The 230,686-nt window shown below is 55.7% G+C and carries 207 protein-coding genes and 10 pseudogenes (2 of these 217 only partly in view); 97 read left to right on the plus strand and 120 right to left on the minus strand.

Annotation, left to right across the window (positions count from 1 at the left end):
• The 9 genes from JH15_RS15065 to JH15_RS15105 all read left to right on the plus strand — a co-directional run.
• Nucleotides 1–1,149, plus strand: partial view of an FAD-binding oxidoreductase gene (locus tag JH15_RS15065; protein ID WP_043531860.1) — the 3' portion only. It extends 264 nt beyond the left edge of the window; only the last 1,149 of its 1,413 coding nucleotides appear in the window; its start codon lies beyond the left edge, outside the window; it ends in the stop codon at nt 1,147–1,149.
• The gene (locus tag JH15_RS15070; RefSeq protein WP_043531862.1) at nt 1,146–1,595 is read left to right on the plus strand and encodes a GNAT family N-acetyltransferase; all 450 of its coding nucleotides are present in this window, start codon (nt 1,146–1,148) and stop codon (nt 1,593–1,595) included. Before JH15_RS15065 ends, JH15_RS15070 begins: the two co-directional genes overlap by 4 nt.
• 39 nt (nt 1,596–1,634) lie before the next feature.
• Nucleotides 1,635–2,744, plus strand: a complete 1,110-nt coding sequence (locus JH15_RS15075) for a pyridoxal phosphate-dependent aminotransferase (RefSeq protein WP_043531865.1) — start codon at nt 1,635–1,637, stop codon at nt 2,742–2,744.
• A gap of 102 nt (nt 2,745–2,846) precedes the next feature.
• A complete protein-coding gene (locus tag JH15_RS15080; protein WP_043531868.1) occupies nt 2,847–4,457 on the plus strand; it encodes a PAS domain-containing sensor histidine kinase in 1,611 nt (536 codons plus the stop codon).
• Between the two features lie 38 nt (nt 4,458–4,495).
• Nucleotides 4,496–4,903 (plus strand): response regulator, encoded by a 408-nt coding sequence (locus JH15_RS15085; protein WP_052384160.1) that lies wholly within the window; start codon nt 4,496–4,498, stop codon nt 4,901–4,903.
• A 158-nt stretch (nt 4,904–5,061) separates the two neighbouring features.
• Nucleotides 5,062–5,301 carry a helix-turn-helix domain-containing protein gene (locus JH15_RS15090; protein ID WP_043531870.1) on the plus strand — a complete coding sequence of 80 codons (240 nt, stop codon included), beginning with the start codon at nt 5,062–5,064 and terminating at the stop codon, nt 5,299–5,301.
• Nucleotides 5,298–6,593: a type II toxin-antitoxin system HipA family toxin gene (locus JH15_RS15095; protein ID WP_043531872.1), complete on the plus strand. Its 1,296-nt coding sequence runs from the start codon at nt 5,298–5,300 to the stop codon at nt 6,591–6,593. Before JH15_RS15090 ends, JH15_RS15095 begins: the two co-directional genes overlap by 4 nt.
• 339 nt (nt 6,594–6,932) lie before the next feature.
• Nucleotides 6,933–7,508 (plus strand): type 2 periplasmic-binding domain-containing protein, encoded by a 576-nt coding sequence (locus JH15_RS15100; protein ID WP_052384161.1) that lies wholly within the window; start codon nt 6,933–6,935, stop codon nt 7,506–7,508.
• Nucleotides 7,509–8,338: 830 nt separating this feature from the next.
• Complete coding sequence (locus JH15_RS15105; protein ID WP_043531874.1) at nt 8,339–8,770, plus strand: REP-associated tyrosine transposase; 432 nt, start codon at nt 8,339–8,341, stop codon at nt 8,768–8,770.
• Between the two features lie 354 nt (nt 8,771–9,124).
• On the opposite strand, the gene JH15_RS15110 is transcribed toward JH15_RS15105, so the two are convergent.
• Together JH15_RS15110 and JH15_RS15115 are read right to left on the minus strand one after the other, a co-directional pair.
• Nucleotides 9,125–10,930, minus strand: a complete 1,806-nt coding sequence (locus JH15_RS15110) for a TRAP transporter permease (RefSeq protein WP_043532526.1) — start codon at nt 10,928–10,930, stop codon at nt 9,125–9,127.
• A gap of 101 nt (nt 10,931–11,031) precedes the next feature.
• A complete protein-coding gene (locus JH15_RS15115; RefSeq protein ID WP_043531876.1) occupies nt 11,032–11,994 on the minus strand; it encodes a TAXI family TRAP transporter solute-binding subunit in 963 nt (320 codons plus the stop codon).
• A 130-nt stretch (nt 11,995–12,124) separates the two neighbouring features.
• On the opposite strand from JH15_RS15115, the gene JH15_RS15120 reads away from it, so the two are divergent.
• A complete protein-coding gene (locus JH15_RS15120) occupies nt 12,125–12,883 on the plus strand; it encodes an SDR family NAD(P)-dependent oxidoreductase (protein ID WP_043531878.1) in 759 nt (252 codons plus the stop codon).
• Nucleotides 12,884–13,108: 225 nt separating this feature from the next.
• On the opposite strand, the gene cysQ is transcribed toward JH15_RS15120, so the two are convergent.
• On the minus strand, nt 13,109–13,936 hold the full coding sequence (gene cysQ / locus JH15_RS15125) for a 3'(2'),5'-bisphosphate nucleotidase CysQ (RefSeq protein WP_043531880.1): 828 nt from the start codon (nt 13,934–13,936) through the stop codon (nt 13,109–13,111).
• A gap of 112 nt (nt 13,937–14,048) precedes the next feature.
• Here cysQ and JH15_RS15130 point away from each other — a divergent pair, with 112 nt between their 5' ends.
• Nucleotides 14,049–14,297: a hypothetical protein gene (locus JH15_RS15130; RefSeq protein ID WP_043531882.1), complete on the plus strand. Its 249-nt coding sequence runs from the start codon at nt 14,049–14,051 to the stop codon at nt 14,295–14,297.
• On the opposite strand, the gene JH15_RS15135 is transcribed toward JH15_RS15130, so the two are convergent.
• The 3 genes from JH15_RS15135 to JH15_RS15145 form a co-directional block, all read right to left on the minus strand.
• Nucleotides 14,294–14,716 carry a type II toxin-antitoxin system VapC family toxin gene (locus tag JH15_RS15135; RefSeq protein ID WP_043531884.1) on the minus strand — a complete coding sequence of 141 codons (423 nt, stop codon included), beginning with the start codon at nt 14,714–14,716 and terminating at the stop codon, nt 14,294–14,296. The genes JH15_RS15130 and JH15_RS15135 overlap by 4 nt on opposite strands.
• Nucleotides 14,717–14,950 carry a type II toxin-antitoxin system Phd/YefM family antitoxin gene (locus tag JH15_RS15140; RefSeq protein WP_043531886.1) on the minus strand — a complete coding sequence of 78 codons (234 nt, stop codon included), beginning with the start codon at nt 14,948–14,950 and terminating at the stop codon, nt 14,717–14,719.
• Nucleotides 14,951–15,013: 63 nt separating this feature from the next.
• Nucleotides 15,014–15,886, minus strand: a complete 873-nt coding sequence (locus JH15_RS15145; protein WP_043531888.1) for a diacylglycerol/lipid kinase family protein — start codon at nt 15,884–15,886, stop codon at nt 15,014–15,016.
• 302 nt (nt 15,887–16,188) lie between these two features.
• On the opposite strand from JH15_RS15145, the gene JH15_RS15150 reads away from it, so the two are divergent.
• The 5 genes from JH15_RS15150 (at nt 16,189) to JH15_RS15170 (ending at nt 23,668) form a co-directional block, all read left to right on the plus strand.
• Nucleotides 16,189–18,879 (plus strand): autotransporter family protein, encoded by a 2,691-nt coding sequence (locus tag JH15_RS15150; protein ID WP_043531890.1) that lies wholly within the window; start codon nt 16,189–16,191, stop codon nt 18,877–18,879.
• On the plus strand, nt 18,879–19,748 hold the full coding sequence (locus JH15_RS15155; RefSeq protein ID WP_052384162.1) for an alpha/beta hydrolase: 870 nt from the start codon (nt 18,879–18,881) through the stop codon (nt 19,746–19,748). The genes JH15_RS15150 and JH15_RS15155 overlap by 1 nt, the downstream gene beginning before the upstream one ends.
• Nucleotides 19,749–20,151: 403 nt before the next feature.
• Nucleotides 20,152–21,819, plus strand: a complete 1,668-nt coding sequence (locus JH15_RS15160) for an LTA synthase family protein (protein WP_197053335.1) — start codon at nt 20,152–20,154, stop codon at nt 21,817–21,819.
• 76 nt (nt 21,820–21,895) lie between these two features.
• On the plus strand, nt 21,896–22,957 hold the full coding sequence (locus JH15_RS15165; protein ID WP_043531895.1) for a glycosyltransferase: 1,062 nt from the start codon (nt 21,896–21,898) through the stop codon (nt 22,955–22,957).
• A 6-nt stretch (nt 22,958–22,963) separates the two neighbouring features.
• Nucleotides 22,964–23,668, plus strand: a complete 705-nt coding sequence (locus tag JH15_RS15170) for a lipopolysaccharide kinase InaA family protein (RefSeq protein ID WP_043531896.1) — start codon at nt 22,964–22,966, stop codon at nt 23,666–23,668.
• Nucleotides 23,669–23,699: 31 nt separating this feature from the next.
• On the opposite strand, the gene JH15_RS15175 is transcribed toward JH15_RS15170, so the two are convergent.
• The 8 genes from JH15_RS15175 to JH15_RS15210 all read right to left on the minus strand — a co-directional run bounded on the left by JH15_RS15175 (nt 23,700) and on the right by JH15_RS15210 (nt 32,903).
• Nucleotides 23,700–24,860: a glycosyltransferase family 4 protein gene (locus JH15_RS15175; RefSeq protein WP_043531898.1), complete on the minus strand. Its 1,161-nt coding sequence runs from the start codon at nt 24,858–24,860 to the stop codon at nt 23,700–23,702.
• A 128-nt stretch (nt 24,861–24,988) separates the two neighbouring features.
• Nucleotides 24,989–25,501: a BUD32 family EKC/KEOPS complex subunit gene (locus tag JH15_RS18140; RefSeq protein WP_156105340.1), complete on the minus strand. Its 513-nt coding sequence runs from the start codon at nt 25,499–25,501 to the stop codon at nt 24,989–24,991.
• Between the two features lie 586 nt (nt 25,502–26,087).
• Entirely contained in the window at nt 26,088–27,263 is a 1,176-nt protein-coding gene (locus tag JH15_RS15180; protein ID WP_231566457.1) for a glycosyltransferase, read from the minus strand.
• Nucleotides 27,260–28,516 carry an O-antigen ligase family protein gene (locus tag JH15_RS15185; RefSeq protein ID WP_043532532.1) on the minus strand — a complete coding sequence of 419 codons (1,257 nt, stop codon included), beginning with the start codon at nt 28,514–28,516 and terminating at the stop codon, nt 27,260–27,262. The genes JH15_RS15180 and JH15_RS15185 overlap by 4 nt, the downstream gene beginning before the upstream one ends.
• 1,372 nt (nt 28,517–29,888) lie before the next feature.
• Nucleotides 29,889–30,557, minus strand: a complete 669-nt coding sequence (locus tag JH15_RS15195) for an amino acid ABC transporter permease (protein ID WP_043531902.1) — start codon at nt 30,555–30,557, stop codon at nt 29,889–29,891.
• A gap of 3 nt (nt 30,558–30,560) precedes the next feature.
• The gene (locus JH15_RS15200; protein WP_043531904.1) at nt 30,561–31,301 is read right to left on the minus strand and encodes an amino acid ABC transporter ATP-binding protein; all 741 of its coding nucleotides are present in this window, start codon (nt 31,299–31,301) and stop codon (nt 30,561–30,563) included.
• Nucleotides 31,302–31,319: 18 nt separating this feature from the next.
• Nucleotides 31,320–31,988, minus strand: a complete 669-nt coding sequence (locus JH15_RS15205) for an amino acid ABC transporter permease (protein ID WP_043531906.1) — start codon at nt 31,986–31,988, stop codon at nt 31,320–31,322.
• Between the two features lie 60 nt (nt 31,989–32,048).
• Nucleotides 32,049–32,903 (minus strand): ABC transporter substrate-binding protein, encoded by an 855-nt coding sequence (locus JH15_RS15210; RefSeq protein WP_081949065.1) that lies wholly within the window; start codon nt 32,901–32,903, stop codon nt 32,049–32,051.
• A 220-nt stretch (nt 32,904–33,123) separates the two neighbouring features.
• On the opposite strand from JH15_RS15210, the gene JH15_RS15215 reads away from it, so the two are divergent.
• Genes JH15_RS15215 through JH15_RS15225 form a run of 3 tightly spaced genes read left to right on the plus strand, consistent with a single transcriptional unit; the run spans nt 33,124 to nt 36,417 of the window.
• A complete protein-coding gene (locus tag JH15_RS15215) occupies nt 33,124–34,611 on the plus strand; it encodes a CHASE2 domain-containing protein (protein ID WP_197053336.1) in 1,488 nt (495 codons plus the stop codon).
• On the plus strand, nt 34,604–34,891 hold the full coding sequence (locus JH15_RS15220) for a hypothetical protein (protein WP_043531912.1): 288 nt from the start codon (nt 34,604–34,606) through the stop codon (nt 34,889–34,891). The genes JH15_RS15215 and JH15_RS15220 overlap by 8 nt, the downstream gene beginning before the upstream one ends.
• Nucleotides 34,888–36,417 (plus strand): M48 family metalloprotease, encoded by a 1,530-nt coding sequence (locus tag JH15_RS15225; protein ID WP_043531914.1) that lies wholly within the window; start codon nt 34,888–34,890, stop codon nt 36,415–36,417. Before JH15_RS15220 ends, JH15_RS15225 begins: the two co-directional genes overlap by 4 nt.
• Here the strand turns inward: JH15_RS15225 and JH15_RS18660 are convergent.
• Both JH15_RS18660 and JH15_RS18665 read right to left on the minus strand, forming a co-directional pair.
• Nucleotides 36,383–36,919, minus strand: coding sequence for a hemagglutinin repeat-containing protein (locus JH15_RS18660; RefSeq protein WP_081949068.1), 537 nt, complete (start codon nt 36,917–36,919; stop codon nt 36,383–36,385). The genes JH15_RS15225 and JH15_RS18660 overlap by 35 nt on opposite strands.
• Entirely contained in the window at nt 36,852–37,532 is a 681-nt protein-coding gene (locus JH15_RS18665; protein WP_043531916.1) for a hemagglutinin repeat-containing protein, read from the minus strand. Before JH15_RS18665 ends, JH15_RS18660 begins: the two co-directional genes overlap by 68 nt.
• Before the next feature lie 611 nt (nt 37,533–38,143).
• Between JH15_RS18665 and wecB the strand changes: the two genes are divergently transcribed.
• The 5 genes from wecB to JH15_RS15260 all read left to right on the plus strand — a co-directional run bounded on the left by wecB (nt 38,144) and on the right by JH15_RS15260 (nt 47,828).
• Entirely contained in the window at nt 38,144–39,295 is a 1,152-nt protein-coding gene (gene wecB, locus JH15_RS15235; RefSeq protein ID WP_043531918.1) for a non-hydrolyzing UDP-N-acetylglucosamine 2-epimerase, read from the plus strand.
• Nucleotides 39,292–41,466: a glycosyl transferase family protein gene (locus JH15_RS15240; protein WP_043531920.1), complete on the plus strand. Its 2,175-nt coding sequence runs from the start codon at nt 39,292–39,294 to the stop codon at nt 41,464–41,466. The genes wecB and JH15_RS15240 overlap by 4 nt, the downstream gene beginning before the upstream one ends.
• Nucleotides 41,463–44,597 (plus strand): NfrA family protein, encoded by a 3,135-nt coding sequence (locus JH15_RS15245; protein WP_052384163.1) that lies wholly within the window; start codon nt 41,463–41,465, stop codon nt 44,595–44,597. The genes JH15_RS15240 and JH15_RS15245 overlap by 4 nt, the downstream gene beginning before the upstream one ends.
• Nucleotides 44,597–45,430 (plus strand): DUF4434 domain-containing protein, encoded by an 834-nt coding sequence (locus tag JH15_RS15250; protein ID WP_043531922.1) that lies wholly within the window; start codon nt 44,597–44,599, stop codon nt 45,428–45,430. The genes JH15_RS15245 and JH15_RS15250 overlap by 1 nt, the downstream gene beginning before the upstream one ends.
• 1,816 nt (nt 45,431–47,246) lie before the next feature.
• Nucleotides 47,247–47,828: a C40 family peptidase gene (locus JH15_RS15260; protein WP_052384164.1), complete on the plus strand. Its 582-nt coding sequence runs from the start codon at nt 47,247–47,249 to the stop codon at nt 47,826–47,828.
• Between the two features lie 138 nt (nt 47,829–47,966).
• On the opposite strand, the gene JH15_RS15265 is transcribed toward JH15_RS15260, so the two are convergent.
• The 10 genes from JH15_RS15265 to ltnD all read right to left on the minus strand — a co-directional run bounded on the left by JH15_RS15265 (nt 47,967) and on the right by ltnD (nt 58,089).
• A complete protein-coding gene (locus JH15_RS15265) occupies nt 47,967–48,224 on the minus strand; it encodes a hypothetical protein (protein WP_043531926.1) in 258 nt (85 codons plus the stop codon).
• Nucleotides 48,225–48,896: 672 nt separating this feature from the next.
• Nucleotides 48,897–50,357 (minus strand): aldehyde dehydrogenase family protein, encoded by a 1,461-nt coding sequence (locus JH15_RS15270; RefSeq protein ID WP_052384165.1) that lies wholly within the window; start codon nt 50,355–50,357, stop codon nt 48,897–48,899.
• Between the two features lie 41 nt (nt 50,358–50,398).
• On the minus strand, nt 50,399–51,673 hold the full coding sequence (locus JH15_RS15275) for a TRAP transporter large permease (protein ID WP_043531928.1): 1,275 nt from the start codon (nt 51,671–51,673) through the stop codon (nt 50,399–50,401).
• Nucleotides 51,670–52,218, minus strand: a complete 549-nt coding sequence (locus JH15_RS15280) for a TRAP transporter small permease (RefSeq protein ID WP_043531930.1) — start codon at nt 52,216–52,218, stop codon at nt 51,670–51,672. Before JH15_RS15280 ends, JH15_RS15275 begins: the two co-directional genes overlap by 4 nt.
• Nucleotides 52,219–52,282: 64 nt before the next feature.
• On the minus strand, nt 52,283–53,275 hold the full coding sequence (locus JH15_RS15285) for a TRAP transporter substrate-binding protein (RefSeq protein WP_052384166.1): 993 nt from the start codon (nt 53,273–53,275) through the stop codon (nt 52,283–52,285).
• 50 nt (nt 53,276–53,325) lie between these two features.
• Entirely contained in the window at nt 53,326–54,288 is a 963-nt protein-coding gene (gene denD, locus JH15_RS15290) for a D-erythronate dehydrogenase (protein ID WP_043531932.1), read from the minus strand.
• Between the two features lie 101 nt (nt 54,289–54,389).
• On the minus strand, nt 54,390–55,196 hold the full coding sequence (gene otnI / locus JH15_RS15295; RefSeq protein WP_043531934.1) for a 2-oxo-tetronate isomerase: 807 nt from the start codon (nt 55,194–55,196) through the stop codon (nt 54,390–54,392).
• 10 nt (nt 55,197–55,206) lie between these two features.
• Nucleotides 55,207–55,854: a 3-oxo-tetronate 4-phosphate decarboxylase gene (gene otnC, locus JH15_RS15300; RefSeq protein ID WP_043531936.1), complete on the minus strand. Its 648-nt coding sequence runs from the start codon at nt 55,852–55,854 to the stop codon at nt 55,207–55,209.
• Nucleotides 55,851–57,158 (minus strand): 3-oxo-tetronate kinase, encoded by a 1,308-nt coding sequence (gene otnK, locus JH15_RS15305; RefSeq protein ID WP_043531938.1) that lies wholly within the window; start codon nt 57,156–57,158, stop codon nt 55,851–55,853. The genes otnC and otnK overlap by 4 nt, the downstream gene beginning before the upstream one ends.
• Before the next feature lies 1 nt (nt 57,159).
• Nucleotides 57,160–58,089, minus strand: a complete 930-nt coding sequence (gene ltnD, locus JH15_RS15310) for an L-threonate dehydrogenase (RefSeq protein ID WP_043531940.1) — start codon at nt 58,087–58,089, stop codon at nt 57,160–57,162.
• Nucleotides 58,090–58,255: 166 nt separating this feature from the next.
• Between ltnD and JH15_RS15315 the strand changes: the two genes are divergently transcribed.
• Entirely contained in the window at nt 58,256–59,287 is a 1,032-nt protein-coding gene (locus JH15_RS15315; protein WP_043531942.1) for a LacI family DNA-binding transcriptional regulator, read from the plus strand.
• 291 nt (nt 59,288–59,578) lie between these two features.
• Here the strand turns inward: JH15_RS15315 and JH15_RS15320 are convergent, their stop codons facing one another.
• Together JH15_RS15320 and JH15_RS15325 are read right to left on the minus strand one after the other, a co-directional pair.
• Nucleotides 59,579–60,763 carry a CaiB/BaiF CoA transferase family protein gene (locus tag JH15_RS15320; protein ID WP_043531944.1) on the minus strand — a complete coding sequence of 395 codons (1,185 nt, stop codon included), beginning with the start codon at nt 60,761–60,763 and terminating at the stop codon, nt 59,579–59,581.
• A 68-nt stretch (nt 60,764–60,831) separates the two neighbouring features.
• Nucleotides 60,832–61,626, minus strand: coding sequence for an enoyl-CoA hydratase/isomerase family protein (locus JH15_RS15325; RefSeq protein ID WP_043531946.1), 795 nt, complete (start codon nt 61,624–61,626; stop codon nt 60,832–60,834).
• 400 nt (nt 61,627–62,026) lie between these two features.
• On the opposite strand from JH15_RS15325, the gene JH15_RS15330 reads away from it, so the two are divergent.
• The gene (locus JH15_RS15330) at nt 62,027–62,554 is read left to right on the plus strand and encodes a gamma carbonic anhydrase family protein (RefSeq protein ID WP_043531948.1); all 528 of its coding nucleotides are present in this window, start codon (nt 62,027–62,029) and stop codon (nt 62,552–62,554) included.
• 151 nt (nt 62,555–62,705) lie between these two features.
• The gene (locus tag JH15_RS15335; RefSeq protein ID WP_043531950.1) at nt 62,706–62,909 is read left to right on the plus strand and encodes a hypothetical protein; all 204 of its coding nucleotides are present in this window, start codon (nt 62,706–62,708) and stop codon (nt 62,907–62,909) included.
• Nucleotides 62,910–62,987: 78 nt separating this feature from the next.
• Here JH15_RS15335 and JH15_RS15340 read toward each other — a convergent pair whose 3' ends face one another.
• The 6 genes from JH15_RS15340 to JH15_RS15365 form a co-directional block, all read right to left on the minus strand.
• Nucleotides 62,988–64,433: an FAD-binding oxidoreductase gene (locus JH15_RS15340; protein ID WP_156105341.1), complete on the minus strand. Its 1,446-nt coding sequence runs from the start codon at nt 64,431–64,433 to the stop codon at nt 62,988–62,990.
• Nucleotides 64,434–64,517: 84 nt separating this feature from the next.
• On the minus strand, nt 64,518–66,026 hold the full coding sequence (locus tag JH15_RS15345) for a tripartite tricarboxylate transporter permease (protein WP_043531955.1): 1,509 nt from the start codon (nt 66,024–66,026) through the stop codon (nt 64,518–64,520).
• A gap of 13 nt (nt 66,027–66,039) precedes the next feature.
• On the minus strand, nt 66,040–66,510 hold the full coding sequence (locus JH15_RS15350) for a tripartite tricarboxylate transporter TctB family protein (RefSeq protein WP_043531958.1): 471 nt from the start codon (nt 66,508–66,510) through the stop codon (nt 66,040–66,042).
• Nucleotides 66,511–66,638: 128 nt separating this feature from the next.
• A complete protein-coding gene (locus tag JH15_RS15355) occupies nt 66,639–67,610 on the minus strand; it encodes a Bug family tripartite tricarboxylate transporter substrate binding protein (protein ID WP_043531959.1) in 972 nt (323 codons plus the stop codon).
• Between the two features lie 228 nt (nt 67,611–67,838).
• Nucleotides 67,839–68,846 (minus strand): 4-hydroxythreonine-4-phosphate dehydrogenase PdxA, encoded by a 1,008-nt coding sequence (locus tag JH15_RS15360; protein ID WP_043532542.1) that lies wholly within the window; start codon nt 68,844–68,846, stop codon nt 67,839–67,841.
• Between the two features lie 26 nt (nt 68,847–68,872).
• Entirely contained in the window at nt 68,873–70,177 is a 1,305-nt protein-coding gene (locus JH15_RS15365) for an L-fuconate dehydratase (protein ID WP_043531960.1), read from the minus strand.
• A 160-nt stretch (nt 70,178–70,337) separates the two neighbouring features.
• Here JH15_RS15365 and JH15_RS15370 point away from each other — a divergent pair, with 160 nt between their 5' ends.
• The gene (locus JH15_RS15370) at nt 70,338–71,282 is read left to right on the plus strand and encodes a LysR family transcriptional regulator (protein WP_043531962.1); all 945 of its coding nucleotides are present in this window, start codon (nt 70,338–70,340) and stop codon (nt 71,280–71,282) included.
• Nucleotides 71,283–71,304: 22 nt separating this feature from the next.
• Here the strand turns inward: JH15_RS15370 and JH15_RS15375 are convergent, their stop codons facing one another.
• The gene (locus tag JH15_RS15375; protein ID WP_043531964.1) at nt 71,305–72,195 is read right to left on the minus strand and encodes an NAD(P)-dependent oxidoreductase; all 891 of its coding nucleotides are present in this window, start codon (nt 72,193–72,195) and stop codon (nt 71,305–71,307) included.
• Nucleotides 72,196–72,229: 34 nt separating this feature from the next.
• Entirely contained in the window at nt 72,230–73,681 is a 1,452-nt protein-coding gene (locus JH15_RS15380; protein ID WP_043531966.1) for an NAD-dependent succinate-semialdehyde dehydrogenase, read from the minus strand.
• Nucleotides 73,682–74,260: 579 nt separating this feature from the next.
• Here JH15_RS15380 and JH15_RS15385 point away from each other — a divergent pair.
• The 5 genes from JH15_RS15385 (at nt 74,261) to JH15_RS15405 (ending at nt 78,922) form a co-directional block, all read left to right on the plus strand.
• On the plus strand, nt 74,261–75,250 hold the full coding sequence (locus JH15_RS15385; RefSeq protein ID WP_052384167.1) for a TRAP transporter substrate-binding protein: 990 nt from the start codon (nt 74,261–74,263) through the stop codon (nt 75,248–75,250).
• A gap of 61 nt (nt 75,251–75,311) precedes the next feature.
• Nucleotides 75,312–75,779 (plus strand): TRAP transporter small permease, encoded by a 468-nt coding sequence (locus tag JH15_RS15390; protein WP_043531968.1) that lies wholly within the window; start codon nt 75,312–75,314, stop codon nt 75,777–75,779.
• A 10-nt stretch (nt 75,780–75,789) separates the two neighbouring features.
• On the plus strand, nt 75,790–77,064 hold the full coding sequence (locus JH15_RS15395; RefSeq protein WP_043531970.1) for a TRAP transporter large permease: 1,275 nt from the start codon (nt 75,790–75,792) through the stop codon (nt 77,062–77,064).
• 47 nt (nt 77,065–77,111) lie between these two features.
• On the plus strand, nt 77,112–78,008 hold the full coding sequence (locus JH15_RS15400; protein ID WP_043531971.1) for an NAD(P)-dependent oxidoreductase: 897 nt from the start codon (nt 77,112–77,114) through the stop codon (nt 78,006–78,008).
• Nucleotides 78,005–78,922 carry an amidohydrolase family protein gene (locus JH15_RS15405; RefSeq protein WP_043531972.1) on the plus strand — a complete coding sequence of 306 codons (918 nt, stop codon included), beginning with the start codon at nt 78,005–78,007 and terminating at the stop codon, nt 78,920–78,922. The genes JH15_RS15400 and JH15_RS15405 overlap by 4 nt, the downstream gene beginning before the upstream one ends.
• An 88-nt stretch (nt 78,923–79,010) precedes the next feature.
• Here JH15_RS15405 and JH15_RS15410 read toward each other — a convergent pair whose 3' ends face one another.
• The 7 genes from JH15_RS15410 to JH15_RS15440 form a co-directional block, all read right to left on the minus strand.
• Nucleotides 79,011–79,664 (minus strand): GntR family transcriptional regulator, encoded by a 654-nt coding sequence (locus JH15_RS15410; RefSeq protein WP_043531974.1) that lies wholly within the window; start codon nt 79,662–79,664, stop codon nt 79,011–79,013.
• Between the two features lie 911 nt (nt 79,665–80,575).
• Entirely contained in the window at nt 80,576–81,817 is a 1,242-nt protein-coding gene (locus JH15_RS15415; protein WP_052384168.1) for a four-carbon acid sugar kinase family protein, read from the minus strand.
• Nucleotide 81,818: 1 nt separating this feature from the next.
• On the minus strand, nt 81,819–83,075 hold the full coding sequence (locus tag JH15_RS15420) for a RuBisCO large subunit C-terminal-like domain-containing protein (protein ID WP_043531977.1): 1,257 nt from the start codon (nt 83,073–83,075) through the stop codon (nt 81,819–81,821).
• 3 nt (nt 83,076–83,078) lie between these two features.
• Nucleotides 83,079–83,618: a VOC family protein gene (locus JH15_RS15425; RefSeq protein WP_043531979.1), complete on the minus strand. Its 540-nt coding sequence runs from the start codon at nt 83,616–83,618 to the stop codon at nt 83,079–83,081.
• A 7-nt stretch (nt 83,619–83,625) separates the two neighbouring features.
• Nucleotides 83,626–84,903 carry a TRAP transporter large permease gene (locus JH15_RS15430; protein ID WP_043531981.1) on the minus strand — a complete coding sequence of 426 codons (1,278 nt, stop codon included), beginning with the start codon at nt 84,901–84,903 and terminating at the stop codon, nt 83,626–83,628.
• Entirely contained in the window at nt 84,900–85,400 is a 501-nt protein-coding gene (locus JH15_RS15435; RefSeq protein WP_043531984.1) for a TRAP transporter small permease, read from the minus strand. Before JH15_RS15435 ends, JH15_RS15430 begins: the two co-directional genes overlap by 4 nt.
• Before the next feature lie 27 nt (nt 85,401–85,427).
• A complete protein-coding gene (locus tag JH15_RS15440; protein ID WP_043531986.1) occupies nt 85,428–86,441 on the minus strand; it encodes a TRAP transporter substrate-binding protein in 1,014 nt (337 codons plus the stop codon).
• Between the two features lie 123 nt (nt 86,442–86,564).
• Between JH15_RS15440 and JH15_RS15445 the strand changes: the two genes are divergently transcribed.
• The gene (locus JH15_RS15445) at nt 86,565–87,587 is read left to right on the plus strand and encodes a LacI family DNA-binding transcriptional regulator (protein WP_043531988.1); all 1,023 of its coding nucleotides are present in this window, start codon (nt 86,565–86,567) and stop codon (nt 87,585–87,587) included.
• A 561-nt stretch (nt 87,588–88,148) separates the two neighbouring features.
• On the opposite strand, the gene parS is transcribed toward JH15_RS15445, so the two are convergent.
• Nucleotides 88,149–88,586, minus strand: coding sequence for a type II RES/Xre toxin-antitoxin system antitoxin (gene parS / locus JH15_RS15450; RefSeq protein ID WP_043531990.1), 438 nt, complete (start codon nt 88,584–88,586; stop codon nt 88,149–88,151).
• Nucleotides 88,587–88,783: 197 nt separating this feature from the next.
• Complete coding sequence (locus JH15_RS18670; RefSeq protein WP_422730567.1) at nt 88,784–89,017, minus strand: aldolase/citrate lyase family protein; 234 nt, start codon at nt 89,015–89,017, stop codon at nt 88,784–88,786.
• Nucleotides 89,018–89,119: 102 nt separating this feature from the next.
• Here JH15_RS18670 and tnpC point away from each other — a divergent pair.
• Nucleotides 89,120–90,603, plus strand: a pseudogene (gene tnpC, locus JH15_RS17885) (IS66 family transposase).
• Between the two features lie 28 nt (nt 90,604–90,631).
• Here tnpC and JH15_RS18255 read toward each other — a convergent pair.
• Nucleotides 90,632–90,865, minus strand: coding sequence for a GNAT family protein (locus tag JH15_RS18255; protein WP_043532548.1), 234 nt, complete (start codon nt 90,863–90,865; stop codon nt 90,632–90,634).
• Nucleotides 90,866–91,774: 909 nt separating this feature from the next.
• Between JH15_RS18255 and JH15_RS15470 the strand changes: the two genes are divergently transcribed.
• Entirely contained in the window at nt 91,775–93,259 is a 1,485-nt protein-coding gene (locus JH15_RS15470) for a glycosyltransferase family 9 protein (protein WP_043531992.1), read from the plus strand.
• A gap of 25 nt (nt 93,260–93,284) precedes the next feature.
• On the opposite strand, the gene JH15_RS15475 is transcribed toward JH15_RS15470, so the two are convergent.
• From JH15_RS15475 to JH15_RS15490, 4 genes are read right to left on the minus strand one after another with little or no spacing between them, the layout of a single operon-like run.
• Nucleotides 93,285–94,064 (minus strand): glycosyltransferase, encoded by a 780-nt coding sequence (locus tag JH15_RS15475; RefSeq protein ID WP_197053339.1) that lies wholly within the window; start codon nt 94,062–94,064, stop codon nt 93,285–93,287.
• A gap of 20 nt (nt 94,065–94,084) precedes the next feature.
• A complete protein-coding gene (locus tag JH15_RS15480; RefSeq protein WP_043531994.1) occupies nt 94,085–95,209 on the minus strand; it encodes a hypothetical protein in 1,125 nt (374 codons plus the stop codon).
• Between the two features lie 23 nt (nt 95,210–95,232).
• A complete protein-coding gene (locus JH15_RS15485; protein ID WP_043531996.1) occupies nt 95,233–96,081 on the minus strand; it encodes a histidinol-phosphatase in 849 nt (282 codons plus the stop codon).
• Nucleotides 96,078–97,106, minus strand: a complete 1,029-nt coding sequence (locus JH15_RS15490) for a radical SAM family protein (protein ID WP_043531998.1) — start codon at nt 97,104–97,106, stop codon at nt 96,078–96,080. Before JH15_RS15490 ends, JH15_RS15485 begins: the two co-directional genes overlap by 4 nt.
• Nucleotides 97,107–98,110: 1,004 nt before the next feature.
• On the opposite strand from JH15_RS15490, the pseudogene JH15_RS18675 reads away from it, so the two are divergent.
• Nucleotides 98,111–98,191: pseudogene (locus JH15_RS18675) on the plus strand (integrase core domain-containing protein); the annotation flags it as partial.
• Between the two features lie 282 nt (nt 98,192–98,473).
• Nucleotides 98,474–99,004, plus strand: a complete 531-nt coding sequence (locus tag JH15_RS15500; protein ID WP_156105343.1) for a hypothetical protein — start codon at nt 98,474–98,476, stop codon at nt 99,002–99,004.
• 769 nt (nt 99,005–99,773) lie between these two features.
• On the opposite strand, the gene JH15_RS15505 is transcribed toward JH15_RS15500, so the two are convergent.
• The gene (locus JH15_RS15505) at nt 99,774–100,400 is read right to left on the minus strand and encodes a DsbA family oxidoreductase (RefSeq protein ID WP_043532002.1); all 627 of its coding nucleotides are present in this window, start codon (nt 100,398–100,400) and stop codon (nt 99,774–99,776) included.
• Between the two features lie 396 nt (nt 100,401–100,796).
• Nucleotides 100,797–101,165, minus strand: a complete 369-nt coding sequence (locus tag JH15_RS15510; protein WP_043532004.1) for a hypothetical protein — start codon at nt 101,163–101,165, stop codon at nt 100,797–100,799.
• A 1,007-nt stretch (nt 101,166–102,172) separates the two neighbouring features.
• On the opposite strand from JH15_RS15510, the gene JH15_RS15515 reads away from it, so the two are divergent.
• From JH15_RS15515 to JH15_RS18560, 6 genes and pseudogenes are all read left to right on the plus strand, one after another.
• Nucleotides 102,173–102,550, plus strand: coding sequence for a histone-like nucleoid-structuring protein, MvaT/MvaU family (locus JH15_RS15515; protein ID WP_043532006.1), 378 nt, complete (start codon nt 102,173–102,175; stop codon nt 102,548–102,550).
• 1,090 nt (nt 102,551–103,640) lie between these two features.
• Entirely contained in the window at nt 103,641–104,915 is a 1,275-nt protein-coding gene (locus tag JH15_RS15530) for an O-acetylhomoserine aminocarboxypropyltransferase/cysteine synthase family protein (RefSeq protein WP_043532011.1), read from the plus strand.
• A 118-nt stretch (nt 104,916–105,033) separates the two neighbouring features.
• Nucleotides 105,034–105,225 (plus strand): hypothetical protein, encoded by a 192-nt coding sequence (locus tag JH15_RS17895; RefSeq protein WP_422730572.1) that lies wholly within the window; start codon nt 105,034–105,036, stop codon nt 105,223–105,225.
• A 42-nt stretch (nt 105,226–105,267) separates the two neighbouring features.
• Entirely contained in the window at nt 105,268–105,663 is a 396-nt protein-coding gene (locus tag JH15_RS18550) for an HAD family hydrolase (RefSeq protein ID WP_331280882.1), read from the plus strand.
• Nucleotides 105,626–105,769 (plus strand): annotated as a pseudogene (locus JH15_RS18555) (haloacid dehalogenase); the annotation flags it as partial. The gene JH15_RS18550 and the pseudogene JH15_RS18555, both read left to right, overlap by 38 nt.
• Nucleotides 105,770–105,793: 24 nt before the next feature.
• Nucleotides 105,794–105,928 carry a hypothetical protein gene (locus tag JH15_RS18560; protein WP_331280885.1) on the plus strand — a complete coding sequence of 45 codons (135 nt, stop codon included), beginning with the start codon at nt 105,794–105,796 and terminating at the stop codon, nt 105,926–105,928.
• 499 nt (nt 105,929–106,427) lie between these two features.
• Here JH15_RS18560 and JH15_RS18680 read toward each other — a convergent pair whose 3' ends face one another.
• From JH15_RS18680 to JH15_RS15550, 3 genes are all read right to left on the minus strand, one after another.
• Nucleotides 106,428–106,676: a GTP-binding protein gene (locus tag JH15_RS18680; RefSeq protein WP_156105344.1), complete on the minus strand. Its 249-nt coding sequence runs from the start codon at nt 106,674–106,676 to the stop codon at nt 106,428–106,430.
• 123 nt (nt 106,677–106,799) lie between these two features.
• Nucleotides 106,800–107,114: a HipA N-terminal domain-containing protein gene (locus tag JH15_RS15545; protein WP_043532014.1), complete on the minus strand. Its 315-nt coding sequence runs from the start codon at nt 107,112–107,114 to the stop codon at nt 106,800–106,802.
• 46 nt (nt 107,115–107,160) lie between these two features.
• Complete coding sequence (locus JH15_RS15550) at nt 107,161–107,499, minus strand: helix-turn-helix domain-containing protein (RefSeq protein ID WP_043532015.1); 339 nt, start codon at nt 107,497–107,499, stop codon at nt 107,161–107,163.
• A 169-nt stretch (nt 107,500–107,668) separates the two neighbouring features.
• On the opposite strand from JH15_RS15550, the gene JH15_RS18685 reads away from it, so the two are divergent.
• From JH15_RS18685 to JH15_RS18570, 4 genes and pseudogenes are all read left to right on the plus strand, one after another.
• Nucleotides 107,669–107,833: a hypothetical protein gene (locus JH15_RS18685; RefSeq protein WP_422730568.1), complete on the plus strand. Its 165-nt coding sequence runs from the start codon at nt 107,669–107,671 to the stop codon at nt 107,831–107,833.
• Nucleotides 107,823–108,041: pseudogene (locus JH15_RS18690) on the plus strand (IS481 family transposase); the annotation flags it as partial. The gene JH15_RS18685 and the pseudogene JH15_RS18690, both read left to right, overlap by 11 nt.
• A 44-nt stretch (nt 108,042–108,085) precedes the next feature.
• Nucleotides 108,086–108,280: an HAD family hydrolase gene (locus JH15_RS18565; protein ID WP_331280883.1), complete on the plus strand. Its 195-nt coding sequence runs from the start codon at nt 108,086–108,088 to the stop codon at nt 108,278–108,280.
• 167 nt (nt 108,281–108,447) lie between these two features.
• Nucleotides 108,448–108,663: an HAD-IA family hydrolase gene (locus JH15_RS18570; RefSeq protein ID WP_331280884.1), complete on the plus strand. Its 216-nt coding sequence runs from the start codon at nt 108,448–108,450 to the stop codon at nt 108,661–108,663.
• A 140-nt stretch (nt 108,664–108,803) separates the two neighbouring features.
• Here JH15_RS18570 and speB read toward each other — a convergent pair whose 3' ends face one another.
• From speB to JH15_RS15595, 7 genes are all read right to left on the minus strand, one after another.
• A complete protein-coding gene (gene speB, locus JH15_RS15565) occupies nt 108,804–109,769 on the minus strand; it encodes an agmatinase (protein WP_231566458.1) in 966 nt (321 codons plus the stop codon).
• Nucleotides 109,770–109,830: 61 nt separating this feature from the next.
• Complete coding sequence (locus JH15_RS15570; RefSeq protein WP_043532021.1) at nt 109,831–110,583, minus strand: SDR family NAD(P)-dependent oxidoreductase; 753 nt, start codon at nt 110,581–110,583, stop codon at nt 109,831–109,833.
• Complete coding sequence (locus tag JH15_RS15575; protein WP_197053340.1) at nt 110,580–111,359, minus strand: SDR family NAD(P)-dependent oxidoreductase; 780 nt, start codon at nt 111,357–111,359, stop codon at nt 110,580–110,582. The genes JH15_RS15570 and JH15_RS15575 overlap by 4 nt, the downstream gene beginning before the upstream one ends.
• Before the next feature lie 72 nt (nt 111,360–111,431).
• A complete protein-coding gene (locus tag JH15_RS15580) occupies nt 111,432–112,199 on the minus strand; it encodes a creatininase (protein ID WP_043532023.1) in 768 nt (255 codons plus the stop codon).
• Between the two features lie 40 nt (nt 112,200–112,239).
• Nucleotides 112,240–113,094, minus strand: coding sequence for an ABC transporter ATP-binding protein (locus JH15_RS15585; RefSeq protein ID WP_081949072.1), 855 nt, complete (start codon nt 113,092–113,094; stop codon nt 112,240–112,242).
• Nucleotides 113,094–113,918 carry an ABC transporter permease gene (locus tag JH15_RS15590; RefSeq protein ID WP_052384171.1) on the minus strand — a complete coding sequence of 275 codons (825 nt, stop codon included), beginning with the start codon at nt 113,916–113,918 and terminating at the stop codon, nt 113,094–113,096. Before JH15_RS15590 ends, JH15_RS15585 begins: the two co-directional genes overlap by 1 nt.
• A 94-nt stretch (nt 113,919–114,012) precedes the next feature.
• Nucleotides 114,013–115,098, minus strand: a complete 1,086-nt coding sequence (locus JH15_RS15595) for an ABC transporter substrate-binding protein (RefSeq protein WP_197053341.1) — start codon at nt 115,096–115,098, stop codon at nt 114,013–114,015.
• 338 nt (nt 115,099–115,436) lie between these two features.
• Here JH15_RS15595 and JH15_RS15600 point away from each other — a divergent pair, with 338 nt between their 5' ends.
• From JH15_RS15600 to JH15_RS18720, 3 genes and pseudogenes are all read left to right on the plus strand, one after another.
• Entirely contained in the window at nt 115,437–116,369 is a 933-nt protein-coding gene (locus tag JH15_RS15600) for a LysR family transcriptional regulator (RefSeq protein ID WP_197053342.1), read from the plus strand.
• Nucleotides 116,370–116,645: 276 nt separating this feature from the next.
• Nucleotides 116,646–117,239: pseudogene (locus JH15_RS18155) on the plus strand (IS66 family transposase); the annotation flags it as partial.
• 5 nt (nt 117,240–117,244) lie between these two features.
• A pseudogene (locus JH15_RS18720) lies at nt 117,245–117,442 on the plus strand (transposase domain-containing protein); the annotation flags it as partial.
• Between the two features lie 167 nt (nt 117,443–117,609).
• Here JH15_RS18720 and JH15_RS15610 read toward each other — a convergent pair.
• The 7 genes from JH15_RS15610 to JH15_RS15640 form a co-directional block, all read right to left on the minus strand.
• Entirely contained in the window at nt 117,610–118,599 is a 990-nt protein-coding gene (locus JH15_RS15610) for a Gfo/Idh/MocA family protein (RefSeq protein WP_043532029.1), read from the minus strand.
• Nucleotides 118,600–118,601: 2 nt separating this feature from the next.
• Nucleotides 118,602–119,432 carry a shikimate dehydrogenase family protein gene (locus tag JH15_RS15615; protein ID WP_043532031.1) on the minus strand — a complete coding sequence of 277 codons (831 nt, stop codon included), beginning with the start codon at nt 119,430–119,432 and terminating at the stop codon, nt 118,602–118,604.
• Nucleotides 119,433–119,469: 37 nt separating this feature from the next.
• The gene (locus JH15_RS15620; RefSeq protein WP_043532033.1) at nt 119,470–120,234 is read right to left on the minus strand and encodes an enoyl-CoA hydratase/isomerase family protein; all 765 of its coding nucleotides are present in this window, start codon (nt 120,232–120,234) and stop codon (nt 119,470–119,472) included.
• Nucleotides 120,231–121,757 carry an acyl CoA:acetate/3-ketoacid CoA transferase gene (locus tag JH15_RS15625; RefSeq protein WP_043532035.1) on the minus strand — a complete coding sequence of 509 codons (1,527 nt, stop codon included), beginning with the start codon at nt 121,755–121,757 and terminating at the stop codon, nt 120,231–120,233. Before JH15_RS15625 ends, JH15_RS15620 begins: the two co-directional genes overlap by 4 nt.
• Nucleotides 121,758–121,761: 4 nt before the next feature.
• Nucleotides 121,762–123,030, minus strand: coding sequence for a TRAP transporter large permease (locus JH15_RS15630; protein WP_052384174.1), 1,269 nt, complete (start codon nt 123,028–123,030; stop codon nt 121,762–121,764).
• A complete protein-coding gene (locus tag JH15_RS15635; protein WP_052384175.1) occupies nt 123,030–123,545 on the minus strand; it encodes a TRAP transporter small permease in 516 nt (171 codons plus the stop codon). Before JH15_RS15635 ends, JH15_RS15630 begins: the two co-directional genes overlap by 1 nt.
• Before the next feature lie 69 nt (nt 123,546–123,614).
• Entirely contained in the window at nt 123,615–124,589 is a 975-nt protein-coding gene (locus JH15_RS15640) for a TRAP transporter substrate-binding protein (RefSeq protein ID WP_043532037.1), read from the minus strand.
• 163 nt (nt 124,590–124,752) lie between these two features.
• On the opposite strand from JH15_RS15640, the gene JH15_RS15645 reads away from it, so the two are divergent.
• From JH15_RS15645 to JH15_RS18695, 8 genes are all read left to right on the plus strand, one after another.
• On the plus strand, nt 124,753–125,892 hold the full coding sequence (locus JH15_RS15645) for an acyl-CoA dehydrogenase family protein (protein ID WP_043532038.1): 1,140 nt from the start codon (nt 124,753–124,755) through the stop codon (nt 125,890–125,892).
• An 8-nt stretch (nt 125,893–125,900) separates the two neighbouring features.
• Nucleotides 125,901–126,674 (plus strand): 3-ketoacyl-ACP reductase, encoded by a 774-nt coding sequence (locus tag JH15_RS15650; protein ID WP_043532040.1) that lies wholly within the window; start codon nt 125,901–125,903, stop codon nt 126,672–126,674.
• The gene (locus tag JH15_RS15655; protein ID WP_043532042.1) at nt 126,674–127,141 is read left to right on the plus strand and encodes a MaoC family dehydratase; all 468 of its coding nucleotides are present in this window, start codon (nt 126,674–126,676) and stop codon (nt 127,139–127,141) included. The genes JH15_RS15650 and JH15_RS15655 overlap by 1 nt, the downstream gene beginning before the upstream one ends.
• 21 nt (nt 127,142–127,162) lie before the next feature.
• A complete protein-coding gene (locus JH15_RS15660; RefSeq protein ID WP_043532045.1) occupies nt 127,163–128,320 on the plus strand; it encodes a dihydrodipicolinate synthase family protein in 1,158 nt (385 codons plus the stop codon).
• The gene (locus JH15_RS15665) at nt 128,317–129,156 is read left to right on the plus strand and encodes a sugar phosphate isomerase/epimerase family protein (RefSeq protein WP_043532047.1); all 840 of its coding nucleotides are present in this window, start codon (nt 128,317–128,319) and stop codon (nt 129,154–129,156) included. The genes JH15_RS15660 and JH15_RS15665 overlap by 4 nt, the downstream gene beginning before the upstream one ends.
• 18 nt (nt 129,157–129,174) lie before the next feature.
• Nucleotides 129,175–130,236: a LacI family DNA-binding transcriptional regulator gene (locus JH15_RS17910; RefSeq protein ID WP_081949076.1), complete on the plus strand. Its 1,062-nt coding sequence runs from the start codon at nt 129,175–129,177 to the stop codon at nt 130,234–130,236.
• Nucleotides 130,237–130,258: 22 nt separating this feature from the next.
• A complete protein-coding gene (locus JH15_RS15670) occupies nt 130,259–130,690 on the plus strand; it encodes a MaoC family dehydratase (RefSeq protein WP_043532049.1) in 432 nt (143 codons plus the stop codon).
• Nucleotides 130,691–130,866: 176 nt separating this feature from the next.
• A complete protein-coding gene (locus JH15_RS18695) occupies nt 130,867–131,523 on the plus strand; it encodes an HAD hydrolase-like protein (RefSeq protein WP_422730569.1) in 657 nt (218 codons plus the stop codon).
• Nucleotides 131,524–131,596: 73 nt separating this feature from the next.
• On the opposite strand, the gene JH15_RS15680 is transcribed toward JH15_RS18695, so the two are convergent.
• On the minus strand, nt 131,597–132,217 hold the full coding sequence (locus JH15_RS15680; RefSeq protein ID WP_043532051.1) for an EAL domain-containing protein: 621 nt from the start codon (nt 132,215–132,217) through the stop codon (nt 131,597–131,599).
• A 176-nt stretch (nt 132,218–132,393) separates the two neighbouring features.
• Complete coding sequence (locus JH15_RS17615; protein WP_052384176.1) at nt 132,394–132,933, minus strand: J517_1871 family lipoprotein; 540 nt, start codon at nt 132,931–132,933, stop codon at nt 132,394–132,396.
• A gap of 914 nt (nt 132,934–133,847) precedes the next feature.
• Between JH15_RS17615 and JH15_RS15690 the strand changes: the two genes are divergently transcribed.
• Nucleotides 133,848–134,738 (plus strand): DMT family transporter, encoded by an 891-nt coding sequence (locus JH15_RS15690; RefSeq protein WP_043532053.1) that lies wholly within the window; start codon nt 133,848–133,850, stop codon nt 134,736–134,738.
• Between the two features lie 309 nt (nt 134,739–135,047).
• Here JH15_RS15690 and JH15_RS15695 read toward each other — a convergent pair.
• The 3 genes and pseudogenes from JH15_RS15695 to JH15_RS15710 form a co-directional block, all read right to left on the minus strand.
• Nucleotides 135,048–135,803: pseudogene (locus JH15_RS15695) on the minus strand (methyl-accepting chemotaxis protein); the annotation flags it as partial.
• 1,238 nt (nt 135,804–137,041) lie between these two features.
• Nucleotides 137,042–138,388, minus strand: a complete 1,347-nt coding sequence (locus tag JH15_RS15705; RefSeq protein ID WP_052384177.1) for an McrC family protein — start codon at nt 138,386–138,388, stop codon at nt 137,042–137,044.
• Complete coding sequence (locus tag JH15_RS15710) at nt 138,385–140,379, minus strand: AAA family ATPase (RefSeq protein WP_043532056.1); 1,995 nt, start codon at nt 140,377–140,379, stop codon at nt 138,385–138,387. Before JH15_RS15710 ends, JH15_RS15705 begins: the two co-directional genes overlap by 4 nt.
• A gap of 1,008 nt (nt 140,380–141,387) precedes the next feature.
• Between JH15_RS15710 and JH15_RS15715 the strand changes: the two genes are divergently transcribed.
• Together JH15_RS15715 and JH15_RS15720 are read left to right on the plus strand one after the other, a co-directional pair.
• Nucleotides 141,388–142,506 carry a hypothetical protein gene (locus tag JH15_RS15715; protein ID WP_043532058.1) on the plus strand — a complete coding sequence of 373 codons (1,119 nt, stop codon included), beginning with the start codon at nt 141,388–141,390 and terminating at the stop codon, nt 142,504–142,506.
• 486 nt (nt 142,507–142,992) lie between these two features.
• Nucleotides 142,993–143,253: a Wadjet anti-phage system protein JetD domain-containing protein gene (locus JH15_RS15720; RefSeq protein ID WP_081949078.1), complete on the plus strand. Its 261-nt coding sequence runs from the start codon at nt 142,993–142,995 to the stop codon at nt 143,251–143,253.
• 215 nt (nt 143,254–143,468) lie between these two features.
• On the opposite strand, the gene JH15_RS15725 is transcribed toward JH15_RS15720, so the two are convergent.
• The 3 genes from JH15_RS15725 to JH15_RS15735 form a co-directional block, all read right to left on the minus strand.
• Nucleotides 143,469–144,050: a DUF559 domain-containing protein gene (locus tag JH15_RS15725; RefSeq protein ID WP_043532062.1), complete on the minus strand. Its 582-nt coding sequence runs from the start codon at nt 144,048–144,050 to the stop codon at nt 143,469–143,471.
• A gap of 206 nt (nt 144,051–144,256) precedes the next feature.
• On the minus strand, nt 144,257–144,532 hold the full coding sequence (locus JH15_RS15730; protein ID WP_043532064.1) for an HIRAN domain-containing protein: 276 nt from the start codon (nt 144,530–144,532) through the stop codon (nt 144,257–144,259).
• A gap of 175 nt (nt 144,533–144,707) precedes the next feature.
• Entirely contained in the window at nt 144,708–145,211 is a 504-nt protein-coding gene (locus tag JH15_RS15735; protein WP_197053345.1) for a 3'-5' exonuclease, read from the minus strand.
• Between the two features lie 688 nt (nt 145,212–145,899).
• On the opposite strand from JH15_RS15735, the gene JH15_RS15740 reads away from it, so the two are divergent.
• Nucleotides 145,900–146,700: an EAL domain-containing protein gene (locus JH15_RS15740; protein WP_156105345.1), complete on the plus strand. Its 801-nt coding sequence runs from the start codon at nt 145,900–145,902 to the stop codon at nt 146,698–146,700.
• A 605-nt stretch (nt 146,701–147,305) separates the two neighbouring features.
• On the plus strand, nt 147,306–147,953 hold the full coding sequence (locus tag JH15_RS15745; RefSeq protein WP_043532068.1) for a hypothetical protein: 648 nt from the start codon (nt 147,306–147,308) through the stop codon (nt 147,951–147,953).
• A 1,145-nt stretch (nt 147,954–149,098) separates the two neighbouring features.
• Here the strand turns inward: JH15_RS15745 and JH15_RS15755 are convergent.
• Genes JH15_RS15755 through JH15_RS15770 form a run of 4 tightly spaced genes read right to left on the minus strand, consistent with a single transcriptional unit; the run spans nt 149,099 to nt 153,434 of the window.
• A complete protein-coding gene (locus JH15_RS15755; RefSeq protein ID WP_043532071.1) occupies nt 149,099–149,881 on the minus strand; it encodes an enoyl-CoA hydratase-related protein in 783 nt (260 codons plus the stop codon).
• Nucleotides 149,882–149,883: 2 nt separating this feature from the next.
• Nucleotides 149,884–151,089, minus strand: a complete 1,206-nt coding sequence (gene pcaF / locus JH15_RS15760; RefSeq protein WP_043532073.1) for a 3-oxoadipyl-CoA thiolase — start codon at nt 151,087–151,089, stop codon at nt 149,884–149,886.
• A gap of 9 nt (nt 151,090–151,098) precedes the next feature.
• Entirely contained in the window at nt 151,099–151,908 is an 810-nt protein-coding gene (locus JH15_RS15765) for an enoyl-CoA hydratase/isomerase family protein (protein WP_043532075.1), read from the minus strand.
• Nucleotides 151,905–153,434, minus strand: a complete 1,530-nt coding sequence (locus tag JH15_RS15770; protein WP_043532077.1) for a class I adenylate-forming enzyme family protein — start codon at nt 153,432–153,434, stop codon at nt 151,905–151,907. The genes JH15_RS15765 and JH15_RS15770 overlap by 4 nt, the downstream gene beginning before the upstream one ends.
• A gap of 125 nt (nt 153,435–153,559) precedes the next feature.
• Here JH15_RS15770 and JH15_RS15775 point away from each other — a divergent pair, with 125 nt between their 5' ends.
• Entirely contained in the window at nt 153,560–154,327 is a 768-nt protein-coding gene (locus JH15_RS15775; RefSeq protein ID WP_043532079.1) for an IclR family transcriptional regulator, read from the plus strand.
• Between the two features lie 13 nt (nt 154,328–154,340).
• On the opposite strand, the gene JH15_RS15780 is transcribed toward JH15_RS15775, so the two are convergent.
• The 8 genes from JH15_RS15780 to JH15_RS15815 all read right to left on the minus strand — a co-directional run bounded on the left by JH15_RS15780 (nt 154,341) and on the right by JH15_RS15815 (nt 164,086).
• The gene (locus tag JH15_RS15780; protein ID WP_052384180.1) at nt 154,341–155,837 is read right to left on the minus strand and encodes a 3-hydroxyacyl-CoA dehydrogenase; all 1,497 of its coding nucleotides are present in this window, start codon (nt 155,835–155,837) and stop codon (nt 154,341–154,343) included.
• Nucleotides 155,838–155,863: 26 nt separating this feature from the next.
• Complete coding sequence (locus tag JH15_RS15785) at nt 155,864–156,634, minus strand: SDR family oxidoreductase (protein ID WP_043532080.1); 771 nt, start codon at nt 156,632–156,634, stop codon at nt 155,864–155,866.
• 19 nt (nt 156,635–156,653) lie between these two features.
• Entirely contained in the window at nt 156,654–157,958 is a 1,305-nt protein-coding gene (locus JH15_RS15790) for a TRAP transporter large permease (RefSeq protein ID WP_043532081.1), read from the minus strand.
• Nucleotides 157,958–158,506: a TRAP transporter small permease gene (locus tag JH15_RS15795; protein ID WP_052384181.1), complete on the minus strand. Its 549-nt coding sequence runs from the start codon at nt 158,504–158,506 to the stop codon at nt 157,958–157,960. Before JH15_RS15795 ends, JH15_RS15790 begins: the two co-directional genes overlap by 1 nt.
• Nucleotides 158,503–159,486: a TRAP transporter substrate-binding protein DctP gene (dctP, locus tag JH15_RS15800; protein ID WP_043532083.1), complete on the minus strand. Its 984-nt coding sequence runs from the start codon at nt 159,484–159,486 to the stop codon at nt 158,503–158,505. The genes JH15_RS15795 and dctP overlap by 4 nt, the downstream gene beginning before the upstream one ends.
• Before the next feature lie 256 nt (nt 159,487–159,742).
• On the minus strand, nt 159,743–160,534 hold the full coding sequence (paaG, locus tag JH15_RS15805; RefSeq protein ID WP_043532085.1) for a 2-(1,2-epoxy-1,2-dihydrophenyl)acetyl-CoA isomerase PaaG: 792 nt from the start codon (nt 160,532–160,534) through the stop codon (nt 159,743–159,745).
• 322 nt (nt 160,535–160,856) lie between these two features.
• Entirely contained in the window at nt 160,857–161,972 is a 1,116-nt protein-coding gene (locus tag JH15_RS18160) for a hypothetical protein (protein WP_197053346.1), read from the minus strand.
• Nucleotides 161,973–163,007: 1,035 nt separating this feature from the next.
• A protein-coding gene (locus JH15_RS15815; protein ID WP_156105347.1) for an IS3 family transposase occupies nt 163,008–164,086 on the minus strand; the annotation gives its coding sequence in 2 pieces (ribosomal slippage) (nt 163,008–163,831 and nt 163,831–164,086; 1,080 coding nt in all).
• A gap of 79 nt (nt 164,087–164,165) precedes the next feature.
• Between JH15_RS15815 and JH15_RS18700 the strand changes: the two are divergent.
• A pseudogene (locus tag JH15_RS18700) lies at nt 164,166–164,321 on the plus strand (transposase domain-containing protein); the annotation flags it as partial.
• A gap of 76 nt (nt 164,322–164,397) precedes the next feature.
• Here the strand turns inward: JH15_RS18700 and JH15_RS17925 are convergent.
• The 3 genes from JH15_RS17925 to JH15_RS15830 all read right to left on the minus strand — a co-directional run bounded on the left by JH15_RS17925 (nt 164,398) and on the right by JH15_RS15830 (nt 165,764).
• Nucleotides 164,398–164,682, minus strand: coding sequence for a type II toxin-antitoxin system RelE/ParE family toxin (locus tag JH15_RS17925; protein ID WP_081949079.1), 285 nt, complete (start codon nt 164,680–164,682; stop codon nt 164,398–164,400).
• Nucleotides 164,679–164,957 (minus strand): hypothetical protein, encoded by a 279-nt coding sequence (locus tag JH15_RS15825; protein ID WP_043532099.1) that lies wholly within the window; start codon nt 164,955–164,957, stop codon nt 164,679–164,681. The genes JH15_RS17925 and JH15_RS15825 overlap by 4 nt, the downstream gene beginning before the upstream one ends.
• A 510-nt stretch (nt 164,958–165,467) precedes the next feature.
• Complete coding sequence (locus JH15_RS15830; RefSeq protein ID WP_043532101.1) at nt 165,468–165,764, minus strand: hypothetical protein; 297 nt, start codon at nt 165,762–165,764, stop codon at nt 165,468–165,470.
• A 321-nt stretch (nt 165,765–166,085) separates the two neighbouring features.
• On the opposite strand from JH15_RS15830, the gene JH15_RS15840 reads away from it, so the two are divergent.
• Together JH15_RS15840 and JH15_RS15845 are read left to right on the plus strand one after the other, a co-directional pair.
• Nucleotides 166,086–166,520 (plus strand): antitoxin Xre/MbcA/ParS toxin-binding domain-containing protein, encoded by a 435-nt coding sequence (locus tag JH15_RS15840; protein ID WP_052384182.1) that lies wholly within the window; start codon nt 166,086–166,088, stop codon nt 166,518–166,520.
• A complete protein-coding gene (locus tag JH15_RS15845; RefSeq protein ID WP_043532104.1) occupies nt 166,517–166,975 on the plus strand; it encodes an RES family NAD+ phosphorylase in 459 nt (152 codons plus the stop codon). Before JH15_RS15840 ends, JH15_RS15845 begins: the two co-directional genes overlap by 4 nt.
• Nucleotides 166,976–167,740: 765 nt before the next feature.
• Here JH15_RS15845 and JH15_RS15855 read toward each other — a convergent pair.
• Nucleotides 167,741–168,745 (minus strand): LysR family transcriptional regulator, encoded by a 1,005-nt coding sequence (locus tag JH15_RS15855; RefSeq protein ID WP_081949080.1) that lies wholly within the window; start codon nt 168,743–168,745, stop codon nt 167,741–167,743.
• Here JH15_RS15855 and JH15_RS15860 point away from each other — a divergent pair.
• The 11 genes and pseudogenes from JH15_RS15860 (at nt 168,744) to JH15_RS15905 (ending at nt 185,178) form a co-directional block, all read left to right on the plus strand.
• Nucleotides 168,744–172,145, plus strand: a complete 3,402-nt coding sequence (locus JH15_RS15860; protein ID WP_043532106.1) for a molybdopterin-dependent oxidoreductase — start codon at nt 168,744–168,746, stop codon at nt 172,143–172,145. The two genes, JH15_RS15855 and JH15_RS15860, sit on opposite strands and share 2 nt — an antisense overlap.
• A gap of 36 nt (nt 172,146–172,181) precedes the next feature.
• Nucleotides 172,182–173,513: a short-chain fatty acid transporter gene (locus JH15_RS15865; RefSeq protein WP_043532108.1), complete on the plus strand. Its 1,332-nt coding sequence runs from the start codon at nt 172,182–172,184 to the stop codon at nt 173,511–173,513.
• Nucleotides 173,514–173,563: 50 nt separating this feature from the next.
• Nucleotides 173,564–174,571, plus strand: a complete 1,008-nt coding sequence (locus JH15_RS15870) for an Ldh family oxidoreductase (RefSeq protein ID WP_043532110.1) — start codon at nt 173,564–173,566, stop codon at nt 174,569–174,571.
• A gap of 205 nt (nt 174,572–174,776) precedes the next feature.
• A pseudogene (locus JH15_RS17935) lies at nt 174,777–175,090 on the plus strand (EamA family transporter); the annotation flags it as partial.
• A gap of 434 nt (nt 175,091–175,524) precedes the next feature.
• Nucleotides 175,525–175,728, plus strand: a complete 204-nt coding sequence (locus tag JH15_RS15875; protein ID WP_043532112.1) for a hypothetical protein — start codon at nt 175,525–175,527, stop codon at nt 175,726–175,728.
• Nucleotides 175,728–176,345, plus strand: a complete 618-nt coding sequence (locus JH15_RS15880) for a hypothetical protein (RefSeq protein ID WP_197053348.1) — start codon at nt 175,728–175,730, stop codon at nt 176,343–176,345. Before JH15_RS15875 ends, JH15_RS15880 begins: the two co-directional genes overlap by 1 nt.
• Entirely contained in the window at nt 176,342–177,925 is a 1,584-nt protein-coding gene (locus tag JH15_RS15885; RefSeq protein WP_052384185.1) for a DEAD/DEAH box helicase, read from the plus strand. The genes JH15_RS15880 and JH15_RS15885 overlap by 4 nt, the downstream gene beginning before the upstream one ends.
• Before the next feature lie 239 nt (nt 177,926–178,164).
• Nucleotides 178,165–179,049, plus strand: a complete 885-nt coding sequence (locus tag JH15_RS15890; RefSeq protein WP_231566459.1) for a site-specific integrase — start codon at nt 178,165–178,167, stop codon at nt 179,047–179,049.
• Between the two features lie 729 nt (nt 179,050–179,778).
• Nucleotides 179,779–180,510: a hypothetical protein gene (locus tag JH15_RS15895; protein WP_043532116.1), complete on the plus strand. Its 732-nt coding sequence runs from the start codon at nt 179,779–179,781 to the stop codon at nt 180,508–180,510.
• Nucleotides 180,503–182,866, plus strand: coding sequence for a hypothetical protein (locus JH15_RS15900; RefSeq protein ID WP_043532118.1), 2,364 nt, complete (start codon nt 180,503–180,505; stop codon nt 182,864–182,866). Before JH15_RS15895 ends, JH15_RS15900 begins: the two co-directional genes overlap by 8 nt.
• Nucleotides 182,854–185,178: a tyrosine-type recombinase/integrase gene (locus JH15_RS15905; protein ID WP_043532121.1), complete on the plus strand. Its 2,325-nt coding sequence runs from the start codon at nt 182,854–182,856 to the stop codon at nt 185,176–185,178. Before JH15_RS15900 ends, JH15_RS15905 begins: the two co-directional genes overlap by 13 nt.
• Before the next feature lie 152 nt (nt 185,179–185,330).
• On the opposite strand, the gene JH15_RS15910 is transcribed toward JH15_RS15905, so the two are convergent.
• The 21 genes and pseudogenes from JH15_RS15910 to JH15_RS18725 all read right to left on the minus strand — a co-directional run bounded on the left by JH15_RS15910 (nt 185,331) and on the right by JH15_RS18725 (nt 208,992).
• Nucleotides 185,331–186,338 (minus strand): NAD-dependent epimerase, encoded by a 1,008-nt coding sequence (locus JH15_RS15910; RefSeq protein WP_043532123.1) that lies wholly within the window; start codon nt 186,336–186,338, stop codon nt 185,331–185,333.
• A gap of 339 nt (nt 186,339–186,677) precedes the next feature.
• Nucleotides 186,678–187,955, minus strand: a complete 1,278-nt coding sequence (locus JH15_RS15915; RefSeq protein ID WP_043532125.1) for a sugar transferase — start codon at nt 187,953–187,955, stop codon at nt 186,678–186,680.
• A gap of 712 nt (nt 187,956–188,667) precedes the next feature.
• On the minus strand, nt 188,668–189,558 hold the full coding sequence (locus JH15_RS17625; protein WP_197053349.1) for a glycosyltransferase: 891 nt from the start codon (nt 189,556–189,558) through the stop codon (nt 188,668–188,670).
• A 370-nt stretch (nt 189,559–189,928) separates the two neighbouring features.
• Nucleotides 189,929–190,798 (minus strand): glycosyltransferase family 2 protein, encoded by an 870-nt coding sequence (locus JH15_RS17940; protein ID WP_081949081.1) that lies wholly within the window; start codon nt 190,796–190,798, stop codon nt 189,929–189,931.
• A complete protein-coding gene (locus JH15_RS17945) occupies nt 190,791–191,768 on the minus strand; it encodes an EpsG family protein (RefSeq protein ID WP_081949082.1) in 978 nt (325 codons plus the stop codon). Before JH15_RS17945 ends, JH15_RS17940 begins: the two co-directional genes overlap by 8 nt.
• Nucleotides 191,765–192,559: a glycosyltransferase domain-containing protein gene (locus tag JH15_RS17950; protein ID WP_081949083.1), complete on the minus strand. Its 795-nt coding sequence runs from the start codon at nt 192,557–192,559 to the stop codon at nt 191,765–191,767. The genes JH15_RS17945 and JH15_RS17950 overlap by 4 nt, the downstream gene beginning before the upstream one ends.
• Nucleotides 192,560–192,719: 160 nt before the next feature.
• Nucleotides 192,720–193,013 (minus strand): annotated as a pseudogene (locus tag JH15_RS18705) (integrase core domain-containing protein); the annotation flags it as partial.
• Between the two features lie 651 nt (nt 193,014–193,664).
• Nucleotides 193,665–193,931, minus strand: coding sequence for a hypothetical protein (locus tag JH15_RS18170; RefSeq protein ID WP_156105349.1), 267 nt, complete (start codon nt 193,929–193,931; stop codon nt 193,665–193,667).
• A 159-nt stretch (nt 193,932–194,090) separates the two neighbouring features.
• Nucleotides 194,091–195,587 (minus strand): asparagine synthase-related protein, encoded by a 1,497-nt coding sequence (locus tag JH15_RS15920; RefSeq protein ID WP_043532126.1) that lies wholly within the window; start codon nt 195,585–195,587, stop codon nt 194,091–194,093.
• On the minus strand, nt 195,584–196,843 hold the full coding sequence (locus tag JH15_RS15925) for an oligosaccharide flippase family protein (protein WP_081949084.1): 1,260 nt from the start codon (nt 196,841–196,843) through the stop codon (nt 195,584–195,586). Before JH15_RS15925 ends, JH15_RS15920 begins: the two co-directional genes overlap by 4 nt.
• Nucleotides 196,844–197,092: 249 nt before the next feature.
• Nucleotides 197,093–197,638, minus strand: coding sequence for a dTDP-4-dehydrorhamnose 3,5-epimerase (gene rfbC, locus JH15_RS15930; RefSeq protein ID WP_043532132.1), 546 nt, complete (start codon nt 197,636–197,638; stop codon nt 197,093–197,095).
• Between the two features lies 1 nt (nt 197,639).
• On the minus strand, nt 197,640–198,518 hold the full coding sequence (rfbA, locus tag JH15_RS15935; protein ID WP_043532133.1) for a glucose-1-phosphate thymidylyltransferase RfbA: 879 nt from the start codon (nt 198,516–198,518) through the stop codon (nt 197,640–197,642).
• Nucleotides 198,519–198,534: 16 nt separating this feature from the next.
• Nucleotides 198,535–199,428, minus strand: coding sequence for a dTDP-4-dehydrorhamnose reductase (gene rfbD / locus JH15_RS15940; RefSeq protein ID WP_043532134.1), 894 nt, complete (start codon nt 199,426–199,428; stop codon nt 198,535–198,537).
• The gene (gene rfbB / locus JH15_RS15945; RefSeq protein ID WP_043532135.1) at nt 199,425–200,486 is read right to left on the minus strand and encodes a dTDP-glucose 4,6-dehydratase; all 1,062 of its coding nucleotides are present in this window, start codon (nt 200,484–200,486) and stop codon (nt 199,425–199,427) included. The genes rfbD and rfbB overlap by 4 nt, the downstream gene beginning before the upstream one ends.
• Before the next feature lie 462 nt (nt 200,487–200,948).
• Complete coding sequence (locus JH15_RS15950) at nt 200,949–201,971, minus strand: NAD-dependent epimerase (protein WP_043532137.1); 1,023 nt, start codon at nt 201,969–201,971, stop codon at nt 200,949–200,951.
• 28 nt (nt 201,972–201,999) lie between these two features.
• Nucleotides 202,000–203,412 carry an MBL fold metallo-hydrolase RNA specificity domain-containing protein gene (locus JH15_RS15955; RefSeq protein WP_043532144.1) on the minus strand — a complete coding sequence of 471 codons (1,413 nt, stop codon included), beginning with the start codon at nt 203,410–203,412 and terminating at the stop codon, nt 202,000–202,002.
• On the minus strand, nt 203,409–204,515 hold the full coding sequence (locus tag JH15_RS15960) for a DUF2235 domain-containing protein (RefSeq protein ID WP_081949085.1): 1,107 nt from the start codon (nt 204,513–204,515) through the stop codon (nt 203,409–203,411). Before JH15_RS15960 ends, JH15_RS15955 begins: the two co-directional genes overlap by 4 nt.
• 89 nt (nt 204,516–204,604) lie before the next feature.
• Nucleotides 204,605–205,390 carry a Wzz/FepE/Etk N-terminal domain-containing protein gene (locus JH15_RS15965; RefSeq protein ID WP_043532145.1) on the minus strand — a complete coding sequence of 262 codons (786 nt, stop codon included), beginning with the start codon at nt 205,388–205,390 and terminating at the stop codon, nt 204,605–204,607.
• A 519-nt stretch (nt 205,391–205,909) separates the two neighbouring features.
• Nucleotides 205,910–206,932, minus strand: coding sequence for an NAD-dependent epimerase (locus JH15_RS15970; protein WP_043532148.1), 1,023 nt, complete (start codon nt 206,930–206,932; stop codon nt 205,910–205,912).
• A gap of 418 nt (nt 206,933–207,350) precedes the next feature.
• On the minus strand, nt 207,351–208,679 hold the full coding sequence (locus JH15_RS15975) for a UDP-glucose dehydrogenase family protein (protein ID WP_043532150.1): 1,329 nt from the start codon (nt 208,677–208,679) through the stop codon (nt 207,351–207,353).
• A gap of 226 nt (nt 208,680–208,905) precedes the next feature.
• Nucleotides 208,906–208,992 carry a small membrane protein YohP gene (locus JH15_RS18725; RefSeq protein WP_442861953.1) on the minus strand — a complete coding sequence of 29 codons (87 nt, stop codon included), beginning with the start codon at nt 208,990–208,992 and terminating at the stop codon, nt 208,906–208,908.
• 570 nt (nt 208,993–209,562) lie between these two features.
• Here JH15_RS18725 and JH15_RS15980 point away from each other — a divergent pair.
• From JH15_RS15980 to JH15_RS15995, 4 genes are all read left to right on the plus strand, one after another.
• On the plus strand, nt 209,563–209,901 hold the full coding sequence (locus JH15_RS15980) for a type II toxin-antitoxin system RelE/ParE family toxin (RefSeq protein WP_043532152.1): 339 nt from the start codon (nt 209,563–209,565) through the stop codon (nt 209,899–209,901).
• Nucleotides 209,898–210,182, plus strand: a complete 285-nt coding sequence (nadS, locus tag JH15_RS15985) for a NadS family protein (RefSeq protein ID WP_043532155.1) — start codon at nt 209,898–209,900, stop codon at nt 210,180–210,182. Before JH15_RS15980 ends, nadS begins: the two co-directional genes overlap by 4 nt.
• 226 nt (nt 210,183–210,408) lie before the next feature.
• A complete protein-coding gene (locus tag JH15_RS15990) occupies nt 210,409–211,386 on the plus strand; it encodes a GlxA family transcriptional regulator (RefSeq protein WP_043532157.1) in 978 nt (325 codons plus the stop codon).
• Nucleotides 211,387–211,497: 111 nt separating this feature from the next.
• The gene (locus JH15_RS15995) at nt 211,498–212,745 is read left to right on the plus strand and encodes a TauD/TfdA family dioxygenase (protein WP_043532159.1); all 1,248 of its coding nucleotides are present in this window, start codon (nt 211,498–211,500) and stop codon (nt 212,743–212,745) included.
• An 86-nt stretch (nt 212,746–212,831) separates the two neighbouring features.
• On the opposite strand, the gene JH15_RS16000 is transcribed toward JH15_RS15995, so the two are convergent.
• From JH15_RS16000 to JH15_RS16015, 4 genes are all read right to left on the minus strand, one after another.
• A complete protein-coding gene (locus JH15_RS16000) occupies nt 212,832–213,308 on the minus strand; it encodes a thioesterase family protein (protein WP_043532161.1) in 477 nt (158 codons plus the stop codon).
• On the minus strand, nt 213,308–214,282 hold the full coding sequence (locus JH15_RS16005) for a 3-hydroxyacyl-CoA dehydrogenase NAD-binding domain-containing protein (RefSeq protein WP_043532162.1): 975 nt from the start codon (nt 214,280–214,282) through the stop codon (nt 213,308–213,310). The genes JH15_RS16000 and JH15_RS16005 overlap by 1 nt, the downstream gene beginning before the upstream one ends.
• Nucleotides 214,283–214,299: 17 nt before the next feature.
• Nucleotides 214,300–215,178, minus strand: a complete 879-nt coding sequence (locus tag JH15_RS16010) for a beta-keto acid cleavage family enzyme (RefSeq protein ID WP_043532163.1) — start codon at nt 215,176–215,178, stop codon at nt 214,300–214,302.
• 132 nt (nt 215,179–215,310) lie between these two features.
• Nucleotides 215,311–216,324, minus strand: coding sequence for a GlxA family transcriptional regulator (locus JH15_RS16015; RefSeq protein ID WP_043532165.1), 1,014 nt, complete (start codon nt 216,322–216,324; stop codon nt 215,311–215,313).
• A gap of 158 nt (nt 216,325–216,482) precedes the next feature.
• Between JH15_RS16015 and tmpA the strand changes: the two genes are divergently transcribed.
• The 10 genes from tmpA to JH15_RS16065 all read left to right on the plus strand — a co-directional run bounded on the left by tmpA (nt 216,483) and on the right by JH15_RS16065 (nt 226,755).
• Nucleotides 216,483–217,646, plus strand: a complete 1,164-nt coding sequence (tmpA, locus tag JH15_RS16020) for a 2-trimethylaminoethylphosphonate dioxygenase (protein WP_043532167.1) — start codon at nt 216,483–216,485, stop codon at nt 217,644–217,646.
• Complete coding sequence (locus JH15_RS16025) at nt 217,643–218,221, plus strand: HD domain-containing protein (protein ID WP_043532169.1); 579 nt, start codon at nt 217,643–217,645, stop codon at nt 218,219–218,221. The genes tmpA and JH15_RS16025 overlap by 4 nt, the downstream gene beginning before the upstream one ends.
• Entirely contained in the window at nt 218,221–219,813 is a 1,593-nt protein-coding gene (locus tag JH15_RS16030; protein WP_043532583.1) for a 5-guanidino-2-oxopentanoate decarboxylase, read from the plus strand. The genes JH15_RS16025 and JH15_RS16030 overlap by 1 nt, the downstream gene beginning before the upstream one ends.
• A 34-nt stretch (nt 219,814–219,847) precedes the next feature.
• The gene (locus tag JH15_RS16035; protein WP_043532171.1) at nt 219,848–220,789 is read left to right on the plus strand and encodes an ABC transporter substrate-binding protein; all 942 of its coding nucleotides are present in this window, start codon (nt 219,848–219,850) and stop codon (nt 220,787–220,789) included.
• Between the two features lie 44 nt (nt 220,790–220,833).
• Nucleotides 220,834–222,039: a pyridoxal phosphate-dependent aminotransferase gene (locus JH15_RS16040; protein ID WP_043532172.1), complete on the plus strand. Its 1,206-nt coding sequence runs from the start codon at nt 220,834–220,836 to the stop codon at nt 222,037–222,039.
• A gap of 31 nt (nt 222,040–222,070) precedes the next feature.
• Nucleotides 222,071–222,859, plus strand: coding sequence for an ABC transporter ATP-binding protein (locus JH15_RS16045; RefSeq protein ID WP_043532174.1), 789 nt, complete (start codon nt 222,071–222,073; stop codon nt 222,857–222,859).
• A gap of 87 nt (nt 222,860–222,946) precedes the next feature.
• Nucleotides 222,947–223,717 carry a transporter substrate-binding domain-containing protein gene (locus JH15_RS16050; RefSeq protein ID WP_052384206.1) on the plus strand — a complete coding sequence of 257 codons (771 nt, stop codon included), beginning with the start codon at nt 222,947–222,949 and terminating at the stop codon, nt 223,715–223,717.
• A 98-nt stretch (nt 223,718–223,815) separates the two neighbouring features.
• Nucleotides 223,816–224,520 carry an ABC transporter permease gene (locus JH15_RS16055; RefSeq protein WP_043532177.1) on the plus strand — a complete coding sequence of 235 codons (705 nt, stop codon included), beginning with the start codon at nt 223,816–223,818 and terminating at the stop codon, nt 224,518–224,520.
• 9 nt (nt 224,521–224,529) lie between these two features.
• Nucleotides 224,530–225,258, plus strand: a complete 729-nt coding sequence (locus JH15_RS16060; protein WP_043532179.1) for an ABC transporter permease — start codon at nt 224,530–224,532, stop codon at nt 225,256–225,258.
• Between the two features lie 45 nt (nt 225,259–225,303).
• The gene (locus tag JH15_RS16065; RefSeq protein ID WP_043532181.1) at nt 225,304–226,755 is read left to right on the plus strand and encodes an aldehyde dehydrogenase family protein; all 1,452 of its coding nucleotides are present in this window, start codon (nt 225,304–225,306) and stop codon (nt 226,753–226,755) included.
• Nucleotides 226,756–226,793: 38 nt separating this feature from the next.
• Here JH15_RS16065 and JH15_RS16070 read toward each other — a convergent pair whose 3' ends face one another.
• Complete coding sequence (locus JH15_RS16070; RefSeq protein WP_043532183.1) at nt 226,794–227,105, minus strand: AzlD family protein; 312 nt, start codon at nt 227,103–227,105, stop codon at nt 226,794–226,796.
• The gene (locus JH15_RS16075; protein WP_043532185.1) at nt 227,102–227,824 is read right to left on the minus strand and encodes an AzlC family ABC transporter permease; all 723 of its coding nucleotides are present in this window, start codon (nt 227,822–227,824) and stop codon (nt 227,102–227,104) included. The genes JH15_RS16070 and JH15_RS16075 overlap by 4 nt, the downstream gene beginning before the upstream one ends.
• Nucleotides 227,825–227,993: 169 nt before the next feature.
• Here JH15_RS16075 and JH15_RS16080 point away from each other — a divergent pair, with 169 nt between their 5' ends.
• The 4 genes in view from JH15_RS16080 to JH15_RS16095 are tightly spaced (at most 57 nt apart) and all read left to right on the plus strand, a layout consistent with a single transcriptional unit that may run on beyond the window.
• A complete protein-coding gene (locus JH15_RS16080; RefSeq protein WP_043532187.1) occupies nt 227,994–229,130 on the plus strand; it encodes a C4-dicarboxylate TRAP transporter substrate-binding protein in 1,137 nt (378 codons plus the stop codon).
• A 57-nt stretch (nt 229,131–229,187) separates the two neighbouring features.
• Entirely contained in the window at nt 229,188–229,817 is a 630-nt protein-coding gene (locus JH15_RS16085) for a TetR/AcrR family transcriptional regulator (protein WP_043532586.1), read from the plus strand.
• A complete protein-coding gene (locus tag JH15_RS16090) occupies nt 229,814–230,314 on the plus strand; it encodes a TRAP transporter small permease (protein ID WP_043532189.1) in 501 nt (166 codons plus the stop codon). The genes JH15_RS16085 and JH15_RS16090 overlap by 4 nt, the downstream gene beginning before the upstream one ends.
• Nucleotides 230,315–230,324: 10 nt before the next feature.
• A protein-coding gene (locus tag JH15_RS16095; RefSeq protein WP_043532191.1) for a TRAP transporter large permease crosses the window boundary here: on the plus strand, nt 230,325–230,686 show its 5' portion. Its footprint extends 946 nt past the window's final position; only the first 362 of its 1,308 coding nucleotides appear in the window; its start codon is at nt 230,325–230,327; its stop codon lies beyond the right edge, outside the window.

Genomic DNA, 230,686 nt, shown 5'->3' on the forward strand with positions numbered 1-230,686 from the left:
GAGCGCATGACGGCCGTGGAAGCGCTGGATCCGTTGGACGGTACGCTGACGGTCCAGGCCGGGGCACCGCTGGAAACCGTACAGCACGCAGCCGCGGCACAGGGCTGGCATTTTCCGCTGGATCTCGGCGCCCGGGGGTCGTGCACCATTGGCGGCAATATCTCGACCAATGCCGGCGGCAACCGGGTGATCCGCTACGGCATGATGCGCCAGCATGTGCTCGGCCTGGAGGCGGTGCTCGCCGATGGCACCGTGATCAGTTCGCTCAATCGCATGCTCAAGAACAATGCCGGCTACGACCTCAAGCAGCTCTTCATCGGCAGCGAAGGCACCCTGGGTATCGTGACGCGTGCCGTGCTGCGCCTCCAGCGCCCTACGCTCAGCGAGAACACAGCGTTGCTGGCCGTGCCAGGCTTCGAGGCGCTCACAAATATCCTCAATGGCTTGCGGCAGCAGCTGGGCGCCAACCTCACCGCCTTCGAGGTCATGTGGCAGTCGCACTATCGTCTTTTGACCGAAGAGCTCGGCCGTCACACCCCACCGTTGCCCACCGACTCGCCCTACTATCTGCTCGTCGAGGCCCAGGGCATCGATCAGCCCCATGATGAAGCGCTATTCAACACCGCGCTGGAATCCGCCTTCGAGGCGGGCTGGGTATCAGATGCAGTGATGGCCCACTCAGGTGCGCAGCGCCAGGCCTTATGGGCGATACGTGAAGATATCGAGGGGCTGATCCAGGCGCTGAACCCGCTGTTCGCCTTCGATGTCAGCCTGCCCATCGGCAGCATGCCGGATTACGTCGAGACGCTCGAACGCGACCTTGCTACTGCGTATCCTGATAGTCGCCTGGTCGTGTTCGGCCACATTGGCGATGGCAACCTGCATCTATCGATACACGCCGGCAACGAAGACGCCGAGACTCGCCAGACCGTCGAGCGTTTGGTATACGCTCCACTTTCCGCCCTGGGCGGCTCGGTGTCGGCAGAGCATGGCATCGGCCTCGAGAAGCGGGACTATCTCGCCCTGTGCCGGAGCCCTCAGGAGATCGCGTTGATGCATACCCTGAAGCGGGCGCTCGATCCCAAGGGACTGCTCAATCGATATAAGGTGTTAGCCCCCTCTTCCGACCGCCAGGAGCAACCCGCATGACCGTCACCCTCAAGACACCCAGCGACGCCGACCGGCCCGATTGGGAACGGTTGTACCGAGGCTACGCCGAGTTCTATGGCATGCCGATGGCCGACGAGACGCTCGACACGGTGTGGTCGTGGATTCAGGATACGACGATGGAATTTTATGGCCTGCTGGCCTGCAGCGATGACGGCAGTGCCATCGGCCTGATGCACTTTCGCGCCATGCCGTCGCCCTTGCGGGGTGCCAAGGTCGGTTTTCTCGACGATCTGTATGTCGACCCCAGCCAGCGAGGCAGTGGCGCCGTAGACGCCATGTTCGATGCGCTCAAGACGGAAGCCAAGCAGCACGGCTGGCCCTTCGTGCGCTGGATCACCAAGGACGACAATTACCGGGCGCGTGCCGTCTACGATCGACTGGCTACACGCACCGACTGGATCACTTATCAACTTACCCCGAACTAAGCCACTGAACAGCGACTGAACGCGCCGACTGGAGACGACATGCCCCGCTTTCCCGATCACCTGAAAGGCCACGGGCCACAGAATCCCTTCCCCGGTATCAAGGTGCTCGAGCGCCGCCTGGGCCGGGAGATCCCCTATCGGCTCGGCTCCAACGAGGGGCTCGATATGCCCCATGCCGCGTTGCGGGCGCATTTCGGCGATGCCATGGTCGAACATGCGTACTGCTATGGGGATTCCGAAGCCTTGGGCGTTCGCCAGCGCGTGTCGGCGCAGCTCGGCACACCGCTCGACTCGCTGCTTGTCGATGCGGGCGCGGATAGCCTGCTGGCGCTGGTGGTTCGCACCGTTACCACGCCCGGGTGCACCGTGGTGGAAAGCCGCGGTACCTACCCCACCTTTGGTTACTTCGCCGAAAGCCACGGTTGTGAGCGCATCGAGGTCGAATACAATGAAGGCCCCGGGCGGCTGGCGCCGGATCTCGAGGCGCTGATCACCGCCGCCCATGAGACCGAGGCCCGCGTCGTCTACCTGGCCAACCCCGACAACCCCACCGGGCATGTCCACGATGACGACGCCGTGCTCGACCTGCGCGCCCGGCTCCCCGAGGAATGCTGGTTGTTGCTCGATGAGGCCTACCACGATTTCCGCCAGGATGCCGACTCGCCGTTTGCCGCCGAGGTGTTGCCCGGCGTGATCCGCCTGCGCACCCTGTCGAAGGCGCATGGCATGGCCGGCATGCGCATCGGCTACGCCATCGCCGAGCCCCAAACCATCGAAATGATGATGAAGGCGCGCATCCATTATGCCGTCTCGACCCTGACCCTGGCCGCCGCCGAAGTCGTGCTCGATCATCCCGAGGAGACGCGCCAGCACATCCAGGCGGTACATGCCCGGCGTGAGCGGCTCGCCGAGCATCTCGGCAGCCTGGGCGCCGACGTGTTGCCCAGCGGCACCAATTTCATCGCCCTGCGCATGCCCAGCAGCGAACTGGCGGCCAGCATCCACGCCGACCTGCTCGACGCAGGTAGCCTGATCAACCGCCCGCCCAGCCCGAACCTGGGCCATATATTGCGTATCACCGCCGTGGAAGAGGCGCTCAAGCCTGGGCGCCTGGCGGCGCTTGAAGCGGCCCTGGCTGAATGCTCCTGATTATGGCGTTTGTTCCTGTCTGGTGGCTTTTTGTGTCCCGATGCCACAGGATTATCGGCTGGGCGATTGCTATCTCAGCCATACAGGAACAGGTAGGATCGAATGCAACAGAACGAACGGGGTGAAGCGGAACGGCAGAGCGCATCGCGAGGAGAGCATTCGACCGACGTGAGCATCGGCGCCTCGGCCGATGAACATACCGTTCTCAAGACCTTCTTCAGCGAACGTGGCGAAACGACGGAACTCGGCCAGTTCTCTAGCGCCTTGCATACGCTGCTGACAGCCACCGATATTGCTACCCTTTTTCTGGATAGCGACCTGCGTATCCTTCGCTTTACCCCCCAGATCGTGACGCTATTCGACATTCACGCCGCGGATCGAGGGCGACCACTCTCAGCGGTCTCTCATCGTTTCGGTTGCGCATCCTTATCTGACGATGCCAATCGCGTATTACAGCATCAAATACCCATCGACCGCGAAATACACAATGGCGCGGGCCGCTGGCACCTGGCAAGGGTGCGCCCATACTGCAGCACCGAGGGTGACATCAGTGGTGTAGTCATCACGTTCGTGGATATTACCAAGCACAAGCGCCACGAGGATCAATTACTCGAAAGCGAAGAGCGCTTTCGCGTCCTGGTAGATACCTCGGCTCAGATCATCTGGACCACGGATGCCGACGGGGTCGTCGTGGAGGGTTCGCGCTCCTGGCAAGAGTTTACCGGCCAGAGCTTCGCCCAGTTTTGCGGCGCGGGATGGCTCGATGCGGTTCATCCCGATGACCGTGACCATGCCAGAGTGCAGTGGCATCGATGCGTCGAGTCGGGCGCACCCTTTCAGACTGTATTCCGTGTCTTTCATGCGCCCAGTGGCCGGTATCGTTGGACGGATGTCCGCGCCAGAGCGCTGCGAGGCCCAGACGGCGAGATTCGTAGCTGGGTCGGCATGAACATGGATATCAACGAGCAGAAGCTCGCCGAGCGTGCGCTCAAGGACATGAACGAAACCCTCGAGGTACGCGTCGAGGAACGTACCGCGCAAGTACGCGACCTCGCCTCTCGCCTGACCATGGCGGAGCAGGAAGAGCGGCGACGGGTCTCGCAAATCCTGCACGACGATCTTCAACAATTGCTATATGGCATACAGATGAAGATGCGTATGCTTCAGGAGAAACTTGCCGCTGGTGACCAGACACTGACCACGATGGTGGTGGATACGCAAAGCTGGTTGGCAGAAGCCATCGAAATGACACGGCAACTCACGGTGGACCTGAGCCCACCGATCCTCAAGACCGAAGGGCTGGCCGAATCGCTGGAATGGCTGCAGCGGCAGATGTATCAATTACATGCACTGAAGGTTTCCCTGCATACCCGACGTGCGCCATACATGCCCAACGAAGACCTACGCGTCCTGCTGTTCCAGACGGTGCGCGAATTGTTGTTCAACATCAAGAAGCATGCCGGCGTCGATCACGCCGAGATCGAGCTCGACCAGAACGATACGGAGATACTGGTCCGCGTCATCGACCATGGGCGTGGCTTCGATCAGAAGATTATGCAGGCAGAGCAGGACGAAGCGCCGGGGTTTGGGCTCATTTCATCCCGCGAACGGCTTTCCTTGTTCGGCGGTGCGATGGAAATCCATTCGGTGCCCGGCGATGGGACTTCTATACTCATTCGGGTGCCGTCGGAACGATGTCATACTAATGCTTGAGGGATTGCTTCCCTCACCCTCAACCGAAGGAACGTACCATGGGTAAGGATACCGACACAGCACGTATTTTCCTTGTCGAGGATCACGCGTACATGCTCGCCATGTTGCAGGAGTTCATCAACCAGGAAGGCGACCTGGCCGTTTGCGAGACAGCGGACTCCGGCGAAAAGGCACTGGAACGCTTGCCTGCCATCACCCCTGACCTGGTACTGGTCGACCTCTCGTTGCCCGGCATCAGCGGCCTGGAACTGGTGAGCTCGCTTCGTGAACGCTACCCCGATATTCCCTGCGCCATCCTCTCTGGGCACGGCGAACGCCACTACGCCGAGCAGGCCCTCAACGCAGGTGCCAAGGGCTATATCCTCAAAGGCAATCCCGACGAGATTCCCCCTGCCATTCGCCAGATCATGAATGGCGAACAGTATGTCAGCCGAGCGCTACAGTAACCACCTGGTTAACGTGGCCTGACGCTCGTTATTTCCCGGTCGGGATAAAAACGTACGGTCAGTGCCATTTCGCTGGTTGTTTTCCCGATCGGGATAAATTGTAGAAAAGCGCATCGGATACGTGTATCTTTTCCCTATCGGGAAAAGAATGTTGACCAATGACACAGGCCATCGCCATACACACAACCGACCAGCTCGGTCGCCTCATCCGTACGGCAAGAAAGCAACAAGGCCTGACCCTGGAAATGATGGCCGGCCTATGCGGACTGAGCATCCGCTTTCTCAGCGAACTCGAGAACGGACGGGAGAGCTGCGGGCTGGGGCGTGTGCTGCTAGTCCTCGACACGCTGGGGATCGAACTTAGCGCCCACCCCAGCGAGTCGGATGAATCCTCATGACAACGGATAGCCCAACTGCCTTGGGCGTCTGGCAGGGCTCATCGCGGGTCGGCACCCTATGGCGAGGAAGCGACGAGCGTCTGATCGGCTTCGAGTACGATAGCGACTGGCAAGCGCAGGGGCGCCCCATATCCCATAGCCTGCCTCTCACGCGCAAGGCCTGGGAGCCCGAAACGCTGACTGCACACCATTGGTTCGGCAATCTTCTGCCCGAGGAGCAAGCCCGTGATGCCTTGATCAAGCGGCTGGGGTTACCCGATGACGATTTCACCCTGTTGGCTGCCATCGGTGGTGACTGCGCAGGCGCGCTAAGTATCCTGCCGCTGGATGAACGCCCTGCCAAACCGGAACATACCTCGGCAGCCGCCGCCTATCGGGAACTCGACGCTGGCCGCTTGAGCCATTGGGCCGCGTTCAAGGATCGCTACGCGATCATGGCAGATGAACTGCCGGACACGCGACCGCGCCTATCCCTGGCCGGCGCCCAGGACAAGATTCCCGTATTCCTCGACCAAGACCGTGTCTATATACCCACCAGCCAAGCGCCCTCTACACATATCCTCAAGTTTGCCGTCGCTGGGCGTGAGCAGGTTATCCTTAACGAGCTCTATCTCAACACGCTGGCTCGGCTCACCGGGCTACCCTGCCCCCCTTGTCGCATCGGCTACGCAGAACGGCATCCCTATCTCATCGTAGAGCGCTATGATCGTCGCGGCATAGGCTCAACACAAATAGAACGGATACATCAGGAGGACCTGTGCCAGGCGCAGGGAATCCCGCGCAGTCGTAAGTACCAGGCCTTCGGCGGGCCCGATTTCGGCACGATCGTGCAAACCGTACGTGACGCCTGCAAACCCGCGGCGAGATCGATTCAACAGCTATTGCACTGGCAGCTATTCAATGTCCTGGCCGGTAATAGCGATGGCCACGCCAAGAATATTTCACTGGTGCAGGATGAACGGGGACGCTGGCAAATCGCTCCCGCCTACGATCTCGTGGGTACCATCGTGCTTGGCTACCATCCGGATCTCGCCTTTTCGATAGGCCAGCAATACAATTCGATACAGCTTTTGCCCCGAGATTGGCAAGCCTTCTCGAAAGCGTGTCGCTTCAGCTACCCGTATGTGAAGCGTCAGATCAAATACATTGCCGGCACGCTCGCTGAAGCGGCTCGCTCATCGACACTCAAGGCGGCGCTGCAGGAAGCGGGGCTCAGCGATAAGGGGTGGGGGCGGTTGCAGCAGCAGCGACAGCACATCCAGCGCCAGTGTCGTCGGGCCGAACGGTGGTAGAGCCACAGCCACGCAAAAAGGGCCCGGCCAATGGCCGAGCCCTCATCTACGCTTCCGTTCTGCCTTCTCTGGGCATCCTGCCCGAGCATCCTTGGTTCGTGAGTCTTCCTGACTCGGTCTTCCCTGTTGAGCACTCCGTTGCTCGATGTGTGTAGTCTGGCAGCTCAGTGGCTCTGCGTATGTAATCTAGGTTATCCGTCGTTGTAAGAGATTACCGACACGTGCTGTAAGCAACCGTCCGTCACCCTCCCACACCGACACACGCTTCAAAACGAAGCATACCGCCTGGCCGGGTATCGCATACTATGAGGTATAGACACGATACGGGGTGAACCGCTTATGAACTTCGCCACACTCGGCCCGGCAGGCAGCAACCACGCGCTGGTCCTGAGCCAGTACCTGCAGGCGCGCGGTCAGTACAACGCCCGGATACACCTATTCGATACCTTCGAAGCCGCCTTCAACGCGCTGACCCAAGGCAAGGTCGACTTCGTCATGCAAGTGACGGCACACCCGACACATAGCGATTGCGTGGGGCGCTACATGCACCGCGCCTTTCCCGTCGACAGTTTCATCGCCCCCAGCAAGCCACTGGGTATCCTCACTCGCCGCGATGTCGACACCCCACAGAGCATCGGTATACAACCGGCGACGCGTTACTACACCGACCTCTCCGCCTGGCCGACCCTGGTCGAGGAGGCTACCACCGTCAAGGTCGCCGAAGGCCTGCTCGCCGGCCACTACGACTCCGGCATCACCGCCCTGGACGTTGCCCACCAATACCCCGACGTCTTGCGGGTGGACCTCGACCTCGGCCCTGCCCTGGATACTTGGGTCGTGTTCGCCACCACACGGCTCTCCAACGACCCCATCCTGTGGCCGGACGCACCGATCATGCAGTTGTTGGACTATTGATTTAGGAGCACGGTCCGGCGATCCGGTTTGGCCGTGCGATTGCAGGCGTGCCAACCATAAGGGCATTAACCACTTCGAATAGACCACTGGTTTGTGTAGGAGCGCAGATTCTCTGCGCGATTGCAGAGGCGCCAACCATAAGAGCATTAACCATTTCGAATAGATCGCTGGTTTGTGTAGGAGCGCAGATTCTCTGCGCGATTGCAGAGGCCATTGAACAACCCCTCGCGCAGTAAAACTGCGCTCCTACAATGGCATGGATGGCTTAACCTAACGATAAGGCGGCCTGGGTTTAAGGAGTGCAGCTTTCGCTGTGCGGTTGCAGGCGCGCCGGCAATGAACAACCCCTCGCGCAGTAAAACTGCGCTCCTACAAAATCAGCATCGTTTCATACTGTAGGAGCGCACGGTCCGGCGTCCCGGCTTCGCTGTGCGATTGCAGAAGCGCCAACCATAAGGGCATTAACCATTTCGAATAGACCACTGGTTTGTGTAGGAGCGCAGATTCTCTGCGCGATTGCAGAGGCCATTAAACAACCCCTCGCGCAGTAAAACTGCGCTCCTACAATGGCATGGATGACTTAACCTAACGATAAGGCGGCCTGGGTTTAAGGAGTGCAGCTTTCGCTGTGCGGTTGCAGGCGCGCCGGCAATGAACAACCCCTCGCGCAGTAAAACTGCGCTCCTACAGTATGAAACTGCGCGATGAATGAGCCACTCTTCCTCCGGCATCGGTACGCCTGAACTTGCACCCCAGACACCACTTCCCCCATTGGCATGCACCTAACATTAGATAATACTGAATGCATCCAACGCTGGCATGGACGCCAAATGACCTACAAGGGCCACACCTTGCGCAAGGGGCGGGTCTCGCTCCCGAATCATCACTACCTCATCACCATGGTCACCGAGAAACGGCACCCCTGGTTCCTTGAGCCCCTACACGCACAAGCTGCCTGCCGCCAATTCTATACACCTTCTCTGCTCCCCCTGGCCGAGACCCTGAGCTTCGTCGTCATGCCGGATCATGTTCACTGGTTGCTCAAGGCGAACCATGACCTGGCGCACATCGTGCGGATATATAAATCGAAGGTGACGCTGGCCGTGGGCCAGTCGATATGGCAACGCGGCTATCACGACCGGACCATCCGAAGAGAAGAGGATATCCGCACCATTGCGAGGTATATCGTCGCCAACCCGCTGCGGGCGGGGTTGGTCACGGATATCGGGGCGTACCCGTACTGGAATGCGGTTTGGCTTTAGCAAGCCGGTTCAGAGTAAACCGGTATCAGTGCTGGCATGGCCGTTATGACCTCGCGCAGAAAAATCCGGATCGCCGGACCGTGCGCTTCTACAACATCGGAGACATCGGCTAACGTTGGGTATAGACACCAGGCTACTGTAGGAGCGCAGATTTTCTGCGCGATTGTAGAGGCGCCCGCATTGAACCAACCCCTCGCGCAGTAGAACTGCGCTCCTACAATATCAGCGTTGTTTCATCCTGTAAGAGCGTACGATCCGGCGTCCCAGCTTTCGCCGCGCGATTGCAGGCGCGTCGGCATGGGCTTACTCTCGCGTAGTAAACTGCACCACTACAGACGCTTCGGTGTCTGTTCTCTACCACGGCGCAAAAATTACCGCGGCTCCGACTACTACCAGCACGACGCGCAGCCACGCGGCACGGCGGGCAATCACGCCGTAGGAGATCGCCACCAGACCGAGGCCAATTTGCAGCCCATCCACCAGCGAGCCAATGGGATTGGAGGCCAATCGGATCACGTCGGGGTTGGCCACCATCGCCAGTGGAATGATGTACAGCCCGATGCCCAGCGCCATGGCCTTGATCGCGACCTTGAGCCAGCTTTCGCCCACCATACCCGCGGCGATGAACACGCCGCCACACACCGGAGGCGTGATCGTCGACAGCAGCGCATACCAGAACACGAACAGGTGGGCGAGCAACGGCTCCAGGCCCAGGGCCGTCAATGCCGGCCCGGCCACCGACACACAGATCACATACGCGGCCGTGGTGGGCACTTCCATGCCGAGCACCAAACAGGCCAGGGCTGTGAGCAGCAGCGCAGGCCACAACGCTTCCTGCGACAGTGACAGGATGCCGGAGGTGATCTTCACACCCAGCCCGGTCATGGCCAGCACGCCGATCACCAACGAGGCACAGATGATGATTGCGCCGATGATCGCGACCTGCTTGCCGGCGGTGACCAGCGCCTCGGCCAACCTGTCACGGAAACCGCCCAACGAAAACGTGAGCCTGACATCGAACAGCAACAGCGCCGCCCCGACGAAGGTGGCGATGCTGGCGGCATATTGGGGTGTGTAGCCACCGACAAAGATCCGCTCGAGCAACACCGCAAAGGGCACGGCAAAGAATACCGACGTCACCAACACCTCGCGCCGGCTGGGCTGCTCCTCGGCCGAGACCGGACGCAGGTCGTGGCGTGTGGCGTAGGCGTTGATACCGACCCATACCGTCAGGAAATACAGGATCGAGGGTAGCAGCGCTGCCGCCATGATCTGCGTATAAGGCGTGCCGGTCAGTTCGACCATGACGAACGCCCCCGCCCCCATCAACGGCGGCATGATCTGCCCACCGGAGGAGGCCACCGCTTCCACCGCCCCCGCCAGGGAACGGGGATACCCCAGGCGCACCATACTGGGGATGGTAATCGCGCCGGTCGACGCCACATTGGCCGAAGCCGAACCGGAAATCGACCCCATCAGCGCCGAAGAGATCACCGATACCTTGGCCGCCCCGCCGGTCAGGCGACCCGCCACGGCACTGGCCATGTTCATGAAGCCCTTGCCCGCCTCGCCGGCATTGAGCATGGCGCCGAAGATCACGAAGATTGCCACCACGCCGACACTGACGCCTGTCAGCGAGCCCCACAGACCGCCTTCGGCGATCGTCAGGGTGCCCACAAAACTCTGCAACGGCAGGCCGGGATGGCCGAATTCGCCAGGAATGTATTGGCCGAGCATGCCATACAGAAGCGCCACGGCCGCGACCAGGGGCAATGGCCAGCCGATGGCGCGGCGCGCCGCTTCCAGTGCCAGCAGAATCAGGAACGCGCCGATCGCCATCTGCCAGGCGTTATCGATGAACCCGTACTGATACGCCAGCGCTTCCTCATTGAACGCGATGTACCCGCAGGCGGCGACACCCAGCAGCGTCAGCACCCAGCCGCTGGCGCGCTGCCAGGGCGTCTTGGCAACGAATACCAGGATCCAGGGCAAGGCTAGCGCCATGTGTATCGGCCGGCTCACCAGGGCCGGGGCCAGCCCGTAAAAGATCAACCCAAGGTGAAAGGCGACCGACACCGCCCCCAGGGCAATCCACCCCAGCGCCGGTCGCGAGGAGGCATCAGCTGTCGTTTCGGTCGATATCGGATCGGAGGCAGGCATGGCAGGTGTCGACATTGCATTCGCTTCTTCTGACGAAAGAATGCCCCGCGTAAACGCAGGGCATTGGACAAGGCGAAAAGCTTACCGCATTACGCGAACGATTACTCGGATTCAGGCACCTCGATGCCTGCTTCCTCGTAGTAGCGCACCGCGCCCGGATGCAGGGTACCGGCAATGTTGCCGACCATGTCTGGGGTGATGCCACCCCACCAGGGGGATTCTTCTGCCATGACCTCGCGACGCTCCCAGAAGGTACGCGTCAGGGTGTAGGCGGTGTCGTCGTCCATCGCTGCGGTGGTATAGGCAATCACCGGCAGCGAGGTGGTCTCGACATCCTCGTCGATGCCCGCATAGGTACCGCCGGGAATGGTCTGGCGCGCCGCACCGGTCTTCTCGATCTGCTCATCCGTCATCGATACCAGGCTGACCGGCATGCTGGCGGCGGTTTCGATCACGTTGGGCGTGGGGAACGAACTTGCGGTGACGAAGCCATCGATCTGGCCGTTCTTGAGCGCGTCCGGGCCACTGCCGACATTGGCGTTGGCGACCTCGACCTTGTCAGTGAGTTCGAACAGCTCGAGATAGCGCTCGGCTTCACGTGCACCGAACGAGCCGCGACCAATCAGGATCTCCTTGCCTTCCAGGTCCTCCAGGCCAATCACCCCTTCGTCACCCGCCACCACGATGTGCATGGTGATGGAAGGAATTGGAAACAGCCCACGAATCTCCTGCAGCTTGGGGCTGTTGCGCTCGGCAAAGGCGCCCTCGCCTGCCAGCGCCTGCTTGACCAGCCCAGGCGGCGTGGTGAAAACGTAGTTACCGCTGCGTGCCATCACTTCCATGACGTTCTGGACCGAGCCCTGACTCTCCTCGAGGGTCAGTACGATCTCGCCGTCGGTGCCGTTCTTGATTGCCTCGGAGAGCTCCACTCCCATCTGGTAATAGGCCGTCCCTGCCGAGGCCGATTTATAGGTGACCCGGGTTTCCGCCTGGGCAGACAGTGCTCCGGTCCCCATCACTACGGCCATGGCGGTCGCCAGAAGTGAGCGTGAAAAATGACGCATGCGTTCCTCCCCGATTGCGTAGCGGCATCGTGTCGATGCCTATCGTTATGGCCAAGACGTTTGGCGCGGTGTTTTCCCGACGTAACGTCTTATAATGGCGGGCTCATGTACATTAGACGTTAGGAACGCCATGCCGTCCATCACGGCTGTGCTGGGTGCCTGCGGTGGACTCGGCGCCAGCATCGTCAGCCATCTGCATCGTGAGGGCCATCGGGTCGTCCTGCTCGATCTCGAGGCCCACCGCGCTCTCGCCAACGCCCAACTTAAAACGCTGGGTCTGACATCGAATCGCTTCATCGCCTGCGATGTCACTTCGCCCGCGAGTCTCGACAGCGCTTTCCAGGCACTGTGCCAAACGGGCACATTGACCGGCTTCGTCAACGCCGCCGGTATCATTCGGCGTGGGGCGTTCCTGGAAACGGGGCGTGACGACCTCGAGGCCATGCTGAGCGTGAACGTGATCGGCGCCTATCAGGCCCTGCAAGCCGCCGCCCGGTTGATGGTCGGCCACGGTAGTGGACGCATCGTCAACGTGGCGTCGGTCCATGGCCTACGCACCAGCGCCGGGCGTAGCGCCTACGCCGCGTGCAAGGGCGCCATCCTGTCGTTGACGCGCGCCCTGGCGGTGGAACTGGCCCCGCAGGGTATCCTCGTGAATGCCGTCGCCCCCGGCCCCGTTGCCACCGGCATGCAGGAAGCCGCCGAGATTCCCGATTCGCCTTCTCGCAAGCTATGGACCGACGCCACCCCGCTGGGGCGGGTCGCCGACGCCGACGAAGTGGCCCAGGCAGTGGGGTATTTGTTATCCGAGGGCAACACATTCATCAACGGCCAGACGCTGGTGGTCGATGGCGGCGCATCGGTGAGTATCGGTGGTGGGCGGTTATAGGTGGTTATACCCAACGGTAATCAATGTCTTGGGTGTTGTAGGAGCGCAGCTTGCTGCGTGATTTTTCTCTACCATAGGCAACACGTCTATCGCGCAGAAAACCCGGGACGCCGGACCGTGCGCTCCCACAGAACTCTAGGTGTCTTTATCCAACGGTGAGCAAAGTCGCTGGCTTTGTAGGAGCGCAGCTATTTGCTGCGCGATTGTATGTGCGTCTGTACATGATTAGCCCGGCAATGCATCCGCCAATGCCTGCTCCCAGCGCTCATCGCGCTGGCCACAAACGATAAACCACGGGTTCAGCGGGTTCTCCTTCTGGTTGCAGCGCAGCGGCTGCAACGTATGCGCTTCCAGCACCTCACCTCCGGCTGCCGTCACCACGGCCTGCGCTGCGGCGGTATCCCATTCACTGGTCGGCGCCAGACGTGGATACAGGTCGGCCTTGCCTTCGGCAACCAGGCACAGCTTCAACGAACTGCCCATCGAGACACGCTCGTTATTGGGTAGCGCATCACAGAACGCCTGGAAGGCCCCCGCGCCATGTCGGCGGCTGCCCACCACCTTCCAGGCTTCTTGCTCCGGCTCAGGCAAGGCACGCACCTGAATGGCCTGTTCGTCGCCGCCCACACGCTTGAATGCACCCACCCCCGCCTGGCCCCACCAGGTGGTATCCAGCACCGGCGCATGAACGATCCCGAACATCGGCACGCCCTCCTCGATCAATGCCACATTGATCGTGAACTCGCCCGTATGGCCGATGAACTCCTTGGTACCGTCCAGCGGATCGAGCAACCAGTACCGCCGCCATCCCTTGCGACGGGAGTAGGGGATTTCCTCCGACTCCTCGGACAGGATCGGCACGTCGGGGGTGTGTTCCTTCAGCAACGCCACCAGCGCGCAGTGCGCCGCCATGTCCGCCTCGGTCAGCGGGCTGGCATCCCCCTTGTAGGAGATCTCGTATTCACCTTCGTAGATATCCATCACCTGACGGCCCGCCGCCAGGACGCCGCGAATCAGATGTTCGCGTAGCGTGCCATCAATGCTTACCTTCATGACCTTTCCCTGTGTCGAATTCCGTTAACCAAACGCTGCACTCTCACATTCGCGAATCTGCCAACGTTCTGCCATCTTGAGGGCCGAGGACGTCATGACCAAGGAGGCAACTATGACCCGTACCGTACGTGTCGAACCGATCAAGGAAGAACGTGACGATGTCATTCTGGTATCAGGATGGCGTGTCGTCGACGTAACCGAAGAAAACGCGCCGCAGGAGGTATCGCGTCACGACACCGAACCCGAAGCGATCGATGCCGCCCGAGCCTATGAACGCGACAGCACCGTCGAACCGGGCTCCGAGCCTGACGATACCCAGGATTATGACGCCGACGATCCCAACGTGGGCAAGTTTCGCTAAGGACGCCCGACGTCGAGGCCAAAATAGCGCGATGCGCTTAGTAGCGCCTCATCCAGAGTGATTAGCTGACAATGGTGAGCTTCTGCGCACGCCATGTGCAACGCATCGAGCGTGCGCAGAGACGTTTTTCGAGCCAGTAGCCAATGAGCTGCCCGCTGAAAATAGGCAGCATCCACGTTGCAAACCGCAAAGCGCCCAGCCGATATATCCTCATGAAAGGCACTTTCAATACGATTAGCCTGGGGCTCTGTTAGCTCAGCCATTCGTACCCACCTCGCTAGAGCGGAGGCGACCTCAACCTGCGTAAGCTGACTGATCAGGACCGGCCGTGTCTGTCGATCCAGCAATACCTGAACATTCTCACTGTCCGCTTCCTGACGATAATAAGGAAGAATGGCACTTGTATCGAAATAGAGCACCTAATAGCGCTCCTCATCTCGAAGATCGCGAATCGCCTGAGCTGCGCTACCGACCATAGGTGGCAGTTCCTGCCGCAAGCTGCTGCGGTCCAAGAAAGAGATATCGCTGTCGGCAGCGACTAGCCTGGCTGCCGGCTTACCCCGGCGAAGAATGATGATTTCCTCCCCAGCCGCCACAGTATCCAGAAGGAGAGATAGCTTTTCCCGGGTTTCCCTCACATTGGCTGTTTGCATCACATCACTCTCCGACTCGTGTACACATCAAGTGTACTTCCATAATTGACGAGCCACAAGAGACTATCCTCCAACCACCCTTTCGGCAGCGACTCTAAGCACCTCATGGCGGCATGCGGCAGCAAACGAGGGCACCTTGCCGAGGATGTCGCCATCTACCGAGAGTGTTTTCTCGTGACGGAGTTCAATCCGGCAGCTAGGTGTCTTGATGTGCGTGATCGACTTGTCATGCTTGGGCGTATGGCCCATCAGCCGCGTGGCCACAAACGAGAATAGCAGGTGCGGTACGGAGCTGGGCCGGACCAACACGATATCCAGATTACCATCGTTGATGATCGCCTGCGGTACGGTCTGCCCGCCCCCGAAGAACGCCCCCGACGACACGGCAATCGACAGCCAACGCTCCTCAATGACCGTATCGTCGTAGACAATACGCGCATGAAAGCCCCGCTGGCTGCTTACCCTACGAGCCATCAGAGCCAGGTAGCTGAAACGGCCGAAGCGCTTCTTGTCCTCGTGCGAGGCCTCGCTAGAGGGCAGCGTGCCCAGGCCGATATGCGCCACATTGAGAAAGATATGATCGTCGAACGTGGCGACATCCACATCCACGGTATGGCCCGAAGCGATCACCCGGCACAGTTCGGTCGGGTCGTCGGGGAGATCCAGGTTACGCGCGAAATCGTTGGCCGTGCCCGAGGGCAACACCCCCAGGATCGCCTTGCGCTTCATGCATAGCGCCGCCATGGCACTCACCGAGCCATCGCCCCCCGCCACCATCACGCGGTCGCCCGCCTGCACGTCCCGGTGCCAGGCATCGTCGCCCAGCGTTTCGACACGCAGGTTGTCGATGCCGACCGCCTCGAGATGGGCTTGCCAGAAGGCCTTGTCCCGGGCGCCGTCGCCCGCCTTGGCGTTTGCGATAAGCCAATCCGTCATACTGGGTTCTCCCTACCCTAGCTGGCTCTTACATAACACTAACATACGCATTCAAAGCGTGGCCCACCACAAGGGCTCAAATAGGTTGGCGACATGCCATAAAGCATTATTGGCATAATCCAAACGCTTAGACTCCCCGAGCCCAAAAGACCACTAACTTCGCTTAAGTTCTATCAGAAACTGCCGATGTAACGTATTGCCTCTCCGTTCGAGGCGTTTCAGTCCAAGTATGGTCATGTCGCTCAATCCGTCTCCTTAGAAGCGAGAACGCTGAGTCGATTAAAAAAACGTAAGGGAACCCAATGCCACCAGTCCATTTTCGCAAGACCCTGCTCGCCCTGGCAGTCGCAGGCGTCAGCATGCCGGCCTATTCAGCAACGTTGACACTAACCAATGCCGGTCTCAGCGAAAGCGCAACTACCGTATACAGTGAAGCAGTCACCGTTTCCGGCAGCTACACCGGCAATGACGATGCCATTGAATTCGAGGGCGTCAGGTTCGAGCAGAACCTCATCCTCGAGGCTTCGATACAGTCTTCGGGTGATTATGCCAGCGGCTTCGACCTGGACAGCTCAGAAGACGGGGTGGCGACTACCATCCGTGGCAGCCTGATCAATCGGGGAAGCATCGCGGTCGAAGGCTATGGCGTGGCCGCCATGCTGCTCGACCCGGCGATAATCGAAGGTGACCTGATCAATGAAGGCACCCTTTCTGCGAAGGGTGGGCTTGTTACCTACGGAAGTAATCAATTCATCTACGAAGAAGGCGCTCGGGGCCTCGATCTCTCCGTGACCCAGGTGGGTGGCAACGTTCACAACAAAGGCAGCATCACCGTCGAAGGCGAACGGTCTATGGGGATCTGGATGTCCCATGACCCAGCAGGCACTACCATCATTAAGGGCGATTTGATCAACTCCGGCACCATCCGCGCGACCGATACCGTCTCGAAGCTAGAGTTCGATGCGCAGGGCGAACCTATATGGGATGACGAAAACAATCGAGTGCGCACCGCAGCGGTTGGCATCAATCTGGCCGACGTGTCGATCGGTAATTTCCGTAACGAACGCGGCGGGTTGATCGAAGCAAACGGTGAGCTGGCACAAGGTATCTTGTTTGAGGGTACCCAGCTCGGCGGAGATTTCATCAACAACGGTGAGATTAGGGCCAACGGGCGGTATGCCTCTGCGGTTGACATCACCTCGCTAAATGGCCCAGCTCAAGTTCGGCAGGTGATCAATAACGGCATCATCGAAGCGACAGGCGCCGAATCGATCGGCTTTTTGGGCTCTTTCGAGTCCGCGGACCCTCGCCTCATCAATACCGGCACCATCAAAGGCGAACGTTACGCCATCGAACTGGAAGATTTCGCTGATATCGGCAGCGGCAAGCCGCTCACCATCGAACACCGCGCCGGCCTGATCAGTGGTGGTGAGGCTGCGATTTTCTCTTATAACGGCGACGTCAACTTGTTGTGGAGCGGGGGCAAGATCGTGGGGGATCTTCTGCTCAACGGTGAAGATGGCGTTAGCGGCATCGGCCAAAGCACCGTTCGCGTAAGCGGCGATGTCATTTTTGACGGAAGCCGCATCCAAGCGCGGCTCGTACAGGTCGATAGTGGCGCTTCGCTAGGCATGTTCATTGGCGAGAGCAACGCTGCGCCTGTATTGACTGTCAACGGGAACGTGCAGTTCGCCGAAGGTGCCGAGATTCGCCTCACGCCGGTCGCGGCCGACTTCACCGCCCAAGGCCGCACCTATACGCTGGTGCAAGCAAATCAGATCGACAACGGCGCTAACAACGACAACCTCGATGTCACCCTGGCCTCTCCTTTCCTGAATATGGAAACCACGGTTACTGCTAACCAAGTGACCTCGACCGTCTCGGCCAAGGGTTCCGACGAGGTCGCCGATAGCGTCAGAAGAAACGGGGGTTCACGCAACGCACAAGCCGCCATTCGCAGCTTTGCCCCGCTGATGGGCCGTTTGGATGAAAACGACCCGGTATTCCGTGCCTTTGCGCACGCCAACGAATCCGAAGTCGCTCGCCTGGCCGTGCAGCTATCGCCCGAAGCCAACGGAGGCTCAACCTCGGCAGCCGTTTCCGGCCAAGGCCTGGTCAGCAATACCACCAGCAGCCGTACCCGCGGCGCCCGCCAAGGCATGAACTCCGGCGACACCTTCCAGGAAACCGGTGTCTGGGTTCAGGGGCTCTATAGCGAGGCCACTCAAGATCTGCGCCAAGGGATTCCTGGCTACAATGCCTACAGCCGCGGTATCGCGATCGGCGCCGACGGCAAACCGAATCCGCAAACCACGCTGGGACTGGCATACAGCTACCTCGACACCGACGTGAACAGCGCGACAGGCAACCAGACCGAAGTGGAAGGTCATGCGTTCACGCTGTATAGCGGCCACGAGCTGGGCAACTACTTCCTTGACGCCAGCATGACCTATGGCTTCAACGGCAACGAGAGCGAGCGTCGCATTGCCGGCACGACGGCTAAAGCCGATTACGACAGCCGCCTTCTCGGCCTCAATCTCCTCGGTGGCTATGGGTTCGATGTACAGAACGGGCTGTTGGTCGAGCCTCGGGTCGCGGCACGCTACAGCCACGTGAAGACGGAAAGCTACCAGGAAAGCGGCTCCTCGGCTGCCCTGCGCATGGAAGAGCAGCGCCAGGAAATCGCTGAACTGGGTGCAGGCGTGCGCTTTGCAGGTCGCTTCGATGCCGGGCAAGGCACACTGGAACCCCAGGCCACGTTCATGGCATATCATGACTTTGCCGACGACCGGGCCACCAGCACGGCCTCGTTCGTGCGTGGCGGCTCGTCATTCGTGACTCAGGGGGCCGATCCCGCTAACACGACGTATGAAGCCGGCGTGGGGGTCGATTACCTCTTGGGCGCCTTCTCTCTCGGCCTCAGCTACGACTTCGTCACCAAGAGCGACTTCGACGCGGATAGCTTCGTCGCCAAGATGCGCTACGAGTTCTGATGAGCATGGCCCTATCCGGCCCGCGCAAGCGGGCCGGACTGAAGCTGCTTGGCGTGGGCATGCTCCTCGCCCTGCTGAGCGGCTGTCAGTCCTCTCAGCACGCCTTGGAAGCCTTGTCTTCATCCCACGGCAGACACGTCACCGTAGTCACCGACAGCCCATACCCGCTGGTGTATAGTCCACCGCGACAAGGGGCCGGCTCCCTCCGCCTACGGGTATACATAGAAGGCGACGGCCGTGCCTGGGCGACAGCAACCCAGCCGAGTCTCGACCCTAGCCCGCGCCAGCTTCTGGTGGCTCAGCTGGCATTCAACGACCCTGCTCCCAGCGTTTACCTGGCACGCCCTTGCCAGTTCATCTCTGCGTCAGGCTGCCAGCCTGAGGTATGGACCGATCGGCGCTTCTCGCAAGCCGTCGTCGATAGTCTCGATACCGCGCTGACGATGATCAAGTCGCAGCAGGGCAACTCACACTTCGAACTGGTGGGATATTCCGGTGGCGCCGCACTGGCCCTACTCCTGGCCGCCCAACGCAACGACGTAACCCAAGTACAGACCCTTGCCGGTAACGTCATGCCCGCGCAATGGATTCAATTTCACGGTCTTCGTCCGCTGGCGTCTGCGCTTGAGCCTTTGGATTATCAAAATCGACTGGCTCAACTACCGCAACGCCACTTCGCCGGGGAAGACGATCGCATCGTGCCCACTAGCCTGCTGCGGGCGTATATCAAGCAATTGGAGGGTACCTGCGCCGAAGCCGTTACTCTCGAGAACGTCAGCCATACGCAGGGCTGGGAACAGGCTTGGCAGCAATGGCAGGATCAGCCTATTGAATGCTTAGCTATGAATTCAGATCAAATCGTAAAGTAAATAGCAAAGCTTACTGGCCTGAGACTAGCGCGCTACAGGCCAGTGTAATAATTCCTTCGCAAGTTTGTAACAAACCAGTACAATGCGCCGGCTAAAAAACATACATCATGGTACGTAAATGCTCACCACGGCGCGCATACGCTCTCCCTATCCTTCCCTACTCCTTACCTGGCTTTCTTACTTTCTGGTGCTTGCGGGCCTTACCTGGGGGCTGCGCCTTGCTGCAAGCGCCGTCATGGTGCCCGAGGGGTTATGGCCAAAGGCTTGGTGGTGGGGCCTGCGTTTCGATCTGGCGATTGCTGCGCTTCTGTCCGGGTTGACGATATTGGTCCTCTGGCCCCTGGCACGCTTCGTTCCTGACCTGCCCCGGCGTGGCTGGCTAGCGCCAGCCACGGCTATCTTGTTGGGTGCCCACCTGGGAGACTGGCTGTACTGGCAGGAAACAGGTCGCCACATCGGCTACGAGGCGGCTGAGCTCACTCAATCCGCTGACAGCCTGGTACTAATGCTGATGGCGCATTGGCCGTGGGTACTTGCCCTGCTTGGCATCACCGCGCTCGTCGGGCTTATCAAGTGGGTTCCCGCAACACGACAGCAACGTACATGGCGAATCGAGGCGAGCTTGCTCGGTGTGATTCTGGCCACCGTACTTATCGTCAGGGGCGGGCCCACTGGGCTTCCGCAAGGACCGCATGAAGCCCTTCGTATTGGTAGCGCCCCACAAGCCGTTGCTGCGCTCAATGGTGCCTACGCAGCGCTTTATGGCCTAACCAAGGATAACAGCCTGAAGGCTCCCGACCTGGATTGGCTGACGCTCGAGGAAGCCAACCAGCTGGTCGCTTCACTCTATCCCACCCCGGCAAGGCTCACCCCAGTCGCAGTAGAACAGCCCGTCGCGCCCATTAATGTGGTCATGGTATTGCTCGAAGGCTGGTCAACCGCTGTGGCAAAACCACTGGCAGATGGCACGCCCGTAACGCCAAACTTCAACGTGTTTGCCGAGCACTCGTTGAGTGTGGACGCCATGATTTCAGGGGGCTCGCGGACTACCGAGGGCATGTTCAGTACATTCTGCAGCTATCAGAACCCATTGGGCAGGAGCGTCGCGCAAACTCAACTGGCCATGCACCCTTACGATTGCCTGCCGCATCAGCTCAGTAATGCCGGCTGGCAAAGCGCGTTTTTCCAAGGTTCCCACGAAGACACCAGCGGTACTGGCTCCTTCGCCCAAGGGCTGGGGTTCCAGGCGAGCTATGGAAAAGATGACATCGAACAGCGCACGCATCCGGAAAACTATTGGGGTGTGTATGACGAAGATCTGTACCGCTTTGTCATCGACCAGATGGATAGCATGACTGAACCGATGTTGGTCGGAATAAATACCAACACTACCCACGACCGCCAACTGTCCCCCGGTTCGAAACGCCTGGTCGAAGAAACCGACTCGGCCGCGCAGGCCATCAATGTCCTCCACCTGGCAGACCACGAACTCGGCGATTTCCTCACTGCGCTTGAAGCTCGTGACTGGCAGCATCCATGGATGGTTGTCCTGGTGGCCGACCATACATCCCGTGTCGATTCGTCGACCCTGGAGCGATATACCATCCCCTTCGCCTTGCATGCGCCAGGTCTGATAACGCCCCAAAGAATCCCCCAAGTTGCCCATCAACGTGATATCGCCCCTACAGTACTGGACATAATAGGACTCGACATGCCCCACGCCATGGGCATATCACTACTGCAGCCTAACGCTGAACGCTTCGCTGAATATTATTCCAACGGCAGTATCGGATGGATCTCCGGTGATACCTTGCTTGAGTTCTCGCTTAGCGAGCCACAACAGGCCGCATGCTACCGCTGGCGCACCGATCCGCTCATGAAACAGCCCGAGGCATGTACGGCGGAAGCCGCTCACCAGCAACGGTTGGCATACGCCCTGACCAAGCTCGCTCAGCACAACCTCTACCAAGGCACTACCCGGGCGTTTCATTCCCCAACACAAACTGCCACAGGCATAGAGCATATGCAGGCCGGTAATCGCCAAGCCGTGGAGGCTCATCGTGATTCATGACAAGAAGGCCGTTTGACCCCTTCCTTCAGGCCAAGGATCATACGCAGTTGCCATTCATAAACGCCGGAAGCCAGACATGCCCGCCAAACGTATTGCCTTCGTCATTTCCGATCTCTATGGCGGCGGCGCCGAGAAATCGCTCTTATATACTGCGGACGGGCTACAACAGCGTGGCAACTCGGTCAAGGTGTTCATCTTGCGCGACAAGATCGAGCAGACCATCCCCGAAGGGCTGGATGTCGAGAACCTGGCAATCATCAGCAATGCCACCAAAGCGCTGAATAGCGAGTGGGTACGCAAATGGCAGGCAAGTTGCATAGCAGAAGCCATGGCACGCTTCCAGGCCGATACGGTGCTCTCATGTTCGTGCGACCGCATCACCCGTCACCTGAAACATCCGAATCTCTACTTCTGGATCAAGAGCGATATTTCGGCGCGCTTTCGTGACAGCGATAAGCGCGATAGCGTCTTCGCCCGTCAGCGCGAACTGTACAACGGTCGCAAGGTGGTTGCCGTCTCGCAGGGCGTAAAAGACAGCCTGCTTTCTATGGTGGGCCTCGAGCCGAGCGAGATCCGCGCCATCTATAACCCTTATCAGCGCGAGCCCTTCGTACAACTTGCCCAGGAGCCCGCCCCGGTGCCGGAAGGCGATTATCTCCTTCACGTTGGGGCGTTCACCTCGGTCAAGCGTCACGACCGGTTGCTACGCGCCTACAAGGCCAGTGGCGTAACGACTCCGCTCGTGCTGCTGGGCAAAGGGGATCATGAGGCACGCATTCGCCAGCAGATCAGCGAGCTCGGCCTGGAAGCGCGCGTCACGATCATGGGGTATCAACCCAACCCGTATCCGTTCATTCAAGGCGCCAAGGCACTGATCCTGACCTCGGATGCCGAAGGCCTGCCGCGTGTGCTGATCGAATCCCTGATGCTGCATACGCCGGTGGTCAGTGTCGATTGCCCCAGCGGCCCGCGTGAAATCCTGACCCAGGAGCTTGCCGACTTTCTTGTCGACCCCCAGAACGAAAAAGGCCTGGCCGATGCGATCGCGCGCATGGACCAGGCCCCGTTGCGTATCGAGCCGCGTCACTACCAGGCGTTCCTGGCCGACACCGTACTGCCCCAGTTCGAGGCGTTGTAATCCGCCATGAAGCTGCTCGATATCCCCTTCAATGACAGGCGCCGTCGGTACCTGATCTTTCACGCCGAGCGCTTGCCCAGCCAACTGCGCCTGGCCAGTACCACCACGACCGAAGAATTTGAACAGCACGCCAGCAGCCGCTTCTACGTGGCCGAGTCGCATCCCGTACTCGCCAAGGTGGTGCCCGACAAATTCTCCAAGCGAAAGCAGCCCCTGAAATGGCTAACACGGGATTACCTGGAAAAACGCTGGCTATTGCAGGCCGATGCCGGCAAGGAGTATCGCAGCCTGCAGATCCTGCATCAGGCGGGGCTCACCACGCCGGCTTGCCATGGCTGGGGCATTTCCCTCAACCCGGGCAACCGCAACGCATCACTGCTATTGATGGAATACCTGCCCGAGGCCCGTCCCGGCGGGGAGTATTTCGATGGCCTGCGTGAGCGCGAACGGCTGGCGTTTCTCGATGAGTTTTGCCGGCAGGTGTTGCAACTCGCCCGGGCGGGCTACGTGCATCGCGACCTTCACTACAACAACCTGCTCGTCACCCCACATAACGCACTGGTGTGGATCGACACACATGTGCGTGCCCTGCCCCGCTCGCCAGCCAAGCAATGGGACGCCATCGCCGGTTCGCTGACAGTCAATAAGCTACGCGGCGAGGCCTATCGGGACTATGCCGAGCGTGTACTGCGCGAGCAGTGGAGCGCATGAACAAAGGTAGCGACAAAGCGGCGAGCGCCGATCACGAGAGCGAACCACGCGAGGCGGAAACCTGCTCGGGTGACGACTTGCGTTTCGCAAGTGACTCGCCACGTGGCCTATCGGTGATGCCCTGAAGAATCCTGCTCACTTCCTCCGGCCAATTGAAATGATACTTCCCGGTCAGTGATTCCACCTCGCGGCATGCCATGGGGTAATGATCGCGCACATAACTCAAGCGCTCGGCCAAGTGACGCTCGCCCTTTTCCAGATCGAACAACAAGCGCGAATCGTGATCGACCATTTCGGGGCTTCCCCCGGTGCTCGACAGCAACACGGGGATGCCCTGGGCGATGGCATCCAATGCCGCGTTGGAGAAATCGTCGAATAACGAGGGCAACACGAACAGATCGATATCCCGGTAGAAACCACTCATGTCCTTGCCCCACGCGCGAAACTCGATATTGGGGAAGCGTTCTTTATCCATATATTGCTGGGCCCAGTCATACTTCTGCCAGTTACCCTGAATAACCAGCCGGGAAGCCGGGTCTCCCATGTCGATAAACGCCTGGATCAAAAATTCGACATTCTTGCGCTTGGAGAGCTGGCCGCAGTAGCCAATGGTGAAGGGACCCTTTCCCATGGCAAAACGACACTGGGGAGCGACGGAGGAATCGTTATAGAGCGTGTAAGACAGGATGCCGTGCTTGCGATGCAGCCTTTCATCCGAGATCCGCGCACTCGAATTGTTATAGACGATCGCCTCAGCCCGCCGCTTGATGCTGCGATTGAGCGCACGGATCAGCCAGCCATAAAGCAGCGGCTCGTTGTACTTACCCTGATAACGGGCCTTGCCACGTATGAATAGTACCTTATGCGCCCGAACCAGGCGGCCCGCCAGAAAGCTCATGCCATTATGGGTATCGAAGGCCAGCCACACCGGCTCGTTCGACCGACGGGCAATACGCAGCGCCTGAACGACGCCGTGGGCTGCTGACAGCACCTTGTTCAGCCCCAGCCACTGCCTACGCGGGCGTGCCAGTGTCAAGCGGGTAATGTTGGCATGTTTAGGTAGCGTGAAGGCATCAGGCACCACGAGATGGACCCGATGCCCCTCTCCAGCCAGGTGCCAAGCCAAGTTGCGCAATCGCAACCAGCACCCCTTATCCATTGAGCCATTGTACACGGCGATAAAATCTTTCATGACAATCCCTTGCAGCGGCAACAGCGGGCGATCCAAGCCCAGTGACTGACTAAATCAGCAAAATCTCTGACAGTGTAGACCAAAGGTAACGGCAGGTAAAAATACATGCCAAGCCAACCTCAGCCCCCTCATTTCACTTTGCTGATAAATCGCTCAAATAAAAATGCCTCGTCGCCTTTCAGCGAGCGACCCAGGCAATCTATAAATTCATTCCTGTAATTAGAAAAGCGTGAGGGTAGTTTGTAAGTATCAAGGTCAATCGCAACCACGATTTGATTACTTACCAAGAAGTTTTTTGTGTGTAACCCTCGCGATAGCAAGCCGTGATTGTATAACGAGACCAGAATAGCAACGAATCGATCCTGCAACTGATGTGAACCTAATATCTCTTGCTTCAGCGGCACACCATGAACATTACGGGTCACTAGACGATATTTTTTCGCTTCGATGATTTCTGGGGTTGCGATCCCCATTTGCTGCAGATGGTTAGCTACAACCTGAAAATTGATACCAGGATGGTTCTTTACTCCCAACGCATAGCGCAATTTATCGTAAATTTTAGGATGGAAAGTTTTAACGAAACAATCTTCCGCCTCGTCGTAATAGACATGACTGTACTTACCAGACTGAATTAATTTCACTAACTTACACCGGAAAGAGTTTAAAATACACTTGACATATGAAGCGTTAACAATCTAAACGCCGAATAACACGTGCTGGAGCTCCTGCAATTACAACATTATCATCAAATGCTTGCGTAACTACGGCATTCGCACCAACCACAACGTTACTCCCAACACTACCTAACCCCACAAATTTAGCCCCTGGGTAAATAACTACATTATTACCGACACGCCGCATCGTGCCATTATGGCCGTCGGGCGGGCCCGCTAAAGTGACTTGCTGATAGAGGCGTAAATCGCCACCCAAGATCAAGTGGCCGCCAATAACAATAGAGGTGGGATGCGGGAGCCGTAAACCTGGCCCGATCTGGGTTCTCGAGCCAAGGTGTACCCCATAGTTCTTAACCAGCTGTTTTACTGAATTACGAAAGCTGCGTCTAAAACCGACGCTTTCCAAGTATTGGGCCCAGCGCAGCATAATCACGGCTTGGCGGCTCGGATCTCCGAAGAAGTAACACTTGGCGAGTCGAAACAGCCTTAAGCGGGGCTTGCCTCGGAGGACTTCCAACTCACAAGTATCAAGAAATGTCGCCCAATCCATCAGTCAGCTCCGCACGAATTTTTCAACAACGACGCTAGGCAAAAAGTCGTTCAGCCAAGCCTCATCAATGGCTGGCTTCTCTCCCGCCAACGCCGTGCTTATGCCTGTCGCCAGCGAGTCGACATCGCGCTCCACTACCGATGTTTCCAAAGGCCCCTTGAGGATTTCACGAATGCCGCCCGGGCAATCCACCGACAGCACGGGCGTACCGCAGGCCAGCGCTTCGAACAACACGATGCCCATGCCTTCGAAACGGGAGCTCAGCACAAACAGCCGCGCATGATGCATCCAAGGGTACGGGTTAGCTTGCTGCCCGGCGAAGATCACCCGCTCACTGATCCCCAGTTCTTCGGCCAGGGCTTCCAGCCGGGGGCGCTCCTGCCCGCCGCCCACCAGCACCAGACGCTCCCTGGGCTGCGCCTTGGCATAGGCACGAAGCAGCAACGCCTGATCTTTGGCCGGCACCAAGCGGGCCACATTGACGATGTATGGCTCTACGGGGAGTTGCGACTCAACCTCACGCATGGCTTGGCGGATCGAGTCTATTGGGCACGGGTTGGGGATCACTGACAGCGATGCAGGCGTGAAATCCAATACCTGGCTGGCATCACGAATGTTATCCGCGACCCCTTGCGATACCGCCACCAGCCGCTTGCGATGGAACAGCACCCAGGCGAACAGCTTCCCCTTCCAACCCGACTCGCCGCGATACATCAGGTTTTCCAGCACGAACCGAGCCCGGGGGTCGTTAAAGGTCCAGATCCGTTCGAATGTACCCACGCCGCGGAACACGATGAGATCCACCGGGCCGTACCGGCGTTCGAAGCGTGTTAGCCATACGCGAAAGAGCCAACCACCCAGCCAGCCTGTCCACACGAAATGCGAGCGGCGAATCACCGGGTTCAGAAACCAGCGGGACAACATTTCGACAAAAACACCGATAACGGTCAAGCGCTGCCAGCGCTGCAGCGGTAACCGATGCCGCTGAACGCTTTCGTTCTCCTGGTGCAAGGATCGCTTGGCCGAAACGAAGGTGAGCAGATGGCTTTCGTGGCCCTCGTCGGCAAAGGCATCGGCAAGATTCACCGCGACACGTTCCATGCCCCCCATCTTTGTGCTTTTCACTACGACCAAGGTACGCAGCCGTTTCCTGGGCTGCGGCTCATTGAATGCGGTCACATGGGGTCCTTCATCGGGTAGCGCTGAAGCCACTGCCAGCGCCAGATATGCGTTACCAAGCCACCCATCACCAGATTGTAGAGGTAGACCCCCGACCAGAAGAACAGGAACGACTCGAACATGTTCACGATACACCAGAACACGAAGAAGCCGACACCGAACAAGGCGACATCGTCCGGCATGACACCGGCTCGCCAAGCTAACCAAGTCCCCCGCGCCACCCATACGGCGAGCGCCACGAAAACGCCCAGACCCAGCACGCCATACGAAACGATAAGTTCCAGCAGGCTGTTGTGTAGGTGGCCATACGCCTTGCTTGGCTCCGGCAGCCAGTCGGTGTGCTTCATGACGAGAGATCGCCCCTCAGCGCCCCACCCCACAATTGGCCGCTCAGCGATCCATTCTGCCGCCGCCGCCCAGGAGAGCACACGATTACCAATGCTGCTGTAGGGGACGTTCCTGAAGTCACCCTCAATGACGATATCGATAATCTGTTGCTCATCATTGAGCCGTTTAGCTACCGTATCTTGAAAGAGTGTCCCGGCGGACATAAGTACTAGAGCTATCGCTACTAGCGTCACAATTATTGCCCGGTTGGCAAGACGCAGCCGCCCCTGCCGATGAAGCACACCCATCCATATCAACAGCATAACCGGCAAGGCGACAACCAACGCGAACCAAGTTGCACGTGTTTGGGTCACAGCAACGCCACTCAAGACGACCAACAGGGCCGCCAACCAGAGCCCAGTGCCCAGCCACCACCATTTTTTTAAAGTGAGCACACGCTTGGCGAAAACCACCAGCCCGACCAACCCTGCACCAAAGAACAAGCTGGTGTGCTGGGCATTATGAATCCCGAAATCGACACGGTGACCCAAAAACCCCCGCATCCAATCCTGCCAAGCCGAATTGGTACCCAGGGTGATCAGCAGTAACCCTAGCAGGCCCAGCCCCAAAATGATGAACGTGTTGCGAGTACTTCCGCCTAGCCACCAGGCGATGCCCAAGAATAGGAAATGCTTGGCCAAGCGATCCAGCTTAGGATGATCTGTCATCCACTCAGGGTGATTACGTGTGCCCAAAGTCCAAGAAATGAGCTGAACCAAAATCGCCGCCAGTAGAAGCCAGACGGGTAGAGAGTTACGAATGCCAGCGCCGTTGCGAAGCAACCAGCCTAGGCCCAACAATGCCAGAACGGTGCCAGCCAGCTCGCCTACGTCCGGCAAGGGCAGCCGAAGCAGTGAATAGAGCACAAGACACAAAAGACCGGCCCAGGCAAAGGGCCGTGGGCTGTGCCATCCCCCCGGGAACGTTTCTAACGAATCCAGGCGTGGCATTGAAAAGGGAAAAGCACGGCTCATGGGTTGCCTTTGCTACAAAATGGATATGAACGCTTGCCTTCCATTGGCCTTGCGAAATGCGCGCGGGCGCCCAAGGCGCCCGCGCGAAGTATATCAGTCGTTAAAAAGATGACCACTCCCCAAATACCCATAGGTGCGGCCCTGTGGCTGTGGGCACAAAGGACTTTCGGCCGATCGGCTCATCGGAAGCAGCCTCCTCGATTGAGCGAATCAGCGCACCCCGCAGCTCGCATTTACGGCTTGCGATCTTCTCTCTAGGACAGGGGACACAAAGAAACATTGCCTAACGGATAGTCAAGGCATAATGAAGGATCGGGCATTTAAATGCCGCTGTGATAATTGGTTATGAAAGGCCATGCAGCTAAAACACGGCTTTTGAGGTATTATCCACGGCAAAAGTTTGGCTGGCTAGAAAACGCATCGGAAAAAGCAGTGTTCACTTGTGAAGGCCGGGTCAGGACAATCCATAGGCAGGGCACCGAAAGCCACGCTGATGCTCCTGGTGCAGCAGGCCATACGCCGCGAGGCGATTGAGAATCTACCCAAGGGCAGGCCACTCCTCAGCGCTTGGTCGGCACCTTCTGACCCGTGGTGAAGCAGCTGCTATTGTGAATATGGGTCAGGACGATGCCGCAGGGAAGCTGATCATGGATGATCACCTGCCAATGCAGTTTTTAGCGGGCCTGCCTTTCCGCCTTGTTTCCCTCGAAGCATGGCAATGCCCATCCCATCTCCAGCAGCTCATCGCCCTAGCTTTCGCCGGCGATACAGGCCTAGCGCCCGAAATACCTTACCCGTAGTGGCTCATCGTCACGCGGCGCACCATGGTATCGAGCCATTGATCTAGCCAGGCCCAGCAGTCGACAGGCACCTAGTTGGCGAAGCCAAAGTCTATTCCAGTCACTTGACCGCACGCCGCTTCGCTTCGGGGTTACCACTTTTCCTGAGACGAAACCCCCGAGCGCGGTATTGTCGAGGGCGCTTGCCGCAATAATCCTTGAGCCGGCGTTCGCGATCTCTAGCTCACATAGATGCTTGGACTAAGATACCTCAATGCATATTTACTAGACTTTTCAACAGTCTATGGTTCGCTTGGTCAGCCATTTCTCCCGGTCCAGCTCGGAGAAATGGCTGAGCTTTTGGGGAAGCCTGAATACAGCGGTTGATGGGCTTTAGCTCGGCCCTGTTCGCCTTCGGAGAGGAGGGTTAAGAAACCATTTAGCAAAGCATGCCAATGGGAAGATACTCTTCGCTGGGGGACGGCCTAGATATTAGTAACACCGGGTACATAGGTGCGCCGCTCCAGCAGTCCCAGCAAACTGGCTACTGTCGAGGTCAAGACGAGGTAAATAATTCCTGCCCAGAGGAAAACCTGAAAAAAGTCGAAGGTACGTGAGCCGATATCCGAAGCGATGGCGGTAATTTCTACGACGCCGATTGTGTAGGCGATTGAAGTGAATTTCAGCTCGATAATAGCCTCGTTGGACCATTGAGGGATAACCCGCCGCAGTGCCTGGGGTAGCATAATGTGACGGATCGCTTGCCATTGAGACATGCCACAGGCCCTGGCCGCCACCAATTGCCCCTTGGGTACCGACAACACCGAGCCACGGAAGTACTCCGCCTGATAGGCCGCACTATTAAGCGTGATGGCTATTACTGCCGCAGTGAAGGCATCGAAGACGATGCCTACATGGGGTAAACCAAGATAGATGAAGAACATCTGCACCAGCATGGGCGTTCCGCGAAACAGCTCCACGTAAGCGGTACTGATCCAATAGAACAGCCTATTGCCATAGACCCTGGCCCAGCAAAGCATTAAACCAAGAAAGAAGCCCAGCGTTATGGCGATGATCCACAGCAATAGCGTGACCGGCACCCCCTGAAGTAGCCGTGGCAACCACTCGATGCCGAACTCAATAAATTCAAGCATGGCTCACTCATGCTCCTTGATAATATTCAGAAAGGCTCGGGTACGATCGCTGGCAGAAGCGTCAAACAGCTCTGCGGGGGTGCCCTGTTCCACGATGTGGCCGTTTTCCATAAAAATGATCTCGTCTGCGGCCTGGCGGGCAAAGCTCATTTCGTGTGTAACGACAACCATGGTCATGCCCTCGACCGCCAACTGCTGCATCACCCGCACTACCTCACCGGTCAGTTCTGGATCTAACGCCGAGGTGGGTTCGTCGAACAAGAGTACATCCGGATCCATTGCCAGGGCGCGAGCAATAGATACACGTTGCTGCTGGCCACCCGAGAGCTCAGCGGGGTAAGCATTCGCCCTTTCACTCAGCCCGACTCGTTCAAGCTCACGATGCGCTCGCTGGGTGGCGTCATCCTTGTTGATTCCATTGACCTTGATTTGGCAGATACGAACGTTATCGAGGACAGTGAGATGTGAGAAAAGATTAAAATCCTGAAAAACAAATCCCATACGGGCCCGCATGGTGTCGATATTGGAGTCCAGCACTTCCTTGCCGTTAAGATAGATCCGTCCTGCATCTGGCACCGTGAGCTGGTTTATGCAGCGTAGCAGTGTACTCTTGCCCGAGCCGGAGGGGCCAATCAGCACCTTGGTCTCGCCCCGGTAGAGTCCAAAGCTGATCCCTTTAAGAACCTCGACACCATCATAAGCTTTCTTGACTTCCTGGACGTCCAGGATCAAATCATCGGCCATTCTTGGCTTCCTCTCGCGTTATTTTCCAAAGCCTGGCACGGCCAGCTTACGTTCATAGGCATAGAGCAGACTGTTTCCGACTCGGTTGAGAACGAAATACAGCAATGCAACCACGGCGAACACGGTGAGAACGTTGCCCTGGGTGCTGGTGATAATGTAATGGGCCTGACGGGTCAGCTCGACTACGCCAATAACATAGGCTAGAGAGGTTTCCTTTATTTCCGAGGAAAACTCATTGGTCCAAGGTCCGATAGCATGAATCGCGGCCTGGGGAAAAATGATTTGGCGGATCGCCACCATCTTGGACATGCCCATCGCTCGGGCCGCCATCATCTGTCCAGACGGTACCGATTGGAAAGCGCTACGAAAGATTTGGGACTGGTAGGCCGCTGAGCGAAGCCCCATCGCCAATACGGCCGCACCAAAAGCAGAAATTTCAAATATACCTGACATGCCATAGTAAAAGATGAACAGCATAATAATGATAGGTATGCCCCGAAAGACACGCTCATACAGCTTGAGCGGCCACTGCACGAGCCGGGTTTTTGGCCCGTAGAGCTGCAAAAGGCAAATCGCCAGGCCCAAGACAAAACCAATGATCAGGAGCGCTACCAGCAGAACAATGGCGACCCCTAACCCCTTAAGAAGAAAGGGGAAATCACGTAGCAGTACATCGTAGATATCCATGGCAACTTTCCTAACGTGACGGGCGCCCTCCCTTCGGAAAGGCGCCCGTTTTCAATTGCCTTATTCGTTACCGTGTTCAGGTAAGCCTGCAACCGGCTTTTGGTAGGTATCAACGAAGTCTGGCATGTGGCCGGGAATCGTCGGAACGGAAACATCGGGAATGTATTCATGCACAATCTCTTCCCACTCACCGGATTCGTAGATAGCGAGGATTCCTTTATTCAGGTCTCCAAGGATGCCTTGGGGGTCGTCCTTGGTGACCGCAAGGGCCAAGGGGGCGCGAATGAAGATTTTGCCAGCCATCTTCACCGGCTTGCCGGCGTTGATATATTCCTGAGCGGAGGTGTCATCGACAATCACCGAAGAGATGCGCCCAACTCCCATATCATCCACGGCGGTGACATAGTTATCGTATTTGGCTAGCTCAACATCGATATCGGTGGTATTCACGACATTTTCTTCCATCCAAGCCTGCTGCGAGGAGCCACCCTGAACCCCGACACGTGCCCCGCAGCACACGGCTGAGAATACGTTGAGTTCTGAATCTTCAGGCACAAGAACGACATCATTGGTTTCCCACCAGGGAATGGTGAAATCGATGTTTCGACTGCGCTCTTCGGTAACGGTTAGACCGGTGGCGAGAATGTCGATCTTTTCTGCGGCCAAGGCAGGGATCAATGAGGGGAATGGCATGTCTTGGAATTCGATCTCAATGCCCATCTCATCGGCGATCGCCTCCATCGCATCGATGGCTATACCTTTGAAATCACCCCCTTCCACATAGGCCCAAGGTGGGAAAGAGGCCTCTACGCCAACCGTATACGACTCCTGTGCAAACGCTGTTGTGGTCAGGCAGCCGCCGAGGACCATGGTGCCCATCAAGGCAGGCAGAAGCGACTTTCTTATAGCTTTCATCGTGTTCTCACCTATTGTTCAATTGTATTACGCCCAGTAAATATGGATGGCGACTCTTGCAGCTGTCAAACAGACAGCCCCCCTCGCTCCACGGGCTCCTCGTGAGAGCACCTGTGTGGCTTGCTTCCGGGACGAGCGATAGCCAAGCAGGTTAAGTATTGTTAGACTCCAGATAAAAGCAAAAATCAAAAAAGCATTCAGGGATATGAAAAATAGAATAATGCCTCGCGCAGGGATGCTATCGAGTTATGCTTCCTCAGCGTTCAAGATCCTGTTACTGCTTGCCATAGGCTTGGCGTTACTCAAGTTCTCCCCGCTCGGGACCAGTGATCGTTCCGACAAGTATGCGCAAGACCTGTTCAACCATTACCTAGGCGCCTGGTTTTACCCAGACACCTCTCAGGATAAGTCCGTCGTTCTGCTGCTCACCGACGAAGTCGTAGACAGCCGTCTGAAAGGGGGCTGGCCTGCGCCGTATGACTTCCATGGCGATATACTTAATCGGTTGTTGTTGCATGACCCCGCCTCGGTCTTCATCGACTTTTTCTGGATGAACCAGAACAAGCCGGGTGTCGCCTATCTTCTGAGAGTCCTTCGAAAGTACCAGTCCCGACACATCCCCGTGTATATGGCGGTACGTTCTCGCGACGACTTTACGCGTACCTGGCCGGAGCTTCAGGGCCTCGTCATCCCGGTCGCGGCCGACATCGGATTCGACCCGTCCGATTTCGTGGCCCGTCAGTATCTCTTCAACAAGCAGGGGCTCGAAACGGCGGCGTTTAGCATGGGGAAAGCGGTCCGCCCCGACCTGGAGAGCGTCGATCCTGATTCGAGCATGGATATCTTCTGGGGTGCCCGTGAGAATCTGACCAACGCCGTCTGGATGGAGGCAGGCCGCACGCAGGACACCAACTGGATGGATGCGGTCAACGAAGGGTTCACCGGCTTCACCCAACGCACGCCCTACAGCACGACGCTTTTCGTCCGCGACCTGCTCAATCCCGTCGCAGACACCGAGGCCAAGGCCGAACAGGAACTGCGCAGCTTCCTGCAAGGCAAGCACGTCTTTTATGGCGCCAACCTCTCGGGGGTGCAAGATATCGTGCTCGCACCTACGCGGGAGATCCTGCCGGGTGTGTACTATCACGCCATGGCGTTCGACAATCTGCTGACGTGGGGCCCTTCCTTCAAGGCAGCGGACCCGCACGTGGGTCCCGAGAGGACCCGGCTGCCCATGTGGCTATTAGATCTGGCTGTCCTGCTCCCTGTCGTGCTGCTGGGTGTTTTTCATCATGAGCGACAACGCTGCCTTCCCGACGATGTGATCCCCATCGTCGAACGCCGGCTTTCCCGCCTACGCCGTCCTTTGCTCGACATCATAAAAAGCCTGCTGTTTTACAGCACCTGGCACATCGGCAAGTGGTTATTCGGTTTTGGTGCCCTGATCGCCTGGGTCGTTTTCTGCTCATGGGTAGAGTTCCATTATTTCAATGTATCTGCAGCCTCCTGGCTCGGATACCTGGGAGTCATTTCACTGGGGTTTGCAACGGAGAAACTGGAGTTAATCGATCGAAGCTATCACTGGCTAAAAATAAATGTCTACCAAGAGGCAGTCTATGAACAGGGAACAATTTATACGGGTGGTGTCTGTAACGATCCTGCCACTATTGATTCAGAGCGTATCAGCAGCAGAACCTTTGATGGTTAACGGCGTCAAGGCGGGCGTATCCGAAGTGGACCTCTTCGACCCCTCAAGCGGCAGTTATGTGCGCTCGGTGGCCGCCGACAGCCTCCACTACCCCATCGATATTCTCGAGGATCAACAAGGCATGTTCGTGATCGAGCTGGAAGGAACGCGTTATTCGGTCGGCAGCAGCTTCATCAATACCACCAAGACCTACAACGTCTCTGCCGAATGCCAGAACGCCTTGAATACCCACACCGTCGCGTCCTCACGCGGTGTCGCCGGGAACGGGTGCCTTCAATGAAAAAACGCCTGATTCCTACCGTCTGTGTCCTTTCCCTTTCCCTGGCGCTTGGCGGCTGCAGTGCCACACCGGTTGATCAGCTGAGCCGTTGGCTCCCTGGAGGCTTCGACGAAAACCAGACCTACCTTTCCCAAGTCGATAAGGCGTACAGGCCAGCCACGACCGGTATCGGGCCAAAGGCTGACCGGTTACGTACCCAGAGCGAAAGCTATGGGCTGATCGACTACCCCGCGCTTGAAGCCTTTCTCAACCGGCACCTGGATCGACTCAAGACAGCCAGTGGCCTAACGGGGCTCGAGGGCCGCGCCTACGTGTCCGCGGATCGCGGCTTCAGTGCCAAGACAACCGCAGACGGAAACATCTACATCCCGCTGGAAATGCTCAACGATCTAGACAACGAGCACGAAGTTGCTGCCCTTCTATCGCATGAACTCGCCCATGCCATGCTCAACCACAATGATGCCGACCTGTTCGTCCGTTTGCAGAAGAAAGCCGTCTACGCCACGGCATTTGTCTCTTCGCTTGGCAACGAGACCGATACGCTCCCTGCTTCGGAAACACGGCGTATCCGCAACATGCTGAGCATGGCTCTGGTGTCCGATGGTTTCCTAAACCCCGGGTGGTCACGTCATCAAGAGGGGGTGGCCGACCGCCTTGGCCTGGACCTGATGATTGAAGCCGGCTACAACCCGGAAGGTATGAGCCTGATGCTCGCCAAGGTACAGGCCTGGGAGCAGAAGAACGATGCCATCGCCGCCGAGCGCGAGGCCAACCGTCAAGCCATGCTTACCGCAGCGAGCGAGCAGGCCGGGGTCGACCTGGAGAAGCAATTCTCGCTCGCCATGGGCGATATCACGACCCGGCTCAATAGCCTGTTCAAGCGTTTCGCTGAGAATCATCCCGATATCGACAAACGCATCGAGGAAAATGCCGAGTACAGCGCCGCCCATTACCGGCGCGCGGCACGCCCGCCCATGAACGACATCGAATGGGCTTCCCTGATGGACACCCCCCGCAGCCAGGCGTTGGTCCGCTCGGTCGCCCTGATCGACGAAGCCAAGGCCCTGTATCAGGCAGGAAGGTTCGACGATGCGGCCACTATCGCCTTGAGCGCAGTGAATGATGATACCCAGCACCAGAATCACGTCCGCTTGACCCTGGCAGAGATTCGTCGGGAACAGAACCAGAGCGGCTCTGTGCTGGCCAACGCGGAATATGGGCTGCAGGGCAACTATCCTGCGTATAAGCTTCATTACTACAACGATGTGCTGCGTGCCACGAACAAGGATGGCCTCGCCGCCAGCCTGGAACAACTCAACACGACGTTCGCCGACTATGGCAAGCCGCCCCAGCATTACAAGGAGCTGATTACACTATCGGAAACGGTCGGCAACAAGGCGCTGAGTACCAACCTGTCACTGGAGTGCGAGTTGAAATACCTGGGCGAAGCCGTCGCATGCCGCCCCGGAGAAGTCGACCAGACCCAAGGGTTCAGCTACAACCGCGTGGTGGATAGCCTGTTGTAAGGACTGCCCCTGCCCCCGGCAAGCTGCATGCAAGGCCGGGGGTCAGAGGCCGCCTCCCACCGCCTGTGCTGCCGGAGAGCGACACCCCCGCCTTGATGCCGGACGATGATGACGTGCTGGTAGCAGTCTCCAACTTGACTTCGTTACCCGCGCTAAGTTCGGTTCGCTCTCCCGCCTTCACTGGCGTACCTTCCAACGTGATATCGTTGCCTGAGGATACAGTGATCCCACCACCTGCATTGATCGACCCGGTGCGGGCCGTGGTACTGGAGGTTTGTGCGTTCTCGGCACTGGCGCCTAGTTCGGCAGATTTCTCCGTACCGCCACTGTCGGTCTTGCTCGTCCCGAGATCCACTCCCACGGAGACACCAGTCGACGAGCTACTGGCGGTATCCTGCGCCGCGTTGAACTCGACATTACCCCCGGCAGAAATGCTAGCGTCTCCACCCGCATCCAAAGCCGTCCCTTCGAAGCTGGCATCGTCGCGCGTACGAATCGTCAGATTGCCCCCGAAGAAATGCTGCCGGTGCGTGCCGTCGTGGTCGCTTCACTCTCCGTGGCCATGTCGTAGCTTGCCGAAAGGCTAGCCTCGCCCGTGCTGGCTTTGAGCTCAGCGCCGATTTCATGGCTACTGCTCGACTGCTGGAGGTGTCCTGGACGGCCTGGAAATCCAACGAGCCCGCTTCAATCGTCGTATCGCCGACTGCCTCGAACTGGGCGCCAATCAGTACCGTTTCGTCCTCGGAGCTGGAACTGATATTGCCACCCGCCTTGAAGCGGCTAGTCACGGCGGAACTTTCGCTTTCACTCTCACTCTCGATCGCGCCATCATAGGAGGCTTTTACACCCACCCCCGCACTCGCCTCGGCGGTCCCATCCGAGCTCGCACCGGCTTCCGCTCCGGCATAACCCCCTACACGAACATCGTGGCTCTGCGAATCACTGCTCGACCAGCTCTGGTCCGATACCGCCTCATCACGGATCGAACGAGCAGACTGTGTCAGGTTGCCCCCCGCTTCTACCTGGGTACCCTGATCGACAATGGTATTTGTCGCTGTGCGGTTGAGGAAACGATAGGCGCGCAGGAGGTTGTTCCGAGCGAATATCCTGTTCACGCTGACGCTCAATGCGCTCAAGGGCCTCCGTCTGCAAGCGCTCCGCCTGACGTGTCGCTGCGTCTATATCAGCGGCCGTTTGTGCGTGTGCCCCTGCGAAAGGGAAAGAAAGGCCAAGGCAACGCAAAGCGCCGCCCACTGCGGCCTAGCGACAAATCCAGTATTTCTGTGTTTTTGCATTCGAATTCAGCGCCATCAGAATGCCATAGGAGTACTGCAATAGCGGGTCGTACAGAAGCGGGGAGGCTTCACCAACCTGAGCTTGTTCGCACGTGCTATCGTCCCAGGGGGGGCAGAACTTGAGGCGCTGTATGGGCGAAAGAGGTTTTCTTGGAAAAAAGGCGAACTACTAATTTAGTAGAATTGTTATTGAGCTTTCCAACTAGGTTGACCCAACGAAACCACCTGTCAAGAACACTTGGCCTCTTACAGCAGGCCGCTTCAGCCGTAACCAAGTGCTGAAGGTTTTCACTTAGCCTGGGCGGTTAGGTTGCGCTTGGTTCGAAACATCCTGCTCTCTCAGCTAACATCTTTATACATTTTTGATCTGAGAGACGGTTTGTCGAGCTTTGCCGAGTTCTAAGCGATCGTTCATACAGCGGAGTCGAGCAATGACCAGCAGTGTCATGGTAGTGGTGGGCACGCGCCCCGAGGCCATCAAAATGGCCCCGCTAGTGCATGCCCTACTGGCGCAGGAGAAAATCAATCTTCATTTCTGTACCACTGGACAGCACCAGGCCATGCTGCAGCAGGTCCTTGATCTCTTCGAGCTGGAGGCCACCATCCACCTCAAAACAATGGCGACGGGCCAGACACTCAATACGCTACTTCCCTCTCTCATTACGCAGCTGGATCGGGTCTACACAGCTGAAGAACCTGATCTGATACTGGTGCATGGCGACACCGCCACGTGCTTTGCTGCGACTCTTGCGGCCTTCCATCGAGGCTTACCCATCGCCCATGTCGAGGCTGGATTGAGAAGCGGCGATCGTCAGTTGCCGCATCCGGAGGAAGCCTATCGGCGCATGACCACCTGTTTAGCCGCACTACATTTCGCCCCTACCCAAACCGCCCGCACCAACCTGCTGAATGAAGGTGTTCCGGATAAGGCAATCAGTGTAACCGGCAATACTGTCATCGACGCTCTCCTTTGGGTACGAGACCGGCTTCCCAGCCAACGCCGGCAATTGTCTTCTTCTGATCTGGATCGCATACGATCTGAAGCCCGTGTCGTTCTGGTCACTAGCCATCGACGTGAAAATTTTGGCAAGGGGCTGCAAAACATTTGCGCTGCCATCACACTCCTGGCACAACGCTACCCCGATATCGATTTCGTCTATCCGGTACATCTCAATCCCCGGGTTCGCGACCTTGTGCATCAGCGGCTGGCCCTCGTCCCCAATATCCATCTACTTGAACCACTCGATTACAGAAGCTTTGTCTGGCTCATGGATCGCTCGACCTTAATTCTGACCGACTCAGGCGGTATCCAGGAGGAAGCCCCAGGACTTGGCATTCCTGTCCTGGTCATGCGTGACCAGACGGAGCGACCCGAGGCCGTCGGGGCCGGGACGGTTAAGCTGGTGGGCAATGAAACCGGGCGCATCGTGGAGGAAGTCATAGCTTTGTTGGAGTCACCTACCACCTACCAGCGAATGCAACTTGCCGGTAACCCGTACGGTGATGGTCATGCGTCGCAGCGCATCGTAAAGGAACTGCAGCAATGGTTTGATGCGAATACGGAGCCCGGCGCCCCTTCATGAGTTACTGGATGGTGGACGTTCTCGTTTACGGACTCTACGGTCTGAAATGGTTGGCGCTGGGCGTGGCTTGGATTCTTCTCGTGCTAGGCATTGATGATCTCTTCATCGATATTACTTACTGGTCGAGACGGGCAAAGCGACGGCTTGGCGTGTATCGCCGCATGAGCCGGGCTGACGAAACGCGGCTCTACGAGAAAGACGAACAGCCCTTGGCTGTCATGGTACCCGCCTGGCAGGAAACAGGGGTGATCGGTGAAATGGCCGCCCTTCTCGCAACTACGATGGATTACGAAAATTACCAGATTTTCGTCGGGACCTACCCCAATGACCCACAGACGCAAGCGGAAGTGGATGCCGTATGTCAGCAGTACGGCAATGTACACAAGGTCGTCTGCGCTCGGCCCGGGCCAACGAGTAAAGCCGACTGCCTGAATAATGTGATCAACGCTATCCAGGCGTTCGAAGAGGCCGCCGCCATCCAATTCGCCGGAGTGGTGCTCCATGACGCCGAGGACGTCATTTCTCCCATGGAATTACGCCTGTTCAACTACCTGCTTCCCAGCAAGGACTTAATACAGGTTCCTGTCTATCCCTTCCCCACTCGCTTGTGTAATTTCACGGCGGGCCACTACATAGACGAGTTTTCTGAATACCATGGAAAGGATGTCGTCGTACGCGAAGCCCTGGTTGGCCAGGTCCCGAGCGCAGGCGTCGGCACATGCTTTAGCCACCGTTCCATCACCATCTTGCTCAGAGAGGGTGACGGCATCGCCTTTGATACGTGGAGTCTGACCGAAGACTACGATATCGGTTACCGTCTCAGCAACGCCGGGCTCAATTGCGTCTTCGTCAGATATTCCGTTCGCAATCCCGAGCTCTCACCGTTTCGCGAAACCCGCCGAGGGATTTCTTCGCAAGCCAGCAGTGTCATCTGCGTGCGCGAGCATTTTCCAGTGACATTGAGGGCGGTAGTGCGACAGAAAGCGCGCTGGATTACAGGCATTGTTTTCCAAGGTACCCAGAATCTGGGCTGGAGCCGGCACTGGGCACTGAACTATTTTCTCTGGCGTGATCGCCGAGGTCTTATCGCCTATCCCGTTGGCCTGTTAGCCAATGTGCTGTTTTTAGTGTTACTAACCCTGTGGTTGGTATCGCGATATCGTCCTGACGCCTGGCACTTCGCTCCCATCCTTGAGGGGGCTGTCTTGCAATGGCTATTGATGTTAAACGGCATTCTGCTGGCGAACCGCTTGTTTCATCGTTTTTACTTCGTGGCGATCTATTACGGGTTTATTCAAGGCCTTTTAGCCCTCCCTCGCATGATGTGGAGCAATGTGATCAACTTTCTGGCTAATGTCCGCGCGTTTAAGATCTTCCTTACTCAAGGCGGCGACCGACGCCTGCCTTGGGATAAAACGACCCATGAGTTCCCTGTCCTCGAACAAGCGCGCAGGCAACCTATTGGCGCGGTCTTGGTGCAGATGGGCGCTATCTCAACGGCAGAGCTGGATGCAGTACTGGAAGAGCCGCGTCGCCATCGCTTAGGTCGTGAGTTACTAGCTAGAGGACTGATCAACAGCACGCAATTGGCCCAAGCCCTAGCTCAACAGGCTCAGATGCAATGGGCCACGCTGGATCCTTTCAAACTTGCTCGCTCAGCCATCGATGCCTTGCCCCGTACACTCGCCTTGCGCTACTCCGTACTGCCCATAGCCAAGGAAAGGGACACGCTCGTTATCGCGAGCGAAAGTGCCATCAGCAGGATCGCCTTAGGGGCCATGGGGCGCCAGCTCAAATGCCCTGTCGTCTGCCGTATTGTTCCCCAAGGGCGCGTCACCATCGGGTTGCGCTTTTGGTATATCGATCGGAATACGTTGAATGGTGAGTCGCGTGACGTGCTGGACTACCTGAGGCATAGCACGGACGAGGCTGAGCGCGAAGCGGTTTATCGCCATCAGATATTACTTGGCGACTTGATTCAGGAGCTCGGTTTGATTTCAGCGACCGTATTTGGCCAAGCGCTCATCGACTTCAGACCCACAGAGCAGTCACTTGGCGATTACCTCATTGACCGGGGCTTAATCAGCCATGAGCTGCTGGCTCACGCCCTAAAAACACAGCGGGCGGAGCAGCAAGCCGCCCTTCGCGCCGTCAGGGAACATCATTCATGATCCATGCTCGGCGCAGCCACCTTATGGCCATCATGATTACAGCGATGGGGGTTGCCTGGCCGGGTGGTCCCGGCAGGGCCGAGCCGCTCAGCGAATTTGAACATTTTCAGAGCTATCCCTACTTGGATATGGGGTATCGCCAGGCTCAGGAAAACAACTGGTCCAAAGTCGAACGCCTGATGAGACATCTGCTTGAGCATGTCCCAGGCCATAGTGAGGCCCGCGAGTTATTGGCTCAATCGCTGATGCACCAATCACAATTTGCCGCGGCAGAAGCAGAGCTGTTGCGTCTAGATGGGCCTGAAGTCCAAACGAGGCTGATGGAGCTCAGGTTGGCTTGGATCGAGCATGACCCGAACATAACCTCGCATGTCGAAGCTTGGCTGGAATCTCTCCAGGGAGCGCAGCGAGAACGCCTTTGGGTTGCGCATAGCCAGACACTGGCCCAACAGAGCGGAGAAGAAGCCGCGCTGGACTGGCTACAGGCTATCCCTAGCAGAAATGACGACATCGCCCTTAGACGCAGGCGGGCCATTCTTGCCGAAGCCACCAACCGCTGGGGCGTCGTTCAAGAACAACTCGCTCCCCTAAGGCAAAGCGATCAGCTGCTAGGCGAGGATTGGCGGCGTCTCGCGCTGGCCCACATCATGCTCGACGATAATAGAGCGCTTGAAGCGCTACTCGGTGAATCGCCTAACCATGAGACCACTGAAGCGATCCTATCCAGTGCCAGTGACCGTGCCATCGCCACAGGGAAGCCGGCCCAGGCAAAAAACTGGCTGTTACGTCTCAGAGACACCGCTTCTCTTAGTAGTGGTCAGCAGGATCAGCTTCTTGAGCTCGCCATGAAGACTGACGATACCTCCTTGGTTATCGCGTTGGGGCAGGACATGAGCATGGGCTGCTTGGCAATTACGTATTGGCTCGCCGAGCATGCCACAGCATTGGCTAGTGAATATTTGAGTAGGTGCAATCCCGCCAAGGATCCTCAACGGTGGCTGGTTCTCGCCCAACAGCTCGACGCCGAAGCGCTCTTGGCAAACACGGCGTTGCCGCCCCGCTGGGAAGAGCGCCGTATCGAGATAGTGACTCAGCTCTGGCAACACCAAAACCAAACCCCTCAAGCCTTGTCTTGGTTGACACAGCAGCCCCAGACAGCGGCTATAGCTCGTCGCCGGGGGCAACTTCTCCAGGCTATGGAGCGCGAAGGCGACGCAGCGGACCTCTGGCATCGACACTATCAGCAAACCGGGGATGTCACATCGCTTGATCAGGCAACCTATCTCTACCTTGCCAATGGGGAGCGAGAACGCGCGCTCAAGCTACTGGAGACAGCCTTTATACGGGTTGCCGATCAGTTGCCTGTCAGCGTCCTTGATCGGCTGGCAAGTCTTTATGCCCAAGAGGATGTAAGCACCATTCACCCCTACGCCGTCGAACTACTAAGTAACGTCAGCGGTGAGGTGCACGACATGCTCCTTTTACGCCTGGCCAATGATGGCCATTGTGAAGCAGTCACTCGGCACACCGGTAATTCGTCACGACGAGCTGCGCAGTGGCGCGCCTTGGGGACATGCGCCATGCCGGACCGGCCCGGAGCGGCAGTCGTCTATTATCAGCAAGCCGTGGCAGAGGGAGACGACAATGGTGCAACCCCCCTTGCGTTTGCCCAGCTTGCCGCTGGCGACCCGGCAAGCGCCTATCACTATTGGAGATCACAGCCTATTGAGACGATGTCCAATGCGGTTCGTCTAGCTGCGGCCAGAAGTGCATTGGGCACCGGTCAGCACGACGTTGCCGCCCATTATTGGTCATTAGCAGATCACAAAAATGCAGATGACTGGCAGCTGGGTGCTGAGATTGCTCGCGCACAGCATCGCCCACAGGATGCCCTGCAACGGCAACGACACGCGCTTCAGCGAGACCCTTCAGCCGAACGGTATTACGCGGCCAGCAGCCTCGCGCAAGATCTGGGGATGAGTGCCCTTTCACTCGATTGGCTAGCCCAAGCGGCCGAGCTTGCCCCCGATGTCCCACGGTACCGGGCCGATTATGCCTTTCGCCTGTCGGGAAGTGATAAACGCGAACAACGGCGTAAGGCCAAGCGGCTACTTGAGCAGAGTATTCATGATTACCGCGAGGATTTTCGCCTTGCCGAGTCCTTGGCCCTACGTTATGCCGAATTCGGAGACAGTGCTGCCTCCCGCCACCAACTGCGTCGTGCCATCGAGCTCGAACAGACTCCACTTGCCATCGAAGGCGAATCTGCACGGGACCTGGCTCAGCGCCGCTATCGCCAACGACGTATGCATGAAACCTTGTCGCGCCGGGATACCTTTACCTTCAGCAGTACCTGGTCAGCCGCTGGCACGGACTCAGCCAGTACCCCTGCCCTTGGCGGCGATCAAAATACCCAGATCGCTCAGTGGGATCATGCGATAGGAGACGAGCCCTTAGAGAACGGACGACAATTAGCGATTTATGGACGTGCAGTCCTGGATAGCAACCGTCGTTCTCATTATGGCCAATCGCGGGGCTTAGGCATTGGCATTCGTGCCAAGCCGGTTTCCCAGCTCAATCTTAACCTGTATGGAGAAGTCTACGCAGAAAGCAGTGGTCATGAGGGGCTGACATTAGGTGCTCTATCGGAGCCACTCGAAAGCGGCTCACGAGAGACAGGCGATGCACGTGCTACGAGTGAAGACATCGACCTGCTGCTGAGAGCCTCAGCATCGTTTTTCGATCAAGGCGATTACCGTAACGATTGGCGTATCGACGAGACTCACTGGAGCGAGCGCCAGCTCTACCTGGATACCGCCTGGTGGTTACGTCGGGGGATACGGCACGGCATTGCTCGCTACCGCCAAGGCCACGCCTACAAGCTTCCAACGCAAGGACCGCAAACCCTGATGCCCTATGCCATGCTGCAGTTCACCACCCAGCATACAGATGGTTGGCAGCAGGACACGCGTGCGGGACTGGGCATGCGTTTCCAGCATTGGTTCGATGCGGATCGACACAACGCCTATCGCGGCAACCTCAGCTTGCGTGTTGAGTATCAGCATGCGCTGGGTGGTGCCCTCTACGCGCGCGACGATGGCTGGCTAATGGGGATCGAGGTGCGGTATTGATGACTAAGCTACTGATGGCCCTTGTGCTTATGATGTGTTCATTGACTAGCAACGCTGATGGAAGGTTGTTTTATCAGCCGCAGAGTGCCGATGCGGCCTTGAATGCGATGCAGTGGCGTGACATCTGGCAACAGAGCAGGACCAACGGTGTCCATACCCTCATCGTGCAATGGACGCGTTATGGCGAAGAGAACTTTGGAGGGGAAACGGGCTGGTTAGCCTCAGCCTTGCGCGAAGCGGAGCGTCAAGGAATACAACTGATCCTGGGGCTTTCGTTCGATCCTGCTTACTATCTCTCTTTGCCTGATAACCATCGTTTCGCTACCTACTGGCACCAGCAACTGGGCCTCGCTCTGCAGCAGCAAGAACAGGTGTCCGAAGCCTGGCAGCTTGATCCCGTGGGTTGGTACCTGCCCTATGAACTGGACGATAATATTTTTCGTGACAGTACGACACGAGAGGAACTACAAAACCAATTAGAGGGATTTATCACCCGACTCGATCAACCTCTACATATGAGTGCATTTACCGGAGGGCTATTATCGCCTGCTGTCTATGCCGAATGGCTACTAACGCTGGATGAGGCCGGGATCAATCTATGGTGGCAAGATGGGCGCGGAACAGCGGCATTGGAGCCTGTAGTCCGTCAAGCTTATGAAGCAGCACTTGATTGCCGGATCGGCATCATACGCGAGGCATTTAGGCAAACCAGCGGGGCGGATACCATGTTTCAGGCTGATCCCACTACTCCACTGAAGCCCGATGCCTGCCATGAAACGGCCGTTTTTTCGCTGCGCTATCGGCCTTGGGCGGCAAGCCTACATAATAAATAAAAGCCACCTTATAGGGTATGCGATAGCAATGATATGCAAAGCTGGCACGTTATTATAATGTTGAATAAATTAAATAGGCTGAGCACAAAGACAACAGATCGGCTTGAGGGACTACCGGGGCGGAGCCGCCCAAGCCACTTTTCAACGCGTCAACTTAACTCGCAGACACCTGTTTACAAAGGGATAAAAACCCTTACGCCGCACTGTACAACAATATTTCCATTCTTTCCTCTTCAATCAACTCTAATGAGGAACATTTAATAATCAGTGAAATCTAATGTCTCGCCGTTAAGCAAACTAATTTCGCCGTTTCTAACGACCACTTACTGGTGACAAAATGTCCGCGTAGAACACACAAGAGGTGGATATCGGTACTTGATCGTGATCCCAAGCATACTTGCGGCTTGGGATTTATTTTACCCAAAAGATCACCCCCTCTCAAAATAGCCCATTATGTTAACGATTGTTATTTCAATTATTAATTAGGCTAGCGCTAGCTCAGGAGTCGGTAAAATCATTACACCTGTTAAATTACTAGCCAGCAACTGTGATTTCGCCACGCCGTGAACCTCGAACGAAGTACTGACTACGCTCTATAATAATTAAAGCTCCTTAAATGCACTAGCGCGGCGTAAAACATGTGCAATTAAAATTAATTAATAAGAGAAAAAACCATTTTCCTCACCGCCTTCTGATATTAATATTCCACGCTTTCATGAGTATATAGACGTAACCCACAGCAACCCCTCTGCGCCCATAAAACACCAAGCAGCAATACTGCCCTTATGTTTATTCTGGAGATAAGTTCCAATAAGAAACAAAACCACTCCGACAGCCAATGACAGTAGTTTCATCGTGAGTGAATCCTAAACTTAAATGGTTTGCGCAAGGTGCTGACGCCGGTTACTTATTTTACGACAGCATAGCAGCAAGAACAACAAGTAGAGACAGCGGTTAAATATAAGAACTTATTAACAAACCCGAAGGAGAAAGATAAATCTTGATCGAACCTATCTGTCATGAGCATTTACCGCATGACGTTGTGTACGCATCGCCATAATTTATCGACACCTTTCTTCCACAGACCGCACAGCTGCCTTTATGACCGGCATGAGCAGCCTGCTTATATTCTTTTAAGCTTATACCATCAAATTTGTTCTTACCTGCTAAAGGAGCATCTCTTTTATTTGTTTTTTCTACATATACCCGCGTCGTCTCCGAAATCACCCTATTTATTTAAGACTCGTCTCTCATGGCCTGAACACGCAAACGAAGATAAGTTGCTTCAGCTTTATCCTTATCTCCTCCGGACTGGCTTAGAGCCTTTGCCCATATTCCGTCTCTCCGATCACCTTGTTCTAGCTCTATAAGAGCCTTCTCAAACAGTTTCTCTTCGTCTACCCGTGCCGCGGCAGCACCTAACCTGAGCTTTCTAAACATAGCTGGAAGCTTCTCAATATCTATAAATGTTAATGGCCAACTAGCAACCTCCGAGAACCTCAGATGCGTTTCCGCGATTCCATTCCTCTAGTCGCTACCTACATAAGTATAGAATACCAAACCACCCTCAGGCCAGAAGCGTAGCCTAACAGTAGATTCTTGGAATAGATCTTTGTCAGGGCGAGACACATGGCAGCAAACAAAGGATAGAAGGAAGCGACAAGGCAAGGTCAGTAAAGCGTAATGAGAACTACGGTAACTAGCAGGTGGATAGACGTCAATCGCGCGACCTGGCCAAGAGCGTGAAGGTGAGATGAGGTAGCAACATCTATTGTGGTATGCTAATGGACAACATAACCTGAACAAGAGTAAAGCGATGCAGGCGCTTGAACTAGGGATAGCACAACTCAAAAGTGGCGATTTGATCTTCTTTGCAGGCTCGGGGCGGCGTAGTGCGCTGATCAAGCGATTCACCCGGAGTAAGTGGTCACATATCGGCATGGTACTGCATCTTGATGCTTTCCCATATCCTTTATTGTTCGAGTCGACAGCGCAAGCCGGAGCTGTGGATATTGAGCGTAGGGAGATCGTCAGTGGAGTTCAGATCGTTCCGCTGAAGCAACGTATAGCAGCCTACCCTGGCGAGGTGGCGGTACGCTCCCTTGACCAGCCTCCCAGCGCACAGCGCTATGCAGCGCTCCTCTCACTACGTGAGGAATTGCGCGGCCGTCCCTATGAGCGCTGCTCCAAGCAACTGTTCCGTTCCGCCTACGACGGCCCGATAGGGACCAATCGTTGTGATCTTTCCAGTATCTTCTGCAGTGAACTCGTTGCGTTGGCTTACCAGCGGATGGGCTACCTTGGTGAAGAGTATCCTCCCAATGAGTATACCCCTCATGACTTTTCCGAGGCGGGTGGACTGGTGCTGAAAGAGGGGCCCTTTCCAACGAAGTTTTGATCAAAGCGACAGTGAGTAAGCCCGTGGCATAAGCGAGCCGACACCATCCCGCCACGCGTATTGGTTCAAACTATGAGACTTATACAAGAAGGGCGCCCTCGTGTAGAGGGCGCCCTTCTCCTTCCTTTTAGCAGAGGATCAGAGCCAGCTAATTACCTTGTTTTGGTCGGCTGCCTCGCCAAAATCGGAGCAACGTTTGGCCAGATCCTGATCCTGCGCGAAGGACATCGTGCATCGCGCTAAGGCTTGGGCTTCGACGAAGGTCAGGCTGTAGCGTTTAGCCAGGTAGTATTCCACTGGCAACATCTCGGGGAACATACCGAGATCTTGATGCATGGCGCTGATTAAGTCGCCGACCATCTTGGCATCGTTCTGCGTGTTGGCGAAATCGAGCAAATGTTGATAGTTGAAGGTGGTCCGGTAATCACTTTCCAGTGTCTTGGTAAAATACGCCTGGGCCTCGCTGCCATTGCCCAGCAGAGCATTGGCTTGGGCCAGTTGGTTGTGCTATTGCTCAGGAGTATGTGGAACTCGCTGAGAGCGGCCAGATGAGTACCGAGCACTGCCCACGAGCGCTTGCCGCGACATTCTTGATAATCATCCGGCCTGCCGCGCCGAGTATCTGGCATCTGAACCTGTGATTTCCTTTGTATTTAACCATTGGGGACGTCGACTTGGCGTCACAGCACAAGGTCGGGATGAGGCCATCCTTGGCTACCAGTCCATGGCGATTACTCTCAGCAGCCCTAAATGTAACCTACGTAACTTTTGGCACGCAACACATTGAGGACAGAGTATGTAGGTTAATTGCTGACTAGAACTAGTGCCAAATTCGACCACGAAAAAAGCCCCGGCCCGAGACCGAGGCAAACGCGATGAGACGCGTCCCGTAATCGACGAACCACCGCAGGGCAGTTCGCTTAACTCAGGCGTCTCGAGATGTAGCTTACACCGCAAGCAAGCTTTGCTAATCGGCAAAGTGAACAATGAACAGGACGTTAATTGAGGAAATGCTTATTCATAAAACGAGAAAGAACCCGGCTTTTTGGCCGGGCTCGGATCTTTCCCTCAGCCATGCATAAGTGCGATAGTTTTGATCCGAGTGTAGCTCCTCATGCCCTCTAAGCCTTTCTCCCGGCCGTAGCCTGAGCGGCCAATCCCGCCAAACGGAAGTTCAATGCCACCCGCTGCACCGTAATTGTTGATGAAAACCTGGCCACTGCGGATGCCTTTGGCCAAGCGAAACTGACGGCCACTGTCACGCGTCCAGATCCCGGCGCAAAGACCAAAGTCCGTGGCATTGGCCAGTGTCAGCGCCTCACGCTCGTCGCTGAAAACCTGAACAGCGAGTACCGGCCCAAACAGTTCCTCGCGTAGCACCTCATGTCCATCGGGAACCTCAACCAGGAGCTGCGGCACTACAAAGTGACCTTGAACCGGGGCACCAGCTGCCATCCGGCCACGCGCCAAGGTACGGACGCCGTCGTTGGCCGCAGCTTCCAGTCGGGCTTCCAGCTTCGCTTTCTGGCGAGCGTTGATCAGCGGCCCGCAGTCTGCATCCGCCTCACCGGCATCACAGCTCAGCGCCTCGAAACGCTCTGCAAGGCGACCGAGCACCTCCTCGGCGACCTCACGCTGTACTAGCAAGCGACTCCCGGCAGAGCACGTCTGGCCGGCATTCTGGATAATGCCACGCACAACAAAGGGAAGCGCCGCGTCCAGGTCCGCATCGGCAAACAGAAGTTGTGGCGATTTCCCTCCTAATTCCATGGTCACCGGCACGTGGTGTAGCGCTGAGGCCTGAGCGACTAGCGTGCCGGTGTCGGGTGAGCCGGTGAAGGATAGGTGATCGATATCGGGATGGGCGGACAGCGCGGCACCCGCCTCCTGGCCAAGTCCGGGCACCACATTGAGCACCCCAGGCGGCAACCCCTTCTCCATGGCCAACTCAGCGAGCCGCAACACACTCAGACAGGCGTCTTCGGCCGGCTTGAGCACTACGGCATTGCCGGCCGCCAAGGCCGCTGCCACACAGCGGCCAAAGATCTGTGCGGGGTAATTCCAGGGAATAATCTGGGCGCAAACCCCAAAAGGCTCCCGCAATGTCATGACCGCAAAGTCATTTTCGAACGGGATGGTCTCTCCGTGGAGCTTGTCAGCGGCGCCACCGTAAAAACGAAAATAGCGGGCGCAGGCCGTGATATCGCCCCGAGCCTGGGCCATCGGCTTGCCCGTATCGGCGCATTCCAGAGCAGCAAGCCGTTCATGGTCGGCCTCAATGGCCGTAGCAAACGCCAGCAACCATTCGCTTCGATGCCGAGCCGACCAGGAAGACCAGTCGCCTAGCTGACCATGAAAGGCCTGTTTCGCCGCCTGCACCGCATCGTTCACGTCGTCTGCCTGGCTACGGGCAATTCGAGTGATTACCTCGCCTCGGGACGGGGTCTCGACCTCAAGCGTCGCCTGGGTTGTATGCCAGTCTCCGCCGATCAATGCTTGATTCGGGGGGAAGAGGACATGGGCTGCCATCAGCACTGCTCCTGTTGTTGTTATCAGTTAAAAAGGTGTTTTCAGTAAAGTAGGTTGACCAGCCCGAGCGAGATCCACGGCATGTAGGTGATCGCCATGAGACACGCCAGTACCACCAGGACAAACCTGACGAGCCACGGCAATAGCTGATCGATGGAGAGCTTGGCGACGGCGCACGCCGCGAAAAGGTTGACCCCCAGCGGCGGCGTGAACATGCCGAGTGCCAGGTTAACCACCACGATGAGTCCGAAATGCACCGGATCAATGCCGTACTGGATCGCAATAGGCGTAAAAATCGGAGCCAGCACGAGGATTGCAGCGGATGTCTCGATGAACATGCCAATGATCAGCAGCATGACATTTACAGCCAGAAGGAACGTCCAGGGACTCTCGAATACCTGGGTGACCCAACCAGCCACCTGGGAGGGCAAGCCAGAGCGACTGATCAGGAAGCTGAACAATGCCGCAGCGGAAATGATCAGCATCACAGCCGCCGTGGAGATGACACTCTCCTTGAGGATAGGCAGCAGCTCCGACCAGGTCAGTTCCCGGTAAATCAGCCCGCCGACAATCAGGGCATAGACCACCGCGACCGCTGACGCCTCGGTGGGGGTGAATACACCGCCATAGATCCCTCCGATCACGACCACCGGCATCAGCATAGCCGCCCAGGCACGCTTCAGCGCCATGGGAAAGGGGTCGCGTCCTTCATGATCCTTCAATCCATAGCCGCGCACCTTACAGAACAGGTAGAGGAACAGCAGCAGTGCGCAGCCTATCAGCAGCCCCGGTCCAATACCGGCGATGAAGAGCTTGCCAATCGAAGTGTCGGTACTGACCCCATACAGAATCAAGGGAATCGACGGCGGGATCAGCACCCCCAGCTCGGCGGAAGAGGCCTGAATCGAGGCCGCCAGCGGACGTGGATAGTCGTGCTTGACCATCGCCGGAATCAGGATCGAACCGATGGCGAACGTGGTCGCCACGCTGGATCCCGACACGGCGGCAAACATCATGCAGGTCAGCACGCAGGTCATGGCCAGCCCGCCCTGCAAGCCACCGACGATGGATTTGGCGAGATCCACCAGACGACGCGAGATGCCACCCGCCGCCATCAGGTTCCCCGCCAGAATGAAGAAGGGAATCGCCATCAACGGGAAGTGATCGATACCCACGAACATTTGCTGAGGCACCAGCAGCAGCGGCAGATTCGAAAAGAACTCAATGCCGATGATCGAGGCCAGCACGATGGAGATGGCGATGGGCACGCCCAGCGCAAACAGGATGATCAGAGACAGGCCGATCGCGGCGTTCATGGGCTGTCGCTCCTCTCGGCAATAATAGGCGTTTCCTTCAGGGTTTCTTCAGCCACCGGGCCGATCTTCTCGATGCCAGAGGCCTGGGCCGCCAGGCGGGCCAGCACCGCCAGCAAAGCGAAGCCGGAGCCGACTGGCATCGCCGCATACGCCCAGGCGATCGACACTTCCAGGCCGGAAAGCATCTGGTTGCGCACGCGCATCATCATGGCCAGGCCGTAATAGATCAGCACGACCAACACCACAGCGCAGCAGAAGGCGATCATGACCTCCAGCCAGACCAACCGACGGCCGGGGATCAGGCGGTAAATGACCTCCACCGACATCATGAACCCGCCCCGAAAGCCCGCCGCAGCGCCCAGGAAAACGCACCAGATCATGGCCGACCGGGAGATCACCTCGGACCAGGTCGAGGGAGCGTCGAAGACGAAACGTGTCAGCACCTGGTAGAAGCCCAGGGTGACGGAAACAATCAGCATCAAAATCGCACCGAACAGGGCCAGACGCGTCGTCTGGTGTTCGAGGCGCAGTAGGAGTTGCAGCATCGCGGCCACCTTCTTGCCAGGGTGCGTCCGGCCCCGTCAGGAGCCGGACGTGAGTGACGACGCCTCAGCAATCGCTGGCGCGGATGCGATCCAGCATTTCGCTACCGTATTGCTCGGTATAGATCTCGTAGGCGGGCTGCACGGCCTCCTGGAAGGGCTCCTTGTCGATCTCTGTCTCGACGGTCATGCCGTTCTCGCGCAGTAACTCGATGCCCTCCCGCTCAAGACGCGACACTTCATCGCGGGTTGCCTCGGCGGCGTCCTGTGCGGCTTGCTCGAACCAGCCGCGCTGCTCGTCAGACAGCCCTTCGAGCAGGATCGGCGAGCCCAGCACGGCGGCAGGCGAATAAACGTGACCGGTCAGCGAGAGATGGTCCTGCACTTCCCAGAACTTGGTGGCCACGATCACCGTGATCGGGTTCTCCTGGCCATCCACGGTGCCCTGCTGGAGCGCCGTGAAGACCTCCGGGAAGGCCATGGGCGTGGGATGTACCCCCATCTGCTTGAAGGCCTCCATGTGTACCTTGTTTTCCATGGTCCGGACCTTGAGCCCCTCGGCATCCTCGGGCGTGGTCACGGCGCGCTGACTGTTGGTCATGTGGCGGAAACCGTTCTCTGACCAGGCAAGCCCCACAATGTCATGCTCGTCCATCTTGTCGAGCAACTCCTCGCCGATCTCGCCATCCAGCACGCAGCGCGCCTGTTCGTAGTCCTCGAACAGGAAGGGCAAGTCGAGCACGTAGGTTTCCGGCACGAAGTTACCCAGCGGACCCGTCGAGGTAATCACGATGTCCACAGTGCCGATCTGCAAGCCCTCGATCATGGCGCGCTCGCCGCCCAGCGCCCCTGCGGTATGCTCCTCGACAGTAAACTCACCGTCGCTAAGCCGCTCCAGGGTGGCCTTGAAGGCGTCGGCCCCCACCGAATAGTGGGAACTGTCGGAAAGCGTATGCCCCAGGTTGACGGTCTGTGCAGCTTGGGCATGCAACGAGAGTAACGCGAGGCTCGCGCCGGTGATGGCGGTGGTGAGCGTGTGGCGTGCGACGTTGGCGTTCATTGTTATTACCTCATCTTGTGTTGACACGCTTGGTGATACCCCGGGCGGGGTCAGCGGCATTCTTCCAGGAACGCCTCGACAATCTCGCGGAAGTCCTTGTCGCGCGAAAAGCCCAACGCATCAGCGCGCCGGGTGTGGAAGCGGGTCGGCCAGCTACCGACGATCGCCTGGATGCGCTCATCCGGCTCGTGGCGGATACGTTGCACCGCGTCCTGGCCGGCGACGTCACGGAGCGTCTCGATCATCTCGGCGACGCTGACGGTAATCCCCGGCAACATGAAGGCGCGAAAAGGACCGACGGCGTCACCCTCCACTTCAGCGCCATGCACCAGCGCCTCGACCACCCCACCAGGAGACATCACGAACAGTTCCAGGTCGGTGGGCACCGGGCAGATGGCCTCCTCTCCATTTAGCGGTTCACGCAGAATGCTGGAGGCGAAACTGGAGGCCGCGGCATTGGGTCGCCCGGGGCGGATGACGATCGTGGGCAAGCGTAGCACCAGGCCATCCACCAGGCCGCGACGACTGTAGTCGTTAATCAGCAACTCGCTCATCGCCTTCTGGGTGCCATACGAGTTCTGCGGATGCAGTGCCGTAATGTCGTCGAGAGTCTCTGGCAGCTCGCCGCCGTAAGCGGCCACCGAGCTGGCCATTACCAACCGCGTCGCGCTGAGCCCACGCTGACGGCACCCTTCGAGAAGCGCCCGGGTCGCATCGAAATTGACTGCCAGCCCCAGGTCGAGGTCAGCCTCGGCAGCGGAGCTCACCACCGCAGCCAAGTGATAGATCACGTCGGGGCGGGCGTCGAGCATGTCATCGAGGGCTCCGGGGGCGGTGATGTCGCGTGCCAGGGCAACGCACTCGACACCGGTCGCCGAGGGCGCTTCAGCCTCGACCTGGTCGACCAGGGACAGCCGACGGATCGGCTCGCCACGCAGTGCTCCCCGCGTGAGCAGTCGCTGGATCAGGCGCTGGCCGAGGAAGCCGGCCGCCCCGGTAATGGCAATATGCATGGTGTCGTGCTTCCTGTTCTTGTGGTTGTCTTTGCTATGGTTGTCTTTGCCATGGCTGTCCTAGTCGTGTTCGCGGCTATCGCACTCGCCGCCGAACGCACCTAAACATGCAGCCCGTAGTTCTCTCCCCAGCCCAGCCCGCTGCGTGTCGCGCCCCTGGGGCGATACTCGCATCCGACCCAGCCGTTATAGCCCAACGCCTCAAGGCGCTTGAACAACGCCGGGTAATGCACCTCACCGACATCCGGCTCGTGACGCTCCGGCACCCCGGCGATCTGGACATGACCAATGACGTCGAACTGCCGCTCGAGGTGGCGAATCAGATCGCCCTCCATGATCTGGCAGTGGTAAAGGTCGAACTGAAGGCGCAGGTTGGGCTCGCCAACCTCGTTCAGGACAGCCATGGCCTGAGCCTGATGCGATAGGAAGAATCCCGGCATGTCGCGGGTATTGATGGGCTCGATCAACACCTCACGGCCGCACTTCGCCGCCTCGCGGGCGGCGTAGCGCAGGTTCGCTACGTAGGTCGCGTGATGTGCGGCCCGGGCCTCGGCATCGGCGTTGGCATCGCCTCCCTCAGGAAGCAGGCCCGCCATGGCATGCACGCGGGGACAGCCCAGCACCTCGGCATAATGCAGCGCCTCGACCAGCGAGTCGCGGAACTCGGGCTCGCGTCCCGGCAGGCTGGTCAGGCCCCGTTCCCCGCCCTCCCAATCACCGGGCGGCAAGTTGAACAGCACCTGTTCGAGACGACTCTCGTTCAACGCCGCGCTCAGTGCGTCCGGCGTATAGGCATAGGGAAAAAGGTATTCGACCCCGTTGAAGCCCGCCTCGGCGGCAGCAGCGAAGCGATCGAGAAACTCATGCTCGCCAAACAGCATGGTCAGATTGGCGGCCAGTCGAATCATCGCGGTCTCCTCAATCGCCGGGAAAACGGGCTTCGAGCTCGGCCACCTGATCGGCAGTCAACGCCCGGGGATTGCGACCGTGAAGCAGCAGGTAGAGCTTTGCCGTCTCCTCCAGCTCTTCCGTGGCATAGACCGCCGCTTCAAGGCTCTTGCCGGCGACGACCGGACCATGGTTCGCCAGCAGCACGGCACTGTGCTTGCCGGCCAGCCCACGCACGGCGTCCCCCAGTGCTGGATCGCCAGGCAGGTGATAAGGCACCAGGGGCAGCTTGCCTACCCGCATCACGTAATATGCCGTCAACGGCGGGATGCAGTCGCACGGATCGATTTCGGGCAGGCAGGAGACCGCCACGGAATGCGTCGAATGCAGATGAACGATGGCCTCCGACTGAGGGCGCTCGGCGTACATTGCCATGTGCAGAAAGTGCTCCTTGGTCGGCTTGTCACCCTCCAGCCAACCCCCATCGCGGTCGAGCCGTGAGATGCGGGCCGGATCCAATCGGCCGAGACAGGCATTGGTCGGGGTCATCAGCCAGCCCCCCTCTGCCGTGCGCACGCTGATATTGCCGCTTGAGCCCATGGTCAGGCCGCGATCGAAGAGCGACTTGCCCAGCGTGGCGATCTGATCGCGTAGGCGCGTCTCATCGTGGCGGCTCATGCGTTGCCCCTCCCTTCGGTCAGCGTATCCAGAACGGTGAATGCATGAGTAAAGAAATCCGTCCCACCGAAATTTCCGGACTTGAGGGCCAACGAGAGCATGGCACTGCGATTCGCCAGGGGCGCCTGAGTCCACGGCACGCCAGGATCGATCTGGCCACCAATGCGAAGCTGGCGGATGCCGAGCGCCGACACCACGGCTCCCGAGGTCTCGCCACCGGCAACGATCAGGCGACCGACGCCCTCGTCGACCAGGGTACGCGCGAGTTGACCCATGGCCTGCTCCACCAGCTCGCCGGCCTGCTCGACGCCCAGTGCCGCCTGCGCTTGCCTGACCCGCTCAGGGTCTGCCGAGGCATAGACCAGCACCGGCCCGCCTGAAGCCAGCCTCTCACGCGCAAAGGTCAGGACCTCCTGCAGATGCGCGCTTCCCTCAGCAAACGCCAGCGGGTCCACAGACACACCGGGATGGTCCTCAAGGAAAAGCGTGACCTGCTCCAGCGTGGCACGTGAACAGCTGCCGGAAAGAATCAGCGCACTGCCATGCGCCGGGGCCAGCCGCCCAGGCTCGGACACCTCGTCCAGCCAGCCACGACGGCGATATTGTTCGGGCAGGCTCTGGCCAAGGCCCGATCCGCCTGTCACCAGCGGATAATCCACCAGCGCCTCGGCCAGAACGCCGAGATCCGATTCGTCCAGCGTGTCGCAGATCACATGGCGCACGCCCTGCTCCGCCAGCGCCTGCAAATGGTCACGCGTCGCTTTCGCGCCACGTGCCAGCACCGGACGCGCCGCGAGGCCGACCGCATGGCGCGTTTGCCTGCCCAGGACACGCACCAGATCGGCATCGGTCATCGGGTTGAGCGGGTGATGCTGCATGCCGCTCTCGTTGAGCAGACGATCGCCGACAAAGAGATGGCCTTGATACACCGTACGGCCATTGGCAGGAAAGGCAGGCACCATGACCGTCTGCGAGGCGGCCATTTGCTCCAACAGCGCATCAGCCACCGGTCCAATGTTGCCGACGTCTGTTGAATCGAACGTGGAGCAGTACTTGAAGAACACCTGGCGGACGCCACGTGAATTCAGCCAATCAAGCGCTGCCAGGGAGTCGTTCACGGCCTGATCGACCGGCGTGGAGCGCGACTTCAGCGCCACCACCACCGCATCCACCTCATCCAGTGGGATGGCCTCCTGCGGCACCCCCAATACCTGCACGCAGCGCATGCCTGCGCGTACCAGGTTATTGGCGAGATCCGTGGCACCGGTAAAATCATCGGCAATGGCCCCGATCACTAGCGTCATGTCACACGCCTCCCGAATCATTGGCCGCGTCAGGCAACGTAATGCCCGACAGGCGCTGGTACACCTTGATCACCGCCGAGTCGTCTTCGCGCCCGAATCCCGCCCCCTTCGCCGCGGTAAACTGCTGCAGCGCGCTGGCAGCCACTGGCGTGGATATCGCCAGTTCACGCCCCGTCTCATGTACCAGGTTCAGGTCCTTGACGAAGATGTCCACTGCCGAGAGCGGGGAATAGTCACCCTTGAGAATGTGAGGGACACGATTCTCGAACATCCACGAGTTGCCTGCCGAATGGGTGATCACGTCGTAGATGGTCTGCGGGTCGAGCCCCATGCGAAGCCCCAGCGCCATGGCCTCGGCCGCCGTGGCGATATGCACGCCGGCCAGTAGCTGGTTGACCAGCTTCATGCTGGATCCCACCCCGGCAGCGTCACCCAGTCGATAGACCGTGGCCGCCATAGCATCCAGCACGGGCTCGGCCTGGCTGAACGCCCCCGGCGTCCCGGAGGCCATCACCGACAGCTCACCCCTGCGGGCCTTGGCTGCCCCGCCACTCACCGGCGCATCCAGCATGGCCAGCCCCATAGCCTCGAGACGCGCATTCAGGTCCCGGGCGAAGGCAGGGGCGACCGTGGCACACTGGATCACCAGGCTGCCCTCAGCGAGACAAGGCGCCACGCCCTGCTCACCAAATAACACTGTTTCAACCTGGTCGGCGTTCACAACCAGCACCACGATTACATTGCAATGAGCCAGCTCGACCGGCGAGGCAACACACTTGCCGCCCTCACGCTCGAAGGCCAGGCGAGCCTCATCCACGATGTCACAGCCAACCACATCGAGCTGACTTTCATGCAGCGCCATCGCCGTTCCGCGGCCCATGGCTCCCAGACCGATCACGCCAACACCCTGGACTTCGTTAGAATGACTCATCTGATCCTCACTGGGTGCCACCCTGTTCCGCGGATGACCGATGTGTACTTCCAAACCTTAAAGAAACAAAAAACTCATGTGTATGGTAGCGCTATCATGTTAGCGCTATCATTGTTGTAGTTGAGCGATCTTCTAGCGGCAAGTATCGAGAGGATGATCTAGACCAATGTCTAAACGTAAACCGCAAACACGACCGAGGCGCGGATCCGACCAGCCGACGCTCGCCCAAGTCGCACAGATGGCCGGCGTATCTCCCATCACGGCCTCACGGGCTCTCAACGACCCTGAGAAGGTGAACGAGGCGACACGCGATCGCGTCTTCCAAGTCATGGAGCACCTGGGCTATGTACCCAACCTCATCGCCGGTAGCCTGGCATCGTCTCGTTCACGCTTCATTGCAGTGATCGTGCCGTCGCTGGTCAATACGGTTTTCCTCGAGGTTATCAAGGGTCTTCAGGACACCTTTGAGGCAGCCGGCTACCAGATCTTGCTGGGTAATACGAATTACGACATCGAGCGGGAGCATCAACTGGTCAGAACCTTTCTGGGCTGGTCCTGTTCCGCTCTCGTAACGGCGGGGCTCAAGCATAACCCGGCGTGCCGTCGGTTACTCCAGGAGTGCGACCGACCAGTGATGGAGGTGATGGAGCTAGGTGAGGCGCTGGATCTGAACGTGGGGCTGGACCACCACGAGGCAGGCCGCTGTATGGCAAGCCACTTGCTAGCGCGCGGCTATCGTCAACCAATTTATGTCGGCGCACGCCTAGCAGACGACTATCGTGCCGGCATGAGATATGCGGGACATAGCGAGGTGCTCGAAGCAGCAGGGATAGCCTCTCGTCTAATCGACATAGATCAGCCAGGGAGCCTGGAGGAAGGCGCCAAGTGCCTGGAGCGTGTTCGACAAGACTACCCCGACGCCGATGTCATACACTTCGCCAACGATGACCTGGCGACAGGTGCTCTGTTGCATGCCCTTCGATTGGGGATACAAGTTCCGGATGAAATAGCGATTGCAGGATTCAATGGGTTACCCCTCGGACAGTACATCACACCCCGATTGACCACCATTTTGTCGCCTAGAGAAACCATGGGACGAGTCGCAGCGGAAGAAATACTTAAACGACTAGCTGGGAAGAGGGTGACACGCCGCAAGCACGACGTAGGATTCCAGCTGCTCAACGGTAAGAGCACTTAACGCGGTTATGCCCATAAACGAAACGATTGAGGATATAGACTATCAGGCTGAAGTGAAATCAGCCGAGTAAAATAAATTTAGTACTTAAAGTCATGGCGCACTAACGATAGACAAACTCGTTAGCGCGCCACGGAGCTAGAACTACGTAGTACAGCCCAACTGAAGCCCCCTTGCTTCCTCCACGAGATACACAATGCATAACTAGACGCTCGGTCAAGAACGTAACTCACGTAAGAGGGCATTAATCTAAATCTGGCCCCATCAGCACTTTCGTTATTTAGGCTGCCTTTATTACTTAATTACCCCTCTACGGCGTAGCTCCTCGCAGCGCGATTCATCAATGCCCAACTCGGCCATAATTTCATCGGTGTGCTGAGCATAGAGCGGTGCTGGCCGACGTATCTGGGGAGGGGTCTCAGAAAGCTTGCTAGCAAAACCAATGGTCTTCATCCTGCCGATTGTTGGGTGATCGATTTCTTGTACCATCCCCCGCGCCTGATACTGTGGGTCGTCTAGAGCTTGGGCAAAGTTATTGATAGGGCCGGCTGGCACCCCAGCCTGGTCACACTTCGATAACCAGTAGTCTCGCTCATACTCCACGAAGATTTCCTCAAGCACGCTTTCCAGCTCCTCCACGTTCTGACCACGTAGATAATTTGTGTGAAAGCGCGGATCTTCTAGCAAATCCGGACGATTGATGACTTCATGGCATAGGCGTTCCCAAGTGCGCTGGTTGGCACAGCCAAGCATGATATAGCCATCCTTTACCTGGATTGCCTGGTATGGCGCTGATACTCGATGACGCCAGCCGGTGGGCTCGGGAACAGTACCTTCCGCAAAATACGCCGCAGCCTCCCAAGTAAACCAAGGCAGGCCGCATTCAGCTATGGCCACATCTACATGTTGCCCCTCTCCGGTGTTCATCTTGTGGATGTAGGCAGCAAGTATCGAATATACAGCGGTGATGCCTGCACCGATATCATACACGGCGATGCCAGTCTTCAGCGGGCGCCGGCCTGGCTCACCGGTCATCGACATCAGCCCCGTCATGCCCTGAGCTACCAAGTCAAAGCCCCCTTTCTGGCTATAAGGGCCGGTTTGTCCGTAACCGGAGATGGAACAATAGATGATGCCAGGATTTAAGCCCTTGATGGTTTCGTAATCAACTTGGAGCTTCTTCGCTACACCGGTGCGGTAGTTTTCTACTATCACATCGGCTTCCTTTGCGAGCCTATAAAAGATTTCGCGCCCTTCCTCTTCTTTGAGGTTCAATGAAATGCTTTTCTTGTTTCGGTTGATCTGGGCGAAGCAGGTCGACTCGTCATTGACGTAGGGCCCCATTTGGCGGCTGTCATCACCGCCCTGCTTCTCGACCTTGATCACATCCGCACCCATGTCACCTAGCACCATGGTGCAGTATGGGCCAGCCATGATTTGGGAGATGTCAAGAACCTTCATCTTCGTTAAGGGGAGCATGCGAACCACCTCGTTGTAATTTGAAAGCATTGCAGTTGGCCAAGCCACGAACCGTTATGCAATTGCCACTACTCTCCAAGCCAGGCATGGGGAGTCTTATCGATGAAAGCGCTGACGGCGCTCTTGAAATCGCGGCTGGTATAACAAAGTGCTATCAGGTCCTCTTCGCTGCCGGCGGCGGGTCGCCGCTCTGCCAATACACGCCGGACCTCTTCCTTCGATGCGCGCAGCGTCAGGGGGGCTAAGCTGCCTAACCTTTCAGCCACTTGCCTGACCTCTTCTTCGATCGACTCGGCCGCTATGACTTCAGTGATCAAACCGGCAAGCTTCGCCTCCTCGGCCTTAAACAGCTTAGCCAGCATAAGCACCTCCTTTGCCCTTGCGGCTCCCACTAGGTCGATCAACCGCGATAGATTGGCAATGGATATGCAATTACCCAGAGTCTTGGCTATGGGCACTCCAAAACGCAGCTCGGGAGTGCAATAGCGGAAATCACAGGCCATGGCGATGGCTGCCCCGCCGCCGACGCAGAACCCCTCGATCAGTGCAATCGTGGGCTTGCTAAGAGTTTCGAGGGAATTAATGACCTCATCGATGCGATGTTCGTAATCCAACGCGTGTTGGGCGACATCGAAGGTAGTGAACTGCTTGATATCGGTTCCGGCCACGAAGGCCTCCCCACCACTGCCGCGCAGTACCACAACATCGATATCCGGGTCATCATTCAAGGCCTTGCAGTATCGCTCAAGCGCGTCGTACATACCCCAAGTCATAGCGTTGCGGACCTGAGGTCGATTGAATATTAACCAGGCAATTTTCCCGTCCTTGACAAACTCCAGCTCGGCCGTGGATTTCGGCTCCATAAAACCCCTCCTGCTTCGTCAGCGGCTTGCAGGCGCCCGGAGGACTCACCTGCCATCACTATGCTCGGCGCAAATTGCGGTGCCGATTTCCAGCCCCCGGTCGCACCCCGCACCCATGTTGTCTGGTTAGCGGTGTATGGCTCGTGAACGAAGCCATGATTTTAGAATTATGAACTCATAATTCATTATGTAGAATAAGACCTTTGTCTGTACCGTCCTGCAAATGCTCGTATACAACAGAAATACATACAAAAGTCATAAAGCAGCTGGGATCGATCAGTATTAGTATTATGAATTCATTTACTTTGATGCTACTCGCTGGGCTTTCAATCATGTGCTTACTCGACTGCCGACAGCCGGAGAGCCTAAGCCCGACCTAAGGATGAAAAGGAGCCAGGACATGACCATTTATGCGCTCGAAGACCTTTCCCCCCAATACGATGCCAGCGCTTTTATCGCGCGTGAGGCCATCATCATCGGTGACGTCCGACTGAGCGAGAATGTCAGCATCTGGCCGGGAGCCGTGCTACGAGGCGACAACGAGCCGATCCATATCGGTGCCAACAGCAACATTCAGGAAAATTGCGTACTGCATACCGATCCCGATTTCCCTTTGAGCATCGGCCAGGGCGTCACCGTAGGGCATCTGGTCATGCTGCATGGTTGCACCATCGGGGACGGCTCCCTGGTAGGCATGCACTCGACCATTCTCAACGGCGCCCGTATTGGCGAGAATTGCTTAATTGGCGCCGGGTCGGTGGTCACCGCCAACAAAGAATTCCCACCCAACTCACTCATTCTGGGCTCACCTGCTAAAGTGGTGCGGGCCCTAAAACCGGAGGAAGTGGTGGGGTTAGCTGAGAGCAGTCAGAGCTATGTGGCGCGCAAGGATCGCTACCTTGCACACCTCAGACCGCTGGACACCTGAACCACGCCCCCTTTACGAAAAGTCATACTCAGCGGACACGATACCGAAACAAACCAGACGGGCATCGTGTCGGCCGAAATATCATTTTGATCTAATACATATCCCGGGTTTGTTTTCCATTTAACTATCGCCGTCAAGGTCCAGTATCGGCATGAACATCATGCTGATGTACAGGCGGAAGGCGAAAGGCGGAAGCGTCCTAGCGATGCGTGCCGTCGCCCTGGCGCTTTCGGACCAGCGGGTTGCGGCTGGTTTCTACCACGCCGCTCACGCCTTAAAGCATAGAGCCATGCTTTTGACCTCGCCCTCGCTGCATCATCTGGACCTGGCGGACATCGTCGGGGTGAAGCGTTAACGAATATGCGGATGAACAGGCCGATGGCGCACGAGTCTTTGCAGTCCTCGTCTCTGGCCTTGCCAAGAACGATAAGAATCAGGAAGAGGTAGATGAATCCTCAATTAGCGGCAGGATACGCCCTGCCCCCATGAGCTCATCGGGATCGAATACCGCCTTGATACCGGCCAAAAGCCGCCGCTCGGTTTTGGAAAGCCTAGCGAGATAGGCGGCCTGCTTACTGCGCCCGATGCCATGTTCGGCACTAATACTGCCTTCAAAACTATCCACGACAGAGAAGATCGCGCTTTCCAGCTGCGCAAAAAGCCCCGGCAGCGCCTCTGCTGGCGTCTGATTAGGCGGTAGCACGTTAATATGCAAGTTTCCATCACCTATATGGCCATAGGCGATAACTAGGGACTCGGGCGAATATGCCGTCACAGCTGCGGAGGCCTGCTCTACGCATGCGGCAATTGCCGATATCGGCACCGCGACGTCAGTTCGCAAGTGTTCACCGCGCAGCAGTTGCCCCTCCACCATACTTTCCCGCAACAGCCACAGCTGAGCTGCCTGAGCGGCATTAGCGGCTAGCACGCCATCCAGCACCGTCCCGTCCTCCATGCCCGCTTCGAGTAGCGTCTCGAGCATGCCGGGCAAATCCACAAGCCCTGAAGCTCCCAGCTCCATGAGGACATAGTAGGGATAGGCGGAGTCGAGTGGATCAGATAACTGTGGTGCAGCTTCGAAAGCCAACTCAAGACATTGGCGCGGGATCAATTCGAAAGCGGACATCAGATCGCTTAAGGCACGGCGGGCCTGGGCATATAGTTGTACGGCTGCTTCGATGGAGGAAACTGCCAACAGGGCGGTCTGCGTCTGCTCCGAACGAGGAGACAGCTTAAGTACCGCTCCGGTGACAATCCCCAGGGTTCCTTCGCTACCCAAGAACAGCTGCTGAAGATTGTATCCCCGGTTGTCTTTGTGCAGTGCCTGCATGCAATCCCATATCTCGCCGTTAGGCAGCACCACCTCCAAACCAAGCACTAACTCGCGCATCATTCCATAGCGCAGCACGTTGACACCACCGGCGTTGGTGGCGATGTTGCCGCCGATCTGGCAACTGCCTTGTGCGCCAAGCGAGAGGGGAAAGAAGCAGTCATGCTCTTCTGCCACTCGCTTGACCTCTTCTAGAATGCAGCCGCTATCGACGGCCATACTGAAGTTGAGCGGATCAATGTTTCGAATGCGTGTCATGCGCTCCAAGCTAATGACCACCTCAGGATAACGACTATCAGGCATAGCCCCTTTGACTAGTCCTGTATGTCCACCTTGCGGCACCATGCGCAATTGGCGCTCATGACAGAAGCCAACAATCTGGGCTACTTCCTCGGTATTTTTCGGACGCACCACCGCCAAGGGCGTCCCCAGCTCATGTCTAGCCCAGTCACGACAGTAACGCGCACAATCTAAAGCCTCCACCAACACCCCACTAGTTCCAACTATTGCCGTGAAGGTTTTAATAATCTCTTGCGTACTATCGTTCATATTCATCTCTTAAATGATGGGCAACAAGCAGGTGAAGCCACTTAATTTTATTCGCCACAACCCTAAACACATGCACCATTAATATTATTTTTTTATCGCCTTCCTTTTTAGAGATGGGAACAGCTTCCTTACAAAGGGAAACACGACAAACAATGCGGTAATTCCCAACAATGTGCTAGCTATTGGACTATTGAAAAATATCGAGAAATCCCCTCGTGAAATATCCAGTGCCTGACGAAGGCTCGTTTCCAGTCTGGGTGTAAGCACAAAAGCCAACAGCAAGGGTGCTACTGGATACTTGGCGACATTCATGAAATAGGCCATTACCCCGGCTCCCAGCATAAACCAGACATCAAACATACTGTTATTGACACTGTAGGCGCCCACTACGCAGACAACCGCGATGACCGGAATCATGAATGCAGGAGGAACCCTCAGCAACTTAACCAAGAAAGGAATTATGGCCAATGCTGCCAGTACTGCCATAACGTTGCCCAAGTACATGGAAGAAATCAGCCCCCAAACAAAATCAGGACTATTCTGAAAGAGCATTGGGCCCGGCTGTACGCCCCACATCATCAAGCCTCCCAACAGGACGGCGGCAGTGCCGGACCCCGGAATGCCCAAGGAAAGTAAAGGGGCAAAGGAGCCGGCTGCTGCGGCATTGTTGCCTGCCTCCGAAGCTGCCACGCCTTCAATTTTTCCTGAACCAAGCTCATCACCTTTGCGCCCTACCTTCCTCTCCAGTACATATGCTAGGAAGGAACCAGTGGTGGCGCCAGCTCCAGGGAGAATGCCCACCAAATTACCTAACACACCAGAACGGATCGATACAGGAATAATCCGGCTAACCTCGCTTCTATTCAACAGACTTTCCCGAAGACCGATTTTTTTCATCAGTCCTGCAGCATCTACCCTGTTGACCATCATTTCTAACACTTGGCTAAACCCGAACATACCGATGACTAAGGGTATGAAAGAAATCCCATTCAATAAATACATAGAATCGAAGGTAAAGCGTGGTTGGCCAAAAGCTAAGCCAATGCCCACCATAGAGAGCATGATACCTACAAACGTCGAAATTAGACCCTTCTTCGGACTGTCACCGAGTAGCCAGCCAATGGAGCAGAGAGCAAGGACCACGAGTGCCGCGACTTCTGCTGGGCCAAACATCAAGCCAATCTTAGCAAGGGCTGCTCCCATGAAGGTGAGCATCACAATGCCGATGGTGCCGCCGATGAAAGATGAGATATTGGCAGTAAACAACGCCTTTCCGGCCTCGCCTTTCTTAGAAAGCGGGTAACCATCAAGGGCTGTTACAACCGCAGGTGCATCACCTGGTATATTGAGCATGATGGCACTGTAGGATCCTCCATACATGCAACCATAATACAGCGCCCCAAGCATGATGATGCCTGTGATAGGGTCCATCTGAAATGTCAGCGGTAGCAGCAAGGCAACACCGGTTACTGAACCAAGTCCGGGTATCGCGCCGATCATGATACCCAAACTTGCCCCGATAAGCGCAGCAAAGAGATTAGGCACTGTCAGAGAGGTGGCAAACCCCAACAGCAAAGACTGCAGGATATCCATAGAAGACTTCCCTTTATCGCATCAACTCAAGGAAAAAGCCCTGAGGGAATGGAACCTTCAGCCAAAGGGCAAACACGAGGTAAATTCCCGTTCCAGCACCTGCGCCGGTCAGGACAGCCTTATGCCAAGTTTTTCGCTCGATGACTAGAATCCACAGCACAATAAACAATGCCATAGCCAGCACCATGCCGACTAAGGGGATACTGGCTACTGTTATGGCCATCGCAACTGCTGGCCAAAGGCTTTTGGTTCCCACAGCCTTGGCTTTTACGGGAGAAAATAAGAACTCGTAAATTCCGAGAACGGCCGCACCAAGTCCTGCTACAACCGGGAAAAAGCCTGCTCCAGGACCATTATTAACCCATAGCCCGTACTTGAAGTACCCGAGCACCGCCCATGAAGCCCCCATTAGCACAATACCAATGGTGACTAGAGCCGGCAGCCAAGACAGGCCCTCTCTACCAGGAGACTTTTCAATGCTCATTCTTGTCTCTCCCTTCACAATGAAAGCCTCGTTGTACATACTAGGCTTATCAGACTTACGCTTGTAGCGAACACAATAGAAGCAGGGCGGCGACTTGGCTTAACTGCACCAGAACGCCGCCCAAGAGTTCACTCTATGATGCCGACCTCCTTGAATTTCTCGGTATACCGTTCCTTCTCATTACTATAAAATTCAGCACTTTCCTCTGCGTCCATGAAAGTGCCAATGAGGTTGTTTTGCTCAATGTAACCACTGGTCCATTGCTCACTTTCCGAGACCTTTTCCAGTACATCTTCCCAGAACGCTACGGCTTCCGCAGGCATATCGGGAGGACCGGCATAACCGCGGAAAATCATGAGTTGAATATCTTCGTAACCAAGCTCCGCGAAGGTTGGCACGTCATCGTAGGGGGCCTCCAGGCGCTCTTCCGCAAGGGCAGCAAGACTTCTAACCTGTGTCGGATCCATGCGTGAACCCAGCTTAAATACTGCCGCATCGATATGACCACCCAGCAAGGCTGAAGTCACTTCACCGGTGCCACCGAAGGGAACGTATTGAAAATCGGCCCCCAAACTGGAATTGAGCATGGCGAAGGCAAGATGGTCCTCCCCTCCTCGCCCGGCACCACCAATAGTGATGCTACCCGGATCCTGTTTTGCTTGCTCTACTAACTCATCGATATTTTCAATATCGCTATCTGCAGCGACACCCAAGAGTAGCGTATCAAGTGCCAGCGTACCGAGAGGGGTCAAGTCTTCCAGCTGAACATCGGCATCGTTCGTCACCATGCTCATCATCTGACCCCCATTGAAAGTCATGATGGTATGGGCATCCCCACTCTTGTTAAAAGTAAAACTGTTACCAACTGCTCCCGACCCACCCGGTCGGTTGTTGACCAAGATCGTCTGGTCGACCAAGTCATTCTGACGGATCGCTTCCACCAGCATGCGCGCATTGATATCGCTGCCTCCGCCGGCGCTATACGGCACAATGAATTCGACGTTTCGCTCTGGTTCCCACGCGCTTGCGCTGCCACTGAAAGCGGCCAAGCAAAGCGCACCTGACAATGCTGTTTTTCCTACCCATTTCATATTAGTCATTTTCTCACTCCGATTTGTAATTGTTACGCGGCATGCACAAATCCATGGCTGCGACGGGCATGGTCAGCACTGTCTACACAGACTCTTGCAGCTCACTCCTGCCAAAACCGCCAAGCCGAAAGCCTTGTAGGGCAGGCTTCGAAGCCATGATTCGTGTAATTCTGAACACATAATTCATTTTATCAACGAGAACTTTAGTCTCAACAACACTGTTAGGGCTTTGACTTCCTAACGAGAAGCATGATGCCGACCCATGCGACAGGCGATATCGAAGGCGTGTCGCATGGCCTCGACGTTCGCCCTTCCCTTCCCCGCGATATCGAAGGCGGTGCCATGGGCCGGGGTTGTGATGGGGATAGGTAGCCCGCCTTGTACGGTGACCCCGCGCTCGAACCCCATCAGCTTCAAGGCGATTTGCCCTTGGTCGTGATACATGGTCACGACACCATCGAATTCTCCATCCCGAGCGCGCCGAAAGATGGTGTCGGCGGGGAAAGGGCCCTGGGCTGCGTAACCGGCGTCTCGGCATGCGTCGATCGCCGGTGCAATAATGTCGATCTCTTCGCGGCCGCAGGTTCCTCCCTCGCCAGCGTGAGGATTAAGTGCCGCCACCCCTATACGTGGCTGCTCAATGCCGGCGGCAATCAAGGCATCATGAATTAACTGGGTGGCGCTGAGAATGCGCTCAGACGTCACGTGGGACGCCGCCTCAGCAAGCGGAATGTGTGAGGAGATGCGTGAGGTCCAAAGGTTGCCCAGGGTGTTAAATTCGCAGACGGGGGTCTCGACCTTTAAGTGGTCGACAAAGAAGTGGAGCTCGTCCTCGTGCTTCAGTCCACCCTGTTTCATAGATAGCTTGTTGAGTGGGGCGAAGCAGATCGCATCGACCTGTCCAGCACTAGCGCCATCCATGCACAGCTTCAGAACCTCCAGCACCGAGGTGCCACAAAGACCATTGATTCGGGCATATTCCACATCCTCCGGCTTGATGGTCGATGTCGGCAGGAGCACCGGGCCTGTCTGATCGCGCGCCTCTGCAAGGCTTGAGATTTCAGGAATTTCGTGGTGAATGCCGGCCACTCGTTGGCCCTCTTCCCATACCCAGCGGTCACCCACGACCACGATGTTGGCCTTGCCCACTACATCGCGTTGCTCCAGCAGTTTGGCCACCAGTTCCGGCCCAATGCCGGCCGGGTCGCCGAGCGTCAAGGCAATACAGGGCTGTGCTTGGGACATGTTGCGAATCTCCTCGATAGTGGGGTTCATTGTTCCTGCCAGGCTTGACCGTCGGGATAGACATGGCGGGCCAGCGACGCTGGGTGCATGGTGATGCTGTAGCCAGGTGCCATGGGTACCTGGTAGCGACCATTGCGAATCACGACCGGATTTTCGAAATGCTCGTGCAGATGATCAACGTATTCGAGGATACGTCCTTCGAGCGATCCCGAGACGGCGATATAGTCGAACATCGAAATATGCTGGACGTACTCGCAGAGACCGACGCCACCGGCATGTGGGCAGACAGGTACACCGAACTTGGCGGCCATCAAAAGCACCACGATGACCTCGTTGAGCCCCCCCAGACGGGCAGAATCAACCTGGCAGTAATCGATGGCCTCGGCTTGAAGCAATTGCTTGAACATGACCCGGTTATGGCAATGCTCGCCGGTGGCGACGCCGATCGACCCGAGGCGTTGTCGGATCGCGGCATGGCCCAAGATGTCGTCGGGGCTGGTGGGCTCCTCGATCCACATGGGGTCGAATTCCGCCAGACGGCGCATGTTGGCTATCGCTTCGTCAACATCCCACATCTGATTAGCGTCCATCATCAGCGGATGTTCCCAGCCGATCTCTTCTCTGAGAATCTGAGCACGTCGGCAATCCTCAGTGAGATCGCCGCCCACTTTCTGCTTGAAGTGAGTCCAGCCCTCCGCCAAGGCTTCGCGTGCGAGGCGGCGGACCTTGTCATCGGAGTAGCCGAGCCAGCCGGCCGAAGTGGTATAGGCGGGATAGCCATGCTCACGCATTTCTCGCTCTCGGGTGGCCTTCCCGGTGGCGTTGCGCCGGAGTATGGCTAATGCCTCTTGGGGTGTCAGGGCATCACTGACGAAGCGGAAGTCGAGGCAATTGACGAGTTGCTCGGGTGACATATCGACGAGCAGCTTCCATACCGGTTTCTGTTCCGATTTGGCCCAGAGGTCCCAGATAGCGTTGACGATGGCGGCGGTGGCCAGATGAATGGCACCCTTCTCGGGGCCGGTCCAGCGTAGTTGACTGTCGCCGCTGGTCAGGTGACGCCAGAAGATTCCCATGTCGGCGGTGATCTCCTCGAGACTTTGACCCTCGACCAGGTAAGCGAGCGATTCTACCGCCTTAACGCAAATCTCATTTCCACGACCGATTGTGAAGGTGAGCCCGTGCCCCACGAGTTCATCACCGGAGTCGGTGTGCAGAGTGACGTAGGTCGCCGAGTAGTCCGGAGCAGCATTCATCGCATCGGAGCCATCCAGAGACCTGGAGGTAGGGAAACGGATGTCCTGAACCTCCAGATGAGTAATGATGGTCATCGGCAATAGTCCTTATATTGTTGGTCTGGTAAGTTCTAGCCTAGCCCTCTCAAGCAATAACCTTCCAATCAAAATTTGTCGCTTACCGATCACCTGTGGTTATCATACTTTTACATCGATATGAGATCGTTTCGGATGATTGCGTTGGCAGGGAGACCCCATGGAAAACTTGACCTCTGCCAGCCTTAACAGCTGGCTGCGTTTCAAGCATTTGCAGTTGCTGGTGACCCTGGAGCAGAGCCGAAACATGCATGCGGCCGCCAGGCAGATGAATCTCAGTCAGCCAGCGGCGAGCAAGATGCTGCGTGACCTGGAAAGCTATTTCGGCTTCTCGATCTTCGAACGTCAGCCCCGAGCCATGGTTACGACCGACCTTGGAAAGGCCGTGGTGAGGCATGCGGAACGCCTGTTGAACGAGGCCCAGCGGCTTGTGGACGATGTAAAAATTTTACGCGAAGGTGGGTACGGTCATCTGATGATCGGTGCGATTCCCGCGGCGGCTCCCGAGATTCTGCCTGCTGCCATCGCGACGCTTAAGCAACGGCGGCCGAGGCTCTCGGTAAGTATCGATGAGCAGAGCAGCGATCGCCTGCTCTTAGCGCTTGAGTATAAACGTCTTGACTTGGTCATTGGCCGCTTGACGCATGTCAGCCAACACAACCTTTTCAACTTCGAGCCACTTCTCGAGGAGCCATTGCGCGTTGTTGCGCGCCGGGATCATCCACTATCGGACGCCAATGCTGTGACACTCGATGGGCTGAGCAGCTGGCCATGGATTCTTCATCCCTTAACCAGTCCCATGCGAGGGGTTTTCGAGGAGGCCCTTGCTGAAGCCGGGATTTCATCTCCTGCGAACACGGTTGAAACAACCTCAACACAGTCCATTCTGCAATTGCTGCTGGCCTCCGATATGCTCGCCATACTCCCGCGCTCGGTATTGCGCAGGCCGCTGGCCAGCGGCCAGTACGTCACGCTACCGATCACCGTCGGTAAGCCCCTGGATTATTACGGCATCATCACCCGCAAGCATGAACCTCATTCTCCAGCGGCAGCCGAATTGATTGATGAGCTGAGGCAGCAAGTCCAGTTGGCGTTCGTCCACTGACGCTGCCTAGCGTTATCGGATCTTACTTTTGCGCGTTGTTTGTCAGAATGCTTACGAGCTCCGGGACTGTCGCATGGGCATGCCCCGAAGACTCGGCGTCTTCCAGAACTTGGTAAATTCCCGCGGCGGCGTTCTGTGTCGCGTTAGTATCTTTAGCCATAGCCAGATAATAGCCCAGGTCCTTGTGCGCATTTGCGATGCTGAAGCGAAAGCCACTGTCGTCCCGTGAAAGAATGTAGGGTCGCAAGCGCTCCAGGACAGTCCCTGCGCCACCGCCTTGGGCCAATACGTCGATCAGTACTTCGGCCTCGATACCGCCTTGTTCGGCACACGCTGCTGCTTCCGCCAGCACCGTGGAAAAGCCGATCGAGACGAAGTTATGCAGTAGCTTCAGTTTATGCCCCGAGCCCACCGGCCCAGCATGAGTGATATTTTCGGCATAACTCTGCAGCAGAGGGAGCTGGGCTTCGAAGAGTTCACGGTCCCCCCCAACGATCAGATTGAGCCGTCCCTCAGCGGCTTCCTTGGGGGTCCGTGTCATCGGAGCATCCAGGAAACGACCACCTGCCGCTTCCACGGCCTTGGCAATCCGCAGGGTGGAGCTAGGTATCGCCGTCGAACAATCGATTACGACCATCCCTGTGCGAAGTCCCTCCAGGACGCCGCCATCACTGAACAGGACGTCTTCGACCTGAGGGGTGCCAGTTACGCAGAGAATGATTACGTCGGAGTGAGAGGCGAGTTCCGCCCCGCTGGAGTAAGCGGTCGCACCCTTGGCGATTAGTTTATCGACCGGTTGGTTTCCGGGATGTTCCAAGAAGTTCAGGGGCCAATCGTGCCGCTGCAGACTGCTGGCGATGCCATGCCCCATCAATCCGACGCCGACCATGCCGACTCGTTGTTGCTTACTCATATGCTATGTCCTGTGTCGTTTGCACGGTCGGAGTTCAAAGACCACCCATGCAGAGATACTTAATCTCGATATAGTCATCAATGCCATACTTTGACCCTTCACGACCGATACCGGACTCCTTGACCCCGCCGAAAGGCGCCAACTCGCTTGAGATAATTCCCTCGTTGATGCCCACGATGCCGCACTCCAGGGCTTCCGCTACGCGCCAGACGCGCCCCACGTCACGGGTATAGAAGTAGCTGGCCAATCCCAGCGTGGTATCGTTGGCCTGGCGGATCACGTCGTCTTCGTCGGTGAAACGCAACAATGGGGCCACCGGGCCAAATGTTTCATCATGCATGAGCATTGAATCGGAGGAGACGTTTGTGAGAATTGTCGGCTGGAAGAAATTACCTTGAAGCTCGTGGCGTTTTCCGCCCAGGTACACGCTGGCGCCCTTGGCTATTGCATCCTCAATATGCTGCTCCACCTTTTCGACGGCCGCCGGGTTAATCAATGGCCCTAATGAGACACCGTCCTCAAGGCCGCTGCCCACCTTTTGTGCACTGACAGCAGTAGCTAGCCGGTCGGTAAAGTCGTCGTAGATCTTATCGTGAACAAAAATGCGGTTCGCGCAGACACAGGTCTGGCCGGTATTGCGAAACTTGGAGGCCATAACCCCCGCCACCGCCTGGTCGAGGTCAGCATCTTCGAAGATGATGAAGGGTGCATTGCCACCCAATTCCATCGAGACCTTCTTGACGGTCTTCGCGCACTCGCCGAGTAGTATCTTTCCGACCTCGGTGGAGCCGGTGAAGGAGAGCTTGCGAACGCGTGGGTTGGCGGTCAGCTCACCTCCCACAACACTGGCGCTCCCCGTCACAACATTCAGCACGCCCCTCGGAACGCCGGCCCGCTCGGCGAGTTCGGCTAACGCCAAGGCCGAGTAGGGGGTGCTCGAAGCGGGCTTGACAATCACAGTGCAACCAGCCGCCATAGCCGCGGCCGCCTTGCGGGTTATCATGGCGTTGGGGAAATTCCATGGGGTAATGGCCGCTACCACGCCGACCGGTTCCTTAGTAACGACAATGCGACGATCTTTAGCGTGGGCCGGGATGACATCGCCATAAACGCGCTTGGCCTCTTCGCCAAACCATTCGATAAAAGAGGCACCGTAGGCGATTTCTCCACGTGCCTCCTGGAGCGGCTTGCCCTGTTCCAGGGTCAGTATCTGAGCTAGATCCTCTTGATGCTCCATGCATAGGTCGAACCAGCGACGGAGAATCGAGGCGCGCTCTTTGGCTGTCTTGGCTTTCCACAAGGGAAGCGCACGGTCTGCGGCATCGATGGCTGCGCTGACCTCGTCCTTGCTCAGCTTGGGTACGGTTCCCAATCGGTCGTTGGTGGCCGGGTTGGTGACCTCAATCGTGGCCTTATCCTCGGCATCCGCCCAGCATCCATCGATATAACAGTGTTGCCTGAAAAGAGTAGGATCATTCAGGTTCATTGCACTTCCCTAGTCGTAATCTTATTGGGTGATTCGGCATGTGTTGCTCAACCGCGGGCGCAATGTTGGCCGCGCTCTTGGTCGTCCTTGTGCCTTTCTGAGGCAACCCTTTCCCTGCTGTCGGACATTGGCCGAGGGGGGTAAAGAAGCTTTAATATGAATTATGTATTCATTGTTATACATGCCACTTTAGTCGATTGTAGGCTTGGTCCCTTCTGTCCATGAGGGGAAGCAGGTCGTTACCGCCTGTTCCTCAAGCCAACAACGGTGATACATGTTGCGCTCACATACGGGTAAAGCGTGGTTGAAGTGCAGGTCAGTCTGCCCTTGCAAGATTGGCTGCGGTAGTCAGAGTGGTAGGGGCACGACGAAAGTACAACACACAAAAAATGAATTATGTGTTCATAATGTATAGTGGAAAAGGAAGTACTCGATAGCTTTCGTGTCCAGCCAGGACGATCATCAGGGGACGAAGTAAATACGAAAGCCCGACCGTAGCACGCTCTGTGCATGACATAGCTCAGAGACGAACGATAACAAAATCAGCCTTAACGGCACGTCAATAAAGAGAGGTACAAAATGTTTCTCAAGAAAAAGCTCGCTCTGACAATTGCCACATTAGCAGTTAGCTTCACTACCGTTTCAGTATCGGCCGAAACACTGCGCTATGCTCATGTTGGTTCGGAAGGTGATTCGCAGACACGTTATGCATCAGAAGCGTCAGCTGCTATCGAGGAGGCCACCAATGGAGAGATAACGATCGACCTGTTCCCGGCAAGCCAGCTTGGTGGGGTGGCTGAAATGGTTGACGGCGTGTCACTTGGCTCGATCTCTATGGCGCATCACGAATTTGCCTCACTGGCCCAGATCGTTCCCGATATCGCCGTATTTAATGCCCCTTTCATTTATCGTGACGCGGAGCATGCGCTAAAAGCCACGGACCCCCAGTCACCTGTCGTCAGTGAGATGAATGAGAAGCTGATCGAAGAAGGTGACTTACGTATCATCGGCCGGATGTACCGCGGGGCACGTCACATTACCGCCAATTTCCCTGTTCACTCCCCCGCCGATCTGGAGGGCAAGCCCTTCCGCGCTGTGCCGCTCGACATATGGATTTCCATGGTCAACGGATTCGGTGCCGACCCGACGCCCGTGGAAGTCTCTGAACTTCCGACCTCATTGATGACCGGACTTGTGGTGGGACAGGAGAATCCTCTGACCATGCTCATGTCCAATAGTCTTTATGAAGTGCAGTCCCATGTTTCAATGACCGGGCATATGCACTCCATACTGGCCGTTTTCATCAATGAGGACACATGGCAGTCCCTGGATGAAGGCCATCAGGAAACCATCACACGGATACTCGAGGAGAAAGCCCAGGAATCCCTCCAATGGGCACAAGAGCGCGAGGAAAAGCTTGTCGACGAGCTGACTGAAAAGGGCATGACCTTCATTACCGAGGAGAACGGCCTCGATCTGGACGCCTTCCGTGAACAGGTCCTTGCACAAATCAATGAAGACTACCCCAACTTCGAACCCTATATCGAACAAATCTCGGAAATAAAGTAATAGTTTGGCAGCAAGGGCCAGCGGCCCTTGCTGCCACTACCTACTACATAGGGTTGCAAGCATGAGCACCGGAAAAAGACTTTTAGAAGTTTTCTGCCTAGCCTTGCTGGCAGGTATGATACTCATTCCTTTCATGCAGGTTATCACTCGTTCAGTATTCGGCTTTTCCATTCCTGGAGCGGGAGAACTCACTCGTTTCTTACTCATTTGCTTAGTCTTCTCCTCTTACCCTCTAGCCATATCGAGTGGTGAAAACATCGAGATGGCCGAGCTACGCGAAGCGTTGCCGAAAAAATTGAAGACACCGCTCTACAAGATTATTGCCCTGCTATCCATCATTGCATGCTTGTTCATTGCTTATGCTGCATTCATCACGGTGCAGGCAAACCTAAACAAGGCGACCCCCGTACTGAAAATTCCCTACTGGATATTCTTCAGCACCACTTTCCTAGGCTTCGTCGGAGCAGCCTTCATGCATTATCGTCAGGGATTAAAGTCTCCTCGCCCTAAACACAGCATTGGCACATAGGAAAAAAATAATGGGCTACATGATACTGGCTTTTTTTATAGTATTTTTCTTGCTCGGATTCCCTGTCGTTTATGCCATCCTCATCCCTTCCGTGCTCTATGTTCTCATCGAAGGGTTTCCGGTGGGGCTTCTCGGTCAGCGCATCACCTATTCTCTCGATAGTTTTCCATTGGTTGCCGTGCCCATCTTCATATTTGTCGGGAACTTAATGAACCAGTCCGGTATCACCGAGAGAATTTTCCATTTCGCCAATACACTGGTTGGTAGGGCCCCAGGGGGACTGGCACAGGTAAACATCTTCTCGAGCCTGATATTCTCGGGCATGTCAGGTGCATCACTTGCCGATGTGGGAGGGCTGGGCAAGATAGAAATCGAAGCCATGAAGAAGCGGGGTTACGGGGCTCCTTTCTCCGCGGCGGTCACGGCTTCATCGGCCGTCGTGGGGCCGATATTTCCCCCCAGCATTCCGTTGATAGTCTATGGGTCCGTCACGAGCGTCTCTATCGTGCAGCTGCTTCTGGCCGGGATCGTTCCGGCCCTGATCTGCACGGCACTGCTCATGATCACCGCAGCCATTCTGGCCATAAAACATGACATGCCTCGCGCTCCGAGACTACCCACGATCAGGGAACTGTATCAGTCGTTCTTACCCGCCCTGCCGGCGCTTCTAGCCCCCGGGTTAATGATCTCGGGCATGCTGTTGGGCCTGTTTACCCCGACGGAAGCCGCGGCTGTTACCGCTGCCTATGTGTTGCTGGTCAGCTCACTTTTCTATAGGGAGCTGACTTGGTCACATTTGATAAGCTCGATGATGGCCACGTTGAAGACGACAAGCGCGATCCTGATCATCGTGGCCGCAGCCTCGATGTTTGGCTGGATCTTGTCCGTCGAGCAGATTCCCCAGCAGTTTGCTGCATTCATACTGCAGATATCCCAAGATCCACTTATGCTGCTGCTCATCGCGAACCTGATATTTTTTGTCGCCGGCATCTTCCTTGATTCGACCACTGCGACCCTGTTGATCGTGCCTATCGTAGCGCCCCCCATGGTACTTGCGGGCGTCGACCCGGTACATCTGGGCATCGTTGCGATCTTTAATCTGATGATCGGGTTGCTGACTCCACCCATGGGCCTGTCCTTGTTCCTCGTATCATCGATCGCCCAGGTTTCATTGCGTCAGCTCTTGAAAGCGCTGATGCCTTTTTACATCCCCCTGCTGTTCACTCTGGGCATCATTACGTTCGCAACAGATCTAGTGCTATGGCTGCCAGGCTTCCTGCGCTAAATCGCGTAGCTTCAACCATGGCTATCTTTGCAAGAAGGAGTAGTGAAATGACAAACAAGCCAATTATCGGTTTCATCGGCCTCGGCAAGATGGGGGCAGGCTTCACCTCGCGCCTCGTCGAGAGTGGCTATTCGGTTATCGGCTACGACATTGATGATGCCTGTTGCCAGGCCGCCAAGGCCAACGGAATAGACATTGCCGAGTCGCCAGCCAAGGTCGCCGAGCGTGCCGATATAATCCAAGTATGCGTAATTTCCACGACTGCGGTAGAGGCGGTTGTCCTTGGTGAGGGTGGTATCGCCGAGGTCAACCAAGGCCAGGGCAAGATCGTGATCGACCACTCCACGACAGAACTCGAGACCACCAAGCGCATAGCACAGACTTTGCTGGAGCGAAGCGGTATACAATTTGTCGACGCGCCAGTATCCGGTGGTCCCGGCGCCGCAGCCGAGGGACGCCTGGCCATCATGGCCGGTGGTGACCAGGCCACCATTGACGCGATCCAACCGCTGATGGCGACCCTTGGGCAATTTACCCGGATGGGCGATGTCGGGGCCGGGCAAGCCACCAAGCTGATCAATCAGGCACTGGTACTCTCCAACTACTGTGTAATCGCCGAAGCGTGTAACCTAGGTAACCGTTTCGGTATCGATGTCAGCAAGATCCCCGCCGCCCTCTCTTCAGGCTATGCTGGCAGCAATCTGCTCAATGACCTTCTACCTCGCATGGTCGAGCATGACTTCGAACCGCGTGGCTACGCCCGCCAGATTCTCAAGGACCTGCATATGTTGCAGGATGCCGCTAACGCCTTGAACGTGTCCATGCCCATGGCGGGTACCGCCAACTCGCTCTACAGCATGCTGGTCACCCAGGGAAAGGGAGAGCTGGATGGCGCCGCCGTCGTGTCGCTTCTGGAGGGTGCTAGCCCGGAGCGCTCCTCATGACGTCGCTGCCCATCATCGACGCACACCAGCACTTCTGGGACCTGGAGCGCAACTACCTGCCATGGCTCTGTGACGAGCCGATGATTCCGTTTCGTTATGGCGATTACCACGCCATTCGTCGCAACTACTTACCCGAAGATTACCGCCGCGATACGGGGAGTTATCGAGTGGTCGGGTCGGTCTTCATCGAGACGGAGTGGGACCCCGCAACGCCTGTGCAGGAGACCCGCTGGGTCCATGAGCTAGCCGAACGAGAGGGACTGCCCAGCGTGATGGTGGCCCAGGCACGCCTCGACCAGCCGGATGTCGCGGATGTGCTAGCAGAGCACAGCACCTATCCACGGGTGCGCGGCATTCGCCATAAGCCTCGCGCCGCGCCATCGCCCAACGAGGTGAAGACCGGCGTCCCAGGATCTATGAGTGACCCGAACTGGCGACGCGGCTTCGCTCGGCTGGCCGATCATGACCTCTCTTTTGACCTGCAGAGCCCATGGTGGCACTTTCACGAAGCGGCTGACCTCGCCGCGAGCCATCCGGACATCCAGATAATCATAAACCACACAGGACTACCCGCTGACCGTAGCGAGGAGGGATTGCGAGGATGGCGACAAGCCATGACGGTAGTGGCCCAGCAACCTAATGTAGCGGTGAAGATATCCGGCATCGGCGTTCCCGATTCCTCCTGGACGGTAGAACAGAATCGACGCGTCGTGCTTGAGACGATCGACTGTTTCGGCGTGGAACGCTGCATGTTTGCCAGCAATTTCCCTGTCGATAGCCTGGTTGGTTCCTTCGCTACCATCTTCGATGGTTTCATGACCATCACTGAGTCTTTCAGCGAGGCGGAAAGGCTGAAGCTATTTCACGATAATGCCCGAGATTTCTACCGCATTGACCTACCGACAGCCGGCTGAGCCCATGGCAGAAATCAAAAGGCGTATGGGGCTTACTACCTGTCGTTGCGCACCTTGCCGATCGCGACGCGACCGGCAAGGTCTTGATTTACTCGGCCATTTCCTCCAATGCCGACATCTCCACCTTGTTCCGTAGATGACGGCGGAGAACCCCACCGAGGGTAGCGCCGTCGCGGGCACGTAGCGCCTCGACCATAGACTCATGTTCACTAACCGCTTGCGACCAATAATCGTTGCTAAGCTCGGCAGTGAAACGCACCCGTCTCACGCGATGGTTGAGGTTCTTGTAGACATCGATGAGAACGTCGTTCTGTGAGGCAACCACAATGGCCTCATGGATCTGCTGATTCGCTAACAGATACTCCGGCATATTGCCACTTTTATAATGAGACAGCATCTGGTAATGAAGTGCCTCAATGTTAGTCAGCTCTGCTTCAGTGATTCGTTGTCCAGCCAGCTCGCCAGCTAGAGCCTCGAGGCTTTGCATTACCTCAAAAGTATTCTTGAGTGTGGCTTTAGTTAGCTTGGCTACCCGTGCGCCACGATTCGGCAAGAGCTCAACAAAGCCTTCATGAGCCAGAACCTTGAGAGCCTCTCTCAGTGGAGTTCGTGAAACCCCGAACTGTTCACATAATGCTTTCTCTGGAACACGGCTGCCAGGAGCCAGGGTTCCTTGGGCAATCATATTACGAATCCGCTCGGCAACCTCGCCATGCAAGGTATTCTGCCTAATTTTGTCCATAAGAAAACACCCAAATTCCGATAAGGCTAACGTTGATAAACATAAGCAACGGTTTAGTCGAAAGCATAGCAATGCATAATTATGAATTCAGCTCAGGTTTCAGTCAATCCTAGTCACGGTAACATTTCTCATTATCATGTGCATAAGGATGCAGATGGGATAAATTACTAGGAGGTCATTTCGAAAAATCACACCGACGCCGATCCGATTAAAGTTCACATCTGCATGATAGAGAGGAGTCATCCGGCTCCGCCATTCCCTGCCCGCTGGATACAAACGCTTCCCGGCTCGGGTAGCGGTTGCCTCTTGAGCGGCATCGCCACATCACAGGCCTGCAGGCTTCGCCTCACGCAGGTCGACGGCTGAACATTAATTGTTCAAGATTATAATCACTTTAGCTATACGGCCATTAAATTCAGAATGGAGATCGTGGCCCAGCGTTTGATCAACGAGCCGAAGACTGCGATGCCTTCATCGGCGTCGTATATTCAGGGGAGCTTAAGCCAGCGCCGGGAAGCGGAGCCTTGGCTTTTCAACTGCATCCTGGCTCGAGCCGTGTGACCAATCAAGCTGATACCCTTGTTACACATGACCGGGCTGTATCGGGCGAAGACACCTTAGAGCTAGTCTACGAGCTGGTTATCCCGTCCGAGCAGTTCACCCAAGCTGGTCGCTATGGGGCGAACCTCTCTATCCAGGTGGGACTGAATCGCCCCGGGTATTCTAAACAGCCATTAGCCAGAAACCGGTACTATTATCATGAATTTCGCACCCACCACCTGAGCCAACAAAACTCATCTTGATGGGCGTACTTTATACTAAAAAACGATCATTTTATCATTGCCGCGTGATTTTTAACTCTACAAAATCAAGACGTGATCAACATTTTCTGACCACTTTTCATTAATAACTTAACAAGTTTTTTTTCGAAAAATATTTAACGCAAGATGATCAAAAAGCTGAGGCCGCCCTACCTGGCCACCTTTCAGCACAATCGGAAGGTCTTTTTTGTTTTCGAATTCTGCCCTGCATAAAGACACGCCCCGGTCGATATCACCCAAGTAGGCGATACAGTGCGGCTGAAGCGCTCGGCTGATGGCGCTTGAGGTATCGCCGCCGGCGATGATAAGCGCCCCAACCCGTGAATTCGAAACAATCGTGCTTATCAGCGCCGCCGATTTCTGTGCCAGCTCACGTGGCGTGCCTGTGGAAGAGCTGGCATCGATATATAAGAGTACGTTCTTACCGGCCTGTAGTGCCATGATAGGTGCTTTGATGATGTCGTCTAGATCATCGTCTGCTGTGATCTGGGTGGGAGTAAGTGGGAAAACTTCAAATTCTTGCGCCTGCCGAACCTGCTCGGCGCTGACAGAGGAGCGGCTGCCAACAAAAGCCAGCACAGGGCCGTTTGGCAGCATGGACTGTGATTTACGATGCTCCCCCGTGCCAGCTACCGCTTCGGCCACGCTACTGGGACCTGCACAGAGGATGGGACTATTCGTTCGTAGAAGATCCCCTACTCGCGAAACATTCTGTTGGTCGATGGCGTCAAACAGCGTCACGCCTGACAGGCTATGCTGGCCCTCATCGCCTGGTTGTTTCAGCGCAACGTAATCGACGAGCGTGGGCGGCTCCCCTCCCAGCGACATGAAATGCCGTGCGAGATCGCTTTCAGTCATTGGCGTCACTGGGTGGTCCTTCATGACGGGATGCCTATCAATGCGATATACCGGCCCATCCGCTGCGCGCGCAAAGAGATGGCCAAAAGCGCAATACCGGCCCAGGCTTGGCTGCCCTCCAATAATGGCTTGTCTCCGAATACCGACGGCACGGCTCAAATGTTGCATGGCAAGCGCGAAATTACCCGTGCCCGGTGCGCTATCAAAAGTGGAGCAGGTCTTGTAATGAATGAATTCGGGCTGATGCGGCACGAGCTGCTGACCGATCCCTGTCATTAGCTCGGCTATTTCGTCGTTTCCTAGCGCTCGGGCTTCAGTGGCGATACCAAAGGCATCAAGATCCACGACCTCGTCGAGGCTGGGAACATGCAGAAACAGACGAACCACAAGCCCTGCACGGGCCAGCGTGGCCAATGTATCCGTTGCCCCAGTGAAATCGTCGGCAATGAAAATATATTTTTCCAAAGCAGCCACCTCAGTAGCTCCCGAAAGTTTTCATTGCATTGGCGAGCGCTGGTGAATGAGCGGCGCGTTGCATTAGATCCTCGCCTGATATCACCGACGTCCAAGCCGCGTGCAAACTATCCACTCCTGCTCTGGGGCCATCCGGGTGAGCAAGAATGCCTCCCCCGGCCAGGAACAAGAAATGATTACTCCTCTCGATAGCGTCGTAGGTCTGGCCCAGCGTTCCTGCCCACTGTCCAGAGGAGAATACCGGCATGACGCGATCGTCTTCAGCGCCCAAGGGAGACAGACAGTGGCGTGCCGCCTCAGTTACTTCGCCAGAGGCGTCAGCGAACTTGCCGCCCATCCCATGAACATGTAAATGGTCAGCGCCCGTGAGACGGTAGAGCGTCTGCCAGGCAGAGAAGGCGATGCCATGATCGGGATGGCGTCCAAATGCACCGGAACCGTTGCGATGCCCATGAATACAGAGCGGGGTATGCTGACGTAGCGATTGCATCGCTGAAAGGCCGCACCAATTAAGGGACGCCATGACGCAACTACCACCTTGGGCGAGGACATGGTCGGCATGCCGGCGCATCGCATCCAATTCATCGGTGATGTTGAAGGCGACCATCACCTCCTTCCCCGTCCGTTCACGATGGTTACGCACCACTCGCATGACAGCGCTCACCCGTTCGCTCAACGGCGCGCAACTTGGGTTCGCCACGATCTCATCGTCTTTGATAAAATCCGCCCCGGCCTCACACAGTGTTTTCACCAACTGCGCGATTTCGTCCGGTTTCATCCCGATATTTGGCTTGATAATCGTGCCGAAAAGCGGCCGGTCGAATACATCAGTAACGCGGCGTGTCCCCACAACACCCAGGGCAGGATGGGAGAAGCGCGCCCGATACTCGGGACGTAACTCGACACTGAGCAACCGAAGTGCGGTGACCTCGCCCAAGTCGAAAAGATTCCCGGCGACCACCGTGGCGAGCGTGGGGAGGTTAGCCCCTACATTTTCCTCGGGATACGCAATCTCGACCTGAGCCAGGCGCCACGGGCCTTGCACTCCCTTGCGCTCCAGGTAAGCGCTGGCCAGTGTCGGCCGGTCACGTTCCTCGACCACCGTCACGCTGCGTACCCGAGCACCGTGCTGCTCACGCAGCGCATTGGTTTCGCCGGGAACCCGCACGAAGGTGCCAGCGCTTTGCTCGCCAGCCATCATCGCAGCGACCTTCTCTGGATCCAGGGGCGATTCAAGCAGGTAGCGTGCGATGATCACGGCTTATTCTCCCGTCAGTGAGGGGAAAGGACGTACAGGGTCACGCCCATCCCAGCCGATGCTCGCCTCACGAATCATCTCGAACATGCGACCCTTGGGACCCACCACCTCGGATAGCTCAATCACTGTCCCAGGATGGGCTTCTCGATCGAAGTAGACGAAACGTCCATTCGCGCCAACGTTTCCTTCCATTTGGACTCGGAAGCCCAGTTCCAGCATTCTCGCCAAGTCGGCATCAAATGTTTTCGTCCAGTACGCCACATGCTGAAGCCCCATATTCCCGGCCTGCATAAAGTCGCGATACATGGACGGCGCATCATTACGGGTCTGGATCAGCTCAACCTGGATGAAGCCGGAATTGGCCAGAGCCACGGAATTTTCAACCACAAACGGTTCGCCGTTGTAATGGTAGCCCTCGATAGGTACACGCGGGTTGTAGAAGAATGGGCCGACGCCCATCACTTCGGACCAATGCTCCATCGCTTCCTCAATATCAGGCACGACATAACCCAGCTGACGGATCTCTCCTAGAAATCTGCTCATGACTACCTCATTGCATGATTAGGTTCGGCAACCATGTGGAAAGCCCCGGGAATAGGGTCACCACAATGAGCGCCACGAAAAGCGGTACATAAAACGGCAACACACCTCGGACTACCTCACCGAACTCCATACGCGTGATGATGGAGACCATATAAAGGCTCATGCCAATGGGGGGAGTCAGGAGGCCAATCATCAGGTTCAGGACAAACACGACCCCCAGCTGCTCGGCCGGGACCCCAGCCATGAGCAAGGTTGGCGCGACGATAGGCGCAATAATCAGGATGGCAGCGATCGATTCAAGGAACATTCCTGCCATCAGCAGTAGCACATTAAGAATCAACAAAAGCATCAAGGGGTCCGTCGAGACGCCCAGAAGCCATTGCCCGGCCATCGCGGGTACGCCTCCAATGGTCAATACCCAAGCAAAGAGCGCGGCAGTACCCACAATGAATAAAATATTGGCGCTGGCCTCGACACTCTCTCTGGCGGCAGTAAAAAAGCTCTGCGTCGTCAGGGTCCGATAGAAAACGATGCCGATGATGAGCGAATACACCACGATCGCGCCTGCTACCTCTGTGGGGCCTAACACGCCACTTAAAAGCCCGAGAATCATTAGTACCGGCGCGAGGAGCGCAGGGAGTGAGATGGTTAACTTGCGGCTGAATTCCGGTAGCGTAGGCCGATGGCTATCACGCGGAAGATTGCCCATACGCGCCATGATGGCGATCTGCACCATGAGTGCAGCGGTCACGATCAGCGCCGGCAGGACGCCTGCCAACAGCGCTCGAACGGCGGACACCTCGGCAGCACTGGCAAAGATGATCAGGGGGATCGAGGGAGGAAAGATCGGCCCGATGGTGGCGGCCGCGATCGTGGTACCGGCAGCGAAGCGCTTAAGGTAGCCCTGCTCTACCATCATCTTGATCTGTATTCCACCCAACGCGCCGATATCCGCCAGCGCGGCGCCGGACATTCCCGAGAAAATGAGACTGACCAACACGTTTACTTGCGCGACCCCGCCTCGGAGACGCCCGACGATCATGCGTGTCAGTTCGAATAGATGGTTAGTCACACCCGTAGCGCTCAGCAGGGCCGCAGCAAATATGAACAGCGGCACTGCCAGAAGCGGCGTGGAATCGAGCGCATTCACGCTGCGCTGTGCCACCACGGTAAAAGGCAAGTCATGCACAAGAATCGTGATTGCCGAGGATAATCCCAGGCAGACGGCAATCGGGAAGCCAAGGATGAGCCCGACAGCGAAAAGACACAGGAGGGTAAGCGTCATGATGGCTCTGTCCCCCTTAGTAGAGAAAATAATCGTGTGATAGCGATGAGGCCGAGCAGCGCAATACCGATGATGGCCGGCATGTAGAAGATCAGATTGGGCAATTCCAAGGCCGGTGTTTTAAAGCGTGCAGCACGTTCAAGAAATTTGAAAAAGGCAACCAAGCTGAGGCCAGCGAAGATTGCCACCGCTAATTCCGAGAGCGCTAACGCAGCGGTGCGCCAGCGCCCTCTCAGCCTGCTGGGAAGTAACTCGACCGCAATATGTGTACCTTGGTTGAGCAGGTAAGGAATGGTGAGGTAGACGAGCGCGATGCCAAACCACCGCGCCAGTTCATCCGCCCAGTGAAGACCGATAGAAAAGACATTACGCATCACCACCTGACCGGCCACCAACAGCGCAATGGCTATCAAGAGCAATACCGAGAGCCACAGCCCACCTCGCGCTAAAGCGCTCAGTGCCGCGTGCCCCGATGCAAGTCGACTAGTGTTGGGCATAATGACGTCTCCTCGACCCCGACTGGATTACTCGACCGCTTCCACTTCGGAGTAGAACTCACCGTACTGATCGGCGAATCCTTCCATCACACGGTCTTCGACGGAGAAACGAAAAGCGTCGACATCCAATCCTTCATCAGGGCCGATGATGGTCATCCCCATTTCGCGCAGCTTATCCGTATCTTCGCGTTCCGACTCAAGCACATACTTGGTCGCCCTTTCGCGCACCTCATCGGCGGCCTGACGCAGTGCGTCTTTATGCTCGTCAGAAAGACCCTGCCAGGTTCCTTCGTTAATCATCACCATTTCGGCAGCGATGATGTGGCCGGTTTCCATCATATGACTCTGCACTTCGTACAGCTTATGAGCCACTGCCACGTTGACCGGATTCTCCTGCCCCGCCACGACACCAGTAGCCAGAGCTGTAGGTACTTCTGACCAGTCGACGGGCACCGGCACAGCGCCGAGGCCTTCAACCGCGGCCATATAAATTGGGAACGGGATGGAACGGATCTTGACCCCATCCAAATCATCGGGGTGCTTCACCTCCCGATCTGCAGTCAGGTTTCGCGAGCCGAAGTAGAAGCCGTACAGGATCCGAACACCAGCCGCATCGATCAACTCCTCATTGAGCCTCTGCATGACCGGGGAGGAGGTGTCCACGACAGCCATGAGGTGGTCTACATCACGGTAGAGGTATGGGGTATCGAAGGCAGCAAACGGCGGGTGAAGCGAGCCAATCGCTCCAGCGGTGTTGTGGGAGAGTGCAATCGAGCCCGTAGAAACACCTTCGGCCAGTTCCTGAAGCTTGCCGAGCTGGGATGAGGGGAATACCTGCACGCCTATTTGGCCTTCAGAATTCTTCTCAATGGCTTCGGCAAGCCACTCAGCCTGCAAACCAGCGATCGAGTTGGGGGCATTCATATGCCCATAGCGCAGCGTGATGTCCTGAGCATGTGCCCCTCCGACCAGGCTAACAGCCAGTGCGAGACCGGTGAGAGAGCGGCGTAGCGTAGCTTTTTTACCGGGAGCGTTCATCATTGTTATCTCCTCTTTTATGATGTGTTTTGATGGAAAGTGGTACAAACTCCTATCAAAACCCTACTTCTGGGAGCTTAAGAGGATGAACCATGAAGGTACAGAAAATAATCATGATGTTTTTTGATGGCTTCTGAACGACGGCGGACCCTGCCTACCGTCTCCGACGTCGCGCGACGGGCCGGAACATCCACGGCCACAGTGGATCGTGTGCTCAATCGCCGCTCACCCGTGCGAGAGAGCACCTTGCGGCAGGTCCTGGATGCTGCGCTCGCGCTGGGTTATATCGATGCGAGCCAGGTTGAAGCATTACGCGGCCCCGAGCCGATCAAGTTAGCGCTTCTCCTGCCCCGCGGCACCAACCCCTACCTGGCATTGGTCAATCAGCGGGCGCGTGCTTTCGTCGAACGCAACCACCTCAACGCACGGGTAAAAAGCTTCTTCATTGATGGCTTCGATCCTGACGAACTGGCCCACTCCATTCGCAAGTTTGGTAAAGGAGCGGATGGCGTCATATTCATGGCCATTGACCATCCTACGGTGAGGGTGGCTATCGATGAACTCGTCACTGCCGGGAAGAAGGCGATTACCCTCATCTCCGATATCTCCTCGTCTCGGCGGCACGCTTATGTGGGGATCGACAACTTTGCCGCCGGGCGCACCGCAGCGATGCTCATTGGCAGGTTTTCAGGCCATGGTCCCGGACAGGTTGCCCTTATCGCCGCGAGCCGCATCTATAGGGCGCACCTAGAACGGGAAGTCGGTTTCCTCGGGCTCATTGAAGAGAGGTTCCCCAACATCACAGTGAGTGCAACACGTGAAGGCCACGACGATCGCACGGAGAACTATCAACACACCAAAAAGTTACTCGAAGGTCACCCCGACATCATCGGAATCTACAATGTCGGTGGTTCTTCCGATGGGATAGGACGGGCGCTACGAGAAAGCGGACGTGCTCAAGACATCACCTTCATCGGTCATGGACTCACCTCGGATACCCGGGCCATGCTGGCCGACGGGACCATGGACGCAGTCATCACCCAAGACCCAGACCGGCTCTTCGAAGCTTCAGTGAATGCCGCGATGGACAAGGAGACTCGCCCCATCGCCATGGAACTCTATCTAGCTGAGAACTTGCCCCAAGAGTGACGAAATTTTTTGGCAGCGCATTTTGAGATGACGTTCCAAGGCGCCCTTGTCGAACATTCTCGTAGGCGCCATCCAACGATGGGGGATTAGTTCATCTGCCAGGCTTTCAGGATCAGGCATGTACGCGACATTCCTGGTTGGCTTCTTGAACGAGTCGGTTGAGATATCAAAGCGTTCTGACAGCTCACAGACTTGGGGCAATTCAGCTCTCAACGCCCTTTAAGGGTTGCCGAAACCACAGACTGAGCGCCAAGTCCTAGGGGGACCCTGCCACCATGAGGCTAGTCAGCCAATACTTGTCAATGGCTCGAACTGTTACATTGGGCCTTATGCACCGAGAATCGAGCTAAGATACAGTTTATCGAATCGGCGAAGGCCACCTATCTCGTGGCCGTGTTATGTCAAGTCGTGCGGGTCAGCCGGAGCGATTTTTATGCCTGGCAACGACACGGCCCTAATGATTACCGTCAGGCCCTGATCCACGAGTTCAGAGAGATGCATCGCCAGAGCAGCCTACGGCCCCCCCTTGTCGGGGAATATCACCGCAAGTTGCGCAATCGCTCATGTATAAACGCAGTAATCGATACGCGTCAGAAGCTCGCCAACCATCCCAACCCCCACCGGAGTCGTCAAGCAATCGACAGGAGCCTGTCCATTCAACCCTAATGCCGGGGTAACCAACCAGCGCTCGGCCGACGTACGATCACCGAAGACAGATTCCGCATGGGCCAGTAGCTGGGCAAACTGCCATGCACAGCCGCTTTGAGCCGTCGATAACGGCTCAGCATTACGAATATGCTGTTGCAGCGTACTGTGCGTCATACCAAGAATCCTGGCCAGCCGCGCCTGATCTCGAAACATGTCCAATTGTCTCAGTTGGCGCAACACATCGGCGGGCAGACCTTTCTCAAGTAGCGCATGAATCTCCCACTCGCTGAGGTAACGTTGAGACAAGTGACCAAATAGTAGACGTAGTGGGCCTTCAGAGTCTTGCATCATCGTAGGCTCGCCCCAGATGCTAGTTTCCTATAGTTTAGCTCACCTCGGTGGTAGGCATCGTTTGCCAAGCCCTACAATTGACTTTCCATTTCACACGTTCAAGCGTCTCACGTGCGGCTTTGTGCAGCAGCATGATGTCGATACCCGCGGCGATGAAGTCGAAACACAACGACGCATCGTAGCGAGCGTCGGCGGCATCAGTGGCGAGGATTCCCACCGCCTTGCCCGTTGCCTTGACCTGCTGGATAACCGTATCGATGCTGGCCCGGACCATCCGGGTGAGCCGGGTTGACGGGATGCCCGAGTACATCGGGCAAGCCGTAAGGCCCAATGAATAGCGCATCAACGCCCTCTACGGCAGCGATTGCCTCGATATTATCCAGCGCGGACCATGACTCTATCTGCACGATCAAGCACAGCTCACGGTGCACCTGGCCCAGGTAATCCTCGACGGTGCCTCAGCGCGTGGCCCGAATCAAACCAATCTGTCTCAACTTTCTCCCGATCAGCTCCGCCACCTGGCGGCAACGTTGATGGCGCAGGTGGAGGAAAAGTATCGGGCGCTGGCCCAGAGCCAAGAAACGCTACGCCACACCGAGCAGGTCAACCAAAAGCTGACCTATGAACTGCGCTGCTCAAACGCCACGCCTTCGGAAAGCGCAGTGAACAGCTCAACGTCCTGCAGATCAGCTTGCTGGACGAGGTGGTGGATGCCGATATCGCTGCCATCGAGGCCGAGCTGGAAGCACTCACACCCTCGGCGACGCTGCCCGCCGCCAAGCAAAAGCCCAAATGTCAGCCTTTGCCCGACGACCTGCCACGCGTCGAGATCCGACACGAACCCGACAGCGAGCACTGCGCATGCGGCTGCCAGCGGCGCCGCATCGGAGAAGAGATCAGCGAGAAGCTCGATTACACGCCAGGTGTGTTTACCGTCGAGCGGCATATCCGCGGCATGTGGGTCTGTGACGTGTGCGAGACGATGACGCAGGCACCGATGCCGGCCCAGGTGATCGACAAGGGCATCCCCACCTCGGGATTGCTGACCCAGGTGATGACCGCCAAGTATGCCGGCCATCAGCCGCTCAACCGCCAGGCCCAGATCTTTGCCCGCGCCGGCGTGGAGATCCCGCGCCCCACCCTGGCGGAGTGGATCGGCATCTGCGGGGTGCGACTGCAGCCACTGGTCGATGCCCTGCGTGACACCCTGCTCACCGAACCGATACTGCATGCCGACGAAACGCCAGTGCCTATGCTAGCCCCGGGCAAGAAGAAGACCCATAAGGCCTACCTCTGGGCCTATGCCTCTACGCCCTACGCCGGATTAAAGGCGGCGATCTATGACTTCGCGCCTGGCCGCGGCGGCCAACATGCGCGTGACTTCCTCGGCAAGTGGAAGGGCAAGCTAGTCTGCGACGATTACGGCGGCTACAAGCAGAGCTTTGCCAACGGCGTCACCGAGATTGGCTGCATGGCCCATGCGCGACGCAAGTTCGTCGACCTGCACGTGGCCGGGAAGAGCCAGACTGCCGAGCAGGCCATCGATCTGATCGGCCAGCTCTACCATATAGAGCGCGAGGCGCAGCCGCTGAGCGCGGAAGAACGCCAACAGCGACGTGACACCCGAGCGAGGCCTATCGCTGACACGCTGTACCGATGGATGCTGGCTCACCGCGAGAGGGTGCCCAACGGCTCAGCAACGGCGAAAGCGTTGGACTACAGCCTGAAGCGTTAGACGGCACTGACACGCTACCTCGACGATGGCGAGTTGCCGATCGACAACAACCGGGTCGAGAACCTGATTCGCCCCTGGGCGCTGGGCCGCTCGAACTGGCTGTTTGCCGGCTCACTGCGCAGCGGCCAGCGCGCCGCCAACATCATGAGCCTGATCCAATCTGCCAAGCTAAACGGTCATGAGCCGCATGCCTACCTGAAAGACGTGCTGGCTCGGCTGCCGACGCAGAAGGCCAGCCAGATCCAAGAACTCCTACCTCAGCACTGGAAACCGCTCGACTGATCACTAGCAAAGGGTGATGGCCGGGCGCTTACGGATGAACGAACATCGCGGCAAGATACTCATCTACCAATGAGACGAAACCACAGACATCGTTCTTATCAGTGATGACGTAGGTTTCAGCGCCGGGCAGATACACCGTTTTCATGGCCTCGACACAGCTGAGCCAAAAGCGATAAGGGATGAAGCTATGCGCGCGCTGAGAGCCACGCAGCCATATATCGATAATGCGATCAATATCCTGTGCGGTAGCACATCGAATCAAAGCGTCGTTTCCTGCTTTCCATTGGCCAGCACCTATGGTGGGATACCCGGCGAGCGACAGCGCCTAGCACCTCGCTTCGGGAAGTCGCCCTGCTCGGGCCACTCTTCAGCGCAAGGGGCTACACTCGCGAGGGCCTGATCGACCCGCTAGTCGGCTGGCTGCGAGAACGCTGGGGGACGGCGATAGATTGCCATGCACTCCGCCATGCGGCAGCGTCGTGGTTACAGCTGCGAATACACGCAGCAGTATATTCGACATTTCGAGACAAGCTGGCACACCGCCATCACTGGATGTTCGGGGACGCTCCATTAGCGGCTCTTCTTTGTTATTTGTGTAGCGCGGAAGGTGAGCATAGCATCCAGCGCGGGGCCCTCTATGGCCACCTGGCACATCTAATTGGTCACCGTCATGTCAGGACGCTGATCCAGACCTACAGTAATACATTGCCGGTCATCCACACTGATGTGCTGCAGCGAGTTTGATCCAACAGACAGTGACGTCCTGCTCACCAATCTGCAGCGTAGTGAGATGTCTTCAAGCGATCTCAGGGTGTTTAACTAAACTCGCAGTAAGTCTGAACAAATTTTAGTTAAAGAGATCGCGCCACTTTCCATCCCTACGGGCTATAGGGTGGTGCCATCACAGCCATCAGACCGGATGTTTCTGGCCTGCGTATCGCCCAGTCCTCAACGCGCCTACCAAGGAGGCGCTCAAATCTACAGTGTTTCGGGGCGGTACGGTTCAGTATCCCACCCTGGCCAAATTGCCAGACACTGGGCACCAAGGCGACTATTCGCGGTAGCGACTCATATCAGACTTTGGCTCCGGAAGCATCCAGAGCGATGCTTGCAGCTAACGGGCGACCATCACTAATATCACGGCCTGTGACGTCAGGTACTACAGAACCGTATGTTGATCCCGCAGAAGACCCGTAAGGCCATCGCGCGCTTTTTGATTCGCTGCCTAGCGGATAGGCGCCCGGTATCGTTAGCTTCGCACGGCCCCTTGCACATCGTGGTTCCTAGGTGGGACGCCAAGCTGGGTGATGCGATAGTTTCGTCCTTCTTCTTTCGAGAGGCGCGCAAGCTGAATGCGATGGTGACCGTGTTGACGGTGGCGGAGCTTGCGCCACTACATGCACAGAGCTTCGGAGTGGACCGGGTCATCGTCACTGATGCGAATCCTGGTACCGCACAGCTCTTTAAGGTCGCGCGACAACTTGGCCGTGTGGATGTCGTGGTCCATCTAGTCGGCAGGATTCAGCCAGTAGAGATCCTATTTCTACGTTTGCTGAGACCGGCACGGGTCTATTCTTTCGATGACGGCTTGCGGTGTGTCAACCGCAAGTTCGGCGCCACAACGGCTGCCCTCAGCTTTCCCGAACGCTTCGAGCGAGTGCTCATGGACCTGGGCGCAAGCGAAGTCGAGCGCAAGTACATTGTCCCCCACCCGCCCCGGATTTATGGCGCCTCCGATATCCCGCAAATACTGGTAAATCCCTATGCGAGCCGTCCCGACAAGAGCCTAGCCTTTACCAAAGCGGTGTTGTTGTTGCGCGCCGTGGCCGACGCCTATCCAGACAAGTCGGTTGGGATCCTCTGCAGCCCCAGTTCCCGAACGGATGCGAACCACCTGGAAGCTGAAGTCACCCGTGAGAATGTCCGTGCCCTTCAAGACTTAGCCACGCCAGGGGACGCTGCGGGGTACATAAGCCATGCGCAGGTAGTGGTCAGTGTCGATACCGCCATAGTGCACATGGCGGTCGGTTTAGAAACTAGGCTGGTCGCCATCTACCCGGACATGGGGACTGAACACAATCCGTGGCTGCCACCGGCCTCGGCAAGAACCTTGGTAGTCTACAGTCACCAAGACATACACCATTATCACCGTACAGGACAGAAGGACATGAACTCTTTTAAAGTCGAGGAGGTTATTGCTGGCCTGGACAAGCTGTTGGCGCCCAATTCCGACCATGACCAATTGCTTTCGCTTCAAGCGCGAATCGTTCCAGGCTTGGGGGTGGCCTCCGAGACTCTGGCCCGTCAGCTCCCCCTCATCAGCACGGTCTTTCCCGAAATTAAAGGTTGTCATCCCGGAACGATAAATCTGGAACTTGCCCGTCCCCTGATCGTCACCAATCCTGATCACCGAACCGCTCCGCTCGCTTGGACACCGAGTGGCCGGACAAACGAGGTTTTCGATCTGGTGCGGATTGGGTTGGAGCTCGACCACAAGGAACAAATAGTGCCCGCATGGCTGTATATCGCCCATGCCTCCCCTCATAGGCGTACCCCAACCATCCATGAGGTGATTGCTGAGCCTCTGGATCTAGCCGACGTAGCAAGCTGCCGTGTTCACCTCCATGCAAGCGCAGTGGCGCCTACTGAGAGTTAAGTCCTACCGAAACCCGCTTTGGTCATCATTGCCTACACCATTCGATTAGTCGGTCGGTCTCATCAAGCCAGTAAGTGGGGTCAGGCTCGATGTGTAGGAACAGCTTGGCCAGCAAGGTACCTTCGGCAAGATACTCTGCAACCGATTCGACACGATTGGCCGTGCGGGTAAAGTACGTATTATAAAGCTTGATCATGGCCGCATCATCTACCAGAAAATCGGCGGGCTTTAAATCCAACCGACGCATCACATCACAACTGCTGAAGTTATAGAGTGGACGGTAGCCGGGGTCGACGATTGCTGGCGGGATCGGCACCACTTCTCTGGCCCTTCGGGTCACGATGTCCTTGATTCCTCCTGGATTGCCCCAAGAGTGCGTACCACCAGCTAGCCCGGCGGCCAGAGCCTCGGCAAGCAAGGGGTTACCCGCCCTCGAAGCGAATAGACATTCGCTATACCAGTGCAGCTTGTTACTGAGTCCAGTTGGGAAAAGTATGCTAGTCGGATCACGAAAGAAAACAGTATCAGCGTCTACCCAGACACCGCCATGCCGGTGGACAAAGGCCATGCGAATGAAGTCACTTTTGGCAATGATCGCCTCGATGCCTTCTGCCAGCGTGAAGGCTAGGGGTTCGAACCCCCATCCCCTACACAATATATTCGAATCGATGAATTCCGGGACTGTTCGAGGCGTCAGCAGAAGAAAATCGTCGCCTAGAGCTCTATAGATCGAAACAATAGCCAATGCAATATAAGGTGGCATCGTCTGCCCCGGAGCCGTTTCCCAAAAGCTCACATAGCGCACTTGCCTGCCTGTGCAGCCGTTCAACACCGGACCGCCATGCCACCAGGGGTTAATAGGCCGGCGTCGGAGAGGTACCTTCTGAGGATTGCCAGCGACGGCGCACATTCCGCCTGCCTCAGGAAATCGTTGCTCAATGCGGACTTGTACAGGCTCAGCCAGTTCTGAACGGGCACCTGAGGCAGGAACGCTGCGAACGCCTTTCTATTGACTTCGGAAAATACAAGACGCAGCGTGCGCAGGATCGGCCGGTAATCCGGCTCGGACAACAGTGCGGCCAGAGCATCATCGAGCCGGTTCTTGATCACCATCATATTTAGGCGCTCCTCAACTGTAGCATCAACAAGCGCTACCCTCGGATCGATCGCCACCGGATAGATTGCCTGAAACGACTTGGCGCCGTTGAGCATGGACTCGTACAGCACCTTGTCAGCGGTAGACCCGGTCACCAGCACATCGTCACCAAAGATTACATGTACCCCGCTCCAACGGTAGAAGTTCTCAGCAGGGATGACATGATCCTGAATCAGGTTGACGCGCTCACGCTCCTCGGTGCTCAGGCTGGCGTAGTTCTCGCATGGCGGCGCGATCCGCGGCAATTTGACATTAATAATCGTAGGCAAATCCATGTGCGCAAGCTTGAGATTGACCTCCTCGACCACGATGTCATAGAGGACATTCGCCGTGGATGGCACGTTGCGCCAGCCGGTAGTCATCATTACTACATTGTCACCACAGGCCTTGGCAGTGCGGAACAGGCGCGACCAACGCGATTCAGGCGCATCCAGTTGCTCGCAGATGTGCTCGATCACTAACCATGCCAAATACCGGATATCCCGCATGCTCCCATATTTGGCGCGGCTATAGATCGCGACCAAGGGCGAGGCGTCGGTGTCGCTGTCCATGTTACGGAACGAGCCCGAATCATCCAGCGATAGGCAGTTCAAGGCGCTCCCACCGAAAACAGAGACGTACTCGGGCATGCTGATCAGGTTGCGCGCGAGCAGATCGGCGGCGAATGCGCGTAAACCCAGCTTCACATCCTCGGGACGGGGCTGCGCCAGTGCCTGGTGGTACCCCGCCAACTGGACATTGGCCGGTGCTTTTACGGTTTCGCTCCAGTGGAGCGGGAGCAGGTTGTCAGACATTGCGATGTTCACTGTAGAATAACTTACTGATTACTTTTAACTGCAGCCGGAGCGTTCGGACTGTCCAAGGGCACATCTATTCTCCGACGGCGTTCAAAGTAGCTGATGCTCTGCAAGCCGAGCGGTTGCAGAGCATTGAGCAGATCCACAATTCCCGCACCAGCATCGCAAGGGGCGTGAGCATCGGAGCCAACGGTGAAAGCTACATTGTGTGCCATCAGTTGCGGCAACAGTGTGCGAGACGGATAGGACCACACCCCATGTATCTCTCGCCCTGACTTAGGATCTAGGCTCGATTTACGAAGGCCCGAGGCATTCAGCTCATAAGCGATGCCGTTGCGGACGAAGAGCGGCAGTAACGGCTCAAGGCGACGCAAGACGATTTCTTCGGGAACACCACGCAGCAAGGTGTCTGCGTGTCCCACGGCATCGAACAAACCACTTTCCAGCAGTGCCTCTAGATGCGCGAAGTAAAGATCAAGGAACGCATGACCGGCCAGGCGTGGTAGCTCCCATACTTTTACCAACCTATTGCCTGGCACCTCGACGTAGTGAATAGAGCCGATGGCGAAGTCCAACTCGTAGCGAGCCAGAAGGTCACGATTATAGGCGTCGGAACCCGGCATGTAGTCGAACTCCAGGCCACGCAGTATCTTGATCTGCCCTTGATATATCTGCTGCGCTCGCTCGATGTCGGCGAAGTAATGGTCAAGCTCAGACTCCAGAAGGCGGTTATCCGAGTCCACAGGGAAAGGCGCGTGGTCGGTGATGGTTAGGACCTTCACGCCCGCTGCGACCGAAGCACGAACGAGCTCGTCGACAGTGCCGGTTGCATGTTTCGAATAGAAAGTATGGCTATGAGAATCAATCATGCAGGCACCAATTGCTCAAGCAGACCGTCGTGTATCGAAAGTTCTTTAACGAGCCAATAAGGATTGTTTGCCTTCGCCACGATAGATTGTACTAGCTCCACGTTGTCGAGCCGATCCAGTAGCTCGGTTAGCGGCTGCGTGTAAAGCGCTCTCACCAATGGAGTTTCCCTCACATGGGAGGCTAGATGTTCCCAACGAACGGAATCGAAATGAATGTTACCCAAACGCTGGTTCTCAATCCCGTACAAGTAGACGTCCCCGTTGGGCTTTACTGTTAAATCCATTCCATTAGCTAGCGGCGCCTGGTTCAGGCTGCCGAAGGTGAAGCGTTTATTGACCTTGTACTCGGTGGCCTTGATATAATCATAAAGATTCAAGTACCCCCTCGGCGTACTTGGAGCAGGGTGCACGAGGTTCTTGTAATCGACACCATAGCTTTCTTCACCAATGATTAATATATCTTCAAGGGTGCTCCGCGGCTCGATGACCGCGAGGATCCCCCAACGAGCCAGCTCGGATACTAGGTAATTGCGCGTGAACTCCCGGTCTGTATCGATTGAGCGGAACGAAAAGCTCAGCCCGGCTGGGCGGAATTCCTTTAGATAATTCAGGCTGAAGCCGTGAGCACGCCACTTCACTTGCTCGATGTGGTGGCTGTCCGCACTCAGGCGGATATTGCAAATGTCGTTATTGTCCAGCACGATCTGGTTCGTTGTTTCGTAGAACTCAGCCATCTTGTCGTGGGGGAAAAAACCGCTAGTAATAAATTCGAAGCTCTTTCCACCATTAGAGAGCCCTAGAATCTCGTGAAAAACTTTAGCGTTATTGAGCGGCTCGCCTTCCCCACTGATCGAGATCCGCTTCACGTCAGGTGCATTGATTAGGGCGGCCAGATTATCCCGCGCGAGCGTTGACAGCTTCATGCTCACACCTGTTTTATGCTTGTCTGCATACATACAGAATGTGCAACCAACACCGCAGATCTGGGTAATGTCAATGTAGAGCAGATGCCCCTGAAGTTCCATTCTCAGCGTCTCTTCATAGTTTATCGCCGCTTTAGAAGCGATAGTATTTAACCACTAACACCACGTAAAAATTACGCATCATGTAAGAAGAGGATATCGGCAAGGAATGCTAATACTTTAATGTCCGCTAAAAGGACAAGTGCAGTGGCACGGAGGTTTCTGAGGTAAAGCATGTGCGCGGCTGGTGATCGAGACGCCCAGTTCATGAAGTTGCTGGCGGAAAGGGCCTTGGACAGTGCCGCGCTCAAGGAGAGCGCGTCGGAAAAGTGATGACGCCTGAAGCGAAGCGGCGTGAGGTGAAGAACCTCGTGACAGACGGCTGGCTCAGCCAAGGAGGTGCTCCACCGCACGCCGGTTTCAGGGGCCTGGCCAGATTCTATGGCTCGATACCGAGACTTGCCGCGTGACGATGCTGCCGCTTCGGTCACGCCTGCGAGCCTTGGCGATCTGCTATCCTCGCTACGGCTACTTGCTGCTGCACGCACTGTTAGGACAGGAGGGCTTGGTGATCAATCGCAAGTGCACCTACCGACTGTATTGCGAGTAGGGTCTTCAAGTTTGGACCCGACGGCGCAAGCGGTTGATCGGACCAAGGTTCTGATGGCATTGCCGGACCGCCCCAACCTGCGCTGGTCGATGGACTTCGTGTAGGGCCAACTGGCCTCGGGCCGTCGGTTTCGCGTGCTGAACCTCATGGACACCTTCAGCGGAGAGTGTGTCGGGCAATTGGTGGATACTTTCATTTCTGGCCGTCGTCCCGGATCTTGGATGAGATCGCGCAGCAGCGCTCACAGCCAGCCTCGATTGTTTGCGATATCGGGCCGGAGCTGACCAGCAAGGCCATGTTCTTCTGGATGCGTGAGCACAAGGTGAGCTGGCATCCAGCCGGGTAAGCCGACGCAGAATGCGTTCATCGAGCGCTTCACGGCAAGTTCCGAGGCGGGTGTCTTAATCAGCAGTGGTTCTTGAGCCTGGCGGATACACGACACGAAATCGCACAATGAAGAACCTACTACAACCATGTCAGACCGCACAGCTCGCTGGGCTACTTGCCACCCGTGGCTTATGCCGGGCAGTGCGCATGAAGCAGAGGTTTCTGATTGCGGTCCTAAACCAGAGGGAAGGTCACTTCATCTAACGACACCGAATTTAACTCTGCCTGTAAAACACTAACCAAGTATGCTTTCATTGTCTGTTTCAGACAGAGAACTCACTTCTCTGTCGAGAACCGACAATAGTACAATTAAATACAATATACTTGAACAATAACGGTTGCCAAAGTCTCTCCTGCGAATAATATAGCAAGTCAACACGGCAGGCTACACTGCTGCGTAAACGATCTCGCGCACCCTAAACAGGCATGAATTATGACTATGGAAACTATGTTATCCCTACCTGAAATTTTTTTGAAAGACCCAGAAGCAGCAGCCCCCTGGATTGACGACCTGGCGAAGAAGTTGGAGAAGGAATTGGCTAAGGTACAGCAGGACGATGCCCTTTTTCTTAGCCACTCCAACGATTTCGGCGAGATTGGCATTGGTTCCTACGAGCCTAGCAGTATCAAGGGATGGCGCTTGTATTTCGATAACCCTATGGGAAGGGTGGACTATTCTGGATGGAGTGAGACTGGAGCGCTGATTGCCTACCTGGATTCCTCAGTAAGCGCAGAGGAACTTCTTTCGTATGCAGCCAATTACAGAGACTACAATAGCCTTACAGAAGACGATAAGGCTCACGAGAGAGCCTGTAACCAGGCAAGACTGGCCATGCGTGATATGGATGGACCCTACTATTTAAAAACAGATGGAGAATTTGAACTTGGGTCAAATAACTCGTGCTTATCAGAATGCCGAGAAGCCATTATTAGCGCCATTTTGATAGAAGCGGAGGGGTATTGATCCACCACCCCCAAGACAGAAGCTATCCCCCATCCATAGAAACGCTGAGCAGGCACCGTGTTTAGCTTGCTTCTATACGCTCATGCCATTGAGCGTTGGCCCCGGAAACTTATCCCCTCCTTCGATAGTTGGGCGATTTAGTCGCCCAACACGAACGAACGCAGGCCCCCTCGCTTCACACCATAGGTCGTTGCACAGGGATGGAAAGCAATGGGTAGTAAAAGACTTACCGTGGCCGTCCAAGTTCAAAGCGCCATTAACCCCACCTTGTAGGACGTCTTCAGTACCCAATTAATGCCATGAACATTGGCATCAGAAGCGTCTGACATTCGTCACGCTACGATGACGAAATACCGTGGCCACCCCCTCTTCCGGTACCTGCTCTAACAGCCAAGCATAATGGGTAGGGCCTTTAGTAAATACAGCCAAGTTAAGGCGATATCCCTTTATGCCCTGCACGACAATAAATAACACGATGGAGCTGGCCGGGTATTCGCTGACCGGCTGATAGCTGGAAAATCGAAGTTAAGTCCCTTATGCACTCCTAGCGCAGCCAATTGCGTATCCATGCGCAACAAGCGCTCCCAACCAAATTTCGAAGGCGATAGGCCTTGCGATCCATGCCTTGCGTGGGCATCGGGATTGAGCTCGTAAGGCAGCCATTCAAGCTCAACCTCGTGTTTCATACGGAGCTACTGCTGCACCGCCTTCTGCAGACGGGCTACGCCCAGATAATACCACGGACAAATAAAATCCGACGTAATAGACTTTAATGGGCTTTGGCATCGTCCATGTCCTTTTTACGTGCTTCATCAAGCAGCGCCTTGAGCAGCACCTCCTTGGATTGCACCCCAGCGAATCGCTGTTGGCCAATGACTATCGTCGGCACCGAATCGACCTTCTCATCCGATGCGGCCTTAAGTTCCCTCTCGTGGCGATTGCGGTAACTTCGCTGTTCAAGCGCTTGCCGGAACCTACTCGTATGAAGACCAAGCTCCTCGGCCAGGTTCGTCAGAATCGCGATATCACCGATATCCTGCTCTTCCTGAAAGAATGCCCTGAGCACACGATCGTTGTACTCGTTCCCCAGGTCGTGATCACGGGCGAACTGGTAGCCCTCCCAAGCTAGATCCGTGCGGGGCTGGGGTGATACGGAGGGAAGCTTGATCTTTACGCCGTAGTGATCCGCCAAGGGGTAGACCGACCTAGGCCAGACCGCCTGTAAGTAGGGGTCTTCTGGCCGTAACGTCGGCGTCGGGTAGGGTCGGAGTTCGAAGGGCAGCCAATCGACATCCACCTCCAGCCCCGACTCGCGAATGGCTTCTAGAAGCGGGCTTTCCGCGATCATGCAAAATGGACAAACAAAATCCGACCAGACTTTTACCTCAACGCTCACATTCCCCCCTTATCTATAGCGGCTTTGACTCATCCGAGCTTAACCCCGTAGTCTCACCAGCCGGCCAGCCTCTGCCGCTCTGATTTTTACTGCTCTTGCTACTTAGGGTATGCCATCGGTTGCAGGCGCGCGACATCAGCGATGAATATCTCTCTTCGGCTCGACAATAAAAGGCATGCCCATGATAACCAGGGCTTAGCGTGATGTGGCATCCAACCGGTTTAGGTATGATGGGTGGATGATGCTAGGTAAACCACAGGGGGATCTTGGCTTGCCTTTAGGCTGAGTAAAACTGTCTAGCTCATGTCATTTCCCTGCAGTACACGAGAGGGCCCATCCATACCTGAACAACTCGTCCCGGTATATAGGCCGGAGCCCCCCCTATAGCAGCTGAAGCTACAATTTTTCGACTGAATGCACGTGTCCAATGATCGGGTACCCAGCATCCCGTGCCGCCCTTTCTGCGTCGAGCATTGCCTCGAATTTCGAGATCTTGCTCGATTGGTACTCGAAAATGTCATCCAGCGCGATCCGCTTTTTGCGGACTGCCAGCTTGATTATATAGCCAATCTTATAGCTCTGTGGCTTCGCTTGGTGCTTGGGGCGGGCTTTATGGTTGGCTACTGGTCGCTTGGTCTTCCTCTCTGCGACACTGCGCTTGCCGAACTGCTCCTGCGCTTGCTCAACTGCTCTATGCTGCCGCTCGATGAACTCGTCTCGCGATGTTAACAGGGCTTCTTCAAAAGCGTGGGTATCGTAACTCACTCAAGTAACCTCCTAAGGGCTAAAAATGGTGCTTACGCAAAGGGAATATTTGGGTTCGAATACTGCGATTTTCAAGGTCTAGCGAGAATCCCCACTAAGCCAGCCCTAATAGCGGATGCAAGGCAGACGTATCAAACAGATCTGATCTTCTGGCCTGGCATGGCTGTGATCAACGTGGCCAGCCGCGTACCATATCTTTATCCTTCGAATACAATTACTACTTTGTGAAACATCTTCGAGATCAAAGATTCTTGCAAGGCACTGTGTAACACCGCGTTAAGCTTGTGGTTGCGACCCTGATTCTCTATCAATTGTCTCTAGCAACCCTACGAATAGCTCGCTATCGCCCCCTCGTGAATAGCTAGCTTTTTGGCCTCGCTAGACCCCCGTGCGGTATGCCGCGATGAGCTCGATTTTCTCCAAAAGTGTAGAAACAAAACCTCTGCGGCTCCTTGGCTGCTAGCCGTGTTGGATGTTTCAGGAGTGCCCATGCGGCAATCGCGACCAGTACAATCCTATCATACATGGTGTTCTGTTGCTTCTTTGAAGTAGAGCAAGCTGGGCCGCGTCGAGGAGCGAGTCTTAGGACGATGGAAAAGATGATCAGTTACTATGTTTGACCGTGCCGTAGTGGTCATACCGTTCTACAACCAAGCTGCCAACTAAATCTATTGACTAGGCTTGCAGCTTCCTTCGTCACAGGTTCTCCCTACCAATCGGTGAGGATAGTTATTATCTGATCCTCAATAGGACCGTACGACGCGCTTCGGCGGCACACAGGGCCTTTACCCCGGAAGGAGAAACAGTGTCTATGCCGATTCCTGTTCCGTTGCTTGCTCTGATTCCCAGGGTAGCATTCTGGCTGGATACCCTGCCCTCTTGAAACTCGTGTTCTAATCAGTTTTTGTAGCCTTCCGTGAACAATCCTTTATTAACACTAGTGCTACAGCTATAGTGTGGTCCTTAGTTATCGTAAGCTGCCAAATTCAACCGTATGGAGTCACACCATGAGCTCTTTGCTCCAACAACATGATTCGCTCACAAAAGAGCGCGAGCGCATTCAGGCCAAGATTGAGCGGCTCGAGAACGATGACCGTCTGAAGCGGGAAATGGAGTTCAACGACAGGCTTGCCGAGCTAATGGAAGAATTCGACAAGACTGCCAACGATGTTTTGGGCTTGCTCAAGCCAAACCGAAGCGCTGCGAACAATGCAGAATCCGCTTCGACTGGAAGTCGTCGCAAGCGCAAGCTGAAGATCTATAAAAACCCAAAAACGGGTGAGGTTGTAGAAACTCGCGGTGGGAACCAGAAGACTCTCAAGGCCTGGAAGGACGAGCATGGCCAAGAAACAGTCGAAAGCTGGCTAGTACGCGAAGAAAGCTAAATTGCTTGATGGATAGGAAAGGCCATGCTGCAGCTAGTGTGGTCTTTTTTCTCGTGGTTAGGAGCGCTGTACTTTTCCAGGCTAGGTAACGGTATTATTACACTCTCTCGCAACTCCGCGATCTATACTCTGATCTCGTTGGCTATCTTGGTGAGGGACCGTTTTCTGGGTGAAATGTCAGATAGCCCGTTGATGCCTGCGGTTCGCTGAGCGAGCCAAACGCCGAGCAGGCCCATGCAATATAGACCATCGTCATCTGCTACTCAGATTCAAGCTTCTGCTACGCAAGGCTCCATATGGTAGTAGGAGCGGCAAATGAAGAATTGCGAGCCGAGAGCTTCAAACCTCGTCTGTCCCGACACGTCTAGTCTTACAGACCGCATCGCCGCTGCCGAAACGCTTCCAGGGTAGATCCAACACTAACGCTGTCACCTGTTCGTGAAGAGCTCAACGCGGTTACCTTACCAAGTGCCGGCCCAGCGGACTCTACTTTACCGCCAGGCCATTTTTCGCGCTGCTCGGCCTAAGTTTACCTAGAATTATGTTTTCAGCTTGATAATTCAAGCCAATGACATAATTCATACTAATTCAATAAAGTCATGAACTTACGAGGATTTCTTTTTAATATAGCAACGGCGCGGCCTATTGACTCTGAGTTGCCTGGGCAGCACGGCGTGCCCGAGAGACAATTTTCACTAGAAGGCCAAGCGCAGCTGTATGGAAGTCTCATAGGCAAGCGCCTACGCGAGCCGGGGACTGAGAATACCTGGCTTAAGACGCTGTTGACAGGGATGCTCGGCAACGCGGCGCTCAGGGGCTCGACTCAGGAAATGGGGATGTCCGAAGCAAAGCAGTGTGTAGTACAGCATCTGATGAACGTCGGCTGGCTCCGGCAGCATGGTGCCTACCGATGGCAGAGCCTGGCTATGTGGATTGGTGAGGAGTTAAGCTAATCGTACGTTTTACAGTATGGTGGCAGCCTGGCAGTACATGCCCTCTCATGGCGCCATTCAAGATAATCAGTAATGGTCGCTGCTCTTAAACTGTTACCGTACATAGACCACCCGCAGTTACACAAAAAGGATAAATCATGAGGCCTGAAACGATTGCCCTTCATCACGGCTATGCACCTGATAACCAGCATGCTGTTGCAGTGCCCATCCATCAGAGCACCTCCTTCTCTTTCGATGACGCTCAGCATGCCGCGGATCTGTTCGACCTCAAGGTAGAAGGTAACATCTACTCGCGGATCATGAACCCGACCTGCGCCGTTCTGGAGCAACGGGTCGCAGCGCTGGAAGGGGGCATTGCGGGACTGGCAGTAGCCTCGGGTATGGCAGCGATCACCTACGCTATCCAGACCATCGCCGAAGCTGGCGATAACATCGTCTCGATCAGCGAGCTTTACGGGGGAACATACAACCTCTTCGCACATACACTGCCACGCCAAGGCATTCAGGTACGTTTCGCCAATAACGATGACATCAATGGCATTGAGGCCATGATAGATTCGCGTACCAAGGCGGTTTTCTGTGAAAGCATCGGCAACCCCTCCGGCAGTATCGTCGATATCGCCCGCTTGGCTGAGGTGGCCCACCGGCATGGGGTTCCACTAATAGTCGATAATACCGTCGCGACTCCCTTTTTATGGCGTCCCATCGAGCATGGCGCAGATATCGTCGTTCATTCTGCGACCAAGTACATCGGGGGGCATGGCACCACGGTAGGCGGCGTTATCGTCGACTCGGGAAGATTCCCCTGGGCCGAACATTGGGAGCGTTTCGCCTTGCTCAACGAGCCCGACCCCTCCTATCACGGCATCAGCTACACACAGGAACTAGGTGAAGCTGCATTTATAGCCAGAGCGCGTGTCGTGCCGTTGCGTAATACAGGAGCCGCCCTCTCTGCTCAAGCTGCATGGAACCTGCTACAAGGTCTGGAGACGCTGGCCCTGCGCATTGAGCGCACCTGCGATAATACGCTCCAGGTAGCCAAGTATCTGGAGCGTCACCCCCTGGTTACCTGGGTTCAGTACGCTGGCCTCGAAAGCCATAGGGATCATGCGCTTGCCAAGCGCTATATGGATGGGCGGGCCTCGGGCATCCTAAGCTTTGGCATACAAGGCGGTCGTGAAGCAGGCATTCGATTCTATGATGCGCTTCAGCTAATCCTGCGTCTGGTTAACATTGGGGATGCCAAGAGCTGCTCGGCAATTCCAGCCGCGACGACTCACCGGCAGCTCAACGACGAGGAACTCGTGGCTGCGGGTGTCACACCGGACATGGTCCGGCTCTCTATTGGCGTTGAGCACGTTGATGACTTAATCGCTGATCTGGACCAGGCGATTACTGCCTCACAGCGATGAGCTAACCGACTGATTGCTCCCGCCCGTATGGGCGGGGTCTCTCTCGTTAGGCTGATGTATCGGCCGTTCCGATTGCACAGGGCAAGACTTATCCACTGCCGCGGCCTGTAAACGCCACATTCCTCTGGTCGTGATCACCGATTCGAACGTGAGTCCGCTCGCCCAGTTGGCGGACGTTTGCTTCGTCATACAAGAAGCCGAAGTGAAAAGTTTCCGAGGGCTAACGGCGTCGCTATGCCTTGCCCAGACCCTTGCGATCTCGCTGGGGGTCAGACACGAGCTAAGCTCGACAACGCCTGACGACCGATAACTCATCTCTTCAACTTACTGAAATCGCATCCTGGAGTGTTGCATGGCTCGCCTTCCCTGCCTGCTTTTCGATTCAGACGGCACCCTGGTCGACAGCGAAATACTGCTTGCTGACGTCCTCGGTGAGGTTCTGCCCCAGTTCGATCTGCCCTTTACCGCAGCCCAGTATCTCAAGGAATTTCGTGGGGTACGTTTTCTCACGATTATCGAGGCCTTGGCCCTGCGTCATGAGGTTCATCTAGGCGACCGATACACGATCCTGGAGGCCACTATGCGGGAACGCATGGAGCAACGCATGCGCGCCGAGCTTCACCCTGTCGACGGCATGCGAGAAGCGCTCCAGGCTTTGCCTGAGTATCTGAAGGCCGTCGTCTCTAACGGTCCCGAAAGAAAAATTCAGTGTGCTATGGAGAGCAGCGGCCTCGCCCCGTTTTTATGATGACCGTCTATTCAGCGCTTACACGCTTGGCGTTTGGAAGCCCGACCCCGCGCTTTATAGGCAGGCCGGCGAGGCGATGGGGTTCGCACCTAATGAGTGCGTGGTTATCGATGATGCTGCGGTGGGTGTCATGGCAGGTCTCGAAGCAGGTATGCATGTGGTGCATCTCAATCGCTTTCCCGATGAGGAAACCACCCCTGAAGGCGCGATCGCCATTCACCACCCCAGCGAGCTTCCATCCGCTATAGACCGGCTACGCGTTTAGAATAGATTGGGGCAGTGTTACGATCTGGTGCCGCGTGGCTTGTCCTTCAATCATGCCCTACCTGCGATCAGCGAACTCAGCGACGGCGCGAATGCCCATGAGATACCCGATCCGGTTGGATGGTCTCCCTCATTGCGTGATCGATGCCATCCTTATCAATGTTACGCACGAAGCCGCCACTACTCATGCGCACGTGACTTGCAAATGAAGTCATGCATGTCATCGATGTCTAGAAAACGCTCATGAGATTCGCACTGCGTATCCCTAGCGCTTAATGCCTCCAGGGACACATAGTCGCTACATTAGCACCTACAGTCACGCATCGAGAGAAGTAGGCTGTACTGAACGCTCAAATCAAAGACAAGGCGAAATGCGCAGTCGGCCTAAGGTCGACGCCATTCTCGAAAAATGGGGGCCACCGGCGAGCAGACTACGGCGGTCCCTACGCGTTTCCACAGCACCTTTGCTCGGGCCAAGCGTGGCGATCATGCATGGCAGGTCAGCTTGGAGCTCGTAGCCGATCTAGTCGCTGGACGATATCTACCCAGTGGGAAGGCGTATCTTCGCCTATAAAGAACAGACGGCTCTCCTCCTCATTCTCCTTTCGTTCCAGCTCCCAACTAGTCAAACTTCCAGCCGCACGCTGGAGGGCCAGCCTCTTCTCGTCGCTCAGCAGCAAGACGCCCTTGAAGCGCAGAATCTGCTTGGGCATGTGGTCTAGGAGTGCGCCGAGTTCGGTCAGATTCACGGCACGGCCATAGAGCAACCGACTCCTGACACGCCATACAGCTGCCTTTTGGCAACAATGCCCGTGCTCTGGCCAGGAGAAGGCCAGCTCATGCCTCGGTATAGCCCTCCAGCGCAAACGGGTTCAGAAACTGCCTGCCCCACCGATCCTGTCCGAGCCGGATTCGAGCAGGTAGATTAGCTCGTTGAAGTCGACACCATAAGCCGCATCTCCTTTCTGCCCTGTCAGAAGGTTGATGATGACGCGACGTCCCCAGGCATCCGGGGAGGCGTCACACAGGCAGGAAGGCAGTGCTCCGCCGGTCTGCTCCTGGTCCCCAGGCCGAAGGGGAAGCTCGTTCGGGAAGAGACTGATCGCATTAGGCCGCGCAAGGTAGCGACGACCATAGGCAAAGCGATAGCGATCCTGGTCATCGCGGTCGACGCGACCGGCGACCACAGGGTGATTCTGTCCGGGAAGTCAGATCCAGACGTAGGCGCGTCGTTTAGAAGTCATCATCGATGGGCTCTTGGGGGGATCGGCGAATCCGCTTGGGAAGCAACGTCAGGCGCTCCAGCTGGGTCGCCTGTTCGCGTTTCAGTGTGTCCGGGTCATCGGTGAACAGCGACACGCCGACCAGCGCCGCAGCTTCGAAGTAAGTCCCGATGGCCACTCGGGGGGAGCCCTTCGCGACCTGACGGATCGTGACCACGCCGACACCAACCCGGTCAGCGAGCTCGTCGCGGGTCCACCCCTTACGTAGCCTTCCCTCTTCGATCAGTCCGGCGAATAGGCGCAGGGAGAGGGAGGCCTTAGGGCTGAGGGTGACGTGTCTCGTTTTCATACCGACAATATAATATCGATAGGGTGCTTTATCGATATTATATTGTCGGTATCTTTCCACGAATTGGCCGCTCTTCCATGTAAGAGACCGGAGGATCAATTAAGCCATAGGAGCTACCCACTGCTGGCAAAGCGTGAACGCATTGCTCACTTCATCCAGGAGCAGCGAGTTGGATATCAAACTGCACAAGACGACGACCACCACGCCGCGCATCCACCAGGAGATCCAGCAGGCACTCGCCTCGGTTAGTAATAGCGAGCTGGCGCGGCGCTATCATGTGTCGTGTCCCACCATTGCTAGATGGCGTTACCACAGCACGCAACATGACCGATAGCGGCAAGACCTTTACCGACCGCTTCGCGGCGGGCGGCGAGCGTCAGCCCAGCGGCAGACACCGGGTGGATCGGTTCTGTCATCAGCATGGCATCGACCATCGCCGGATCCCGCCTTACCGGCCGCAGGCCAACGGCATGGTGGAACGTTTCAATGGCCGCGTGAGCGACGTACTGAACACGCATCGTCTCGACTCGCGGGTGGACTTGTAGTCCACGCTCAAGCGCTACAGCTGGTTTATAACCACCATTGCATGGCTAGCCTTCCCTGCCTGCTTTTCGATTCCGACGGCACCCTGGTCGACAGCGAGATACTGCTTGCTGACGTCCTCGGTGAGGTTCTACCCCAGTTCGACCTGCCCTTTACCGCAGCCCAGTATCTCAAGGAATTTCGTGGGGTACGCTCACAATTATCGAGACCTTGGCCCTGCGTCATGCGGTTCAACTAGGCGACCGATACACGATCCTGGAGGGCCACTATGCGGGAACGCATGGAGCAACGCATGCGCGCCGAGCTTCAGCCTATTGACGGCATACGAGAAGCGCTCCAGGGATTGCCTGAGAGCATTAGATGGCCGTCGTTTCCAACGGCCCCGAAAGAAAAATTCGTTGTGCTATGTACAGTAGCGGCCTCGCCCCGTTTTTTGACGAGCGACTGTTCAGCACTTACACGCTAGGCGTTTGGAAGCCCGAACCCGCGCTTTATAGGCTCGCCGGTGAAGCGATGGGATTTGCACCCAGCGAGTGCGTGGTCATCGATGATGCTGCTGGGTGTCACGGCAGTTCTCGAAGCCGGCATGCATTTGGTGCCTCTCAATCGCTTTCCCGATGAGGAAACCACCCCTGAATGCGCAATCGCCATTCACCACCCCAGCGAGCTTCCATCCGCCATTGACCAGCTAAGCGCTTAGAATAAATTGGGCCAGTGAAACGACTTTGGGGCTCGGACATCCGTCGCTTTCCAATCTCATCTCAGCGGCGACTTGCGATCGCATCAGCCAAGACACACAACAGCTCAAACATCAGCGTCGCTCCCGTCAGAGCGGTGAGGCCCGATGTGTCGAACGGTGGCGACACCTCCATTACGTCAGCACCCACTAGGTTGAGACCGCGCAGGCCGCGGATCATCTGCTGGGCTTCCCGCGTCGTGAAACCGCCGACCTCGGGCGTACCAGTGCCGGGGGCGTAGGCCGGGTCCAGGGCGTCCACGTCGAATGTGACGTACGTCGGCGTCTTTCCCACCACACGGGCGATTTCCGCGTTCACCTTCTTCGGGCCCAGATCGAAATACTCCTCGATCTCGATGATGCGAATACCTTGCGCGAGGGCCCAGTCAAGGTCACTCGAGTCATATAAGGAGCCGCGAATACCGACCTGAATAACGCGTTTTGGGTCGAGAATGCCTTCCTCAATGGCGCGACGGAAAGGCGTGCCATGAGTATATGGGTTATCGCCGAAGTAGGTGTCGTTGGTATCAGAATGCGAATCGAACTGGACCAGCGCCATTGGCTCATCGCGGGCGATACCGCGCAAGATTGGTAGCGTGCCAAGATGGTCTCCCCCTGCGGTCAATGGCACCGCTCCGGCACGATGCACCTTTCGATAGAACTCTCCGGTCTGCTCCAACGTATCGAGGATATCAATCGGATTGACTGGTGCGTCTCCAAGGTCGGCAATGCGGCACAGGTCGTAGGGTGCTATACGGCTCGCCTGATGCACCAGCCGCATCATAGTCGAATTGTTGCGGATCTCGCGCGGCCCGTGGCGCTGGCCAACGCGATTCGTCGAGCCGCTGTCCCAGGGTAGGCCGATCAGGGCAATGTCGACCTCGGCCGGGTCCTCGATCTGCGGCAATCGCATGAAGGTGGAACGTCCGGCGAAGCGCGGTACCTCGCTGCCGCTCAGCGGCCGGAAAAAAGACGCGTCGTGAGCCATCATGAGTCTCCTTTATTAGATGTTGAGAAGTGGTGTGGAGCTTGGAAAGACTCGGAAAAAGCGTTCATGACATGACACTGCCGCCATTGACGCCAAAAGTCTGGCCGGTGATAAAGGTGGCCTGTGGCCCCGCTAGGAAGGTGACCATATTAGCTATCTCTTCGGGATGACCAATGCGTGCCAACGGGATGTCGCTTTCCTTCTGTCGTTGCGCCTCGCTCATCACCTCAGCACCGAGCATGTCGGTGTCTACGGGCCCGGGCGCCACGGCATTGACCAGGATCCGCGGAGCGAACTCTAGGGCCCAGGCGCGCGTCATGGCACCAATACCCGCCTTGGAGGCGCAGTACGCGGTATTGCGCTCGCGACCCAGATACCCCAGGTCTGAGGCGATATTGATCACGCGCCCACTCCCTTGCTGCATCATGTGCCGGATCGCCTCGCGTCCCACTACGAAGGTACCGCGCAGGTTCACCGCGATGACCTTATCGAAGGCCTCGACGGTGGTATCCAGCAAGCCAGCCTCATGGAGGATACCGGCATTGTTGATGACCACGTCCAGGCCACCAAGACCCTTGATCGCACAATTGACCATCTCGATGGCCTCAGCTTCCACCGAGACATCCGCCTTAATCGAGAAGGCCGCGGCATCATGCGCCTGGACCTCGGCCAATGAGACGGCGGCTGCGGCGTCATCGTCATGATGGCCAAAGGCCACGTTCGCCCCTGCCGATGCCAGCGCGATGGCGGTGGCACGTCCTATGCCCCGTGACCCGCCGGTTACCAGTACGCGCATCTCGGAAAGCGTGTTGCTCATGCCATCACCTCCCCGCGGTCGATCGGGATCGCCTGCCCCGTCACATTGGCAGCAGCCTCTGAGGCGAGGTACAGGTACAGGCCTGCCACATCGTCAGGCTCCATCAAGCCTTCCAGCGACTGGTCAGCGGCAATCGAATCGGTCAGTGCATCCTCACTCACCCCCTGCTCCTGGGCCATTACCGCCAATGAGCGAAGCGAGGCTTCGGTACGTACCCAGCCCGGGCAGACCGCATTGACGCGGATCGAACGTGGGCCGAGTTCGCGAGACAAGGTTCGCGAGAGGCCGATCAGCGCATGCTTCGAAGCCACATAGCCAGCAAAGCCAGGAACGGCAGTGCGGCCCCAGATCGAAGAGGTGATGAGAATCCGCCCGCCTGCACACATCTTCGGTAGCGCGGCCCGCGTTACCCACCAAGTGCCCATGACGTTCACATCGATGATGCGCCCGAACGCATCGTCGATGGCGTCATGGTCGTCTTCGACCGGCGTCGGTAGTTCCACCCCGGCATTGTTGACCAGCACATCGAGCCGACCGACACTCTCCAAGGCGTCTCTGACGGCATGGCGATCGGTGATATCGCAGTGCTGCGCCCAGACTTTACTCCCGGTTTCAGACGCGATCTTCCGCGCCGCTTGTACGATCCCGGCATCCTCTGCAAGCACACAGACCCGAGCGCCGGCTGCCGCGAACGCCTTCGCTACGGCAAAGCCGATACCGCGGCTGGCGCCGGTAACGAGCACCGTCTGGCCACTGAAATCAAAGGAAATCGCCATCGTCCCCTCCCGAAACTAACACTGCTGCTACCCCCTCAAGCAGAACGCTTGGATATCGCATACGAGCCTCCTTCATGACAGAAGCTCGCGCCGCACGGCAGCCGACATATCGCGGCGATACTGTGCCGCCATGATGGCGCCCTTCTCCGGCGAGGCCAGTGCAGCCGAGGTGAGGGCGCCCGATGCCGGGACCCACTCCTGGCGTGCCGGCCAGACGTCATAGGGCGGCGCCTCCATGGGGGCGTTGTCAGGAATTCGGTCGGTACGCACCAGCTCGGGATAAAAATGCATCATCAGCGATGTCTCGAGCACCGCCGCGTGTTCCAGTTCAATGCCCGGAAAGCCATCCGGGAAGACGACATCGAGGGTGTCCCGGGTCAGGAATTCCCAGTGCTGCAGACACATGACCCGTAGGCCGGTGTCACCGACCTCGCGCATCGCCAGATCGATGCCTTCGTTGAGGAACCAGAGGTTCTCGAAATGACCGTCGATGACGCAGAGGCGGCGTACCCCGTGGCGCGCCAGTTCTCGAATCACGTCGCGTACCACCGCACTCAGCGTGGCGCCATCGAGTCCGGTGCTGCCGGGGAAGGAAGGGCCGCCCCCGGTGCGCGGCATCGACTTGTAGCCATAGTTAATCGGTGGAGCGACGATACCCTCGACCTCGTGCGCTACCATCGCGGCGATGGCCGTCGGCAACAGATGATCCACACCCATGGGAAGGTGCGGTCCATGCTGTTCCAGCATGCCGGTGGGGAGAAAAACCACCGGCTCGTCCTCAAGACATGCGCCAAACTCGGGCCACGTCATCTCTGCCATCAACACCGTCGATTGCTTCATGGGGTCTCTCTCGTGGTCGTGATTCGGCTGACTCGCGCCGTCACGGTGCAGTCTCGTCGCTACCCTGTTCGCGCATCAGCCGCAGGATGTGGCGCTCCATGTCACCGTAGCCGGCCAGGCCGATCAGCTCCTCTTTCTGGCCGATCCGGCGTCCCTGTTTGAATGCGGGGATGATCTCTTCGTGAACCCTCCCGGGGTGGCGCGACATAAACTCGATCCGGTCGGCCAGGAAGATGGCTTCCTCGATGTCATGCGTCACCATCAGGACCGTCGTATTGGCGGCCGCGACGATGTCCATCATCAATTCCTGCATCTGCCAACGCGTCTGGGCGTCGAGCGCACCGAATGGCTCATCCATCAACAGGATTGCCGGGGCGTTGGCGAGCGTGCGCGCGATCGCCACACGCTGTTTCATGCCCCCGGAGAGATGTCGCGGATAGGTCCCGGCGAAACGGCTCAGCCCCACCAGTTCGATGAAATGCTCGGCCCGCTCGCGTCGCTCTTGCCTGGGAACATGGTTCAACCGCATGCCGTATTCGACATTCTGCTGAACGGTCAGCCAGTCGAAAGAAGTGTAGGCCTGGAAGACCATTCCCCGCTCCTGGTCTGGGCCGACGATCGGTTCCCCATCGAGCGTCAGCTCTCCCGTGGTCGGTTGTTCCAGCCCTGCGACCATGCGCAGCACCGTGGACTTGCCGCAGCCGGAAGGCCCCAGCAGCACGCAAACCTCATTCTCACGGGCGTCGAAGCTGACGTTGGCGATCGCTTCAATGGTTTCTCCGCGCGGGAGACGAAACGACTTGCCGACCCCCTTCAACCGAAGCTTGGGAACCTCGGCGACATCGCCAGAAGGGTCGGGTGCCGATGGCATCACATCATCCATGGGTTGGCTCATCAGTCGCCCTCCTGGCTGAGATAGGGAAAGAGCGCACGCTGCAACCACCGGAACAGTAGGTCGAATGCCAGGCCGAGCACGCCGATAACCAGAATCCCCGCCATGATTTCGTCGGTATTCAGGAAGCGGCGCGCCCGCATCATCATGGCGCCAATGCCGGTCGTCGAGGCGACGATCTCGGCGATTACCAAGTAGGTCCAGGCGATCGCCAGCATTTGCCTCATGGAGATTAAGATGTTGGGCAGCACTGCCGGCACCACGACCGTCCAGAGAATCTGCCAACGCTTGCCGCCAAGCGTCATGGCGGTTTCGATAAGCTCCGCGCGTACCTGGCTCGTGTGGTCCATGATCAAGGTGATCAGGAAGAAAATGACCCCCAGGAACAACAGCGCCAGTTTGGGCAATTCGCCCGTGCCGAACCACATCAGCAAAATGGGGATGAAGGCGGGGGCCGGCAGATAGCGCCATGCCGAAACGAACGGATTGAACAGCGCCTCCACCGTCTTGAACGATCCCATCAGGATGCCGAGGGGTATCGCGATCGCGCAGGCCAACAGGAAGCTTCCGATGATGCGCGCAATACTGATACCGACATCCCCCAGGAAGCCGCGCTCGGCAAAGAGTTCGTAAAGAGTGGCGATTACGTCGACCGGCGAAGGTACCAGCAACGCATTGACCCATCCGCGTGATACCGCCGTTTCCCAAACCCCGAAAAACAAGATCCATACCAGGGCGCCCAACACAAGCCGCCACCCTCGCGGCACTGGTGTCAGGAACTCGAACCAGCGTGATTGGTAGGCACGTTGTCTGGATTCACCTGCCATTCAAATTCCCCGTCTGTAAGAGGCTATCGGCTCGAAGGCCGAACTGGACCATGTCATGGGAAGCCCCGACAGAGGCGGCACTTCCCGCTCGACATTAACGCGCGGACATAGACTGGCGATAGCCATCGTCGACCAGATCGGCGATCAGGCTGCAGTCGACGCCCTTTTCCGCATCGTGTACTTCATCCATCAGCCCCAGTGTCACCCACCACTCGTTGGTTCGCTCGATACTTTGTACGATGGAACCATGCTCGATGCCATGCGGCGGCTCGCCATCAAGCGCGCCGCAGATTCGAGCCGTTTCGTCGAAATCAAGCATGTAGAGGCCATCGTCCAGGTACTTGCCGTTGGTTCCCACCACCGACTCGATATCGGCCACCGGCCACTGGAGGTAATCAGAGAAAAGCTGATTCACTTCTTCGGTATTGTCGTGCCAGTACTGCAAGGCATCGAAGCGGGCGCGGATCATGTCCATGGCCGCGTCCCGCTGCTCGCCGATGAACGTCTTGTTCATGTACATCGCATCCATGAAGATACCGGTGTCGAGGTAGTAGGGCTCTGCGGTATTCGCCGCGATTTCGGCGGTGTCCAGGTTGTCCATAACGCGCGTGACCCAAGGTTCGTACATGTAGGCCGCCGCCAGGTCGCCCGACATCACCGGTCCTACGGCTTCGTCGGCATTCAGGTTTACCCACTCGACGTCATCCGGGCTCAGGCCCTCCTTGTCGAGCCACATGCCCATTAGTATTTCGCCGATGTAGGCTTGCGGTGCCCCGACTTTCAGCCCTTTCAGTTCCTCTGCACTCATGTCATCGGCAATCAACACCTTGTCGACGCCATAGGAAATATTGAGGTGAGAAACCAATACCGTGTCCGTTCCTCGCTCGATGGCGAACGGGGTATATTCGGCGGTGCTAAGATAAACGTCTATCTGGCCCGCTGCGAGCGCCGCATGACCGCCGAGCGGGTCTTCGAAGATGGTGAGGTTGAGCTCGTAATCGCCGGCGAGGTCTTTCTGTCTCGCGACTTCGAGAAACGAAAAGCCCGGCCATGACACATTGAGACCGATGTTGATCGTGTCATTGGCCTGAGCGGCAGCGACGCCTGGAAAAATCATGCCGGAAGCGCACAACAGCGTGGTGATAGCTGTTGTTTTTCTTGGACAATGTATGTGCTTCATTTTATTGTTCCTCGTATTGGCAAGACGTTCGACCACGGTAGGCATGTTCATTCGACTTTGGCGGAATGCCGGTTGCTGCCCAACGGGTAATCTCTTGACTTAAATCGAGCATATCCCCTGAGGGTTGATTGAACCATTACCAGATCACAAACCAAGGTTTGAATCTGGATAAAGTACTTTTATCGCTTCATTTGGGTGCGCTTTTTTAAGTTCTTGCTGTCATTTGGTGCGTTTACAACAATGCAAGCTAGTCTTTGGTAGGAAAACCGAAAACCGGCTTTTTGTTTAGTTTATTTGGCTGGTATATTTTAAATGCTTAACAATATCTAATGGCGCACATGACTCGATATTCAAACGTTCCGAACCTCACCGACTTCGATCTCAAGCTTCTACGCGTCTTTCATGCCGTGGTTCAGGCTCAGGGACTTGCGCCGGCCCAGCAGATGTTGGGTTTATCGTTGTCGACAATCAGCATCCAGCTTAAACAGCTCGAGGAACGCCTCGGCTTCACCCTCTGTGAACGAGGAAGAAAAGGATTTGCGCTAACAGAAGAAGGTGAGCGAATCCACCAGAGCCTGACACCACTGTTCGACTCGGTGGCAGGTTTTCGCGATATAGTGGCAGAGGTTCGCGGCAACTTGAGCGGCGATTTGCATTTCGGCGTCGTCGACGCACTGGCAACGAATCAAGCGGCGCCCTTGCCCAAGGGGTTCAAGAATTTTACTGAGCTAGCTCCCGAGGTTCATCTTCACGTGGATATTTCCTCGCCCGAGGATCTCATCCAGGGGCTGGTCGATGGGCGCTATCACTGTATCCTGACCCCCGTCGAGCCGAATCACGACTCCGTCGACAGCGTGCCCGTGTTCAAGGAGCGCCAACAACTCTATTGCGGAGCTGATCATCCGCTATTCAATGAAACCGACCCGACTCGTATCCTGGACGCCCTGCAGCGGACGACTTTGACGGACAAGAGTTATGCCTCCCTGCCCTCGATCGATAATCCACGCTTCACCGCTGAAGGCCCCACCGTTTCGCACATGGAAAGCAATGCTCTACTGATACTCAGTGGGCGCTACATTGGTTACCTGCCACAACACTTTGCCGATTACTGGGTCAACGCCAACCTGATGCGAATACTCCTGCCCGATACCCCGAGCTACGAAAGCCAGTTCTATCTCTGCACAAGCAAGCACCATAGTTCCCGCTCAGCAGAGGTCTTTCGCCAGTGTATGGTCGATGTGTTGATGAAGGAGCCCAGCACCTGTTCCTGAGAACTAAATTGGTCAATTAGTCTTGAGCTGCAGTACTAGCCATGGGTGAAGGCCTATCCACCTGGAGACCCTCCCGCAATGGGTCAATTCGCGATGAGATGAGCGGTCATCGCACATTCATCTACAGCGGTGCTCTGCTGCTAGTACGCGAAGAAAGCTAAATTGCTTACTGGATAGGAAAAGCCATGCTGCTACAGCATGGCTTTTAAGTGTTATTCAAGGCTCGAGTTAGGTAGCTTGTGGACGATAAGCCTAGAGTGCGTCGGCCAGTTGCTCATTGCAGCCATCGTGTCCGAGCTGGAAGCACTTAGCACACCCACTACACCGCCCGTCAGGAAAACACCACAGCGTGCACCGCTACCTCCCGAATTGCCATGTACCGATATCCGACACGACCCCGAGAATGCGTACTGCGCGTGTGGCAGTGAGCTGCGCCGGATCGGCGAACAGGTCAGCGATAAGCTAGACTATACGCCCGGTGTGTTTACCGTCGAACGTCACATCCGCGGCAAGTGGGCATGCGATGAGTGCGAGGCACTGACCCAGTCACCGATGCGAGCCCAGGTGATCGACAAGGGGATCCTCACGTCGGGGCTGCTGGCCCAGGTAATGATCGCCAAGAACTCTGACCCTCTGCCGCTGTAACGGCTGTCGTAGATCTTTGCCCGCGGCGCCGGCGTGGAAATCCCACGCTCAACACTGGCCGAATGTATCGGCATCTGCGGGGTGCGGCTGCAGCCGCTGATCGATGCCTTGCGCGAGGCCCTGCTCACCGAGCCGATACTGCATGCTGATAAAACACTGGTACCGATGCTGGTGCCCGGCAAGAAGGAGACGCAGAAAGCCTACCTCTGGGCCTATGCCACGACACTCAGGGTCGCAACAACTGGCTATTTGCCGGATCACTGCGAAGCGGCCAGCGTGCCGCCAATATCATGAGCCTGATTCAGTGCGCCAAGCTGAACGAACAATAACCACATGCTTGCCTGAAAGACGTGCTGGCTCGATTGCCGACGCATAAGGCCAGCCAGATCCATGAACTTAAGCCTCAGCACTGGCAACTGGGCAACTGATCACCCGAACAGAGTGATCCCAGAACGCTTACCCATAAATACTCAGCCGCCCCCTTTGGCAAGCCAAGCGCCATATAAGGCTTGCTATCGGAACACATACCTTTTGAACCAATGTCTTAGGTCACTACTTCAATAGATCGGATCTACCGAGATGCATTCGCAAATCTCTAGGCCAGCAGGTCTTCTATCAGTCTTTGCGTAAGCATGGCCTCCTCACCGCAAACCAAGGGCTTCCTCCCATTTCCCAGAGCATCCAGGTAATCCTCTATCAGTCTACGGTGAGCGTCGTGTGGGAAATCCATGGGATTGGAATTGCTACCAGTGCCAGCCTCAGCATGAAGCTCTTCCTGGTCTCCAGAAAGGTAATTGACCTGCAAGCTACTGCCGATGATTCGCGCGGTTCCCTTACTGCCGAGGATCTCGATACTTTCTGGCAGACCGGGATAAAAGGCCGTCGTCGCCATCATCGTCGCAGGAGCGCTATCGGCGATTCGCAGAAGAGCGGCCACACAATCTTCTGTTTCCATATCATGCAGTGCCGTAGTGCCGGAATGACTGGCCACCACTTTCACCGGGCCGACCAAGGAGCGGAAGAGATCCAGCGTATGAATGGCTTGCGTCATGAGGACACCGCCACCGTCACGAGCACGGGTGCCACGACCGGGTTCGTCATAGTATTCTTGTGCACGCCACCAGGGCAGCATCATGGAGGCGGACTGGATGCTGCCAAGCTCGCCTTTTTCCAGGATCTGAGCAAGCCTTAATGAACTTTGACGAAAGCGATGCTGAAGTACGACACCTAGCGACACACCGGCACGCGACGCCCCTTGTACGATGCGCTGCGCCCGCTCTAGGGAAACGTCGAGTGGTTTCTCAATCAGGACATTCTTGCCGTGAGCGTATGCTAGCTCGCAGATCTCCAAGTGAGTATGCGGAGGCGTCAATATCAAAACGACATCCACGGCGGGATCACCGATTGCCGCCTGCATGTCCGTGCTTACAGGTAAGGAATACTTTTGAGAAAATTGCTGAGCACGCTTCTCGCTGCGTGTCACCGCATAAAGCACTTCAACCCGATCCGATAAGTCAAGCAAACTCTTGACATGTGGCTCTACCGCGAGACCTAAACCAATGATGGCAAAAGTTGTCCGACCCATATTCACTTCCTCATTCCGAAGAACTCGAGAATCGCCTCCGCCTGCCCATCCAGCATCCGCCTGCCTGGCTGAACGGAGCATCCTTTAGCGGCACAGGCTTCAAGCAGGGGCGACATGGCCGGCTTGAGGATTACATCCACTACCAGCGTCTGCGGAGATATCCTCGTCGGATCGACAGGATAAGGATCGTCCGTCTTCATCCCTAGCGGTGTACAATTGACCACCACATCGAAGCCTGCAGGGTCCACATCGCCCTTGCCGACAGCAAGACTCTCATGTGACGCATTAAGACTATCGGCCAGTCGAGACAAACGTGTGTCGTCCGTATCATGAAGGTGGATGGAAGCGATACCGGCGTCGGCAAACGCATGAGCCACCGCGCTGCCCGCCCCGCCGGCGCCGACGAGAAGGACCCGGGCACCGTCAAGCTCGTAACCCGCGTTCTGCAGTCCGATGACGCAACCACGGCCATCGAAATTATCGGCTACCCAGCGTCCGTCGGGCTCACAACGGATCGCATTCACAGCGCCAACACGGCGGCCGTTCTCCACCACCTCATCGACAAGGCCAAGCACGTCCATTTTGTGAGGTACAGTCACCACGATGCCATCGAGGTTGCGCATATGGCGAAGCCCATCGAACAGGCTGTCCAACCCCTCACTCGCAACATGAAGAGGGATCAGAACCGCCTTGATGCCGAGCTCCCGAAAAGCCGCATTGAAAATAAGTGGTGAACCTACTTGATGAATCGGGTCGCCAATAATCACATAGACCCGCGTATCCCCCGAAATTGGCAATGGGAGGCCAGGCACACCGTCATGTAAGGTGCTCATAAATGTTCCCTCTCGGCGTTGTCGTGATTCCTGCGAATCATTTCGATTTTCTGGATTTGTCAAGAAACTCGCCAACCCGCTTCTTACGCTCTTGGGTGTCCAGCACGACCGACGCTAAGAGACGCTCGATACGCATGGATTGGCGCAGATGTCCTTCACTGGCCTCACGCAGGACTTCCCGTGAAAAGCGAATGGCTTCAGGGCTACGCTCGGCGATAGCGCTAGCGATATTGATGCTCTCTTCAATTACCTCCCGAGAAGGAACGGAACGCGCTGCAATGCCAAGCTGACATGCCTCATCCCCAAAAACCACACGCCCCGTCAGTATCATGTCGGCGGCGATCGCTTTACCCGCCAGTTGGATAATGCGCTGTGTTCCACCCTGGCCAGCTATCACTCCGATTCCGGTTTCGGGAAGAGAGAGACGCGCGTCATCGGCGCAAATCATAAGATCGCATGTCAGTGCCAATTCGAACCCGCCCCCTACGGCGTGTCCACGTACAGCGGCGATCATAGGCTTGCGAGCCGCAGCGATTCGGTCGAATTCATCGAGCCAATCATCGAGAATCGCTTCGGACGCGGTCATGCGATCGACCTCGTGCAGGTCGGCTCCTACTGAGAAGTGCGTATCAGTACCGGCCAGAACGATGGCCCGAACGGCCTTATCCTCTTCGCCTTCTATAACAGCTTCAAGAAGCCCCCCAATTAGGTCTTGGGACAGAGGGTTGCCACGACGAGGCGAACCTGTCATTCGAATCAATCGCACCGCACCGATCGTACTGATTTCCAGTCGCTCATTCATTGCACGAAGCACTCCGCGTTCATTGGGACCGGGGAATTGATTACGGGCCGAAACTCCATGGCTGCAAGAATGTCCTTTTCAATGTCCACACCGGGGGCGTACTCGATCAACTCAATGCCGTCATCGACGAGGCGAAAGACAGCCCGCTCGGTAATGTACAGCACTTCCTGACCACGACGACGTGCTTCGGGACCGGAAAATGTCAGCGCCGAGACATGGTTCACAAGTTTACGAACCTCGCCTCGCCGATGGATACGAAGCCCACCATCTACCACTTCCATGTCGACGCCCTTGGCGTCGAACCCCCCGCAGAACACCACCTTCCTGGCATTCTGAGTAATGTCGATGAAGCCCCCTGGCCCTATGATGCGACCATTCATATGACTGACATTGACGTTTCCCTCCGCGTCCATTTCCGCCATGCCGAGGAAGGCGATGTCGAGCCCGCCTCCATGGTAAAAGTCGAACTGGTCCATCGTGGAAACGATCGCCAGCGGATCAGCGGCCATGCCGAAAAGATCACCGGTTTCCATAACGCCACCATGTATCCCCTGCTCAATGGTGGTCCAGTAGTTATTGCCTGTACCCCGCTCGGAAATGACGCCGGCGACGCCGGCCGACATACCGAAGCCGAAGTTGACGGTAGCGGCGGGAACCAATTCTTCGGCCGCACGTAAAGCGACGACACGACGCAGGCCACGCCCTATGTCGATGGACGGCGCTGTTGGAGAGTCCTTACCAAGACCGGCCAACGCCATCTCATAGCCACCACGATATGTCTGGTTCTGGTGCGGACAGAGATAGAGATAATTGACCAAAACACCGGGTATAGAAATATCACGCGCGGACAAGCGGCCGGCCGGCACCTGTTCTCGCACCTGGGCCATAACACGGCCACCCGAATTGTGAGCCGCAAGCGCTACAGCATAGACGTCCAGATCGGCGGGCTCTTGATAGGTAGAAATATTGCCGTAAACATCGGCTTCCGTTCCACGGATAAGGCCGATATCTATTGGGAACGGCTTGTAACGTAGAAAGTCCTCGCCATCGATATTGATAACCTCAACAAGATCATCAATCGCCGCCTTGTTTACTTTTCCGCCCTCTAATCGAGGATCGACGAACGTTCCCAACCCTGTACGGGTAATCAAACCCGGCCGCCCTGCCCCAATTTCCCTAAGCAACAAACTGATGACACCACTCGGTAAAGAGTAAGCCTCAATTGCGTTATTCGCTGCCAAGTCCTGCATCCCGGCAGACCACGTCCAATGGCCACCGATGACGCGACGCACGAGCCCCTCATGGGCAAAGCGATTGGTACCGCGTTGGCCTCGATCGCCAAGACCCAGCGCATGAACAAGCGTCAAATCTCGCGGGTGCCCTGTTTCCAGAAAGGATTTCTCGATTTCGGCGAATATCTCATCCGCCTCAACCAATCCCCCGCCAGACCCGCTGACGGCAATGGTGGATCCATCAGGTATCTGGCTGGCAATATCCTTTGCTTGTAATATTTCCGGCTTCATTTAATCACCTAAAATAATAAGGAAGTGTTGTAATAATTTCAGGTACAAAAATAAATAGCGTTATTGTCAAGAGAAGCGCAGCAAAAAACGGCAACGTTGCCCAGAAAACGCGTTCTATCGACAAATTAGCCACCATTGCTACGCCATATAGCGCCACGCCCACCGGGGGTGTTATAAGTCCTATTACACATACAATGGAAAATAGCACCCCTAAATGCAAGGGATCTATCCCGGCCGTAGTAATCAGAGGCATAATGGCAGGCACTACCATCAAGATAATAGGAGTCGCATCCAAAAACATTCCTAGGAATAAAACGACCAGCAATATAAGGATAATAATCAAGGTCGGATCCTGGACAAGTCCCGTAACCAGGCCAGCAAGTGACGCCGGAAGCTGCTCGCGCGTAATCACCCATGTATCGAGGCCAGAAATAGCCACTATAAAAAGAAGTACGCCTACCGAGGTAGCAGCGGCGACCACCTCTTTAAATAGCTCTGCAAAATGTAAAGTTCGATAAATAAAACCAAGCAACATTACATATACGACGGCAACGACACCAGCTTCCGTCGCTGTAAAAACGCCACCAAAGATCCCTCCAATAATAATGACAGGGGTAAACAAAACGAAAATAGCATCCTTGAAACTTTTCCATAGGCGCGGCCATGTGGGAGGCCTTCCTTTTGGATAGTCCCTACGGCTACTTAAAACCCCAACAGCGATCATTAAACCAGCAGCGATGAAAAGCCCCGGGAGGATACCCCCGAGAAACATGGCGCCTATAGAGACATTGGCAGTAGCACCATATACAATCATTATAATAGACGGGGGAATAATCGGTGAAAGCGTTGCTGACGATAGCGTAACAGCAGCAGCAAAATTAGGGTCATAGCCGCGTTCCCGCATCGCCTTGACGGTCATCGTGCCAACCCCTACCGCATCAGCGGCTGCGGAGCCTGACATCGCCGAGAAAATGATACTGGCAACTACTGAAACGTAGCCTAGGCCACCTCGAACATGGCCAATCAACGCGTCGGCAAAATTGAAGATGCGTTCGGTTGCTCCGATGATGTTCATGATCCTGCCAGCCAGGAGGAACATGGGCACTGCTAAAAGTATAGAATTATTGACAGTACCTATCATACGCTGAGGAGCGATACCGAGAGGGAAGCCCTTCAAACTGAGATAAGCGAGCGCAGGTGCGCCAAGGGCGAAGAAAATCGGAGCACGCAACAACAACAACACAAACGCGCTCAAAAGCAGCAATAGCATCATTACTCCGCCTCCTGAGTGGCTAACGTTTCCTTATCGCCCGCTATTGCAACCCAACGACGAGGTAGTAACATCAATGTGTGGAATGCCATCAAGGCTACGCCAATGGGCATGGCGATCGTTTGGATAGCGACGGGAATGTTCAAGACGGGTAGCTTCTGGATTGATCCGAAAATAGCAGAGTTAAAGCTGATCCATGCCAATGTGGCGAGAAAAATAATGACCAGAAAATCAATCAACACCTCCAGAAATTTTTGAATTGTAAACGGAAGCTTATCGAATACTATGCTAACCAGGAAATGCTGCCCCACATACACACCCCGCGCAGAACCGATAAATATTAACCAAACGAACAGAATACGCGAAAGTTCATCAGTGTAATCTAGCGGCACATTAATAAAAAACCTAAAAATCACTTGAAGAAAAAGATTGCCGACTATCAGCATCAGTATGATAAACAGGGCCACTTCTTCAAGTTTCACAATATTGTTTTCGATTTTTATTAATGCACTAACCATACCAGGCCCCTCGCTTTATAGAATGGCCAATGCTGAAGCTAAGGCATTGGCCAGTCTAGATCATCTAGCTCACTCGACGTTTCGAATACGCTCGACCAAGTCGGCACCGTATTCTTCTTCATACTTCTCGATAACAGGCTGAACTTTATTTCGAAACGCCTCGCGATCAGGCTCCTCTATGATGGTGACTCCCTGGTCTCGCAACGCGTCAAGGTCGTTCTCGAAGTTCGACGCGAACATATCCCACTGTGCTTCGGTTACCTCGCGGAATATCTCATCAAATTCCTTTCGCTGGTCATCCGTAAGCCCTTCCATTGCTTGCTTATTAGCTAAAACAGGCTTATATAGGAAAAAATGCCCGGTGAGAGAGAGATGAGGCGCCTGTTCCCAGAACTTCATATTGCGATAACCTGATGTATCGTTCTCAGCGGCATCCACTGTGCCGTTGGCTAAAGCGCTATAGACTTCACCGTAAGGCATGCCCGTCGCCTGCGCGCCAAGCTCGTTGAAAGTGTCAAGGTATACCGGGCTCCCTATAACACGAACCTTCAGTCCATCCAGGTCCTCAGGAGTATTTACATCGGTCTCACGAGTGAATACATGGCGCTGCCCGGCGCTCCACCAACCCAGCACTTCCACACCAGCCTCTTGCTCAACCCTCTCGGCAATTTCATCCCCTATCTCGCTCTGACCGACTGCTCGCGGATGGTCGTTCTGATCACGGAACAGAAAGGGAATATCGAAAACACCCACGCTGGGCGCAAATGCTGAAAGCGCAGAAGACGCTACAGTCGTCATCGTGAGTGCGCCCATCCGCACCTGCTCTATCGCATCTTTTTCCGACCCTATCTGACCTTGAGGAAACACGGTTAGCGAGATGCCGGTTTCGCTATCTTTCAATCGTTCGGCGAGTTGGGCAAATGCCTCGTGGGATGGTTCACCCGGCGGGTTTACGTGTCCGGCGGTTAGCTCCGTTGCGAATGCATGCGGAGCGGCGAATGTCACGAACATGCTTAATGCTGCGGTCAGTTGCTGACGGTTCATGTGACGACTCCTAGCTGTTGGCCCCACTCATCGTTGGGCTCATTGTTAGTTACTTGAACGTTCTACAGGAACGTTCTACTATGGATAGCATAGGTACCCTATCGATGCAAATGACTCGGCCGGTGGGCTGAGAAAAACAATCTAGACGCATAGGAGCTAGGCAATGGCCAGCACTGCCGATGACCGCTATCTAGCGGTGCAAGAGATGGTGAGGGAATTCGCTGATGGCGAGATACGCCCCAAGGCTAATGCGCTTGACGAAAGCGAAGCCTTCCCCGAAACCCTCTACGGCCAGATGGCGGAACTCGGTTTATTCGGTATCACGGTTCCCGAGGAGTACGGCGGCCTCGGGGCCGATTGCCGCACCTACGCCATCGTCATGGAAGAGTTGTCGCGAGGCTACTCCTCCGTAGCCGACCAATGCGGCCTGATCGAACTTCTGGGTTCACTTCTGACGGCCCACGGCTCGGCCGTGCAGCGTGAGCGCTATCTCAAGCCGTTGCTGCGATTCGAACGCCGCTGTGCATATGCCCTCACCGAAGCTGGAGCAGGCTCGGATGTATCAGGCATCCGCACCACGGCCGTACCTGACGGTGACGGCTGGCGTCTGACTGGCGAGAAATTATGGATTCACAACGCCCCCGTCTGCGATTTCGCGGCCATATTGGCGAGGACCGACCCAGAAGCCGGCAAGCGAGGCATGAGCATTTTCCTAGTGGATACCAACCAGGCGGGCGTCACCAAAGGCCCCAAGGAACACAAAATGGGGCAACGCGCTTCCCAGGTCGGGGCGCTTACGTTCGATGACGTCAGGCTTCCCCCCGAAGCCCTGCTTGGGGAAGCGGGGCGTGGCTTCCACATGATGATGAGTGTGTTGGATAAGGGACGCGTTGGAATCAGCTCCCTTGCGGTGGGGATTCTCCAGGCGGCTCTGGAAGCTTCTATCGAGTATGCCGGCATACGAAACCAGTTCGGACAGCCGATCAGCGAATTCCAGGGCGTACAGTGGATGCTAGCCGATATGGCGAAAGCCACACATGCCGGGCGCCTGCTGGTACGCGATGCTGCCACCAAGCTGGATAGCGGAGAAAGAGCGACGATGGAGTGCTCGATGGCGAAATGCTTCGCCGGGGATGCGGCGGTTGAACATACCGCTAACGCCGTTCAGATACACGGAGGTATGGGTTACATCCGTGGAGTCGAAGTAGAACGTCTCTATCGAGATGCAAAGATCACTCAAATTTACGAAGGCACCAATCAAATCCAACGAATGATCATTGCACGTCAACTGCTTTCACATTAAGGGACCGTATGAATAACCCACAGAAATTAACTGCCTTGGTAACAGGTGCTGCTAGGGGCATCGGGCGTGGTTGTGCTGAAGCGCTGGCTTCACAAGGCTTCAACCTAATCGTCAATGATTTGGCAATGTCGGAAGACCTGGAAAAAACGATTGCCGCAGTAGAAGCCCATGGACAGAAGGCCATCCCGGTCACAGGCGACATAGCAGATGTAGCCTTGCACAAAGAGATCGTAGATAAGGCATGGGATGGTTTCGGAGGAATAAACTGTCTCATCAATAATGCTGGCATCTCTGTACCACAGCGTGACGACTTGCTAAAGGTTACGCCTGAAAGTTTTGACAAGCTCATTAATGTCAACCTGCGCGGCACATTCTTCCTGACTCAGGAAGTTGCCAAACGTATGTTGGATATGCATGACCAGCAATACAACTCGATCATAACTGTATCGTCAGCCAATAGCCATGCGGCCTCCCCCGATAGAGGTGAGTACTGTATCTCTAAAAGCGGCCTCTCGATGATGACGAAGCTCTTTGCAATAAGGCTGGCCGAACAGGGAATCAAGGTATACGAAGTCCGCCCGGGAGTAATTCGCACCAATATGACGGGCGTCGCTAAAGAGCGCTATGACCGCCTATTCTCCCAAGGATTTACTCCTATCAACCGCTGGGGAGAGGCAAGTGAAGTCGGCAAAGTCATCGCCACGCTCGCCTCCAATTCACTTCCCTATACCACTGGCGAAACCATCCATGTCGATGGCGGATTACACATACCGAGGTTTTAATGCAAGAACGCGAACTCAAACCCGGCACTTACTGGCATGACGATCTCAATACGGGAGACTACTTCGTAACCGACGGCTTAATCGTCACTGAAAGCCATATTGTCAATTTTGCGGGGTTATCGGGCGATTTCTTCAGTCTCCATATGGATGATGAATTCGCGCGTGAGCAGGGCTTTCCAGGCCGAGTTGCACATGGTCTACTCGTGCTTTCTCTGGTAGACGGTCTTAAAAATCGCGCCCCTGTGAAATTGATGGCAGTTGCCTCTCTCGGATGGAACTGGAGTTTCAGCAACCCCGTCGTTGCCGGTGACCGTATCCAAGCGAAAGTCTCTGTCGAAGAAAAGCGCTTGACCAGTAAACGCGACCGAGGCGTGATAAAGCTCCTTTTCACGGTTTATAACCAGCATAAAGAAACCGTACAAGAAGGAACAAACCAATTGTTGTCTCGCGTTCGCGCTGACACGTAAAAGCCATTAAGGATTATTACCATGGCCGAGATCAAGCTTCCGAACAGTGACAGACAACTCGAAACATTCCGCATTCCGGAACCCGCTACTTGGGAGACCGCGCAACCAGGTACTCCCTTATCCCGGATAGGCATTTCTGCCGCACACGTCGTTGTCGATCCCTTCAGTTATGATTCGTCTGGAATCGATTGGGAGGCGACCCTGGCTTATCGCCATTACCTATGGGATCTAGGCTTGGGCGTAGCTGAAGCTATGGATACGGCACAACGTGGCATGGACCTCGATTGGTCAGGTGCCCGTGAACTCATTAGACATACCCTGAAGGAAGCGAGTAGCCGCCCGGATGCGATAGTGTTTTCCGGCGTGGGAACCGACCATCTAGCGCCTTCAGGCGCCAGCTTGGACAGGGTAATCGAAGCCTATCGTGAGCAGACTGCCGCCGTTCAAGCCTTGGGGGGGCGTGTCATCTTAATGGCAAGCCGCGCCCTGGCCAACGTAGCTCGCGACCCTGCGGATTACGCTTATGTTTACGAGCAGGTCTTAAAGGACCTGGACGAGCCGGCAATCCTGCACTGGCTAGGCCCGATGTTCGACCCGGCACTAGAAGGGTATTGGGGAAGCAGCGACATCGAAACCGCCATGAGCGCCTGCCTTGATATTATTTCGTCTAACGCTCACAAGATCGATGGTATCAAGGTATCCCTTCTCGACAAGGAGCTTGAGATATCGATGAGGCGGAGGCTCCCTGGGGGCGTCAAAATGTATTCCGGAGATGATTTCAACTACCCGGACTTGATTGCCGGAGACGATCAGGGCGAAAGCCATGCTCTGCTGGGCATTTTCGATCCCATAGCACCGGCGGCTTCCGCCGCACTGCTTGCCCTGACGCACGGCGACGAAGCGAAGTACCATGCGATTCTCGATCCCACAGTTGCGCTCTCCCGGCGCATATTCGAAGCGCCCACTCGTTTCTACAAGACCGGCGTCGTGTTACTTGCCTACCTTAACGGGCATCAAGAGCACTTTGCCATGCTGGGCGGACAACAAGGGGCTCGCTCCATGCTCCACTTGGCAGATGTATTCCGCCTTGCAGCAGGCGCGGGGCTCTTGCGCGATCCAGAGCTCGCTTGCCAACGTATGAAAATCCTGCTTGCGCCGTACGGGATAACAAATCGATGATCGATCTAGCACTTAATACGGCAACCACCCGCCGTCAATGGGGCCTTCGCGAAGCGGTGGAGGGATGCAAGCGGCATGGCCTCTCGTCTATTGTTCCCTGGCGCGACCAAGTGCTGGAATTAGGCCTTGAGACGTCAGCGCAATTGCTGCGCAATTCAGGGCTTGGGGTAACCGGTTATTGCCGCGGCGGCATGTTTCCAGCGAATAACGAGGCAGGACGTCGAGACGCCATCGAAGAAAATCGGCGCGTGATAGACGAAGCCTTCGCTATAGGCTCGCCCTTGGTAGTGCTGGTATGTGGCGGTTTACCCGAAGGCAGCAAAGACCTATCCGGCGCTAGAGAGATGGTTATCGATGGAATTCATTCCATTATGGATCACGCCCGGTCAGCGAATATCAAACTCGCCATAGAGCCCCTCCATCCGATGCAAGCCGCAGACCGTTCATGCATCAATACTCTCGCTCAGGCTAACGAAATTTGCGACCTACTAGAGCCCTCCGGTTCGTCTACGTTAGGAATAGCAATGGACGTCTACCATGTCTGGTGGGATCCAGATCTAACAAGACAGCTTCATCGGGCGGGAGCCTCAAGACTCATTGGTTTCCACCTATGTGACTGGCTTGTGTCGACACGACACCTTGTCACGGATCGCGGAATGATGGGCGATGGCATCATCGATCTGGAAAGCATCGCCTTGACCATGTCTGAAGCTGGGTTCAAGGGTATACCCGAGGTGGAAATATTCTCTGAATATTGGTGGTCTCAACCAGCGGATGAAGTTTTACATACTGCGAAAGAGCGTGCATACTCTGTGCTTAATAAGCTATCTCGCTGATTAAATAGAGAAATGTATATGGCACATGACAAAGAAACGGATAAGTCGGTTTCTACCCAGCCTCCTCGCCGCGTGACTCTTGTAGACGTTGCAAAAAAGGTTGGCGTATCGACATCCACCGTTTCCCTTGTTTTGCGCGATAGCCCAACGATTCCCGAGCGAACGCGAAAGCGAGTTCTCGAGGCAGCAGATCAGCTTGGGTACGTATATAATAGGCGTGCAGCAGGTTTACGCTCTGCCCAAAGTGGCATAGTTGGCGTCGTTGTTAATGACTTGACGAACCCTTATTTCGCCGAGATCGTAGCTAGCATTCAAGAATCGATGACTATGCATGGTCGTGTCGTGGTCTTGTCCAATACAGCGGAATCGACTGAGCGACAAAAGAAGTTTGTCGATACCATGCGTGAATATAATGTCGATGGAATAGTAATTTGCCCTGCGGAAAACACAACCCCTGATTTAATACAGAAGATACAGGCATGGCGTAAACCTTGCATCCTGTTTTCAAGAAACATACCGAGTATCGAAGCAGACTATGTTGCAGGTGATAACCGTGGCGGCATGTATAAGGTAACACAACATTTAATAGAGCTTGGACACCGCCGTATTGCCATGATCGGTGTCAATGATAGAACATCCACTGGGCGCGACCGTCGAGACGGCTATCTAGACGGGCTAGCTAATGCGGGGATATCAGTTGAAAAAGAACTGATGGTAACTTGTCCTGCCACTCGCGCAGACGGCATGGAAGCCATCTCGAATGTTTTGGATAAAGAGAATCCACCGACAGCCGCTGTTTGTTTCAATGATATCGTTGCATTTGGCGTGATGCTTGGGTTACGAGCACGTCAACTTGAACCAGGTCGAGACTTCTCCGTAACAGGATTTGACGATATAGCGGAGTCCAGGCTTTGGCGGCCGGCCCTTACCTCCGTAGCAATATCCCGCTCGCAAATTGGGGACGAAGTCGTCTCGCTTCTCCTTCGGAGGCTTAGAGAACCAGACTCCCCCTATGAGCATAGCTCTATTAATACTGAGCTTGTGGTTCGGGATTCGACTTCCGCTCTAACAACAAACTAATCCACTGAATTGAGGGAGCTCAATGACGAGTGTGCTACCATTATTCGTAGGAGAAACCGCTACTTTCTCAAAATCGATTTCCGAACGGGATATTGAGCTTTTTGCTAATATAAGCGGCGACCATGACCCGATACATATCGATAACGACTACGCAAGAGAAACCATTTTTGGTGGTAAGATCGCTCACGGCATATTATCGATGGCTATCTTGTCAACCGTCGCTGCCATTATTAGCGAGCGAGCAAAAGAGAGGGGGTACACAGGGGTTTCGGTCTCTTTAGGCTACGATAAAGTGCGGTTTCTAAAACCCGTTTTTCCTGACGACACGTTAACCGCCACATATACGATTTCCGAGCTCGATCATGCTAAATCGCGCTCTTACTCAATAGCTGAAATCACAAATCAGAAAAGAGAGTTATGCGTTCACTCTGTCCATATAATGAAGTGGAATTGAGCTCAGCTTAACTTCCTCTGTTTCTTGATCGGATCTCTTCGCGGTCATCGGGGTCGATATGCCTTGCCGAAACCCTTGCGATCTCGCTGGGGACCCGGCACGAGCGAGACTCGACACCGCCTGACGACCAGTAACGCACATATTTAGCCCACTGAAATCACATCCTGGTATGTTGCATGGCTAGCCTTCCCTGCCTGCTTTTCGATTCAGATGGCACTCTGGTCGACAGCGAAATACTGCTTGCTGACGTCCTCGGTGAGGTACTACCCCAGTTCGACCTTCCCTTTACCGCAACCCAGTATCTCAAGGAATTTCGTGGGGTACGTCTTCTCATGATTATCGAGGCCTTGGCCCTGCGTCATGAGGTTCATCTAGGTGACCAATACACGATCCTGGAGGCCACTATGCGGGAACGCATGGAGCAACGCATGCGCGCCGAGCTTCACCCTATCGACGGCATGCGAGAAGCGCTCCAGGCTTTGCCTGAGTATCTGAAGGCCGTCGTCTCTAACGGTCCCGAAAGAAAAATTCTGTGTGCTATAGGAATCAGCAGCCTAGCCCCGTTTTTGATGACCGTCTATTCAGCGCTTACACGCTTGGCGTTTGGAAGCCCGACCCCGCGCTTTATAGGCAGGCCGGCAAGGCGATGGGATTGGCATCTAATGAGTGCGTGGCTATTGATGATGCTGTGGTGGGTTGTAGCAGGTCTCGAAGCTAGTGTGCATGTGGTGCATCTCAATCGCTTCCCCGATGAGGAAACCACCCCTGAAGGCGCAATCGCCATTCACCACCCCAGCGAGCTTCTATCCGCCATTGACCAGCTACGCGTTTAGGCTGGATTGGGCACTGTTACGATCTGGTGCCGCGTAGCTTACCCTTCTATCCTGCACTACTTGCGATTGTGTTTTAAATCCGCGCCACCTCACAATCAGGAAACAAGGGCGCAGGCCGGCTAACCCCATAACCCTGAGCATAATCCACGCCCATGGCCCGTAGTCGCTGAATGATCTCATCGCTCTCAGCAAACTCAGCGACGGTGCGGATGCCCATGAGATGGCCGATCCGGTTGATGGTCTCCGTCATCGCGCGATCGATGCCATCCTTATCGATGTTACGTACAAAGCCACCATCAATCTTGAGATAATCCACCGGCAGGCTTTTCAGGTAGCCAAAGGAGCTTGTACCTGTGCCGAAATCATCAAGCGCAAACAAGAAGCCCAGCGTCTTGCATCCCTTGTAAAATTCCGCTGCCGCTTGCAAATTGTCGATCGCCGCCGTCTCAGTAATCTCGAAGCATATGGCATGCTCGGGGATCCGATGCTGCTCAGCCTGCTGCCGTATGAATTCAAAGAGCCCTCCTTCGTTGAGGGATGTCCCTGAAAGGTTGATGGCGCAGGTAAGCGGAAGCTCGTGCGCAGCACTCAACGTATGATAGCCGGAGAAGACCTTGGCTATGACCCAACGATCCAGTTTAGGCATCAAACCATATCGCTCAGCGGCGGGAATGAAGCTGTTGGGAATGATCAAAATTGAACACGCCGCTTCCCACGGCCTCTTCCTGCTCGGTAATTAGGGTAATAAGAGCGCAGTAGTAATGCTCTACGCTTGTCACGTGGACATTATCACGCTCGACGGCCAGGTTCCGGTTGTTGTCGATCGGCAACCCGCCGTCTAGCAAAACGCATTCAAGCCTGAGGTGGGGCCTAGCTACGCAGCTGTTTACTGCAATAGACAGAGGCATTAGCCAGCGATTCATCCGGAGTCAGGGTCACATCGTTAGCCCCTGTGTATGGCCAATCGGCTATAATCGTGGAGGTGTTCGGCTGGGAAACCAACATATTCTTCCCATCCTGATGTTCAATTTTGCCGTTGGCATATTTTATCTTATGAATGGCTTTTGTCGTATTCCAATCGTAGCAATATAACCCCATTCCATTATCTTCGAACCGGAAGGTGACCGCATACGGCCCCATGGTACCCGACCAGGTGCCTACCATACCCTCAGGGATCGGCTCCGGAATTACCGCGCTAAAATTATTATCCATCATATCATTCATCGGCATTGCGCATCCGCCCAAGATTGCAGCGGCGATACAGCCCACAGCCACCCGAATTACACCATTCACAATAACGACTCTCTTCAGTAATTGAAGGCAACAGCCTAACAAATAAATACCGGCCCGACGAATCCTCTCTATACATGGAGAGATCACTCTGAGCGCAGCTTGAATCGTCCCGGGCATCTCCGGAATCCCTCAGGCTTTGAAAAGCCGTCAGGCTCTACCCAGTGACAACTCGTTCTTAAGGGTAACAGCAATGCAGCTTGCAGCGTAGTGAGACACTCATATCCAGGATGCAGACCTAGGATAGCTACTTCGTTCGTCAAAATATCGTCGGCCACTGCTTGACTTCTGATTGATCCATATTAAAAATATGGATCAGGTGCAAACTACCCTGATTGCACTTCTAGCCCCCTGTATAGGTGAGCTTGTCGAATATGACGCTTCATGCGTATTCACAAGTCACGCCCCGCAACTCTGTTCCACGAGCGCCCCTCTCTGGCTTAACCGCCATAATCGTAGCCTTCTGTCGATAACTCGCTGGACTATGAACGCTCATGTGTAACTTAAATTCATCTCCTTCATGTGAACCTAGTTATACGAGACGAACTGTCGATTGCTGTTCTGGCATTCCGATGCCTGGCGTGACTGTTTCTTGCTTCTGGCCCGCCATTTATTGGCGCGTACTGACAGCCGATTTTTCGGCTTCCGAAACACCGCATTCCTTTCCTTAGGGAAATCCAGTCAGTTTCTTCAGGAGCCAGAAGCGTGATTACATGCACCCTCTCCCCGGTCATCCGTTACTAAACCTGTGCCCGAGGCTGCACGTGCACCTAAAAGCTTCTTGTCAGCTCTCGTCATACCCTAAATACTGGTGCAGAGTTGTAGCCCTGAGGCCTTCGAGGCCCGAATGATCTCTTAGATTGGTGCCCACGATTGCTGGGTAAGATCAATACGCTATTTCATATCATGAAAAAGGACACAGGAATAAATTGAGCCCCTTATCAGCACGCTCTAGGTAGGACTTTTAGTCGCTATTCAAGGTAGTTAGCGCGCTAAACTCATGACAGCCCACTCAAACCGCCAAGGAGAGGCATATGGCGCTTACGCTTCCGGCCACCCAACAAAATGATCGCCCCTTGCTGGGAATCGGCTGCATGCTAGCGGCGGGCTTGCTGTTCACGCTGTTGGATACCTGCGCTAAGCTATTGGCTCAGGAGCATTCACCTGTTCAGGTCGTCTGGGCTCGCTATGTCGGTCATATGCTGGTGCTGATCGGCTACATGCTGTGGCAGGGTCTGCCGCGTGCCCGTGAATTACTTCACACTGGCTCGCTGGCCGGTCAAACCCTACGTGGCCTACTGCTGTTTGTAGCCAGTTGCTTCGCCTACATGGCCTTTCGCGAACTGCCGCTACTTCAGGTCTATGTTATCAACTTCAGCTCGCCCCTGCTGGTGACATTGTTGGCCATCCCCTTATTGGGGGAGCGGGTCACGCTCGCCCGCGGCGCGGCGGTCCTGACGGGGTTCGCAGGAGTGATTATTGCTATCGGCCCGTTCGACTGGCGCACCCAGCCCGCCATTCTTCTGCCGTTCGGCATGACATTGTGCTTCGCCCTGTACCAGCTATGCACCCGCCGCTTTGGCCGCGCCGATCATCCTCTCACCTCGCTATTCTATGCGGGCCTGGCCGGTGCCATCGTCAGCAGCCTGATCGTACCCTGGTTCTGGTCTCCGGTTGGCGTGAGCGAAATACCTTTATTTCTCGGCGTGGGGCTGCTTGGTGCCGTCAGCCAGCTAGGTCTTATCCTGTCGATGCGCTTTGCACCGGCCTCTCTGGTATCCCCATTCCTATACTTGCAGATCGTCTGGGCAAGCCTGTTTGGCTACCTAGTCTTTGCAGATGTCCCGCGGCAGGAAACGTACATGGGGGCTCTATTGATTGTGGGTGCGGGTATTTTCTTGGCAACGCGTCGGCATACTAGCTGACCCCCAAGCGGCGCCTGCTCTGGGTCTAGGCCCACTCGATGAAATGATTACGTCAATGTGAGCCTGGCCATGACAGCGCACTTTTCTTGGTCTTTACCCTGGGGCTGTTCATCAATGGGCCTATTCGCGTTAGCCATTCGCTATCGCCGTACCCCAGCGCGATTGACGTGGTTGCATCATAGCATGCCCACGAGCTCCTCTGGACCCCGGTCCGGTGGCGACGCATTATCCGACTCGATCACTTGATGGCAGTCCGGCGCGCCCGCCATCAGCACGGACGCGCCGTCACACGAGCTCAGGCTATGCTGCTCAGAACTCTTCCCACGCCTCAGTTTCACCAGACTGACGAGAGATCTGATGTGCGGCCGGCCTGGTAGATTTTCCCTGCCGTGCGGCTGAACTTGCCGAAGCCGAGTGGATGATGTTGATTACACTCGCTGGAAGCTTGCTGACACTGTGCCGGCTGGACAGCTTGAAGACCGCAACGACGTCCTCCAGACGGTTGGCCTGCTCCTCCAGCGAGGCTGAGGCCACCGAGGCTTGCTGAACCAGCGCCGCATTCTGCTGCGTCACCTGATCCATCTGACCTATTGCCTGGGAGACCTGTTCGATCCCCTCGCTCTGCCCCTGAGAGGCCACGGAAATTTCGGTCATGATGTCGGTGACCCGGCGAACCGCGGTGACCACCTCATCCATGGTCTGGCCTGCCTGCTCAACCAGAGTAGATCCCTGCTGGACTTGTGCCACCGAGCCCTCGATGAGTGTCTTGATCTCCTGGGCGGCGTCGGCACTGCGGCTGGCCAGGTTGCGGACCTCGCTGGCCACCACCGCAAAGCCACGGCCCTGCTCGCCGGCACGGGCCGCCTCGACGGACGCGTTGAGCGCAAGGATATTGGTCTGGAAGGCGATCGAGTCGATGACGCTGATGATTTCCGCCACCTGCCTGGAACTACCGGCAATGCCATGCATGGTCTTGACGACACGATCCACCACGTCGCCGCCGCGCTCTGCGGTGCTCGAAGCCTCCTGCGCCAACTCGCGGGCCTGCCTGGCGTTATCAACGCTCATCGGCTGAAGGTGGGCGAACCTGAATCCCGGCAAGGGGAATAATGCCGAGTCTTTGATCCAGGTCAGGCCCACAGCTTTTAGCGACCAACGGCGCGATCTCGAAAGGATGGGTATGTTTGTTCGCTTTTGATGGGTATGTTTGTTCGCTTTTGCCAGTTCCACGGCTTATTAGAGGAGGTCGAGCTACCCGCCTTTGCGTTGAAAAAGGGCGTCAGTACGCTCCGCACAGCCGTTGCCAACCCAGACTTGGCCGACCACACCTGGCGCTCGCTGGTAGGGCAAGCCAACCCGAGTCAAATCAACCAGCAGTATGCGCTTGCCTTCGCACTCGGCTATTACGCGGGGCTTCGAGCCTCCAAAGTATGTCAGCTGACCCTCGCAGACGTTCGGATCGAGCAAAAGATGGCGAGGACTGGCCAATCCAGCATCATCGCTACGCGCTGGGGGCAACCTCGGCTAGTACAGCCAGCATATTGCCGGCTTGCTATTGCTAGAGTTATTAGAGAGAGCAAGACATCAGCAGCCAGACGGCGGGTGCCGCTGCATCTATTGGCGCCACCCGACGTGACTGAACGCATGTCGCTATGGTGGGATACCCGGCGAGCGGTAGCCTACAGAACCTCGCTTCGGGAGGTCGCCTTGTTTGTACCACTCTTCAGCGCAAGGGCCTACACCCCAAAGGGATAGATTGCCTCATTAATCGGCTGGCTGCGAGAACGCTGGGGGACGTCGATCGATTTCCATGCGCTTCGCCATGCGGCCGTGTCGTGGTTACAGCTGCGGATACACGAGGCAGAATATCCGACATTTCGAGACAGGCTGGCACACCGGCATCACTGGAAGCTCGGGGACGCTCCATTAGCGGCACTTTTTTAGTATCTGAGTAGCGCAGAAGGTGGGCATAGCATCCAGCGCGGGGCACTCTATGGCCACCGATTGGTCAACGTCATGTCAGTACGCTGATCCAGAACCACAGCCATACATTGCCGGTCATCGACGCTGATGTGCTGCAGCGAGTATGGTCCAAGAAACAGTGACGCCCTGCTCGACACTCCCACAGCGTAAGGAGATGTCCTCAAGCTATCTGAGGGTGTTTTAACTAAACTCGCAGTAATTCTGCTCAATTTTTTAGTTAAAGAGGTCGCGCCACTACCCACCGCTACGGGCTATAGGGTGGCGCCATCACGATCATCCGAACCGGGTGTATCTGCGACCCGGGTTACGGCCCGCTCAGGTCATGAATGAACAGAAATAACGCTCTGGCTAGCCTTAGCGACGAATGGCTGAAAACAGCTAAACGCGGCTTGCCAGTCGCCACTCACCAGTTTCCCCGTATACAAATCTATCGGGACGCACCACAGCGAGAGCTTGCCGTCAAAGCGAAACACCGGCAAGGGCTGACTGAAATTTTCATGCTTGGGATAGACCAGCATGACATGCCCGTTACCGTTCAGGTATTTATGTCCATAGGCAAACATCTGGTACAGATCCGCCTGCTTCAGTTCATATTTCCGGTCGCGAGACGATCGATTCTGATCCAACAGCTTCCATTTCGCATCAAGCAGGAACGTTTCGGCCTGCTGTTGGATAAGGAAATCGGGCTTTAGCGCAAACCACTTCTGCTCAACGCTACAATCGGCTGTATCCGGGGCATGCCTCAGTAAGTGACGACGGCTGACCTGGGTGGCGAGTTCTGCACCACTCACCAGGTGACGTTGCAGGCAGACTTTCAAATAGCGTTCAAACAGCTGTTCCATGGGGAACAACAGCGCAATACCTCGATGGTGCCCCTGTTGGAAGTCCGGGTTGAGCTGCTCAAGAACCAATCGACACCAGGGCTTTATCGCTTGGTACCGTTGCATGAGTTTGCCGTCATGCCAACGGTCCAGGTCCCGCAAAGGGCGGCGCAACGGCTCGATGTCGGCCAATTGCTGACTGAGAATATTGGCCAGTCGCCAGTTCTCATAATCTCGTGTCTGTTTGAACACCATCGCCAGAGCCGTCTTGATCAGCCGATTCTCCAGCCGCTGGGGACTAAACTCGGCATGACGCACATAAAAGTGGCCCGCTTTATCCGGCGTCTGCCTGATCTGCTTGGCCATATCCAGCTGGCCACGAACAAAACGACATTGCTCTTCCACTTGTCGATAATCGAAGTGCAGCCCTCGACGCACCAAGATCATTAACGCATCCAGAAACTGGCGAATCACCCATTCATGCAACGGTAGCCGCGAGCGCATTAGCTCGGCGCCCTCTGCTTCACGGGGTTTTATGCCTAACGATGCACTGAGCATCGTCTGCAGCAGAATCCTTAATCTTTCAGGCGCGTTCGGCGCGCGTTGCTCTGCCTTAGGGAGGATTTCAATGGCCTCGCCGTTGGGGCTCTGTAGGTAGCCGACATAGCTGCACAGCCTAAGGCGATGCTTGCCTTCGATGCTGAGCAGGTCGGCTTGCCCTTTCCAGCGCTGCTGCAGGTCCATCAACCAATCGAACGTGGCTCTGGAAACGATACCAAGATCCATAGTGGGCTGCTGAGAGGCATCATAGGTCAGGGTGGCGTACTCGCGTACCTGAACGGTCATACCATGATCGCCCGGTAGGCCCCTTCCCGTGCAAAGGCCGACGTGTTGATCCGATAACGACTATCCATTAGCTGTTCGGCAATCTCGGCCGGAAACAGCTGTCCGACGGCGCGTAGCATTTCCTGAGATGCCTCGTGAGTGAGGATAAATCTATCGGCCGGTTGCTTGGCGGGGTCATTAAGCACCCAGCCTATGCGCTGATAGTCATCGAAGAAATACTCTTGGAGCAATGGGAGCAGCTTGTTCTCGAACAGCGCAGCCAGCCCTTCCTGACGCTCGGCATCATCGGCAACGTGAGTAAGCGGCAAGAAGTAACTGTGGCCAATCAAATGCTCGGCATCCAGCAACACTTCGATTCGCTGATTGAGCATCGTCAACAGATCAGCCAAATCGATGCCATACACCTCGGTGCCCCGCAAAAGCTCCGGCTGCGGAAGCATCTCGACGAAGCTGAATCGCCGGCGCAAGGCCAAGTCCAGTTGGGCCAAGGACTTGTCTGCGGTGTTCATGGTGCCAATCAAGTACACGTTAATGGGGACGGTAAAAGGGTCCTTAGAATAAGGCAAGACCGCTGTTTGAGCGTCGGCGGCCCCTTTGCGCTTGCTGGGTTCAAGCAGGGTAATCAATTCCCCAAAGATACGGGAAATGTTGCCGCGATTGATTTCATCGATAATGAGCACATGGGGTCTTTGTTCGCTCTCCTCCCGAGTCGGCGCGAGCAACTGCTCCAGTTTCCCCAGGTCCACCGTGGTCGGCTTGAGTTCATACACGGTCATTTGAGACAACGATTTCAGGAACAGCCGTTCCTTGGGTAGGCTGGGCGAATACTGACGCAGCCACTTCACAGGTCGGCATTGCTGGAAGCCTACCCTCTCCTCTGTCTTCAGGAATTCATAGTCACCGGTAACTTCGGCAATGGCACGGAATTTATGATTGCCATCCGAGACGATCACAAGATCGCCCTGCTGCATCAGGTTCTTGAAGGTATTTACCGCGGTAACAGCATAGTCATTGTTGTTAACGGTCTCGCCATAGTAGTCCCCCAGACGTGCCTTGATCGACCGACGGGAGTGGCAGTCGCTGAAGTCGATGTCGTGACCGTACCCCAGCAGAACATAGCCGTTCTCTATGCATTCATCGAATATATATTCTTCACCCTGCTGGGTATTACCCAGCGACATCTTCCAGATGCGCCTATTGCCCAATTCGATCGTTTCCGAGGCGGCGACCTCAACCGTGACGTCAGCGTTCTCGCACATCTGTTTGAAGATGCCATCTACGACTTCATAGCGTATGCCGCCGGTCTGCTCATCTGTCGTCGCGCGGATCCCCTCCACGAAATCTTCATAGGAGAAGCTTTGATGGAAGGTCGTCAGTACCACACGCTGCTCTCTCACCAGACGGTCATACTTGGCCTTGATGGCCTGACGCCGCTCGTCACCAACGAGTTCTCGGTGAGTGGCCTGGTACCACTGCGGCTCGGCAAGACGAACCGCCAGTTCGGTGGTGGCGTAGGTTTTGCCGGTGCCCGGCGGGCCATAAAGAATCTGATTCAAAGGGTACATGGAGTCTACTTTACGCTCATAGGAATGAACTTCGTTGTCTGCCCCCTGGGGTGCGACAGTCGAACCGGGCTCGACCAGGGCAGCTATCAATTCGGGTAGTGCAGCGATGCGTTGCAGGTTGGCAGCATAACCATACTGGGACGTGCCATTGTCTTTCGGAAAACGCCGATAGCTGGTGCTCTTGGTGACTTCCCAGCGCACCTCAAGGCCATCGATGTCGTCGATAAGCGTGCGCATGGCCATTGACGAGGGGGGAAGGACCAACGGAAAAGTGCTAACGGCCCGCCCGTCCCTATTGCGCTTGACGTAGAGATAGACTTCCTCTGTGATCAAATGCTCATAGGCATACGATGGTTCGGATTTCCCCGCTTCCAAACGGAAACCCAGATTATTGAGTTCAGCATGAATCTGTTCGGAGGTCAGCATTCATCATGTCCTTCTAGGGGCTACGATTGTAGCCGCCAATACGGTAAAAGTTCAGCCCCCGCCAGGCCTGACCGATTGATGCACTGATCATACTGCGTGCCGCCGAAGCTACTATCTTCTCATTGAAGCGACCATGGTCCAGCAGCCTTACGTTACGTGCTCTACGAAACGGGGGAATGGGTGCTCAGCCTGTCCGTAAGATGGCTGCGCTTTGCCTGTGCAACTCAAGAAGAGTGTCAGCCCAGCCGGATTCAACGAATAGAAGGTGTGGTCTCGGAGGTGCATTTCGTGCACAGCGGGCGAGCCCCTTAAACAAAGAAACCCGGCCAAAGGCCGGGCAGGGTCGATGAGACGCGGTTTTTTGGGCGAACCCGAGCAGGAACGCTGGCAGTGGCGTCTCCTGAGCTTGCGAACAAGGGTAAGGAGTACCGCAGGGAACCAAGCTAGGTAGGAGCTATAAAGAAAAGAGCCCGACCTCGTATGGCCGGGCTCCGATCACCGCTTCCCTTCATCTATCTCGTGGCATCCTGCCCGAGCGTCCTTTGCGGAGGTCTCCCTGACCTGTTTCCCTCTGGGGCCTTCCGTTGCCCCGTTGACGTGTATGATGGCAGGTTCCATTAATGAGCGATGCAGTAGGTCCCACCTATGTTTGTAGGTTATTACCGACAGGACTGATCTATTGGCCGGCTTGCCTCTGTCAACCGAACACCAACGCCAGACGATTATATCTAGGGCCTGGCCTCATCACATCTTAGCTGCTTGGGTAGGGCGTCGGCTGCGCTTAGAACCACGGGCAATTTTTCGGTGGCTCTCCAACGGTTTCGCTCAGTTAGGGCTATGGTAGGCAGCTCTAAAGTTTTATTAGGGTAAGCCGATAAACAAATGATAACTAACATGTCGCCCGCACATACAACGTCCAAGACACACTTTTTTAACGCAGTCGACTTTCAAAACGGTATATTAAACCTTATATAAACAATCAATACGTATCTCTGGATAAAGAACGCTATGGCAAAGCTCCCACTCAGATTAATGCTTCTTTTACTAGCGATAGTATCAGCAGGTATTATCGGTCAACATACCCAGCTCTCCGTATTGGCATTGCAGAGGATTGATCCGCTACCAGAAGCGAAAGCCATGATAGAGGAAGAGCGTTATGCAGAGGCTGCTGATTACATGAGCTTTTTCATGACATATGAATACGTGAGCAGCAGGCAAGAAGCACAGTCGCTTTACCAGGCCATCAACGAACACCGGAGTCAGTGGCGCTACCAGTTGAGCAAGCTTGGCGAAGGCCTACTTGAAGGTACCAGCGACGAGACCATCGGACAGGCGACCAGCGTGATGACTGACTTCATGGTCATCGGCGACATTCGTGACTTGGCCAGCCAAGGAGTGAACTACGCACAAGGAGAAGAAGTTGACGAAGTCATGGTTGCGCTTGCTTCACTCGGATTCATTGCATCATCCGCTCAGCTTGCGAGTGGGTTAGGCACTGCGGCGACTGCAGGGACAGGTGCCCCCGCACTGGCAGGCACCACTATCGCGAAGAGCAGTATCATAGCAATGAAAGCCGCACGACGACTTGGAAAACTCCCTTCTTGGTTGGGGAAAGCGGTCTTGTCGGCCGCAAAAAGTGCCAGTGAAACGCGTAGCCTTGGTGCGCTAGGCAATATGCTAGGTGACATAAATACATTAGCTAAAACACGCGGCGGTCTGAAGTTACTGGCACGCACGCAAAATGCTACGGATCTGCATCGTGCAGCCCGTTTTGCTGATGCCTTCGGCAGTAAAAGTGCCACGCTATACCGTATTGGTGGCAATACGGCTATTGATATTGCTCAGCGCTCTAGTGTGCTAGGTAAAGAAACGATTTTAATGGCGGCTACCTTCGGTCAAGGTGGGCTAAAGCTTCTTAATAATACTGGCGCAATCAAGTTCACTAAATATCTCAGCCGTGGAAGCAAAATGATTTACAAAGGCGATCTTGTCGCCTTGATAGCCAAGCTGCTATTGCTGCTCCCCATATGGCTACTATACGCTCTTATCGCGCTCACCGCCTGGCTATGGTTCCCAAGCAGGCTCTTGACAGTACTATGTAAGCGAATCGTATCACGTGCGCCATAGCATCATTAGAGTGGCTTTTCCACAGATGATTTGGACAAGGTACCTACCTAGCTACTTGGGCGTTCTTACCTGCCTAAAGAGAGGTGATTCCCACGACTTGAGGGCAACCTCCTTCCCCGAGACTGAGAAACCCTGGCATTCCCCTCTCCGGTCGTGGAGCGCACCACTCCGGCAGCTTTGTGCTTCGCGGCTCTAACATGTAACGGGGTGATGGCCGCTCCTCGCATCCGTAAGATGGCTGCGCTTAGCCTATGCAGCTCCTGAAGAGTGTCAGCCCAGTCGGATTCAAAGAATGGAAGGTGTGGTCCCGAAGGTAAAGTTCGTTTGTAGCGGCGCTCCGAGCTACACATCGTCGAGAATCAGGAAACTGGCTGGGCTCTAGCGCCCCATCATGGACGGATCTCTATCTTCGGGATGGCCATGGGCATCGAGGTGCTGGCGGGGATTCCGTGGTTGGCGCAGTCCAACATCCGCTATTGAGGGGATATCGATCCCCATGGCTTCTCGATATTGAATCGACTACGCGTTCACTACCCTCAGGCACGTTCGGTCATGATGGACGAGCAGACTCTGATCGGGCACCGTCAACTATGCGTCATCGAGCCAATCCCCTCTTACGCGAGTTTGTCGCATCTGACTTCCGATGAAGCGGCTGTCTATCATGGCCTGCTCGAACATCGCTGGGGCGATCGTTTGCGTTTGGAGCAGGAACTGGTGGACTGGAAATGGGCGCGCCGTCAGTTGTGAGTGGAAGCCGTAGCGATAGATCAACGCTCTTCACCTGTGCATTGCAGGTTGCCTGTCCCTTTCAGTCGATGATTGTGCTCCGGGCTAGTCAAGTTCGGGCCCTATGCAGCATTTGATTCAGTAGTGGTGCCGTTCGAGGTCAGCGGTGATGCCCCCGAAAGCGCTAGTCTGGTCAAGTGCATTTAGGCCACCACGTCACTGTGAGAGGCCAAGCCTTATCCTTGCCTCAGCTCTTCAATCACCCTGTCGACAGCCTGCCGGTGGTCTTTCGTGATACATCGGTTGCTGAGGCGGATCAGGTAGATGCCCAATCGTGAGAGATGGATTTCTTTAGACGCATCCGTGTCGGCAACTGCCTTTCTGCGGTGGATGTCGCCATCCACCTCAAGTGCCCATAAGCGATAGGGCTTACTCAGGACCACCAGGAAATCGATATAGCGACCATCGATGTTCACTTGCCTGAAAAGCGTGTAGTGGCGTTTGAGCGATTGAAAAATGAACTCTTCATAGGCTGTCATGTAGCCGCGTTCACGCTTGGCTTCGATCTTTTCCTCAGGAAGTAGCGTAATATTCAAGTCCTGAAACAGCCGGGATATCCGTGCCTCTTTCTCGTATTGCCAAAACTCGTTGTCGAATTGTTGATCGAGGAGGGTTCTGAGTGCCTCAAGGCGCTGTTCATTATGAGCCTCCACCAAGCGGCATGCCTGGAGCCACTCCTGATTTTTCCCTGTATGAAGGGCTTCGGGTCTTTGAAGAGGCGCTGTAAAATGGAACTTCTTGTCGATAAAGGGCTTCATAGTCGGGCTCCTGGGGCACCTCACGTTTGGGCGGGAGGGATTCCTTATTTTCAAAAAGTCGAGCCAGCCGACCTTGAGCTGACTGATGTCGGGGAGATGTGCGGGTGAGCGGAGAACGCGAAAGGCATCCTGTCGAGGCACGACAAGAGATCCGAGACTGCTGCCGTGTGTGGCGCGTCTCGTCACGGAACTGTCGACCACAATGGTCAAGGCAATGCCTCGATATCGCTTAGCTCCGTACTAGTCACACTCGCCACCCGGGCTCCCACATTGTACTGGCGCTCAATGTACTCGTTCAGCGTGACGTTAAGCGATCTAGGGATGTGCCCCACATGATGGCCATCGATAATCACCTTTATCCCATTCACATCATGCGGATTCTTCGGGTCCGGTGAGAGAGTGACTTTCGAGCGCAAGGAAACCGCCGAAAAGTTGACATTGTAGAAAGAGACGCCTGCTACCCGGGTTTCGAATTTAGCCATTCCTTGGAACTCTATTCAAAAGGCACATCGGATTCGACAATCAGGGATACATCACTTTTAGCATATCCGCGTCGCGTGACCGGTCGGTCGCATCGGGGCTGGTTTCTGTTCCGTATGAGGTTAGCCCGCAGTGCGACAGTCTCTCCGTTGCTGGGAGTCGGGCTCCCCTGGTCGTTTAGCCGAATACCTCGCAGCAGGCATTTGCATAGCGAGCGGCGTCTCCTAGGGCACGATGCGGAACCGAGCGCCTTCTGAGGATGTGCTTCAAATAGGCAGCCTTGTCAGTATCAAGGACAGCGTAAAACTCATTCATATCAGCTAACCGAAATGTGGGCTCAATGCCTGCGACCTTGAATAGCTTACCGAGCCAGAACCCATCAAAATCCACCGCATCACAATACACCGTTTCGACACCTAGCATGTCGTTCAGCCGCTGAGCCGCTTCAATCACTGACAGACCTTCCTCCAGTAGCTGGCCCCGTGAGATACCATGGAGTGCTTTAGCCTGGTCATCCCAGTGTGTCCAGGCATGAGAGGGGCGTATAAGAAAGCTATCACTGTTTCCGAGCGTATCGGCCCAGCCAACCTCTATAGGGTAGCTAGCTGGCTGATCGAGACCCGATGCCTCGACGTCGAGAAAAGTGACAAGAGGAAGGCCAACGAGGCTAATAGAGTCCACTTTCCTATCCCATATTTTTGTACGTATCATTTCCACTTCTATTCTAGTGCCGAAGCTGCCAATTCGTGCCTCTCATTTTCCTGGGGAAGGTTCACCGGCGCTTTCCCCCGCAATTCAATTGCTACTCAAAGCGATGCGGCTACAAATCAAGCCCTTCAAGCTGGTAATGCTAGGGGGTAAGCAAGACTGACAATGTTACTCATCATTATTAAGTATTATTCGCATCGAGGGAGTATAAAACCAAAGCTGACCACACCCGCTAGCGAAACGGGAGATAGAATCTCACTGTGAGCCTCGCCTGCGATACGTTCTCAATAAGATGCCTGACTGTTGACGATAGCGCCTTGTCTCGCGCAGATCTGACAGGGTACAAAAAACATCCTCCCTGCTGTGCGCGCCAGATTTATCGTGGCGAGCTCCTGCCCTCCTGCCCCCTCTAACTGCGACGCAGGGAAAAGGTAATGGGCGATTGGGCCTTCGAATACTCACGCATGGCTGCGTCTGCCACTTCAGCTCGGAATGCTGCGAGGGCTTGACCCATACGAACCACTGCTAGCATCTAGGCACCCGTATGAATAGCCGTTCACGGTATACCATGGCTCCTCCCTCGCTAGATGAATTTTATACCTACAGAAAATGCATACTCTGCCGATAAGTGCTTGAAGCAATTAAGATAGGTGGACAATACGTGAGACAGTGCGCACGACATGACGATTACTGCGGGCGCTGTGATCGCGAGCTTCCTTTTGACTTCACAATGGCCTTTCAGCCGATCGTTGACCTTAAGGAAGCACGGATCTATGCCTACGAGGCCCTGGTACGGGGCTTAAATGGCGAATCAGCATTCCAGGTTCTCTCAAAGGTCACCGACGACTTGCTCTACCGTTTCGATCAAGCCTGCAGAATTAAGGCCATCGAGCTAGCTCATCAGATTGGAATGCAGGAGATCCTATCGATAAACTTCCTACCCAAAGCTGTCTACGAGCCCCGGGCCTGCATACAGGCCACCTTGGCAACCTCAAAACGCATGGGCTGGCCCTCCAGTCGAATCAACTTTGAGATCACCGAAAGTGAGCGGGTTGAAGACCGGTCGCATATGCAACGGATCATAGAGACCTATAATGAGCTCGGATTTACTACTGCGCTGGATGATTTTGGTAACGGTTATGCCAATTTCGATTTATTAACCGACTTGAACCCTAATAGTCTCAAGCTAGACCGTGAACTGATCATGGGCTGTAACAAGGATACCCGGCGACAGGCCATCGTTCGCGCCGTTGCCGTCCTGGCAGATGAACTAAACATACAACTCGTCGCCGAAGGGGTTGAAACACACGAGGAAGCCGTATGGCTAGCCAATCAGGGAATCTACCGCCAACAGGGCTATTTCTACGCCCGCCCCGCGGTAGCCGCGCTGGCTTCGGATCTGCAACCAACGCTGGATGCCCTACATATTGAGGTACGCTCGCCTCGTGCCGATACGCTTTAATCAGGACGAAGTGATGCATTAGTAGTCCTAGGATAGAAAAGCCATACACAATCGCAGGGGGCTTAAGGTGTGCAGGGGTTGGACTGCACCGGTCCGACCCCTGCGGCGTTAGTTTAAACGGGTGAGGCAGATCCCGTTTTTAGACTATTGCCTTCGCCTCGAATGAAGTGAAAAAAGCGGTCGGTTTCAAGCAGGTATCCGCCGAGCTATCACATTGGTTCGGCGACATGTGAAGCTGAGCAGCAAATATGACAGCGAGGGAAGAAAGGTCTTTCTAACGCGTCCTTTTAATTCCAGACGGGATACGAGAGAAAGAAAGTGATCCCGCAATGGCACTGTCGGTACTGAAGGCCTGAACAGGCTCAATCCTATAATGTGCCGCCACCCATCGGTACCCTTTCCAGTCCCCATCGCTACCCTTGTCGATCTATTTTGATTGATTCGCTGGGGATGCGTCAGGCCTCGTGACTAGGCGGAGTCCGCGTCTCGCTTGGGGCAGTAGTTCAGGGTACCCTCTATCGACCAGGCTGACGAACAGTGAGGCCTGTACGTTTTCAGTCACTATAGCGCGATAGTGACTCCCTTTTTGTTATGCGTGGGGATACATGAGCATCGATAAGGCACTGCACAGGCTCGAAGCATTCAAGGGCGACTCGTTGGCCAGAAACCTCTCGGAGATTGAACGCCGTCTCATCGACTCAGATGTCAAAGACTTGGCCGACTACTGCGCAACTCGCGGCATTGACGATGAATTCATGGATTCCGCCATTGCTGTGAAGCAGGTTGCGGGTGAGATCAATGTCATCATCCATGCTGCGGGCATCCTTCGCTCTTTGCCCGGCCTGCTTGAGCCCGGAGAAAAGGTAGAAAGCCTCTCCTTGGGTGCCGGCAACACAGGTAGGCAGTTTGATCTTGAAACCAACAAGCGTATTGCCGAGTACAAGTTCATCGACTGGCGGGGCGGTTCGGAATCCATACGGCAAAACGGGATCTTCAAAGACTTTTTTGAGCTGGCGGAGCATGAGACCCACAAGAAGAAATACCTCTATGTAGTCGGCACCCGATATCCACTGAAGTTTTTGCAAGGTGGTCGTGCGTTAAGTAGTGTTCTGAGCCGTTATCCGTTGATTCTGTCGCAAATCCAGAAGACCTACGGTGCCAGCATGATCAAGGTCCGCGACTATTATGCGATTAAGAAGAACGACGTGGCCATCTGTGACGTTACCCCCTATATCGGCAGGGCGACCGAATGATGACCGTTTTTAGGGCGCGACAACGCTACTAAGGAGTTTTGATGACGTTATCCTTTCGACCTCACGGAGCGCCTGACGCGCACTACGAACCCCACCTCACCGACGATAGATACACTCTGCTGCCGTATAGACGCTGAGCGCATCTACCGAAAGTTATCGTGACAATTACCACGACGACCCATGCTGCCCACCAGGTGATTAGCTTTCAAAAAGCTCTGCCAGTCGGTGCTGCTGAACAGACTCCCCTCTTCCGAATGCACCACCCCCGCGTCGTTCAAGCATTTCGCTGCCGATCTAAGGACCTCAGCACGAGCCCGTGACGAGCCGGCCATTAGTCCTCGTCTGTTTGCTAGCGCCCTAGGCATGGACGTGAAAACGTTGCCGCCCGTACCCTTGTGCACCGGACCACGATCACCCGCGCCCAAGGCGCTGAAAAGCTGCAGGCCTTCCTACGCGATGCGCTCCGAGTGCTGGGCGTGGCGGCTGGTATCAGTGACAACCTGCCGGATGCCCTGTTCCGGTTCCGCGACGAGTCGTCCCCCTTTCGACTACCAGACCCAGAGCAGCTAGTGAGCGCGGGTCGTGCCGATGACCTTTTACGTGTTGCTCATCGCTCGAAGTAGGGGTCGTCGGATGAATCAGCTCCTGCAGTTTGAGAGGTGCCGGTAGGGTGTGATCTTTCCTCCGCTGAGGATCAATTCAGTGTTGAAGTGCCTGCCAATGCTACGATCATGCATTCTGCCAAATCTTTGGAATTCTCAGAGGAGCCGGGTTGACTGAACCACCGTGGCAGCGTCTAGGGCGGTAAACTGACACTTTCGATCTCTTCGATGGTATCCAACCAATCATCGATAGCCATCGATAGCATGAGGTCCCCCTTCACGGCCAAAAGCGCAATTTCCCACACAGAGATTGCTGAAATTAGAATTTCACCATCTTCCGACTGCAGCTCGTGATTGATAGCCTCACGGGCGCTCTGCGAAAGCTGAGAGCCCCCATGACCCACCACAGCAAGGCGTGAGGATTCGAAACGATCAACGTAACGCCTCCCAGTATTAATAATAGAGCGACGCAAGGTAGCTGAAGGCCAAAAAACTTTGCTAAATAATCCGACAAGAATCGATGCTAGATGATTTTGCCCTTTTTTAAAGGCCAGTGTAGCGTGGCTTGCGCTTTTCCATGAATGCCGCCATACCCTCCTGCTTATCTTGAGTAGCGAATAGTAGCTGTACGGCTTTTCGCTCCAAAGCCAAAGCTGCCCCCAGTGGGGCATCGGCACCATGTAGAATCACCTCCTTGATTTGAGCAAGGGCAATGGGGGGGAGCTCCGCGATCTGCTCTGCCATCGCTCGGGCCTCGTTCATCACCTCGTTATCCTCCACCAACTTACTGACCAAGCCTACTTGGTAGGCCTCTTCAGCAAGAATGGTTTCACCGGTTAGGCACATGTACATAGCACGAAACTTACCGACTGCTCGCACCAACCGCTGGGTACCACCAGCTCCAGGCATTATGCCAACTTTAGCTTCTGGCTGACCGAAACGGGCGCCACGGCCGGCGATAATAATGTCAGCATGCATGGCCAGCTCCATGCCGCCACCGAGAGCAAAGCCATTGACTGCAGCTATTACCGGCACTGGGCAATCGCCAACTGCGCTCCAGAGGCGCTCGGTATGACGGTGATACATTTCAACCGCGCTTATCTGCGACATATCTTTGATGTCAGCGCCGGCAGCAAAACTCTGCTCGTTGCCTGTGAGGATCACACAGCGTAGCTCAGCCTCGTCGCCCAATTGATTGAATATTTCAGCCATCTGCTGACGAACTGTCAGATTAAGTGCGTTCCGGACCTCTGGTCGATTGAGACGGACTATCGCGATCGCCGGGCTGACACGCTCCAGCAAAACCTGGTTTGATGATTCGCTCATAATTACTTCACTCTCTCAATGACCATAGCAATCCCTTGGCCGACGCCGATACACATGGTGCATAGTGCCCTATCTAGAGACTGCTCTTGCAGCTCCAAGGCCGCAGTCAGTACTAGTCGGGTGCCGGACATTCCCAAGGGATGCCCGAGCGCGATGCCGCCACCGTTCGGATTGACATGTTCGGCATTATCCGGGAGCCCCAGATCACGCAGCACGGCCAAGGCCTGAGCGGCAAAGGCTTCATTCAGCTCCACTATGTCGATTTCGCCGATAGTCATTCCCAAATGACTAAGCAATTTTTTGCTCGCAGGTGCCGGGCCGATACCCATGTGTTGCGGTGGTACCCCAACATTGGCCATCCCACGCACCCTCGCTAATGGTTGTAAGCCGTAGCGTACCACTGCCTCGGGAGAAGCAATTAGCAAGGCAGCAGCGCCATCGTTGACACCTGAAGCGTTGCCTGCTGTCACACTGCCGCCCTCGCGAAACGGCGTAGGCAGACTAGCTAACTTCTCTAGCGTGGTTTCTCTTGGATGCTCGTCGACACTTACCTGCAGCGGCTCACCCTTGCGTTGAGGGATATCCACCGGGGTAATCTCCTTACCTAGCCGACCACTGCGCTGTGCGATCGCGGCGCGCTGCTGACTACGGAGAGCGAAGTTGTCTTGATCCTCGCGGCTGATGCCGAAATCGGCGGCCACGTTCTCGGCCGTCTCCGGCATAGAGTCAATGCCGTATTGGGCCATAATTAGAGGATTGACAAAGCGCCAGCCTATAGTTGTGTCGAAGATATCGGCTTGGCGCGAGAAGGCGGAGGTGGCCTTGCCCATTACAAAGGGCGCCCGAGTCATGGACTCCACACCACCGGCCACTATCACCTCCGCTTCGCCAGTACGGATCGCACGTGCCGCCATGCCCACTGCATCCATCCCTGAGCCGCACAGACGATTTACGGTAGTGCCAGGCACGGTTTCAGGGAGCCCGCTGAGTAGCACAGCCATACGAGCTATGTTCCGGTTGTCTTCGCCAGCCTGGTTCGCGCAACCTAAAATGACATCTTCTACTGCCTCAGCTGGCAATCCAGGTACCTGCGCCATCAAAGCGCGTAGCACATGGCTGGCCATATCGTCTGGACGTACCATCGCCAGGGAACCACCATAGCGGCCAATAGGCGTGCGCGTTCCCGCACAGATATACGCGTCTCTCATAGATCACTCCTAGAGTGGGCAGTCTGGATCAAAATTGGGCCTGCGCTTCTCACGCAGCGATTTTAGGCCCTCCTGAACGTCAGGCCCGTTGAAGCCCATAAACTCCAGGGCAAGAGAGGTATCGAAGGTTGGACCAGCCATACGCAGCCAATTATTAAGCGCATATTTGGTCCAGCGGATCGCTGTGGGAGACCCCCTAGCAAGCCTCTTGGCAACCTCAAGGGCCTTGTCATGCAATTCATCTTGCTCAGTACATAAGGAAATCAAACCAATACGTTCAGCTTCCTCTCCACTCACCGGCTCGCACAACAACAGGTAGTACTTGGCCTTGGCTAGACCACATAACAGTGGCCAAACGATAGCTGCATGGTCTCCTGCAGCAACGCCTAAGCGGGTGTGGCCATCGATGATGCGGGCCTCGCGCGAGGCGATGGAAACGTCCGCAAGCAGACCAGCCACCAGGCCGGCACCAACCGCAGGGCCGTCCATTGCCGACACTATCGGCTTGGAGCAATTCACTAGGTTGTAGACGAGGTCACGAGCTTCTTTCCAGACACGGGTCAAGGTAGCAAAGTCCTGACTCATTTCTTCGACAAGGTCTAGATCACCACCGGAGGAGAAGGCCTCGCCCGCACCGCGGATGATTACCGCGCTGATATCCGGATCAGAGTCAATGTCGCGCCATACTCGTACTAGCTCGCCGTGCATTATGGCATCGGCTGAATTCAGCCGGCCCGGGTTGTCCATAGTAATCCTCAGGACCCGTTCTGCGGGGTAGTCGAACTTTAGGCGCTGATATTCCGAGTAGCGTTCACTCATATTTTTTTCTCCCTATCCTTCCAATAATTTTCACGCAAGACGTTTTTTTGGATCTTGCCGATGGGGGTCTTTGGAAACTCGTCAACGAATTTCACCAAACGTGGTCTCTTGAACCGAGCAAGGCGCTGAGCACACAGTTCAACTAGCTCTTCTTCATCGAGTTCTGCGCCTGGCTTGAGCGAGACGTAAGCTGCAGGCACCTCTCCCCACTTATCATCGGGAATACCAAACACGGCACACTCAGCCACGGAAGTGTGCTCATAGATGACGTTTTCAATCTCTTTGGGATATACATTCTCCCCTCCAGAGATGATCATATCCTTAGCGCGATCGACGAGAGTGACAAAGCCATCCTGGTCCATCACCCCAAGGTCGCCAGTCAGCGCCCAGCCATTACTCCAAAAAGCCGCGGTCTGCTCAGGCTCGTTGTAATACTCAAGCATCACGTTCTCGCCACGAGAGGCTATCTCCCCCACTTCTCCGGGAGCCACTGGAGCACCGTCACGGTCAAGCAATGCGAGATCCACGTTGTAGGCCTGGCGCCCGATAGAACCAAGTTTTTCTGGCATGTACCAAGGGCGCAAACTGGTCAGCACACCCATCTCGGACTGACCGTATATCTGGGTCATGTCTACTTTAGGAAGACGTTTGAGCATCTCGCGCTGTACCCAGTCCGGCATTGGCGCGCCGGCAAAGGAAAGCTTGCGCCAAGTCTCGTAGGCGGCCGGATCGAAGTCGGTATCATTCATAACCATTGATACCTGGGTGGGCACCATGAACGCTGCCGTCATTTGCGTCTTGCGCACCATGTTTGCAAAGTCCGCTACATTCCATTGACTCAGGAAAGTACATGTGGCGCCTGCCAGGACCGCTGGCTGAAACATAATATTCAACGCAGCCACGTGGAATAATGGTGTAACGATCCCGACCACATCACGCTCGTCGATTGCTTCTTCCACCATGACCGTATGCGCGCAAATAGCTCGGTTTCGGTGGCTGCATAACACACCCTTTGGACGACCAGTGGTGCCGCCGGTATAGGTCATGCAGAAAGGGTCATCCTCAGAAATGTCAACCTGTGGGTAGCTTTCGGAGCTTTTGGTAATGAAATCTTCAAAAAGAATATCCTCGCCACCATCACCTAGGCGTACCATGTGCGTAAGCTTGGGTAGACGGTCACGTATGGCATTGACCTTCTCGGCAAGGAAGTCCTCATAAAACAGTAACTCAACGTCGGCCTTATCGAGAACGTAGGCCAGCTCATCGGGAGCATAGAGTACTGAGATGTTCACTAGTACGGTACCGGCACGTGCGGAGCCAAAAAAAATAATGCCGTACTCAGTGCGGTTACGGCTGAGAATACCCACCTTACTACCCTTCTCAAGACCAGCATCGATCAAGGTATTGGCAAGGCGGTTGGCAGACCGGTTCAGGTCGCGGTATTGGAGTTCAGTATCCTGCCAGAGGATGGCGGGCTTGTTAGGGAAGCGCTCGGCAGCGCGACGCAGCATGTCCCCAGTGAGCATTTAAATATCCTCTTTGATTGTTTTCTTGGGCGACGCAGAATTTCATATCGGCGTACAACTTCTGCTATGTTAATCTAAAACGGCAAAACCTATTTCCGCAGAGCGAAAAAGTAAGAGTACTGAAAATGTCACGTGAAGATCGACAACTCATTGATTCCCTAGCGCGCGGGTTCGCTATCCTAGAATGTTTGTCGCGAGCTCGCCGGCCCTTGGGCAACGGGGAGATAGCCGCCTTGGTTGATCTTCCTCCGTCCTCGGTGAGCCGGTTGACGCATTCGCTAACAGTGCTCGGGTATATTCGCCGCAGCCCTTCACAGCGAACCTACGAGTTAACACCGAAGAATCTCATGCTCGGGTATCCCGTTTTGGCAGGCATGTCGCTACTCGATCGCGTGCGGCCCTATCTCAAGAGTATTAGTGAGCAAACCGGGGAGACCGTAACCTTAGCCGTGCGAGACGGCCTCTACTCCACCTTCGCGGAAGTGGTGCAGGGGGTAAACTTAGTGGCTGTCCGTCTTTCTACCGGTGCTCGCTTGCGGCTCGCGAATTCCGCATCGGGCATTGCCATGGTGTCGGCACTACCTGAGAAAGAAAAGCACACCGTGACGGCACGTATACGAGCTGAAATAACTCGCCGTGGCGAAGACCTAGCTGTTTTCAATAACAGTCTAGAAGAGTGCGAGGCGACTGGTGTAGCGATTGTACGGAATACCTGGCAGAAGGGCATTGGTGGAGTCGCAATTGCCGTTCAAGCTCAAGGTGAGCTTGGAGCACTGACGATGCCCGTAGCTACCGGTAGCGTCAGTGCAGAAGTGATGCACACCACCTTGGCCAGCACATTACGGGAGGCAGCGGAGACGATCAGCCCGGGTTACGAACCTCAGACGGGCTGATCATCCCATAAGCTTAGCCAGTGCGGGCAGATAAACCCAGTTGCGCACGACGACGCAGCCATTGACTAGGCCTATAGCGATCGTCGCCACTGAGAAGCTGAGCCTGTTCAAGAATGCGGTAGGTCACCTTTGAGCCCAAGTGATCAGCTAATTCCAGAGGCCCATAGGGATAATTCAGTCCCAAGCGCAACGCCAGGTCGATATCATCAATTTTGGCGAGCCCCATCTGAGCCATCTCACACCCTAAATTTGCCACCATAGCGGCGATGCGTTGGCCTACAAAGCCAGGTGAATCGCCTATCAGGCTTACCTGCCGTTTCTGGGCGAAGCACGCCACTACCGTTGCCACCATCTCGGCGTCATGACCAGGAGCCGCCATGATCGTTACCCGTTGCTCGCAGTCGCTCACCGTATCCACACATACAAGGCGGCGATGGTCTATGCCGTTGCGTACAGCGTAGGCTGAGGCGTCCTCGCCGACCGGAGCCGCCAACACCGGGGATTGGCCGTCATCCTCAACCAAAACCCGTGCGCCGCAGGCTTCAATTAGCCTCGAGAGCTTCGGCGTCTCACTATGTACGAATATAGCCTCGGCCGGGGGTGCGTTAACCTCGGCATCGGTTGATGGTGTGACTGCCCCATCACTATGATCATAGAAGCCCTGACCAGTCTTGCGTCCCAGCTGCCCCGTTTCCAGCATATAACGGTGAAGCGGAGTAGAGCGCAGGCGTGGATCGCCGAAGAAATTCTCGTGAACGAAGCGCGTCACAGGGAAGTTCACGTCCATCCCCGTGAGGTCCATCAACTCGAACGGCCCCATACGGAAGCCGAAACAGTCACGCATGATGGCATCCACCTGTGCCGGAGTAGCCACACCCTCGTGGACTATGGCGAGCGCCTCGGTCGTGTAGGCTCGCCCCCCAAAGTTAACCAAAAAGCCCGGCGTATCCTTGACTACTACTGGCACCCGACCAAGACGACCGCCAAGTTCAATGAGCGCATCCATTACCACTGCCGAGGTATCAGCGGCTTGAATAACTTCTACTAGCTTCATCGCCGGCACAGGGTTAAAGAAGTGCATCCCAGCCACCCGGTCCCGTCGCTTCAGACCGGCGGCTATCGCGCCAATAGGCAATGAAGATGTGTTCGATGCGAGTATGGCATCCTCACGCACCAATTCTTCTAGCTCTTTGAACAGCGCCGTCTTGACTTCGAGTTTTTCGACGATTGCTTCAATCACAACATCACAATCGGCCAATTCATTCAGGCCAGCCACAGGGAGCAAGTTAGCAGTGGCTACGTTGGCCTCCTCGGCACTCATCTTGCCGGCTGTGACACGCTTGGCGAAACGATCGCGTATCTTCTCGCAAGTTTCAGCGGCGGCGCCTTGGCGGGCATCATGTAAGCGCGTGCGTATACCGGCGGCAGCTGCAACTTGTGCAATTCCACCACCCATGGCGCCTGCGCCAACTACGCCAAGGGTAATTTCAGATGAATCCATCCCTTTCATGCTGACTCCTGCTGATTGGATGTGAGTTAAAGCAATGAGCGCGAAAGTCCACCGTCAACGGTGATGCTCTGGCCAGTCATGTAAGCGGCATGTCGTGAGCAGAGGAAGGCACAGACGTTGCCAAAGTCCTCCGGAAGCCCTAACCGACGCATTGGAACCGATTCAGCCATGCGTATCTTGGCCGCCTCTTCGCTGATGCCCTCCTTGGCAGCCTGAGCGGTATAGACACGGTGTAGAGCGCCGGTATCCATTAGTCCCGGCAGGAGATTATTGACGGTTACGCCAGAGGCGGCGACTTCACGGGCCAGGCTAGCCATGGCACCGGTCAGACCTGCCCTAACGCCAGTCGCCAAGCCCATATTGGGATAGGGCTCCCGCACGGTAAATGAGGTGACATTGACAATGCGACCAAAGCCCTCCTCCTTCATAGAGGGCAAGCACTGAACAGCGAAATCTAGGGCGGCGAGCATGTTAGTTTCTAACGCATTAAGCCAAGTATCGTGGGCATGGCTTTCCACGGGCCCCGGGGGGGGACCACCAGCATTGGTGACAAGAATACTGATCGGACCCACTGCGCGCGCCTCTTCGATAATACGACGACGCTCCGCGGGACGGGAGACGTCCCCAGACACTGACTTTACGCCCAGGCTCTCCGCGACCTGGGTGGCACGTTCAGCATCACGGCCATTGATGACCACGTTTACACCTGCAGACGCCAATGATTGAGCGCAGCTCAGCCCCAAGCCCTGGGTACCACCCAGGATAAGCGCGGTACGACCAGAAATTCCGAGATCCATAATGGTTCTCCTTTAGGTTTCACAGGAATGACGGAAGGAACAGGATGATCTGCGGGAACAATGCCAGTACCACTACCACAAGGCCAAAAATAACGATGAAGGGCAGCACCGAACGGTAGACAGCCTGTATCGGCACATCATTTGCTACCCCTTGCAGTGCAAAGAGGGTGTAGCCGAAAGGCGGGGTGATCCCCCCTACTGACATATTGATAAGGAAAATGGCCCAAAACCACATCGGATCGAAGCCCAGCGCGGAAACTATGGGCTGGTACAACGGCACCAGCAGAATCATGAGGGCGATTTGATCTATGAACATGCAAAGCACGAAAGGCAACGCCATCAGAGCAATAAACATCAGTACGAGAGGGATATCCAAGCCAGTGACCCAATCGACAAGCTCAAAGGTTACACCGCTCATGTTCAGCAACTGGCTGAAAGCCACGGAACTGACCATGATCACCATTATCATCCCCGTAATCATGGCAGTCGAACGAACAGCCTCAATTAGAGCCTTAAAGTCCAACTTAGCGAATATAGCGCAGATTATAGAGGCAACAATACACCCCATTGCAGCCGATTCAGTGGGCGTGGCTACACCTGCTAGAATTAGCCCTAGGATGGTTACGATAATCAATAAAAATGGAACAGCTCGAAGCAACAGTACTGCACGCTCACGCCACGGCAACGTCGTTTGCTGGCTTACCGGGGCCAGCGAGGGATTAAGCCAGCCACGGATGACTACGTAGAGAAAAAAGGCGAAAGCGAGTAGCAAGCCAGGAAGGACGCCGGCAATCAATAGTCCAGAGATGGATACCCCGGACAGAATGCCAAGGACCACCGCCATTACGCTGGGCGGAATGATGGGTGCCAGGCTAGAACCAGCCAAAATGGTGCCCATGGAAAGATCGCGATCATAGCCGCGCTTTCGCATCTCAGGTAGCAAAGAAGCCCCCATCATCGCCGCTACAGCCATTGCCGAGCCTGATAGGGCGCCGAACACAGCGGATAACATGATGCTCACCGCGTATAGACGCGCGCGAATATTACCTACCAGGGCATCAACGCCATTGAAAAGAATATTGACTGCACTTGAGCGGAACAGAATCTCTCCCAGAAAAATAAACAACGGGATCGCAGCGAGCGACAAACTGGTGCCGGTATTGTACATAGAGCTCACTACCATCATCACGCCATCGAAACTTCCTCTGAGAAAGTAGATTCCTAAAATATTTAAGGTGAGAAAGGAAAGGAAGATCGGCAGCCCGGTCGCAAATAACGCGAGCAGCATAAAAAGCGCCGCCGAGATTAGGGCATACCATTCCATCAGTTATTCTCGCTATTGGTCGGTTTAGCAGGCAAGAAGCTGGCTATAAAATGCCGTACGAAGTACAGGGCCATGCTGGTCAGCCCATAGGCCAAAGCCATCACTACAAACCACTTCGGTATCGGCGTGGCAGAAATCATCATTACACCACTTTCGTATAAACGTAGTGTTTCGTTGCCTGCGTACCAAGCAATAAGGAAGCAGACCACCGCGCCAAGGAGAGAAGTGAAGCGATTTATCCAACGTCCCCCCACCTCTGGGAGTGCCTCTACAATCGCATTCATGGATGCGTGGCTGCGCTTCAAGGTGAGCATAGGCGCGGCGAAAAAGGTCACCAGAGCAAAGCTCACAGCAGCAGTATCCGAAGTCCAGCTGACAGGAGACTCGAGTGCGTAGCGGCTGATTACTCCCCACCCCGTAGCTAGCGTCAGATACGTGACAGCCAACATTGCGATCCAAAAACTGAGATGGGTAAGACCGTCGTGCACGCGTGTAAAAGCGTGCACGACGGGGCTCAGAGACCCGGCCAAAGTACGTCTGATGCTCATTCCGCAGTTAGCCCTGCCTCAAGAGCGCGCTCATGAAACGCGGCACCGAGCTGGCCAGAGCGATCACGGACCTGCTTCCATATACCTTCAGCGAAGATAGCATCTACTTGGGGAGCCACTTCTGGACCAAACTCGGTGATCTCTAGGCCAGCCTCTTGCATGGCTGCATCTTCTTCGGCCCAAAGGGTCTCAAAGTGCTCACGACCAGAGATCTCTAGCTCATGTGCCACTTCAAGAATCAGGTTTTGGTCTTCCTCCGCAAGGTTGTTCCAGCTATCGAGATTCATGAACAAAGAAAGGTTGGTTACACCGAAGGTAGGCCGTGTCATGTAATCGGCCACTTCATACCAAGAGTAGTCCATGGCTCCGAAGACAGGCCAGGCCGCCCCATCTACCACTCCGCGATCTAGTGCTGAGTAGATCTCGCTTGCCGGAAGGGTAACTACCGCTCCATTAAGATCCTGCACCATGTCATGGTAAGTGGCCGAGGCGCGAATACTCATCCCGCTCAGGTCGCCTGATTCTCCGATCGGGTCACGTAATAGAAAGTGATAGCCAGAGGCGGCTGAGAATACCCCGATCAGCTTCAGGTTATGCTCATTCTGGTAGTGCTCATCAATCAGCTCGTAGATACCGCTTTCACGTCGTGCTTCTGGATCATCTTTTACAGCATCCATTCCAAAAGCCATGCCGGTCTCACCCAGATGGTAGGCACCATGGGTGAAAAGAAAGTCGAACATGCCCGTTGATACCGGCTGCAATTGCTCAAAAGGTGAAACCGTCTCCGGACCACGCATGCGAATACTCAAATCGCCTTCGGAGCGTTCTTCCACTTCTTCCATAAACCCTTCGGCAAAAACCGGCACTGCATTGTAGCTGGCTTCCCAGCTGGAAAGCATTGTCATCGGTCGGGCCTGCGTTGCCCCGGCAAAGGCCGCAACGGCCACCACGACACCAGAAACAAGAGTCTTCTTAAACATTATTCTACTCCCCACAATAGTGGATTAACTTTTCCAGCATACCGCATTGCAACAATCAGCCAGGAGGCCCGTATTTCGCAAACAATGCCAGAGCGAGAATAAATCATTCCGATGAACATGTATTTCGCTGTGCGGAAATCTTACGCTCACGTCAACGGCCGGTATGGCTTATTCGAAATTTCATTGACGCAAGCCACCGTGAGCAGGCGGAGACTGGTGCTGTTCATTGGAATGGGGTGCGGTCTGCGACGGTAGACTATTTTCCACTGAATACTGGACTTCGCTTTTCCTTGAATGCGGCTACCCCCTCGCGATAATCAGCGCTGCCACCGGCTTTCTTTTGCAGATCACGCTCCAGATCAAGCTGGGTGTTCATATCGTTATCTTCGGCGGCATCCAGCGCTTGCTTGATATAGGCCAGCCCTTTGGTCGGCTGTGTCGCTAGGTGCCTGGCAAGTGCCAGCGCATCCTCCATTAGGGCCTCGTCATCAACCACTTTCCAAATCATGCCCCATGCTTCTGCCTGCTCGGCGCTTAGCTTATCTCCGAGCAAGGCCAAGCCTCGGGCGCGAGCACGACCGACAAGACGGGGCAATAGCCATGTGCCACCAGAGTCGGGCACTAAGCCGAGCTTACAGAAGGCCTGGACAAAGCTCGCCGAGCGTGCCGCCAAGACGATGTCGCAATTCAATGCGAGGTTAGCTCCAGCACCAGCGGCGACTCCGTTGACGGCACAGAGCACGGGTATCTGGAGAGCGCGCAAACGTCGAATCAGAGGGTTGTAGTAGACTTCTAGGGAGTGTCCTAAGTCTGGCGCTTCGTCGTAGGGTCCAAACTTGCGCTCGGAAAGGTCCTGCCCTGTCGAAAAGCCGCGGCCGTGACCTGTCAAGAGGAGGCAACGCACCTTATTCTCGGCATCCACCCTATCCAAGGCCGCGTTCACTTCTTCATGCATTTGAACATTGAAGCTGTTAAGAGTCTTCGGGCGGTTCAGAGTAAGAACAGCGACACCGTCCAGAATGGAAAAGTCAATAGTTTCGAATTTCATGATTATCTCGTCTTTGTTTAGCCTGAATCGTGTACTTGCCACTCATATAAAGGGTTATACTTAAGTAGTATTTACCACCTCATCGATACACTCGACTAGCTAGCGGTTGCCAGGGGCCTATCGCCAGCTCCGCGGTCTGTAGTGGAAAACACCCGACTCAAAGCGTGCGCGTCGCATCATCAGGAACCTTCAGTTGCAGCTATAGGACAACCCGACGATGGCCAAGGCAGTTCAGCTTCTTGTGCGCTCCCCAGTAATTTCATCACGGATAACTGCAACTGGTTTGCGGCGGAGTCACTGTTGAGTAACCCACCTGCCTCATTCAACTTACAAGGCGAAAGAGTAAGGCGGCTGTCGTCAGCGAGGCCGTCATATATGCACCGTTCCACCGCAAGCCTATCTGCCCTGCCGTCAAGCCCGTGAATCGTGTCATTATCATCATTGCCGCCGTGAATGGCGATGACACCATGGTCAATGACCAGCCCACTAGCATGGCCGCCGCCAGCAGCGGCAAAGATACCCCCTCAAGCCCCACCTGGGCGACCATGCTGGTCAGGAAAGTCACGCTGATAATCGGGTTGACGCCGACCTGTGCGGTCACCACGATCGACAGCAGCGCCAGTATCGGCAACCAGCTGCCAAGAGAAACCAGCAGGGACGCTATCACTTCCAGCTGGGCAGGATCGAGAAGCGCCACGCTGAGATAACCCAGGTAGGCGCTAGACCCCAGCGCTACTACCTCATTGCCAATCCCCCCCAATACATCGTGCAAGCGGCGAACAAACAAGGCATTAGCCGCCCCCACACCGGCATAGCCAATACCGCGACACTGCCACGCCAGCCACAGCCAGGCCCCCAGCGGCACGCCTATCAATACAGCCTGAGGCAGCCGCAGCGAGAGCCCAGCGGCGATGGTGAACACAAGCATTACCAGTGCCAGCAGCAGCATGCTAAAGGCCACAAGCGGCATCAGTGAGGGGCGCTCGGACAACATAACACTACTTCTCGAGCGAGGGCCCGCAATCTGGTCGCAGGCCCAGCCCAGCATGAACAGCACGATTGCCGACCCAAGGAGATAGGGAAAAAGCTCGGCCCATGTCAGGGACTCAAGATTGCCCAACACTACCGCTACTCCGATACCCAACGGGGAGACCAACGGTGCCAGGGTGAAGCCACGCAAAGTTGCTAAGAGCATACGCTGGTGACGTACCTGCTGCAGCCACACGCGCCCCTGTGCCGAGCCTAGGGTATTAGCGCTGTTAATCATCGACATGAACAAGTTTAAAACGCCAAAGTTGAGCACGATGCCGAACAGCGTTGAACCCAGCGAGAGCATCGGGTAGCGCCAGGATGGCGGCTGCTTCAGTAAGCTCTGACCGCAGCGATGGATAAGTCGCGAGCGATAGGCCGGAAGGCGAAGTAACGCAAGTGCCGTCATGAAGGCAGCTAGGAAAACAAAGCCCCCAGCAGCTTCATGGAGCACCCTCCAGGGCGAGGGGAGCCGCCACAGAGCGATAAATGATACTGCGACACAGGCTAAAGCTAGTAGACGTGCCATCGAACTGAAACGGGTCCACCTCAGTATCAGGAAGCCCGCCATTAGAAGTTGGGCAAAGCTGGCGATAATCGTTAAATCGCTCAGGACATGCATGGCGACCAGTACGGCCACGCCGGCAAGCAGGCGGCTGGACCACACCTTCTCAATTGACATTTATGGTGGCGCTCATGTTTGACTATCTCTTTCCTGCCAACGTGCGAGCCGGCCACTTAGTGGCCGGCTCGGTATCCCTTATGCCCTAACTATCCCGGGGCCATAGCCCTGGCTTCATGCATGGCAACGCCATGAGTGTAACGAACCCCACCTCACCAACGATAGACTCGCGATACTCTCTGCCACCGTATAGACGCTGAGCGCATCTACCGTAATGGCTATCCGTACCAGACGGGGGATGTCATATCGCTCGACTTGGTCGATGCCAAGGAGGTTGTCGCGCATCTGCCTTTTCGGTCTCTATAGCATGGGTAACTAGGATCTCGATATAGGGTCTCTCAACTGGCGGTCTGGGCGGGAATGTCTCAATGTATATCCATCCTTCAGCCAAGGAAGAGAAGCTAATGACCACTGGTAAGTACTCTGATCGTAAGGCTTCAGCTGAACGCTTCTGACCGTGGCAATGCACTCAGGCGCCAGGAAGGAGATGCCCTTCGACAAAATCGTCTTGAAGCACATGCCAAGCGGCGGGATGTGACTATCCAGGCTATCCGCCGGCATCGCCGCGAGCATGTCGATTCCGATCATCAAGCTAGCGCTGCCCAGCGCCAGCTAACCTAATGGCTCTCCTAGCATCATCCCAAACTTTTTGCAGTCATTAACGTCACAAAACTTGAGAGTACGAGGCTAGTAACACAACGCGTGAGGGTGAGTGACCTTCCCCCTGGTTTAGGTCCGCTATCAATGTGAGAAACCGCTGCTTCATGCGCACTGCTCGGCATACGCTACCGGTGGCAAATAGCCCAGCGAGCTGTGCGGTCTGACATGGTTGTAGTGGGTTCTCCATTGTGTGATTTCGTGTCGTGCATCCGCCAGGCTCAAGAACCATTGCTGATTGAGACAGCCGTCTCGGAACTTGCCGTTGAAGCTCTCGATGAATGCATTCTGCGTCGGCTTGCCCGGCTGGATGAACGCCAGCGTCACCTTCCGCTCACGCGCCCAAAAGAACATTGCCTTGCTGGTCAGCTCCGGCCCGTTATCGCAAACAATTGAGGCTGGCAGTGAGCGCTGCTGCGCGATCTCGTCCAGGAACCGCGCCAAGCGACGTCCTGAAATAGACGTGTCCGTTAGTTGCCCGACACACTCGCGGCTGAAGTCGTCCACGATGTTCAGCACGCGAAACCGACGCCCCGAGGCCAACTGATCCGACACGAAGTCCATCGACCAGCGCTGGTTGGGGCGGTCCGGCAGTGGCATCGGTGTCCTTGGCCGGATCAGCTGCTTGCGACGCCGGATCCGAACTTGAAGGCCATGCTCACAATACAGCCGGTAGGTACGCTTGCGATTGATCACCAAGCCCTCCTGACGCAACAGTGCGTGCAGCAGCAGGTAGCCGTAGCGGGGATAGCAGGTCGCCAAGGCTTGTAGGCGTGCCAGAAGCGGCTCATCGTCACGCGGTATAGCCTGGTATCGAGCCACTGATCTGGCCAGGCCCAGCAACCGGCAGGCGCCTCGCTGGCTGAGCCAGCCGCCTGTCACCAGGTGCTTAACCGCACACCGCTTCGCTTCGGGCGTCACCACTTTCCCGAAACGATCTCCTTGAGCGCGGCATTATCGAGGGCGCTTTCCGCCAGCAGCTTCTTGAGCCGGGCGTTCTCGGTCTCCAGCTCGCGCAGGCGCTTGGCCTCCGACACCTCCATGCCGCTGTACTTGGCCTTCCAGCGGTAGATGGTCTGCTCGGTCACGCCGTTCTGCCGGGCCAGCTCGGCGATCGAGACGCCGCGCTCGTTGGCCTTGAGAATGCTGATGATCTGCTCTTCGGTATGTCGGTTACGCTTCATCGCAAGATCTCCTGCTATCAGGATAAACGTAGCGGAAATCTCACATTGACGGTGGACCGGTTTCTGGGGGGAAGGTCACCACGAACCGCATGCCTACCTGAAAGACGTGCTGACTCGATTGCCGGCGCATAAGGCCAGCCAGATCCATGAACTTCTGCCCCTGTATTGGAAGCCAGTGGATTTATTACTCGCAAAGGGTGATGGCCGGCCGCTTACGACTAGCAAACTGCGATGACAGTTAGGGTTGCTTCTCGTCTACTCTCGAGCGCATCAAGCTTTTTTCATGCTTTGGCCAGGGCATTTGAGGGAAGCTAAGGATATCTGAGCGGCCACAGCCGCGAGGTGTGCACTAGTGCGAGGATCCAGACAGTATCGCCCTCCAGCTCGTACACGATTCGATAGTTTTCGTGAGGAAATAACTCTCGCGTACCCGGTACGATGCCTGGCCTACCCTGCTCAGGGAAATCCGCTAAGCGATCAGCCGCAGCGCTGAAGCGCTGATCAATATTGAAAGCTGCTTGCGGGTTACGCTCCTCCAGGTAGTCCCAGATTGCTACACGGTCAGTAACCGCTTTAGTCGTCCAGAGTACTCTCAAGATTCACTCTCAAACCGCGCACGTCGAGCAGCGAATTGTGCCTCTACCTCAGCGTTACTCAGCCCCTCACCGGCCTCCTTGGAGCGCCTGGCTGCATCCACCTTTCCACGCAGAAACGACTCGTACTCTCGCGCTTCGCGCTGGCGCTGAATGTACTCTCGCATCAGCTCACGCACCACCTGTGACGCCGGACGGTGCGAAGCCTCGGCTTCGGCAATGAACTGATCGCGAAGCTCGGGCTCTAGCTTCATCGTAAACACAGATTGCTTCGCCATGTCGCATGGCCTCCTGCTAGGCTTGATGTATACAAAGTATATACTTCGTTAGTACCAACGACAAGGAGCCACCCTGCAGCGGTGGATGATCTCAACAAGGCCACGCAGGCGGCCATGGATATGCCCCGCAACTCCCATCCTGACAACTATTTCGATTGGTGTACTGTCACCTGCCGATGGGTACCGATGTATGTGTCCGGTGAACACACCTTCCGCTGAGCCGCGACTTCGATGACGGCGGCCACGTCTTCTTCCCTAACATCGTCAAGCTGATAGCGCCCTATGCCGCAATCCTGGCATTACTAGCCGTCTTCCCGGGGTCACCTAAAGTGTAAAAACCCGTAAAAGCTGGGTCCGCCTATTAAAAACAGCGCAGAGTTCAACCTCTGCGCTGTTTTTGCTGGCTGCGCTCGTGGTCAAAGCATCCTGCCCTAGGAACGGTTGAGTCAAGCATCGTCCACGGTCGTTGTGGGCACAGGAATAGGCTCTGTTGGTGGGGGCCGGCGGTTATCAGTTGAGCAGTGCAAGGTCCGCCAGCTTCTTGGCGAGCGTATGCTTGCCGTTCTCGGATAGGAGCACGACGTCCTGGGTCATCATCGAGAAGTAGGCCTTCACCAGCGGATGATCGACCGTAACTGGTAGCGGGTCAGCCCGAGCCTCATCGGACTTACGATACAGCATGATGTCGTAGAAGCGCGAGAATCCGAACTTCGGGTCCAACGGCTGTAGGCTGGGCACGAAGTAGCGCAGGTACATCTCGTTCCGGCCTTCTATGAAGACGAAATCGCCACGGCCGCGCTGCCACATAGTTTATATCCCGGCTCACATCTTAGCGCTGAGAGGCTTGGGGGCTCTTGTCTGCAAAAAGCACAATGTCGCCCAGGTGGATGCGCACCAACCCAAGGAGAGCGATATGCGTACCTTGGCCGATGTACAGCGCACAGGAAGCGAACTGTTGGCTCGCGTCGAGAACGAGAGTCAGACGCAGCGCTGGTATTGCAAGCCGATACCCACGAACAATTCCCGACATAAAATTAGGTACCAACGATGCCCAAGCGGCCTCCCCTTCGCCAAACTCGGCATTTTGCCATATATTCAGGGCATAATGCCGCATCGCGAGGATTGATCATGCAGGCCCTGACGAAAGAACGCGAACACGAGCGCGACATAGAAGAGGACGTCCTGGAGCTCCTGGGAGGGCAAGAAGGTGACACCCTGGACGCGCTGATCCGGTCAGGCATCCCTCTTTCGGTTCTGGACAAGCTTGCCCAGCATGGCATCGATGCCGGCCGTCTGGGGATCATCAATCCTCGTACCCTGCGTCACCGCCGCCAGAAGTCTGAACCACTGAGCAGCGATGAAGGCGATCGGCTATATCGCGTGGGCCGCATCGTCGTACTGGCTGAGGATGTTTTCGGTAACCAGGACAAAGCGGCCGCGTGGCTGAATAAGCCTCGCAGAGCCCTAGACGGGCGAAATGCGTTAGAAGCTGTCAAGACGACTCCCGGCTACCAGGCGGTTGAGGAACTGCTGGAGCAGCTGCGCCATGGGTACGTAGCATGACCCAAGGCAGTCTCTGGCGGATCTCTCAATTTCAGGATCTCTCGGGCATTGGCGGCACCAAGGTGGCAGGGCGTTGGCATAACAAGGGCCGACCCATCGTCTATCTTGGCGACTGTCCAGCCATTTGTCTGCTTGAAATTCTGGTGCACATGGAAGGGGCACCAGACGAACTTCCCAAGGCATTCACGCTGCTTCGATTGGATCTCCCGATGGACGCACTGGGAAGCGCCCTCACGGTTGAACTGGATGCGAACTGGCGCGATGACCTGAACAGCACCCGGCGCCTTGGTGACGATTGGCTTGCCGCTGGAGAGTCTCTTCTGCTTCGCGTGCCTTCTTCCATCGTTCCGCACAACATGAACTATCTCTTCAACCCACTATATCCCGATGCAGGCAAGGCGGTTCTGTCCAGTGAGTCATTTCCGGCTGACCGACGGCTTTATCCTCAGGTTTGACGGAGCAGGAAAGATGACAGGACAACCGCAAGATCGCGAGAACCCACCGGCGGGTTATCACCACTACGCTTCAACCATCTCGCGGCGTCCTGCCCGAGCGTTCTTGGCGTAGCTCCCTCGGGACCTTGCGTTGCCCTGTTGATAGGGCAAGCGTAGCTGCAAGTGTCGTGCGGATCGCGCTCATGGTGCTTTTTCTTTTGCTTATATATCTTCAGCAAAAAGTGAGCTTGGTCCGATACCCCCTAGCCCAACCTTTTGATACTTTGCCGCCACTGGCGGCGAAAAAGGGGTCCATGCGACGCTCAGGGATAGCCTAGGGCGCCCCTAGATAGCTTCGTCGATTCCTGCTGCTGGCAGTAGAGGCCTGCATTCATCTCATGTGTTTGACGAGGTGGCTTGATCAAGCTCTCTGCCGGAATCCAGAACATCTCGTGGAGCTTCCAGACCATGGCCAAGGTCAGGTTGCGCTTACCGATCGCCGGCTCCAGATCCTTGGCGTAAGCCCTTCCTGATCCATGCGGAACCTGATGGCCTCGATGGGATCCGTTAGGTCCACGGTAATCGCTTCGCTTCGTAGGCTTCGACCTGGGTCAGCAGAATCACTACCGATCGCCCCGTTCTGATCTTAGATGTCTTCAAGACCCTGCTGCAGTTTGATGGCGATCACGTCGACAGTAGCACCTTGCCTTTTCTTTTCACCCGGTTGCAGTATCGCCAGGTGCGTGTCAACGCATTTGACACATTGACTGATTTATTTAGCCTTCCTCAGCGCTCTAAGAGCCCACTCTGTTCAACGAGCCCCTTCAAACGGTCGATAAAGAAGCTCACTTCAGCAGTACCCCCGGTTTTTCTTAACAAGCCTATGCTCATCCCAGGAACCTCTTCAGCCAATTCCCGCCTCGAAATATGATCCCCTTCGAGCGACCACGGGCGAAACACCAGACTAGATAGAATTGTGATGCCGATTCCCATGCCCACAAGGCTGCGGACCGCTTCGATAGAATGGCTGCGCAACTCGACTTTAGGGCGGTGAGGCTGACATTGCCAATAACGCTCCCAAGTAGTTGTATGGTCATCCATCTCTAGAAGAATGAAGGGATATTCGCATACGTCGCTTAACTCGACATGGCTGCGACGCATCAGCGGATGGCCGGTCGGAGCCCATAAGCGCCGTGGCGTCTCAAACAGCTTCTCACAATGAAGGTCATCCGCTGGAGGTACATTATCAATAACCATCAGGCCGATATCGATCTCATCGGCACGCAATCGTCGTTGGGTTTCACTGATGCTGCTTTCAGAGACCTCAAGGCGAACTCCGCTCAGGTAATCCAGTTGCCCCTGAAACAGGCGTGGCAGCATGTAAGCAGATATGGTCTCCGTAACCCCAAGACGCAATGTACCGCTCAGCTCAGCCGGAAACGAGCGCACACTCGCCCTGGCCTGTTGTGCCTCGCGCAACATGCGCTCCGCATGTTGCTGCAGGGCCTGCCCCGCGGCGGTAGGTAGCAATCCCTTCGAATGGCGTGTGAACAGCCCGCAACCAAGATCCTGCTCTAATGCCTTGATCGAGGCCGACATTGAGGGCTGGGAGATATAGCAGCGCTTGGCCGCTTGGGAGAGGGAACCAGTTTCGATAATGGCGATAAAATGGCGCAATTGCTGAAATGTCATATAGACAAAGCCTATGCCAAGGTAATCAAAATAGATATTAGCTTGTTTTGTCGAGGCAATGGTAGGTTCACTGGAAACCCAGCCCAACGAGTGAATCATGGCAAAGGCAGCAGCGATCCCGGGCTTTTGTACGTTATGCCGCTCCCGTTGCGGAACGCTCAATCACGTTCGGGATGACAGGCTCATTGCCGTCGAACCGCTACAGGACCACCCCACCGGGCGAGGTATGTGCGCCAAGGGCCGCGCCGCGCCTGAGTTGATTGAGCATCCTGAGCGCATCCTCTTCCCGCTCAAGCGAACCCGTCCCAAGGATGGCGGCGATCCTGGCTGGGTACGTATCAGCTGGGACGAGGCACTAGATGAGATTACTAACCGCTTGAGAGAAATACGCTCGCGCGGTCCGGAGCGTGTCGCCTTTGCCGTTACGACCCCCAGCGGCACACCCATGTCCGATAGTATTGACTGGGTGGAGCGCTTCATTCGCCGCTTTGGTAGTCCCAATACCATTTACGGCACTGAGATTTGCAACTGGCATAAAGATGTCGCCCACGCATTCACCTTCGGCTGCGGCATGCCCAACGCCGATTATGCCAATGCGCGGCTCAACATTCTTTGGGGACATAACCCGTCTCATGTCTGGCTCTCCCAGGCAGGCGAGCTGGGTGCGGGAAAACAGAACGGCGCTCAGCTGCTGGTTATCGATCCACGCGAAACCTCCCATGCTCGCCAAGCCGACATGTGGCTAGCGCCTCGCCCGGGTACGGATGGTGCTCTGGCACTCGCCTTGGCCCACCAATTGATCCTCACAGGTCGCTTCGATGAAAGCTTTGTGCGCCGCTGGAGCAATGCCGTCCTGCTGGTGGATGAGGCCAACGGCCGCCTGGTCAGGGATCCCCACGATCGCGAGTGTTTCATGGCTTGGGATACCGAGCGCCGAAAGCCCATAAGCTTGGACACTCGCCTCCCCTCCTCCGAGGCTGCGGCCGCCCAGCTCGCTTTGGAGGGGGAATATGAATTACACCTTGAGGGCTCGGCGCCTATTCGCTGCCGCCCCGCTTGGGAACACTATCGCAAGGCCTGCGCAGAATGGTCGCTGTCCCGGGCGTCGACCGAAACCGGTGTGAATGCTGAGAAGATTGTTCAAGCTGCTGAGCTAATCGCCAAGGCGGGCGATGCCATTAGCTACCACAGCTGGACCGGTATAGGCCACCATACGAACGCCACCCAGACGGAGCGTGCGATCGCCACGTTGTATGCTTTGACTGGCAGCTTCGACCGCCCGGGCGGCAACCGGCGGTGGAATACTCCACCGGTCAATCGTGTCAATGACCTGGAATTGATGCCAGCGGGACAGCGCGAAAAGGCCTTGGGACTCGACAAGCGCCCTCTCGGCCCTGCGACGAGCGGCTGGGTCACGGCAGAGGATGTCTATACAGCCATTGAAAGCGGTGCGCCTTACCCCATCGAAGCGCTGTTCTGCTTCGGCAGCAACATACTTGTTTCACAGCCCGACCCAAAACACGGCAAACGAGCGCTGTCGAAGCTCAGCTTTCATGTTCATTGCGATCTTTACCACAATCCTACCAATGCCTATGCGGACATCCTGCTTCCAGTCAGTACGCCATGGGAACGTGAAGGATTACGCACCAGCTTCGAAATCAATGCAAAGGCTGCCAGTCATGTGCAGCTACGCCCCGCCATGATTACCCCACGTGGCGAATCCCGCGCTGACTACCAGATAGCACTAGACCTCGGCTGCCGTTTAGGCATGGAAGAGGATTTCTTCCATGGCGACATCGAACGAGGGTGGAACCATATACTCGCCCCGTCGGGGCTAGACGTCGCTACGCTGCGCCGACACCCAGCGGGGATCCGTCTACCGCTGCAACAGTTGTCCGAGAATCACGCAACCATTAACGAACAGGGACACTGCCAGGGCTTCACCACACCTAGCCGTCGCGTTGAATTCTATTCCCAAACACTGGCTGAGCACGGCTACCCCGGCGTCCCACGTCACGTGCCGCCATTCCCTGCAACTCGCTCAGAGCGTCCCTTTACATTGATAACGGTGAAGAACGGTTATTACTGCCATTCTCAGCAGCGCCAATTAGTATCCCTGCGCCGTCGTGCACCCGAGCCGAGCGTATCGATCTCCCCGACACTGGCCCAGAGCAAGGGGCTAGTGGAAGGCGCCTGGGCGGAAGTCCTTGGCGAGCAAGGCAGCGCCCGGCTACGTGTACAACTGGACGAGAGCCTGCGCGACGATCTTGTGGTAGCTGAGTATGGCTGGTGGCAAGCGTGCGAAGACCTGGGACTTCCCAGCTATGAACTACATGGCCCTACCTCCAGCAACGTCAACGCGGTGATTTCTACCCGCAAGCGTGACCCAGTAAGCGGGGCCCTGCCACTACGTAGCGCACCTTGTGAGCTGCGCCCGCTGGAGGCTCCCGGGACGCGTTGGAGTGGCTTGCGCACCATGCGGATCGTCGACAAGACCCAGGAGGCCGAGGATGTCGTATCCCTATGGCTAGCCCCACTGGATGAAGGGCCACTCCCTTCGTATCTCCCCGGACAGCATGCCACCTTTTGCTTTGCCATCGCCGGCGAGCAAGTTGAACGCACCTACTCACTCTCTGGCCCTGCGCCTGCGAGCATGACTACGACGGCGCGCTACCGCATAAGTGTGCGTCGATCCCCCCGCAATGGGGGTGCGACAAGTGTCTCACAACATATCCATGATGAGCTGTACCCGGGCATGGAGATCGGCATGAAAATGCCAAGTGGCATCTTCACCCTGCCCCTGCATCACCGTCAGCCGATAATCATAGTTGCGGGTGGAATTGGCATCACCCCCTTCCTTGCGTTGCTCGAAACTCTCTATGAGCGAGGCATGCAAAATGAAATGCCCGAAATTACCCTCTTTTATGCCAACCGTGACAGTAAGAGCCACGCCTTCAACCAACGGCTCGACGAATTGCAGCGCGCCCTGCCGCGCCTAAGTGTAGTCACGCTTTATAGCGAGCCCAGCGCGGCTGATATCGCGGCTCAAGCGTTCGATCATGCTGGGTTTGTCGATGGTCAACTGCTCGATGCTAGCTGGGTAAAGCGGCGCGCGCGGTTCTTCCTGTGCGGCCCTGGCGCCATGATGGACGCCCTGCGCGAACTGCTAGAAACCCAGGGCGCGATGTCCACCGAAATCTTCCACGAGGCCTTCGCCGCTCCCCCCCGACGAGCGCTGAACGACATACAACCTCGGCAGGTACTGCTGGCACGCTCTCAGCGCGAGTTCACTTGGCATCCAGAGCACGGCAGCCTGCTGGAGAGCGCAGAAAAGCATGGCCTGAGCCTGCCCAGCGGCTGCCGGGTTGGTCAATGTGAAAGCTGCGCGCTCAACCTGCTGGAGGGGGAATCATATTCCCTTGCTGGCTTATCACCGGAGGATGGCCAATGCCTAACCTGCCAGTCGGTTCCTCTTACTGATCTCACTCTGGATGCCTGATTCCTGACCCTTTTTTTCAACCCTGGAGCGATAATAATGCTAAAAGTTTTTACCAACTTTAGTGTACGGCTGTTCGATCGTTACTTGCCCGATCCCTTTGTGCTCGTGGCCCTAATCACCTTGACGGTGTTTCTCGCCGGCATGGTCTTTGAAGGGCAGAGCCCCGTGGCGATGCTCGACCATTGGATGGGCGGCTTCTGGATGCTACACACTTTCGCCATGCAGATGGCACTGATCCTGCTTACCGGCTTCATCGTTGCCAAGGCGCCGCTGTTCACAAGACTAGTGAGCGTCATTGCCGGCTACGCTCGGACTCCGGAGCGAGCCATCATGCTGGTCACGCTGATCTCTCTAATCGCCACTTGGATTAATTGGGGAATAGGCCTAGTGATCGGTGCCATCCTTGCCCGGGAGTTAGCACGGCGAGTGCCGAAGGTCGATTACCGGCTGCTGATTGCCAGTGCCTACTCCGGCTTCCTCATTTGGCATGGCGGGCTCTCCGGTGCGGTACCGTTGACGCTAGCGACTCCAGGCCACTTCCTGGAGGAGAGTGTCGGTCTTATTCCTACCAGCCAAACGCTGCTCAGCAACTTTAACCTGCTGATCGTCGCCGCGCTGTTGATCGTCCTGCCCTTGACCAATCGTCTCATGATGCGCGGCATCGACACGCCAGTGACACTGCAAGAGTTGGTGCCAGAAACGCCGCCGACCCGCCAAGGTGAGGAACGTAATGAGGAGACCATACGTCCCGCCCAGCGGTTGGAGCGCTCAGTATGGCTGGCTAGATTGATAAGCATAATGGGGCTTGCCGCCCTGGCGGTTTACGCATTGGCCAATGGTGGCGGTCTCAACTTGGATGTTGTTATTTTCGCCATGCTGTTCATCGGCATTTTGCTGCACGGCAGCCTTCGCCACTACCTCGATTGCTTGCAAGAAGGTATCTCCGGTACCAGCGGCGTGCTGATTCAGTTCCCTTTCTATGCCGGTATCATGGGTATGATGAGCGCCTCAGGCCTAACCTCATCCATTGCTGAGGTCTTCATAGATAACGCCACTGCGGCTACCCTGCCCGTACTGAGCTTTCTCTCCGCGGGATTCATCAACATCTTTGTTCCCTCCGGCGGCGGTCAGTGGGCGGTGCAAGGGCCCGTATTAATGGAAGCGGCGAAGGCGCTCAATGCTGATATCAGTAAAGTCGCCATGGCCTTCGCCTGGGGCGATAGCTGGACAAACATGCTGCAGCCTTTCTGGGCGCTGCCTGCCTTGGCCATCGCCGGGCTCAAGGCGCGCGATATCATGGGCTTCTGTGCCATCATCTTGATCGTCTCGGGCATTCTTATCGGCGGCGCGCTAGTGGTCTCTCCCTGACGCAGCACACTCCACTTTCACCACAGCTTGCACTCTATCAGGAGAGTCCCATGGCGCGGCTCAGTCTCAATGAAATCGAACAGCTTTCTCAAGATATATTGCAACGGCACGGCTTCAGCCCTGCACAGGTGCAGGCGGTGGCGGACACCGTCGTCGCTGGACAGCGCGATGAATGTCACTCCCACGGCCTCTACCGCCTTCTGGGCTGCATCGATACCCTAAAGGCCGGCAAGGTTGTACCTAATGCCAAGCCAGTGCCCCACGATCGAGCCCCCGCCATCGTGCTAGTAGATGCCGGCGGTGGCTTCGCACCGCTGGCCTTCCGTACCGGCTTGCCACTACTGATCGATAAAGCCAGCCAGCAAGGCCTCGCGGCGCTGATGATTAATCATTGCGTGCACTTTTCGGCGCTATGGGTAGAAATCGAGCAACTCACAGAGGCAGGCCTGGTGGCGCTGGCTTGCAACCCTAGCCATGCCTGGGTGGCGCCCGCAGGCGGCAGGCTTCCTGTGTTTGGTACCAATCCCATCGCCTTTGGCTGGCCGCGCCCTGGCAAAGCACCCTACATCTTCGATTTCGCCACCAGTGCCATTGCCCGTGGCGATATTGAGCTGCATCGTCGCGATGGAGTACCGATACCTACTGGCTGGGGGGTGGATGGCGAGGGCCGAGCCAGCAATGACGCCGCCACAGTGCTTGATAAAGGCGCCATGCTGCCCTTTGGCGGCCACAAGGGCTCGGCTCTAGCGACCATGATCGAACTGATCGCCGGCCCGATGATCGACGATTTCACTAGCGCGGAATCCTTGGAGTGGGATGCTGGCTGCCAAGCTCTCCCCTATCACGGCGAACTCATCCTCGCCTTTGATCCGCGTCGTTTTCTAGGCGACCGGACCGAGTCGAGCCTGCAACGTGCCGAGATGTTATTTGATAGCATTGCTGAGCAGGGCGCGCGTCTACCCTCACAACGCCGATACCAAGCACGCATGCGTAGTCAAGCCGAGGGGGTAGAGATTCCCGACGCGCTCCATGAAGATTTAAAGGCGTTGCTGCGGTAAGTAAGCTGCGGGTATAGCTAGTAACGAATAAGCAGTAGAGAATTTTCTGAGCTTACAGGATATATCTCTACTGCTTTTCCGACCGGCAAGCAGTCCACCATTTGGTGCCTTTAACGGGTGAGGGCCAGTGCTGGCCCTCCTGCTTCACGTCGTGAACCAACGTGCTGCGGTTATCTATGAAGCTATAGACAGCATAGGATCGGCCATGCCACTGCTGTATTCTCTTCCGCCACTGGGTGCCGTGCTGATCTGGTCGGGTAACATGTCAATCAACCAACTTGCCGTGACCGCGATCGCGCCGAGCGCTATTGTCTTTTATCGCTGGGTACTGGCTCTAGCCGTGTTGTCACCCTTCGTGCTGCCTTGCTATGGCGTGTGCGAAGCGAGATTCGTCCCGAGCTGCCAAAACTGGCTTTCTTGGGTCTGCTAGGGATGGCCATGTGGCAAGGCCTGGCCTATGTTGCCGCCGAGACGACCACAGCTACCAATATGGGGATTCTAGGCGCCACTGTCCCCCTCTCTTTTCACGGCCAGGTACGGCTTGGTGTGATTCAGCTCCTGGTGCCACAAGTCCCCAACTAAGAAACTTCCAACAATAATTCGGCATAATATAATGGCATGGCTGTTTGTTATTAATTAAGCACTAGCAAACCCGTCGTCTGGAGCCCGGCGACAAGGTTCAACGGGCTTTACAAGCATTACCCCTGCTGATAATTTGTTGATGTCGAGTCAAATTACTCGATCGGGTTTGGCGACCCGGAATGCAAAAGGCGCACAAGCGCCCCTACCATGGTTGGCGCTTTTCTTATGCCTGCCATGACTATGGCGGTCGTGCGTGGGAGACCTTCGGGTCTGCCGGTTTCCTTTTGCGCCGGTTCGCCAACCCGCGTACGGCCGCCCCCATAACTGTTTGGCGACAGCGGGGTCGGCTCCAAGCAAAAGGAGCTCTTCCAATGGTTAAATCAACCGTGTCCCCTCTTCGCAGCCGCCTTGCGCGTGCTGCCGCCCACCGAGCAATGGCGTTCGCCGCCCTCACCTCCAATAGCAGCAAGCATGTTCGCTATCATCGCTACTGTATTCACATGCGTCAGGCTGAGGCGTTGGCTCGTGCCGCCGATCTCGACGTGTGCGATGCCCTGCGGGAGGGGAGCGAATGATGCAGCCCACACTGACCCCGCCCGCAGCTGACGCACAATCTGCACTTACATACGATGAGTCCACCCCGAACGAAGCCATCAACCGCATGGTGGCTGAGGCGTTGGATCATCAGCTGCTGACCTATGCAAAAACCGAACAGTCTTTCACTATCAGCGAGGCTAGAAATGCCCTGCTGCGACTTCCTGAACTGGAGCAGCTTGATCCTGCTCTGCTGCGTTACCGCGTCCGGGATCGCCTCAATGTGTTGGAACGAGATGGCCTTGCACAGCGCGTTGGCATCCAAGGCAAGAACCGGCCGTTGTATCGCCTGCAGTTAGAGGCGATCCCAGCGCCCCAAGCGACCTCGGCGGCTACTGCGCCTGATCTCACCACCCCTCTCTCACCGGCACTCGCTGAGTATTTGGATACTGAGCGCAAGCAATTGCGCGCCGAGATGCAGGCCATTCTGGCCGAGGCAAATCACTATGAGCACCTCCTTAAGCGCTTTCCGGACGAACAGCTCCGGATTGGGCCGCTATTAGAGAATGCGTTGGAGCGAGGTGGCGAACTTAAGGGGCAGCTGGATGCCAATATCCGGCTGCGCAATACCCTGGCAAGCCGGGAGGAGCTCGCATGAGTCCGATCAACTCGAAGGTCATAACTGGACAGGACGCGCTGCCTCCGCTGCGTCCTTGGCAAATCCGGTGCATTCAGCAGGCCTTGCAATCCCTGTCCCCCGAAACGCCCCATTTTTTATGCCAAGCCACCCCGGGTGCCGGCAAGATGCTGATGGCCTCGGTATTGGTCAATGAGCTGATGTCCCGCGGTGAGGTCGATTACGTACTTTATCTCGGTCCCACCAAGGCAGTGGTCGAGCGCGCCATCGAGACGCTCAGTCATGTCACTGGGCAACCGATGCATGGACGCCTGGGTGCCGCCGGGGCTGCTTATACCTATCACGCCCTGAGCCATCGTCTGGGCGAGCTGAAAGCGCTTTGCCAACGTGCTCAGGTCCTACTGATCTGGGACGAGAGTCACCATGCCGCTGGTCGCGCTGAGGAAGAGGCCGACACCGCAAATTCCTGGGGGCTGGCATTGCTGGCCTTGGAACGCCACGTTCACTACACCGTGGCGTTATCAGGCACACCGTGGCGAACTGATGGCAGTTGCCTTCCGTTGCTTCGATATGTGGCAAGTGCACAAGACACAGAGGGGCAGCGCTGCTCACGAGACGAAGCTGATCATCATGATGAGTCGATGGTGACTCAAGCACTCGAACCGGATTTTGTGTATTCCTTATCAGAGGCGATTCGAGACCAGGTATGCCGGTTGCCGCATCTGCAGCTCATCGACAATCCGGCGATACAGCTCACGGCGTACCACCCCGCCAGTGGTCGTCAGGAGCTTCACCATTACCACAGCATCCCTCACCTGCTACGCCATCCCGCCATGCACTACAGCCAGTTGCTCCGTCATAGTGAGCCGATGGCCCATCTCCTGGATCGTAGCTGCCAGCAGCTTCGTGAGCTACGTCAGCATGACCCGGCTGCTGCCGGGCTCGTCGTGGCCTCGGATATTGACCATGCCGAGGAGATTGCCGAACACCTGGAGGATCGTGGCGAGACCGCCTGCCTGGTCACCAGCCGCTCGCCCGGTGCGCACAAACGGCTACGAGAGTTCCGTGAGTCCACTGCGCCCTGGCTAGTGTCAGTCGCGATGGTGAGCGAAGGGGTAGACATTCCTCGCCTACAGGTATGCTGCTATCTCAGCCACATTCGAACGGAACAGCGATTTCGCCAGGTGCTGGGCCGCATTATCCGCCGCAAAGGCGACGACGACGCGGCGTGCTATCTCTATGCGCTCAACGAACCCAGTCTGCGTCACTATGCGCGTCGCATCACAGAAGACCTGCCGGATGATTTGGCCCAGGTATCACTGCCGGCGGGTTCCTCCTCCTCCTCCTCGGGAGACGATGGTCCGGATCTCGGTTCGGCCGCCTCCACAAACTCCAATGCTGCGCCTTCTCAGGAAGACAAGGAAGAGCCGCTCCTGCGCGCTCAACAGGACGGCATTCTCAAACCTGATTATTCCGCACAGCAGCTGGCCTTTGGGAGCCTATCCACGCTAGGTACGCAGGTTGCGCCTGACGTTGAGTTTTCGACTCGGTTTATAGCCCGTCTGATTGCCCTGCAGCTACCCCACCCCAAGCCATCCTGAACCGACGCATTACAGGTCGCCTTCACAGGCATCGCATGGGTTGGCCAAGGATCGCTGGTAGGGATCGGCCTGTACACGCAAAACTGGTAGCTTAAATAACTGTATAGATATCAGGGCATCGACACATGAAACGAAAACGGACCCGAGGCCGCGCTCAAGGCAAGTTGGACGTTGAGCCATTCGAACATCGACATGGCCTTCCCACTATCCATGAAGGCTTATCACCAGAGGCGCGGCGCTTGCTCGCCAATAGTGTCGCGCCCAATACGGTGCGTGCCATGCGCGCGGATTTGAAAGTGTACCGTCAGGCCGGTGGCAGGTTGCCGGCAACCGACACCGAAATTGCCAATTATCTGTCGCAACAGAATCTGTTGGGAAAAAAACCGGCGACCCTTGAGCGATATGCCAATTCGCTGCACATGTGGCACCGCTATATGAACCTGCCCTCGCCGGTCCATACCATGGCCGTACGCAGCGTGATGCGAGGCATCAAGCGGACCCGGGATATGCGGCAGGCATCCGCGCCCGCGCTCAGGCTTGAGGATCTGCTTACTCTACTCGCTGCCATGGACCCTAATACGCTGCATGACCTACGAGACAGTGCGGCCTTTGCCCTGAGTTTTTATGGAGCGTTTCGGCGCAGCGAGGTCGTAGCCATCGGACTTCAAGATATCGAGTGGAAGCCGCAAGGCATCATCATCACGCTCCATCATAGCAAGACCAACCAGAGTGGACGGGTCGAGACCAAGAGCATTCGGCGTGCTGCAGCGGATGTACCGTTCTGTCCCGTTGCCCTGCTGGAAGCCTGGATCCAGGCCAGTGGTATTCAGCGAGGCGCCATCTTTCGTGGCATCAGCCTCGCGGGTCGTCTAGGTGCCGGGCGCATGACCGATCATGCGCTTTACACACGAATGAAGCGTGCCTTGAAGAGGGCTAAATTGGCCGATAAGGGTTTTAGCCCACACAGTTTCCGGGCTGGCTTCATTACCGAAGCCCATCTGAGAGGTAAGTCGGATACCCAAATCAAACGAGTCAGCGGGCATCGAGACCAGAAATCCTTTGAAAGGTATATCCGCATCGCCGATGAATTCGAGGATCATGCCGGGGATTGGGACACTATCTAAGTATGAAGACAAGGATGATCGATTGAGCTTAATTGAGCTTATAGAATGGTCGTCTGCTAGCAGACTGAGGGCTTTATAGTAGTTCATTCGGGAGCAGAAGGACTATGAGCCGGGGTACGAGCAAGACCAATCACATTGGACAGTTCGAGACCGAGGGCATCCAGCGTGTGATAGTAAATGAGCCCTTCTGACCTATCGCAATGCTAAAATCTGGGTCCAAGTCAGCAAGACTCTGCGATGCGCCATTTTCATAGTATAAATCTCGCGAGTTGCCTAAGAAACTGACTATTAAACGCTTGACATACTGACTGAGCCCGATTAAAAATAGTCCCAAGTGCAAACTACTCCGTGGGTTGCACTCCCAGCCGCCTTTTGCAGGCGAGCTTGCTGAATAAGACGCTTCTTGCGTACCCCAGAATGACGCCCTCCGACTCCGGTCCATGCGCGTGCCCCTACGGCTTCATCGCCGAAAATAATCGTCACTTTCTGTCGCTCACTCGATGGATTGTGAATTCTCCTGCGTGATTTAGCTTGATTCTCGCGTTTGAAACCTTGTGATGCCAGACGACCTGTCGATTGGGGATCTGGCATCCCGATGTTTGCGTGACTGTTTCTTGCTTCTCCCGTCGCTCCTGGCGCGGACTGACTGCCGTTTTTTTCGGCTTCCGAAAATATCGCCTTCATCCCCTTGGCAGGGAATCCAGTCAGTTTTCGTGAGGAGTAAGCAGCATGATTAACATTCACCCTTTACCCGGTCATCCACTACTAATCCCGATGGAGGAGGCTACACGTGCACCCTCCGAGCTTATTGCCAGCTCTCGTCAAATGAATACAGGTGCAGAAGATGTATTGCTAACACATCCGCCAATTTTGCTTAGACGCGAGGGCGGCGGTGAGCAGCTTTTGAACCATGACTCAGTGGCTAGCCAACTGGACTATCAGCGCGGCCACAGAGCGACGGCGTTACCAGCCAGTCTGCGCGTTTGGATTATTGATCCCGGCATTAATGACGAAACAATATTACTTTTTGCGTTTCTGTTTGGGCCCGTTCAGCGTTTGCAATATAAAAAGAAAGAAGGCCGTACTCCGAGCTGGAAGCGTGTGATGCAGCGCGTTGAACAGGATCCGCTTCTGAAAGCAATTATTGAAAATCATCTATTCGACAGTGAGGAAATGGCTCCACGGCATTACCGGCTGCTGATGGGCTCTCTTGTCGGCGAGAGCTCAATTAACCATGAACTTGGCAGGATCCGTGCTGCCTGTGTAAAAGACAAGAGCACCGCTATCAAAACTGTAGCTGAAGCCGCAGGCCAGCCTTTAGAAACGCCGCCCGCTGAGGTTACACCCCCGGCGCAGAATAATAATGGTTTGTCAGCTGCGCTGAACCGAATTAACCAGGCTGCAACGCGTGGGGCTGAACAGTTCTCACGGGGGCTGGATATGGAGGCGGCGGATGCTTGATGAACGCCCCTACCCCCGCGAGTTGTATTGGGATTGGCAGCAGCTCACTGAACGTGCCGACTTGACACCGCATGACGCAGAATGCGTCATGCGGATCGTTCGTTATGCGCAGCCGCCGCTTTGCAGCACCGCACTGCAGACAGCGTCTTTGTTTTATCAGCTTGATAAAAATAAGCAGGAACTAGAGAAAATCGTAACCGCACTCCCCGCACGTGGGCTACTAGAGACGCAGCTGCCAAAAAATCTGGGCACGTTTTACCCGGTGTTCTTCGCCATTTCAAACAAGCGCTTTCTTGGACGTCCTTCCTGTCGTATCGCAAATTTGGGACGACGCTTAATCAGCAAGTGGTTTTCCGAGCTGCCGACAGAGCGCAAGACATCTCGCAGTAATTTCTACACCCATCTTTTAGCTGTTCGGCACGTCTTAATGTCGGTCATCGAAGCGGGCTATGAGACCGCAGAGGATTACGCGACCCCCGAGGAATTTTTCCGCGCTGCTATTGAAAGTGACAAGCTCTATAGTCGTCGCCTATTGATTCAAACTGCTTACGACACATTCATCGACATTAGCGCGGGTAAACTCAGCCCAGGCGAGCTGATCCGAAAATCACCACATGTGGTAAAAGGTGGCACCAGAGAACAAGGCAAAAAAACTGATCCATGGCACTACGAGCGTATGAAACAGCTCGTGGCAACATTACCACCCCAACGGCGTCTGGCTTCAATAGACGACACTCCTACTGAAAGCGAAAAGTACAATACTCCAGTAGACGTGAATCCCCCGTGCGGCTTGCGCCAAGTCGCGCCCCCCGCCGCTCCCAAAGATGACGATGAGAGCAGTGAACCACCCGTTCTTAAGCGTCAGACCGCTTCTGCGCTAACCCCCGAGGATGATCGTCGTCTCGTACAGCAATGGATTGCAGCTGCAGCTACAGTGTCACTGGCCACCGTGGGAGATATGGCCAGACTCACACCAGAGCAGGTCCGCGAGGCCCTGTCAGCACCACTATCGCCGCTGGAACGTACGTTCGCCGTCCTTCTGCTGAGCACCGGCCTTCCGGTTAAACGGCTACTCACGATGACAGTGTGCTCGGCAGGCGCAGTGGCGTTAACTAGTGAGCCAGAAAATAGACCGCTGTGGTACTCGGCGAGCGGCGAGCTCTGCTATCAGCTGTTGGATGGCCCCAGCGCCAGTGCAGATCCTGAAATGCGGTGGATACGGTTGCGCTTGCCGGCGAAGCTCGCAGGTGTGCTCTCGGCTCACGAGTATTCGACGCCGGGCAGCCGGCCATTTCGTGGGATTCGGGGACGTCTGAATAGGCGGCTTGCCAGGCATTTTCGTCATCAGCCGGGTATCACCCCCACCGCCAACCGAATCAGTGCCACCAGTTGGTTATGGCGCCGCCCGCATGCACGGGACGATGTGGCAGCTGCGACCCTTGCCGGTCAATTCGGGTTAGCGCTCGCGGCGCCGGCGGCCTATCGACAATTGGCACGCCAAGAAATTCAGCGTGTTTTCGATGACACGCTGGAATCGTTGGGGCTGAAAACCGTATTGGACCATGATGACACGAATAGCCAGGCGGGTAGTCTGCTTAGGCTGTGTTCGGTGATGGGTTCCGCAGTGGCGCAGCCTCCCCAGGTATTCACCGCGATATTTACCGAACTGCGTGATGCGATGGCCGGACCCGCCGATGAGGTGGCGAGTTGGTGGGTTGGCCAAGCTTTCCCGACTGGAAGTCTCGCCTCCCTCTATCAGCTTGTTGCCGCCTATCACTTATTAGCATGGCAACTCTCGACTGGCGCCCGGCCAATCGGGCCGTCCAGCCAAAATCGCCTTGCTGAGCAAGTTCAATGGATCCGCGACAAGAGCTCGGCGCGCGGGATCGAGTCACGTGTAGTTCCCCTACTCAGTGAAATCCAAAAGGCTTTGGCACACCTAGAGCGATGGACCGATATCATATGTTATCGCCTGCGGGAACAGGGCCAGGTGTTCGAGGACCAGCGTAGTAGTCAGCTCAGCACTCCAGCATGGCTGGTCGCGCCGCAACGGGGTCGCCGCTGGGTGCTGCGTGACATGACCTGGAGCGACCTTCAATCCTTGTCTTTAAGGAAGACAACCGGCCTCGCCAGCAATGTGACACGCCATTCGTTGGCCAGTTGGCTGCGGGAGCGCGCATCAGATGCGGAGGTTGATGCGCTGCTCGGCCATGCTCGCGATGGTCGCAGCCTTTCGGCGCCTCGTGCCACCGCCCCGATTGGCACACAGCCCGCGCTGCGCAGGCTGTTGTCCGAATGGTTGCGACAATGTGGCTACCGCCCCCTGAGATGGGAGATCTTGCCATGGAGCAGTTGAATGCCGCTCGGCTGATCGCGCTGTGGCAAGCCGATAAAAATCCTGTAGTGCAGCCTTCTAGTCTTGAGGACACCCAGTGGATTCTCGAGGCTGTGTTCGGCGATATTCCGGCTTCGGAAATGTCTCTAGATCGAGAGGCCGTCAGCCATCTTATTAGTGGGCTGTTCGAGTGGCGCCAGAGCATTGGACGCACGGTTTCCTATCGTCAAGCGCGAAAACGCGTCAACCGCGTGCTGGAGCACCTGAACCAGATTCCCGGGATGCAAACGGTGTTGATGCCTGAGCCCATCCTGGCCCACCGTCCCACTGCGCTCCCCCCGACGGGACGAGCCCTCATGGTCAGTGAGCAGATGGCGAAACTGGATCGACGGTTGCTGGATTGGTGCCGTCACACAGCCATCGAGGATGCCTGGTTATTGGTCTTGGCAGTTCGCCTGATGACACGACTGGGCATGGGCGAGACAGTCGCCCTCGGCACCTTGGCGATGCTAACCCGCCAGCATGTGAACCAGCGGTGGCTGGCGATTCCTTCCGCCCCGGGTGAGCGGTTACCGGATGGCGGCCACTATCGAATCTGGTTGCCTGATGACGTGTGGGTACCGCTACGGGCGATACTGGCTCGTGAAACCGATCAAAAGCCAACACATTGGTTGCTGGCTAAAGAGCTAAACGATCAGACGTTGGACCATGCGCAACGGGTACGGCTGCTGCGTAACCGCCTCAAGACCGCGACGAAGCTCTGTCTTAAGGCCCTTGAGAGCCATCCCGACAGCAACGGGTGGAGTCGTTTACGCAGTTGGTCCGCTCTGGTCTATGCCAGTCAGTATGTGCCCGTACTAAGGGGTATTCCTCCCCTATGGGCACGCCTGCTGCGCCAGTATTCATTACCGACATGTACGCCTGTGCCCCTACTGAAAAATAGCGGCACGGCTCATTTATACGCCCCCGGGGAGCAGCTCGGTCGGCTGCCTAATCGAACTACCAGCCGAAGCGAGGCCCCTAACCTGCCCGTGCTGGGGGAACAGACTCAGCCGGCAGGACTATCTCTGTTGGCCACTGATTTCCTGCCCAACGATTGGCCGCGGCGGGTCAAAAACATACTGCAGCAATTCCTGGCCGAGGTCCGGCATCTTGGTAGTGACACGGTCAACGGAACACGTTTCGTGAGGCCGATGCAGCGGATTCTGGAGCAGTATGAGGAACAGCTGGTGGAACTGATTGGCCATGCGGGCAGCTATCCGCAGTGGCTACTGCACTTCCTCTACCACCAGCTGCGTATTGAGGGGAATAAGCTCAGCTCGGCACGAACCAAACTTTCGCGCCTGACGCCGATCACTCTGATGATGCACGAGGCCGTTCTGGATCTGAGCGATTGGGATGATGAAGTTGTACTGGAGCTGCAGGAAGTTGCGGAGTCTGGCTCTCACTGGGCGCCGGCGACGCGGGCAGCTTTCTTTGAAACGTTCCGCCAGTTTCTGGTGTTCTGCCAACGCTTCGGACAACTCGATGGGGTGAGCCTGCCTCGCAGCGGTGGATCACCGCTAGCCCCTAGCGTACTGCGTACCAGGATCCTCTCGCCCGATCACATGCAGACGGTCTGGAGTGCGTTGACGAATCGGGTGCCCAACGGGGATCCCCGCCAGATGAAGGGACTGGTTATAGCCCTTGGTTTCTATGGAGGACTGAGGGCGTCCGAGGTGTTGTCGCTGACTCTGAATAATGTGTTGCTGGGGAACGAGGATGAACCGGGCAGGACAACCTGCTGGATCGAAATTCTAGGTGGGAAAACCTCTGCGGCTCGTCGCCGGGTGGCGCTACATGTTATGGCGCCGCCATCAGTAGTGAAGGCGATGAGGGGGTGGGTCGAGGAACGAAGAAAGGAATGTGCGGCATGGTCGTTGGCAGCAGTCGCGTTATTCGGACCCCGCCATGCTCCTGAGGCCTACACAAGGTCTTCACTAATCACGCCGGTCATGGAGTGGATGCGCTATGTGCTGGGTGAGGATATCGATTTTCATGGGCTGAGACATGCCGCCGCGTCGTGGACATTGCTTCGTCTTCACGCCGCTCAGCGCCCAGAGTTTTGTGTGCAGCTGCAGCACCGCCATGACTGGATGTTTTGCGACGAGGCGTTGCAGGCAACTCTAGCGTACTTCTGCGGGGCCGAGGGTAGCGATACCTTGGCGCGAGGTACCCTGTTGCTTCAGGTAGCGAAGTGGATAGGTCATCGCGACCCCGACACTTTGCTGCAGCATTACGCTCATGTGCTGGGGCTGTTGCACAGCGATGTGTTGGCTCCGCAGAGAGCTTAATTGCAATAGAGCGACATAAGTCCTTAATCCAGAACCGGCCGCATCGACTCATCGAGACGACCGCTTGTGTTCATTGTCGCATACGACTATTTGGCTGGTTTGCGTGTAGCAGACTTATGTAAGTCCTAAGTTTAAATAAAAGAGTTTAGAAATCAAATTTGATAGTAGCTGCGGTACCACTCGACGAAGAGGCGCGCGCCTTCTACGACACCCATCTGGGGTTGGTATCCGGTCGCTTGGTGTAACCCTTCAGTATCCGCCCAGGTACGCTGAACGTCCCCCGGTTGCATTGGAAGATACCGACATATCGCCTCCCTCCCCGTAGCCGCTTCCACTGCCCTGATGAACTCCATTAGGCTAACCGGGCTGCCATGCCCAATATTAAATAAAGCATAGGGGGCAATACTGCCATCTGATTTGGCCTTAATAGGATTCCAATCTTCGTTTCCTTCTGGTATTACATGCATTACCCGGATGACCCCTTCCACTATATCATCGATGTAAGTAAAGTCACGTGACATATCACCGTAATTATATACGTCGATAGGTCTACCCTCTAAGACGCACTTAGTAAACTTAAACATAGCCATATCTGGCCTGCCCCAGGGACCATAAACAGTAAAGAAACGCAGCCCCGTGGTAGGAATTTGATATAGATGGGAGTAAGTGTGCGACATTAACTCATTTGCTTTTTTAGTTGCAGCATACAAACTGACCGGATGATCTACGTTATCAGCTTCGGAGAAAGGCAGCTTGGCATTCATCCCATAGATCGAACTAGATGAGGCGTAGACCAAATGCTTTACGTTAGTATTCCGGCATCCCTCTAGTACATTCAAATGCCCTATTAGGTTAGTATCGGCATATGCATGTGGGTTTTCCAGAGAATAGCGGACGCCCGCCTGCGCTGCAAGATGGATAACAATATCAAACTGATGATATTGAAAAAGCTTCGTCATAGAATCCTTATCGACCAAGTCCATCTTAATAAATACTATCTCATCACAATCTCTAAGGTTATCTAAGCGGGCCTGTTTCAAAGAAGTCTCGTAGTAGTTATTAAGGTTATCAATGCCAACGATATGATGACCAAGCCTAACGAGACGCTTTGCAACGGCATGACCAATAAAACCGGCCACGCCAGTAATAAGTACCTTCATTCTCACCTCTAGATTTCTTAGCATCAAATATTTAATAAATAACAAAGCACTTGGCTGAATTAAGACGACCAATCAAGAGTAGGTTACGCTTTTAGACATAAGCATTTTGGTACAAGGGACATAGACCGAACTAATGAGGAGCCATGATCGAGACGAAAATAAAATCAGGGTATAAAACTCAATTAAAGCCTAATGTTAAGAAATAGGATGATAGGTTAAATCATAGGAGCTACCATCTGCTGGCAGCGCCTAACCCATAGGTTGAATCATCCAGGAGCGTTGAATGCTCTCCGTTTGAGCTATCTTCAAGACGACGCCTCCTGGCTCTCAGCACAATCATTATCTTGCCCCAGATCCTGTGAGAACCGTCTTAAAAGTCTTAAAAGCAATTAATATATCCAACCAGAACGAAAAATGCTTAATGTAGTAGAAATCATATTGTAGTTTAGTTGTCATGCCATCGACCTCAGCGGCATAACCCTGCTCTACTTGAGCCCAGCCCGAAATACCTGGCCGTACCACGTGACGGTAGCTAAAGAATGCCACATCCCGCTCATACCATTCAGAAAGTTCCATAGATTCGGGGCGAGGGCCAATGAAGCTCATCTCACCCTTAATTACATTGAAAAGCTGAGGCAACTCATCGAGGCGATATTTGCGTATGAAACGGCCAACACGCGTGATCCGGGGATCGTTGTCCCCTACCGTAAAGCCGCTGCCCCGTTGGCCTACATACATACTCCTAAATTTGTAAACCTTGAAGGGCACAGCGCGAAAGCCCATCCTCTGTTGAACGAACAAGGAAGGCCCCGGGCTATCAAGGCGGATGGCTAAAGCCGTTAAAAGCATAATCGGTGCGAGGAGGGGTAATAAGGTTACTGCGGCTAATAAATCAATACAGCGTTTTATTCCTTGGTAACTTTGAGACGGCAAGAGACTGCCGTATTCGTTCTCTGTCAAGTGTTCGATGCGGACACGCCCAGACAGTGACTCTTGAATTTGACGGATATGATAAACAGGAATGTGGTGAAGCGTACAGCGGGCTAGGAACCTCTCCCATTCGGGGCTTAGCTCATCAGCATGTAAATCAGCAACGATACCATCATAACGCACTCCAGCTAGATCCGGCTGGAATAGGGCTCGCAGTTCTATATCGGGCATGGGCATTAACTCATCGACTCGGCCCACTGGAACTACACCGAGTTTCATCCGACGATATCGTCGTCCTAGAAAAAAAGCTAAATAGAACCAACCTAAGCTCATCAGGTAGCTCATAAAGAGCACCTGGCGCGTATAATCTTCACGAGTAAAAAACAGCACAGCTACGACGAGCAAATATGCTACTGATACAGTGGGAGCTATAAAAGCTGACACGCGTGCGCCCGGAAACTGATGCATGCGGCGTAGCGTCCAGAGAATGCCAATAAATGCTAGACCACATGCCAGCAATGTATTGCTACGCACTGGAGCGAGGTAATGCCAGAACCCCCAACCCCATCGCTCCAACGCTGGTACCCCAATCACCAATGCTCCTATAACGAGCTGAAACGGCCACCCTAAGAGAAGGGTTTCATACCAGCGCGAGTGTCGACGCTCATAACGTAAGCGTTTTGTCATCAAAATAATTCCTTAGTACTAATTAGCCTGATTCAGCAAGCGTCAGAACTTTATACTGTTTTAACAATTTAATCGCCCGGAGCCCAGTACTGAGACGGCAGTACGGGGTCTGGCTGGCATTCTGCGTCAGCACTCGAGCCAGGATATTGTTCGGGTAGACATGCGGTTCATGTATGTTCAGCAGACTAGATCAAGCTCATCATGTAGGCCGCATTGACGTTACGCAGTAGTCCGTCGAACAGGCAACTGCTGCTCAGCACCAAGAAGAAGCAGGTTTTCACCCGGTTACTGTCAATAGCGACCCGTTTTCATCCTTCACTGCCGCCCAGCGGTTCCGGCTGTAGTAAGCTAGTTTGTGCAAGCTTAGTCAAATGGGGTTAAGCCGAGGAATAATAGATGCTTCGGTAGCTAGATATTTATTTGCATTAAGCTTAACGCTGCAAAACAATTACTCGACTATAAGCCATGTCAATACAAAGAAAAAAATATAAAATTAAGTTGTAAGCAGAAAAGGCGACTCATTGAAATCCTACCACGCAAGCTATGGAACCGAGAAAACCCTGCAAGCATATCAAGTGAAACTACGCCCAACAACTATTATCTAGAGCATCAAGAATGACAGTAAGACTTGATTAACGGAAATGCTGTCAACGCGTAATTACAACGTAGACACTACTTTTAAAATGGCAATTGCTAAAATCAGTTCCTACAGCTAATAAAATCCAAATGTGATGATAACCAATGTAAACCATCGATCCCTAGCCCGACGTCTCAATTCATTAAAGTTCCTTAACAAAAAGTAACGGCTTGAAAAAAGCCCTACCTTAGCAGGAGCAACCAGTTCAATTACAGTAAGTACCTGAGTTCGATACCAACCCTGATGAATAAGCTGCCAGCGTTTACGGTAAGCAGCCAACCCACTGTTTATACCAACTTGATTGTTACCATGCTGTCTGTACAGCATAGAAGGCTTTTGGTCAATAAACCATATAAATCCACGTTCACGGCAAAAAGCATAGGCAAGCCAGTCATGTAATGCAACTTCGGAAAGACGGTCCCCTTTCTCAATTAAAAAATATTTAAAAGCAGCTGCAGAAAATGGATTTAATACGTAAGTGCAGCCTGGGCCTGCAGCTTCAAAAAAGTGATCAAAGCGCTTTTGTGGTTGAGATTTGTTAATTACAGCTTGTTTTCCGTCCGGCCAGAAAGCAATTACATTTGATGAATATACATCGCATTTACCTGAGCTAATTAAAGCACAGGCTCTTTGAAGCTTGTCATGAAACCAAATATCATCCTGATCAGCAAGAGCTACAGCATCAAAATCGGTAATGTCTACATCCTTCAACAACCGAAAGAAATTAGGTCCAGCGCCACCAAAACGAACCCCATATGGCAACATGATCACATTAGTATGCTTATTCGCTAACTCACTTACCTTCTCCTCGGTTCCATCAGTAGAAAGGTCGACACTAATAAAAATGGTTACCTGTACACCCTCCTGATTCAAAATACTTAATACCTGTTCTTCTATCCACTCCAAACCATTATAAGCAGCTAATAGGACTGCGACTCTGTGCAATTCGTTTGAAACCATATACATTTGAATAGATCTAGCCTCAGGAGCGCTCGTTAAATTAAAACTTAAGCGCCGCAATAGGGCGCTGTCATCAGCGGATGGCTTGGTAACTGGTGTTAACCATAGCTATACTGATCGACCTTTCCGGGATATGTGTTTTGTTTTTTTTGAATTACATCAAAACAAACTTGGAAATTTTATTATTTCGAAGAGTTTACTACGTTTAACGCAGTTCAAGCCTTTCATTACTCAAAAGGGTTTGTAAAAAAGCTTATATTGTGCTATCTCTACATTTTCTAAGCAATTTCAAGGGAACAACTATCGCATATTAGTTTTGTTTAGCAAGCCGACAAACAGAGTTATTTACAACATGTTTCATCTAAACAGATTGCTATTAATACAAATCAAACTTTCCTAACTTCCCTTTCAACCCATGAAGAAATCCCAGCAAAACAGCTTTCAGGTTCTTAGCACGCGGAGCTACTAGCAAAGGAAAAGCTAAAATATAACGGAAGGACTTAAAAAACAAAACTATACGATATCTAACACAAAGATCATTAGAATAGATTGCAAGATAAAAGGCATTTCTAGTTATATAGTAATGCCTAAGAGGGGATCTAATGCCAATTTCTCTATTACCAATTTTTTTTGAGGTGTCGCCGAGTCGGTGTTCAATAATTACGTTTGCATTACCAACAATATTATAACCATTTTTTTTTACTTTCCAACACCACTCGAAATCAACCCAATCTATGAACAGGTCTTCTCTAAACCCACCGATGTTTCTAATCACATCAGAGCTCACTACTAGTCCTGAGGAAATTGCTTGGCTTATTTCAACTAGGCCATAATCTACTTTCTTTTTAATAAAATAAGACAGGCCAGATATATAGAAAGAGGAATAAGAACCCGAAACTTGGTCGTGAAACCTGGGTGCAATCGCTGCGTCATTTGAGCTTGTATTACTTAACATATTGTTAATATAACCCGCCGGGTATATAGTATCTTGGTCAGATATTAATACAAAGTCACTACCCGATGCTAAGCTCATCCTCAAGCCAACATTTAAAGCGTGTGCTATTCCTTTGTTTTCACCTAAGTCGCACCAAACAACGTTACTAAATTTGTAAGAAGCCTGAGTCGTACCATTGTTTATAACATATATACAACTGACTTGATTGCTTATACTATCAATAAGTGAAGTTAGTATTTCAAAATTGGGTTTATATGTAACCACCACAGCATCTATCTTATAGTCACACATTAAATATACCTATGATAAATAGATAATAAAAAGTTATACTTCCCGATAGCAACCATACAGCAAGAAAGCCAAATATTTTCTCTTCAACTACCGAGATAAGTGTTGGTACGAGTATTACCGTAGGTATAAAAAATAAATCACTCAATCTAACGGACAAAGTGACGTTAAAACTTAAAGAAAGATTAAAAAACAAACCCAAGGCGATACAATGCAAGGAGACCCACTCAATGTTTGTAAAACGAACTTTATAAGATACATATAGAAAGGTTAAAAATAAATACAATAAAGCAAAATATTTGACACCAATCGGATTGATTTCTGACCTAGCTGTAAGGTAGAAAGCCACTTTCTTAGGCAGGTAATCCATAAAAATAGCAAGTACATAAGCCAAGGGATTAATTAAATAAATTGCAATGCCAAAAATAACAAGCAAAACCAAATATGAGCGGGACCCTACAAAAAAAAGTAAAGTACGTTTAACAAGGCAGGAGAACAAAAGGAATAACCCAGCAATTATGGAGTAATGGAACAACCCTCCTAGCAAGAAACATATAAAAGCGATGATACCTTTTCCATCAGAAACTAAATACAAGCCATATAGAAAAAAAATAACGGCAAAAGACAAACGAAGCTGAGTAGAATCGTGTAATAACAAGAACCAAGATGTGTATAGCATCAAAGCGGGCGCCAAAAAACGGCTAGTATTTCTGATAATATATAACTTTGCATGTAATGAAAAAAATATTAATGCAAAGGAGAAAAACCCAAACGGCAAGCCTAAGCTCTTAAATGCGTAAGTTATTAATACAAAACCTGGCTCAAGCCAATGAAAGTCATTTAATGAAATATTGTCGAATAGTTCGTAATAGTTTAAATAATTATGTACATCTCTTGAGTAAAAGGAGAACAATACCCAAGCTACAAGAGATAATGGAAAGGTTATAAACAGCATTCTTGAATGAAGTATCATTTATTTATCAATACCATTATTTTATAAATTATATAATAGGGTATACTTTTGAATATAAATCTAGCAATCTTATAGTGTAACGGAGAATTCAGCTTAACTTTATGCGGAGACACAGCAAAGAAATCACCAAGCCTAGCACTTAGCAACTTAGAAGCAACTACCTTATTACCCAATGCCCACGAGCAGTAAGGTAAGCATAACTGATCTCTTTTAACCCCTGATTTAAACTCTTGCCACCAGAACTCAGAAAGTTTTGCAACAGACGCATGCTCTCTGAAAATGACGTTATTTTCTCCCATTTCTACTTGTCCAGTAAAGCCAGACTTAATATACAGAATAGTTTGCTTTAAAAGCTCATAAAAACCGACCCTGCCAGATCTAAGCAAAACTGCGCCTTCAAGGAATACAGATTGCCTTTTAAAATGCTTAGCCACGATAAAGTTATTTATGCGAAAAAGACTTTGATCTAACAGCAGAGAAGGATTTTTCAATACTTTAATATTAGCGTCTATATATATGCTATATCTATAGTCAGTAAGGTAAACATGGGGCAACATTTTATATTGTCTATTCCTAAGGTTATTCGCTAGGCTACTACTATCAAGTAAGTGGATCCTCCAGACCTCTGATTTGATGTTTTTCTGATCAGTGAAACAAACGAAATCGCATCCAGAAAACTTTTCTGTTGGATCTTGTAACTCGTCATAACTACCAAACAAGGCAGTATATACTACCAGTATGTTTTTTTTTCCTGGACTATTCAAGATAGATGTATTTTCAAGCTCGACCATTTTTTTTCCGTAAAAAATTCAATTCTGCACTCGTCTTACTAACAAGTTACATTATATGTTAGCATGATACTTTCAATTCAGATCCAATCAAAGCGCTAGATCAGCACCCACTTGCGCTACGCTATAGCTTAATCGTACCTTAACTATCTCGAATTGAAGACTAAAAATTACTTCGCTTCGTTTTTAATAAAGCGTAAGCGGGCGGACTGTAAAAAGCCATGCATGCTATCCAATTAGTGTAATCCTCTTGGTTTGCACACCTCAAGCGACTATGCCGTGTTTGCACGGGGTGCACATAGCGCAGAGACTGATGTGGCCGCTCTTCCTTAGTAGTACCCGACCTAGTGGCTGATGTCGGCTCTTGCTCGCCTAACGACTCGAAGCGATGATGCCAGATGCACTCCTCCTTGAACGAGCTGAAGAAGCGTGCCAAGAGGCCATTTTGCGCTCGCCTGTACGGAGTCGTGGACTCCTAGCTCATGCCATACGCCTTCACAGTTGCCGTGTAGTGCCGGTAGCTGAAAGCGAGCCCGTTATCCGAGCGTAGCGCTAGAGGCTGAGGTACCGTCCAAAAGCGCCGAGTTGATGGTTTAGGGCCTCTTCCAGCGCGGTTCCCTCCTCTTGCTACTGGCTTTGTCCCATACTCGCCAAGCAAGGATTTCGCGCGTGCAGCAGTCAATAATGACAGCCAGGTTGGCTAGACGATCCTCGCCGCACCTGACATGAGGGAAATCCTTGGTCCACGCTTATCAAGATGCGTGGTCACTTAAGGCAAACTCTTGGCACGAGAGCGAAAACAGTGGGGCCGCTTGCGCCTGCCGGCTCTTGGTCTGCAAGGATGCGCTGTACCGGCTTGCGGTTCTCACTCATCACACAGGCCAACCGGTAGGTAACCATACGTGAAGAAGCGTTCCTGGGTCAGCTTTACCCGCGCTTGCAGTTCTGCATTAATCAAGCGCTGACGTTTTATGGGAAGGTAATTAGCGCTCAGCCTCGAGAAGCCTTGCCGAGTACTGAGTTTAGTTAGCGATACCGAATTGCCGTTGTTAGCCTATTCCGCCTACGGCGACATTGCGAGTTGTTATTCTCGTCAGGTAGGCGACTTCTATTTTTTAATGGCTAAATCTGCAGATGAACTTCGCCCAGCTCTTCTCTGTGTCGCACAGTTCGGACTCGTACTGTTTATGGATATCCTTGGAACAGGCCTTGAAACGTTCTCTATACTATGCTGGGCTTTCTCAAAACATCTCTCGACTTCGGAAGCCGTCGAATCTGGCTGTCTAGCCACATCAGCTACGGTGGTCTTGTCATTGAAAATATCCAGGACCACGGCGGATTCATGCTTGTCGGGTCCTGATTGTTCTTCGCTCATTACGTCCTCCTGTCTGCTGCACTATAGCTTGTGCAGCTTTGGAGGAGGTCACTGAAGCAACAGGGAAACGGGGTACACGCCCGCGCAACAATAACCGCAAGCACTGCAATTCAGATTTGTGGGTGTGAAACGTCCAGATAGTGTAAAGATAGACAACTTTCAGCGACTTGTAGCATTTAAATAACGATTCCTATTATACCAAGAGCTAATCAGATAGAGGCGGTATATACAACTGCGCACTTTAAAACCCGGACGTCCTTCATGGTTTATTTTATTAGTAAAGCGATTTAGCAGCTTGACTAGGGCTGAGTGATCCCATAATTTGCATGACTCTATTTCCGATGTAAAAAAAACTAAGTTTTTTCGAACAACCTCTGACGAATCGAAGGTCCAGCTCATTTTTCCCACAGCGTCTGAATCAAGGCCGAGTCGGTTTTTTAACATAGTTCTCAACACAAGCTTATTTTTAAGGCACTTTCGGTCAAAGACATATTTTTCGGGTAACTTAGAAAAATACTCTGCGACATGCTGATTAGCCCAGGGCAAAATAAGATTTGAATTAATAGAGCTGGCAAAGTTCCTCGCCTTTCTAGTAAATATTTCTTGATCTATTATGGTTCCTCGAAATGAGGCCCTGAAATCCAAGTAGTCTTCATTTGTGTCTGTAGAGAACCAATAGTTTGAAACATCGTATGCATATGGTAACACTGTTTTAACATCTGAATATGATAGTCCCGATAAGCCTGTCCACTCAGAGCGTGACCTCCCAAGAACGGAAAGATTGTTTTCAGAGTTCAAATAGTTTGTCAGGCTACGGCTTTTTTTTATATATTTTGAAATGCTTTGAAGCTTGTACTCTTTTCCATTTGGTATGTGCCCAATATAAACATCATTCCCCATGCCATCGATAATATTTGCTGACTTAACTTTCGGCAGCTGCTGCGAATAAAGTGGATACGCTAAGGTCACATTATCAGTAGAAGGAAAAGGGGCACTTTCAAAATAATCATTGATTGCCTGCACATGCTCTTTTTTCAGTAAATCTACCTCATGCAGGACATGATGTTTAAAGCCCAATTTCTCAGCAATTTTGGCGCTAATTTCACTTTCATCTGTTTTTCCTTTAGACTTATGGGTGATTAAAGAGAGTTTGTCCTGCCAACCAGCTTCGGCTAGAGCTAAAGCAATACTATTACTATCTTTTCCTGCACTGTGAAATAAAAAACTTGGTGCAGATGAAGTCATACGTTTAACTGTAGCCTCAGCAAGCAATTGTAGAATTAATTCTTCATCTGGCTTCATTTCATTAGGTGCAAGGCGATTCGCGTTTGAAAATGGAAAGTTATAGTGAAAGGCAGCCTCTACTTTGCCATCAATGGTTGTTATTTTGGCTTCAATTCCTATTCCAAGAATGTATATACCCACGTACGCAGTACACGGCGGCGGGACCACGCCACTTTGTAATAAGAATGACAACCCTTGATAACATACTTTCAACGGCATAGTTACGCGTTCGTCTGCTAATAAATCTTCTATACTTCTTGAATACAACAAAAAAGACTTATCTTCCGGCCAATAAATATAAACTGGAAACTCACCAGCCAAATCTGGCTGTAAGTTTAAATCCGTCTCCCTTGGTAAATATATCCCGATCATAATATTTGGCCTTTTCCTCTGTATTTTTTAAAAAATATGTATTGCAAAATCCCCATGGCAGTACGAGCACCTGACAATGTCACAATTGCACCCCATATACCCCAAAGCGGGATGATAATTAGAGCTATAGCAAAAAATGCCAGAGAAGTATATACGGCAATATTCCTAACAATCTTATCTTTACCAATGAGCATAAGGTAATTAGGCCCGTAGGTAAGAAAAATAAATGTCGAAATTACGCTAACTGCCAACCCTCGAATATAAATAGAGACTTCTGAGTTCTCTGCGCTAAACAGTAGCTCTGTTAGCCATTCGGCTGTAATAAAAGTTAAACCTGTTAGCGTAGCTCCAACCCCAATCATGACTCGCTGGAAAAAGACATGATTTTCTAAACTTCGCGAGAGATATGGCAAAAAAGTATTGGATAATATATGCGCAAGGGAAATAATCGCATCAATGAGTTTTGCTGACGCTGAAAAAAAACCTACTACCGTATTGTTTGCGAATATACCCAACAAAAATACCGATGAGTTATTATACATATTAGGTGCAAGCTGACTTATAAATGCATTAAACCCTTCTTTAAAAACCTGCTTTAACTCTGCAAAGGTTGGCAACTCATATTTTACACGAAATTGCCTTTTAATAATAATAATTGATATAATATAAGTAACAAACGCAGCATTAGCATGCAGCAAAGGCACAAGAACATAATCCTGCTTATTTGTAACAAGTATAATTAGACTGAGTAAATACATCACGCTGGTACCAAGACTAAGAAAAGTAATGTACTTCATTCTTTCCACGCCCTGGAAAAACCATATTGGGAACAAACTTTGAAACACAACATACATGAGTGTAAAATAATACAAACTCAACTGATTGGAAAATTCCTGAAAGCTGAATACGATTAAGCTGAAAAGAATTACACTGACTAAAGTTAAGATTACTGATGCAGAAATCGTCGCCGAGTAAATTTTCTGCAATTTAATAAGATTGCTTCGATTACGTGCAATTTCTCTAGTAGCTGTAATACCAAAACCATATTGAATTATTGCACTACAGTATACGCTTAGTGACAAGGCAAAGTTTACACGCCCATAATTCTCAATCCCTATAGTTTTAACGAGGTAAGGTAGGGTAATTAAAGGGATTAAAAACTGAAAACCACGCAGAACTGATAACGAAATGAAGCTGCTGGCCAATCTTCTTTTATCATCAGTATTTATATATTTACCGATAAATTTTGTTAACATTTAAAAATAACCATTATTATATCTTCTTGTTATTATAATCACATACTCAAATTTCATAATGCTTTTTCCCAGCTGTTTAGCGAGTCGATGACAGAAGAAATTTATATTCTTATGATTTCAATAAACAACTTAATTTTAGACTAGGCAAAAAAATAGAGCCAAATTACTACCGCCTACGTTTTATAGGTCGGTTGCTAAGTTTACTAGCTTATAATTTGAATTTTATTTTGTCATTAAATTACTTAAACCTTAATAAAAATCCGCTTCAACGAAAGCTAAGCCATTTTCGTCCTTATCGGATGTTAAAGGATCGGTACCTTCCTGTAAGGGCCATTTTATATCTAGCGTTTTATCTGACCACTTGATTGTCCGCTCATGCTTTGGGTCGTAAAAATCTGTACATTTATATTGAAAGTCTGCGACTTCACTGAGAACTAAAAAACCATGAGCAAAACCTGGCGGCACCCATAATTGGTATTGATTAGCTTCTGAAAGCACCTCCCCCACCCACTGCCCAAAAGTAGGGGAATTGTTACGCAGATCTACGGCCACGTCGAACACCTCGCCGCGAGTAACCCGCACCAGCTTGCCTTGGGGCTGCTTGATTTGGTAGTGGAGACCGCGAAGGGTATGCTTTACCGAGCGGCTATGGTTGTCCTGCACGAAGGTGGCATCAATGCCGACTTCTGCGAAACCGCGAGCGTTCCAGGTTTCCATGAAGAAACCCCGCGCATCCCCAAAGACTCTCGGCTTTATTAACTTTACGTCTGTAATACGTGTGGAAATGACCTCCATCTCATATCTCCTTGTCGGCCAGTTGCTTGAGGTAGGCGCCGTAGCTGTTCTTTTTTAGCTCATCGGCCTGAGCCAAAAGCGCGTCGCGACTGATATAACCCATGCGGTATGCAACCTCTTCCAGGCAGGCCACTTTCAGGCCCTGGCGCTTCTCCAAGGTCTCGATAAAGCCCGAGGCCTCATGCAGCGAATCGAAGGTCCCGGTATCCAGCCAGGCGTAACCGCGACCTAAGACTTCGACATTAAGGTCTCCACGCTTCAGATAGGCCTGGTTGACGCTAGTGATTTCCAATTCCCCACGGTTGGAAGGCTCTACCTGCCTCGCAATCTCCACAACGTCTTTGTCATAGAAGTATAAGCCTGTTACAGCGTAATGGGATTTCGGCTGAGCAGGCTTCTCCTCGATGGAAATAGCACGCCGATTCTCGTCGAATTCCACCACTCCAAAGCGCTCGGGATCGGTGACCCGATAGCCGAATACTGTGGCACCACTCTCCCGGGCGTTGGCTGCTTGTAGCTGACTGGAAAGGCCAGGTCCGTGATAGATGTTATCACCTAGCACTAGGCACACAGGGTTGTCACCGATAAAATCTTCACCAATGAGAAAGGCTTGGGCAAGCCCATCAGGGGATTGCTGTACGGCATAGCTAAGCGAAATACCAAACTGGCTGCCGTCACCCAGTAGGTGCTGAAAACTTTTTTGATCTTCCCGAGTAGTAATAATCAGTATTTCTCTAATGCCCGCCAGCATCAACACCGAAAGGGGGTAATAAATCATCGGCTTATCGTAGATTGGAAGCAACTGCTTGGAGACTCCCTTAGTTATTGGATAGAGGCGCGTGCCGGATCCACCGGCCAATACTATTCCTTTGCGTGACATTTCGGGTCCTTAATCATTACTGAGTTTCGTGGAGTACGCGAGCTACACCCTGCTGCCAGGAAGGCATCTTCAGGCCAAAGGCGCTTTCGAGCTTGTCTGTATCAAGCCGGGAGTTGAGCGGGCGAATAGCTGGTGTAGGCCAAGCGCTCGTCGGTACAGTTTCGATGCGCTCGGGGCTTACTTGGGTCGCGATGCCTTGCTCGCGCAACCATTCGGCGATGAAATTAGCATAGCCGTGCCAGCTGGTCTCACCACTAGCGACAAGGTGGTAAAGTCCTTCCAGAGCCGTGCTCGAGTGGGTCTGCCTGATGGCGTGAGCCGTGACGTCAGCAATCAGTTCCGCCCCTGTGGGTGCGCCGATCTGGTCATGGATGACTTGTAGGACATCTCTCTCGCGCATCAGCCTGGCCATGGTGGCAAGAAAGTTATGGCCTTGAGCGGCATAGACCCAACTGGTGCGAAATATTAAATGGCGGCAGCCACTGCTCTGGATGTACCGCTCTCCCGACAACTTGCTAGCACCGTAGTGATTTAGCGGCGAGGGAGAATCGGTTTCTTGCCAAGGCTCTTCACCACTGCCGTCGAACACGTAGTCAGTGGAAAAGTGTACAAGCAGGGCATTCAGGGCACTCGCTTCTTCGGCAAGCACCCGAGGAGCATGGGTATTGAGAAGGGTAGCTAGGTCACGCTCTTCCTCGGCGCGGTCCACGGCGGTATAAGCGGCCGCGTTGATGATTACCTGAGGCTTAAGCTTGTGCAAGGTAGCACGTAGCCCTTCTAGGTCAGCGATATCACCCGTTAAACCATCTATACCGTTGCGGTCCAGAGCCAAAACGTCGCCCAGCGGGGCCAGCGAACGCTGGAGCTCCCAACCGACTTGCCCATTTTTGCCCAGGAGTAGGATCTTCACTTTACTTCTCCTGTTCCCAGTCGTTCGCGCTGATAGCTGCCATCCTGCACTCGACGGCACCACTCTTGATTATCCAAGTACCAGCGCACCGTCTTGCGTATGCCGGACTCGAAGGTTTCTTCGGGTCGCCAGGACAGGTCGCGCTCGATCTTCCCAGCGTCTATGGCATAGCGTAGGTCATGTCCGGGGCGGTCCGTCACGTATGTAACCAAGTCCGCGTAAGGCGAGTGCTCCGACGGGGACAGCTCATCAAGTAGTGAGCAAATCGTACGTACCACTTCGATATTCTGCTTCTCGTTGTGGCCGCCGATATTGTAGGTCTCCCCTACTTGCCCTTCTGTCACTACCTTGTGGAGCGCACGAGCGTGATCTTCAACGTAGAGCCAATCACGGATCTGCTCGCCCCTGCCATAGACAGGCAGCGACTTACCCTCCAGAGCATTCAGGATCATTAGCGGGATCAGCTTCTCCGGGAAATGATAGGGACCGTAGTTATTAGAGCAGTTGGTGATCAAGGTTGGCAGTCCATAGGTGCGCTGCCAGGCACGCACCAGGTGATCCGAACTCGCCTTGCTAGCCGAGTAAGGCGAGCTGGGCGCATACGAAGTATTCTCAGTAAAAAGCTCCCCAGGCCCTTCCAGGTCACCGTAAACCTCATCGGTTGAGATGTGATGGAAGCGAAAACCCAGGCGACGCTCTGGAGCCAATCCACTCCAGTAAGCGCGTGCTACTTCCAGCAGGGTGTAAGTCCCTACGATATTGGTCTGGATGAATTCTGCTGGGCCATCAATAGAGCGATCCACGTGACTCTCAGCGGCCAAGTGCATCACTGCGTCAGGTTGGTGCTCAGCAAAAACCCGCTCAAGCTCAGCGCGATCGCAGATATCCACCTGCTCGAAGACGTAGCGATCGCTGACACTTACCGCTGCCAATGACTCAAGATTGCCCGCGTAGGTGAGCTTGTCGACATTGATCACACAGTCATCGGTATTGGCAATGATATGACGAATCACGGCCGAGCCAATGAAGCCCGCGCCGCCGGTAATCAAAAGTTTCATAAGAGCTATTCTGTGTTCAAAGGAATGTGATCAAGGGAGGGATGTTGACGGCATGGCCTAGCTCTGCATGCAGATTTTTCCCTGTAAAGAGGTCAGCTGAACTACGTCAGGTTGAAGAAAAACGCAGCGATACATAAGAAGTTTCATAAATAAGCGAGCGGAGCTTTTTAAGCAAGCTAAGGGAATTCAGTACTTTTGCAGGATTCGATGTTTCACCGATTCCTGGTAGAACTGCAGACCAGCAAAGCAAATTCACGACATTGTTAAAGTCAGCGCATCTGTTCGTTTAGCCTTGAGGTTGCAATTTTGCAAGATTAATCATTTCATGAAGAACCCTGCAAAATTGCAGAGCGGCGCCGCAAAGCTGAAAAGCACGCCGAATCAAGGCACTGTTTTCTAACGGTATTTTCGATAAGTGGGGGGTTATCAAGAATCCCCTTACTTCCTCATGGATTTATCTATTCAGTCCTGATAGAACTCGCGGAACCAAGCAACGAACTCGTCTACACCATCGCTCACTCTAGTATTGGGCTTATAACCCACCGCCTGCTCCAGCGCCGTGCTATCCGCAAAAGTATCCGGCACATCGCCGGGTTGCAGGGGCAACAGGTCCATGATCGCCTTTCTGCCCAGACACGCTTCCAGCGCTTCGATGTAGGCGCGCAACTGGACCGGTTCGTTATTGCCAATATTGAAGATGCGATACGGGGCGTAGCTGCTGGCAGGGTCCGGGGTTTCGCTACGCCAATTGGGATTGGGCGTTGCGATGTTATCGCTGGCACGGATAATGCCTTCCACGATGTCATCGACGTAAGTGAAGTCCCGGGTGTGGTTGCCGTGGTTGAAGACCGGGATCGATTCGCCTTTCAGGATCTTGTCGGTGAATTTGAACAGTGCCATGTCGGGCCGACCCCAGGGGCCGTAGACCGTGAAGAACCGCAAGCCAGTCGTGGGCAACGCAAACAGGTGGCTATAGCTGTGCGCCATCAGTTCATTGCTGCGCTTCGTGGCGGCGTAAAGCTGTAGCGGGTGGTCGACCCCGTGGTGCTCGCTGAAAGGCATTACGGTATTAGCACCGTACACACTGCTGGTACTTGCATAGGTCAGGTGCGGGGTCTGGCACGCCCGGCACCCTTCCAGAATATTGGTAAAGCCCACCACATTGCTTTGAATATAGGCGTGGGGGTTCTCCAGCGAGTAGCGTACGCCGGCCTGGGCCGCGAGGTGAATCACCCGATCAAACTCATGCTCGAGAAAACACGCCATAACCTGTTGGCTATCGGCCAGGTCTTGGCGCAGAAAGAGATACTTGCTACCGGTGCGTACTGCGGTTTCCTGTAATAGCGCCAGCCGGGCTTCCTTCAGGCGAACGTTGTAGTAGTCGTTGACGTTATCGAATCCGACCACACTGTCGCCACGCTCTAGCAGGGTCTTGGCGACATGGAAGCCGATGAATCCGGCATTGCCGGTAACGAGTACTTTCATGTTCCTCTGCAGTGTCGTTGAAATAGTGTCAGGCTGTGGCGCCCAGGGTAACAGTCAACGAGTGATCTGCCGTTTTTGCCCAGGCCAGTAGTTGCTTCTTCAGCGCCGCCTGGGCCGTCGCATCGCCATGTACCAGGCGAATGTCTTTGGGCGGTTGTCGCATGCGCCGCACGAAATTGAGCAGGTCGTTCTGGTCAGCATGGGCGGAATAGCCGCTTACGGTTTCTACTCGGGCGCGGATATCGATGCGCTGGCCATCCAGCATGACCCAGCCGCCCCGCGGCCCATAGCGCTGAATGTCTCGCCCTGGGGTGCCTACCGCCTGGTAACCGGTGAACAGTACACAGTGGCGTTCGTCACTCAGCATGCGCTTGAGGTAGTTGACTACCCTACCGCCACTCACCATGCCACTGGCGGCAATCACGACGGCCGGGCGTGCGCTCTTTACTAGATAATCGACCGTGCGCTCATGGGCGGCATGGTCGTCTACGGTGTAGAGCGTCTCGAAGTTCAGGGGGTGGCGACCACTACGTAGCCGCTGGTGGGCTTCCTGGTCCCAGTAGGGCTTCAAGGTGCGATACACCTCGGTGAAGCGTGACGCCAAGGGCGAATCGACGATGATTTCCAGCTCGCCCCAGCGTGTGTCGCCTGCCTCATGCGCCAGGCCTTCCATCTCGTAGAGCAGCTCCTGGGTGCGGCCAATGCTGAATGCCGGAATGACTACGGTTCCGCCGTTTTCGAGCGCGCGTTCGATCGCGGCCTTGAGCCGATCACGCCGATGGCGGCGATCTTCATGCAGGCGATCGCCATAGGTGCTTTCCAGCACCAGCATGTCGGCCCGATAAGGCGACTTGGGTGCAGGTAGCAGCGGCGCGTAGGGTGCGCCCAGGTCGCCGGAAAAGACGATGCGTTGGCTACTGGCGTTGCTCTTGCCCACACGCTTTTCGAGCACATCCACCTCGACATAGGCGGAACCGAGGATGTGCCCGGCCCGCTGTAGCCGCACCTTGATGCGGTGACGGTCATCGTCGATTACGCTGTGCCATTCGCCGTACTCGAGCGCTACCAGCCGGTCGTCGACTTCGGCCAGGAAGCGTTCGATCAGCGCCTTGTCTCGCGTGAAGCCGATCTTGAGTGCATCCTCGATTACCAATGGCAGCAGATGCTTGGAAGGCACCGAACACAGGATGGGGCCGCGGTAGCCTGCCGCCAGCAAGTAAGGCAAGCGGCCGATATGATCGATGTGAACGTGGGTGACGACCAGCGCCAGCAAATCATCGATCGGAAAGCGTACCTGGTGCTGCTCCAGCGAATCCCGCTGGGTGGCGTCTTCGCCTTGGAACAGGCCGCAATCGATAAACAGCGCCCGGTCTTCACTGACCTGTAAGCGGTGGCAACTGCCTGTCACCCCTGCCGCCCCACCATGATGGATGATGTTCACGAGGCGCGGCTCGCTGTGGCCTGCTCAGGCTCTGTCGCTTCGGTACTTTCAGTCTTACCAGTTTTTTCGGTACTTGACTGCGTGCCAAGCGAGGCCGATAGCGGCTCGGTGGCCGTATGGCGTGGCACGGTAATGTAGCGCTCCGGAAGTGCATCAGGCTGGTACTGGCTGTAGCGCGCCATGCGCTGCTTCACACTGCGATGCACCAGACTGTGCTCCGGTACATGGCGGGGGCGCGGCCCCAGGTGCAGCCACTTGAGCATGCGGCCGCTCACGGTGTTCAACGAATCGTGCAATGTTCCGGCCGGATTGGGTGGCTGCTCTATTTCGGCGTCCGCCCGTATCCGCAGGCCATGCACCTGGGCGTGGGTCAACATCCATTGCAGGCTGATCTCGGCCAGCCCGCGGTTTGGGTATCCCCCACCCACATCGGAGTGGGCGCCGGCAAACCAGACTTGTTCGATGGTCTGCTGATCGTTCTTGAGGGTTTCATCCCAGGGCAGCGGTTCGAACTTGGGTCGTCGCTCATCGATGGCCAGCGCATGAAAGCCATGGCTGACCTCGTCGCTCAGCTTGGCATTGAAGAACCATTTACGGGAGTAGAGATAGCCCAACGATTCGACGGTATCCCACACGCCCAGAAAATGAACCGGGCAAGGCCGGCTGTAGAGGCTCTTGTAGGTCGCCGCTTCGGCGTCATTGCCCTTGGTCAGGTAGAGCTGGGTGGCCTCGGCCACTAACCCTTCGGCATCCCGCCTTAGTAGCCCGCACTTGTTAAGCATGCCGGAAAGGCAGCGCACGGCGTAGGCGCCACGACTGAAACCGAACAGGAATACCCGATCGCCCGGTTGGTAATGCTCCAGCAAGAAACGATAGCCATGCTCGATGTTCTGGGCGATGCCGTAGCCGAACAACTTACCCAGGGTGATACCGACACGCTCGCCCCAGCGCCCGGGGGCGGGAAAGGTGCCCACGCCGGGCTCGTAGTGCACCCGTTGGTTTTCGTCTTTCTGTAAGCGTACCGCGAGGTGAGCGACATTGGTTTTGATGGCACCACAATCATTGGCGGTGCCGTCACAGCACACGATCAAGTTGCGTTTCACGAGAGAGCGTCCCTGCTTTCTTCTTTTTTACAGCGTTTTAACGTACCGCTTTTTGCTATTCCGCCGTGTTCTTTATCGATTCCACCGTGTTAACGGTCCTCTTTGAGGCTACTTCTTACCAGCGTGGCGAATTGCAACAGAAACACGCCGATCATGGCCAGCATGCCACCCAGTACGATACCCAGCGCCAGAACTAACTTGCGACTGGTGCCGGTGGGTTGCAGGCTTTGCACCGCCACCTGACTTATTTCTCCCTCCGTCAGATCGGCCAAGTCCGCCTCAATCTCCGAAATGCGCGTGGTATAGGTTGCGATCAGTTCGGCAGCGCTGGCACTTTCAGAACCTTGTACGGCGTCGAGCGCTTGCCGATTTCGCTCGAGCTGCTGTTCTAGTGTCCCACGGCGACGTTCGACCAGCCGCTGCTGCCCTTGGCTAATCTGCTCTACAAGGCGCTGGTGAAGCGTTTCCACTTCCCCCGCATCGCTCTCTTCCGCTTCACTGGAAATCGAGATCAGCAGCGTATCTTCGGGATTACTGACGTTGACTTCGAAAGGCAGCGATTCCCACCCTTGCTCGGCATACATCTCACGCGTCAACGGGCCTAGATAAAGGTTGCGTGCTTTGGCCACCAACGCGGTTGGCGCTTCAAGAGGCACGCCGGGTTCACTTTCTGCTGCGTTGTAGATCGAAACGTACTGGTAGGTACGCGGCATCATCAACGCATAGGCAAGCGCGGCGCCCACAACGAGTATGAAGATAACGGCCATGGCCTTCCAGCGGCGCACCAGGATCTTGGCCAAATCGACCAGGGAGATCTCATCATCGGAATAATCGGGCCGGTGTGCTGGGGTGGTATGTGATGGGGGTTGGGTCATTTATCTTTCCTGTTCGGCTTGCGGGCACGCTACCGCCCGGAGATTGTTCCGGGCGATTCTCAGGCCCTTGCCATGGTCCTATGGCAAATAGCTTGCTCCCCTCGCCTTCGTTGACCTCCATGGCCAACATGCAGAGGGAAGCACACCACTATGATCGTCTACTGCACAGGGCGTTCATTCTAAAGAACCCGCCCCTTACGCTCTAGCTTATCCGCGTAGGTTTTTCGTGTGGGAGTGGTCGCTGGTTAGCGACATGACGACACTTGCCTCAGGGACATGCAACGCCGGGCACGGTATATAATAACTTTTATTTTTCATTGCCTTACCCACAAAAAAGCGCGGCTGGCGGGCCGCGCTGATGCGAATTGTAACCTTAACGACTGAGAGAGCCAAACCAAACTTAGCTTAAGATAGGCATAACGTACTGTAACTTGGCGAAAGGGTCATTAGCTGGCCAAGTTCGGTATTGGCTATGGGCGATTAACACAACCGCAACAAATAAGAATGCGAATATTTCGCTTAACTGCAATAGAAATCTCGATACCAGGCAACGAAGCGGGCCACGCCCTCTTCGACCTGGGTGTTGGGGTGGTAACCCACGGCGCGTTCCAGTGCGGTGCTGTCGGCGAAGGTGTCCGGTACATCGCCGGGCTGCATGGGCAACAGATCCATGATCGCCCGCTTGTCGAGACAGGCTTCCAGCGCTTCGATATAGGCCTTGAGCTTGATGGGGTCGTTATTGCCGATGTTGAACAGCCGGTACGGGGCATCGCTGCTGGCGGGATCGGGGGCACTGCTGTTCCAGCTCGGGTCGGCTTGGGCGATGCTATCGCTGGCACGCAGAATGCCTTCGACGATGTCATCGATGTAGGTGAAATCGCGTGTATGGTTGCCCTGGTTGAAGACGGGGATCGGCTCGCCTTTGAGAATCTTGTCGGTGAACTTGAACAGCGCCATGTCCGGCCGGCCCCAGGGGCCGTAAACGGTGAAAAAGCGCAACCCGGTGGTGGGCAATCGAAACAGATGGCTGTAGCTATGCGCCATCAATTCGTTGGCGCGCTTGGTGGCGGCGTAGAACTGCAGGGGGTGGTCGACCCCATGGTGCTCGCTGAATGGCATGGTGGTGTTCGCACCGTACACGCTACTGGTGCTGGCATAGGTCAGGTGCGGCACGCTTGCCATGCGGCAGCCTTCGAGTATGTGCGTAAAGCCCACCACATTGCTCTGCACGTAGGCGGTGGGGTTTTCCAGCGAATAGCGCACCCCGGCCTGGGCGGCCAGATGGATGACGCGATCGAAGCGGTGCTCGGCAAAGCAGTCTTCAACGGCTTGGCGGTCGGCCAGGTCCTGGCGATGGAAGTGGTATTCGCTGCCGGTGAGTTCGGCCGTTTTGTGCAGGATGCCCAGGCGGGCTTCCTTGAGTGCGACATCGTAGTAGTCGTTGACGTTATCGAAGCCGACTACGCTGTCGCCGCGCTCGAGAAGCCGCTTGGCAGTGTGGAAGCCGATGAACCCGGCATTACCGGTGACGAGGATTTTCATGGTGGCGTGACGCCCAACACAGGGAGGGCCGGAGTGAGGTCAGAATGTCGGCATTTCATGGGTGATTCCCTGGTTGGTGAAATTTGTTGGGGTTTGTAGGAGCGCAGCTGCGCGATTGATGAGTCTTCAGGCCTGCCAACCCCTCGCGCAGAAGATCTGCGCTCCTACCAAACCCACCTTTTTTGCAGCCTCAGTGTAGGAGCGCAGCTAGCTGCGCGATTGATGAGTCTGCTGGCCTGCCAACCCCTCGCGCAGAAGATCTGCGCTCCTACAACCCCATACGTAGCCTGCTAGGCTGCGCTCCTACAAGAAACCCTTCGTAGCTTGCTGGGGTCGGGTTGAACCCCTCGCGCAGTATCTTCGCTCCTACAAGAACCCCTACGTAGCTTGCTGGGCTGCGCTCCTACAAAACCCTTTTTCAGCTAGGGCGGCCGACCGAGTAGTATGTGAAGCCTTTGCGGGCCATGCGCTTGGGATCGAACATGTTGCGGCCGTCGAAGATGGTCGGTTCGCTCAGGCAGCGCTGAATCAGGTCGAAGTCCGGGGCGCGGAAGCTTTGCCATTCGGTGACGATGGCGAGTACGTCGGCGCCTTTCAGAGCCGCTTCCTTGGTGCCGCTTAGCGTGAGTTCGTCACGGTCGCCGTAGAGTCGCTGGGCTTCTTCCATGGCTTCGGGGTCGAACGCCTGGACCTTCGCGCCGGCGTCCCACAATGCTTCCATCAATACGCGGCTGGGCGCTTCGCGCATATCGTCGGTATTGGGCTTGAAGGCCAAGCCCCAGATGGCCACGGTCTTGCCGGCCAGGTCGCCGTCGAAGTGCGCGTGAATCTTCTGGAACAGGGTGGTCTTCTGGGCGTAGTTGCGCGCCTCGACCGCCTTGAGCACCTTGGCGTCGAAATCGATGGTGTCGGCCGCGCGGATCAGGGCTTGCACGTCCTTGGGGAAACAGGAGCCGCCGTAGCCGATACCCGGATAGATGAAGTGATAGCCGATACGCGGGTCGCTGCCGATGCCCTGACGCACCATTTCGATATCGGCGCCCAGGCGTTCGGCCAGGCTGGCGATCTCGTTCATGAAGCTGATCTTGGTGGCCAGCATGCAGTTGGCAGCGTACTTGGTCAGCTCGGCGCTCTTGACGTCCATGACCAGGATCTTGTCCCGGTTACGGTTGAACGGCGCGTAGAGCTCGCGCATCACTTCTTCGGTGTCCCGGCTCTCGGTGCCGATGATGATGCGATCGGGCTTCTGGCAATCGGCCACGGCCGAGCCTTCCTTGAGGAATTCGGGATTGGAGACCACATCGAACGTGAGGTCGTCCCGCTCACGCCGCGCCAGCACCTCGCTGATCTTGGCGCGTACCTTATCGGCAGTCCCCACCGGCACGGTGGACTTGTCGATGACGATGCGATGCCCTTCCATGTGCTGGGCAATGGTTTCGGCCACCGCGAGTACGTACTTGAGATCGGCGGAGCCATCCTCGTCGGGCGGTGTGCCCACGGCGATGTACTGCACCTCGCCATGCTTCACCGCAGCTTCGGCATCGGTAGTGAATACCAGGCGACCCGCCGCGTAGTTTTCCTTGACCAACGGTTCCAGGCCCGGCTCGTAGATGGGAATGTCACCCTGCTTCAGCCGTTCCACCTTGGCTTCATCAACATCCACACAGACGACCTGATGGCCCACATCGGCCAAGATGGTGCCCTGGACGAGGCCGACATAGCCGGTGCCGAATACCGTAACGTTCATTAAGAGTCCTTTTCGTGTGCTGTCCTGTCAAACAGGGGCTAACGTTCAAAAGATGAATGTGACCAAGTGTAGCGAATTGAAAAACAAATACCCTCCTGATTGGTATCAGGATGAGGAGCATTATAAGGGGCAGACAAAGGACGGGGCAGCTAATACCGAGGGTTGAGCTGGCACAAAAAAGCGCGGCCGATAGGCCGCGCTACTTGCGCTCGTTAACCGAATGTAATCAGAAAATCAGCATCAACAGGCCGATTACCACGAGTAAGCCGATAAGAAAGATGATGCCTGCGGTACTGGCGAGAAACTTGAGCATGTTGCCTCCTTGCTTGGATGCGTGGGATTCATTCGTCCGTGAAGCTAATTGGACCGGTCACTCTGCCTCACCAACGCCCTTTATGACGTCAGCCATAGGGTGAACGTCTTTGCTCGATGAGTTCAAGGTAGGCAGAGGCCGGCAGTGCAAGCAAGCGAGCCGCGCGCTTGGCAACATTTCTTAGCGGGTGGGTTACGGTTGGCAAAATGGATGTAGGAGCGCAGATTTCTGCTCGATCAGTTCCTGGAATAATTCGTAACCCCCGGGCTCCAAAGTTCTGCTGCGGCGCGCGGCTGATATTGCGAACGATGGCGAACGAACCAGCTACCCCTCGCGCAGTGGAACTGCGCTCCTACAAAACCACCGATGGTTGCAATGTCAGTGTAGGAGCGCAGATATTCTGCGCGAGGGGTTCCTGCCATGGGCGACACATTAATCGCGCAGCAATATAGCCGGATCGCCGGACCGTGCGCCCCGACACCCAACGACAAGCCCGCTCGTATCGACGCACTGCATAAGATGATGTACAATGTACACGAAAATTAGCGCTGGCCCAAGGATGCGCCCGAAGTGAGTCATGCCATTGAATTTATCGAAACCCCGACCTTTACCCGACAGATCCAAGCTATCGCGACAGACGATGAACTGAAGGAACTTCAGCGTACTCTCATCGCTCAACCGGATAAAGGCGACCTGATTCAAAGCACAGGTGGGCTACGCAAAATTCGTATGGCGCTGGGACACCAAGGCAAGCAAGGCGGCGCACGAGTCATTTACTTTCTGGCCACTGCCGAGATCATTTACCTGATATTGGCCTATCCAAAGAGCGTGAAGGATAGCTTGACGCCTGCCGAGAAGGCCGCATTGAAAACCCTGACACACCAGTTGAAGGGAGAGGTTTCCGAATGAGCATTTTTGACGAACTCCATACCTCACTGCAGGAAGCTGTCGATATCAAACAAGGCAAGGCCCAGGCTGGCCGTGTGACTCGCCACGAAGTAGCCGATGTAAAAGCCATTCGGGCAAAGCTACACGTTTCTCAGGCCGAGTTTGCTGACGCCATGGGGACCAGTGTGGATACCATCAAAAGCTGGGAGACCAAGCGTCGTAATCCTACGGGCTTGGCTGCCAAGGTGCTAGCGACGATTCAGGACAACCCGTCTTATTACAATGAGTTAGCATCTCACTAGCCGGATCGCCGGACCGTGCGCTCCTACAAAACCCCAGCCGGTCTACCCGTAGGAGCGCAGATATTCTGCGCGAGGGGTTCCTGCCATGGGCGACACATTCATCGCGCAGCAAATATAGCCGCATCGCCGGACCGTGCGCTTTACGTTTGACCCTTCCAACCCTCGCGCCGCAATATAACCGCAGCGCCGTACCGTGCGCTCAATGACTGGGTTTGCACGAGGGCGTATGCGTTTACACTATTCGGGCCAGACGCCGGAACTGATCGGTTTCCTGTTGCTGCCGCGTTTCTCGATGATGGCGTTCTTTTCGGCAGTCGAGCCCCTGCGTATCGCCAACCGCATCGCTGATCGGGAACTCTTTAAATGGTGGGTCATCAGCCCGGAAGGAGAGCCGGTCAGCGCCAGCAATGGCATGACGCTACTCGTCGATGGCAGCCTCGAGACAGCTCCCCGCCTGCCTAGCCTGGCCATTTGCAGCAGTTTCGAACCGGAAGACACCCTGACGCATGCCCTGCTCAAGTGGCTGAATCGCCTTGCCCAGAGCAATTGCGTCCTGGGGGGACTCGATACGGGCAGCTTTATCCTGGCCAGGGCCGGCCTGCTGGAAGGCCAGCGCGTGACCATGCATTGGGAGAGCCTCCCCGCGTTTCGCGAGCGCTTTCCCGAAATCGAGGCGGTCGAATCGCTGTATGAAGTCGGGCCTCGTGGCTTTAGCTGCGCTGGGGGCGCGGCGGCCATGGACATGACTCTCGACTTGATCACGCGGCGCCATGGCGAGGCGCTCGCCACGGCCGTGTCGGAGCAGTTGATTCATGCCCGCATGCGTACGCATCAGGACCAGCAGCGAATGGCCCTCACCCAGCGGCTGGGCACGCATAAGCACGCCTTGATCGAGGCGGTGACGCTGATGGAAGCGAATATCGAAACCCCACTGGGCATCAAGCATATTGCCGAGCGCATCGGCATCTCGCTGCGCCAGCTGCAGCGTCTCTATGAACAGGAGCTGGGTGAACGCCCCCGGGATTACTATCTGAGCATTCGCCTGAACCACGCGCGGCAACTGCTGTTGGAAACCGACCGGGATATTCTCAGCGTGGGGTTGGCCAGTGGCTTCACGTCAGCGTCGAGTTTTTCGCGGGCGTATCGGCAACGTTACGGGATGAGCCCCAGCCTCTCCCGAGACAAGGCGCGCGCCAGTCACTAGGCTTTTGCTGTTCTTGGCGACTTGTGACAACCCGCTGTCGCGTTCTGTGTTATCGGCTTCTGCACGACTCGGCATGCTGTAAGGCACGTTCGAGCCCGAAAGGAAGCCGCCATGCCCCTGGATACCCCTACGACATCATCGTCGTTGCCCCCCACCCCTGATTACGATGCCTGGCCCGTCGAGGTACAAGCCAGCCATGTCCATTTCGATCAGCGCCAGGTAGAGCTGCATTGGCGGGATGGCGTGGTCAGCCGTTTCCATAGCGTCTGGCTGCGTGAGAATGCCGCGGATGACAGCACCATCAACCCGGCGACACGCGAGCGCATTCTCGACCTGTCGACGCTCGAAGCATGGCCAACGATCGACGAGGCGTATCTCGATGCGCAGGGCGCGTTGTGTGTGCGTTTTGCTCCGGAAGATAAATTGCTGCGTTTTCATCCCGGCTGGCTGCGGGCAAATGACTATTCGAATACCGAGAGCCCCGATGCGCCGCTGGTACCGGTTACGCTGTGGACCGGCGACACGCTGGCCGAGCCGAAGAGCCTCGATGCCAGTGGTTGGCTGGATAATGACGAAGCGAGCCCCGAGGTGGAGAGCCTGTTGGGCGAAGCCCTCTCTCACGTCATGAGCCACGGCCTGGTTCGTTTGCAGTACCTGCCCACCGAGCCCGGCACGCTGGAAGCGATCGCCCAACGTATTGGCCCACTGCGTTCCACCAATTTCGGTACCCTGTTTAACGTCAAGGCCAAGCCCGACCCCGACTCCAACGCCTATACCTCGATTGCCCTTCCTCCGCATGTCGACCTGCCCACGCGGGAATACCAGCCAGGCCTGCAACTGCTGCATTGCCTGGAGAACAGTGTCGAAGGTGGCCAGGCGGTGATGATGGATGGTTTTGCCATTGCCGAGGCGCTTCGCGAGCAGTACCCCACGGACTTCGAGACGCTGACCCGCGTGAAGTGGTGCTACGCGAATACCGCGCGTGTCACTGACTATGTGTGGTTCGATCCGATGATCAAGCTCGACGATCAAGGCCGCCTGCTGGAAGTACGTATTGCGGACTTCCTGCGCGGCCCATTGATGGCGCCCTTCGATGATGTCGAACCCGCCTATGCCGCTCTCGTGCAGTTGCAACGGTTGCTGAAAGAGCCACGTTTTGCCATGCGCTTCACCTATCGTCCCGGGGATCTCGTGATCTTCGACAACCGTCGGCTGCTGCATGCACGCGATGCCTTCGAAGGCAGTTCCGGGCATCGGTGGCTTCAGGGCTGTTACCTGGAACGCGATGAGGTTCGCTCGCGCCTGCGCATGCTGCGGCGTGCCGAACGACTACGTCAGGTCGAGGGCCAGGCTGGCTAATCAGTCCAGGCAGCATAGCCGGTATGCAATGAGACCCAGCACAGGAGGCTGGGTCTCATGTTTTACGAGGCGGAAACAGGCACCAGCTAGCGCCGCGGAATGCCGATTTGTCTGCCCGCTTGCTCGGGCCAGTCCGCCTTTTCGCAGCCAGGCAGTGCCATGAGCTGTTGGCTTACGGCGCGGGGGAACGGCGCGGGTTTGCCTCGCTGGGAATCGATGCCCATCAGCATCTGTTCACTGGTGGCAATGACCTGCTGTGCCTCGTTCAACAGTGAGAAGAACACATGCATACGCTTGGCGTCGTGGTCCAGCAGCGTCGCGCTGACCGTCAACCGATCGCCCTCATAAGCACCAAGCCGGTAACAGAGGTGCGTTTCCAGGGTATACAGCGTATACCGCTCACGCTCGCGACCCGATTCATCGAGACCGATGCGCGCCATCAGCGCTTCGACGCCGAGCGAAAAGACCCGGGCGTACTCGGCATCGTTCATGTGGCCGTTGTAATCGACCCAGGCGGGATCGACCCGGGTATGCATGAGATGAACCGCAGATTCGCGCGCCATCAGATCCTGCCCTCGATACCTTCGGCTTCGGGCCAATATTTGCGCGTCAAGGCCAGAAGCTCGACCAGGTAGGCATCGCGGCGCGCTTCCAGCTCGGCGACGCTTCGCCCGGCAGCCTGGTGCTCGCAGCCTTCGACGACTCGCTCAATGAGTTCGTCGGTCAGCTCCGGTGCTTCGAGACGAGTCCAGGGGAGTTTCAAGGCCGGCCCGAATTGATGCAGCATGTGACGCATGCCGGCATCACCCCCGGCCAGGTGGAAGGTCAGGTAGGTGCCCATCAATGACCAGCGCAGGCCCGCGCCATAGACCACGGCGGCATCGACTTCCTCGGTAGTGGCCACGCCGTCGTTGACGAGATGCAGCGCTTCTCGCCAGAGCGCTTCCATCAGGCGGTCGGCAACATGCCCCTCGATTTCACGGCGCACCACCATCGGGCGCATGCCCAGCCCTTGATAGAGGCTGCGCGCCCGCTCAGTCAGTGCGGGAGCGGTATGCTCGCCACCCACGAGCTCGACCAGCGGCAGCAAGTACACTGGGTTGAAGGGATGTGCCACGATCACCCTACCTGGCGCACGCTGGCAGGCGGTCTGCAGTTCGCTGGGCTTGATGCCGGATGTCGACGAGCCGATGACTACATCGTCGGGGGCATGGGCATCCAGTTCGGCGAGTACGTGGTGCTTGATGTCGAGCCGCTCGGGGACGTTCTCCTGTATCAGATCGGCGCCGTCGATGGCTTCGATGGCCGTGGCAGCGAACGTCAGCCGGGTGGGGTCCGCGCCCTCGGCAAGGCCAAGCGCGGCCACTGATGGCCAGGCCCGCTCGACGAACGCGCGGGTTGTCGCTTCGGCGTTCGCCGCCGGATCGAAGGCAACGACATCGCAACCGGCGGCCAGGGCGCGCACGATCCATCCATTGCCAATCACGCCCGTGCCGATAACGGCCAACCGTGACGGGACTGTTGCATTCTGGAACATGAGAATTTCCTTACCGATCAGGGCTGACGAAGGTCGAGTTTCTGGCGTGTCTGGGCAGGCGTGAGGATTCGACTGCCCAAATTTTCAGCGATATTGGCCGCCTTCTCGACCAACTGCGCATTGGTGGCGAAGACCCCCTTGCTGAGGTAGAGGTTGTCTTCGAGCCCCACGCGGACATGGCCACCCAGAAGGATCGACTGGGCGACCATCGGCATTTCGGTACGGCCGATACCAAAGGCGGACCAATGCGCGTTGGCCGGCAGCTTGTTGCGCATGGCCAGCATGGTTTCGGTATCCGCTTCGGCGCCCCAGGGTATGCCCAGGCATAACTGGAACAGCGGGTCGCCTTCGATCAAGCCTTCCTCGATCAGCTGGCGAGCAAACCAGACGTGACCGAGATCGAAGCACTCCAGTTCGGGTTTGACGCCGGCTTCCTTGACCAGACGCGCGTGTTCACGCAACCAGTCGGCGGTGTTCAGGTACACCGTATCGCCGAAGTTGAGGCTGCCGCAGTCCAACGTGCAGAGCTCGGGGAGTAGCTCACCGATCGGTGCGTGGCGTTCGGCCGGCGTCTGCATGTCCGTGCCCTCGCCGCCGCGCGTTGGATCGTCCGGATGGGGTACCCAGTCTCCCCCGCCGCCGGCTGTCAAGTTGATAACGACATCGATATCCGCCTCACGAATGCGTGACACCGCCTCTCGGAAATGAGCTGTCGAGTGGCTGATGCCACCGGTTTCGGGATCGCGCACATGCAGGTGCACGATACTGGCGCCCGCTCGCGCCGCCTCGATGGCGCTGTCGGCAATTTGGCGAGGAGTTACGGGAAGCTCGGGGTGCTTATTGGCGGTGTCGCCTGCCCCCGTTATGGCGCAGGTAAGAATGACGTCACGGTTCATGTTGGCGTTCCTGGCAGGAATGAATTCGGCTAGCGCCGCAAAACACACATTGTCGGAAGCCAACCTTCGAGCGACTTGACGCGAAACGCCGCGCTGTTGTCATTTAGCGACTATGAGAAACCTATCGATACGCTAGGTGGTACCGCGCTCAGACGTCACACTTGGCCGCTCGTTGAAGCGCTCCTGGTAGGCCCGGGTGAAGTGCGACAGATGATTGAAGCCGGTCGCCAGGGCCGCTTCAGTGACACGGCAGCGACTGTCGGCGAGGATTCGTCGCGCCTGGTCCAGCCGCATGCCCAGATAACACTGCTTGGGCCGCATGCCCAAATGCGCCAGAAAGAGCCGCGTCAATTGACGCTGCGATTGCCCGACGAGCCGACAGATCTCTGGGATCGTCAATGCTTGGCCCAGGTGAGCCTCCATGATAGCCAGCGCGCCCGCCACGGATCGGGGTAGATGGTCGTACTGCTGCCTCAGGGCGTTTTCCCAGGTTTCCTCATCGGCCACCCGGTTATGGATTAGCTGTCGCCCCACTGCATTGGCCAGTGCCGGGCCATAATCGTGTTCGATCCACTGCAGCATCATATCGATGCCGGCCGCCCCCCCGGAGCCGGTAAGCCGCTGGTCGGTAAATTCGAAACGCGCCTCGCTCACGGCGAGGTGCGGAAACTCTTCCTGAAACGCAGGCACGCTTTCCCAGTGCAAGGCGACCTTCTGGTGCTCGAACAGGCCCGCTCGCGCCAGAATGAACGGGGCCGTATCCAGACCGCCGAGCAGCGCACCGTGGGCGGCGACCTGGCGCAGCACGGCGCGGTCGCTTGGGGTCACGGTGGCTTCCGCTTCGTAGGAGGAAATGACCATCAGCATTTCGCAGTGGCTGACTGCAGCAAGTGGCCCATCCACATCGATACGTACCCCGTTGCTAGCCACCACTGCCTCGCCTGTGGCCGAAAGCAGCTCCCAGGCAAACAATTTTCTTCCGAAACGATTGGCGACACGCAACGGCTCGAGGAGACAGATTAGGGACAGCATCGAGAACTTGGGCAACAGCCAGACACTCACCGTATGCTCGGCCTCACCGGGCCGGGGTACCGGCGGAAGGTCGGGGCGGAGATAGGGCCAATCGTTCGAGGTGACATTGTTCATGTCTAAAAAAGTTTACTCTATGGCCAAAAACATCAAATCATGATGCGGCATACACCCTAGGGTAGAAAGCGAAATCGGCAATTACAGTGGTTTGCATACGCAGGACAGGTGCCGCCGAACAACGATTGCCAACGAATAACGAGTGGAGAGAGCCCCGCATGTCATCATCCGCTGTTGCCGCAGTGAACAGTCAGGGCCGTCGCCTTACCCTTCGTAGCAACGGGGTTGAGCGGGAATTTGCCGCCTTGTGGCTTCGAGAACGCGCCCCCGATGAGGCCACGCTCGACAAGCTGACCGGCCAACGTTTGATCGAGGCCGCCCAGTTGCCCCTCGACCTGACCATCACCCAGGCCAGTGTCGGCGTTGACACCCTGCAGCTCGACTTCAGCGACGGCCATTCTACCCAATTCACGCTCAGCGAGCTCCTGAGTGACGATAAGCCCACGCGTCAGGAACTGACCGACGACCTGCAGCTCTGGGATGCGAGCCTGGACACCTTGCCCGAGGCCAACTTCGGCGCAGCACTCGAAAGCGATGCTGCGCTTCTGGCCATGCTCGATGATCTGCGTCGGTTTGGTTTCGTGCGTGTCGTAGGCGTGCCCTGCGAAGAGGATGGCATGCAGGCGCTCATCGATCGTATTGGCCCCTTGCGCCGTACCAACTGGGGCGGCATTGCCGACGTGAAGTCGGTCGCCCAAGCCTATGACCTGACCATGACGCAGCGAGGTCTTGAGCCCCACACGGACAACCCGTACCGGGATCCGATTCCCGGGTACATCTGGCTGCATTGTTTGACCAATGCCGCCGAAGGCGGTGACAGCACCCTGACCGATGGTTTCATGGCGGCGCAACGACTCAGGCAGGAGTCGCCGGAGGCGTTCGAATGCCTGACCCAGCTCTCGCCGGCCTTTCGCTACGTGGACGCCACCACCCATCTAGAGAGCGAAGGACCGTTGATCGAGCTCGACAGTCATGGACGCCTGGCGCGGGTACGCTACTCCAATCGTACCGAACGCATGACCGCTTATGATCCGGACACACTCGAACGCTATTACGCGGCACGCAAGCGCTTCTATCAATTGATCACGTCCGACGCGCTGACCGTGCAGCTCAAACTGTCACCGGGCGAAATGCTGATCATGGACAATTACCGGCTGCTGCATGGGCGTACCGCCTTCCAGCTCGAAGGCGGGATTCGTCATATGCGCCAAGGCTATGTCGACCGCGACAGCACGGCTAGTCGCCATCAGGTGCTACGCAGCACGATCGCGCCTCAGCAACACGCCACGATTGCCACTCCTGAGCAAGGATATGCCCTATGAGCCAAGCGACCTTCACCCGATTCGACGAGAGCACCGCCGAAGACTGGGCGATTATCGATGCTCATTTCCAGACGTACCAGAACGATGCCAGCCGTCGTGTGCTCGAGCACCTGTTGCGCTTGAAGGGCGACAATCACGGTTATCCCGTGGACCGCTACGAGCACTGCCTGCAGACGGCCACCCGCGCCCTACGCGATGGCGCCGACGAGGAGATGGTGGTGTGCGCCCTGTTGCACGATATCGGCGATGACCTGGCGCCTGCCAACCACGCCGACATTGCCGCCGGCATTCTGGCGCCGTTCGTCGATCCACTCAATGTGTGGATGATTCGGCATCATGAGCTGTTTCAGGGCTACCACTACCGTGAATTCTACGGTCAGGATCCGAACGCGCGCGAAGCGTACCGCGACCATCCTGCCTATGAGCGTACCGTCTATTTCTGCGATCGGTGGGACCAGGTCGCCTTCGATCCAAGCTACGACACGCTGCCGCTTTCGCATTTCACGCCGATGGTCGAGCGAATCTTTTCCCGCCCCCCCTTCGGCGAGAACCTCACCGTCAAGGAAACCTCGTGATCAACTGCGCCCAATACCTTCTCGACCTGCTTGACGGTCACGGGATCGATACGGTCTTCGGCATTCCCGGGGTGCATACCGTCGAGCTGTACCGCGGACTAAGCGACAGTCCCATTCGCCACGTCACGCCACGCCACGAACAGGGCGCCGGCTTCATGGCGGATGGCTATGCCCGGGCCACTGGCAAACCCGCGGCGTGTTTCATCATTACCGGCCCGGGAATGACCAATATCGCCACCGCCATGGGCCAGGCATTGGCGGATTCCATTCCCATGCTGGTGATCTCGAGCGTCAACCGGCGTGACACGCTAGGCCGGGGCCAGGGCCGGCTGCATGAATTGCCGAGTCAGCAGCAAACCCTGGCTGGGGTCAGTGTGTTCAGCCATACCCTGCACAGTGCCGAGGCATTACCCGAGATACTCAACCGCGCGTTTGCGGTCTTTCGCAGCGCCCGGCCCGGCCCGGTACATATCGAGATTCCGCTCGATGTCATGCCCCAGCCCATGGCCCCACCACCGATCAAGATTCCCCGCGTCCATCCGCCCGCCGCCCCCAAGGCAGCACTTGAGGAGGCCAGCGCATGGTTGCGTGGGGCCAGCCGTCCACTGCTGCTGCTGGGCGGTGGCTGTGTCGACGCTGCCGAGGCGGCCAGGGCGCTTGTCGAGCGGCTCGACGCTCCTGCCATGACCACGATCAACGCCAAGGGCGTGCTGGGTATTGGACATCCGCTGGATCTGGGAGCGTGTGCCAGCTTGCCGGCGGGAAGGCGTCTGGCGGCCGAGGCCGATGTGATCCTGGCGCTAGGTACGGAGCTCGGCGAGACCGACTACGACCTGGTCTTCGATGGCGGGTTTAAATTGACAGGCCGACTGATACGTGTCGATATCGATCCGCAGCAGTTGGCGCGGAATCATACGGCGGATCTCGCCATTCTTGCCGACGTCCCGACATTCGTGCGCGATCTGCTCTCTTTCCTTCCCGATTCGCAAACGCGACACGGGGGCCAGCGCGCCCAGGCCGTACGCAGCGCCCTGGCGATACGTGACGCAGACGATGTCGCGCCATATGCCCAATTTCTCGAGACCCTGCGTCAGGCACTACCCGACGCCACCATCGTGGGAGACTCCACCGGGCCGGTCTATGCCGGCAATTACCTGATGGACATGCCCGCCCCGCGGCGTTGGTTCAATGCCGCAACCGGCTACGGCACATTAGGCTATGGCTTGCCTGCCGCCATCGGCGCGGGTCTAGCCACGCCGGATCGCCCCGTCATCGCCTTGGTCGGCGATGGTGGCCTGATGTTCACCCTCGCCGAGATTGCCACGGCACGCGAAGCCGGCTTGCCCCTGGCCATTGTTATCTGGAACAACGATGGCTACGGCGAGATACGTCGATACATGGACATGGATGGAGTGACACGCCTCGGCGTGGATCTGCCGGCACCGAGTTTCAATGCCCTTGCCGAGGCATTCCAGTGTCACGGCGAGTCCGTCTCGACACCGGAAGCGTTGACACAGGCATTGGTTGCCTCTCAATCGAGGCGCGTACCGACCGTGATTGAAGTGCAGGCCGAACGTTGGCCCAGCATCTGATAAGAGAACACGCATAATAACTAAGGAAATCCTGATGAAACGATGCAAATCCCTGATCGTAGCCAGTCTGGTCGTCCTGCCCCTGCATGCCCAGGCTGCGCCCACCGATACCGCTTCTGAGGTGCGATTCGTCGTTCCGCCATGGCCCGGCGTTACCGTCAAGACGGAAATCCTGGCGCAGATCCTAGCGCCCCTCGGATATGACAACGACCGCCAGGAAGTCAGCAGCACCGTGGGATACAGCGCCCTGAAGAACGGTGAAAGCGATGTCTTCCTGGCGGGCTGGATGCCGTCGCAGAAGGCTAGCTATGACGCCACCATGGCCAGCGGCGCCATCGTCGATATGGGTAACAACGTCAACGGCGCCCAGATGGGCTTCGCCGTCCCCGGCTATGTGCATGAAGCGGGCATTACCAGCGCCGAGCAGTTGGATCAGCCTGAATACCGCGAGCGTTTTGACACCCGCTACTACTCGATCGAAAGCGGATCGACAGTCAGCGATACCATCAACGACGCCGTCGACAACGATGTCTATGGCTTGGGTGACTGGAACATCGTCGAATCGTCCACGCCAGGCATGCTGGGTGAGGTGGAAGCGGCCTCTCGCGAGGGTCGTTGGATCGCTTTCTACGGCTGGACCCCACACTGGATGGCCATCAAGTACGACATGCATATCCTCGACGATCCTGCAGGGGTGTATGGCGAGAATAACGGTCGCAGCGATATCCGCACCATCGTCAACAAGCAGTTCAGCGAAGACAATCCCAACCTGTCTCAGCTCCTCGATCAGTTCGTGCTCACCGCCGAGGATCAAAGTGAATTCATCCAGGGCTACGGCTTGGAAGATCGCGATGCCGACGTCGTTGCCAAGGAGTGGCTGCAGGCAAACCCGGACAAGCTCGCCAGCTTCCTGGAAGGCGTAACCACCAAAGAGGGCGAACCCGGCCTCGACGCGGTAAAGGCCAGCCTCCAGTAGTCTTTGGCTCACCGATTCGATCTGCTTACTCTTGAGGAGCCTGAATGCGCTTTTCTCGTTTGACGACACGTATTGCTGGTGACGGTGCCGCTGCCTGGGATATCCACTATCGTGCCCTGGATCGTCAGGCTCAGGGCGAGGATGTCATCATCTTGTCGGTCGGCGACCCGGATTTCACCACGCCCGAGCCGATCATCGATAGCGCCGTGGCTAGCCTTCGCAATGGTGCGACCCATTATGCGGACGTACAAGGAAAGCGGCGTCTTCGCGAGCTGATTGCACAACACCACCGCGAGGTGGCCGGGACGCCCGCCACCACCGCTGAGAACGTTGCGGTCGTGGCGGGAGCGCAGTGCGGGTTATATGCCGTGGCCCAATGCCTGCTTGATGCAGAGGATGAGGTCATCGTCTTCGAGCCCATGTATGTGACCTACGAGGCCGCATTACAGGCCGCGGGCGCCACGCTGGTGCGTGTCCCTTTGCGGGCCGAGGCCGATTTTCAGCCACGGCTGGAGGACATCGAAACCGCCGTCACTTCCCGCACGCGAGCGATACTGGTCAATAGTCCGCATAACCCGACGGGCCAGTGCCTGACGCGTGAGCACTGGGGCAGATTGGCGGATCTGTGCCAGGCCCATGACTTATGGATGATCTCGGACGAGGTCTATGCCGAGCTGATCTACGAGGGGCAGCACATCTGCCCTGCCAGCCTACCGAATATGGCCGAGCGTACCGCGGTGATCAGTAGCCTCTCGAAATCCCACGCCATGACGGGCTGGCGGATTGGCTGGGTCAACGGGCCCGAAGCGCTGATCCAGCATGTCAGCAACCTGGCGCTGTGCATGCTCTACGGTAGTCCCGACTTCATTCAGGACGCGGCGTGCACGGCGCTGGAGTACCCGCCTCAGGAGCTGCGCACCATGCGCGAGACCTACCAGCAGCGCCGCGACGTGGTTTGCCAGGCGTTAGCAGGTACAGAAAACCTGGAGGTGCTTCGCCCTTCTGCCGGCATGTTCATGATGATCGATATCCGGCGTACCGGGCTTTCCGCCCAGGCCTTTGCGGATCAGTTGCTGAATGAGCAGAACGTCTCGCTGCTCTCTGGCGAAGCGTTCGGTCCCTCCGCTGCGGGCTTTGTCCGCCTGAGCCTCACGGTTGAAGCCGATCGTCTGCGCGAAGCGTGTCGACGCATCAAGGCCCACGCTCAAGCCTGCTCTGAGACCGATTCAATAACACAAGGGATCCTATGACTTGCTTCTTCATTGAATCCATAGACTGCTTATGAATAACACAACAAGACAAAACAAGACGCTGGCGGTCGATGCCCGCCACCTTCAAAAACATTATGGCGAAGTTCCTGTCCTTCATGATGTCTCGCTCAGCGTCACCGACAGGCACGTCGTTTCGATCATCGGCTCCAGCGGCTCAGGCAAAAGCACCCTGTTGCGCTGCATGAACCTACTGGAAATCCCCGATCGGGGCGAATTGACGATAGCCAATGAAGCCATACGTTTTCAGCGCAACGCTCAAGGCGACAATGTCGGAATCGACCGGCGCCAGGTTCACAAACTGCGTTCCCAGGTCAGCATGGTTTTCCAGCAATTCAATCTCTGGCCGCACCTGAGTGTGCTGGGCAATGTCATTGAAGCCCCGCTTCGCGTTCATGGCCTTTCAAGGCGCGAGGCTATCGAGCGCGGCGAGCATTATCTCGCCAAGGTCGGGCTGGCGGACAAACGCAACGCCTTCCCTTCGTTTCTCTCCGGTGGCCAGCAGCAACGTGTGGCGATCGCCCGCGCGCTGGCCATGGAACCGCGCGTGCTGTTATTCGATGAGCCGACGTCTGCCCTCGACCCCGAGCTCGTCAACGAGGTACTTGGCGTGATCGGCGGCCTGGCTGGGGAGGGCCGCACGATGCTGTTGGTAACCCATGAGATGAGCTTTGCCCGGGAGGTCTCGAACGAAATCGTCTTTCTGCATCAAGGGCATGTGGAAGAGGCGGGCTCGCCACAGCAGGTCTTCGAGCAGGCACGCAGCGACCGGTGCCGCCAGTTCTTGTCCAGCGTGGCATGACGTCTTGTGATGCCGGGGCTTTCCCAGCATCCAGCTCCTCCGTGCGGTCGACCCCGCATGGATAAAATAACGATAGGGAAAATGACGATGAAACAGGCAATTCTAAAGACCGTAGGGATGACTGCCCTGGCTTTCACCTTCACTACCGCAGCGGCCGACCCCTTGAAGATCGGTATTTCTGCTGAACCCTACCCCCCTTTCACCTTCAAGGGCTCCGACGGTAGCTGGACCGGTTTCGAGGTCGAACTGGGCCAGGCGCTTTGCGAAAAGATGCAGGCGGAATGCGAAATCACCCCGACTGGATGGAGCGGCATATTCGCGGCGCTGGATTCAGGCAAGATCGACATGATCATGAATTCATTGTCCATTACCGAGCAGCGTAAGGAGGTCATCGATTTCACCGACCCCTACTACTTCACGCCCAGCGCCTATGTGGCAGCCAAGAGCGACTCGTTCGACATCCCCGAGGGACTGGACGGCAAGCTCCTTGGAGTACAGGGGGGCACGACAAACGCGACGTATGCACGTCGAGAGCTGAGGGATACCGGGGTCGAGATCAAGATCTACGACCAGCAGGAACAGGCCAATCGCGACCTCTTTGCCGGACGTGTCGATGCCATTCTTGCCGACAAGGTAGCCATGACCGAATTGGTCGAGCGGGACGAGGCTTCCGAATATGAAATCCGAGCCACGGCCCCGCGCCACGCGGCGTTCGGTGAAGGCGTCGGCATCGGTCTTCGCCAGAGCGACGACGATCTCAGGCAGCGCCTGAACCAGGCCATCAGCGAGGCCCTGGAAGATGGCACCTGCACCGATCTATCGCAGGAATATTTCGGCACCGATATTTGCGGTAGCTGATATCCCGGTCGCTGGCATGTGCAGTAGCCAGCACCGCCCCCTGGCACGCGTCCGGCCTCGGCCGGACGCTTCGAATACCATAACTAAAGAATCCCCTCATGGATCACTATCAGAACGAAGGGCTGATGGATTGGGCGGGGCCCATTCTTCAGGGCGCGCTCGTGACGATAGAAATTGCGCTCCTGGCTTACGTCATTGGCCTGGGCCTGGGCCTGGTCGGGGCAGCCGCTCGGCTCAGCCCCTACCGCCCGATACAGGCGCTGGCCGCCTTCTACTCCACGCTGGTGCGTGCCGTGCCAGAACTGTTGCTGATCATTCTGCTCTACTACGCCGGAACCCAGGCACTGAATATGGTGCTGGGCGCGCTGGGCTGGCAGAGCCAACTCGAGATCAGCGGCTTCATCAGCGCCGTCGGCGTGCTCGCCTTCGTTCAGGGCGCTTACATGACCGAGGTCTTTCGCGGCGCCATCCTGGCGATACCCCGCGGTCAGCTCGAAGCGGCCGACGCCTATGGCTTCAGCCGCTGGGCACGCTTTCATCGCATCGTCATTCCCGCCATGCTGCCCAATGCCCTGCCGGGCATGTCCAACCTTTGGCTGATACTCGTCAAGGACACAGCGCTGATCAGCGTGATTGGCTTTGAAGAGCTGTTCTTTACAGCGCAACAGGCGGCGGCAAGTACTCGATCTTACTTTCTCTTTTATGCCGTGGCCGGCGCCCTCTACCTCGTCATGACGCTTGGCTCGAACGTGCTCTTTGGGTGGGCCGAGCGTTATGTGCGGCGTGGACAACCCGGCAACTAAGGGCGTGCTATGAACTTTACCTGGATTACTGACCCGTATTATCAAGAGTATTTGTGGACGGGCTTCTTCAACACGCTAGCGCTGGTTGGGGTATCGGGCACCCTGGGGCTAGTGCTGGCGGTCATATTCGCCCTATTGCAGCTGAATGGGCCCAAGCCCGTTGCCTGGTTCGTGCGGGGTATAACCACCGTGGTTCGTGGTACTCCGCTCCTGGTACAGTTGTTTTTCTTCTACGATGGCGTGGGTCGCCTGCTTCCCGAGATCCCGGGGATCCGAGAGAGCCTGTTCTGGCCCATGCTGCGCGACCCTTTCTTCTACGGCGCCTTGACGTTCACGCTAAGCGTCGGCGCCTATTCGGGGGAAGTCATTCGCGGTGCCTTGCTGAGTGTACCGAGCGGTGAGCTGGCCGCCGGACGGGCCTTTGGCCTATCGCGGTGGCAGATCCTTTATCGCTTGTGGCTCCCTCGCGCCATTCAGCTCTGCCTGCCGACCCTCACCGGGGAAATGATCCTCCTGCTGAAGTCGGTTCCTCTGGTGTCGACAATTGCCATGATGGACTTGCTCAAGGCGGCCAACCTGGTGCGCGATGAAACGTTCCTCGTCTATGAGCCTCTCCTTCTCATCGCGGGTATCTACATAGCCATGACGCTGGTACTGACCACGGCCATGCGCATCATCGAACAACGCTTTCCCGGTGTTCAGCCGGCCAAGGCCCAACGGCGATTGTTGCCAGGCTAGCCCCTTTATTCTTTCAGCTACTTAGTCATCTCTATAAGGACACGTGTGGAACAGCTCATTCATCAATTTATCGGAAACCGCTGGGTGCGCAGCCAGGCCACCCGCACCCTGCCCGTATGTGACCCGTATCGGGAAACGCAGATTGCCGAGGTCACTGTCGGTGATGCCAGCGATGTCGAGGCCGCAGTACAGGCCGCTCGCCAGGCCTTGCCCGAGTGGAGCCGGTTACCCAGTCAGCGTCGTGCAGCGTATTTGGAAGCGATAGCCCATCAACTTCAGCATCGCTACGACGAACTCGTCGAGCTATCGTCGCGTAATAATGGTAAGCCCATCAGCGAAGCTGAAATTGATCTCGATGATGCCATCGCCTGCTATCGCTACTACAGTGAACGGGCACGTGAGCTCGATGACCGGCAAGGCCGCCCTGTCGCCTTGGAAATGGATGGCATCACTGCAAGCGTTTATCAGGATCCCGTTGGCGTGGTCGGGCTAATCATCCCCTGGAATTTCCCCTTGGTGACGAGTGCCTGGAAACTCGCGCCTGCATTGGCGGCAGGCTGTACTGTGATCCTCAAGCCATCCGAAATCGTACCGTTGCCCGAGCAGGCCCTTGCCGAGATCATGCTAGCCATCGATCTGCCGCCTGGGGTCTTCAACCTCGTGCACGGTGACGGAGAAAACGTCGGCATCCCGCTGACTCAGCATAAGGGCATCGATAAGCTCTCGTTCACCGGCAGCAACCGGGTGGGCGAGCAGGTCATGCGCGCCGCTGCAGACGGTATCCGAAATATCTCGCTGGAGCTGGGTGGTAAGTCGCCCATTCTGGTATTGGATGACGCCGATGTGGAACAAGCCGCGGAATGGGTCATGAACGGAATTTGTTTCAATGCCGGCCAGATGTGTTCCGCAACTTCCCGCTTGATCGTGCATTCGTCACTTGCCGAGCCGCTCTATGCGCTCCTCGGCGAAAAGATCGATGCGCTTACCCTGGGCGACCCCTTGGATCGTACCACTTCAATGGGCCCGCTCTCGGGCGCCAGGCAATGGCATGCCGTACGTAACTATCTTGCGGTGGCCAAAAATGAGCAGCTCGATGCCGTGCGGGATGAACGTCATCGAACACTCCCTAAGCAGGGCTTTTTCATCGCACCCACCTTATACCGAGATGTACCTACCACTAGCCGACTCTGGAAAGAAGAGATTTTCGGCCCGGTGCTCTGCGCCCGTAGCGTCAGCTCAGACCAGGACGCCATCGCCTTGGCTAACGATAGTCCTTTCGGCCTGGCCGCTACCGTCATCAGTGGTGATACACAACGCGCCAGAGGGATAGCGCGGCAACTCCAGGCCGGCAATGTCTGGTATAACACCGACCAGGTGGCGCCCCCCCAGGCGGCCTGGGGAGGCTATAAAGCCAGCGGTATCGGTCGCGAGCTTGGGCCTCTGGGCCTGGCGGCCTATCAAGAGACCAAACATGTCATCGGCCCGGTTGCCCATTGAAATGCTACCCAGCCCTTGAAAAGAGATTCGGTTAACGCTCAACCAAACCACCAACGCCATAGGGCCGCGCTGCCCATCCCCAACCCGATGGCGAGCAATGGGCTGCGCCAGGCGATCGCCACGCCCCCTGCCGCCAACGCTGCCAGGCGTGTGCCGCCATCGCCGTGGACAATCATCGGCGTGATGACGGCGATCAACACCGAGCTCGACATGGCATCGACAAAACGCCTGACCCGAGGACCCAGAGGCACGCGGGCCATGACCAGTAGTCCGAGCACCCGTGAACCGTAGGCAATGAAGACCATCGTGCCGATGGCGACCAGCGACTGCCACACCATGGCCGGATTCATGAGGCGTCGGCTCCAAACCATTGCTTCGGCAGGAGCACCGCGACGAGCCCCCCTGTCAAGGCGCCCACCAATACGTGCAGATAGGGCGGCAACCACCAATAGGCGAACAAGGCGCTCGTTGCAGCTGCGAGCCACGGCAAAACCATGATCGCGCGCGGATGGCTGCCAACCACAATCATCAACAGGAAGCAGAGCATGATCACGTCGAGCCCGAAACGTTCGGGCTCGGTGATTCCGCCGCCGAAGGCTAACCCCAAGGCGGTGCCGATCACCCAGGCACTCCATAGCGCGATGCCACCCCCCAGAAGAATGCCCAGGTTACGCTCGCCGCGATGATATTCGCCCAATGCCATGGCCCAATTGGAGTCGGTCAACAAAATGACCATGGCGAATTGCTTGCGGCGCGGAAGCGGCTCGAGCCAGGGGTAGAGCGCCGCGCTCATCAACATGTGGCGAGTATGGATGGCCAACGTAATGGCAGCCAAGGGCAACAGGGGCACCGGCGCGGGCCATAGCTCCAACGCGGCGAATTGGGAAGGCGCGGCAAATACGAACAGGCTCATCAGCATGGCTTCCCAGTCGGCCAGGCCACGATGTACGGAAGCCACGCCAAAGGCGAGGCCAAACGCCACCGTAAACGCGGCCAAGGGCAGCATCATGCGGATGCCCCGCCAGGTGCCTTGTCCATCCAGGCGGACGCTGTTCTCGTGTGCAGCCATACTCTACGCACCTCCAAGCAAGCGTTGATACAATAAAACAAACAGACCTGCTTGTTTTTTTATTGCATAGAGTTTAGGTTGAATTCAGCGCGTATGTCATTAGGTGCGTGCAATCCAGATTCCAAACACAAGAGCAACAAGCGCCGATCGTTACGGCCTGGAGATCAACATGACGTTTCCCCGCAATGCGCTGACAGTGGCTGTCGCTGCGCTGACACTCCCCGTCTTGGCGCCTGCAGCACAGGCGTCCACTTCATTCATCGCCAATTCGTTTTATGACCAGCAGCACCCTCATTCCCGCTACGGCTACATCGAGTGGGCCGAGACGGTCAAGGCGCTTTCCAATGGGGAACTGCAGCCCGACGTTTACACCGGCACGGTCTTGCTGGCACCAAGAGCCAGCCTACAAGGCATTCAGGACAATATCGTCCAGGTAGCACACCATGCCGCCGTGTATACCCCGTCCGAGATGCCGGTCGCCAATGCAGTTCAGGAACTGGGCTTCAACTTTGCCGACCCGCTTAACGGCATCCTTGCCGTGACCGACTTCAGTTTGAACAACCCCATCCAGCTCGAGGAGTGGAAAGAGCTGGATATCGTGTATCTGGGTGCCTACAACACGCCTCCTTATGTGCTGTTCTGCCGCGAGCCGGTACGCACGCTCGACGAGCTACGCGGCAAGCGCATCCGCACGGCGGGCTCAACCGTCTCGGCCTGGGTCGAGCAAGCGGGCGGCATTCCGGTCAACGTTCCTTCCAGCGAAATGTACAGCGGCCTGGATCGTGGCTCCCTGGATTGTGCGACCAACGCTGCCAACGATCTCATCGACCGCTCGCTGTACGAAGTCGCCGAACACACCACCCTGCTGCCGACCGGCATGTACTGGTCGGGTCCGCAATGGGGCTTCAATTCGGATTTCTGGGCCGGTCTGACCGATGAGCACCGGGACGTCTTCAAGCAAGCCACGGCCAAGGCCATGACTCGCATGATCGTCCAGTACCTGGCCACGGCTGACGCGTCGCTGGAAGAGGCAATCTCTTACGGCAATAACGTTTACGAGCCTGGCGAAGATCTGATGGCATCGGTCGTCGAATTCCGCGAGAAATCCCTGGAAAACGTCTACGACACCGCGCGTGAACAGTATGGCGTCGAGGAGCCCGAGGCATTGATCGACGACTTCCTGGCGACCTATCAGAAGTGGGAAGACTTGCTTGCAGAGGTCGATCGTGAAGACGAAGACGCCCTCGCCGAGCTGGCGATGAAGGAGATATTCGATAAGCTCCCGGCTGACTACGGTATTTACTGATACCGATCGAACCCAGGCCATCTCCCTGAGATGGCCGTCGTCAACAGAGAGCTCGGCATGACCCTTCGCCAGACCCAAGAGGAACGTTCGCGCCAGACCCAGGCCCGGGTTATCAAAGCGACCATCGATTGCATTCTCGAGAAAGGCATTCGCGCCACATCGACGGTAGACGTCGCCCGCAAGGCTGGCGTCTCACGGGGGGCGCTGATGCATCACTATCCTTCCAAGGAGTCGCTGATGCAGGCCACGCTGGACGACCTGCTCAACCGCGAGGTGGATAGCGTTCGAGAGATGGCGATGCGCGTCAAGGCAGGGGATCTCGACTTTGACACCCTGCTGTTGGCCCTGCACGAACATTTCAAGGGCGACATGTACATGGTAACCCTGGAGTACCTCACCACGGCACGCACCGACCCCGCCATCATGGAGGTGCTGATGCCGCTGGCGGCCACGTTCAATGCCTCGCTCGAACATATCTGGGAGCAGTTGGTCGCCAGTGCCGAGCATAGCTCGCATGAGAAGCGCGTCGCTCTCAACGCTACGCTTTGCATGATGCGTGGCATGGGCGCACAGAGTATCTGGCGCGACGACCCCGAACTCTACCATGACATGCTGGTGTTCTGGCGGAAGACCCTGGTCGACCTGGGGTATTCCACCTCGGACACCGTCAGGAGAAACTCCACATGATCGCCCAGCTGATCGAGACGACTAGCCAATGGCTGGCCAAGAGTGCCCTCGTGCTCGCGTCATTGTTTCTGGTGTTGATGGCGTTGCACGTTTCGCTGGACGTGGCCCTGCGCTATGTATTCGGGACGACGTTTGTCGGCACCCTCGAAGTGGTCTCGTTCTACTACATGGTCGCGGTGGTCTTTCTGCCGCTGGCCTACGTCGAACTCCAGCAAGAGCATATCAGCGTCGATGTATTGGTCGGCCGATTTCCTGCCCCGGTACAACTGGCGTTTTACCTGTTTGCCTGCAGCCTTGGCCTGCTCTATTTCGGCATGCTCTGTTATCAGGGCTATCTGGATGCCTTGCGCGCTACCACCAGGCTTGAAACCGCCATGGCCAACTTTCAATTCTACCTGTGGCCTAGCCGCTGGGCTCTACCGGTCGGCTTTGCCGCCATGTGCCTGGCCATCCTTGCCAACATGACCAAGGCGCTGCGTCTCCGCCAAGCGCTTTAGGAGTCCCGACATGAGTAATCTCGAGATAGGCATGGCAGGCATTGCCATTGCCTTGGCCCTGATCGCCCTGCGCGTGCCAATCGGCGTCGCCCTGGGTCTGGTGTCGATCTTCGGCATCAGTGAAATGACCAATATGCGCGTAGCGTGGGGAATGATCTCGGCGACGCCATTCGACTTCGCCGGGACCTGGGAGCTGACCGCGGCACCGATGTTCCTGTTCATGGGCTATCTATGCACCACGACGGACATGACCCAGGGCCTGTTCCAGGCGATGCGCCTGTATCTGGCGCGATTGCCCGGGGGGTTGGCGGTTTCCAGCGTGATGGCCTCGGCATTCTTCGCTGCCGCCTCGGGCTCCAGTGTGGCCACCTC

The organism is Litchfieldella xinjiangensis, assembly GCF_000759345.1.
Classification (GTDB): domain Bacteria; phylum Pseudomonadota; class Gammaproteobacteria; order Pseudomonadales; family Halomonadaceae; genus Litchfieldella_A; species Litchfieldella_A xinjiangensis.

Bases quoted from the DNA above. Each gene is read 5' to 3' on its own strand.
- JH15_RS15365 (WP_043531960.1), bottom strand. From the start codon at position 70,177: ATGACCATCATTACTCATCTGGAGGTTCAGGACATCCGTTTCCCTACC.
- JH15_RS18695 (WP_422730569.1), top strand. From the start codon at position 130,867: ATGGCTAGCCTTCCCTGCCTGCTTTTCGATTCAGATGGCACTCTGGTC.
- JH15_RS15270 (WP_052384165.1), bottom strand. From the start codon at position 50,357: ATGGCAGCCCATGTCCTCTTCCCCCCGAATCAAGCATTGATCGGCGGA.
- JH15_RS15855 (WP_081949080.1), bottom strand. From the start codon at position 168,745: ATGATTCACTCGTTGGGCTGGGTTTCCAGTGAACCTACCATTGCCTCG.
- JH15_RS15515 (WP_043532006.1), top strand. From the start codon at position 102,173: ATGAGCTCTTTGCTCCAACAACATGATTCGCTCACAAAAGAGCGCGAG.
- JH15_RS15075 (WP_043531865.1), top strand. From the start codon at position 1,635: ATGCCCCGCTTTCCCGATCACCTGAAAGGCCACGGGCCACAGAATCCC.
- JH15_RS15370 (WP_043531962.1), top strand. From the start codon at position 70,338: ATGGAAAACTTGACCTCTGCCAGCCTTAACAGCTGGCTGCGTTTCAAG.
- JH15_RS15400 (WP_043531971.1), top strand. From the start codon at position 77,112: ATGACAAACAAGCCAATTATCGGTTTCATCGGCCTCGGCAAGATGGGG.
- JH15_RS15375 (WP_043531964.1), bottom strand. From the start codon at position 72,195: ATGAGTAAGCAACAACGAGTCGGCATGGTCGGCGTCGGATTGATGGGG.
- JH15_RS15490 (WP_043531998.1), bottom strand. From the start codon at position 97,106: ATGGAACTTCAGGGGCATCTGCTCTACATTGACATTACCCAGATCTGC.
- JH15_RS17625 (WP_197053349.1), bottom strand. From the start codon at position 189,558: ATGTATATGGTTTCAAACGAATTGCACAGAGTCGCAGTCCTATTAGCT.
- JH15_RS15205 (WP_043531906.1), bottom strand. From the start codon at position 31,988: ATGGATATCTACGATGTACTGCTACGTGATTTCCCCTTTCTTCTTAAG.
- JH15_RS15905 (WP_043532121.1), top strand. From the start codon at position 182,854: ATGGAGCAGTTGAATGCCGCTCGGCTGATCGCGCTGTGGCAAGCCGAT.
- JH15_RS15770 (WP_043532077.1), bottom strand. From the start codon at position 153,434: ATGCTCACTGGGGACATGCTGCGTCGCGCTGCCGAGCGCTTCCCTAAC.
- JH15_RS15665 (WP_043532047.1), top strand. From the start codon at position 128,317: ATGATCGATCTAGCACTTAATACGGCAACCACCCGCCGTCAATGGGGC.
- JH15_RS15640 (WP_043532037.1), bottom strand. From the start codon at position 124,589: ATGAACCGTCAGCAACTGACCGCAGCATTAAGCATGTTCGTGACATTC.
- JH15_RS15425 (WP_043531979.1), bottom strand. From the start codon at position 83,618: ATGAGCAGATTTCTAGGAGAGATCCGTCAGCTGGGTTATGTCGTGCCT.
- JH15_RS15100 (WP_052384161.1), top strand. From the start codon at position 6,933: ATGAACTTCGCCACACTCGGCCCGGCAGGCAGCAACCACGCGCTGGTC.
- JH15_RS16025 (WP_043532169.1), top strand. From the start codon at position 217,643: ATGAGCCAAGCGACCTTCACCCGATTCGACGAGAGCACCGCCGAAGAC.
- parS (WP_043531990.1), bottom strand. From the start codon at position 88,586: ATGATGCAAGACTCTGAAGGCCCACTACGTCTACTATTTGGTCACTTG.
- pcaF (WP_043532073.1), bottom strand. From the start codon at position 151,089: ATGAGAGACGCGTATATCTGTGCGGGAACGCGCACGCCTATTGGCCGC.
- JH15_RS15240 (WP_043531920.1), top strand. From the start codon at position 39,292: ATGAGTTACTGGATGGTGGACGTTCTCGTTTACGGACTCTACGGTCTG.
- JH15_RS15590 (WP_052384171.1), bottom strand. From the start codon at position 113,918: ATGGCAGGTGAATCCAGACAACGTGCCTACCAATCACGCTGGTTCGAG.
- JH15_RS15500 (WP_156105343.1), top strand. From the start codon at position 98,474: ATGACTATGGAAACTATGTTATCCCTACCTGAAATTTTTTTGAAAGAC.
- JH15_RS15390 (WP_043531968.1), top strand. From the start codon at position 75,312: ATGAGCACCGGAAAAAGACTTTTAGAAGTTTTCTGCCTAGCCTTGCTG.
- JH15_RS15405 (WP_043531972.1), top strand. From the start codon at position 78,005: ATGACGTCGCTGCCCATCATCGACGCACACCAGCACTTCTGGGACCTG.
- JH15_RS15910 (WP_043532123.1), bottom strand. From the start codon at position 186,338: ATGAAGGTACTTATTACTGGCGTGGCCGGTTTTATTGGTCATGCCGTT.
- JH15_RS15480 (WP_043531994.1), bottom strand. From the start codon at position 95,209: ATGTCTGACAACCTGCTCCCGCTCCACTGGAGCGAAACCGTAAAAGCA.
- JH15_RS15585 (WP_081949072.1), bottom strand. From the start codon at position 113,094: ATGAGCCAACCCATGGATGATGTGATGCCATCGGCACCCGACCCTTCT.
- JH15_RS18160 (WP_197053346.1), bottom strand. From the start codon at position 161,972: ATGACGGCACTTGCGTTACTTCGCCTTCCGGCCTATCGCTCGCGACTT.
- JH15_RS15410 (WP_043531974.1), bottom strand. From the start codon at position 79,664: ATGGACAAAATTAGGCAGAATACCTTGCATGGCGAGGTTGCCGAGCGG.
- JH15_RS15965 (WP_043532145.1), bottom strand. From the start codon at position 205,390: ATGACCCAACCCCCATCACATACCACCCCAGCACACCGGCCCGATTAT.
- JH15_RS15280 (WP_043531930.1), bottom strand. From the start codon at position 52,218: ATGCTGCAACTCCTACTGCGCCTCGAACACCAGACGACGCGTCTGGCC.
- rfbA (WP_043532133.1), bottom strand. From the start codon at position 198,518: ATGTCACGCAAAGGAATAGTATTGGCCGGTGGATCCGGCACGCGCCTC.
- JH15_RS15155 (WP_052384162.1), top strand. From the start codon at position 18,879: ATGAGCATGGCCCTATCCGGCCCGCGCAAGCGGGCCGGACTGAAGCTG.
- JH15_RS15530 (WP_043532011.1), top strand. From the start codon at position 103,641: ATGAGGCCTGAAACGATTGCCCTTCATCACGGCTATGCACCTGATAAC.
- JH15_RS18725 (WP_442861953.1), bottom strand. From the start codon at position 208,992: ATGCTCAAGTTTCTCGCCAGTACCGCAGGCATCATCTTTCTTATCGGC.
- JH15_RS15345 (WP_043531955.1), bottom strand. From the start codon at position 66,026: ATGGATATCCTGCAGTCTTTGCTGTTGGGGTTTGCCACCTCTCTGACA.
- JH15_RS15355 (WP_043531959.1), bottom strand. From the start codon at position 67,610: ATGACTAATATGAAATGGGTAGGAAAAACAGCATTGTCAGGTGCGCTT.
- JH15_RS15340 (WP_156105341.1), bottom strand. From the start codon at position 64,433: ATGAACGATAGTACGCAAGAGATTATTAAAACCTTCACGGCAATAGTT.
- JH15_RS15485 (WP_043531996.1), bottom strand. From the start codon at position 96,081: ATGATTGATTCTCATAGCCATACTTTCTATTCGAAACATGCAACCGGC.
- JH15_RS15610 (WP_043532029.1), bottom strand. From the start codon at position 118,599: ATGGGTCGGACAACTTTTGCCATCATTGGTTTAGGTCTCGCGGTAGAG.
- JH15_RS18550 (WP_331280882.1), top strand. From the start codon at position 105,268: ATGGCTCGCCTTCCCTGCCTGCTTTTCGATTCAGACGGCACCCTGGTC.
- speB (WP_231566458.1), bottom strand. From the start codon at position 109,769: ATGATGGCTCACGACGCGTCTTTTTTCCGGCCGCTGAGCGGCAGCGAG.
- JH15_RS15150 (WP_043531890.1), top strand. From the start codon at position 16,189: ATGCCACCAGTCCATTTTCGCAAGACCCTGCTCGCCCTGGCAGTCGCA.
- JH15_RS15320 (WP_043531944.1), bottom strand. From the start codon at position 60,763: ATGCTCCCCTTAACGAAGATGAAGGTTCTTGACATCTCCCAAATCATG.
- JH15_RS15620 (WP_043532033.1), bottom strand. From the start codon at position 120,234: ATGAATGAGCGACTGGAAATCAGTACGATCGGTGCGGTGCGATTGATT.
- JH15_RS15330 (WP_043531948.1), top strand. From the start codon at position 62,027: ATGACCATTTATGCGCTCGAAGACCTTTCCCCCCAATACGATGCCAGC.
- JH15_RS15245 (WP_052384163.1), top strand. From the start codon at position 41,463: ATGATCCATGCTCGGCGCAGCCACCTTATGGCCATCATGATTACAGCG.
- JH15_RS16085 (WP_043532586.1), top strand. From the start codon at position 229,188: ATGACCCTTCGCCAGACCCAAGAGGAACGTTCGCGCCAGACCCAGGCC.
- JH15_RS15830 (WP_043532101.1), bottom strand. From the start codon at position 165,764: ATGTGGCAGCGCGGCCGTGGCGATTTCGTCTTCATAGAAGGCCGGAAC.
- JH15_RS15315 (WP_043531942.1), top strand. From the start codon at position 58,256: ATGTCTAAACGTAAACCGCAAACACGACCGAGGCGCGGATCCGACCAG.
- JH15_RS15745 (WP_043532068.1), top strand. From the start codon at position 147,306: ATGAGCATCGATAAGGCACTGCACAGGCTCGAAGCATTCAAGGGCGAC.
- JH15_RS15145 (WP_043531888.1), bottom strand. From the start codon at position 15,886: ATGACGGATTGGCTTATCGCAAACGCCAAGGCGGGCGACGGCGCCCGG.
- ltnD (WP_043531940.1), bottom strand. From the start codon at position 58,089: ATGAGTCATTCTAACGAAGTCCAGGGTGTTGGCGTGATCGGTCTGGGA.
- cysQ (WP_043531880.1), bottom strand. From the start codon at position 13,936: ATGAAGGTAAGCATTGATGGCACGCTACGCGAACATCTGATTCGCGGC.
- JH15_RS15670 (WP_043532049.1), top strand. From the start codon at position 130,259: ATGACGAGTGTGCTACCATTATTCGTAGGAGAAACCGCTACTTTCTCA.
- JH15_RS15395 (WP_043531970.1), top strand. From the start codon at position 75,790: ATGGGCTACATGATACTGGCTTTTTTTATAGTATTTTTCTTGCTCGGA.
- JH15_RS15120 (WP_043531878.1), top strand. From the start codon at position 12,125: ATGCCGTCCATCACGGCTGTGCTGGGTGCCTGCGGTGGACTCGGCGCC.
- JH15_RS16080 (WP_043532187.1), top strand. From the start codon at position 227,994: ATGACGTTTCCCCGCAATGCGCTGACAGTGGCTGTCGCTGCGCTGACA.
- JH15_RS16055 (WP_043532177.1), top strand. From the start codon at position 223,816: ATGGATCACTATCAGAACGAAGGGCTGATGGATTGGGCGGGGCCCATT.
- JH15_RS15285 (WP_052384166.1), bottom strand. From the start codon at position 53,275: ATGAACGCCAACGTCGCACGCCACACGCTCACCACCGCCATCACCGGC.
- JH15_RS15195 (WP_043531902.1), bottom strand. From the start codon at position 30,557: ATGCTTGAATTTATTGAGTTCGGCATCGAGTGGTTGCCACGGCTACTT.
- JH15_RS16045 (WP_043532174.1), top strand. From the start codon at position 222,071: ATGAATAACACAACAAGACAAAACAAGACGCTGGCGGTCGATGCCCGC.
- JH15_RS15595 (WP_197053341.1), bottom strand. From the start codon at position 115,098: ATGAAGCACATACATTGTCCAAGAAAAACAACAGCTATCACCACGCTG.
- JH15_RS16000 (WP_043532161.1), bottom strand. From the start codon at position 213,308: ATGGCGCGCGAATCTGCGGTTCATCTCATGCATACCCGGGTCGATCCC.
- JH15_RS15250 (WP_043531922.1), top strand. From the start codon at position 44,597: ATGACTAAGCTACTGATGGCCCTTGTGCTTATGATGTGTTCATTGACT.
- JH15_RS15795 (WP_052384181.1), bottom strand. From the start codon at position 158,506: ATGAGCATCAGACGTACTTTGGCCGGGTCTCTGAGCCCCGTCGTGCAC.
- JH15_RS17945 (WP_081949082.1), bottom strand. From the start codon at position 191,768: ATGATACTTCATTCAAGAATGCTGTTTATAACCTTTCCATTATCTCTT.
- JH15_RS15650 (WP_043532040.1), top strand. From the start codon at position 125,901: ATGAATAACCCACAGAAATTAACTGCCTTGGTAACAGGTGCTGCTAGG.
- JH15_RS15915 (WP_043532125.1), bottom strand. From the start codon at position 187,955: ATGACAAAACGCTTACGTTATGAGCGTCGACACTCGCGCTGGTATGAA.
- JH15_RS16010 (WP_043532163.1), bottom strand. From the start codon at position 215,178: ATGAACCGTGACGTCATTCTTACCTGCGCCATAACGGGGGCAGGCGAC.
- JH15_RS15875 (WP_043532112.1), top strand. From the start codon at position 175,525: ATGGTTAAATCAACCGTGTCCCCTCTTCGCAGCCGCCTTGCGCGTGCT.
- JH15_RS15200 (WP_043531904.1), bottom strand. From the start codon at position 31,301: ATGGCCGATGATTTGATCCTGGACGTCCAGGAAGTCAAGAAAGCTTAT.
- JH15_RS15105 (WP_043531874.1), top strand. From the start codon at position 8,339: ATGACCTACAAGGGCCACACCTTGCGCAAGGGGCGGGTCTCGCTCCCG.
- JH15_RS15380 (WP_043531966.1), bottom strand. From the start codon at position 73,681: ATGAACCTGAATGATCCTACTCTTTTCAGGCAACACTGTTATATCGAT.
- JH15_RS17910 (WP_081949076.1), top strand. From the start codon at position 129,175: ATGGCACATGACAAAGAAACGGATAAGTCGGTTTCTACCCAGCCTCCT.
- JH15_RS15755 (WP_043532071.1), bottom strand. From the start codon at position 149,881: ATGAGCGAATCATCAAACCAGGTTTTGCTGGAGCGTGTCAGCCCGGCG.
- tmpA (WP_043532167.1), top strand. From the start codon at position 216,483: ATGTCATCATCCGCTGTTGCCGCAGTGAACAGTCAGGGCCGTCGCCTT.
- JH15_RS16050 (WP_052384206.1), top strand. From the start codon at position 222,947: ATGAAACAGGCAATTCTAAAGACCGTAGGGATGACTGCCCTGGCTTTC.
- JH15_RS15785 (WP_043532080.1), bottom strand. From the start codon at position 156,634: ATGGATCTCGGAATTTCTGGTCGTACCGCGCTTATCCTGGGTGGTACC.
- paaG (WP_043532085.1), bottom strand. From the start codon at position 160,534: ATGAAATTCGAAACTATTGACTTTTCCATTCTGGACGGTGTCGCTGTT.
- JH15_RS15840 (WP_052384182.1), top strand. From the start codon at position 166,086: ATGCAGGCCCTGACGAAAGAACGCGAACACGAGCGCGACATAGAAGAG.
- JH15_RS15385 (WP_052384167.1), top strand. From the start codon at position 74,261: ATGTTTCTCAAGAAAAAGCTCGCTCTGACAATTGCCACATTAGCAGTT.
- JH15_RS15260 (WP_052384164.1), top strand. From the start codon at position 47,247: ATGCAGGCGCTTGAACTAGGGATAGCACAACTCAAAAGTGGCGATTTG.
- dctP (WP_043532083.1), bottom strand. From the start codon at position 159,486: ATGTTTAAGAAGACTCTTGTTTCTGGTGTCGTGGTGGCCGTTGCGGCC.
- JH15_RS15220 (WP_043531912.1), top strand. From the start codon at position 34,604: ATGGTTAACGGCGTCAAGGCGGGCGTATCCGAAGTGGACCTCTTCGAC.
- JH15_RS15950 (WP_043532137.1), bottom strand. From the start codon at position 201,971: ATGAAAGTACTCGTTACCGGCAATGCCGGATTCATCGGCTTCCATGTC.
- JH15_RS18560 (WP_331280885.1), top strand. From the start codon at position 105,794: ATGGCAGGTCTCGAAGCAGGTATGCATGTGGTGCATCTCAATCGCTTT.
- JH15_RS15615 (WP_043532031.1), bottom strand. From the start codon at position 119,432: ATGAGCACCTTACATGACGGTGTGCCTGGCCTCCCATTGCCAATTTCG.
- JH15_RS15435 (WP_043531984.1), bottom strand. From the start codon at position 85,400: ATGCCCAACACTAGTCGACTTGCATCGGGGCACGCGGCACTGAGCGCT.
- JH15_RS15775 (WP_043532079.1), top strand. From the start codon at position 153,560: ATGTCACGTGAAGATCGACAACTCATTGATTCCCTAGCGCGCGGGTTC.
- JH15_RS15920 (WP_043532126.1), bottom strand. From the start codon at position 195,587: ATGATCGGGATATATTTACCAAGGGAGACGGATTTAAACTTACAGCCA.
- JH15_RS18570 (WP_331280884.1), top strand. From the start codon at position 108,448: ATGTACAGTAGCGGCCTCGCCCCGTTTTTTGACGAGCGACTGTTCAGC.
- JH15_RS15165 (WP_043531895.1), top strand. From the start codon at position 21,896: ATGCCCGCCAAACGTATTGCCTTCGTCATTTCCGATCTCTATGGCGGC.
- JH15_RS15730 (WP_043532064.1), bottom strand. From the start codon at position 144,532: ATGGCTAAATTCGAAACCCGGGTAGCAGGCGTCTCTTTCTACAATGTC.
- JH15_RS15635 (WP_052384175.1), bottom strand. From the start codon at position 123,545: ATGGTTAGTGCATTAATAAAAATCGAAAACAATATTGTGAAACTTGAA.
- JH15_RS18565 (WP_331280883.1), top strand. From the start codon at position 108,086: ATGGCTAGCCTTCCCTGCCTGCTTTTCGATTCCGACGGCACCCTGGTC.
- JH15_RS15655 (WP_043532042.1), top strand. From the start codon at position 126,674: ATGCAAGAACGCGAACTCAAACCCGGCACTTACTGGCATGACGATCTC.
- JH15_RS15630 (WP_052384174.1), bottom strand. From the start codon at position 123,030: ATGATGCTATTGCTGCTTTTGAGCGCGTTTGTGTTGTTGTTGTTGCGT.
- JH15_RS15070 (WP_043531862.1), top strand. From the start codon at position 1,146: ATGACCGTCACCCTCAAGACACCCAGCGACGCCGACCGGCCCGATTGG.
- JH15_RS15625 (WP_043532035.1), bottom strand. From the start codon at position 121,757: ATGAAGCCGGAAATATTACAAGCAAAGGATATTGCCAGCCAGATACCT.
- JH15_RS15170 (WP_043531896.1), top strand. From the start codon at position 22,964: ATGAAGCTGCTCGATATCCCCTTCAATGACAGGCGCCGTCGGTACCTG.
- JH15_RS15865 (WP_043532108.1), top strand. From the start codon at position 172,182: ATGCTAAAAGTTTTTACCAACTTTAGTGTACGGCTGTTCGATCGTTAC.
- JH15_RS15440 (WP_043531986.1), bottom strand. From the start codon at position 86,441: ATGATGAACGCTCCCGGTAAAAAAGCTACGCTACGCCGCTCTCTCACC.
- JH15_RS15110 (WP_043532526.1), bottom strand. From the start codon at position 10,930: ATGCCTGCCTCCGATCCGATATCGACCGAAACGACAGCTGATGCCTCC.
- JH15_RS16090 (WP_043532189.1), top strand. From the start codon at position 229,814: ATGATCGCCCAGCTGATCGAGACGACTAGCCAATGGCTGGCCAAGAGT.
- JH15_RS15470 (WP_043531992.1), top strand. From the start codon at position 91,775: ATGTTGATCCCGCAGAAGACCCGTAAGGCCATCGCGCGCTTTTTGATT.
- JH15_RS15095 (WP_043531872.1), top strand. From the start codon at position 5,298: ATGACAACGGATAGCCCAACTGCCTTGGGCGTCTGGCAGGGCTCATCG.
- JH15_RS15175 (WP_043531898.1), bottom strand. From the start codon at position 24,860: ATGAAAGATTTTATCGCCGTGTACAATGGCTCAATGGATAAGGGGTGC.
- JH15_RS15710 (WP_043532056.1), bottom strand. From the start codon at position 140,379: ATGCTGACCTCCGAACAGATTCATGCTGAACTCAATAATCTGGGTTTC.
- JH15_RS15225 (WP_043531914.1), top strand. From the start codon at position 34,888: ATGAAAAAACGCCTGATTCCTACCGTCTGTGTCCTTTCCCTTTCCCTG.
- JH15_RS15995 (WP_043532159.1), top strand. From the start codon at position 211,498: ATGCCCCTGGATACCCCTACGACATCATCGTCGTTGCCCCCCACCCCT.
- JH15_RS17950 (WP_081949083.1), bottom strand. From the start codon at position 192,559: ATGGTCGAGCTTGAAAATACATCTATCTTGAATAGTCCAGGAAAAAAA.
- JH15_RS15430 (WP_043531981.1), bottom strand. From the start codon at position 84,903: ATGACGCTTACCCTCCTGTGTCTTTTCGCTGTCGGGCTCATCCTTGGC.
- JH15_RS15715 (WP_043532058.1), top strand. From the start codon at position 141,388: ATGGCAAAGCTCCCACTCAGATTAATGCTTCTTTTACTAGCGATAGTA.
- otnI (WP_043531934.1), bottom strand. From the start codon at position 55,196: ATGATTCGACTGGCCGCCAATCTGACCATGCTGTTTGGCGAGCATGAG.
- JH15_RS15780 (WP_052384180.1), bottom strand. From the start codon at position 155,837: ATGAAAGGGATGGATTCATCTGAAATTACCCTTGGCGTAGTTGGCGCA.
- JH15_RS15975 (WP_043532150.1), bottom strand. From the start codon at position 208,679: ATGAACGTTACGGTATTCGGCACCGGCTATGTCGGCCTCGTCCAGGGC.
- JH15_RS15860 (WP_043532106.1), top strand. From the start codon at position 168,744: ATGGCAAAGGCAGCAGCGATCCCGGGCTTTTGTACGTTATGCCGCTCC.
- JH15_RS15790 (WP_043532081.1), bottom strand. From the start codon at position 157,958: ATGGAATGGTATGCCCTAATCTCGGCGGCGCTTTTTATGCTGCTCGCG.
- JH15_RS16060 (WP_043532179.1), top strand. From the start codon at position 224,530: ATGAACTTTACCTGGATTACTGACCCGTATTATCAAGAGTATTTGTGG.
- wecB (WP_043531918.1), top strand. From the start codon at position 38,144: ATGACCAGCAGTGTCATGGTAGTGGTGGGCACGCGCCCCGAGGCCATC.
- JH15_RS15080 (WP_043531868.1), top strand. From the start codon at position 2,847: ATGCAACAGAACGAACGGGGTGAAGCGGAACGGCAGAGCGCATCGCGA.
- JH15_RS16005 (WP_043532162.1), bottom strand. From the start codon at position 214,282: ATGTTCCAGAATGCAACAGTCCCGTCACGGTTGGCCGTTATCGGCACG.
- JH15_RS15445 (WP_043531988.1), top strand. From the start codon at position 86,565: ATGGCTTCTGAACGACGGCGGACCCTGCCTACCGTCTCCGACGTCGCG.
- rfbC (WP_043532132.1), bottom strand. From the start codon at position 197,638: ATGGAGGTCATTTCCACACGTATTACAGACGTAAAGTTAATAAAGCCG.
- JH15_RS15990 (WP_043532157.1), top strand. From the start codon at position 210,409: ATGCGTTTACACTATTCGGGCCAGACGCCGGAACTGATCGGTTTCCTG.
- JH15_RS15215 (WP_197053336.1), top strand. From the start codon at position 33,124: ATGCCTCGCGCAGGGATGCTATCGAGTTATGCTTCCTCAGCGTTCAAG.
- otnC (WP_043531936.1), bottom strand. From the start codon at position 55,854: ATGAGCCGCCACGATGAGACGCGCCTACGCGATCAGATCGCCACGCTG.
- JH15_RS15880 (WP_197053348.1), top strand. From the start codon at position 175,728: ATGCAGCCCACACTGACCCCGCCCGCAGCTGACGCACAATCTGCACTT.
- JH15_RS15335 (WP_043531950.1), top strand. From the start codon at position 62,706: ATGAACATCATGCTGATGTACAGGCGGAAGGCGAAAGGCGGAAGCGTC.
- JH15_RS15085 (WP_052384160.1), top strand. From the start codon at position 4,496: ATGGGTAAGGATACCGACACAGCACGTATTTTCCTTGTCGAGGATCAC.
- JH15_RS15900 (WP_043532118.1), top strand. From the start codon at position 180,503: ATGCTTGATGAACGCCCCTACCCCCGCGAGTTGTATTGGGATTGGCAG.
- JH15_RS15870 (WP_043532110.1), top strand. From the start codon at position 173,564: ATGGCGCGGCTCAGTCTCAATGAAATCGAACAGCTTTCTCAAGATATA.
- JH15_RS15550 (WP_043532015.1), bottom strand. From the start codon at position 107,499: ATGAAAACGAGACACGTCACCCTCAGCCCTAAGGCCTCCCTCTCCCTG.
- JH15_RS17615 (WP_052384176.1), bottom strand. From the start codon at position 132,933: ATGCCCGGGACGATTCAAGCTGCGCTCAGAGTGATCTCTCCATGTATA.
- JH15_RS15725 (WP_043532062.1), bottom strand. From the start codon at position 144,050: ATGAAGCCCTTTATCGACAAGAAGTTCCATTTTACAGCGCCTCTTCAA.
- JH15_RS15645 (WP_043532038.1), top strand. From the start codon at position 124,753: ATGGCCAGCACTGCCGATGACCGCTATCTAGCGGTGCAAGAGATGGTG.
- JH15_RS15765 (WP_043532075.1), bottom strand. From the start codon at position 151,908: ATGAGTGAACGCTACTCGGAATATCAGCGCCTAAAGTTCGACTACCCC.
- JH15_RS15885 (WP_052384185.1), top strand. From the start codon at position 176,342: ATGAGTCCGATCAACTCGAAGGTCATAACTGGACAGGACGCGCTGCCT.
- JH15_RS15575 (WP_197053340.1), bottom strand. From the start codon at position 111,359: ATGGCGATTTCCTTTGATTTCAGTGGCCAGACGGTGCTCGTTACCGGC.
- JH15_RS15845 (WP_043532104.1), top strand. From the start codon at position 166,517: ATGACCCAAGGCAGTCTCTGGCGGATCTCTCAATTTCAGGATCTCTCG.
- JH15_RS15140 (WP_043531886.1), bottom strand. From the start codon at position 14,950: ATGCAAACAGCCAATGTGAGGGAAACCCGGGAAAAGCTATCTCTCCTT.
- JH15_RS15130 (WP_043531882.1), top strand. From the start codon at position 14,049: ATGACCCGTACCGTACGTGTCGAACCGATCAAGGAAGAACGTGACGAT.
- JH15_RS15580 (WP_043532023.1), bottom strand. From the start codon at position 112,199: ATGAAGCAATCGACGGTGTTGATGGCAGAGATGACGTGGCCCGAGTTT.
- JH15_RS15825 (WP_043532099.1), bottom strand. From the start codon at position 164,957: ATGGCGAAGCAATCTGTGTTTACGATGAAGCTAGAGCCCGAGCTTCGC.
- JH15_RS17940 (WP_081949081.1), bottom strand. From the start codon at position 190,798: ATGTGTGACTATAAGATAGATGCTGTGGTGGTTACATATAAACCCAAT.
- JH15_RS16040 (WP_043532172.1), top strand. From the start codon at position 220,834: ATGCGCTTTTCTCGTTTGACGACACGTATTGCTGGTGACGGTGCCGCT.
- JH15_RS15350 (WP_043531958.1), bottom strand. From the start codon at position 66,510: ATGAGCATTGAAAAGTCTCCTGGTAGAGAGGGCCTGTCTTGGCTGCCG.
- JH15_RS15660 (WP_043532045.1), top strand. From the start codon at position 127,163: ATGGCCGAGATCAAGCTTCCGAACAGTGACAGACAACTCGAAACATTC.
- JH15_RS15925 (WP_081949084.1), bottom strand. From the start codon at position 196,843: ATGTTAACAAAATTTATCGGTAAATATATAAATACTGATGATAAAAGA.
- JH15_RS15895 (WP_043532116.1), top strand. From the start codon at position 179,779: ATGATTAACATTCACCCTTTACCCGGTCATCCACTACTAATCCCGATG.
- JH15_RS16070 (WP_043532183.1), bottom strand. From the start codon at position 227,105: ATGAATCCGGCCATGGTGTGGCAGTCGCTGGTCGCCATCGGCACGATG.
- JH15_RS18170 (WP_156105349.1), bottom strand. From the start codon at position 193,931: ATGAGCGAAGAACAATCAGGACCCGACAAGCATGAATCCGCCGTGGTC.
- nadS (WP_043532155.1), top strand. From the start codon at position 209,898: ATGAGCATTTTTGACGAACTCCATACCTCACTGCAGGAAGCTGTCGAT.
- JH15_RS15690 (WP_043532053.1), top strand. From the start codon at position 133,848: ATGGCGCTTACGCTTCCGGCCACCCAACAAAATGATCGCCCCTTGCTG.
- JH15_RS15970 (WP_043532148.1), bottom strand. From the start codon at position 206,932: ATGAAAATCCTCGTCACCGGTAATGCCGGGTTCATCGGCTTCCACACT.
- JH15_RS15210 (WP_081949065.1), bottom strand. From the start codon at position 32,903: ATGAAAGCTATAAGAAAGTCGCTTCTGCCTGCCTTGATGGGCACCATG.
- JH15_RS16015 (WP_043532165.1), bottom strand. From the start codon at position 216,324: ATGAACAATGTCACCTCGAACGATTGGCCCTATCTCCGCCCCGACCTT.
- rfbB (WP_043532135.1), bottom strand. From the start codon at position 200,486: ATGAAACTTTTGATTACCGGCGGCGCGGGCTTCATTGGCTCGGCCGTG.
- denD (WP_043531932.1), bottom strand. From the start codon at position 54,288: ATGCATATTGCCATTACCGGGGCGGCCGGCTTCCTCGGCCAGCGCCTG.
- JH15_RS15325 (WP_043531946.1), bottom strand. From the start codon at position 61,626: ATGGAGCCGAAATCCACGGCCGAGCTGGAGTTTGTCAAGGACGGGAAA.
- JH15_RS15570 (WP_043532021.1), bottom strand. From the start codon at position 110,583: ATGAGCAACACGCTTTCCGAGATGCGCGTACTGGTAACCGGCGGGTCA.
- JH15_RS15090 (WP_043531870.1), top strand. From the start codon at position 5,062: ATGACACAGGCCATCGCCATACACACAACCGACCAGCTCGGTCGCCTC.
- JH15_RS15600 (WP_197053342.1), top strand. From the start codon at position 115,437: ATGACTCGATATTCAAACGTTCCGAACCTCACCGACTTCGATCTCAAG.
- JH15_RS16035 (WP_043532171.1), top strand. From the start codon at position 219,848: ATGAAACGATGCAAATCCCTGATCGTAGCCAGTCTGGTCGTCCTGCCC.
- JH15_RS16075 (WP_043532185.1), bottom strand. From the start codon at position 227,824: ATGGCTGCACACGAGAACAGCGTCCGCCTGGATGGACAAGGCACCTGG.
- JH15_RS15360 (WP_043532542.1), bottom strand. From the start codon at position 68,846: ATGTCCCAAGCACAGCCCTGTATTGCCTTGACGCTCGGCGACCCGGCC.
- JH15_RS15705 (WP_052384177.1), bottom strand. From the start codon at position 138,388: ATGACCGTTCAGGTACGCGAGTACGCCACCCTGACCTATGATGCCTCT.
- JH15_RS15115 (WP_043531876.1), bottom strand. From the start codon at position 11,994: ATGCGTCATTTTTCACGCTCACTTCTGGCGACCGCCATGGCCGTAGTG.
- otnK (WP_043531938.1), bottom strand. From the start codon at position 57,158: ATGACGCTAGTGATCGGGGCCATTGCCGATGATTTTACCGGTGCCACG.
- JH15_RS15275 (WP_043531928.1), bottom strand. From the start codon at position 51,673: ATGAACGCCGCGATCGGCCTGTCTCTGATCATCCTGTTTGCGCTGGGC.